This is a genomic window from Arthrobacter russicus (assembly GCF_031454135.1).
Classification (GTDB): domain Bacteria; phylum Actinomycetota; class Actinomycetes; order Actinomycetales; family Micrococcaceae; genus Renibacterium; species Renibacterium russicum.
Map to the genome: position 1 here is coordinate 2905186 of NZ_JAVDQF010000001.1, position 221839 is coordinate 3127024.

The window sequence follows — 221839 nt, forward strand, 5'->3', positions numbered from 1 at the left end:
AGCGGGTGCGCAATCAGCAGGCGTTCCTCAAAGGCGTGTTCGCCAAGATCGCCAGCCGCGACGTCCTGTTGGATCCCGCGAAGATCTCTACCATGGTCACCGAGTTCGCCCCCTTCGTCGCAGTGGACCAGACCTTGAATGCCGGCTCGATCGCTTCCTTGGGCGTGAGCTTGCGGAATGTGGGCGCAGACAAAATGAACTTCGCCACCCTGCCCAATCTGGGCACCGGCACTTCAGCGGACGGGCAGTCCATCGTGCTGCCCGATGACAATGCCATCCAGGCCTTCGGCAAGGCACTCCGCGAGGACAACGTCGGCGCGTTCTTCGCAGGATTGAGGAAACCATGACCCGGCCCGATCCGACGGCGGCTGAACGGGAAGCCCCGGGCCTGCGCATCCTGCTGCTGGCCGCCCGAAATGTGACCGGCCAACGCAATGGCCGGATCACGGTTCTGGAGACGGCGGTGAAAGCGCTGACCGCCCAAGGCCACACTGTCACGGTGCTCGCTTTGACCTCCGAGGCGGGACCGGAACGTTGGCTGGACTGCCCGGTCCGCCGGATCGCTCCGCCCAAGCCGGTAACCCTGGCGGCCAACGCGGTCCGGGCGATTTTCCGCGGGGGTTCGCTCAACGAGTCGATTTTCGATGCCACGCCGATCCGCAATGAAGTCCGAACCGCGATCTCGGCTGATTCCGCGCAGGTTGTGATAGCGGACGGCATCCGAATCTGGCCGCTGGTGCAGGGACTGGAAGTTCCGGTGATCATGCATTTGGACGACTTGCTGTCCGATCGTTACCGGGACCCCAAGTTCATCGCCGGCAACGAGTCCGTCCTGGGCTATTTTTCGAGCCAATTGCCGCGGCCCTTCCTTCCCGCCGCGGAACGGTTGGTGAAACTTCTGCTCGGGTTTGAAGCGCGCAGGTTGGCCGTTCGGGAACGGCAAGTGGCGCAAGCCGCCGATTTTACGGCGCTCACCAGCCGGGCCGAGGCGGAAATCCTTGCCGCGCGCTCCGGGAAACCGGTCAGCGGCATCCCGATGGCGGTGGACCCCAGAGAACCGGCGGATCCGGCCGGAGCCGCGTCGAACAGCGCGGTTTTCCTCGGTGCGCTCTACTACGGCCCGAATATGGCGGCACTCCGGTTCGTCCGGGACGAGCTGCTGCCTTTGCTGCGTGCACGCGGCGTGGCGCTGCAACTGGACGTGATCGGGGCAGCGAACCCGACGCAGCAGGCGGAATTCGCGGACTGTCCGGAGATCTCGATCCGCGGATACGTCGACGACCTGACTGCTGCGCTGCACGGGCACCGGATGTTCCTTTCCCCGGTCACCGTGGGCACCGGGGTGAAGACCAAAGTCCTCGATGGCATGAGCGTCGGATTGCCGGTCGTGGCAACCCGGCTCGGTGTGGCCGGGATACCAATGGTCGAGGGTCAGCATGCTCTGGTCGCGGACAGCGCTGCGGGCCTGGCCGAGCACATCGAATTGCTGGTCCAACAGCCGGAAACTGCCGCAGCACTCGGTGCAGCTGGTCGGGCGCTGTTGGCCGAAACCATGTCGGTGCCGGTGGTACAGGAAGCTTGGCGTGATGCCTTGGACGCAGTTCGGCCGGAATTCCAGGAGGTTCCCAAATGACGATCGGTTTGCCCACCCTTGAGCTGCCGGATCGGCAGATTTCCGCAATCGGTTTGGGCACTGCCCGGCTGGGCGCATTCTGGCAGGGCCGAAGCATCGGCGACGGCCGGCGGACCATCGAGACCGCCCGGCAGTTGGGCCTGGACATGTTCGACACGGCGGATGTCTACGCCCGGGGGATCGCGGAACGGATCATCGGCTCGGTGGGGCTGCCGACCGGGAGCGCCTTGATCATTACCAAAGCGGGCCTGATCAAAACTCCTGCCGCCATGGCGAAGGCATACCGGCTGGGCGCCCATGGTGCTCAGCGGCTGAGCGGGCTCAGACCGACTGGGGTCGCGGGCAAGTGCTTTCAACCGGAATACCTGAAGTGGGCCATTGACGGCTCCCGCAAGCGGTTGAAACTGGACGTGCTGGATGTTTTCCTGCTGCACGAACCGGACGAAGGGGTATTGCGCGATCGTGCTGCAGCCCAGGTGCTTGCCGAGTTGCGCAGCCAAGGCAAGATCCGACGCTGGGGAGTTTCGGTGCGGACCGCCGGGCAAGCCGTGGCGGCGATGGAGCTGGAACAGATGTCCTGGCTCCAGGTTCCGGCGGCGATACTGGACTCACCGGATTTCGGCCCGGTGGCCGAACATGCACGGAGATCCGAAGTCGTCGTCCAAGCCATGGCGGTCACCGGCGTCGGGCACAGTATGCTGGGCGGTGCGGAGCCCCCGCAGGAAAAAATCGCTCGGGGCGTGAAAACGATCCTGGACCGAGGACGAGCCGATTCGGTGTTGGTCGGCATGAGTTCTGGCCGGCGGGTCTACCAGAACGTGGCTGCGATGCAGCGGTCCTACCGGGGTTCCCGCCCCGCAGCAGAATCCGAGAACGGAGACCAACGATGAAACCCGTGGACGGAAGGACGGTCGCCAGCGGGAGCCGGTTCCGCTCCCGGGTGGCGGTCGTGGGCAGTGGTCCGGCAGGAACAACTGTGGCCAGAGAGCTGTCTGAAAACGGGGTCGACGTGATCTTGCTGGAGGCAGGTGGGCCGGAGGCATCGGCTGCTGCGCAGGACACGCTCAAGGGCTCAGGTCCACATCAAGCCCTGGAGCCCTTGGACAAGGCGCGGGAGAAGCGGCTGGGCGGGACCAGCCACCGCTGGGGCGGACGGACTTTCCCGTTCGACGAATTGGATTTCGAAGCCCGTCTGGCACTGGGCATCGACGGCTGGCCGATGAGCCGGGAAGAGATGCTTCCCTATTACCGCCGGGCGGCCGCGGTTCTGGAACTAGGAGCGTTCGATTGGACCGCGCACACTGCGGTGCCGGGTGAACCGGAACACTTGTTGCGGAACCGTTCCCATGCCGATCTCGAAGATCGGCTGATCTGGCGTTGGTCTCCGCCGGTGAAGTTCGGAGAGGTCGTCCGACGCGAGTTGGCGGATCAGGAAAATTGCCGGATATTCAGCCATGCCACGGTCACGAAGCTGGTCAAGGACGCCGACTCGGGCCGAATCATCGAAGCCGTCTGCAAGAGCGGAAAAAGCGAATTCAGCGTGGTTGCCGACGACTTCGTGCTGGCTGCCGGCGGAGTCGAAACCGCGCGGATGCTGCTGGCCAACGACCTGGGCAACGAGCACGACCAGGTGGGCCGGAACTACATGATCCATCCGATCGGAGAAGTCGGAACGCTGCGCCTGCGCGACCCCAAGTCCGCCGGCCTGGCGGTACGCTATGCCCGGACGTCGGACGGCGTCTGGGCTCGGAGGCTGTTGCAGCTCAGCACCGAAGTGCGTCGGGAGGAAGACCTGCTCAACCTCGGCCTGGCGATCTGGTACGTGGACCCGATGGAGCCGGGCCACCGGGATCCCTTACTGTCGAGCTTCGCCCTGGCCCGGAAGGCGCTGACCAAGTTCGGCGGCTTCAAAGCCACGGGAATGCACCGCCGGTTCGAGCGGGTCGGCGGCGTCGATCAGCATCTGGCGAACGTGTTCAAAGGCTTCCCGCAGCTGATCGGATTTGCCGGCCGATGGTTGAAAGACCGGATTCTTTCAACCCGGACGCTCCCGTCGTTCTGGGTGTACTCCCACCGCGGCGAGTACCGCCTTCGGTTCGACGCCGAGCAATCCCCGGACCCGCAGAGCCGGGTCATGCTGAGCGATGAACGGGACGGGTTCGGTGTGCCGCGAATAGTTTCGCAGCACTCCGTGAGCGTTGGAGATCGGCAGAACTACCTGAAGTCATTGCGCCGGATCGCCGAGACCATCGAGGCGACCGGCTGGGCGGAATATGTCCCGCCCAGCGAAGCGCAGATGCTGGAGATGCAAATGAGCGATGCCACGCACCAAATGGGTGTGGTGCGGATGGGGACTGCTCCGGAATCCAGTGTGCTGGACGCGGATCTGCGGGTCTGGTCCATTCCGAATCTATACTGCGCCACCGCGGGGGCGTTCCCGAGCGCCGGAATGGCCGGCCCGACGCTGACCGTCGTGGCGCTCGCCACGCGGCTGGCAGACCACTTGATCGCCACCGAGCGCCGGTCAACGGCACGAATCGCAAAGGAAGCCGAACATGGATAAGCGGATGGACCTCCAAGGATTCCAGGGGCACGGCTACGACAAGGGCCGGAACAAGCTGGTGCAAGCCGCTTGGCTGAGTGTCCAAGGGCTGCTCCTGCAACGCTGGTGGTGCCCGGCCAAGGTGCGGATCGCGGTGCTGCGTGCCTTCGGCGCGCAGATCGCCGAGGGTGTGTTGATCCGGCACCGGGTCCGCATCCATTGGCCGTGGAAGCTCACCGTGGGCGAGGGCAGCTGGATCGGCGAAGGCGTTTGGCTGCTGAATCTGGAACCGATCAGAATCGGCGCGAACAGCTGTCTGAGCCAAGATGTGTTCATTTGCACCGGCAGCCACAAATTCGACGACCCGACGTTCGAATTCGACAATGCGCCGGTCGAGATCGGCGATCGCACCTGGCTGGCCGCACAATCGACGGTCCTGCGCGGGGTGAAAATCGGCGACGACGTCGTGGTCGGGGCCAAGGCCCTGGTCTTCAAAGATCTGCCGGACGGCTCCCGCCTGCTCGCCCCGAAACCGGAGCTGCGGCTGGCGGACCGGCAACCGGATGGCGGGGGGAGCGCCGGATGAAAGTCGTCCATGTGATTTCGTTGCTGGATCCGGAGATGAGTTTCGGCGGTCCGACGCGAGTTGCGTTGAACCAGCTCAAAGCGCTCCGGAAGGCCGGTCATGAAGTCCTCCTGGTAGCCGGAGTGCAAGGTTTCGACCCGCGCACCCTGACTGAGTACGACGGAGTCCCGGTCAAGGCGTTCAAAGCCCTTCGGATACCGGGGATCGGATTTGCCGGCTTGTTCGCACCGAAGATGCTCGGCTGGTTGGCCCGGGTAGCTTTGGCTCAAGACCAGATCCACATCCATCTGGCCAGGGACTTGGTCAGTGCTCCGGCCGGTTGGCTGCTGAAGTTTCGACGGCAGCATTTTGTCCTGCAAACCCACGGCATGATCGACGAGTCGGGGAAACTGCTGGCGAAATTGCTCGATGCTCTAGTGATTCGCGGTCTGCTGCGCTCGGCGGATGCGGTCCTCGCCCTGACCGAAAAAGAACGGGATGATCTGGTTGCGGTCGAGCCCAAGCTGCGCAATCCCAGAATTCTCCCGAACGGATTGGCCCGCTCCCGCTTCAGGGTGGCTTCTGACGGCCCGGTTGAAGTCCTTTTTTTGGCCAGGCTGCAGGAACGCAAACGTCCACTGGAGTTCGTCCGAGCGGCACAGCGATTGGCGGCGGAGTTCCCGGAAGCGATCTTCAGCGTAGCCGGTCCGGACGGTGGCCAGTTGGACGGCATCCGGACTGCATTGGAGACCGATGACGGTGGCGGCCGGATCCGCTATATCGGGAGCGTGCCTGCCGGTGAAGTAAGGCAGCGGATGAGCCGGTGCAGCGTTTACGTCCTGCCGTCGTTCAACGAACCGTTCGGCATGACCGTGTTGGAGGCAATGTCGACTGGACTGGCAGTAGTGACCATGGAGGACTGCGGGTTGGCCGCTCTGGTGCGTCAGGCCGGCGGCGAAGCGGTAGGGTACCGGGACGGTGAGTTAGCGGACGGGATCCGACGCTTGCTTGCGGACGACGACCGCCGTCGGAATTTCGCGCTCCGCGCGCCGGAACTGGTCGATGAAAAGTATGGCTTGGACCGGGTGACCGAAGAGCTTGCCGGAATCTACCTCGAGTCGTCGGGGAAGGGACGGTAGTGGTGTTCCTGATCGTTTTGCTGGCATCGTTGCTCATTGCCTTTGCGCTGCGCAACAAACTCGAATATGCGGTAGTCGCGGTCATCGCTGCCCGGTATTTTATCCCCAGCTCCGCATCCGTAGATTTCGTGCCTTTTCTCGACCCGGCGGTCTACCTGCTGGCCGCCGTGTACCTGGTGCAACTCATTTGGAACTTCAACCAGACGGTCAGAGCATTTTATTTCAGCCGGATCGAAACGTTCGTGGTCCTGGCCCTTGGTCTGTTGGCCGTCGCGAACATCTTCGGCCAAGGTGTTGCCCCGCTCTCCACGGTTTCGGACTTCCTGCGCGTTTATCTGGCTCCATTCCTGCTTTATGTGCTGGTTCGCCGGTTGTGCATCCAAGGCGACAAAAAGGCGCTCGTCGTGGTTTATTCCTATCTCGGATTCGCGGTAATCCAGGCTGTGATGGCGATTATCCAGGATCAACAGGGAGCGCTCGTGGTCTGGGAAAGCGCATTCCGACGGCTCTGGGCCGGGGTCGACGGTGCTTTCGGACGGAGTCAGGGGTTTGTGGAATTCGGCCTGGGCCTCGGTACCTCGATGATTCCGGCGATCGCTTTTTGCGCCTGGCTGCGATCCGCGGTTCTGAAATTCTCCCTCTCGTTGCTTTTCCTCTACGCGATGGTGCTCTCATCCAGCCGCGCGGCACTCATCGTGGGCATCGTTCTGGTCGTCGTGATCACTTTTATCGCTGCCGGTTCGTTGCTCCGGAATGTCTTGATGCTCGGGGCTATGGCGGCCACCGCGGTCATCTTCGTTTCCGCCGGTGGCGCGGAGAAGCTCATCGCAAAAATTGCGGACGACAATGCTTCTACGGCGAAACGTCTGGAGGCTTATTCCTGGTTCGTGGAGAATGTGAACTCGTTCCTGCTTTTCGGCTACCAAGGCAACCGCGACTTCCGTGGCAGCCGGACCCTGTCGTCGAGTTTGGAAAACGCATTCTTCATGGCCGGGGCCAATTACGGCGCGATTTTTGCGCTGCTGCTGGTGGGCTTGCTTTTGTTCATTGCCCTGCGGGCTTTCGCTTATGGAAAGTTCGCGGTCGTCGCAGGGATCGCATTGCTCGGGCTGCTGGCGGTGGAGAGCACCAACAGCGGATTCGCATCCTTGAGTTTCTCAGGTTACGCCCTGTGGATGCTCGCGGGAGTTTGTTCCTATGGGGCATGGCGCAAACTGCCCTGGCCAGTGGTGGAGAGCGGAGCACCTTTGGCCGCTCCGGAGCCGACCGGCATGCAATCGCCGCTCCCGGCGAGCAGGAAGGAAGCTCCCTACCGGCGCTACTTGACGGAGCCCTGAGCCGAGATCCGCATCTTCTGGAGCTCATTCTCGGTGCTGATTGCGGCAAACTGGAGATCGTTCCGGCCTTGGCTGACATTGACCTTGTGCAAGGGATTCTGCTGGGTCTTCGGAATCGACAGCAAGTACATGCTGCCGGAGGCGACCATCCGAGGAGTGATCCCGGCCAACAACGAGATCCGATGCATCCAGAGATCGTCTGCCGAAGGGCAAACAGTCCGGAACTCTTCACCATGGGCAGCCAATTGCGTCAAAAAGGCGTAGGGGTAGTAGATTCCGGCGACTCCGGTCAGCAGCACATGCGCGCCGGATTCGGGCTGCTCCAGGCGCCGCCAGCGAGCGTAGGGCAGCGGCTTCCCAGCAGCATCAAAACTCACTGCGGCCGCCCGAAAACCGATGACGTCCTCAGGGTGTTCCAAGGCGCTGTGCTGCAAGCCCCGCAACCAGCCTTCGGGGTAGAGCGCGTCGTCGTCGGCGGTCACCAGACCGATGCCGGGTTCCCGCAGTTCCGTCGCATAGGGGTAGCTTTTCTTGTACGGGCCGTAGTCTTCGGTGGTGCGGATTTCCAAGCCCCGGGAAACCAAGCGCCGGAGCATCGGGTAACCGGCCAGATCAAAGTCCGGGTCTGAAACCCAGAGCACGAATCGACGGGGCAAAGCACTGCCTTGGGCAATCGATTCGACCGCGTATCCGACGGTTTCCAGACGCTCGCCAAAAGATGTCAGGGATACATCGACGGTAGCGTTCGGATCGATTACGGGGCGCCGTGAGCTGAGATTCCGTGCTTTCAGTGCGGCAAGCCGCCGGGCTTTGCCGAATTGGCGTTTGAGTGTGGAGCTTGGAGGATCAACGAGCACTGAATCGGCTCCTGTCGGTCTTGTCGGTGGCGGGTATGGAGCGAATGGTTTGCCGGGCCGGGTTTTTCGGCTCGGCAGCCAACAAGCGGCGGACCGCACGAATGCTCTCCGGAAGGGCGCTGCAGAATCGGAGGAACCGGTGCAGGTACACGTTCGGCAGTTTTCGCCGCAGTTCCCGCAAGGTGATATCCCGGGCTGCCAAAGCGGTACGGGACGGAAATGCGGCCCGCCAGAGCAGCTTCGGCTTCTGCCGCCACGGCGCACGGATCAACGTGAAAATCCGAATCGACGCCGAGTCTTCGCCCAGGGTCCGGACGCGCCACTCGCTGGAGGGCTCCGGAAAAATGACGTCGGCCGGTGAGAAGTCCGGCCGTTGCTCCAAAAACGGGCGCAAAGCGGCCAGGCAACGGGTTCGGCGGGCGAACTCGATGATTCGGGCGGATTCGAGATCGGCCGATCGGCGCTGCAACTCGGCCAGCGCGTCCGACGCTCCGGGTTCCCACGGTGATCTGAGCTGGTGGAGCGCCTGGACGACGAGGCAGCCGAGTTTGGAGGGCATGCTGAGTTGCATGCCGCCCGATTCGAGCAGCAATTGGTCCTGGAGGAATTCATCGATGACAGATTCCGGTTCGGCTTCGAAACCTGGGAACCGGTAATGGACATCGATGTCGATCGGCCAGCGCGGGTGGTACATCGAAACCGAGTGTTTGGGGAAGACATTGTCACGGTCTTCGAAGGGCCTGGCAATCCAACCGCGTCGTTCCAACTCGCTGCGGAAGATTTCGAGTTCGACTGGACGGACCATGATGTCGACGTCGCTGAAGTCGCGCGGCGGGCGCAATCCGGTGAGTTCCGCGGCAGCGCCCTTCACCACGATTGCATCAATGGCGCGGGTTGCCGCAATCCGGCTGACCAGACCGAGGGCCAGGGCGAGGTACGCACGATTCGCATTGGCCCCGCGGGAATCGAAGGCGAGTGGCACGGGAGGCACTGGGTGCGGCCTAGTCTGCGGCCGTCGATCTGGACATGAGCTGTGCAGCCCGCATCTCGACCGTGGGTTCGGCAGCGGTCTTTGTGGGCCTGTCCCGGCGCCCCCCGCCACGGAACCAGCCTTTCGCCGCATTCTTCTGCCCGGTTTCCTCCGTCGACGTGTAGTAATACGACTTCCCGTAATAGCCGTAACGTGACCCCTCTGCTTTGCTCGTGGGCACCCAATTGAGCACACAGCCCAAAACTGTCCCGTTCACTTTCTGGATGTTGTCCAGGGACTTCGCGAATTCGTCGCGGGTCGTTGAGCCGGCGCGGACCACGAGCAGAACGCCATCGAACTGTGCGGCCAGGATCGCCGAATCGGTGATGGAGATCACCGGCGGGGCATCGATGATCACGAAATAGGACTGGCTCAGCTCGGCCATCAACCGGAGCATCGTGTCCGAGGAAAGAATTTCGGACGGATTCGGCGGAATCGGGCCGGAACCCAAGACCTTCAAATCCGGATAGCCTTCGACATCCTGCAACAGGTCGGCGACGGGAGCCGAACCGACGACCGCATCGGTGAGGCCGACATTTTCCAGCAGATTGAAGGTGCGGGCCACCGTAGGCCGGCGGAGGTCGCCATCGACCAGGACCACCGGCTGCCCGCTGGAAGCGATGGAAATGGCCAGGTTCGAGGCCACCGTGGATTTTCCCTCTCCGGGAAGGCAACTGGAGACCGCGATCACCCGTGGTGGCTGGTCCGGGTTCATGAACCGCAGATTGGTCCGCAATTCTTTGAAGGCCTCCAACACCGCGAAGTTGTCCCGCATGTTCGACCGGCCCAAAGACTTGACCAACCGGCCTTCGCCGACGCCGTTGGAAACCGGTACGGTGCCGATCACTGTCTGCCCGAAATCGTCCTGCAAGGTTGCCGCGGAGCGGATTCGCTGGTCGAAGATCTCGCGCACGAAGACGAAGGCCAGGCCGATGGCCAATCCGATGGCCAATCCGATGGCGGCCCAGAGTCGGACATTAGGTGAGCTGGGAGCAGCCGGCAGGTTCGCCGGAACCAGCGGTTGGATTTTGATCACCGATTCGCCCGCGCCCGGTCGCACGCTGCCGGTACCCGTGCCCGGGCTCGGCGATGGTGATGCGGTGCTGCCCGGGGTCGACTGCGAACCCGGCGTCCGCTGGTTCTCGACGTTGTAAACCTCTTGGGCGAGGGCTTGGGACCAAGCGTCGGCGAGCGCCTGTGCTTGTTGCGGGGAAGCCCAAGAGACCTTGATGTTGATGGTCGCGGTATCCAACCGGGATGATGCGGAGACCCTGGATATCGCGAGCTCCGGCGAGCCGTCCACCTTGGCGATCTCGAGTGCGCGTTCCGCGACGACCCTCGAACTCGCGATGGTTTGGTATTGCTTGGCTTTTGAGATCGCCAGGTTGTCCGCCGAGAGCGCCAGCCCGAGATTGTCGTTCACCCCGGTGGAAACTACGACGCTGACGTCGGAGGTGTAGAGCTTGGGCTGGGTCAAGGTGGCCGCGAAGCCGAGCCCGGCGCCCACGGTGGCGGCCAAGAGCACCATTGGCCAGCGGCGGCGCAGAGAAGCGCCGAATTCCCGGACCAAGCTGGTCCGGGTGCTCCATAGTTCGGAGGATTTGGGTTCTGACTCCAGAGACTTCATTTTCACTTCCTTGGCGTCAGTCTAAACTCGACGCCGTCGAGATGCTATCAGCCAGCAGGAAGCCGGCGATATCGTCGATGCAGCGGTCAACCGCAGCAATCATGGTCTGGTACGAGGCCGCATCGCGACCATAAGGATCTGCGATGTTCAGATCTTCGCGCAGTTCTGCGCGAATGCCCGAGCGATGCGCGGCGGCGACCTGCCGCAGTGTTTCCCAGCGGTCCGCGCCGGGCGCCGCCAATCGGGGCCCGGCTCCGGCGAGGTTCGCGGCCCGTGCGAATTCGGTGAGCGTAAAGGCCCGTTTCATCTGCACCGGAGCCCGGCGCAGGGCATCGGCCAGGTGCTCTTCGCTCGCGGCCAGGATGACCGAGGCGTCTTGCACGTCACGATCGCCCAACTGGCGGGGAACATGCCGGGACAGTTCCAAAGCGGTGTCCAGCGGCACGATGCCGGTGAGTTCTTGCGGCGGCCGGAGCTCAGCATTCACGTGGGTGCCCCGCGAGAGAATCCGAGGACGCTGGTCGCCGAGCGGCTGCAGTGCGAGCCGGAGCCGGTACTGCGCGTACGCGGACCGGCAGATGTTCCCGGTGCATACGAAAAGAATTCCCTGATCGGTCGGCATAGCAGAATCCGTCGCTCAGAGCCGGGCGCCGGTGCCGGCCGTGATGGCACCACGGGTGTCGAAGAAACGCTTCGCCTGCGCTGCCAGGTCTTGCACATCGTACTCGGCGTGGTTCTGCAGCAGGATGCTGATGTCCGCCTCGCGCACCGCTTCCTCGAGGTCCGGGACGCAGGGCAAGTCTCCGGAAGGCAGGTGCCAGGTGTCGACCTTCGGGTCGTGGAATTTCAAGACCGCACCCCGCTTGAGCAACTCGACTGCCACATCGAAGGCCGGTGATTCGCGCTGGTCCGCGATGTTCGGTTTGTAGGTGACACCGAGGATCAGCACTTCGGCACCATTGAGCGCCAATTTGTCGTCGTTGAGTGCTTCCTGGACCCGCTGGACGGTGTAGGAAGGCATGGATTGGTTGATCTCTTGGGCCAACTCGACGAATCTGAACGGATAGCCCAACGTGCGCTTGACTTCGTAGCTGAGGTAATTCGGATCGATCGGGATGCAGTGCCCGCCCACGCCGGGGCCGGGGTAGAAGGCTTGGAATCCGAAAGGCTTGGTCTTGGCAGCATCGATCACGTCCCAGAGATCGATGTCCATCTCATGGCAGAACTTGGCCATTTCATTGACCAGTGCGATGTTGATGTGCCGGTAGGTGTTTTCCAACAACTTCGCGGTTTCGGCTTCCTTGGCTCCGCGGGCGGTCACGACCTTGTCGATGAAGGAAGCATAGAAGGCCTTGGCCTTCGCGGTGGATTCTTCGGTCACTCCGCCGACGACTTTGGGCGTGTTGGTGAGCGTGTAGACCGCGTTGCCGGGATCGATCCGCTCCGGTGAGAACGCCAGGAAGTAATCTTCGTCAATCCGGTGCCCGGCTGCGGTGAAGATGTCTTTCACCAGGCCGTCGGTGGTACCCGGATAGGTTGTGGACTCCAGGACCACCGTTGCCCCCTTGCGCAAGTGGCGGGCAATCGTCCTGGCGGCGTCTACGACCGGATCCAGATCCGGCGTGCCGTCCTTGGCCAGCGGAGTGGGCACGCAGATGACCACTACCTCGGCCTCGCGGAGCACTTCCGGGTCGCTGCTGGCGCGGAATCCGAAATTCAGGATTTCGGCGACTTCGTGGTCCTGGATGTCGTCGACGTGGGATTTCCCGTCGTTGAGCAGGTCAACCACGCGTTGGCTTTTGTCGAGCCCGACGACGGCGAAACCAGCGTGTGTCGCGGCCAGCGAAAGCGGCAAGCCGACGTAGCCCTGCCCGATGACGACGGTCTTTTGGCCAGTCACGTCATAAGAGCCGGTATTCATGTGCGGGGAATCAGTATGCGCCATCGGGCTTCAAAGTCGCTTTCAGTGTTTTGAACAGAATCAGGATGTCGGAGGAGAGGGACCAGTTCTCCACGTAGTAGAGGTCCAGATGGACGGATTGTTCCCAGCTCAGATCAGATCGACCTGAGACCTGCCACAATCCGGTGATTCCGGGGAGCACCAGCAGGCGACGGTGCGCGTCGTCCTCATAACGCTCGACTTCGGCAGGCAAAGGAGGCCTGGGGCCGACCAAAGACATGTGGCCGAGCAACACGTTGAGCAGCTGAGGGAGTTCGTCGATGCTGTATTTGCGGATGAACCGGCCGACGCGGGTGATCCGCGGATCGCCCTTGATCTTGAAAAGCACGTTGCCGTCGCCCTGATCCGAATCCAGGTCTTGCCGCAAGGCTTCGGCGTTGGGCACCATGCTGCGGAATTTGTACATCTGGAATTCGGAGCGGTTCACGCCGACGCGTTTCTGCCGGAAGAACACCGGCCCGCCGTCGGAGAGCTTGATGATCAGCGAAACCACCAGCAGAACTGGGGAGATCAGCAAGAGCAGCGCCGAAGACGCGATCAGGTCGAAGCCCCGTTTCACCTGTTTTTTGATCCCCGTCAGTTGCGGCGTGGACACATGGATCAACGGCAGGCCGTTGAGCGGCTGGGAATGGATCCGCGGTCCGGCAATACCGCTCAGGGACGGGGCAAGAATCAGCCGGACGCCGGCATCGGCCAATGCCCAGCCGAAACGCCTGACCTCCTTCGGCGTCAACCCGGTTTCGTCGGTGACCACAACACTGTCGGCATGCAAGGATTCCAGCGCCAACAGAATCTCGTCGACGCTCGGCCGGCCGCGCAAGTACTGAGTCCCCGAATCGTAGTTGCCTTCATGGACAAGGGGCCCGTCGTCCCGTCGCGGATGGTAGATGGCCACCGGTTTCAAACCGGCAGCCGGGTTGGCCTCCATGTGGTTCATCACCTGCTCGGCGGCCAAACGCCGGCCGAGGATCAGGGTGCGGGACATGTTCTCGGCCGCGGAGGTGCGGCGTCGGAGCAGGAGCTTCTGGGCAGCCATCCGGAGCGCCAGGATCAGCAGCAAACCGGTTGGCAGAGCCACCAGAATGTAGCCCCGGGCAGTCGGCAGGCCGAAGACGTAGGACAGGATCGCCACGGTGCCGAAAACCGCCATGGTGGTCGCGAGCACCTTGCGGCTTGCTTCGGCCCCCTGGCCGACCAGGCGCACGTGCCGTCCGCCGGAGGCTCCCAGCGCCATCCACCAGAGAGCCGCCAGGACCAGGCCGAGCGTCCAATAGGGCACATGCTGGTTGAAGAGCGTCATACCCTCGTCGTCGAAACCGTCGCCGAAACGCACGAATTGCGCGATCGTCATGGCGGCGATGATCGCGACTGCGTCCAGAAGACGCAAACGGTGCAAGTACCGGCTGCGCCAGTTATCCGACGGTTCGGGCTTCGTATCGCCGGCGTTGGGCCGGATTTCGTGCGGCCGTTCGCGGGCATGCTGCCGCAGCCTGCTTTCTGCAGGCGCGTGTGAATCCAATATCGACATTTAGGAACTCCCCTGAGCATCAAATGTTGCTTTCCTGGGGAGGGGTTCAGCAGCAGGCTGATCTATGACAGCAAACTGTGCAAGAGTGACACGCTTCACACCGTGCTGTGCCGGAAGGCCTTCAGCGGCCGGCTGCGATGATGTTCGGCGCGATATTGGCCGCATAGATCTCGGCCGCCGCTTCGGCGGGGTGCAAGCCGTCAATGCTCAGCCCCGCCGGCCAGGTGTTCTCCGAGGTGCGCAATCCCTGGAACGGGTCGACGTAAGTCCACCCCCGTTCCGCTGCCGCGGCGGCCAATCGAGTATTCCAATCCGCGATCCGGGCCGGGGGCAGCCGGTCCATCGGGCCGACGGCGGTGACCAGGAAAGCGCTCGGCGGGACGGTGCCGCCGCACTCGGCCTTCAACCGTTCGAGATTCTTCAGGTTGGTCTCGAACGATTCGCCCAGGAGCAATGAATTGGTCCCGAAAGCGGCGACGACAACGGACGCCCGGGTGCCTTCCTGGCATAAATTGCGGTCGATCAGCATACCTGCGGTCAGGCCGCCTTGGGCATATCCGCCCACAAAGTAAACACCGTTCTGCGAGAGGTATTTGGGCCAAGCGCGGTTGCCCAGGTCTTGCCGGGAAAAGGCTGCGGAATCGCCTTGTGAAATCGAGTCGCCGTAAACCAGGGCGGTGGTGCGTGCTTCGGGTGCGGCCGTGAGACTGCCGGCGCTGGCCCCGGCGCCGGACGGCGCGGGTGCGGACATCCGGAAGAACGCGAGGGCCCCCAGCACGATGGTGCCGGCCAACGCGGCGCACAGTACGGCGTATCTGAGTTTGAAGCGTTTCACAGCGGTTTCCTGTCCTGTCAATGGGGCCAAGTTTGCTTGATCCGGCCGAGCGGGCGGCGAGCGGAGACTGAGGGTTTGGCGGATCAGCGATGGCCGGAGTGAAGGCCCAATAAGTGATCTATGACACATTTTCGGATCCTGGTGTCATGAGTGCGGCACTGCGGGTACCCCTTACTGACAATTTCAACATGATTGAATTCGATGAGCAAAATTTCGATTCGACGAAGAGGAAAATTGAGCCTATTTATCGTGGGCTCTATATTGTAATGCCAATTTGTTTTTATAGTTTGACAAAGATTACTTCTTGAGGCTAGCTTTAAGTCGAATGCGTCTGTAATTGGGAGTTTCAATCATGGAGTCATTCGGATTTTTAAATATTTGTTGAATCAAAAGGTTCATGGTCGCTAAGCAGACAATGCATTCTAGCTAGATAACGTGGGGAGTCGCTCGAAGATGAAGGAAACTAAGGACGCAGGATCGGGATTCAAGTTCCCTGAAGCCGTGAGCCGGAGGACGGTGGTGAAATCGGCAGCCTGGTCGGCGCCGGTGATGGCGCTTTCCGTTGCGGCGCCTGCAGCCGCGGCTTCCGTCACCTCGACGATCTCCGGCGAACTGGATGTCTCGGCTTGGGAAGGCGGTGTGGAGGTTCGTGGAGAAGACGCGAACGGCAATCGGCGCAGCACCCAGATCACCGGGACCAAGGTCGGATCGACGATCACGAATCTCGAGATCGACCTTTTCGTCAGCATCGATGGCCGGCAAGACGGGGATGCCGCGCCGGTCCTGGGTTGGACCGGAATGCCCAGCGAGTGGGCGCTGCCGGTGGCCCAAGAGGTGGTCACGATCGACGGCCGGCAGTTCCGCCGGTATGTGATTAAGTACGAAGGCGTGATCACCGCGAGCGATCCGGTGACTACTGTGCCGATGCAGGATCTCAGCTTCAACTCCGATGGCCCGCAGGGCACCGGCGTCTACTTGAAGATGCAGACCCGGGCCATCGTCGACGGAAAGCAGATCCAGGGCACGCCTGGAGCCACACAGTACTTCGGTGGCTTGAACCCGGCGGGTGCGCCGATGCGGGATCAGCAGCGGTCGGCCCGGCGCGCTCCAACGGCTCCGACCCGGGACATGTCCCCGCAAGCGCGGCAGAATGCCCGGGTGCTGCGCGGCTGATCCGCGCACGTCCCGGACGACGTCGTTGCCCGGCTCCGAAACTTCTCCGGTGCCGGGCGCACGGTCTCGCCCGAGTCGGCCCGGCCGACTACGACTTTTTCGCTCAGGCTTGTGATTGGGAGGGGAGCCTGAGCGGCAGGAAAAATACCGCAACGTCACTTCTGCGCCGCAGAGCCACTCCAATGCATCAGAAATAGATTGGGAAACCATGAATAAGCAAGTTCTCGTGCCCGCCGGGGGCGGGCGCACTTCGCGCAAGCCGCGCGCAACCTCGGTGGCCGCCTTGGCCCTTGGCGCTGCACTGATTGCGCCGTTCGGCCTCGTGGCAACGGCCGGTCCGGCCAATGCGGCGACTGGTGATACCTGGCCTTTGGACGGCAATAAAGCAGTGAACATCGATGCCGGTGCGCTTTACGCGAGTGAGGGCGGCAGCATCACTAAGATCAAGTTCGACGGCGGCAAAGTCACTCAGGAAAACATCGCCAATCGCTATGCGCCGACGTACTGGGCGGGCAACCTCGGGTTGGGCCCGGACGCCAGCGACCCGAGCAAACTCGCCTTCATGGGCAGCCGTTGGAATGCCAGCACCCAGCAGGTTTACCGGGTAAAGGACGGCGATAACAAGATCGAAGAGGTGGGCCAGTCGCGGCGCTCGCCCACGGGCGTTGCCTGGGGCGGCAGCGCGGTCGACGGCAAAGGCATGTACTGGCAAGGTACTAACCTCGCCAGCCCGGCCAACACCAGGATCAGCAGGTTCGACCCGACCACGAACACCACGACCCTCAGTGGCAAGTTGGTTGCGCCGGCTAGCGACCGGGTGTGGAACGGCGGAAATCAGGTCGCCCCGGATTACGCATTCGATGTCCAGGGAAATTTCTACGGTCTGATGACCAGCAATGGCTACAACACCGGAAACTACATCTACAAATACGATGTCTCCAATTTCACCGAGGGTGCTGAGGTCCCGGTGTCCCAGGCGGTCAAGGTCGAAGGTTTGCCGTACGCTGCTGGTTACTACTACGGGTTCGCTTGGCTCAATGGCAAATGGTATGCCGGGCAGAGCAATGGCGATATCTATGTCATCGATCCCGGCACCGGCCAGGCTTCGAAGGTGGCGACCAAGCAACCGGGCGGAAACGGCAGCTACAGCTACCGGCTTCAGGATCTGGCCTCGGGCGGACTCGTGCCGATCAACCCCGCGGGCGATGCCAAGGTGAAGAAGGAGTCCGACGTTCCGTTGCGCATCGCGATGGTCTCCAACCAGGTGCTCAACTACACCCTGACCTACACCAATGACACCCTGCGGCCCACCGCCGTCGATGAGTTCGACGACATGAGCCGGGTGCTGGACGACGCCACGGTCAACTCCCAGCCGGTTTCCGACAACGCTGCGCTCCAGGTCAGCGCGGTCAGCGGCAACCGGTTCACGATCAAGGGCACGATTGATCCGGGTCAGACCGTCCAGATCAAGTATTCGGTCAAAGTGAACCAGCCGAGCAACCGCGGCGACAACCGGATGACCAACTTCGTGCTGAAGGACGGTGAGACCGCTCCGCAGTTCTGCATCGCATCGAACAGCCGTTGCGCGGACAACCGTACAGCCACTTCGATCACCGGCTAATCGGGGCTCGCTTCCTGAGCCGCGCGCTCTGACGCCGGCAGAAGCGATGCTTCCGAGCGAAGCTCGAGTCCGCTCGGGGCGGTGACCAACCAGGTCATCGTCCCGAGCGGACTTTTGCCGTGCCGCCAGGTGCCGGCACCTGACGGGCGTGAGAAACTTCTGCAGTACCACAGACAGGAAAACCCAGATGACTGCTGAAAACCCCGGCTCCGCGGCTGGTGCTTCCGTGGCCGCCGCCGAGGCTCCCGCGGAAAGCTTTTCGCGGAAGATGGTTTTCTCGTTCGCGATCAATGTGGCGGTCCCGCTGGTCTCATTGGCGACGGCGCCGATCCTGGCCCAGTCTCTGGGGGTGGAGGGGCGCGGTGTGGTGGCCGCAGCCGTGGCGCCGCTGCTGTTCGTCGTCGCGGTGGGGGCTTTGGGCATTCCCGATGCGATCATCTACTTCGTCGCGAAACACTCTCGGAATGCCCGGCAAATCGCGTCCCGGGCCGGTGTATTGCTGTTCGCCCTGGGGGTGCTCTGCGGGGTGTTGGTCTGGATCTCTGCGGTTCCCCTCGCCGCGGGCAACGCCGAGTTATTGCGTCTGATCGGAATGACCGCGCTAGCCACACCACTGAACTTCATGGCTGCTTTGCCGCGCGGCCTGGCCTTGGGCAGCCATCGATGGAAGCTGGCCGCAAGCGTGATGCTGGTCAGTGCCGGACTGCGGTTGACTGCTTATCTGGTGCTCTGGTTGGGCGGATGGTTGACCCCGTTGATGGCGGTCTTGATCATCCTGGCAATGCCGATCCTGGAATCGTTGTGCTACCTGCCCTTCCTGATCCGTCGCCTCGGCCCAAACGAACGCCACGAAAAGAGCCCGGCCCTGGGATTTGCCGCCATCACGTCGTTCGGCGGACGGCTCTGGTTCGGTTCCTTGGCCGGCATCGTCTTGAGCCGGATGGACCAATTGCTGATGGTCCCGTTGTCGAATGCGAAGCAACTCGGGCTCTACGTCGTGGCGGTGAGTGTGGGCGAAGCTCCAGGTGTGATCGCCTCCGCGGTGCGCGGGGTCATTCTGCCCTCCGACGCCGCGGAAGGGGAGTCGAAACAAGCCGATGAGCGTCTGCAGCGAGCGGCGCGGATCACCTCATTGCTGACCTTGTTGTCCAGTTTGGCACTCGCCGCGACTTGTTGGTGGTGGCTGCCGATACTCTTCGGCCGGGATTTCAGCGCTGCGGTGCCAGCCACCCTGGTCCTGCTGCTGGCGAGTTCGCTCGGAGCCGGCGGTTCGGTAGCCGGGGCGGGCTTGAGTGCCCGCAATCGTCCGGGCTTGCGCAGTTTGAGCATGGGCATCGCCGCGGTGCTCAACCTCATCGTGTTCTTGCTTCTGGTCGGCCCGCTGGGTGCGGTCGGCGCCGCGATTTCGACCTTGGTCGGCAACTTTGTTGCGGGCAACCTGAACTTGGTCTGGTTGTCCCGGAAATTCGGCATGCCGATTGCCGGCTTCTACGGCGTCCGGCGAAGCGACCTGGACATTCTGTGGTTCGCCGGGAAACGAGTCCTGCGCCGACCGCGGGCGCGCCGCGGCTAGGCCGAGCGCAATAGCAGCCCGGCTGCCTGCAACGATCCGACGGCTTCGGCGACCAAGCGTTCGCTCTCCGGATGCGCTCCGTACTCTGCCAGCACCGCTGCGTGCAGCTGCTGCTCGGTGCGCCAGCTCCGGGCGGATGTCCAGATTGCCGCCCCGATGCCGGAAACGACATCGAATCGCTCGCCGTTGAGGACGGCCAGGGACTCGCCCAAGCGGATCGCGTCGTCAGGTACGACCCGACGCAGCAACTGGCCGCCGTGGCCGGAGCCCGGCGCCCCGGCCACGGTCAAGTCGACCGGCGTCCAATCTCTGGCGCTGCCGGCCAGGGCGCGGTCTTGGCGCAGCAGCTCCGGGACCAAGGGCGTCAATTGGGTGTTTTCCGCGTAGGTCACCCGGATTGCGCCACCGGTCCGGGTCAGCACCTCGGCGAGTGCAACCAGGCCGCGATCGAGCCGGGACAGCGAGGAAGAATCCGGTACCAGCAAGCCCAAGGCTTCTGCAGTGCCCAGGGGCTCGACCAGCGGCTCGTCGGTACCCGGCACCCGATGGAGGAGTACGATCCGGTGCAGCACCGGGTCCGGATGAGCTTCGGACAAGGCCAGTTCCTCGGGGGAGTATTGCTGTTTGGGGCGTTTGCCGTCAGGGCCGAGCACCGAAAGCGGTTTCGGATAGGGCAGAATCTGCAGCGAAGCCGGATCGATCGCGACGGTTTCATCGGAGAGGTAACCGAATTGCCGGGCCAGGTTCCGGATCGCCGTGGTCTTGCCGGTGCCCGATTTGGCGACCAAGGCGAGCGAGCGGCCGCTTTCCGGATCGCTGATTCCACCGGCATGGAACATCAGCCGGCGGCCGGCGACCGAATTGATGCCGGCCAGGGTCAGCAGGGAGACGATGTCTTCGTGTTGTTGCCGCCAGGAAATTCCGCTGTGCCGGACGAAGACGGCGGCGGACCGGCCTCCGCGCCGGGGATTGCAACGGTGCCAGCAGCGGTCCAGCTCGGCCATTTCCAGATCGCTGAACCCGCTGAAGCTGATCGAGGCGCCGAGCACCTCGACGGTCCAGAGATCGGCTTCCCGGTCCTGCATCGGGGCGTCCGGCACAGTCTCTGGGATTACCCAGCGGAACGCGCCGGCGACCGGTGAATCGGTCGGATTCGATGTCATGTGCAGTTCTCCGTTTTCGATGGTTGGCAATGCTCCGGGCCAGTCGGAGTCCGGTATCGTTCTCTCTCGGCGACGATATCCGATGATGCTTCATCCAGCCGCGGACCCGGTGCATCCAGTCGGGCCGCTCCGCCCGGACTGAGGCTTCTTCCAAGAGGTGGTTCTCGGTGCACGCGGTTTATGACGGCACCGGCCAAGATGCCGGACCGGCGGGTGGGGCGTACGGTGATTGGTGTTTTCCGCGCCGATCCGGCATACTAGATGAGTTGTTCAAGCGCTCCTTCGCGTCCCCGTCCGGATAATGCCGGATGTGAGGGTCCAAGCTGGAGCCCAAACATAACCAGCCAACCTTTTTTGTCGGCGTCGTTTGCGTGAAAATCGCGACACGCCCGACCGCGGGGGTCGGTGTCCGAGGCATTGAGGAACCCGGAAGTTTCCGGATTCAGTGTCTGCGGATTCACATTGCAGCAAGTCAACAGAGCAGCAAGCCAGGAAGAGAGCCAAGCCATGGCGGGACAGAAAATCCGCATCCGGCTGAAGTCGTATGACCACGAGGTCATTGACGTTTCAGCCCGGAAGATCGTTGAGACGGTCACCCGTGCAGGCGCAACGGTAGTCGGCCCCGTGCCGTTGCCGACGGAGAAGAACGTGTACTGCGTCATCCGTTCGCCGCACAAGTACAAAGACAGCCGCGAGCACTTCGAAATGCGCACGCACAAGCGTCTTATCGACATCATTGACCCCACGCCGAAGGCCGTCGACTCGCTCATGCGCCTCGACCTGCCGGCTGACGTGAACATCGAAATCAAGCTCTGAGGGAGGTGCTGAGAAAACTATGACCGCGATCCGTACTGTAAAGGGAATCCTGGGCACGAAGCTCGGCATGACCCAGGTCTGGGACGAGAACAACAAGCTTGTTCCGGTTACCGTCGTCCAGGCTGACTCCAACGTCGTCACCCAGCTGCGTGACGCCGCCAAAGATGGCTACACCGCCGTTCAGATCGGCTACGGCCAGATCGATCCGCGCAAGGTCACCAAGCCGCTTGCCGGCCACTTCGAGAAGGCCGGGGTCACCCCGCGTCGTCACGTCGTCGAGCTGCGCACCAATGACTCCGAGTCCTACTCGCTGGGCCAGGAGCTCTCCGTGGAGATCTTCGAAGCCGGCCAGAAGGTCGACGTCGTCGGCACCTCCAAGGGCAAGGGCTTCGCCGGTGTCATGAAGCGTCACGGCTTCCACGGCGTCGGTGCCTCGCACGGCGCCCACAAGAACCACCGCAAGCCCGGTTCAATCGGTGGCGCTTCTACCCCCAGCCGTGTTTTCAAAGGCCTCCGGATGGCTGGCCGCATGGGTGGAGAACGCCACACCACGTTGAACCTGACAGTTCACGCCGTTGACGCCGAGAAGTCCCTGCTGCTCATCAAGGGTGCCATCCCCGGCGCCCGTGGCCGGGTCGTCCTCGTGCGTACCGCCGTGAAGGGAGCATAAGACCATGGCTACTAAGACTGTAAAAGTTGATCTGCCCGCAGAGATCTTCGACGTCCAGACCAACGTGCCGCTGCTGCACCAGGTCGTCGTCGCACAGCTCGCGGCTGCCCGCCAGGGCACGCACAAGACCAAGACCCGCGCCGAAGTTTCCGGTGCCGGTCGCAAGCCGTTCAAGCAGAAGGGCACCGGCCGGGCTCGTCAGGGCTCGATCCGCGCCCCGCACATGACCGGCGGCGGCATCGTGCACGGCCCGACCCCGCGTGACTACGCGCAGCGGACCCCCAAGAAGATGAAGGCTGCTGCATTGCGCGGCGCCTTGTCCGATCGGGCCCGCAACGAGCGGATCCACGTGGTCGCCGAGCTGGTTGCCGGCACCAAGCCTTCGGCCAAGGAAGCTCTCGCGACTCTGCGCGGCGTTTCCGAGCGGAAGAACCTGCTGGTCGTCATCGAGCGTGCCAATGACGTTGCCGCACTGTCCGTGCGCAACCTGGCCGAGGTCCACGTGCTGTACGTGGATCAGTTGAACACCTATGACGTGCTGATCTCCGACGACGTCGTCTTCACCAAAGCTGCTTACGAAGCTTTCGTCTCCGGCAAAGCCGCGGATGACGCCTTCGGTGCCGGCGCCCCGGTCGAAGAGGTCGTCGAAGCTGACGCAGTTGAGACTGAGGAGGCCGGCAAGTGACCAACGCAGTTGCTAACTCGGCGATTTACAACAAAGACCCTCGCGACGTGGTGCTGGCACCCGTCGTTTCGGAAAAGAGCTACGGCCTGATCGACGAAGGCAAATACACCTTCCTGGTCGACCCGCGCTCGAACAAGACCGAGATCAAGTTCGCCGTGGAGAAGATTTTCTCCGTCAAAGTGGACTCGATCAACACCATCAACCGTGCCGGTAAGCGCAAGCGGACCAAATTCGGATGGGGACAGCGCAAGAACACCAAGCGTGCAATTGTCACCCTCAAAGAAGGCACGATCGACATCTTCGGCGGTCCGCTTTCATAAGCGGAGACCACTTTAACGAGGAAATATCATGGGAATCCGTAAATACAAGCCGACAACCCCGGGCCGTCGTGGCTCGAGCGTTGCCGACTTCGCAGAAATCACGCGGTCGACGCCGGAGAAGTCTCTGGTCCGTCCGCTGCCCAAATCGGGCGGCCGCAACAACTCCGGCAAAATCACGACCCGCCACAAAGGTGGTGGCCACAAGCGCCAGTACCGTCTGATCGACTTCCGTCGGCATGACAAAGACGGCGTGAATGCCAAGGTTGCGGAGATCGAATACGATCCGAACCGTACCGCTCGCATTGCACTGCTGCACTACGTTGATGGCACCAAGCGTTACATCATCGCCCCGAACAAGCTCAAGCAGGGTGACTTCGTCGAGGCAGGTCCGGCAGCGGACATCAAGCCCGGCAACAACCTGCCGCTGCGCAACATCCCGGTGGGTACTACCATCCACGCCGTGGAACTGCGTCCGGGTGGCGGTGCCAAAATGGCACGTTCGGCTGGCGCTTCGGTCCAGCTGGTTGCCAAGGAAGGCCGCTTCGCCCAGTTGCGTCTGCCCTCCGGCGAAATCCGCAACGTCGACGTGCGCTGCCGCGCAACCGTCGGCGAGGTCGGCAACGCCGAGCAGTCGAACATCAACTGGGGCAAGGCCGGCCGGATGCGCTGGAAGGGTGTCCGGCCGACGGTCCGTGGCGTTGCCATGAACCCGGTCGATCACCCGCACGGTGGTGGTGAAGGCAAAACCTCTGGTGGCCGTCACCCCGTCAACCCGAATGGTAAACGTGAGGGTCGCACCCGCCGCCCGAACAAAGAGAGCGACAAACTCATTGTGCGTCGCCGTCGTACTGGCAAGAACAAGCGATAGGAGCCTGGACAGATGCCACGCAGCCTGAAAAAAGGTCCTTTCGTTGACCAGCACCTCTTTGTGAAGGTAGCAAACGAAAACGAAAAGGGCACCAAGAACGTCATCAAGACGTGGTCCCGCCGGTCCATGATCATCCCCGACATGCTCGGGCACACGATCGCCGTGCACGACGGCCGCAAGCACATCCCGGTGTTCGTCACCGAGTCGATGGTCGGGCACAAATTGGGCGAATTCGCTCCGACGCGGACTTTCCGCGGCCATGTGAAGGACGACCGTAAGGGCAAGCGCCGCTAGGCGCCTGCAATTACGGCTAAGACGAGAGAAGGAAAGCAATGGAAGCCAAGGCCATTGCGCGGCACATCCGCGTAACGCCTATGAAGGCCCGGCGCGTCGTCAACCTGATTCGTGGCAAGCAAGCGAATGAGGCCCTGGCGATTCTGAAGTTTGCCCCGCAGGCAGCTTCGGAGCCGGTATTCAAAGTACTCCAGTCCGCAGTGGCTAACGCCCGCGTGCTGGCCGATCGGGACAGCGTTGCCTTCGACGAAGGCGATCTCTTCATCAGCGAAGTCTTCGTTGACGAAGGTCCCACCATGAAGCGGTTTCAGCCGCGTGCCCAGGGCCGCGCCTACCGCATCAAAAAGCGCACCAGCCACATCACCGTGGTTGTCGCTACCCCTACGAGCGAGGAGGACCGCTAAGTGGGACAGAAAGTAAACCCGCACGGGTTCCGACTCGGCATCACCACCAACCACGTTTCGCACTGGTTCGCGGATAGCAACAAGGCCGGCCAGCGTTACAAGGACTTCGTCCGCGAAGACGTCAAGATCCGCCAGCTCATGTCCACCGGCATGGAGCGCGCAGGCATCGCCAAGGTTGAAATCGAGCGCACCCGTGACCGCGTCCGCGTCGACATCCACACTGCCCGTCCGGGCATTGTGATCGGTCGTCGTGGTGCCGAAGCAGACCGCATCCGCGGCGAGCTGGAGAAACTCACTGGCAAGCAGGTTCAGCTGAACATCCTCGAGGTCAAGAACCCGGAGATCGAAGCCCAGCTGGTTGCCCAGGGCATCGCCGAACAGCTCTCTTCCCGCGTGGCTTTCCGCCGTGCGATGAAGAAGGCCATGCAGTCCGCGCAGCGTGCCGGTGCCAAGGGCATCCGGGTGCAGTGCTCCGGCCGCCTCGGTGGCGCTGAAATGAGCCGTTCCGAGTTCTACCGTGAAGGTCGTGTGCCGCTGCACACCCTGCGTGCGCAGATCGACTACGGCTTCTTCGAAGCGAAGACCACGTTCGGCCGCATCGGCGTCAAGGTCTGGATCTACAAGGGCGATGTCACCGCGAAGGAACTGGCGCAGCAAGCTGCCGCAGCTCCGTCGCGTGGCCGCGCTCCGCGTGGTGACGACCGTGGCCCGCGTCGGGACAATTCCGGCCCGCGCCGCGATGGCGGAAGCCGCGGCCAGCGCAATGACCGTAACGAGACCGCTGCGGTGGAAGCTGCTCCGGCCGCTGCCGCTGCAGCCACTGAGGGGAGTGACGCTTAAATGCTGATCCCACGTCGAGTGAAGCACCGTAAGCAGCACCACCCCGGCCGTTCCGGCCAGGCCACTGGTGGCACCAAGGTCAGCTTCGGCGAGTTCGGCATCCAGGCTTTGACGCCGGCTTATGTGACCAACCGTCAGATCGAGTCCGCTCGTATCGCGATGACCCGTCACATCAAGCGTGGTGGCAAGGTGTGGATCAACATCTACCCGGACCGTCCGTTGACCAAGAAGCCTGCGGAAACCCGTATGGGTTCCGGCAAGGGTTCGCCGGAATGGTGGATCGCCAACGTCAAGCCGGGCCGGGTTCTGTTCGAACTCTCCGGTGTCAATGAAGAAGTCGCTCGCGAGGCCCTGCGCCTGGCAATCCACAAGCTGCCGCTCAAGGCACGCATTGTGCGTCGTGAAGGTGGTGAATAGAAATGGCAGTTGGAACCAAAGATCTGGCCACTGAGAAGCTTGACGGCTTCGACAAAGAACGTCTGACCGACGAACTGCGCAAGGCCAAGGAAGAACTGTTCAACTTGCGTTTCCAGTCAGCCACCGGCCAGCTGGAAAACCACGGCCGGTTGCGGGCAGTGAAGCGCGATATCGCGCGGATCTACACCGTGATGCGTGAGCGCGAGCTGGGCATTCGCCCGGATTTCGTCGCTGCTGTGGCGGAGGACAAGGCTGAAGCCAAGTCCAAGAAGAAGTCTTCGAAGAAGGCAGAAGAGAAGGCCGTCGAGGCCGATGCTGAAGCCACCGAGGAGACTGCCAAGTGAGCGAAGAGAACAAGGAAGCAACCGTGACTGCTGAAGCTGTTGAGACCGAAGGAACGACGTCGGCCCGCGGCTACCGCAAGGTCCGTCGCGGCTATGTCGTCTCCGACAAAATGCAGAAGACCATCGTCGTCCAGGTCGAAGACCGCGTTAAGCACGCGCTCTACGGCAAGGTTCTGCGCCGTACCTCCAAGGTGAAGGCGCACGACGAAGAGAACACCGCCGGCATCGGCGACTTGGTTCTGATCAGCGAGACCCGTCCGCTGTCGGCCACCAAGCGCTGGCGCCTGGTCGAGGTCCTCGAAAAGGCCAAATAAGCACTGCACTGAAGCCCCGGGTCGTCCAGCGACCCGGGGCTTCTTTTTGTGCGCCGAACACGTCTGCACAGATGCTGGGGCCATTGATGCAGTCGAGGCTGTTGTGGCCCTAGCCGTTACGCCCTCCAGCGCTATCTGTGCAGACGTGTTTCTGCGTCATGGTTCATCTGATGTTGATTACTCTCGATTCTTGGACATCGCCACGGCGGCGCTGCCCGCTGCTACCGTTGCGCCGGCCGCGGCCAGCACCCCGGAGGCTGAGAAGCCGAGCCCGGTATTCGGCAGCGTTGTGCCATTTACAGGGTCATTTCCAGCGCCATCGTTGGTGCTGTTGCCGGTTTCAGTGGCGGCGGCTTTGACGGACACCGCCAGACTGGCCGTTTCCACTCCGGCGATGGTGAGTACGAGCCGGTGGCTGCCGGAGGCGGCCGGAATCTGGCCGTTCAGCACAATGCCGCCGGTTCCGTCGATCTTTCCGGCAGCCAAGCGGACCGGTGTGGAACGCAGCTCCAGGACTGCATCCAGGCCGGTCCGGGCCTCGCTGACCATGACCGTCACCAGTTGTCCTGGCTTGACTTCGCTGCCCGGAGCTAGCTGCACTCCGTCGCCGTCCAGGAACAATACCTTGGGCGGAGTTTCCTTCTTTCCGCCTACCGGAATAACACTGACGTCCTGGCCATTGACCCGGACCGTGACCGGCCCTTTGTCGAGCGCCCGGTCGGCGACGATCCGGTAGCTGACCACCTGGCCGTCCGTCCAGCTGCAGTCCACCTGGTAGCCGCCGCGGGCCCGCAGCCCGGTGAATGATCCGGACTTCCGCCATTCCTCCGGGCAGGCCGGCAACAGGTGGATGAACCCGGCATGGCTTTGCAGCAGCATTTCTGCAACAGCACCGGAGATGCCGAGGTTGCCGTCGATTTGGAACGGCGGATGCGAGGCGAAGAGGTTCGGCAGGGTGTTGTAGCTGAGCAGGCCGCGGAACATCTGCTGGGCCCGGAAACCGTCGCCCAATCTGGCGAACAGCGCGGCGCGCCAGGGCCAGGTCCAGGACCGGCGGCTGTCCCCGGAGACCGTTGCCGCGGTGAACGGCACGCCGGCCTTCTCGCCGCAGCGGGCCTTGAGCGAGACCAGCGCGGCAGCGGAGAATTCCGAATTCTTCGGGGTGATCTGCCGTCCCGGGTAGACCGCGAACAGATGCGAGGTGTGCCGGTGGATGTTGTTCGGATCGTCGCGGTCTTCCTGCCATTCCTGCAGCTGCCCCCAGCGGCCGATCTTGTTCTGCGCCAATCGGCTCTGCAGGCCCGCGATGACCGTCTGGTACTCGGCGTCGACATTGAGCGCTTTGGCGCTGTCGAGGTAGTTCTGGAACAGGTCCCAGATGATCTGCTGGTCGTACATGACGCCGTCTTCTTTGGGCCCTTGTTCGGGTGACCAGCCGTTGGGCGAGACCAGACTGCCATCCGCGCGGACCTTGAGCCGGTCCTGCCAGAACTGGCAGATCTCCTTGATGATCGGGTAGGCGAGATCCCGCAAGTATGCGATGTCCTGGCTGAATGCCCAGTGTTCATAGAGATGCTGGGCGTACCAGGCGCTGGCTACGGTGTTCCATTCCCAGGAATTTCCGCCGAAGACGCTCTGCGAGGTCCGGGCGGTCCAGCCGCGCACCTGCGAGCCGAAGGCGTTTCTGGTCGCCACCCGGCTCGGTACCGCAACCTGTGCCACGAACTTGGCCAGGGCCAGGTGCGATTCGGACAAGTTGGTGGTCTCGGCACCCCAATAGTTCATTTGGACATTGATGTTGGTGTGGTAGTCGGAAGCCCAGGCCGGCTGGTTGCTGTTGTTCCACAGTCCTTGCAGGTTCGCCGGCAGGCCGTCGGCCCGGGAGGAACTCAGCAGCAGGTACCGGCTGAAATCGAACATAATCTGTTCCAAGGTCGGGTCCGCACCTCCGGCGGCATACCGCTTGAGCCTGGCACCGGTCGGCAGCGCGAGCACGCTCTGCTCGGAATCGCCCCAGGCCACGGTGGCCCGGTCCATCAGCGCGGAAACCCGTTGCCGGTGATCGGCCAATAGCGCCGAATAGCCTTTCAAAGCCGCTTTGTTCAGGGCGATCGCGATACCCGGTGCCGGGTCTGCGCCGCGCCATCCGGCGGTGGCGTTCATTGCATAGTCAGTCCGCGCGTCGAGCAACAGGGTGAGCTTGGTCGCGCCGCTGAACTGGAGAGTGTTGTCCTTCGCGGTGACTGTGCCGTCGGACTCGACGACTCGCACCGTGGCCGCGTGCTTCAGATTGTTGGCCATGTTGCCGCGGAAGGCCAACTGCTTCGCCGTGACATCGGCGCTGGTCGAAGCCTGGGTCTGGGCGGATTTGAGCGAAATGGTTCCGGACAATCCACCTGCCGCGTTGCTGGTGTAACGCAGCACCATCACGTCGTCGACCTGGCTGACGAAAGCCTCGCGGAGCACTTGCCCGGCGACACTGCCGAAGCGCGTGCTGTGCACGCCGACCGCTAGGTCGAGTGCGCGCTGGTAGCCGACGACGACGGCCCCGGACTGCGAGTCGAAGCCCGGGCCGGACACTTTGACCGCAGCGAGCTTCAACGGAGTGTTCGCGGAGCTGGTGGCCAGGGTCAAGCGGTAGGCCGGGTATGCCTTGGTGTTGCTGACCGCGAAGGTCTTGCTTTCGTTCCGGGCTTGGAACGGGGAGCCGCTTTGCCGGGTGTCGAGTACTGTCCAGACGGCTCCGTCCTCGGAGCCTTCGAGTTTCCAGGACCGGGGGTCCGAATCGGCGGCGTCGGCGCTGGTGAGGGTGTAGGAATTCACCACCGCCGGCGTGGCCAGGTCCAACTGCCACTGTGCTCCGGCCCCGGGTGCCGGGACCTGCCAGCTGGTCGCCGGGTCGTTGTCCACCGAACGCAATACGCCGGTAGCGCCGGCGGATTCTGCCGAAGATTCGCTGGGACACGAGATATAGCTGGTGAAGGCCCCCGGATTCATCCCCGGGACGGTGATCTCCGCGACTTGGAAATGGCTGACCCCGGCTTTCGGCACGAAAACGAAGCGGTAAAAGGCGTAGCCGGTGGTGTTGCCGAAGCTGAACCGTTTTTCCAGCCCCCGCGATTCGAACGGGCCGATTGCCCGGGAATCCAGCACGGTCCACGCGGAACCGTCTGCCGAACCCTGCAGAGTCCAATCCTGCGGGTCCCGGGCGGGCACATCGTTCGCGCTGGTCAAGGCGTAGCCGGCAAGCACCGTGGGTTCCGGGAACTGGATCTGCCACAGCACCTCCCTGGGCGGACCGACGATGCACCACTTGGTGTTCGCCTTGCCGTCGCTGGCCGCCGCTGCGGTCTCCGAATCCGAGGTGGTGTAGGGGCCGCCGGGGGTGCTGATCACGGGGCGTTTCCGGGCCGCGAACGTCACGTTGAGCTGGCCGAAGTCCCGGTAGGAGCCGAAGCCCGTGACGCTCGTGTCGTAGTCGCTGTCCGGTTTGCCGGCAAGCGCGTTGTCGTAGTTGTTGACCCCGCCCCAGAGGCTGATTTCGTTGAATTGGACGACGTCTTCTTCCGGACTGCCGAAGATCATTCCGCCGACCCGGCCATTGCCGATCGGCAGCGCCTGGGATTGCCAATCGGTTGCCGGAAGCCGGTACCAGAGTGATTTGGCGGAAAGCTTCGCCGAGTCCGGGGGAGCGGCGGGCCCGGTCTGTCCGGGGAGCCCCCGGCTTGCGGCGCCGGCCTGCTGCGCGGCCGATTCGAGGAGCACTGGCGTCGTTGCCAAGGCTCCACCCAATTGCAGGACGCGGCGCCGGCTGAGCGGAATTTGTCGATTCATTTGAAGCCCCAACTATTGATAGATTAGATGTTTATACGGTCAATCATTGACTTGGCTACAGAAACGGAGCATATTCTGCCGATGTTATGAGATTAAAGATCGGATGTCTACGTTTTTGATCGAGGTGGGATTGCGGATCGCTCACGGTTCGGGCGCAATCCCCCGCGGGCGGCGGATTCCGTCGGTGGGCTGCGGCGGCTTGCCGAGTGAAGCGACGCCTCGAATCGTGATAAGATATTGAGCTTGTGTGGTCTATTCAAGGCCGCGCAATGGGCAACACCATAAACTCGTAAACTTTCGTGCCAGTGCATACTGCCGTTCTCCGCTGTGCGGCGGGCGGTCCAAATGTTCCTGGCATGGCGGTTTAGGCCCGCTCTGGCAAAATCCAGGCGGGTTGAGAGACACCCCCGATCAACTGTTCCGCAAGGCTCATCCTGTATGCACGACTTCAGGGTGAGAACCGGCGAGACGACAGGAGTAACTAGTGATTCAGCAGGAGTCGCGACTCAAGGTTGCCGACAACACTGGTGCTAAGGAAATCCTTACCATCCGTGTCCTCGGTGGCTCTGGCCGTCGCTACGCAGGTATCGGCGACGTCATCGTCGCCACCGTCAAGGATGCAATTCCGGGCGGAAACGTGAAAAAGGGCGATGTGGTCAAGGCCGTCATCGTCCGCACCAAGAAGGAACGCCGCCGTGCGGACGGTTCCTACATCAAGTTCGATGAGAACGCTGCAGTGATCTTGAAGAACGACGGCGACCCCCGTGGTACCCGTATCTTCGGCCCGGTCGGCCGGGAACTTCGCGACAAGAAGTTCATGAAGATCATCTCGCTCGCTCCGGAGGTGTTGTAAACATGGCGAAGATCAACATCAAAAAGGGCGATCTGGTTCAGGTCATCACCGGTGCCAAGGCTGAGCGCGGCGGCGACCGGGGCAAGCAGGGCAAAGTCCTGCGGGTTTTCCCGGAAAGCAACCGCGTGCTCGTTGAAGGCATCAACCGCGTGACCAAGCACACCAAGGTCGGACAGTCGCAGCGCGGCACCAAGACCGGTGGCATCGAGACCGTTGAAGCCTCCATCCACATCTCGAACGTGGCTTTGGTGGATCCGTCCACCAAGAAGCCGACTCGCGTCGGCTACCGCCTCGAAACCGTTGAGCGCGACGGCCGTGAACGCGTCACCCGCGTTCGCTTCGCGAAGAGCTCCGGAAAGGATCTGGCATGAGCATCGAAACCACTGAAGCTGTAGAGAAGATCACGCCGCGTCTGAAGACCCGCTACGCCGAGGAAATCAAGAAGACGCTGCAGGACGAATTCAACTACGGCAACGTCAACCAGGTTCCGCGCCTGGTCAAGGTCGTCGTGAACATGGGCGTCGGCGAGGCAGCCCGGGACTCCAAGGTCATCGACGGTGCGGTTCGCGACTTGACCCTGATCACCGGCCAGAAGCCGATGGTCACCAAGGCCCGCAAGTCGATCGCCCAGTTCAAGCTGCGGGAAGGCATGCCGATCGGCGCGCACACCACGTTGCGCGGCGACCGGATGTGGGAATTCGTCGACCGTCTGGTCACCCTGGCACTGCCCCGTATCCGCGACTTCCGCGGACTTTCCGGCAAGCAGTTCGATGGCAATGGCAACTACACCTTCGGTCTCACCGAGCAGGTCATGTTCCACGAAATCGACCAGGACGCGATCGACAAGATCCGTGGCATGGACATTACCGTGGTCACCACGGCGAAGACCGACGACGAAGGCCGCGCGCTGCTCAAGGCGCTTGGCTTCCCGTTCAAATCCGAAGACTAACAACTACTTGGCAGGTCCCGTGCTTCGCGCCGATTGCCGGCGCATGAGAAGACAACGCGGAAACCGCTTCGAGGAAGGGCAAGAGCCCACATGACTATGACAGATCCTGTCGCAGATATGCTCACGCGTCTGCGCAACGCAAACTCGGCATACCACGATACCGTGACCATGCCGTTCAGCAAGCTCAAGGGCCACGTGGCCGACATCCTGAAGGCTGAAGGCTACATCGCCAGCTGGAAGGTCGAGGACGCCGAGGTCGGCAAGAAGCTGACCATCGACCTCAAGTTCGGTCCGAACCGCGAGCGTTCCATCGCCGGCATCCGCCGGATTTCCAAGCCCGGTCTGCGCGTTTACGCGAAGTCCACCAACCTGCCGAACGTGCTGGGTGGTTTGGGTGTCGCCATCTTGTCGACGTCGTCCGGTCTGTTGACCGACCGTCAGGCTGCAAAGAAGGGCGTGGGTGGGGAAGTCCTCGCCTACGTCTGGTAGTAGGGGAGGAAAGAACTATGTCACGTATTGGACGTCTCCCGATCTCCGTGCCTGCCGGCGTCGAGGTTAAAGTCGACGGTTCACTCGTTTCGGTGAAGGGCCCGAAGGGACAGTTGTCCCTCACGGTTTCGAACCCGATCGAGGTCGCACTGGAAGAAGGCACCCTCACGGTGTCCCGCCCGAACGACGAGCGCGAATCCCGTTCGCTGCACGGCTTGACCCGGACCCTGATCTCGAACTTGATCACCGGTGTCACCGAAGGCTACGAGAAGAAGCTCGAAATCGTCGGAACCGGTTACCGTGTTCAGGCCAAGGGCTCGGACCTCGAGTTCGCCCTGGGCTACAGCCACCCGGTCGCCGTCAAGGCTCCCGAGGGCATCACCCTGACGGTCGAGGGCCCCACGAAGCTCTCCGTCTCGGGTATCAACAAGCAGCAGGTGGGCGAGGTTGCTGCCAACATCCGCAAACTCCGCAAGCCCGACCCGTACAAGGGCAAGGGCATCCGCTATGCGGGCGAAGTTATCCGCCGCAAGGTCGGAAAGGCTGGTAAGTAATCATGGCTTTGACCATTAATAAGAACCGCAAGGGCAAGTCCCGTTCGGCCGCCCGCGGTCGTCGTCACCTGCGCGTCCGCAAGCGGATCGTCGGTACCGAGACCCGTCCCCGTCTGGTTGTCAACCGTTCGGCCCGGCACATCTTCGTGCAGGTCGTCGATGACAGCAAGGGCGTGACCGTGGCTTCTGCTTCCACCTTGGAAGCAGATCTGCGTGCGTTCGACGGCGACAAGACCGCCAAAGCCAAGCGCGTTGGCGAACTGGTTGCCGACCGTGCGAAGAAGGCCGGCATCGAGTCCGTCGTCTTCGACCGCGGTGGCAACAAGTACCACGGCCGGATCGCGGCCGTTGCCGATGGCGCACGTGAAGGCGGTTTGGCCCTGTGAGCGAGAACATCAAAGAAGAAAGCACAACCACTGTGTCTGAGAACACCGAAGCAGTTGCGGCTACCGAAACTTCTGCCGGTTCCAACGAGGATCGTCGCGGCAGCAGCCGTGGCGGCCGCGATGGTGGCCGTGGCGGACGTGACGGTGGCCGTGGCGGCCGCGATGGTGGCCGTGGCGGCCGCGATGGCGGACGCGACGCTGAGAAGAACCAGTACATTGAAAAACTGGTGACCATCAACCGCGTGGCCAAGGTCGTCAAGGGCGGCCGTCGCTTCAGCTTCACCGCCCTGATGGTCGTCGGCGACGGCAACGGTCTGGTCGGCGTCGGCTACGGCAAGGCCAAGGAAGTTCCCGCAGCGATCGCCAAGGGCGTCGAGGAAGCGAAGAAGTCCTTCTTCCGCGTTCCGCGCATCGGCAACACCATTCCGCACCGCGTACAGGGCGAGGCCGCTGCCGGCGTCGTGCTGTTGCGTCCGGCAACCCCGGGTACCGGCGTTATCGCCGGCGGTCCGGTGCGCGCCGTGCTGGAATGCGCCGGTGTCCACGACATCCTGTCGAAGTCGCTCGGTTCCTCCAACGCGATCAACATCGTGCACGCCACGGTTGCCGCACTGCGCCAGCTCGAAGAGCCGGCTTCGGTTGCAGCCCGCCGCGGTTTGCCGATGGACGAGGTCGTTCCCGGTCCGTTGTTGCGTACCATTCAGGAAAATGCGCAAGCAAAGGCAGGTGCCTAATGACCACCCCGAAGAATGTCCAGGTGTCTGAGAAGACTCTGGAGATCACGCAGATCAAGTCCACCATCGGTGGAAAGCAGAACCAGCGCGACACGCTGCGTTCACTGGGCCTCAAGCGCATCGGTCACACCGTGGTGCGCAAGGCCGATGCAGTGACCGTCGGCATGATCAACACGGTTCCGCACCTGGTGAAGGTAGAGGAGGCGAAGTAATCATGGCTGAAGCTACTAAAACTAAGGCCGCCAAGGCGTCCGCCACTAAGGCAGACAGCGCCAAGGCAGAAACCGTTGAGAAGCAGAACGCATTGAAGGTGCACCACCTGCGTCCGGCTCCCGGCGCCAAAACCGCGAAGACCCGTGTGGGCCGTGGCGAAGGCTCCAAGGGCAAGACCGCAGGCCGTGGCACCAAGGGCACCAAAGCCCGCTACCAGGTGAAGGCCGGTTTCGCCGGCGGTCAGCTGCCGTTGCACATGCGCCTGCCGAAGCTTCGCGGCTTCAAGAACCCGTTCCGGGTGGAGTTCCAGGTCGTGAACTTGGACAAGATCTCCGAGTTGTACCCGGATGGTGGCGAAGTGACCGTGGAGAGCCTGGTCGCCAAGGGGGCAGTTCGCAAGAACCAGCCCGTCAAGGTGCTCGGGACCGGTGAACTCACCGTCAAGGTGCAGGTTACCGTGAACGCTTTCTCGACCAGCGCTACCGAAAAGATTGTTGCTGCCGGCGGTTCTGCTACCGAGCTGTAATTGCTTTGGCACACAGCATGAATTGAGCTCTTGGTGGATGGGGGATTTCCTCCATCCACCAAGAGTTTTTCGTTTTCTATAGGGTCTACCCACTAGACTCGGTTGGTGGGCCATGGCGGCCCAACTTCTTCGGAACCAAGAACTTCAGGAGGATGCTTGCTTTCCGCAATTGGCCGCGCCTTTCGCACGCCTGACCTGCGACGCAAGTTGTTGTTCACGCTGGGCATCATTGTCATTTTCAGACTCGGCGCCTTCATCCCTTCACCGGGTGTGAACTATAACAATGTCCAGCAGTGCCTCACCGCCGGCAATACAGATCAAGGCATCTACCAGCTGGTCAACCTCTTCAGCGGTGGCGCATTGCTCCAGGTGTCCATCTTCGCGCTCGGCATCATGCCGTACATCACCGCGAGCATCATCATCCAGCTGCTGCGGGTGGTCATTCCCCGCTTCCAGGATCTGCACCTCGAGGGCGCCCAGGGGCAGAGCAAGCTCACCCAGTACACCCGTTACCTGACCATCGGCCTCGGCTTGCTCAATGCCACCACGCTGGTGTCATTGGCCCGTTCCGGCCAGCTGCTCGGCGGCTGCGGCCAGGATGGCACTCCGGGCGCGATCATCCCGGACAGCTCGATCATCGTCACGATTCTATTGATCATCACCTTGACGGCCGGCACCGGTCTGATCATGTGGATGGGCGAATTGGTCACCGAAAAGGGTGTGGGCAATGGCATGTCGCTGCTCATCTTCACCTCGATCGTGGCGCAGTTCCCGGTTTCGCTCGGACAGATCTGGAGCACCAAGGGTCCAGGAACCTTCTTCGTGGTTCTCTTGATCGGTGTGGTGGTGATGGCCCTGGTGGTCTTCGTGGAACAGTCGCAACGACGCGTACCGGTCCAATATGCGAAGCGGATGATCGGCCGGCGCACCGTCGGCGGCACCAGCACCTATATCCCGATCAAGGTCAATATGGCCGGCGTGGTGCCGGTCATCTTCGCCTCCTCGCTGTTGTACCTGCCGGCACTGATCGCACAGTTCGCCGCTGGCGGCAACAACGCGAATGCACCGGGCTGGGCGATTTGGATCAACGACAACCTGACCAAGGGCGACCACCCGATCTACATGGCGATGTACTTCTTCATGATCGTGTTCTTCACGTACTTCTACGTGGCGATCACCTTCAACCCGGAAGAAGTTTCGGACAACATGAAGAAGTACGGCGGCTTCATTCCGGGCATCCGGGCCGGCAAACCGACTGCGGACTACCTGCAGTACGTGTTGTCCCGGATTACCTTGCCGGGTGCAATCTACCTCGGTCTGGTCGCTTTGATCCCGCTGATCGCGCTAGTGCTGATCCAGGCGAACCAGAACTTCCCGTTCGGCGGCACCTCGCTGCTGATCATGGTCGGCGTGGGTCTGGAAACCGTGAAGCAGATCGATGCGCAGCTGCAACAACGGCACTACGAGGGGTTGCTGCGATGACCAGAATGCTGATCGTGGGCCCTCCGGGGTCAGGCAAGGGCACCCAGGCCGAGCGGATTTCCGATCGTTTGGGCATCGTGGCCATTTCCACCGGCGACATCTTCCGGGCCAATGTCAAAGGCGAGACGCCTTTGGGTTTGGAAGCCAAGAAGTTCATGGACGCCGGAGACTATGTGCCGGACAGCGTGACCAACAAAATGGTCCGCGACCGGTTGCAGCAGGCCGATGTGCAGCACGGCTTCCTGCTCGACGGGTACCCGCGCACTTCGGCTCAGGTCGACGAGTTGGACGACATCCTGAGCGCCAAGGGTGAAAAACTGGATGTGGTGCTGCAGCTGACCGCGGACGACGAAGAACTCGTGCGGCGCCTGCTGGGCCGGGCCAAAGAGTCCGGGCGCAGCGACGACGACGAGAAAGTCATCCGGCACCGGCTGAATCTTTACCACACGCAGACCGAGGCCGTGGTGGTCCGCTACCACGAGCAGGGCCTGTTGGCGAAGGTCGACGGGATCGGCGCGATCGATGAAGTCACCGACCGCATCATGGCAGCGATCGACGGCGTGACCGCAACCAAATAGTCTCTCCCGGTAACGACGACGGCGGGCCCACACCTAGGTGCGGGCCCGCCGTCGTCGTAGCTGCCGGGTTTGCGGCCCGGGACCGGCGCTGGCGCATCGTAAAGTAGTCCCCAGAGGATCAAAGGAGTCAATCATGGGCGAAGAAACGACGGCGAAGCCGCTACTGGGCCTGCGGGTCCTCGAAATGGCGGGCATCGGGCCAGTACCCCATTTGGGCACGTTGCTTCGGAATCTCGGTGCTGAGGTGACCGTTGCCGTCCGTCCGACGCCGAGTATGGCCGATTTCTTGCAGACCTTTTACGCGCAAGGAAAAGCGCACCGTCCGTTCGACCTCAAGAAGCAGGGGGACCGGTCGGCTGTGCTGGAGCTGGCTCAAGAGTCGGATGTGCTTTTGGAGGGTATGCGGCCAGGGGTGATGGAGCGCCTGGGCTTGGGACCGGAGGAGTGTCTCAAAGCCAATCCCGATCTGATATACGCCAGGGTCACCGGTTATGGGCAGAGCGGGCCCTTGCATGCCGATCCTGGCCACGACATCAATTACATTGCGCAGTCGGGTGCTTTGCACGGCTTTCGACGCGGTAGCGACATGCCGGTGCCGCCGATCAACCTGGTGGGTGATTTCGCCGGTGGATCGATGCACGGTGCGATCAGCATCTTGGCGGCGCTATTGGGCAAACAAGCGGGGCAACCTGTCGAGCAGGTCCTGGACATCGCGATGGTGGACGGATCCGCCGCCTTGATGACCATGTACGAGAACTTTAACCGAGTATTGGGCGATGAGTTGCCGAGTCCCTTGACCAATGCGCCGTTCTACGCGGTCTATGAATCCGCAGTGCCGGGGGAATTCGTTGCTGTCGGGGCGATCGAACCCCAGTTCTTCAGCCAGTTGTTGCTCGCCACGGGGATCGACTTTCCGGACGACGGCAGTCAGAATGATCCCCGGAACTGGTCGAAACTCCGCGAACTGCTCGAAACTGCGTTCCGGAGCAAAAGCCGTTCGGAGTGGGCACGCATCGGGCACGAGACCGGCTCTTGCATTTCTGCAGTGCTCTCGCTGGACGAATCGGGAACAGACCCGCATATGCAACACCGGATAGCTTTGCAACGGCAACGTGGGGCTACTGGTGGAGCGCTGCATCCGAGCCTCTACGAATGATCGGTTCGGGTTGGCGAGCGTTCCGGTGGGCAAGCGCGCCGGGCGCGTACCCGGTAGTCTCAAAGGGCAGGCTTTCGCATCCCGGGAACAGGTGACCAACGTGGCAATCGGCAAAAAATCGACCATCGAGCTCAAGACGGCGGAGCAATTCCAGCTCATGAAGGAAGCCGGGTTGATCCTCTCGGCTGCTTTGGACACCGCGGTGGCCGCGGCTGCGGTCGGCGTGAGCACGTCCGAACTCGATGCCTTGTTCGCCGCGGAGCTGGCCAAAGCCGGTGCGAAGTCGAATTTCCTGGGTTACTACGGATACCCGGCCACGATCTGCACCTCGGTCAATGAACAGGTGGTGCACGGCATTCCGACCGACCGCAAACTCGAAGACGGAGACTTGGTGTCCATCGACGGTGGTGCGATCATCGGCGGCTGGCATGCCGATTCGGCTCGCACCGTGATCGTCGGCAACGCCGATCCGGCCGACGTCGAGCTTTCCAAGGCGACCGAGGCGGCGATGTGGAACGGCATCGCGGCGATGGCGACGGCCTCGAAGGTGGGCGAGGTGGGCGATGCGATCGATGATTTCGTGACCGGGAAGTACGGCACCAAGTTCGGCATCATCGAGGACTACACCGGGCACGGCATCGGCTCGGCGATGCACATGGAGCCGGATGTCCTTAATTACCGGTCCAAGCACCGCGGGCCGAAACTGCGTCCCGGAATGGCCCTGGCGATCGAACCGATCCTGGTCCGCGGCGATATTGCCAGCCGCACGCTGGCCGACGACTGGACCGTGGTGACCGAGGACGGCCAACGGGCGGCGCATTGGGAACACTCGGTCGCGGTGCACGATGGCGGGATCTGGGTGCTGACCGCACCCGACGGCGGGGCGGCCAAGTTGTCCGCTCTGGGCGTCACGCCGGCGCCATTGCCCTGAATTTTTAGCGCGAGTGTGCAGTTATGGCGGCCAAAATCGGAATTCAGCCGCCATAACTGCACACTCGAAGACGCAGAAAGCTAGGACTTCAGCTTCGGCTTCACGTCTTTGTCGTAGATGCCCTGCAAGGTGCTCTTCAGGGCGGTCAGCGTGCTCTTCACCTCGGCCTTTTCATTCATGATCTTGGCCGCGGACTTGGCCATTTCCTGATCCGCGCCGGCCAGGAACACCCGGGCGTAGTCCTGGCTCTTGGTGACCTTGAGCTGGTCCAAGGCGACCTGGATCTGCGGAGTCTGCGCCAAGACCGCGGACATGTCCGCCGAGGTGCGGGTGGGCATGTAGCCGGTGGCCTGGGAGAACTGGGCGGTGTTCTGCGCATTGGTCACGAAGCTGACGAACTTGGCCGCGGCCAGCTGGCGCTCCGGGGAGGTCTTCTGGGCAATGACCAAGCCGGCACCGCCGGTGGGGCACACCGGGGATTTGCTCGCCGGTCCGCCGGGCAGGAAGCCGACGCCGATGTTCATGCCTTTGGCGCTCGCGGCCTTCAACGTGGTGACCAGGTCGCCGGTCGAGGAGACCGTGGAGCTGACCGCTCCCGCGGTCATATCGCCCACCGCGTCTTTGGAGGAAACGCCGGCCCAACCGTCTTTGACGATGCTGTCCTGGACCCACTGCATGGCTTTGACCGAAGCGTCGGAATCCGCGGTCATCTCCCATTCCTTGGACCAGCCGCCGCCCTGGCCCCAGAGCACGTTCTGCAAGGTCCAACCCGCGTAGCCGGCCAGCGCCGGGTACTGGTAGGCGTTCTGGTAGCCGCTCTGTGCCGCGTTGGCTGCCTTGATCTTCGGCGCCCACTCCGCGAACTCGTCCCAGGTGGTCGGTGCGCGGTCCGGCAGGCCGGCTGCTGCGAAGTGGTCTTTGTTGTAGTAGAACAGCGGGGTCGAACGGGCGTAGGGTGCGGCCCAGTGCTGGTTGTCGTAGCTGTAGTCGCCGTACAGGGTGCTGTTGAAGTCGTCGGTCTTGTCGCCCACGGCCTTGAGCAGATCGTCGATCGGGACGATTGCGCCGGAAAGCGTGTAACGGAACCACCAGACGTCGGAGGCCACGACGACGTCGGGCACGTCATTGCCGGTCTGCGAGGTCTGGAACTTCTGCGCCACCTCTTCGTAGTTCTGGCCTCCGGTGATCAGGTTGACCTTGATCGCCGGGTTGGCTTTCTGGAAGTCGTCGATGAGCTTCTGCTCGATCGCCTGGGAGGAACCCGGGTGGCTGGACATGAAGCTGATCTGGGTGGCCGGAGTGACCTTGGACCAGTCGGTTGCGGCCGCGCTGCTGCTCGCCGCTCCGGAGGTGTTCGGTCCGCCGCAAGCGGCCAGAGCCGCGGTGCCAAGTCCCAGTCCCCCCAGGGCCAGGAAATTCTTGCGCTTGATGTTCATTGAGTGCCTTTCGGTGTGATGCGGTGGATGCGATTGACAGGGTTCGTTGCGGTGAAGCGTATTGCGGCGGGCTTCCGGGCGCGGGCGCTACCCGGTCACCGAGCCTTGGGTGAGGCCGGCCACGATATAGCGTTGCAGGGCGGCGAAGATGATCAGGATCGGCAGGATCACGATCACTGCGCCGGCCATCAGGATGCCCCAGGCCTGTGAGCTGGAATCCGAGTTGGTGAGCAGGGTCAGGCCGACCGGGAGCGTCATCATTTCGGCCTTGGTGGTGATGATGAGCGGCCAGATGTAGTCGTTCCACTCGGTCACGATGGTGACCAGGGCGACCGTGGCGATCGACGGCACCGAGACCGGTACGACGATCTTCCAGAGCCGTTTCCAGTGCCCGGCGCCGTCGATTTCGGCGGATTCGAGGATCGAGGGCGGCAGCGTCATGAAGTGCTGGCGCAGCAGGAAGGTGCCGAAGGCCGTACCCAAACCAGGCAGGATGATGCCCCAGTAGGTGTTCTGGCCATTGAGGCTGGAGATCAAAATGTAGTTCGGCAGTACCGCGACCTGCGGCGGGACCATCAGGGCGACCAGGATCAAGATGAAGATCAGCCGCTTGAACGGGAACCGCACGAAGACCAAGGCATAGGCGGTGAGGATCGCCAGCACGCATTTGATCACCGAACCGATCACGGTGACGATCACGCTGTTCAGGAAGAACTGCGCGAACGGCACCCGGGTGGCGGCTTCGGCGTAGTTGTCGAAGCTCGGTGCCTGCGGCAGGATCTTCAGGTCGGTGGTGATGATTTCGCCGGGAGCCTTGAAGGAGGAGAGGATCATCCAGAGCAGCGGCAGGAAGACCAGCAAGGTCGCCAGGATCAGCGGCAGGTATCCGGTGACCAGGGTTTTGCTCAGATTCTTCCAGGAGAACGGCCCGGGGCGCCGGCCGGCCTGGACCGGGGCGGTTTGCAGTGCGCTCATGCGTAATGCACCTTCTTTTCCACGAAGCGCATCTGCACCACGGTCATGATCAACAGCAGGGCGAACAGCACCACCGAGATCGCGGCCGAATAGCCGGCCTTGTTGTAGGCGCCGAACGCCTGCAGATAAGTCTCGAACATCAAGGTGTTGGTGCCTTGGCCGGTAGGGGTCATGATTTTGAGGATGTCGAAGGCCTGCAGCGAGGAGAGCAACGACGTGATCAGCAGGAAGAAGGTCGTGGGGGAGAGCAGCGGGAAGCTGATCGCGAAGAACCTGCGGAAGGAACCGGCTCCGTCGAGCGAAGCGGCTTCCATCACGTCCTTGGGCATCGACTGCAATCCGGCCAGATAGACCACCGCGCAATAGCCGAGGTTCTTCCAGACATAGACGATGATCACCATGACCAGGGAGAGCTTGGGATCGTTGATCCATTGCGGGCTGCTCTGGCCCAGTCCACGCAGGACCCAGGAAAGCACGCCGTAGACCGGGTCGAAAATGAACAGCCAGACCAGGCCGACGCCGACGCCGGAGAGCACGTAAGGGGCGAACACCGCAGAACGGGCGAAGGTGCGGCCGGGGATCTTCTGGTTGAGGGCCAGCGCGATCAGCAGGCCGAGCACCATCGAGCCGCCCACCGTGAAGACCGTGAAGATCGCGGTGGTGCCGAGGACTTTGCCGGCATCCGCCGACGTGAAGAAGGTGATGTAGTTCTGCAGCCCGATCGCGGTGGCGAATTCCGAGCCGAGCGTCCAGTCAAGCATCGAGTACTGGATGTTGGCGATCAGCGGCCGATAGGTGAAGACCGCGATCAGGACAATGTTCGGCATCGCGAAAGCCAGGAAAATCCAGGCGTCGCGTTTGGTCCGTCCGGTCCAATAACGTTGCTTGATCTTGTCTGTACCACCGGGTGCGGGCGGCGGTATCGATGCCGGTGATTCCAGCACCTGGGTCTTCGTCGAATCGACCCTGCTCATAGTGTTCTCGCTTTGCTGCTTGGTGTTCCTCGGCTGAAACCGCCCCCCGGCGGATGCAGCACGAACTCCTACTACTCCAGCACAAGCGACGACTCTGTCTTGCCAAAATCGTACTGGCTGCGTCAATGTTCCCCCAGCCTTCACTGACCGTTCACCTGGTATCGCGACAGACTGTTGCCTGAGATATCCAGACAACTTCGCCGGGCGGTGCTTCGGACGCCGAAACTCTGTCCCACCGAATGACGCAACTGAGTGGGACAAAACGGCTCTGTCCCACTGGGCTGCCCGACTCGGTGGGACCTGCCGATCGCCTTCCTGGCTGCGGGGGCGCAGAATAGGGGGATGACCACGGATGGACCGCCACAAGGACAATTGACCGATGTGCCCGGAATGCTGGTGGGCCAAGTGGAGCGGATCGGCCAAGGCTGGCTCACCGGGGTCAGCGTGGTGATTCCGCCGGCCGGCAGCATCGGTGCGGTGGACGTGCGCGGGGGTGGGCCGGGAACCCACGAAACCGATGCCTTGGACCCGACCACGCTGGTCTCCACGGTGGACGCGGTGGTGCTCAGCGGCGGCAGCGCCTATGGCTTGGCCGCAGCCGGGGGCGTGCAGCGCTGGTGCGAGGAACAAGGCCGGGGCTTCGCGGTGGACGGCGGCGTGGTGCCGATTGTGCCGGCTGCGGCGATTTTCGACCTGGGCCGCGGTGGCGATTTCGCGCTGCGCCCCGATCTGGAAATGGGGTACTGGGCGGCGCAGAGCGCGCATTCCGGCGAGGTGAAACGCGGCAATGCCGGTGCCGGCGCCGGTGCCGCGCTCGGCCGGGGGAGTTTCAAGGGCGGGGTGGGCACCGCTTCGATGCGGATGCCGGGCGCCAATTCCGAGATCGTGGTGGCGGCGCTGGCGGTAGTCAATGCAGCAGGCCTGCCACTGGGCGCGCAAACCGCTCCGCCGAATGGCCCCGCATCGGACGGACCTGCGCTCAACACCACCCTGGCCGTGGTCGCTACGAATGCGGTGCTGACCGTGGCGCAGGCCAAGCGAACTGCCACCGCAGCCCATGACGGCTTTGCCCGAGCGCTCTCCCCGGTGCACACCTTGGCTGATGGGGACACGGTTTTCACCCTGGCCAGCTGCGAGCGGGGGCTCAGCGGCGCCGGGTCGTCGTCGACTGTGGCCCTGATCGAATTGCAGGCGATCGCCGCACTCGTGGTGCAACGGGCGATCGAAGACGGCATCGCGAGCGCCGAGACGGTGCGCACCGACGCCGGAGAACTCCCGCGCTGGCCGGGATGACTGGGTGGAGCCGCCGATGTTGGCTCACGGCGCTTCGGCCACGGCCAGTGTTGCCCAGCAGACCGCCCTGGCTTTGGCTACGAGCGGTGAGCTGGCCATGTCTGTCCGGTACATCAGACTAAGCCTGGAAAAAGCGCTCTCGTCCTCCAAAGGCAGATAAACGAGCCCTGGAATGGCGAAGGCACGCATCGATTCCGGCACGACGGCGATCCCCAGGTGGCCGGCGACGAGGCCCAAAATCGTGGGGAACTGCACGGCCTCCTGAGTGATGTCGAAATTGACTCCGGCAGCGCGGACAAGTGCCGAGATGTGGTCGAAAAGGCCCGAAACCCGTCCCCGGGGAAAGGCGATAAAACTTTCCCCTTTGAGTTCTTGCAGGCATATCGATTTCCGGCCGGCCAGGTAATGGTCAGTCGAGACCGCTACGACGAGGGGCTCGTTGCGGAGCAGGGTGCTCTCGATTCCCAGCGGCGGGTGCGCTTCGCGGGCGATCCCGACGTCGAGGGCACCGCTGCTCAATAGATTGATCTGCGCATCGGTGGTTTCCTCACTCAACTCCAATTCGATCCCGGGCCATTGGAGTCTGAGTTGACGAACCACCGGAGGAACGGCCGCAATTGCGGCGGAGGAGACGAAACCAAGCCGTAGACGGCCGAGCTCGCCATCCCGGGCTTGCCTCATCGCGGACGTCAGTACCGCATGTTGCGCCAGTATCGTGCGGGCGTGCCGGAGCAGCAATTCGCCTCCGGAGGTCAGCCGCACATTCCTCGAATCACGCACGAACAACTGGGTTCGGCACTCTTCTTCCAGCTTCCGAATCTGCTGGCTCAGTGGTGGCTGGGCCATATGCAGCTTTTCAGCGGCCCGGTTGAAATGGAGTTCCTCGGCGACTGCGACGAAGAGTTCCAAGCGACGAAGGTTCATGCAATCAAGACTAATTGAATATCAATGGTCTTCAAATGAATATTTCAATTTCAGATCGGACAGGCCTACGGTTGACAGTGAGGAAGCTCACATTGTGAGCAGCAGTGCGATGGGAGAAACGTCCGTTATGGCAAGATCAGCCAGAAGTTTCATCAATGGTTCTTGGATAGAGGGAGCCGGATCGCCGGTGACGCGGTTCAATCCCGCGCGGACCGGGGAAGCAGTCACCAGCCATCGGCATGCGGATTCGGCGCAGTTGGAAGAATCGATTCGGGCGGCAGTGGTTGCTGGACCGGCTTGGCAGGCACTGGGGATCATTGCACGGGGCAGAATATTGTTCCGGGTGGGGGCTCTGATCCGGGAACGGGCTGAAGAGATCGCCCAGCTGATGACCGCCGAGCATGGCAAAACCGTTGCCGAATCCAGGCTCGAGGTCGAAGCGTCCGCGGACACCTTCGATTATCACGCCGGCTCGGCCCGCAACCCGATCGGCGCCGAGTTCCCGTCCAGCCATCCGGATGAGCGGATCTATACGGTACGCCGCCCGCTCGGAGTCGTCGGGGTGATCACGCCTTGGAACTTCCCCTTGCAAATTCCCGCGTGGAAGATCGCTCCGGCGCTCCTGTACGGAAACACGGTGGTCTGGAAGCCGGCCAGCCATACGCCGGGAGTATCCGTGCTGTTGGCGGAAATCTTCGCCGCTGCGGGGCTGCCGTCTGGGGTCGTGAATCTGCTCTTGGCTCCGGGTGCTCTCGGCTCCGAGCTGGTATCGCATCCAGAAGTGTCCGGTGTGACGTTCACCGGCTCGGTCCCAGTCGGCCACCAGATCCGCTCGATCGTTTGCGGCCGGGGCGCGAAACTCCAGATGGAGTTGGGCGGGCACAACGCCACCCTGGTGCTGCCGGACGCCGACCCTGAACTTGCCGCCAGCAGCATTGTCAGCGCGGCTATGGGCTCGTCCGGGCAGAAGTGCACTGCGACTCGTCGAATCATTCTGGTGGGTGATTCGCCGGCGGGATTGCTGGAATTGCTGGAGGAGAAGGTGCGTGCGCTGGTGCTTGGACCCGGCACGGACCCTGCAGTCCAGATTGGACCGGTGGTTTCGGCCGCGGCCCGGGATGAAATCGCGGCGGCGATCGACCAGGCGGTCGCGGAGGGTGCGGAGGTTTTGGCAGAGGCCGACCTGCCGGACGCCGTCGGGCACTATGTGCGGCCTACGATCCTTTCCGGACCCGCCTCGATGACGATCTGCCAGGAAGAAGTCTTCGGTCCGGTCGCCACTGTGCTCCGGGCCGGGACTCTGGAAGAAGCTGTCGAACTGGCTAACAGCACCGCCTTCGGACTCACGGCATCGGTTTTCACGAGCAGCGAACGGGCCGCCAGATACTGTGTGGCACAACTGGACGCCGGTCTGGTCAAAGTCAATGCCGCATCGACCGGATCCGAGTTGCACGCCCCGTTCGGCGGATTGAAGGATTCCACGTTTGCCGGCCCGCGGGAACAGAACAGCGCTGCAGCAGCCGTATTCTTCACGGATGAAAAGACCGCATACGTGCGGTTGGCTCCGGAACAGCCGTGATCATGCCAGTGCAGGAAGAAACAGTAGAGGAAGAAACAGGGCACGAATGCCTGCGCCCGCCCCATCAGGTGCTCACCGGCACCGATATGAACGGTGCTTGGGCCACCCGGCACAGTTTCGCCCGAACCATGCTGCGCCGGGCGAGATCACAGGCTTGGCACGTCGAAAAGACCAGACTGGACTTCGATGCACAAGGGTGCGGAACTGCCGTGTACACCGTGTATGCCGAAGGTCGGATTTTCAGCTTCATCGCGTTTTCCCGAACTTTGGACGAATCGCAACGCACTGACCGAGTGATCGCGGACGCGTGGGACGTTACCGCCGCTTTGCTCGAGGGACGTCTCACTTCGGAGCGCGAAGAGCAACTGCGGCAAAACGTTCCGGTCCAGGAAAAGGGGAGACCGGGTGCGGACGCGATGGTCTTGACCCGGGCGAACCGCAGTCTGCGATTCTTCGATTATGTGGGCGACTGCCTTGCCCGTGGGCAGCAGCCAGACGTGCACAGCATGGGTCCGAGCCCTTATGTGCTGCGCAGTACGGCGTTCTACAGCAACGGCAAATTCGGCTTGAAGGAATTCGCCGATTTCCCAGCCGGTCACCCTCTGGGGGTGCCGTACCGTGCGCAAATGCTCGCAGCGTGGCTGCTGAGGGAACTCAGCATCGACCTCGTGGAACATGTTGCCAGGGCGAAAGCTGATGCCGCAGGAACCCAATTCGTACCGCTCGACCCGCAGTGGGGGAAGTACCTCGGCCTCGGTAACGCCACCGGGCTCGGGATGGTCCCCTTCGTGGTCAACCACCCGGAGTATTTGGACGCCTGGTGCCGGTTGCGCGAGATTCCTCTGAGCCGAGCTCTGATGCAGAGCTACTCGCCGGACCACCCGGATCTGGAGCGAATAGTGGTTCTGCTGACTCGGGCATGCGGCTATCTTGAGGAAAAGCGGGAACTCAAAACGGCTCCTTTCCTAGATCCGCCGGCGATTCGATCCCAACTGGGCGGATTATTGGCCCAACTGCGGGCTTTCATCAACACTTCCACTTCGGCTGAGCCGATACTGGCTCATTTGCACGAGAAGGCAGCTCGGTTGAGTGCCGAAGCCAGGGGAATCCTGGCCTCGATCGTGATCGAGCTCCGCTCAGATTTCGACGACGAGGCCGAGGTTTTGTTGACCATTGGCGAAACGGCGGTTCCTGATGCCGGAATGCGGTGCGCAGAGCTCCGACGTCTGTTGGCTGCCAACTACGGCTGGGTCCGGACCCATGATTTCGGCGACCCGTCCGCCACCGGCTTCTTCTGGTTTTCCGCTACCGCCAATGAGGAGCCGCGGCGTGGCAGGCGCGCCGGGCGACTCCCCGGGGGAGTCGAACACTGCACCGATATCGCCCAGCGGATAGCCAGGCTGAATGCGGATTTGGCGAGATACTCCGAAGCCTCCAGTGTTGCCGAGTTCCTGAGGATGTTCCCGGAGCATCGCTTCGCGGTTCATCGAGTGCAGCAAACCCAGGGCCTGCGCTACCCAGAGATCCACGACAATCTCCTGGCCGAGGACTTTTTACCACTGAGCGTGCAGCGCTTTCAGCTGGCAGTCTACGGAATGAACAACTTCAGTCCGCAGTCGACGGACTGGCTGCGGGTCACTTTGTTCAGCGGGGCACCGCGAACGGCAGACCTCGGGCGTGAGACATCCGACGCCGACGACTGGCTCTTCCCCTTGGCGCCACCGTCAAAACCATCATTGGAAAAGGAAAGCCGACCGTGAACCTCCATGATCGAGCAACCGTTGTGGATGGCCTCCAGATCAGCAACTGGAGCCGGCCAGTCCTCGAAGAGCTGCGGGCCGGAGGTGTGAGCGCGGTGAACGCGACCTGTGCCGTCTGGGAAAACGCCGCGGACACGCTGCGTTCGATTGGGCAATGGCTGGAATTGGCCAATCGAAACCCAGACTTGGTGTTTCTCGCCAAGACTGGGGACGACATCGATTTGGCCAAACAGCAGAACAAGGTCGCGGTGTTTTTGGGGTTCCAGAATGCCAGTCCGTTCGAGGACGACTATCGCTACGTTGAGGCATTTCACCGGCTCGGCGTCCGGATTGGCCAACTGACCTACAACAATCAAAACCTTCTCGGCAGCGGGTGCTTCGAAGCGCAGGACGCCGGGCTCACCAGATATGGGCGAGTGATCGTGACGGAGATGAACCGGGTCGGTATGCTGATCGACCTTTCGCACGTAGGCCATCGGACCAGCCGGGAGGCGATCGAGGAGTCCGCGGATCCGGTGGCGATCACCCATTCGAATCCGCTGTGGTTCTTCGATTCGCCGCGGAATAAGCCAGATGAGGTGATCCGGGCACTGGTAGATCGCGGCGGAGTGATCGGTTGTTGTCTTTACCCCACGGTGAGCGGCGGCGAGCATGTCACCTTGCGGAGCTTCTGCGAGATGGTACGGCGGATGGCTGAACAGTATGGTGCAGCGCATATCGGCATCGGCAGCGACTGTACTCGTGGCTGGAACCAGGAATTCGTCGGATGGCTCCGCAATGGCCGGTGGAAACCGACTGACCCGCAGCATGCTCCGAGTTGGCCGCAATGGCCGGCTTGGTTCAAAGGTCCTTCGGATTTCCCGCAGCTCACCGAGGGTTTGTCCGCGGCCGGTTTGGACGATCAGACCATTACCGCAATATTGGGCGGAAACTGGAGCAGGTTGTTTTCCGAGGTCATGGATGTTGTCAAGGAGCCGGCCAATGTCTGAACAGAGTGAAGCAACGATTGCCGCCGAGTTCAGACAGCCCCGCGAAATCATCGATGCGGCCTCGCGCGCTTTGCGCGTGATCGGGGCGGATCCGGCCGAGGCTCAGCTGGGCGCGCTTGCCGCAGTGCGCGCCGAGGCCGCGGGTCAGGAGGGCCTGAAGTGGCTCGCCGAAATCTTGGCCACACCGTGGAACCCGCAGAAAGCTCCGCCGACGGTGGAAGTTGCGGAGTACCCGGATACCAGAATCTACGAATTGAAGGCCCTTGGGCAGCCAGCGCTGCGCACGATGCTCGAACTGATCGATCTGGCCAGTGAGGGCCTTGGGGACGTTGCGTTGGCCGGAAGGCTCTTCATCGCCTACACGGAGCAAGAATGCGTTGCCGGGCCGCTTTGGGACGAGTTGTTGCTTCGTCAGGCGGCGCAGTTGCAACGGGCCGTCGTCTTGCTCGGTAGCGCCCGGACGACGGTTCCGGCAATCCGGACCATGGCACGGCGTACCGAGGGTAACGCCGTCGTGGTCGAGTCCGGCCTGCGTGCCGATCTGGCGGAAGTTGTTCCACCGCATCTGTTCATGCCGTGTGTCACTGCGTTCATAGTGTTGCCGGGTTCAGCGGAACCCGCGGCCGAGTTGGTGCCGATACCTGCCAGGCCGTTGCCGATTCGGGACGAAGATTGGCAGAACATTCAACGAATCGCTGGGAAGTTCTTGGTGGTGGGCGCATGAGCGAAATCATCCGCGGTCAGTTCGACGACGGCAAGCCCCGTCCGTATTCGGCGTCGGCCAGCTTCGACCGGTTGGTTTTCCTCTGCGGTCAGGTCCCCACCCGGCCGGACGGCAGCTGCGCTGTCGGGATCACTGAGCAGCTCCGGCAGGCCTTCGACAATCTGGAGGCTGCGCTCGCCAATGCCAATTCCGATCTTTCCGGACTACTCAAACTCACTGTCTATCTGGCCGACTTGGACGAATTCGAAGAATACAACGCCGCCTACCTCACCAGGTTGCACGGCTATCCCTTGCCCCCGCGGACCACGGTACAAGTCGCCCGCTTCCGGGGTGAAAAACGCATCGAAATCGATGCCATCGCAGCCGTCACCGCGTAGTCGTACAACGATCACGGATCTGCTGGGTTACCACCGTTGCTTTCCCTCTTCTCAGATCGGAACCACCATGCTTCAGCAAGCACCAACGAGCGCCGCGCAGACGACCATCGATTCTGCGCCGCTGAACTCCTTCCACAAACGCTTGACCCTCTTCAGCTCGGGCGGGCCGTTCCTCGATGGATACATTCTGGCCATCATCGGCATCGCGTTGGTCCAGATTATTCCGAACTGGCAAATGAACGACTGGTGGAATGGGCTCATCGGCGCCTCAGCGCTCGTCGGAGTCTTCATCGGAGGGCTGGTTTTCGGTAATCTGACGGACCGGATCGGGCGGAAATTGATGTATACCATCGACCTGGTGGCGATCATCGTCTTTTCGGTGCTTCAGTTTTTCGTCCAAGAACCTTGGCAATTGTTCGTTCTGCGATTGCTCATCGGGGTCGCGGTCGGTGCCGATTACCCCATTGCCACCGCGCTCGTTGCCGAGTTCGTGCCCAAAAACTGGCGGGCCCGCTTGCTGGGTGGTCTCAACGCGATGTGGTTTGTGGGAGCGACTGCCGCAGCCTTCGTCGGCTATTGGTTGCTGTCCATCGAGGACGGATGGCGCTGGATGCTGCTTTCTTCGGCGATACCGGCGGTGCTGATCTTGGTGGCAAGGGCCAGCATCCCCGAATCGCCGCACTGGCTGGTCAGCAGGGGGCGGCAAGCCGAAGCCCTGCAGATTCTGCGCAAAACCATCGGTGAGGGTGCCACGTTGGCGGGCATCACGGCTCACGATCCCAAAGCAGCCAAGCTCAGTAGTAGGAAGGCTTTCGGGCTGGTGCTCGGCGGTGGATACTTGCGCCGGGTCGTTTTCATCTCAATTTTTTGGACCTGCACCATCGTGACGCTGTTCGCCATTTACGCCTTCGGTCCACAGATACTGGCGCTTTTCAACCTGCAGTCCGGCGATGAGGCCAACATCGGTTACGGTCTGATCAACCTGTTCTTCCTGGTCGGCAACATCGTTGCCCTTCTGGTTGTGGACAAGCTGGGTCGCCGGCCGGTGTTGATCTGGGGATTCGTCCTCTCAGGTGCCGGATTGGTGTTCCTGGCGATCTACCCCCAGGCGCCACTGGGATTGATCGCCTTGGCTTTCGCCTTCTATGCCATTTTCAACGGCGGCCCGTCGATCCTCGAGTGGATTTACCCCAATGAACTCTTTCCCACCAAAGTCCGGGCCACCGCGGTCGGCCTGTGCACTGGGATTAGCCGGATCGGTGCTGCCATCGGGACTTTCGCCACTCCATTGTCGTTGACTCACCTGGGCTTGTCCGGCACAATGTGGATCGCCGCAGCGATCGCTTTGGTCGGGGCCGGGGCGAGCTATTTCATGGCACCGGAGACCAAGGGCCAAGATCTCGAGCAGGCTGCGGCGCTGTGAGCGTCGCCGCGATTTAACTAATCAGCCACAATGGCGTAAAGTTGTTTGTTGGTTGTCTGCGCTTTGGCGCGCCCATTCCGCTCTATTCCCTAGATCTTTTCAGATCCTGCCCGTGATCCTACGGCGCTGGGTCGAAACGATCAAGGCAACAGGGCGTCAGCGGGCGGATTCGAGCGTATGCAAGCAAAGAGTAAAGCCAGCTTTCCTGCGCCTGCGCGGGAGGGCACCGGTTAGCCAAAACAAGAGTTAGTGGAGGATATGGCCAAGAAAGACGGGGTCATTGAGATTGAGGGCGTGGTGACTGAAGCGCTGCCCAACGCGATGTTTCGTGTTGAGTTGACGAACAAGCACATCGTTCTCGCTCATATTTCTGGAAAGATGCGCCAACACTACATCCGAATCCTCCCTGAGGACCGGGTTGTGGTGGAGCTAAGCCCGTACGACCTCACTCGTGGCCGTATTGTTTACCGCTACAAATAAATCTCACCTGCTCACACGCAAAGGAACGCCATGAAGGTCAAGCCGAGCGTCAAGCAGATCTGCGACAAGTGCAAGGTGATCCGCCGTAATGGTCGGGTCATGGTGATCTGCGAGAACCCGCGCCACAAGCAGCGCCAGGGCTAATTCTCTCCTCACGGAGAGTAATCCCTCGTTCTGCCCACGCAAGTACATAGATAGAAGGCAGCACAAGCCGAGTTTCCTTTCCGGAAACAAGGCTTACCCCCGGTCGGAGGCCGGGGCCGCACGAAACCGTGCGGGTGTACTGCCTACGACCTCCGGATATAACCAAGGAGTACCGCCACAATGGCTCGTCTCGCTGGCGTTGATCTTCCCCGCGAAAAGCGGTTGGAAGTTGCGCTTACCTACATCTACGGCGTGGGCAAGACCCGTGCACACAAAACCCTGGCTGAAACCGGCATTTCTCCGGACGTCCGTGTTAAGGACCTCTCCGACGCCGAACTGGTCCAGCTCCGCGACTACATCGAGGTCAACTACAAAGTTGAAGGCGATCTCCGCCGCGAGGTAGCCGCCGACATTCGCCGCAAGGTTGAAATCGGCAGCTACGAAGGCATCCGACACCGCCGCGGCTTGCCAGTACGCGGACAGCGTACGAAGACCAACGCTCGTACCCGTAAGGGCCCGAAGCGGACCGTCGCCGGCAAGAAGAAGGCCGGACGTTAATAACGTCCCGCTGATCAGAACTTAGGAGAAATAATGCCCCCGAAGACTCGTGGCGCGGTTCGCAAGCCGCGTAAGAAGGACAAGAAGAATATCGCGCTTGGCCAGGCGCACATCAAGAGCACGTTCAACAACACCATCGTGACCATCACGGATCCTGCTGGTGCTGTTATTGCCTGGGCTTCCTCAGGCGAGGTCGGCTTCAAAGGCTCGCGTAAGTCGACGCCGTTCGCTGCGCAGCTCGCTGCAGAGCAAGCCGCCAAGCGCGCCCAGGAACACGGCGTCCGCAAGGTCGACGTATTCGTCAAGGGCCCGGGCTCCGGTCGCGAGACCGCAATCCGTTCGTTGACTGCTGCTGGGCTTGAGGTCGGATCGATCCAAGACGTAACCCCGAGCGCTCACAACGGCTGCCGTCCGCCCAAGCGCCGCCGCGTCTAAGCAGACCGTAAACCATATCGGCAAGCTTGCTGCAGGCCATGATGGCCCGCGGCAGGCTTTGCCGGTTGGCGATTGACGACCATACTTTCCACCACCTGTGTTGCGTCATATAGCGGATGCTCGCTGAAAGGAAAACCAAGTGCTCATTGCACAGCGCCCAACCCTCTCTGAAGAAGTAGTTTCCGAAAACCGCTCCCGGTTCATCATCGAACCGTTGGAACCTGGTTTCGGATACACCCTGGGAAACTCGCTCCGTCGTACCCTTCTGTCCTCCATTCCCGGCGCTGCCGTGACCAGCATCCGGATTGACGGCGTGCTGCACGAATTCACCACCGTGCCTGGCGTGAAAGAAGATGTCACGGAGATCATCCTGAACATCAAGAACCTCTCGGTTTCCTCCGAGCACGATGAGCCCGTGGTCGCCTACCTGCGGAAGCAGGGACCCGGCGTCGTGACTGCTGCGGACATCGCCCCGCCGGCCGGTGTGGAATTCCACAACCCGGACCTGCACATTGCGACCCTGAATTCGAAGGGCAAGTTCGAGCTCGAACTGACCATCGAACGCGGCCGTGGCTACGTTTCGGCAGCGCAGAACAAGTCCGGCGACGCCGAGATCGGCCGGATTCCGGTCGACTCGATCTACTCGCCGGTGCTCAAGGTGACCTTCCGCGTGGAAGCGACCCGCGTCGAGCAGCGCACCGACTTCGACCGCTTGATCGTCGACGTCGAGACCAAGCAGGCGATCGCCCCGCGTGACGCCGTCGCTTCGGCCGGCACCACCTTGGTGGAGCTGTTCGGCTTGGCCCGCGAGCTCAATACCGCTGCCGAAGGCATCGAGATCGGCCCTTCGCCGACCGACGCCGCGCTGGCCGCGGACATGGCTCTGCCGATCGAGGATCTGGACCTGACCGTCCGTTCCTACAACTGCCTCAAGCGCGAAGGCATCCACACCGTGGGCGAGCTCGTAGCCCGTTCCGAAGCCGACCTGATGGACATCCGCAACTTCGGTGCGAAGTCGATCGACGAGGTCAAGGCGAAGCTCGTGGAGCTGGGTCTTTCCCTGAAGGATTCGCCTCCAGGGTTCGATCTCGCTGCCCGTGCAGCTGCCATTGACGAGAGCGACGACGCCTTCGGCGACGACGAGCTCTAAAGACTGAAATTGCCTTCCCGGCGGGACCGGCAACTGCGAGCCAGTTGCCAGAACCCCGGATTCCACTTGAGGAGAAAACAATATGCCTACCCCCACCAAGGGTCCGCGCCTGGGCGGTGGCCCGGCGCACGAGCGCCTGATGCTCGCCAACCTGGCAGCTGCCTTGTTCGAGCACAAGCGCATCACCACCACGGAGACCAAAGCCAAGCGTCTGCGTCCTTACGCTGAGCGTCTGATCACCTTCGCCAAGCGCGGAGACCTGGCCTCACGCCGTCGGGTGCTGGCTTTGATCAGCAACAAGGGCGTGGTGCATGAGCTGTTCACCGACATCGCTTCGGCGGTCGAGAAGCGCGACGGCGGCTACACCCGGATCACCAAGATCGGCCCCCGCAAGGGCGACAACGCGCCGATGGCCGTGATCGAACTCGTGCTCGAGCCGGTCAGCCCGAAGCAGGCTGTCGTGGCTGAGGCCGAGTCGGCCAAGAAGGCTGCCCCGGCCAAGGCGGCTCCGGCCGAAGAAGCTGCTCCGGCAACGGAAGAGGCTCCGGCCGAGACCGTCGAAGAAGCCCCGGCAGAGGTCGAAGCGGACGCCGCTGAGGCTCCGGCCGAAGCTGCAGCTGCTGACGAGGCTCCGGCCGAAGCTGCTGCTGAAGAAGCTGCTGGCGAGAAGGAAGCCAAGTAACTTCGCTCGACCGATCCGGCATAGAATCATAGCCATGCTCGATCAGGAACCCACTGCATCCCCGCAAGGGGACGGTGGGTTCCTTCGGTTAAGGCTGGAGTTGGCCTATGACGGTGCGCCGTTCTCCGGTTGGGCGGTGCAGCCCGGACGCAGCACGGTCCAGGGCGCGCTCGAGGACGCTCTGGCGATGATCCTGCGCCGGCCGATCCGGGTCACGGTAGCCGGCCGCACGGACGCGGGTGTGCACGCCCGGGGCCAGGTGGTGCATCTGGACCTGCTCGAGCCGGAATGGCAGCAGATGGCCCGGCGGAGCGGAACCGCTCCGGAAGCGGCTTTTTTGCGCCGCTTGCGGGGTGCGCTCTCCCGGGTGCTGGGCGAGCAGACCGGGGCGGTGCTGGTGCATTCGGCCGGACCTGCGGAGCCGGGCTTCGACGCCAGGTTCTCGGCACTGTGGCGCCGCTACAGCTACCGGATCGCGGATCGGCCCGAACTCTGGGACCCGGTCCAGCGGCAGCTGACCTGGTGGCACAAGGACCCGCTCGACGTCGGGCAGTTGAATTCGGCGGTGCAGCCGCTGCTCGGGCTGCAGGACTTCCGCGCCTACTGCAAGCCGCGGGAAGGTGCGACCACAGTGCGCGAGTTGCAGCGTTTCGAATTCTTCCGGCGGCCCGACGGCGTGATCGACGTGACGATCCAGGCCGATGCGTTTTGCCACAATATGGTGCGGGCGTTGCTCGGGTCCGCCGTGCAGGTGGGCAGCGGGGAACAACCAGCCGAATGGTTGGCCGAACGCCTGGCGGCCCGGGTCCGGGATGCGAAATCGAATCTCGCGCCGCCGCATCCCCTGATCCTGGAGGAAGTGAGTTATCCGCACGGTGCCGAGTTGTTGGCCCGGGCGGAAATGACCAGGGCGCGGCGCGAATCCTGAGATTCCGCACCGCGCCCTGATCGGTTCCGCTGCTTGGTGGGCCGAGCTCGATCCGGCTCAGCCCGGCAGCATCAGCGCAGTGTGCCGAAGACGCCGTCCGCGCCGCCACGCTGGCGGCGATTGGCCCGCAGCACGATGCCGCCGGCGACCACGAAGGCAGCCGCGATCAATACCGCCAAGCCGATTTGCGCCCCGGTGACGGCCAAGGGGTTCTGGCCCCCGGTTCTGCTGTTGTCGGTTCCGCCGGCGACCGCGCCATTTCCGGCGCCGTCCGCGGCGCCGTTGGCGGAACCGCCCGGCTGCACCGGCGGCGTCGTCGGCTCGGTGCCGGTATCCGGCTTCGGGTCCCCGCCGGGCTTGAGCGTGCGATCGAGTTTGAGCGCATCGGTGACCGTGTAGAACATGTCGGTCTGGTCGGTCAGACCGACCACATTGGCCGCGCCGGGGCCGTAGCCCGCGACCCGGAGCTGAGTTCCGGTGTGCATCTGCGACTTGCCCTCAACCGCGGTGCCGTAGGCCATCGTCATGGGTGCGCCGTCCTTGGTGGTCAAGGTCCGGGTCAGGCCGGGGGTGTTGCTGTTGGGGTAGATGATCTGGCTGGAATGCGCGTGGTCGGCAGTGACCACGACGAGCGTATTCCCGTCCGCACGGGCGAAGTCCATGGCTTTCTGCACGGCTTCGTCCAAATCCACGGTCTCGCCGATCTGGGCGCAGGGATTGGCGGCGTGGTCCTGCTTGTCGATGCTGGCGCCTTCGATCTGCAGGAAGAAGCCTTTGCTGGCGCCTTTGAGCAGGTCGATCGATTTGCTGGTCATCTGCGCCAGCGTGGGCATGGTGCTGGGCCGCTTGGCGTTTTCCTGGCAGCTGATCGCCGGCATCGAGCCGCCGTTCTGCACCGCTTTGGGACCGTCCCAACGGGTCTCCATGTTGCCGTTCGCGAATAAGCCGAGCACCGGGGCGTTCTGGTCTGCCACGGTGAGCGCGTCCAGTCCTGCGGCGTCATTGACCACGTTGTACTTGCGGTCCTTGGCCTGGGCCAGCAGCGTTTGCCCCTGCCACTGGCCGGCGGTCGCGGTCTGTTCGAAACTTGCTGCGCCACCGCCCAAGGTGACATCTGCGCGGGTGTTGATCAACTGCTCGGTGATGGATCCGGCACCGCCGTTTTCCAGGGCGTTGCCGGGGCAGCTCTTGGTGGTTTCCACCGGCCCGTAGCAGCTACGGGAGGTGACGTTCGCGCCCTGCACGGCCGGCGTCGCATCCTGGAGTTCCGCCGTGGTGACGTTTCCGGTCTTGAACCCGTTGGCCCGTGCGGTCTGCAGCATGGTCTGCTGCGGCTTGCCGTTGACGTCCACCGAGATGGCGCCGTTGTAGGTCTTGGTCCCCGTGGCCCAGGCTGAACCGGAGGCCGCGGAATCAGTCGTGTAATCCGGGAGCTTAGAGGTCTTGTCCAAGGCATAGGTGGTGTACTGCCCGGTCAACGGCGGAGCGTCGATGCCCGGCAGCTTTCCGGCCGCGCCGTATTGGTAGTTGCGCGCAGCGGTGATTTCGGAATCGCCCATGCCGTCGCCGATCACCAGGATCACGTTTTTGGCCGGCCGGTCGACGATCGAAGCCCGGACGTCGGCGGCCCGGTCGCCGGAATTGCGCTGTGCGCCGCCGGGAGCGGTGATGTCCGCTGCTTGTGCTGCAGCGGCGCCGCTGAACGCGAGCAGCAGCGCCGCGAACGATGCTGCGGCGATCCGGACGGAGCGTCCGGATTTTCGATGGCTGGCAGATGGCATGGAAGACTCCTCGGTAGGGATGCAGTTGCGGACCATGGACGACGACGTCTGGGCTCCCTGCCGAACGCCACGGATTGCTTCCAGCCTCCTGGTTGGACGTTAAGGACGGGCTACCAGTACCTCCGCGGCATGGAAACGGGAGGTTAACAACTGGTGCCGACGGGATCATTTTGTCCTGACTCGCAAGCAAGGTAATATGGATAGTCGTTATGCGTGTCCTTGCTCGATAGTGCGCGCTCATGTGCAGGCTCAGTTGCAGAGTCACTATGCGCGGGGTGTGATCGGGCGGTTTGGATGACTGGTTGGATAGAGCCCTCACCTCTGTTCCGGTAGCGCATGAAGACGTGATGTCGGCCCGCATGAAGTGCGGACGATATAACCCATGAACACGAAACGAAGGCAAAAACTGTGCGTACGTACACCCCGAAGCCCGGCGACATCAATCGCCAGTGGCACGTCATTGACGCCACCGACGTTGTCCTGGGTCGTCTTGCCAGCCAGACCGCAACACTGCTGCGCGGAAAGCACAAGCCGACCTTTGCTCCCCATATGGATATGGGCGACTTCGTCATCATCATCAACGCCGAGAAGGTTGCCCTGACCGGCGCCAAGCTCGAGCAGAAGCGCGCTTACCGCCACTCCGGTTACCCGGGCGGCCTCTCCAGCGTCAACTACGCCGAGCTCTTGGAAAAGAACCCGGTCCGCGCCGTGGAGAAAGCGATCAAGGGCATGCTCCCGAAGACCTCGCTCGCTGCCCAGCAACTGTCCAAGCTGAAGGTCTACCGCGGTGCCGAGCACCCGCACGCCGCTCAGCAGCCGAAGACGTTCGAAATCACCCAGGTCGCCCAGTAGTCCTGGCCACCAACCAACGTAGTTTCAAGGAGAATTGTGGCTCAGAATACTGAAGAGCTGAACACCGAGGCCGTCGCTCCCGACGTTGCCGAGGAAGAAGTACTGACCAGCTACACCTCGGAAAGCTCCGCTTCCGCCGAGAGTGCACCGAAAAAAGAGCGTCCCGCGCTGACCGTCTCCGGCTCCGCCGTCGGCCGTCGCAAGGAAGCCATCGCCCGCGTCCGGGTCACCCCGGGCACCGGCAAGTGGATCGTGAACGGCCGCGAATTGGCTGATTACTTCCCGAACAAACTGCACCAGCAAGAAGTCAACGAGCCCTTCCGGATCCTGGATCTGGATGGCGCTTACGACGTGATCGCACGGATCACCGGCGGCGGCCCCTCCGGCCAGGCCGGCGCTCTGCGTTTGGGCGTTGCCCGCTCGCTCAACGAGATCGACGTGGACAACAACCGCGCGACGCTCAAGAAGGCAGGCTTCCTGACCCGTGACGCCCGCGTCATCGAGCGCAAGAAGGCCGGTCTCAAGAAGGCCCGCAAGGCTCCGCAGTACTCCAAGCGTTAATTTCCACGTTCAAGGCCCGTCGACTTCGGTTGGCGGGCCTTTTGCGTGTGCGGGCTCCGGTTTCAGATAGCCGCCTGTTTTTGCGTTAGCCGGTTGCGCAACAAGGGGCTAACGCAAAGGCAAAAGACTATCTGAAAGCAAAACCTCGCCGTCAGGCTCGGTGGAATCGGGTTAAGCAGTTTCCAGCGGGTAGAATCGTCTGCGATGTCTAGATTGTTTGGAACTGACGGTGTCCGGGGTTTGGCGAATGGCTTGCTCACAGCGGAGCTTGCTCTCTCGTTGGCTCAAGCCGCTGCGGTGGTGCTGGGCCATGACCAGCTCACGGAAGGCAAGCGCCCCCGTGCCGTGATCGCACGTGACCCCAGGGCCAGCGGCGAGTTCATCGGCGCCGCGGTAGAAGCCGGTTTGGCCAGCGCCGGCGTCGACGTTTATGACGCCGGAGTGCTGCCGACGCCGGCTGCGGCCTATCTGATTGCCTCGCTCGATGCGGACTTCGGTGTGATGATTTCCGCCTCGCACAATCCGGCGGCGGACAATGGGATCAAGTTCTTCGCCCGGGGCGGGAAGAAGTTGGCGGATGACGTCGAAGACGCCATCGAAGCGCAACTCAAACTGGAGCCGCACCGGCCCACCGGAGTCGGCGTCGGCCGGATCCAGCGCTTCGCCGACGCCGAGGACCGTTACATCCTCCACCTGCTCACGACTTTGCCGCACCGGCTCGACGGGCTCACCGTGGTGCTCGACTGCGCACACGGGGCAGCCAGCGGCTGTTCCCCGCAGGTTTTCAAGGACGCCGGGGCCAAAGTGATCGTGATCGGGGCCGAGCCGGACGGATTGAACATCAACGACGGCGTGGGCTCGACCCATCTGGGGCCGCTGCAGGAAGCCGTGGTCGCCCATGGTGCGGACCTAGGCATTGCGCACGACGGCGACGCCGACCGTTGCCTGGCCGTGGACCACGAGGGCAAGGTCATCGACGGGGACCAGATCATGGCGATCCTGGCGTTGGCGCTCAAGGCCGACGGCAAGCTCAAGGACAATGTCCTGGTGGCCACGGTGATGAGCAACCTCGGGCTGAAGCTCGCCTTGCGTGAAGCCGGGATCAGCATCCGGGAGACCGCGGTGGGGGACCGGTACGTGCTCGAAGCGATGCGTGAAGGCGGCTTCAGCCTTGGCGGCGAACAGTCCGGCCATGTGATCTTCTCGGACTACGCGACGACCGGCGACGGAGTGCTCACCGGTTTGCAGCTGGCCGCCCAGGTCGCCCGAACCGGACGGACCCTGCAGCAGCTGGCGACCGCGATGACGAAGCTCCCGCAGTTGATGATCAACGTCAAGGATGTGGACAAGTACCGGGCGCAGACCGACGACGGGGTGCGCGCGGCGGTGGCCCGGGCGGAACAGGAACTGGGTGAAACCGGCCGGGTGCTGCTGCGGCCTTCCGGAACCGAGGCGCTGGTCCGGGTGATGGTCGAGGCCGCCGACATGGAAACCGCAACCCGGATCTGCGAAGATCTGGCCGCGGTGGTAAAAAAGCGGCTGGCACTCGCCGTTTAGACGAATACCAGCCGCTTTCGGGTCGTGCTTGGTGTCAATTAATTCCGCGTCTTGAGTGCGTCGCGGATTTCGGTGAGCAGGACGACCTGCGGGTCGGGAGTCTCCTCGTCCGGGTTGATGCCGAGCTTGGCATTGCGGCGGGCGATCATGTGGTTCATCGGTACGACGACCACGAAGTAGATCGCGGCGGCGATGATGATGAATTTGACGATTGCCGTGAGCAAGACACCGAAGGCGATATCGTTGCCATTCAGCGTGACTTTGGCGAAATCATCAAAGTTGGGGGAGCCTACGAGTGCTGAAATTAGAGGCATCAACACACTTTCAACCAGTGCGGTGATGACTGCCCCGAAGGCAGTACCGATGACGACGGCAACCGCCAAATCGACGACGTTGCCCTTCATAATAAATTCTTTGAATCCCTTGATCATGGCACCCAAGGTAGACCGGAACCCGGTAGCTGAATAGGTCCGACACGCGATTGTGGTCAAATTGCAAGCTTCGGCGATTTTCGGAAAACACACCGATTAATCGGGTATCGGCTAAAGATAATCCGGTGCCGCAGCCAATCCGAAGTACTCTTCCAAGGTCTTCTTACCGGAAGATACAACGTCGCTGGCGACCTCGATGCCCAGGTACCGGAGGTGCCAGGGCTCCGGCTGATAGCCGCTGATTTGCTGCATCCCCGGCTGGTACCGGACCACGAAGCCGAAGCGGTGGCAATTGTCTTTGACCCATTGGCCGGCCGGTTGCTCGGCGAAGCAGCCCCGGAGGTTGCAGTTGCCGGAATCGCCGATGTCCACGGCCAGCCCGGTTTGATGCTCGGAGAACCCGGGCCGGGCTGAGGCGATGTCGGCCTGGGCCCGGCCCAATGAGGAGACCCAGGAGTTGTAGGTGCCTACCTGGGTGTCGTAGGAACGGAATGCACTGAGGATGAGGAACGGGGCCCCGGCGACCTTGGCAGCTCCGGCGAGTCGGTTCAAGTCCTCGGCTGCGGGAGCACGGAGCAGCTCGGTCCGGCCGGAACTGCTGGCGATCGATGGGCTGACCAGGTCGCCAGGCTCGAACGCCATGGGGTTGAGCGGGCGGTGCTTGTTGACGATGACGGTCAGCGATGCCGGGTCGTCCAGGTTCCAGCGCGGTGCGGACTGGGCCGGTGCCGGGACTTCGCCGGTGGCCGCCGCCGCGGCGCTGCTGCCGGTTTCCGCCGCAGATCCGCCATCCGTCGTCGGCCCGTCTGGCGTCGGCCCATTCGAGCAGGCGGTCAGCGCGGCCAGCCCGGCGGTGCCGAAAACCAGGCCTAAAACGTTCCGTCGATTCGGTTCCAACGCCACGTCAGGTCTTCCGCAGCAGCATCCGCCGGATCGAGTGATCGGCGTCCTTGGTCAGCACGAGTTGCGCTCGGCCCCTGGTGGGCAACACGTTCTCGACCAGATTGGGCTCATTGATCCGTTTCCAGATTCCCCGGGCGGTTTCCACGGCCTCTTCGTCGGAGAGCGAGGCGTAGCGGCGGAAATACGATTCCGGCTGGGCGAACGCGGACTGGCGCAAGGAGAGGAACCGGTCGATGTACCACTGTTCGATATGCGGTGTCTTGGCGTCCACGTAAATCGAAAAGTCGAAGAAGTCACTCACCGCGAGGCCGGAACGCCCGTCTTGCCGCGGCCGGGCCGGGGCAAGAACGTTCAGCCCTTCGACGATGAGCACATCGGGGCGGTGCACCACGACCTCCTTGCCCGGCACGATGTCGTAGATCAAGTGCGAGTACCAAGGCGCTCGGACTTCCTCCGCTCCGCCCTTGATTTCGCTGACGAAACGGAGCAGCCGACGGCGGTCGTAGGACTCCGGAAAGCCCTTCCGATGCATCAGGCCGCGGCGTTCCAACTCCGCATTGGGGTGGAGGAAACCGTCCGTAGTGATCAGTTCGACGTTCGGCGTGCCCGGCCAGCGTCGCAGCATCTCGCGCAAGATCCGGGCGGTGGTGGATTTGCCCACCGCGACCGAGCCGGCGACGCCGATCACGAAAGGGGTTCGCTGGGTCCGTTCGCCCAGGAACGTGGTGGTTGCCGCATGCAGTTGGCCGGCGGCGGCCACGTACAGGTTCAAAAGCCTGGAGACCGGCAAATAGACTTCGCGCACTTCGTTCATGTTCAGCGGGTCTTCCAAACCGCGCAGCCGGAGGATGTCCTCCTCGTTCAGCGGCTGCTCGATCTCCGCCGAGAGGCGGGACCAGGTCTGCCGGTCCAACTCGACGAAGGGCGATGTTCCGTCATTGGAATCAGTGCGTTGTGAACTCACCTTAGAGATTCTGCCTTGTGCGTGCGAAATCAGCGAACCGGAGCATCCCCATAGGAGGCCAACGCCACAGTGGTTTGGCCGTCTGGGGGCCGTCGGCCCGGTAGGCTTAAGTCCATGTGTGGAATTGTGGGATATGTCGGACGGGCTGAGCGTACCCAGGACCATGGTGCGATCGACGTAGTGCTGGAAGGCCTGCGCCGTTTGGAGTACCGCGGATACGACTCTGCCGGAGTCGCGGTACTGACTGACGGCGGCGTCGCCTCGGCCAAGAAGGCCGGAAAGCTGGCCAATCTGCTCGGCGTCCTCGACACGGCTCCGTTGCCCGAGTCGCGGACCGGCATCGGGCACACCCGGTGGGCCACGCACGGCGGACCGACTGATCTCAACGCGCATCCGCATTTGGCCGATGACGGCAAACTGGCGCTGATCCACAATGGGATCATCGAGAACTTCGCCGAACTGAAAACCGAGTTGCTCGCCAAAAGAGCGACGTTCGTCTCGGAGACCGATACCGAGGCAGCAGCCGTGCTCCTGGCCGATGAATACCGCAACGCGGCCGACGTCGAAGCCTCCGTCCGGTTGACTGTTGCCATGCAGCGCGCCTGCCAGAAGCTCGAAGGCGCCTTCACACTGCTTGCGATCCACTCGGATCTGCCCGGCGTGGTCGTGGCGGCACGCCGCAACTCGCCGCTCGTCGTCGGGCTCGGGGAGGGCGAGAACTTCCTCGGCTCGGATGTCTCCGGTTTCATCGATTACACCCGTCGGGCCGTGGAGTTGGGCCAGGACCAGATCGTCACGATCACCCCGGACGAAGTGGTGATCACCGACTTCTTCGGCAAGCCGGCGGCCGGCAAGGAATACCACGTGGATTGGGATGCTGCCGCGGCGGAGAAGGACGGTTACCCATCGTTCATGGAGAAAGAAATCCATGAACAGCCGCGCGCCGTGGCCGACACCCTGCTGGGCCGCAATGATTCCCATGGCAAGCTGACCTTGGACGAGCTCCGGATCGACGAGTCGATCCTCCGCTCGGTGGACAAGATCATCGTGATTGCCTGCGGGACCTCGGCCTACGTCGGCCAAGTGGCCAAGTATGCGATCGAGCATTGGTGCCGGATCCCCACCGAGGTGGAACTTTCGCATGAGTTCCGGTACCGGGATCCGATCGTCAATGAGAAGACCCTGGTAGTTGCGATTTCGCAATCCGGCGAGACCATGGACACGTTGATGGCGGTCCGGCACGCCCGGGAGCAAGGCGCCAAGGTGCTGGCAATCTGCAATACCAACGGGTCAACGATTCCGCGGGAATCCGATGCCGTGCTGTACACGCATGCGGGGCCGGAAATCGCGGTCGCTTCGACGAAGGCGTTTTTGGCGCAAATCACCGCGTCGTATTTGCTGGGGCTGTACTTGGCGCAATTACGCGGCAACAAGTTCCAGGATGAGATCAAGACGATCCTGACTGATCTCGCGGCGATGCCGGAGAAGATCCAGGCGGTGCTGGACCACGAGCAGCAGATCAAGGATCTGGCCGTGTCGATGAAGGACGTCAACTCGGTGCTCTTCCTGGGCCGCCACGTGGGTTTCCCGGTAGCCATGGAAGGCGCCTTGAAGCTCAAGGAACTCGCTTACATCCACGCCGAGGGCTTTGCCGCGGGCGAACTCAAGCACGGGCCGATCGCCCTGATTGAAGAAGGCCAGCCGGTTTTCGTGGTGGTGCCTTCGCCGAACGGGCGGGATTCCTTGCACGCCAAAGTGGTGTCCAACATCCAGGAAGTGCGGGCGCGTGGTGCCAAGACCATCGTGATCGCCGAAGCAGGCGATGAAGCGGTGCGCCAATATGCCGAGCACGTCTTCTACGTGCCGGCCACCTCGACCCTGCTCGCTCCGTTGCTGACCACGGTGCCGTTGCAGATCTTCGCCTGCGCGCTGGCGAGTGAAAAGGGTTACGACGTGGACCAGCCGCGCAACCTGGCCAAATCGGTCACCGTCGAGTGAGCCGCCAAGCGCTGCTGGTCATCGATGTCCAAACGGACTTGGTCTCCGGCGAGTATGCCGGACCGCTTACCGACCGGGAGGCGGTGTTGGCGAACATCGGGACCGCGATCGAGAAGGCCGTTGCTGCGGACGTCCAAGTGGTCTTCATCCGGGATCTGGACGTGGCCGGCGGCGAAGGGCCGGGCTTCGAGGTCCATGCCGGATTGCCGCAGCCGGCAGGTTCGGTGACCATCGACAAGTCGAACAACAATGCGTTCACCCGCACGGTGCTCGGCCCGTTCCTGCAGGAGCGCGGCGTGGATCACGTGGTGATCTGCGGAATGCAGAGCGAATATTGCGTGGATACCGCGGTGCGCGCTGCGGTGGGCCGGGACTTCGACGTCACGTTGCTCGAAGATGCGCATACTACGGCGGACTCTCCGGTGCTCAGCGGGGCGCAGATCATCGCGCACACGAACGAGACCCTGTACGCGCACGGCGACCTGGAGCATTTCTGCGTGACCCGCTCCGTCGTCGAAGACATTTTCACGCCGAACCATGCGCAGACGTTGCAGGAATGGCACGACGCCGAGGGTTGAGCGTTTTGTTAGACGTGAATGAGCTGAAGGGGAGCGGATCTATGATCTGCTCCCCTTCGCGTTGCCCGGCTTCTGGGATCAGTTGGCCCGACGGCGGCTGATCAGCATTGCGGCGATGCCGGCCAGGAGCAGGAGCCCGGCGAGGGCCAGGGGTGTGCTTGGGCTGGCTCCGGTGTTGGCCAGTTCGGTTTCTTGGGCGGTGGTTTTGATTTCCTTAGGGACTGCCGTCACGTTGTCCGTCGGCTGAACTGGTTTTGGGGTGACTACTGGTGGCGTGACAATGGCGGGAGCGGCACCGACCGTGACGGTAATTGTCGCGGTGGACACTACGCCGTCGGCGTTTGTGACTCGGTAGGACACGGATGGAACGACTCCGGAGAATCCGACGTTCGGGGTAAAACGGATTTTGTCTCCGACTCGATCGAACATTCCGTAGCCAACCAATTCGATTGCCGATCCGACACTTCCATCACCGGAAGCTGCGAGAGCCAGTGATGTTCGATCGAGTGCGGGCTCACCTTGCTGCCCATCATTCGCTAGGACATCTATCGTGACCGGAGTTTGATAGTCCGTGGACACCGCATCGTCCTTCAACGTGGATGGCCAACCCAGCGAAGCCTGATTGAAATAGCCCATTGCTTCGAAACCTGGAACGTTGACTTCCCAATATACTTGGTTATTGTCCTTCGGCTTCTGGTAACTCCAGGAATTATTGTCGTCGGCGTGGTAGACGACGTTATCCGTTGTCTCGGGCAGGACAGGTTTTCCATCGAGGTCACGAACGGTGTTCGCCTGTATCTCGTTGATTTTGATCGCCGGTAGGTCAAAATATTGCCAGCGGACAGAGACTGGTATGCCCGCTTCGACCAGGGGTTTCAGCGGCGAAAAATCAACGACTTTGTTGACGAGTAGGTCCAATTTGGTCAACTTAGTCAGTCCGCTGAACGGCGTGGCGTCGGAAATATCGTTGAACCTGATGTTCAAAGTTTCCAACTGGCTCATTCCGGCCAGTGGAGCTGCATCGGAAATCCCGGTCCTGGTCAAGTTTAGCGATCGGAGCCCCGGCAGAGCGTTGAGCGGCGTGATATCAATGCCGCGATTGCCTTCCAAGTTCAGCTCGGTCAGCTGAGCAAGACTTCGCAGTGGCGTCAAATCAGTGATCTTATTGAAGGGGACTCTTAGAACCCTTAATGAGGTAAGTGCCGACAAAGGCGTAATGTTCCTGAGTGTCATGAAAAAATTTGAACCGGAATATCTTAGGACATCGAGATATTCCAGATTTTTGAAGTTCTCTAGGCCTTGTAGACTGCCGATGCCCCGGCTCCTTCCGCTACAGGACAATTGAGTTACCGTGAGTGCTTGGTCCATGGTAATTTCCGCCTCGTAAGGCTGGCCGAGCTGGGAGTTGATACACGTTTTCAGTATTTCGTCGGGGATCGAAATGTTATCGGCAGCTTGAGCCGGTTGAGCGGCGAAAAGTGATGCGGTAGTCAGGGCGAGAGCCCCGATTGCTGCGGAAAATCGGGTACGGGTTTTCATGGTTCCTCTGGTTTGAGTGAATGGTCTGGTCGGCCACATTGGTTAGTGGATGCGGCGGCGGGTGAAGAATACTACGGCGGTGCCGGCTAGGAGTAGGAGCCCGGCAAGGGCCAGCGGTGTGCTGGGGCTGGCTCCGGTGTTGGCCAATTCGTTTTCCTGCGCGGTGGTTTTGGTGCCGTTTTCTGCCGGGTCGATGTTGACTACGGGTTTGACTGGCTCCGGGGTAGTGGCTGGCGGTGTTACGACTTCGGGGGCAGCGCCGACCGTGATGGTGATTTTTGCCGTGGAGGTGATGCCGTCGGCGTTGCTGACTTGGTAATTTACCGCCGGGACAGTGCCAGAGAAGCCGACTGCCGGGGTGAAGCGAATCTTTCCGTCGATGACGTCGAAGGTTCCGGCGGCTACCGTGAGAGTTTTCACCGGGGAGCCTTGGGCATCGAGCAGGGACAGGGTTGCTGGATCGAGGGGCGATTCGGTAGTGAGCCCGTCATTGGCCAGGACATCGATGACGATCGGGGTTTGGAAGCTGGCCGAGACGGAGTCGTCAGCGAGCGATGCCTGGGTAAAGATGCCGATGACATTAAAATTGTCTCTGTCGTACGGCAGGTTTTCGAAGTCCCAGGCTACGTCGTTCGCTGATGCGGCCTTGCTGAAGCTCCAGGAGGAGCCATCTGCAGCCACGGTTCCTTGGGCATTGTTCGGGTTCATCGAGGTTCGAGGAAACTCGCCATTTGGACCCTTGGCGGGGTTAGGTTGCTTAGCACCGACGTTGACCGGGGGAAGCTCGACAAACTGCGCCCCGCGGACGATGCCCTTGCGGTCGAGAAGGTTCTTGAGTGGTCGGAAGTCCGAAATATGGTTCTGATCCAAGCCGACAACTCTGAGGTTCGGCAGGTGGGCGAGTGGTGAGACATCAGAAATTTTCGCTTGAGGCAGGTGAATTCGATTCAAGTTGGTCAAGCTTTTGAGCGGAGTGAGATCGCTAATGGAGCTACCTAAAATGCCCAACCTTTGAAGCTGGGTCAATTCAGAGAGGGCAGAGAGATCACTCAAGTTGGGACTTGCTTGGTAGTTCGTGAAAATCCGAAGATTACTGAGCTGTTCAATCCCGGAAAAACTCCAGATCGGCGCGTTACAAGTAACACTCTCCAGACTCAATGCCTGTTCTTGGCTGATATCTGCTTCGGCGGATTGGCCAAGATTTTCGTTGATACAAGCTTTGAGCTCCGGATCCGGAATCTCGATCCCGGCAGCAGCCGCCGGTTGGGCCATGAAAAGTAATCCGGCGACGAGCGCGAGCGCGCCGATCCCAGCGGACAAGGACGTGCTGAATTTCATGGTTCCCCTTTGAGTGCCGATTAGAGCAATGATGCGAGTCGATTGGGGCGGTTCCGAATCTGGACCAATCAGTGATCTTAGTCGAAAAGCCGAGGTAAATCCAACGTGTAGAATTAGTGATTGCCGCAGCGAACGAATATCTCGGAGTCGGGCATTGTGTCGCCTCGCAACCCGACTCGATAGACTCTGAACATGATCATCGGCATCGGTATCGACGTAGTGGACGTGGAGCGCTTCGGGCGCCAATTGGAACGGACCCCCGGGCTGCTGGACCGGCTTTTCGTACCCGCCGAACGCGGGTTGAACACCCGGTCGCTGGCGGCCAGATTCGCCGCGAAAGAGGCGGTCGCGAAAGCGCTCGGCGCACCGGCCGGGATGAATTGGCAGGACTGTTGGATTGGTTTGGACGAGAGCGGCCCGACGGTGCAGACGAAAAATACCGTTGCGGCCGTCGCGGAAGCGTTGGGCGTCAAGCGCTGGCATCTCTCGATGAGCCACGACGGCGGGATTTCCACGGCCTTCGTGATCGCAGAAAGTTAGCCGTGCTCGCCGCCTATTCCGGGACCGCCGTCCGAGCGGCGGAAAAGAGCTTGCTCGACGCCGGATTGGGCGGGCATCTGATGGCCCTGGCGGCGTATGGTCTGGCCAATGCGGTGTTGCACCGTCTGGATCAGGCTTATGGCAGCAGGGCCGTCATTCTGGTCGGTTCCGGGAACAACGGCGGAGACGCCTTGTATGCCGGCGAAGTGTTGGCCCGACGCGGTGTTGCAGTCAGCGCAGTCCTGATGGCCGAGCGCTGGCACGAACCCGGCTTGGCGGCCTTGCAGTCGGTTGGTGGGAGGGTATTCCGGCTTGTGGAAGACCGCGTCGAGGCATTGGCGGCTGCCTGGTCCGCCGACGTCGTCATCGATGGGATTCTGGGCACTGGTGCCCGCGGCGGCCTGCGAGGCCTTGCTGCGGAGCTGGTGGCGCAACTGCGCGGACATCCCGGCGTGGTCGCTTGCGATCTGCCGAGCGGTTTGCACCCGGATACCGGGGAAACCGACGGTCCGGTGCTGGACGCGGTGGAAACCGTGACTTTCGGTGCGATCAAGGCCGGATTGCTGCTGCCTCCGGGGGAAGCCGCTGCCGGGGAAATCAGTCTGATAGACCTGGATCTGGACCTGCCCAGACCAGATCTGCAGCGACTCGACCAGCTGGATCTTGCTGAATTCTGGCCCCGCCCCGGTGCGACAGACCACAAGTACTCCCGGGGCGTGCTCGGCGTGGTGGCCGGTTCTGCTCAGTATCCCGGGGCCGCCCAGCTCGCAGTCGGCGGTGCGCTCGCGGCGGGCGTCGGCATGGTCCGCTATCTGGGCCCGGCACCGATGCCGCCGGAGGTGGTGGCGGGCGCTTCGGCGATTGCGGCGAACCGGGTGCAGGCTTGGCTGGTCGGTCCCGGCGTCGCCGATGATCCGGTGCAGGAGCAGCGCTCGTATGCGGCAATCACCTCGGGTCTGCCGGTGGTGGTGGATGCCGGGGCATTGGCCCTGCTGCCGGAGGCCGTCGGCGCGGACACGGTGCTGACCCCGCACGCCGGCGAACTCGCAGCCCTGTTGTCCCGGCGCGGGCAGCGGACCGAACGGTCCGACGTCGAGCGCGAGCCTTTGCGGTACACCGGGCTCGCCGTGGAACTGACCGGCGCGACGGTGCTGCTCAAAGGCGCCACCACCGTGGTGGTTTCGCCGTCCGGAGCGGTCTACAGCCAAGCGGAAGCGACTCCGTGGTTGGCCACGGCGGGCAGCGGCGACACGCTGGCCGGCATGTTGGCCGCATTGCTGGCTTCCGGCGTGCAGTCGGCGCTTGCCGCCGCGATGGCGGCCAGCGTGCACGGCCAGGCCGGAGTCCTGGCTTCCGGAGGCGGTCCGATCGCCGCGAGCGATATTGCCGGCGCGGTGCCCCGAGTTCTGTCGGAGCTGCTTTCATGAGGGTGGTGGTTCTGGACCTCGACGGGGTCATCCGGCACTTTGATTCCCTGGAAATCGATGCGGTGATCGAGGCTGAGTTGGGCTTGCCCGAGCGCACCCTGTGGCGTTTGGTGATGGAATCTCCCGACCTCGACCGGGCCGTGACCGGCGGGCCGAACCGGCGCGAATGGGAAGATCGGATTGAGGCGGAGCTGCGCTCGCTGGCAATGACCGGTGCAGATGTCGGGCGCAGCTTTCAACGTTGGCGCGCCAATATCGGCAAGGCCGATCCGGGCATGGTCGAACTGATCGAGCAGTGGCATTCGCGGGATATCCCGGTTTTCATTTTCACCAATGGCACCGACCGCGTTCCGGCGGAGCTCGAGCAACTGGGCGTCGCTGAATTGTTCCACGGGGTGCTCAATAGTTATGAGTATGGTGTCCGCAAACCCGCCGCCGAGGCGTACCGAATGGCGCATGCCGAGATCGAAGCAGTCTTGGGCCGAGCGGTGCGCCCGCACGAGGTTTACTTCACCGATGACAAGGCCAAGAACGTCCAAGCCGCCCGATCGTACGGCTGGCGGGCCGAAGTCTTCGAGTCGGCCGCCGCCATACGCGAAATTTAGCTGATCGCTCAGCACTCCACCACGTTGACGGCCAGACCGCCCATCGCGGTTTCCTTGTATTTGGTGCTCATGTCTTTGCCGGTTTCGCGCATCGTGATGATCACTTCGTCCAGCGAGACCCGGTGTTCACCGTCGCCCCAGAGCGCCATCTTCGTGGCATTGATCGCCTTCGCCGCGGCGATCGCATTCCGCTCGATGCACGGCACCTGAACCAGGCCGCCGATCGGATCGCAGGTCAGGCCCAAATTGTGCTCCATCGCGATCTCGGCCGCGTTCTCGACCTGGGCCGGGGAGCCGCCCATCACCTCGGCCAAACCGGCCGCGGCCATCGACGACGCCGAACCGACCTCGCCCTGGCAGCCCACCTCGGCGCCGGAAATCGAAGCCTGCTCCTTGTACAGCACGCCGACCGCGCCGGCCGCGAGCAGGAACCGGACCACGACGTCGTCTTTGTCCTCTTGAGTGGCGTGCTCCATGCCGGGCGCATAGTTGAGCGCGTAATACAGCACCGCCGGGATGATGCCCGCAGCGCCATTGGTCGGCGCAGTGACCACGCGGCCGCCGGAAGCATTCTCCTCATTGACCGCCAGGGCAATCAGATTGACCCATTCCTGCCAATACTTCGGATCGCGGTCCTTGTCCTCTTTGAGCAGGCGGTCATGCCAATCCGGGGCCCGGCGGCGTACCTTCAGGCCGCCGGGCAGCAGGCCTTCGCGGTTCAGACTGGACTCGACGCAGCCTTCCATGACTTCCCAAATGTGTTTGAGCCCGGCCCGCACCTCTTCCTCGGTGCGCGAATCGAGTTCATTGACCAGCATCACTTCGGAGAACCGGAGGTTGCGCGCGGCGCAATGCTCCAGGAGCTCGGCGGCGGTGCGGAAAGGCAGCGGCAATCCGTCGTGGGACTGGTCGAGTTCGGCGAGTGCGGCGTCCTCTTCGCCCTCCCGGACGATGAAGCCACCGCCCACGGAGAAGAACGTGGCGGCATGCAGGAGCTCGCCCGCGGCATCGGTCACTGCGAACTTGATGCCGTTGGTGTGCCGGTCCAAAATCGTCAACGGATGCAGGATCATGTCATCCGCGGTGTACGCCAGCGGGACCGAATCAGCCAGCCGGATCTGCCCGGTTTCCGCCATTGCGGCCAGGCGTTCTTCCACCTGGTCCGGCAAAATCAGGTCCGGGTAATGGCCCTCCAGGCCCAGCAGCACCGCGGTCATGGTGCCGTGCCCGCGTCCGGTTGCGGCGAGCGAACCGTAGAGGTCGACCCGGATTCCGGCAACCCGGTCCAGGCAGCCGGCGGATTGCAGTTCCTCGACGAACACCGCCGCGGCGCGCATGGGTCCGACCGTATGCGAGCTCGACGGTCCGATGCCGACCTTGAAAAGGTCGAAAACACCTATAGCCACAGTGTGATCCTAGTCTTGTTCTTCGTTGCAGATGCATCTGCAAGGGGTCAGGAGAGCGGCGCTACATCCGGGTAGAGCGGGTGTGCTTCGGCGAGCACCTGTACCCGCTGAGCCAAGGGGCCCAGATCCGTTCCGGCATCTGCGATCAGCGCCTCCGCGATGATGTCCGCGATCTCGGTGAAAGCCTCGGTTTCGAAGCCCCGAGATGCCAGTGCCGGAGTGCCGATGCGCAGGCCCGATGTGACCATCGGCGGCCGCGGGTCGAACGGCACCGCGTTGCGGTTCACGGTGACGTCGATCTGCGCCAAGCGGTCTTCGGCCTGCTGGCCGTCAAGCTCGGAATCGCGCAGGTCCACCAATACCAGGTGCACATCGGTGCCACCGGTCACCACGGAAATGCCTTTGGCCTTGACGTCGTCCTGGACCAAACGTTCAGCCAGGATCCTGGCGCCTTCGAGCACGCGTTGCTGGCGTTCCCGGAATTCATCCGATGCGGCGATCTTGAAGGCCACCGCTTTGCCCGCGATGACGTGCTCCAACGGTCCGCCCTGCTGCCCGGGGAAGACCGCGGAGTTGATCTTCTTGGCGATGTCCGCGTCGTTGGTCAAGATCACGCCGCCGCGTGGGCCGGCCAGCGTCTTGTGCGTGGTCGAGGTGGTGACATGCGCGTGCGGCACCGGGCTCGGGTGCAGTCCGGCGGCTACCAAGCCGGCGAAGTGCGCCATGTCCACCATCAAGTACGCGCCGACCGAATCGGCGATCCGGCGGAATTCGGCGAAATCCAGGTGGCGCGCATAGGCCGACCAGCCGGCCACGATCATCTTCGGCCGGTGTTCCTGCGCCAAGCGCTCCACCTCGGCCATATCGATCAGGTGGTCGCTTTCGCGAACCTGGTAAGGAACGACCTGGTACAGCTTGCCGGAGAAGTTGATCCGCATGCCGTGGGTGAGGTGCCCGCCGTGCGCCAGGTTGAGCCCCATGATGGTGTCGCCGGGCGTCAGCAGCGCGTGCATCACGGAGGCGTTGGCCTGCGCGCCGGAGTGCGGTTGCACATTGGCGTATTCGGCGCCGAAGAGCGCCTTGAGCCGGTCGATGGCCAACTGCTCGACGACGTCGACGTGCTCGCAGCCGCCGTAGTAGCGCCGCCCCGGGTAGCCTTCGGCGTACTTGTTGGTCAACACCGAACCCTGCGCCTGCATCACCGCTACCGAGGTGTGATTCTCGGAGGCGATCATTTCCAGGCCTTGGCGTTGCCGGGCGAGTTCGTCGTCGAGCTTGGCCGCGATCTCCGGATCGATCTGCGCGAGGGTTCCGTTGAGATGATCCAGGGTTTCCGAAGTCACTGAAGGCGCGGTCACAGTTCGGCCCCGTTCTTCTCCGCGTACTCAGCGGCGCTCAACAGCGGGCCTTCTTCGCTCACGGCAACCTTGAACAGCCAGCCAGCGCCGTACGGATCCTGATTGACCACGGCGGGATCGCCGACGGCGTCGGCATTGATCTCGGTGATTTCGCCGCTGACCGGGGCATAGAGGTCGGAGACGGACTTGGTGGATTCGATTTCGCCGCAGCTCTGACCGGCGGTGATGGTGCTGCCGACTTCGGGCAGGTCCAGGTAGACGATGTCGCCGAGGGCTTCTGCGGCGACCGCGCTCACGCCGACCGTGACCGGACCGTTGTTCAGGGCACCGTCATTGGCCACCCATTCGTGCTCGGCGGAGTAACGCAATTCAGGGACTACTTTGCTCATGGGATCTGGCCTTTACTTGGTTCGTTTGTAAAAGGGAAGGGCGACGACGGTGAACGGCTCGGCTTTGCCGCGCAGATCCACCTGGAGTTCGGTGCCGACCTCGGAATGCTCGGCGTCGACGTAGGCCAGCGCCACCGGGTAGCCGAGCGTGGGACTGGGCAGACCGGAGGTGACTTCGCCGATGTTCTGCCCGTCGAGAACCACCGGGTAATGGCCGCGCGCGGCGCGGCGTCCTTGGCCTTGCAGCCCTACGAGGACGCGTTTGCCATCCAGCGACTCGGCACGCTCTGCCTTGATCTTGGCCAGCGCGTCCTTGCCGACGAAGTCGCCTTCTTTGGCGGTCTTCGCCGGTGGGAGTGAAACGACCGGGCCCAGGCCCGCTTCGAAAGGATTCCCGTCCAGCCCTAGTTCGTTGCCATATAGCGGCATGGCGGCTTCCAAGCGAAGCGAATCCCGGCTGGCCAAACCACAGGGCGTGACGGCTTCATCGGCGGTCAGCAGGGAATTCCACAACCGGGCTGCCTCGGCGTTGTCGATGTAGAGCTCGAAACCGTCTTCGCCGGTGTAACCGGTGCGGGCCAGCAACACCGGCAAGCCGGCAACCGTGACTTCGGTGGCTGCGTAGTACTTGAGCTCGCGCACCGCTTCGGCTTGTTCTGCCGGGACCAGACCGAGCAAAATCCGCTCGGACTCCGGGCCCTGCAAGGCGATCAGCGAGGTCTGTGCGGAGACATTGTCCAGTTCGACGTCGAAGGATTCAGCCCGCTTGACGAACTCAGCGTAGACCGCGTCGGCATTGCCGGCGTTCGGCACGACGAGATAAACGTCTTCGGCTCGGCGGTAGCTGATCAGATCGTCGATGATGCCGCCGTCGGGATTGCAGATCAGCGAGTACTTTGCCTTGCCGACCGCGATCGCGGACAGGTTACCGACCAGGGCATAGTCCAAGAACGCGGCAGCTTGCGGGCCGCGGACCCAGATCTCGCCCATGTGGGACAGGTCGAACAAGCCCGCGCCTTGCCGGACGGCGTGGTGCTCGGCGAGTTCGCTCTGGTACTTCAGCGGCATGTCCCAGCCGCCGAAATCGGTGAAGCTGGCGCCGAGTTTCGCGTGTTCGGCGTGCAGTGCGGTTTCTTTGAGAGTCATCGGTGGCTCCAGTTTCCTAGTTCTCGAACGCTTCGGGCGGCGGGCAGGAGCAGATCAGATTGCGGTCGCCATTGGCGCCGTCGATCCGGCCAACCGGCGGGAAGTACTTGTCCACCCGCAGCGTGGGCAACGGGAAGGCAGCCTGTTCGCGGCTGTACTTGCGGTCCCAAGAATCATTCACCACCGCGTTCGCGGTGTGCGGGGAGAGCCGCAGCGCGGAATCCTCAACGGAGATCTTGCCTTCGGCGATCTCGTCGATTTCACCCTTGATCGAGATCATCGCAGCGATGAAGCGGTCGATCTCGCCGAGGTCTTCAGACTCCGTGGGTTCCACCATCAAGGTGCCGGCGACCGGGAAAGCGAGCGTCGGCGCGTGGAAGCCGTAGTCGATCAGGCGCTTCGCGACGTCCTCTGCGGTGACGCCGGTCTTCGCGGTCAGTTCGCGCAGGTCCAAGATGCACTCGTGCGCAACCAGACCGCCGTTGCCGGTGTACAGGATCGGGAAGAACTCGTTGAGGCTCGCGGCCACGTAGTTCGCGGCAAGCAGCGCGCTGCGCGTTGCCTCGGTGAGGCCGTCACCGCCCATGAGCTTCACATAAGCCCAGGAGATCGGAAGGACGCCAGCGGAGCCGTACTTCGACGCCGAGATCGGTACGCCTGCACCGTCGTGGCTTTCTGCGTTCGCGTTGCCCGGCATGAACGGTGCCAAGTGCGCCTTCGCAGCAACCGGCCCGACGCCGGGGCCGCCACCGCCGTGCGGGATGCAGAAGGTCTTGTGCAGGTTCAGGTGCGAAACATCGCCGCCGAACTGCCCTGGCTGGGCGAGTCCGACCAAGGCGTTCAGGTTTGCGCCGTCGATGTAAACCTGGCCACCGGCGGCGTGGATCGCGTCGCAGACCTGGCGGACGTCGGCGTCGAACACGCCGTGCGTGGACGGGTAAGTGATCATGATCGCGGCAAGGTTCTCTGCGTTGGCTTCGATCTTGGCGTTCAAATCATCGTGGTCGATGGTGCCATCAGGTGCGGTGGCAACAACCACGACCTTCATGCCGGCCAGCACCGCGGAGGCCGCATTGGTGCCGTGTGCCGAAGCGGGGATGAGGCAGACGGTGCGCTGCACATCGCCGCGGGAGAGGTGGTAGCCGCGGATTGCCAGCAGGCCGGCGAGCTCGCCCTGCGAACCGGCGTTGGGTTGGATGGATACCTGGTCGTAGCCGGTGATGGTGGCCAGTTCGGTTTCCAGATCCTCGATCAGCTCGCGCCAACCGGCGGTCTGCGAATCCGGCGCGAAGGGGTGGATGCTAGCGAACTCGGGCCAAGAAATGGATTCCATTTCCACGGTGGCGTTGAGCTTCATGGTGCAGGAGCCCAGTGGAATCATGGTGCGGTCCAGGGCCAGGTCGCGGTCGGAAAGCCGGCGCAGGTAACGCAGCATCTGGGTTTCCGAGCGGTGCGCGTGGAAAACCGGGTGGGTCAGGTATTCCGAGCTGCGCAGCAGGTTCTCCGGCAGGTTGTTCTCGCCGTTCACCACGGAGGCGCCGAAGACACTGGCCACCAGGGCAACCGTCTCGCTCGTGGTGGTTTCGTCGAAGGAAATGCCCAAGGTATCGGCATCAACCGGGCGGAAGTTCAGGCCCTTCGCCTCAGCTGCGGCGAGCAGTTCTGCGGCACGGCCGGGAACCTTGACCGTCAGAGTGTCGAAGTGGTTTTCGGTAGGCACCTCGATGCCGGCGGCCTTGAGCGAGGCAGCGAGTGTTGCGGCGTGCCGCTGCGTGCGCTGCGCGATCCACTTCAGACCCTCGGGGCCGTGGTAAACCGCGTACATGCTGGCCACAATGGCGAGCAGCGCCTGGGCGGTACAGATATTCGAGGTCGCCTTCTCCCGGCGGATGTGCTGCTCGCGGGTCTGCAGCGCCAAGCGGTAGGCGGGGGTGCCGGCGTCGTCCTTGGAAACGCCGACCAGGCGGCCGGGCAACGAACGCTCCAGGCCGTTGCGCACCGCCATGTAGGCGGCGTGCGGGCCACCGAAGAACAACGGCACGCCAAAGCGCTGTGCGGAGCCGACGGCGATGTCGGCGCCCTGCTCGCCCGGCGGCACGATCAGGGTCAATGCGAGCAGATCGGCAGCGACGGTGACCATCGCGCCGCGCTCTTTGGCTTCGGTGATCAGGGCAGCGTGGTCGTGCACGGTGCCGGAGACGCCGGGCTGCTGCAGCACGATGCCGCAGATGTCACCCTCAGGCAGGCCGTTGGTCGCGAGGTCGACAACCACGACGTCGAAGCCGAGCGCCTCGGCGCGGCCCTTGACCACCGAGATGGTCTGCGGCAGGACGTCGGCGTCCAGTACGATGACTCCGGACTCGAGCTTCTTGTTCGAGCGGCGCATCAGCAGCACAGCTTCAGCAACGGCGGTGGCTTCGTCGAGCAATGAAGCGTTGGCAATCGGCAGCGCGGTGAGGTCTGAGACCATGGTCTGGAAGTTGAGCAGCGCTTCGAGGCGGCCCTGCGAGATTTCCGGCTGGTAAGGCGTGTAGGCGGTGTACCACGCCGGGTCTTCCAGGATGTTGCGACGGATCACCGGGGGAGTCACGGTGTCGTAGTAGCCCTGGCCGATCAGCTGGACCGCGGTCTTGTTCTTCGAGGCGAGTTCGCGCAGCTTCTTGAGGACGTCAACTTCGCTCAGCGCGGGCTGCAAGACCAAGGCGTTTTGCTGCCGGATGCTCTCCGGCACCGCGGTGTCGACCAGACCGTCTACCGAGTCGTAGCCGATGGTTTTGAGCATGTGCGCCACGTCGGCTTCGCGCCGCGCGCCGATGTGCCGATCGGCGAAGGTTGTCTCAGAAACAAGATTTTCACTCATGAGGAACTCCAGTATTCGGGTACAGCTGTACCGGGCTTGGGTTCCTCCCCGCTCTGTATTGGACCTGAGAGTTTCCGCGAAGACTTCTCCGCTTGCACCGTCGGTGAGTATTGCTCGGATGGAGCAATACTGCTTTCCAGAGTTGCCTTGCCGCAGCGGTACAGGGGCCTGAGAGATTCCCGGGGAGGGTTTGCTCCTACGGCGCCTGCTGCCTGGTTTGGTGACAGCAGAACTCTCCCGCTGCGGATCATCGGCTTTTCAATTGTCCAGTGACCATTGTCACACGGTGGGGTAGTACGCAACAAATCTCCAGGAGCCGTCGAGCGGGCGTGCACAGATGACGGCTTGTCGGCGCCGTTCATGTGCCACATCAGTCATTTTGTGCACTCCCGCCCCAGCATTTGTGCACCCCGGTTTCCATCCAGAATTTACCTCAGATTTGGCTGGCCGTTCCTTTGCTGCCGAAGGATGGAGACATGACTATTGGGGATCAGCGTGGCGGCAATTCATTCAACCGCAGGGCATTGCTCGGCGCCGGTGGAGCCATTGGACTCAGCGTTTTCGCGCTGGGCAACGGGGGATCGGCTTATGCTGTCGATCGGGCCTTGAAGCTGAATGCGCAACGCGCGGTATCGGTTTCCGGAACCACGTTGGAGCAGGCCGCACAAGCGGCGAAAGCCAGGTACAGCCGGTTGGTTGCCGGCCCAGGATACGCTTTGGTGGTTCGGGAAGACCTGGTCGCGGCATCGTCGGGCCGGGATGAAAGGCGTTCCGCGCTCGCCGCGTTCGTGCAATTCACCGATCTCCACGTGGTGGACGCACAATCGCCGATGCGGGTCGAGTACCTGGATGGCCTTGCCTCGAGTGCCTTCCGGCCGCAGGAGGCCTTGAGCGTGCACGGGGCAGCGTCGTTGGTGCAGCGAGTGAACGCCCTCAAGGCGGCGCCGTTCACCGGCCGGAGCCTGGATTGCGTGGTGACCACGGGCGACAATACCGACAATCACGAAAACATCGAGTTGGATTGGTTCCTGACTGTGATGAGCGGTGGCGAATTCTCCGCGAACACCGGCGATCCGCAGATCTGGCAAGGCGTGCAGAGCGGTGCGGACAAGAACTACTACAATCCGGAACTCCCGGTGCAGGACCAGTACAAACAAGCAGGTTTTCCGCAGATTCCGGGTTATTTTTCGCGGATCATGGCAACCGCCGAAAGCGCCGGCCTGGACATTCCCTGGTACAGCGTTTTCGGCAACCACGACGACAGCATCCAGGGCACGCTGCCTTCGGACTGGAGTCTTCTGGCCGCCAATTACACTGGCGAGAACAAGTTCTCCGGTTTCGCCGATCCCGCAGTGGAAAAAGCATTCCGGGCCGCGATCGCACAGGGACAGTCCTTGCGCACCGGGGAGTTCACGGTGGCTCCGTTCGAAAAAGTCGTGGCGGACCAACGGCGAGCTCCGTTCACGCCGGTCGAATACATGAAAAAACACCTCGACCCGAAGGTTGCCGGTGCCGGCCCGGTGGGTCACGGGTTCAACCAGGAGTCGGTGGACACCGGCAAGGGCTATTACAGTTTCGAGATCTCACCGCAAGTGGTCGGGATCAGCCTCGACTCCACCAACCGGGCCGGGTACACGGAAGGTTCGCTCGGCCAGGCGCAGTTCCAGTGGCTCGAGGAGACGCTCAAATCCGGCAGCAGCAGCTATTACGACGGTTGGGGATTCAAGGTCAAACGGCCGACGGCGGACAAACTGTTCGTGGTTTTCAGCCACCACACGATCGATTCGATGAACAACTTGATCCCGGATCCGGCGCGGCTGCTCGAGTTGCGGCGTTCCGGCAAGGACGTGCGGGACTTGCTCAAGCGGTTCCCGAACGTCCTGGCCTGGGTCAACGGGCACACGCACAAAAACGAGGTGACCGCGCAGCCGGGACCGACGCCGGAACGCGGGTTTTGGCAGATCAACACGGCCTCGCACATCGACTTCCCGCAACAGGCCAGGATCATCGAAGTCGCGGACAACAAGGACGGCACGCTCTCCTTGTTCGGCACCCTGATCGAATCGGCGGCGCCCTACCAGGGCAGCTATAGCACGGGAGCCCTGGATGACCTGGCGGCCCTGTACCGGGAGCTCGCATACAACGACATCCAGGCCTCGGATGCTTCGCTGGGCCAACCGAAGGACCTCAATGTCGAGTTGTTGCTGGCGAACCCTTTGCGTTGATCCTTCCGCCTTTGCGCTGCCGGAGAATCCCGTATCCGGGAGTCCGGGGTTCGCCTATGGCTCAGGCAATGCTATGGTTACTCGAGTAGATTCAGCGGCCCGCAGAATCTGCAGGGCATGCCCAACTCGGGGGAGGGGTGGCATGCAATCAGGCGGCATTTGTTGCTAGATTGAGGTCAAGACCGCGTTCCAACGCGGTCTTGACCTCCCCGTCCAGCAAACCGCAAATCCGCCGGAAACGAGTCGCATGCCGGAGACACCGTCGCGGTCCAAGGCCACCAGAAATGACGTCGCTGCGCTGGCCGGCGTCAGTACCGCCGTGGTCAGTTACGTGGTGAACAATGGGCCCAAACGGGTTGCCGAAGAGACCGCGATCCGAGTCCGGCAAGCCATCGAAATGCTCGATTACCGGCCAAACGCGGTGGCCCGCTCGCTCAAAACCGGCTCGATCAAAACGCTGGGATTAGTCATTCCGGATGGCAAGAACCCGTACTTCATGGCGGTGTCCACCGCCGTCGAGGCAGCGGCCCGGCAGCGCGGCTATGTGGTCTTGTCCGCCAGCTCAAACCTCGACCCCGATGTCGAGTCGGCGCATTTGAACGTCTTCGAGGCCCGGGGCGTGGACGGCGTGCTGCTGTCCAGTTGCGTCCAGGGCGCGGCTCTGACCGGACAAGCAATCCCGGGGCTTCCGATGGTTTTCCTGGACCGATCCACCGCTGCCGGAATCAACACTGTGGGCGTGGAGTCGAGGGCCGGCGCCTTCGACGCGGTGCAGCATCTGATCGAACACGGCCGGCAGCGGATCGGCCTGATCATCGGCGAAGACGAATACGTCACCGGTGATCGGGACCGGATTTCCGGTTGGCGCGATGCGCTGGGTGCTGCTGGACTGCCGGAGGGGCCGGTGGAATTTGGCGATTTCAGTTTGTCCGGCGGATACTCGGCGGGAGTGCGGATGTTCGCCCGGAGCGACCGTCCGGATGGTTTGTTCGTCAGTTCCGACCAACAATCCATCGGGGTGCTGCGGGCGGCCTGGGAAGCGGGAATGCGAATTCCTGCTGATGTGGCCCTGGTTTCCTTCGATGGGATTGCCGAATCGGCTTTCACCTGCCCCGCGCTGACCACCGTGCAACAACCCATCGGGCAACTCGCGGAAGCGGCTGTGGATCTCGTGTTGCGCACGGCCCAGCAGTCTTCGGAGATCGCCCATCTCCGGTTCAGCGGCGATCTTGCGGTCCGGGAATCCTGCGGCTGTGTGAACTGAAGCCGGACGGGTCGGCTGGCCGGACCGGACCGGCTGCAGCAAGTGGCATGATGGAGCCATGACCTATTTTCCCGCCGAATCCCGCTATGACCAGGTGCCTTACCGCCGATTGGGCAGAAGCGGTTTGAAACTCCCCGCCGTTTCCTTGGGCCTCTGGCACAACTTCGGCGATGACAAACCATTCGAAACCCAGCGTGCCGTGTTGCGCCGGGCTTTTGACCTGGGTGTCACGCATTTCGACTTGGCAAACAATTACGGACCGCCGGCAGGCAGCGCGGAGACCAATTTCGGCAGGCATCTGCGCGAAGATTTCGCCGCCTACCGGGACGAGATCATCGTCTCCTCCAAAGCCGGGCATCTGATGTGGGGCGGTCCTTACGGCGAATGGGGTTCGCGCAAGTACCTCACGGCCAGCCTGGACCAATCGTTGCAGCGCATGGGCTTGGACTATGTCGACATCTTCTACAGCCACCGGTTCGATCCGGAGACTCCGCTGGAAGAAACCATGTCTGCGCTGGACGCAGCCGTCCGCGCTGGGAAAGCCTTGTACGTCGGGGTTTCGAACTACTCGGCTGCGCAGACCCTCGAAGCGGCTCGGATCCTCCGGGAACTCGGCACGCCGATGGTGATCAATCAGCCCAACTACAACATCTTCGACCGCTGGATCGAAACCCCGGACAGCAGCGGATCGTCGTTGCTCGCGGTACTCAAGGACGAGGGCATCGGCTCGATCGCCTATTCGCCGTTGGCCCAAGGCGTCTTGACCGATCGCTATCTGGAGGGCGTTCCGGCAGGTTCGCGTGCCGCCGTCGGGCATTTCCTCAAAGAAAGCGCCTTGACCGAGCAGAAGATGACGGCAGTACGCGCGTTGAACGAGATAGCTGCCGGACGCGGACAATCGCTTGCCGAAATGGCAGTCGCCTGGGTTTTGCGGGAACAAAACGACGGCGGGGTGACTTCTGCACTGGTGGGCGCGTCGAGTGTCGCCCAGCTCGAGGCGAACCTTGCCGGGGTGCGCAACCTGGAGTTCAGCAATGAAGAAATCGCTGCGATCGACGCGGCAAGTGAGGACAAGAAGTGAGCCAAGTCGCCGCCGAGCATCCGATCAGAGTCGCCATCGTTGGAGTCGGCAATTGCGCCTCATCGTTGGTCCAGGGTGTGCAGTACTACCGGGACGCCGATCCGGCGACCACGGTTCCAGGGCTGATGCACGTGCAGTTCGGCCAGTACCATGTCAACGATGTGCAGTTCGTCGCGGCCTTCGATGTGGACGCGAAAAAGGTCGGGCTGGATCTGGCCGAGGCGATCGGCGCGAGTGAAAACAATACGATCAAACTCGCGGACGTTCCGAACAGCGGCATTTTGGTGCAGCGCGGGCCGACGCTGGATGGCCTGGGCAAGTACTACCGGGAAACCATTGCGGAATCGGAGCAGAGCCCGGTCGACGTCACAGCAGCGTTGCGTGAGGCCGAAGTCGATGTGGTGGTCTGCTACCTCCCGGTCGGTTCGGAAGAGGCTGCGAAGCACTATGCCCAGGCCGCCATCGATGCTGGTTGCGCTTTCGTGAATGCGCTTCCGGTCTTCATTGCCGGGACCAAAGAATGGGCGGACAAGTTCACCGCCGCCGGTCTGCCGATCGTGGGCGACGACATCAAGAGCCAAATCGGCGCCACGATCACGCATCGGGTGATGGCGAAGCTGTTCGAAGACCGCGGCGTGGTTTTGGACCGGACGTATCAACTCAATGTCGGCGGCAACATGGACTTCAAGAACATGCTGGAACGGGACCGGCTCGAATCCAAGAAGATTTCCAAGACCCAGGCGGTAACCTCCAACACTTCGGCGGCGCTGACCGATCGCGATGTGCACATCGGTCCTTCCGATTATGTCGCTTGGCTCGATGACCGAAAGTGGGCCTTCGTCCGTCTGGAAGGACGGAACTTCGGTGATGCGCCGGTGTCCCTGGAGTACAAGCTCGAGGTATGGGATTCGCCCAACTCCGCCGGCGTGATCATCGACGCGGTCCGAGCCGCGAAGATCGGCTTGGACCGCGGGATCGGCGGCCCCTTGCTGGCACCGAGCGCATATTTCATGAAGTCGCCGCCGGAGCAGTTGGCCGATGATCTGGCGAAGCAGGGCGTGGAAGACTTCATCGCCGGGAACTGACCGGATCCAGAGACGACGGGAGCGGGGGTTCGGCTTGGATTTTCCAGCCGGACCCCCGCTCCCGTCGTCTCTGTTAGCTCATTGCGGTGTTGAGCGGTGTTTCCTGGTTAGGGGTTTTGCCGTTTGCGTCGGGTGGTGAGCATGAGCAGCAGGCCGAGTCCGAGGATCAATGCGCCGAGCAGGGCGATTGGCAGGGCGGTGAGGCCGGTGATTGCCAGGTCGTCTTTCGGGGCTGGTGGATCGACGGGGAGTGCTGCGAAGCGGGCCACGTCGTTGCCGTCGGCCTTGATTGGAGCACTGTCGAAGCTGACGGTGATCGTTTTGGCTCCGGCGACGGTGGAGGTGATGGTGGCGGTGTAGGTTCCGTTCCCGTTGTTCACCCACTTTCCGATCGTGGTGTTGTTCGGGTCACTCGTAGCTGTGAGCTTGCTGGCATCGGCGTTCAGGACCGGGTTGCCATCCTTATCCACCAGGGTCACCGTGACGGTGTGCGTAGCGACGCCGTCGGCGGTTTTTTCTCCTTCGGTGACGGTGAACTTGGTTCCCGCGTTCGTGACGTCGACTGCACCTGCGGTGAAGCGGGCCACGTCGTTGCCGTCAGCTGTGATCGAGCCGCTGTCGAACGCGACGGTGACCTTTTTGTCGCCGGCGACGGTGGAGGTCACCGTCGCGGTGTAGCTTCCGTCCCCGTTATTCACCCAGTCACCGAACGAAGCGTTCGCCGGATCACTGGTAGCCGTGAGCTTCGTGGTGTCGGCGTTCAGGACCGGGTTGCCGTCCTTATCCACCAGGGTCACGGTAACCGAGTGCGTGGCGACGCCGTCGGCAGTCTTCTCGCCTTCGGTGACGGTGAACTTGGTTCCGGCGTTGGTTACATCGACTGCACCTGCGGTGAAGCGGGCTACGTCGTTGCCGTCGGCGGTGATTGCCCCGCCGTCGAACGAGACGGTGATCTTCTTGTCGCCCGCGATGGTGGAGGTCACGGTGGCGGTGTAGCTTCCGTCGCCGTTATTGGTCCAGCTGCCGAAGTTGGCATTGGCCGGATCGCTGACCGCAGCCAATTTCGTGGTATCTGCGTTCAGGACCGGGTTGCCGTCCTTATCCACCAGGGTCACCGTGACGGTGTGGGTGGCGACGCCGTCGGCAGTTTTCTCGCCTTCGGTGACCGTGTACTTCGTGCCGGCATTGGTCACATCGACCGGACCGGCCACAAAGCGGGCCACATCGTTGCCGTCAGCTTTGATGGCACCGCCGTCGAAGCTGGTGCTGATCTTTTTATCACCGGCGACGGTGGTGGTCACGGTGGCGGTGTAAGTTCCGTCCCCGTTGTTCACCCACTCGCCGATGGTGGTGTTCGCCGGATCACTGACCGCAGCCAGTTTCGTGGTGTCGGCGTTCAGGACCGGGTTGCCGTCCTTATCCACCAGCGTGACGGTAACCGTGTGCGTTGCGGTGCCGTCGGCAGCTTTTTCGCCTTCGGTGACCGTGAACTTGGTCCCGGCATTGGTCACATCGACCGGACCGGCCACAAAGCGGGCCACGTCGTTGCCGTCGGCTTTGATGGTACCGCCGTCGAAGGCGGTGGTGATCTTCTTGTCCCCGGCGACGGTGGAGGTGATGGTGGCGGTGTAAGTGCCGTCACCATTCTTCGCCCAGTCACCGATCGTGGTATTCGCCGGATCACTGGTGGCCACGAGCTTCGCCGTATCGGCGTTCAGGACCGGGTTGCCGTCCTTGTCGACCAGGGTCGCGGTGACGGTGTGGGTGGCGGTGCCGTCGGCAGTCTTTTCGCCTTCAGTGACGGTGAACTTCGTGCCGGCATTGGTGACGTCGACCGGGCCGGCGACGAAGACCGCGATGGTGTTCCCGTCGGCGTTGATCGAGTTCTCGTCGTAGGAAGCGTTGATGGTCTTGTCACCGGCCACAGTCGAGGCGATCGTGGCCGTGTAGGTGCCGTCGCCGTTGTTCACCCAAGCCCCGTAAGTGCTGTTGGCCGGGTCAAAAGCCGCGAGTTTGGTCGTGTCGGCGTTCAGGACCGGGTTGCCGTCCTTATCCACCAGGGTCACCGTGACGGTGTGGGTGGCGGTGCCGTCGGCAGTTTTCTCGCCTTCGGTGACCGTGTACTTCGTTCCGGCGTTGGTCACGTCGACCGGGCCGGCGGTGAAGCGGGCTACGTCGTTGCCGTCGGCTTTGATCGCGCCACCGTCGAATGAGGTGGTGATCTTCTTGTCGCCGGCGACGGTGGTGGTCACGGTGGCGGTGTAGGTGCCGTCGCCGTTATTGGTCCAGCTGCCGAAGTTGGCATTGGTCGGGTCGCTCACCGCAGCCAGTTTCGTGGTATCGGCATTCGGAACCGGGTTTCCGTCCTTATCCACCAGGGTCACCGTGACGGTGTGGGTGGCGACGCCGTCGGCGGTTTTTTCTCCTTCGGTGACGGTGAACTTCGTTCCGGCGTTGGTCACGTCGACCGGGCCGGCGGTGAAGCGGGCTACGTCGTTGCCGTCGGCTTTGATCGTTCCGCCGTCGAAGGCGGTGGTGATCTTCTTGTCCCCGGCGACGGTGGAGGTGATCGTGGCGGTGTAGGTTCCGTCCCCGTTGTTGGTCCAGGCACCGATCGTGGTGTTCGCCGGATCGCTGACCGCAGCCAGTTTTGTCGTATCGGCGTTCAGGACCGGGTTGCCGTCCTTATCAGCCAGCGTGACGGTAACCGTGTGCGTTGCGGTGCCGTCGGCAGCTTTTTCGCCTTCGGTGACCGTGTACTTCGTTCCGGCATTGGTCACATCGACCGGTCCGGCGGTGAAGCGGGCCACATCGTTGCCGTCGGCTTTGATCGCTCCGCCGTCGAAGCTGGTGCTGATCTTTTTATCACCGGCGACGGTGGTGGTCACGGTGGCGGTGTAGGTGCCGTCGCCGTTATTGGTCCAGCTGCCGAAGTTGGCATTGGCCGGGTCGCTCACCGCGGCCAGTTTCGCGGTATCGGCGTTCAGGACCGGGTTGCCATCCTTATCCGCGAGTGAAACGGTCACGGTGTGCGTTGCGACGCCATCGGCAACCCGGTTGCCTTCGGTGACGGTGAACTTCGTTCCGGCGTTGGTCACGTCGACGCCGCCGGCGACGAATCGTGCGGTGTCGTTGCCGTCGGCTTTGATCGTTCCGCCGTCGAAGACCGTGCTGATCTTCTTACTGCCGGCGACAGTCGAAGTCACGGTCGTGGTGTAGGTGCCGTCGCCGTTGTTGGTCCAGGCACCGAAACGGGTGTCCGTCGGGTCACTGCTGGCCGCGAGTTTCGTGGTGTCCGCGTTCAGGACCGGGTTGCCGTCCTTGTCCGCCAGGGTGACGGTAATCGTGTGGGTTGCGGTCCCGTCAGCGGTTTTGTCGCCTTCGGTGACCGTGAACTTCGTGCCCGCATTGGTGACATCGACGCCGCCGGCGACGAACCGTGCGGTGTCGTTCCCGTCGGCTTTGATGGCTCCGCCATCGAACGAGGTGGTGATCTTCTTGTTGCCGGCGACGGTGGTGGTCACGGTGGCGGTGTAGGTTCCATCTCCGTTGTTGGTCCAGGCACCGATCGTGGTGTTCGTCGGATCGCTGACCGCAGCCAGTTTTGTCGTATCGGCATTCGGAACCGGGTTGCCGTCTTTGTCGGCCAGCGTCACAGTGACGGTGTGGGTGGCGGTGCCGTCGGCAATACGGTTGCCTTCGGTGACCGTGAATTTGGTCCCGGCGTTGGTCACATCGACCGGGCCGGCAATGAACCGTGCGGTGTCGTTGCCGTCGGCTTTGATCGCACCACTGTCGAAGCTGGTGCTGATCTTCTTGGCCCCGGCCACGGTCGAGGTGATCGTGGCGGTGTAGGTTCCGTCCCCGTTATTGGTCCAGGCACCGATCGTGGTGTTCGAAGGATCGCTGACCGCAGCCAGTTTTGTCGTATCGGCGTTCAGGACCGGGTTGCCGTCTTTGTCGGCCAGCGTGACGGTAACCGAGTGCGTGGCACTGCCGTCGGCGACGCGGTTTCCTTCGGTGACCGTGAACTTCGTTCCGGCGTTGGTGACATCGACCGGACCGGCCACGAATCGGGCCATGTCGTTGCCGTCGGCTTTGATCGCACCACTGTCGAAGCTGGTGCTGATCTTCTTGGCCCCGGCCACGGTCGAAGTGATCGTGGCGGTGTAGGTACCGTCGCCGTTGTTGGTCCAGGTACCGATGGTGGCGTTGGCCGGGTCGCTGGCCGCGGTGAGCTTGCTGGTGTCCGCATCCGGTACCGGGTTTCCGTCCTTGTCCACCAAGGTCACCGTGACCGTGTGGGTGGCGGTGCCGTCGGCAACGCGGTTGCCTTCGGTGACGGTGAACTTCGTTCCGGCATTATTGACGTCGACGCCGCCGGCGGTGAAGCGGGCTACATCGTTGCCGTCGGCTTTGATGGCACCGCCATCGAAGCTGGTGGTGATTTTCTTATTGCCCGCGACAGTCGTAGTGATCTTGGCGGTGTAGGTTCCGTCGCCGTTGTTGGTCCAGGCGCCGATGGTGGCGTTGGCCGGATCACTGACTGCAGCCAGTTTTGCGGTGTCCGCGTTCAGGACCGGGTTGCCGTCCTTATCGACCAGAGTCACGGTCACGTTATGGGTTCCATCGCCGTCCGCGACACGGGCGCCTTCGGTGACGGTGAATTTGGTTCCGGCGTTGGTGACGTCGACGCCGCCGGCGACGAATCGTGCGGTGTCGTTCCCGGAGGCTTTGATTGTGCCGCCGTCGAACGTAGTGCTGATTTTCTTGTTGCCTGCCACGGTCGAAGTGATGGTGGCGGTGTAGGTGCCGTCGCCGTTGTTGGTCCAGGTACCGATGGTGGCGTTGGCCGGGTCGCTGGCCGCGGTGAGCTTCGCGGTGTCCGCGTTCGGTACCGGGTTGCCGTCCTTGTCGACCAAGGTCACGGTAACCGTGTGCGTGGCGACGCCGTCGGCGGTTTTATCGCCTTCGGTGACCGTGAACTTGGTCCCGGCATTGGTTACATCGACCGGACCTGAGACGAAGCGGGCAGTGCCGTTTCCGTTGACCGCGATCGATGCGCCGTCGAAGCTGGTGGCAATGGTCTTATTGCCGGCAACCGTGGACGTCATCGTGGCGGTGTAGGTGCCGTTGTTATTGTTCGTCCAGGCGCTGATCGTTGCGTTGGCCGGAGTGCTGGTGGCAGCGAGCTTGCTGGTGTCCGCATCCGGGATCGGGTTGTTCTGCGCGTCGCGCAGAGTGACGGTCACGGTGTGCGAGGCAGTGCCGTTTGCGGCTCGGTCCCCGGTGGAGACCACGAACTCGCTTTTCCGTGCGTCCGGGGCCGGCGACCCGATGGTGGTCTGCGCGGTTCTGGTGACATTGGCGTCATCGGTCTGGGCTACCCGCACCACGGTGCCGGTGGCTACCCGGGTGCTCGGCGTCAAGGTCCAGTTGCCGTTGGCGTCGACCGTCGGGGTGCCCAGCACATTGCCGGCGGCATCGGTCACGGTCACGGTGAACCCGGCCTGGCCCTTGCCGGTGAGCTGGTAGCCGTCGGAGGGGTTGATGGCCGGATCGACCATCACGCGGACCTTGCCGCTGGCATTGCCCACCGTAGTTCCACCGGAGACTACTTCGAAGGTCATGGTCCCTGCGGTGTCCGGCAAGTTCCCCGGAGCAGTGGTCGAAGCAACTTGGAGCTGCGGCAGGAAACGACGTTCCCAGCCTGAGTCCCAAGTGACCCGGGTGCCTCCGGTGGATGTGCCTAGGCCGCAGGAAAGGGTTCTTGAGTTATTGCTCAAAACGCAGTTGGTGGCAGTGAGTACCGTGTCGCGGAGCGGTCCATTCTCAGTACTGGCCAGTTGCGAGACGACGGTAGTCTGGGCCGGGAACACCGTACCCTCGGGGGCATTGAAGACAATCGAAGAGGTTTTGGTCAGATCGATGACTTCGCCTTGTCCGTCATTGACCAAGGAGAACTTCAAGGCGCCCTGCGAACCGGGGTACAAGGTCGATACCGCTGCGGGGTTGTTCCGCAAAGTCATCGAGGCAGCCACTGCCGGCGCGGCTTGGGCGATCATGGCGAGCGGCAGCACTGCCGCCGTCGCGGCGAACCAGGTCCGCCAGCGGGGCCGTCTTCTGCCCGCATTCTTCGTATCAGTGTTTTGCCGCGCAGCCGAACCCCGCGAATGAAGATTTACCAAGAGAAGTCTCCGTCAGTAGTAACAACACATACAGGGACTCCGAATAGATCCCCCCAACCTATAGACCTGCAATTCTCATTGCACGCGCTTAGGTACGATATCAGCCAACTCAAGCAGTTCCAATGTGGCTTTGTGGTAACCCCTATGCGGTGATATTCGATGCGTATTCATGATTTGCGCAATTTGTTCCATTGGAATCAATGGCCTGTTCAGGGTGGTCCGCCATGCCCAGGCGCGGCCCGGAATATACCGTCGCTGTGGCGTCAGTTTTCCCTTCGTTCAAAGGTTTTGAAGGCTATTGCCGGCATGCCGGAATGCCTTCCCGCTGACCCACACGGAGACGAAGGCAGTGCCAAAAGAGCCTAATCCGAGTGAGTTTTCGAGATGGATGAAGAATACGAAGCTGCATCTTCGATCACGTGCCGAAAATGAGGACGTCTACGTTATCAAAAGCCCTTCGACCATTCCGGATCTTTGTGGTTTCCCGCAGCCGAGCCATAAGCCCAACGAAAAAATCTGCATTCTCCGGTGGCTCGGAGTGCCGGAGAGCAGCCTCGTCGGGAGCACCTGGCGGCCGAGGCCTGATCAACTCAAGCCGACTGCATTTCCGGTCGCATCGACGTCCATCCGAAGTGCGGCAGGTGTTTTCGGCAATCCCGGCATGGTCATCACCGCGCCGGTCAAAGCCACGATGAATCCGGCCCCGGTTTTCGGCACGAGGTCCCGTACGTGCAGCGTGAAGCCTTCGGGCGCGCCCAGGAGCGAAGCGTCATCCGAAAACGAATATTGGGTTTTGGCCATGCACACCGGGAAAGCGTCCCAGCCGTTAGAGCTGATTTCGGCAAGCCGCTTCAATGCCGGGCTGGAGAACTCCACCCGGTCCGCCCCGTAGATCCGCTGTGCGATTAGTTCGATTTTCTCCTTGACCGGCAAGTCCAAAGCATAGAGATGGTCGAATCGGTGCGGTTGCTGCAGAGCCCGCAGCACCTCGGCCGCCAGTTCATCGCCACCGTCTCCACCACCACCGCGGCCCCAAACATCGGCCACCGCGGCGGCAACCTGGTGATCGGCGCACCATTGCAGCAGCCAGTCGAGTTCTTCCACGCTGTCCGAGCTGAACTTGTTAATCGATACCACGGGATCGAGGCCGAACTGCCGGATGTTGCGGATGTGCCGCTGCAGATTGCCCACACCGGCTTGCAGGGCGGCCAGATCCGGTTCCGCCAAATCGGTTTTGGCGACTCCTCCGTGCATTTTCAAGGCGCGTACCGTGGCCACGATCACCACCGCGTCAGGTGCCACATCCGCCGTCCGGGCCTTGATGTCCATGTACTTTTCGGCACCCAGATCCGCGCCGAAGCCGGCTTCGGTGATCACCACATCGGCCAGTTCCCGGGCCAGTGACGTGGCGATCACCGAGTTGCAGCCGTGCGCGATGTTCGCGAACGGCCCGCCGTGCACCAGCGCCGGCGTGCCCGCGATGGTCTGCACCAGGTTCGGTTTGACGGCCTCTTTGAGCAGCAGGGTCAATGCGCCCTCGACGCCCAACTCGGCGACCGTGACCGGCTTCCGGTCGTAGTCGAAGCCGAAGGTGATTCGGCCGATCCGTTGTTTCAAGTCCTGCAGGTCTTTGGCCAGGCAGAAAACGGCCATGATCTCGGAGGCGACCGTGATGTCGAATCCGTCTTGCCGGGGAACCCCTTGGGTCGGTCCGCCGAGGCCGATCACCACTTCGCGCAGCGCCCGGTCATTCATATCCAGCACGCGTTTGAAGCTGATCCGGCGCGGATCGATATTCAGCGCATTGCCTTGGTAGATGTGATTGTCGATCAACGCGCACAAGGCGTTGTTCGCCGAGGTGATCGCATGGAAATCACCGGTGAAGTGCAGGTTGATCTCATCCATCGGCAGCACCTGGGAGTAACCGCCGCCGGTGGCCCCGCCTTTCATGCCCAGGGTCGGTCCGAGTGAAGGCTCGCGCAGGGCGATCATGGCTTTGCGGCCGGAGCCGTCCTGCTCGAAGGCCCGGCTCAGCGAATCCGCGAGTCCCACGGTAGTGGTGCTTTTTCCTTCACCGGCCGGGGTGGGGGAGACCGCCGTGACCAGCACGACCTTGCCGCGCCGCCCGGACGCCGGAATTTCGCCGACGTCGATCTTGGCTTTGTACCGGCCGTAGAGCTCAATCGCATCCGCCGGAATTCCGGCGCGTTCGGCGATCTCCGCAATGGGTCGAAGCTGGGCTTGCTGGGCGATGTGCAGATCGGTCATGGGCTCGACGGTTGACGTCATTGTCTTCAGATCCTTCACTGATTCACGAGGTCTTCGCGGAACTGCTTTTGGCTGCCGGTTGGCCGGACCAGGGTGTGATCCGGTTGCCAATTTACCGCAAAGCAGCGCCGGAGGAACGAATTCGCCGAAGGCTTTGCCGGCTCAGCGGCTTGCGGCAAGCACAGCGTCGTAGACGGCTCGGGTGCGCCGGGCCGTCTGCACCCAGGAATGGCTTGCCGCATGCGCTATTCCGGCTTCGCCCATCCGGGCCCTGGCCGCAGGCCCGAGGTCGTGCAATTGCTCGATCGCGCGGGCCCAACTGGATTCGTCGAGGTCATCGACCAGGAGTCCGGTCACGCCGTCGCGCACGGCTTGGTTGAGTCCGCCCACCCGGGTGGCCAGCACCGGAGTCCCGCAGGCTTGCGCCTCGAGCGCGACCAGGCCGAAGGATTCCGACGACGACGGCATGGCCACCGCGTCCGCGGAACGGAACCACGAAGCCAACTCGGCGGCGGGCATCGGCGGCAGGAAATCGACCTCCGCTTCCAGCCCGAGTTCCCGTCGCAAGGTCGCCAAGTCGTAGTCCTGGGCACCGCTCCGCGAGCCGATCACCACGAGCCGGACGGCCAGTTCCGGCCGGCGGTCCCGGAGTTGGGCGAGCGCGCCGAGCAGGATATGCGGCCCTTTTAGCCGTTGCAACCGGCCGGCGAAGACCAGCAACATCTGGTCCGCTCCGGCCGCAGCGAGTTTGGGACCAGCCCGGAAGACTTCGAGGTCCACGCCGGGCGGCACCACCGAAATCCGGTCCGAGCAGCCGCCGTAGAGTTGGTTCAGCTCAACCGCCTCGGCTTGCGTATTGGCAATCAGCCGGTCCGCGGCGGCGACGATCTGGTCTTCTCCGGCGGCACGTTGCGAGGGTTCGGCCAACTGGCCCCCGGTGCGGTGCCGGTCTTTGACTTTGGCCATGGTGTGCATGGTGTGCACCAGCGGCAATTGCCAGATCCGGGCGAGTTCCAAGCCCGCCATCCCGGAAATCCAGTAATGCGAGTGCAGGATTTCGGCACCGCCGGAGCCGACGTCGGAAATCCGGCGGATCAGCTCGGGAAGCAACTGCGGCAGGGCTTCTTTGGACCGCGGCGCGGGAACGGCCAGATGTTGCACCAGGACCCCGGGAGCCAACTCCAGATCGCCCTGGTCGCCGGTGCTGATGATGCGGACCTGGGCGCCTTGGCGGCCCAAGTTCTCCGCGAGTTGGCGGACGTACACGTTCATCCCACCGGCATCGCCGGAACCGGGCTGGGCCAGCGGCGAGGTGTGCAAGGAGAGCATCAGAACACGCATGGGGCCTCCTCGTGCTCCGGACTCTCGATTGCTACCGGATCAAGAAGTATCACGAAGCGGGTGCCCCCCGCCTCTTCGGCACCGGCCATGGATGCGAAGTGCCGTTGCGCCCGGGAGTTTCCGGACCGGATCGGCGCAATGGGTTCAGCGCAGGGCCGGCTGCAGCTCTTGGGTGAACAAGGTCGTGCCGTTGATGTCCCGGAGGTTGACGGTCAGCACGTCGTTCGCGTCGAACTTCACTTCGCCGAAGAAATGCGCGTCGCCCTGGCGTGGGGATTGGTTCGGGTACTCGGCGGTCTTGACGAAAACCGCCTTCGGGCCGAAGGTCCCGTCCAAAACGTTCGGGCCGAAGGTGCCGGCCGAGATCGGTCCGCTGACGAATTCCCAGAACGGATCGAAGTCGGTGAAAGCCGCGCGTTCCGGGGCGTAGTGGTGCGCTGCGGTGTAATGCACGTCAGCGGTGAGCCACACCACGTTCCTGACTTTGTTGCGTTTGAACGCCTGCAGCACCCGGGCCAGTTCCAGTTCCTTGCCGAGCGGCTTTCCGTGGTCCCCATTGCTGAGCGATTCCTGGTTCTTGCCGTCCGGAACCACCAAACCCAGCGGGAGATCGTTGCAAATCACCTTCCAGGTTGCTCTGGAGGAGGAGACCTCCCGGATCAGCCAGTCGGTCTGCTCGGGACCGAAAATCTGCGTTTCATAAGGTTCCTTGCCGTCGGTGTTGGGCGATTTGAAGGTTCGCATGTCCAACGCGAAGACATCGAGAGCCGGGCCTCGGCTGAGCTTGCGGTAAATCCGTTGCGGACTGAAACCGCCGGGACGCCAGGCCAGGGAAGCGTCGCCGATCGGGACATTTTCCTGCCAAGCCTGCCTGGCCCTGGCCGCAAGCACGTCCACCCGCCGCTCGGTGTAACGATCGTCGTCGAGGATCTGGCCCGGGTACCAATTGTTGTGGGTTTCGTGGTCGTCCCATTGCGCCAAAACCGGTACCTTCGCATAAAGCGCCCGCAGGTTGTGGTCCAGCTGGTTGTAGCGGTGCCGGCCGCGGAACTCGGCGAGGGTCTCGGCGACCTTGCTGACTTCTTCGGTGACCAGGTTGCGCCACAGCCGGCCATCCGGCTCGGCCACCTCGGCTTGGATCGGATTGTCGGCGTAAATCGAGTCGCCGGAATGGATGAAGAAATCCGGCTCTGCGTCCAGCATCGCCTGATATCCGCGCATACCGCCGAGTTCCGGATTGATGCCCCACCCCTGACCGGTCGAGTCGCCGCTCCAGACGAAACTCTGCGGTCGCCGACGGCCCGGGAACGCGAAACGCTCGGGAGTGCCGAAGCTGCCGGTCTCCAGTTCCGAAAGTTGTCCGGCTTCGTCTTCGAATTGCAGCTCGACGCGGTATTCGGTGCCTGGTTTGAGCGCGGACAGCCACAGCTTCGCGGTGAAATCCGAGTCCGCGGTGGCGGCCTGCATCGTGTTCCAGCGGCCCCGGACCACTCGCTTGTGCGCGAAACGACCGGTCATCGGAACGCCGTCGCGGTCCAGTTCGGTCAGCGTGGCCAACATTTTCCCGGCGCCCGAAGCCCTCGCCCAGAGGATCGCCGAGGTGCTGTCCACCTCACCGATGGCCAGGCCGCTGGGCAGGGTCAGCCGTTGCCGGAGCAGGGGAGCGGGTGGGTACGCCGCCGACGCGGCGCTCGCCGGGATCAGGGCTCCGGCGACGCCGAACACACCTTGGAGAGCATGCCGGCGCGTCAATCCCGAACGGTATTCCATGCGGCTGAGTCTTGCCGGGAGGATTGAATCGGCGGTGAATCAGGAGTGAACTGGGGCTGGCCGCGGGCTGGGAACTGTACGTCGTTTCCTGCCTGGCGCGGGAAGAATCCGGTCCCCGAGGTTGCTGCAGATGAAGCAGCTGCCGCGGAAACGGGCTTTCGTCCGAGTTTGCGGTTAACTTTGATTAGTTCGTACAGGAAACCGAAAGCGGGTGATCATGGCACGACGGGAAGCGGGCATCGGGTATGCGCTCTTGGCGCCCAGCCTCTTCGGCATCGCCGCGTTCCTGCTGTTCCCGATCCTGGTGGTCATCTGGCTCTCGATGCAGCACTGGGACTTGCTCAGCCCGGCCAGTTTCGTCGGCGGGCAGAATTTCATCGACGTTTTCGGTGATCCGGGATTCGGCCGGTCGCTGCTGGTGACCGGGCTTTTCGTGCTTTTGGTGATTCCGCTGCAAACCGCTTTGGGACTCTTCGCGGCCACTCTGCTCAGCCGGGGTTTGCCGGGTTCCGGATTCTTCCGGGTGATCTATGTGATCCCGTGGATTTGCGCCCCCTTGGCCTTGGGCGTGGTGTGGAACTGGATCTTCGCGCCGACCGGCGGCGCGCTCAATGCGCTGCTGGGCCGCAATGTGCCGTGGTTGAGTGATCCGGTTCTGGCCCTGCCGTCGGTGGCCGCGGTCAGCATTTGGTCCCAGGTGGGCTATGTGACGTTGTTCTTCATGGCCGGCTTGGCGGCGGTGCCGCAGGAGACGCTCGACGCCGCACGGGTGGACGGTGCCAATGCGGTGCAGACGTTCTGGCGGATCAAGCTTCCCTTGCTGCGGCCGACGATGTTCTTCGTCCTGGTCACCGGGGTCATCTCCAGTTTCCAGGCGTTCGACAGCATCTATGCGCTCACGCCCAATGGCGGCCCGCAAGGCAGCACCGATGTGATTGCGACCAGGATCTACGCCAAAGCCTTCAAGGATTTCGATGTGGGCCATGCCTCGGTGATGGCGCTGGTGCTGTTCGTGATCCTGATCGTGGTGACGGTCTTGCAGCAGCTCTACTTCCGCAGGAGGATCACCTATGACCTCGCCTAGCCCGGCCGTGATCCTGAGAAATGCGGGCGTCTACCTCCTGCTGCTGTTCGGTCTGCTGGTCACCGTGGCGCCGTTCGTGCTTTCCGTGATGACTGCGTTCAAGACGCCGGAACAGTTCGCCAGCGAATCGGCATTGCGCCCGCCCAGTCCGGCTACCGGGGAGAACTTCGCCTCGCTTTTCGGCGGGGAGCGCAATTTCGTCGCACCGATCGTGGTCACCGCCCAAGTCGTGGGCCTGGTCACGGTCGGCCAACTGCTGTTTTCGGTCCTGGCGGCCTATGCCTTCGCCAGAATCGAATTCCGGTTCCGGGACGGATTGTTCTGGCTCTACCTGGCGACGCTCATGGTGCCGCAAGTGGTGACGATCATCCCGCTGTACACGTTGTTCTCGCAACTGGGCATCCGGAATACCTTCTGGGCCCTGGTGTTGCCCTTCCTGTTCGGTTCGCCGTATGCGATTTTCCTGTTGCGCGAGTATTTCCGTTCGATTCCCGAAGACCTGATCAGCGCCGCCCGGTTGGACGGCGCCGGGACGTTGCGAATCCTCAGGTCCATCGTGGTGCCGTTGAGCCGGCCGATCCTGACCACCCTGACCATCATCACCGTGGTGACCCATTGGAACAATTTCCTCTGGCCGCTGATCATCACCAGTGGCCGGACCTGGCAGACCGTCACCGTCGCCACCGCCGGTCTGCAGAGCCAGTACAACGGCAATTGGACGTTGGTGATGGCCGCGACGACCGTGGCGATCGCCCCGCTGCTGCTGCTTTTCGCGGTCTTCCAGAAGAACATCGTGTCGTCGATCGCGATCACCGGATTCAAATAGGCCGCAACCCAAGGAGAAAGCAATGAAGATCTGGCAGAAGTCCGCGCTCGCCGTGGCCGCGGCATTGGCCCTGACCACGACGGCGTGCTCGCCGGCAGATCCGGGCGGCACCGGCTCGGCCGCGACGACCACGGTGACCGTCCGGCTGTGGGACGAGCAGGTGCAGAAAGCCTACGAATCCTCATTCCGGGAGTTCGAATCGAAGAATCCCGGAATCACGGTGAAGACCGTGCTGGAACCCTTTGCCACCTATTTCAACAAGCTCCGCACGGATGTCTCCGCTGGGAATGCGGACGACATCTTCTGGATTTCATCCTCGTACTTCTCGCCTTATGCGGACAGCGGCTCGCTGCTGCCGATCGGCGCGGATTTCGATGCGGCCAAGGCCGGATGGGTTCCGGCGGCGGTCAGCCAATACACGCGCAACGGCACTTTGTGGGGAGTGCCGCAGCTGACCGACGGCGGAATCGGGATCTATTACAACAAAGACCTGGTGGCCAAGGCGGGGGTCTCCTTGGCGGACCTGCAGTGGAACCCGACCGATCCGGCCAAGGACACCTTCCTCAAGGCTGCGCAGAAACTGACTGTCGACGCGGCCGGGAAAACCGCCGACGATCCGGCGTTCGATGTGGGCAACATCGTGCAATACGGGTACAACGCGAGCCAGGATCTGCAGGCGATCTATTACAACTTCATCGGCCAGAACGGCGGCGAATTCCAAAACGGCGAAGACTTTGTTTTCGCTTCGCCGCAAAGCACCCAGGCTTTCCAGTACATCATCGATCTGATCAACAAATACCATGTGTCCCCGGGCGCCGCGAACAGCAACGACAACGGTGATTTCATGCGGGACCAGTTCATCCAGGGCAAGATCGCAATGTTCCAATCCGGCACCTACAACTTGGCGAACGTGGCCCAGGGGGCCAGCTTCCCGTGGGCGGTCGCGCCGATGCCGGCCGGCCCGGCAGGCGCGGTCTCGGTAGTGAACAACATCATTGCGGCGGGCAATGCGAAGACCGGGAACAAGGACGCGACGAACAAGGTGCTGCAATGGCTCGGCTCGGCCGAGGGTGCGAAGTTCATCGGAGCCGAGGGAGCCGCCGATCCCGCGGTACTCGGTGCGCAAGACGCGTACCGCAACTACTGGAATGCAAAGGGCGTCGACGTTTCGCAGTTCGCCAAGGCTGCGCAGGGCAAAACCATCCAGGCCCCGGTGGGCACCAACTACGGGGCCGCGGTGAACGCCTGGAAGCCGATTTTCAATGAGATGTTCCTGGGCCGCACGCCGGTTGCCGAAGGGTTGAAACAAGCGCAGGACGCTGCGAACAAGGCGGTCAAGGGCTGAACGGCAGCCCCGGAATTCACTGCCAGAGCAGCTTGAGTTCCGGGAAAGCGGTTTCGTAGCCTTGCAGCAGTCGCCGCCCCAAAGATTCGTCGCCGACCAGCGGATGCAGGCTGAAGGCGAGCTGCGCCTGGTCCCGTTCGCCGTGCAGGGCCGCCCGGACGACTGCGGTTTCCACGGCTTTGAGCTGGGCGATCAGGCCGAGTTGGTGCATCGACGGCGTCGAAAGCAACGGCAGAGCCCGGGCGCCCGAGGCATCGACCCGGCTGGGCACTTCGAGCACCGCGTCCGGCTCCAGCGCCGGCATGGTGTTCCCATTGCGCACATTGAGGATCAACTCGGCCGGCGTACCGGTAAGCAGGGCGTTCATCGCGGCCAAGGCGACTTCTTCATAGCCGCCGCCGGCGAGGTCCGGCTCGTCGCGGGGTTCGCCGTCGTTCCGGGCCTCGGCGAGGTAGCCCTGCTCGCGGGCCCGGCGCGCGGCATCCCAGTGCCGGAACGCCTCGGGTCCGTGGAACTGCGGATAGCTGCTGCGTTGCGCATGCGCAATCGACTCGCCCCGGGTCTGCGGAGCCTGCTGCACTGCGGCGAGCGCAGCTTCGCGGCGGTAGTAGTAAAACAGGTACTCGTTCGGCAGCGAGCCCAGGGACCTCAGGAAATCCGCACCGAAGAGCCGCCCCTCTTCGAAACTGTCCAGTCGGTCCGCGGCGGCCAGCAGTCCGGGCAGGCGATCTGTGCCGGCCTCGGTCAAGCCGTTCAACCAGCCCAAGTGATTCAGCCCGAAGTAGTCGACACCGGCCATGCCGTCCAGCGAGACCCCGGCCGCTGCGGCAGCCCGCCGGACCAAACCCAGTGGCGAATCGCAGATGCCGATCACCTGTCCCGGAAGCAGAGTTTGCAGCGCTTGGGTGACCATGCCGGCCGGGTTCGTGAAGTTGACCAGCCAAGCCTCCGGGCAGTGCTCCGCCATCGCGCCGGCCAGCGAGTGCATGTACGGGATCGAGCGCAGGGCGTAACTGATTCCGCCGGCTCCGGTGGTTTCCTGCCCGAGCACCCCGAGCCGCAGAGCCACGCGTTCGTCCAGAACCCGCCCGGCGGTGCCGCCGACCCGGGTGGCCGCGAACACCACGTCTGCACCGGGCAGGGCTTCTTCGAGCGATTCCCGGAGTTCCACCGGCGGGCCGGGGAATGGCATCGCCTCGATCACCGCCAGGATGGCCCGGAGCCGGTCCGGGTCGACATCGTGCAACACCACGGAATCGATCAACCCGGAGTGCGTCCCGGTGCTCAGCGCCCGGTACACCAAAGGAACCCGAAAGCCGCCGCCACCCGCAATCACCAGACGCATGAGGTCCATTCTGCCTGCCACATCCGCCGAGCGTTGACTTGTGGCGGTCAAAACCCTTGTTAGCCGCCACAAGTCAACGCTCGGCGCGGAGAGACGAGTAGGCTCGTGGCATGAAACCGGGGGCAAACGCCACACAGAAGCGATTCGATCCGCTCGCCGCGCACCGCGGTCCGGAACAGCCGCAATTCGATTTGATCCTGAGCGGGTCGGTGTTCTTCGACATCATCTTCACCGGCCTGGCCGAACTGCCGGAAAAAGGCACCGAAATCTTCAGCGACGGCATGGGTTCCTGCCCGGGCGGGGTGGCCAACCAGGCGATTGCGGCCAGCCGGCTGGGATTGAACACCAGCTTGGCCGCAGCGTTCGGCGACGACGGCTACGGTGATTTCAACTGGACCGTGCTGTGCGACCAGGAGCATGTGGACTTGGGCAATTCTGAGCGCTTCGACGGTTGGCATTCACCGGTGACGGTTTCGCTCTCCGTGCACAAGGACCGTTCGATGATCTCGCACGGGCATCCGGCACCGAAATCGGCCACCGAGTTGTTCGGTGGGAATCCACCCGGTGCACGAGCCGCCGTGGTCTCCTTGGAACCGCAGATCGAGCCCTGGGCCATCACCGCGGCGCGCCAAGGCACCAAACTGTTCGGCGACGTCGGCTGGGATCCCAGCGGGCAGTGGCCGGTGGAAACTCTGCAGCACCTGGAACATTTCTATGCGTTCATGCCCAATGGCCCCGAAGCGATGGCTTTCACCCGGACCGATGATCCCTGGGCGGCGCTCTACGCTCTCGCGGACCGGGTCCCGGTGGCCGTGGTGACGGTCGGCGAGCAAGGCGCGATGGCGATCGACGCGGAAAGCGGCGAAGAGGAGTGGGTGCCGGCGCTGCCGGTCCAAGCGTGGGACCCCACCGGTGCCGGCGACTGTTTCGGCGCGGCCTTCGTGATGGGAACCCTGGCCGGTTGGCGGCTTGCTGACCGGCTCAGTTTCGCGAACCTCTGCGCGTCGTTGTCCGTGCAACAGGTGGGCGGTTCGCTCGCCGCGCCCGGTTGGGGCGACATCGCGGACTGGTGGCACCGGATGAATTCGGCCCGGGCCGGGGTCCGAAAACAGTGGCTGAGGCGCTACGCCTTCCTCGAGGACCTGGTCCTGGACGTGCCTTCGGAGGCGGTGCGCAGGGCCACTGCCACCATCGCGCACCATTCCGACGCCTGAGCCGTTCCGGTCGCCTGCGCACTTAGACTGGTTTGGTGAACCGCGCAGATTTCCCCCCTGAACGCCAAGCCGTGATCGACCTCGAGGCGATCCGGCAAAACGTCCGCCGGATCGCCCAGATCGCTTCGCCGGCGAAGGTCATGGCAGTGGTCAAGGCCGATGGGTACGGCCACGGCGCGGTGCCGGTGGCGACGGCAGCGTTGCAGGCCGGAGCCGCCTGGATCGGCGTGGCGCACGTCCGCGAAGCGCTGGAGTTGCGGGCGGACGGCATCGAGGCGCCGATCCTGGCCTGGCTGCACACCGCGGCAACTGACTTCGGCTCCGCGGTCGAGGCCGGGATCGATCTCGGCGTCTCCGGTTGGGAACTCGCGCACATTGTGGCAGCGGCCCGGGAACAGCAACGCCCAGCCCGGGTACATTTGAAGATCGACACCGGTCTGGGCCGCAACGGCAGCACCAGTGCACTCTGGGATTCGGTGATCGGCGAAGCGCTCGAGTACCAAGACGAGGGCTTGCTGCGCGTGGTGGGCTTGTTCTCGCACTTGGCCGTCGCGGACGAGCCGCACCGGGAAGAAACCGATGTGCAGTTGCGCCGGTTCCGCGAAGCCGTGGCCATCGCGGAAGATGCCGGAGTCGACGTCGAAGTGCGCCATTTGGCGAATACTCCGGCGATCTTCTCCCGGCCGGACACGCATTTCGACTTGGTCCGGGCCGGCATCGGACTCTATGGGCTCTCGCCGTTCGCCGGTCAGACTTCTGAGGATTTGGGCCTCAAACCGGCCATGACGCTGAAGACTTTCGTGGCCCATTGCAAAGACGTGCCGGCCGAGCAAGGCGTCTCCTACGGGCTGCACTACCGGACCGGTGAACCGAGCACTCTGGCCCTGATCCCGCTCGGCTACGGCGATGGGGTGCCCCGGATCGCGACCGGTGGCCCGGTGCGGATCGGTACCGAAATCTATCCAGTGGTCGGTCGGATCGCGATGGACCAGATGGTCGTGGACCTCGGCCCGGGCAACAGGGTGGCGGACGGCGAATCGCTGCTCGGGCGGGAAGCAGTGCTGTTCGGCGCAGCCGAGGCCGGCGATCCTTCGGTGGATCTCTGGGCGGCAGCAGCGGGCACCCTCAATTACGAGGTGGTGACCCGGATCGCGCCCAGGGTGCCCAGGGTGTATCTGCACGCCGGGGCCGCCGCGGAAGCCGCAGAATGAAGCTCGATGTTCCCGATCTGGCTGGGACCCGGCGGCTCGCCAGGGCTTTGGCAGGGCTCCTCCGGGCCGGCGATCTGATCATCCTTTCCGGTGAACTGGGAGCCGGGAAAACCACGTTCACCCAGGCTTTGGGCGAGCAGCTGGGGGTACGGGCCGGTATCATCTCGCCGACGTTCGTGCTGGTCCGGATCCATCCTTCGCTGGTCGGGGGGCCGGATTTGGTGCATGTCGACGCCTATCGGCTGGCCTCTGCGGCCGAGATCGACGACATCGACCTCGAGAACACCATGGACGTTTCGGTCACGGTGGTGGAGTGGGGCGACGGCCGAGTGGAACACCTGAGCGATTCCTATCTGCGGATCCGGCTGAACCGCGGCGCTGCCGACGAAGCCGGAGCTGCTGGAGATGCCGACGACGAGCCGCGCAGCATTGACCTGATGGCCGTCGGGCCGCGCTGGGAAGGCACGGACTTCAGTTCGCTCCTCGGGTCGTGATGCCGGCGGAAGCTCCTGGCCCCGAAGCCGCGCGGCACCGCCGGTCTGCACCATCCCGTAGGCTGGTACCGTGCTTCTGCTCGCCATCGACACCTCGGCCATAGCCTCTGCCGCGCTCATCCAGGATGAAGAACTGCTCGACGCCTTCGCCACCGAGGACACCCGGAGCCACGCCGAAGTGCTCGCCTTGGGTATCGGGCGTCTGCTGGAGGGCCGGGACACCCCGCAAGCGATCGCGGTCGGCGTCGGTCCTGGCCCGTTCACCGGGCTCCGCTCCGGAATCGCGACCGCCAGAGTGCTCGCCGACGTCTGGCAGGTCCCGTTGCACGGGGTGCTGAGCCTGGACGCGCTGGCCTGGGCCGTGCAGACCGCGGCAGCGCCGCCGTCGGGGGAGTTCCTGGTTGCCACGGATGCGCGGCGGAAGGAAGTGTATTGGGCGCGCTACGCCGCCGATGGGACCTTGTTGGCCGGGCCGAACGTCGGCGCGGCGTCTGAGCTTCCGGAGCTGCCGGTGTACGGATTCGGCGCCGGCATCTATGCCGAGGCATTGGCTGGCCACGCGGTCGAGGAGTTCCGCGCGGCCCAGCCCACCGCGGCGGCATTGGGGCTTTCGGCAGCGGCCAGGCTGCGGGCCGGCCAAGCGCTTCTGGACAGTGCTCCGCAGTACCTCCGCGAATCCGACGCCCAAGTCCCCGGGCCGAGGAAACGGGCCTTATGAGCGCAGGATTCCGGGTGATGACCGCAGCGGACGTCAATGCCGTCGCCGAGCTCGAAGGCGTGCTTTTCCCGATCGACGCCTGGCCGCGGCAGATGTTCGTCGACGAGTTGGCCCAGGCCAGCCGGCATTATCTGGTCGCCGAGGACCGGGACGAAATCGTCGGATATGCCGGTCTGATGTGTTTGCCGCCGGTCGCCGATGTGCAGACCATCGCAGTTCTGCCGGATTTCGAAGGGCAGGGCATCGGCACTGCCTTGCTGACCGAGTTGTTGGCCGAAGCCGGCCGCCGGGGCGCCACCGAGGTGCTGTTGGAAGTCCGGGCAGACAATCCCAGAGCGCAGCAGCTCTACCGGCGATTCGGGTTCGAACAGATTCATCTGCGGCCGCGTTACTACCGCGACGGCGTGGACGCCCTGGTGATGCGGGCGCAGTTGGGAGCACAAGCATGATGCCGCTGGTACTGGGAATCGAATCCTCCTGCGACGAAACCGGCGTGGGCATCGTCCGGGGTACCCAATTGCTGGCCAACACGGTTTCCTCTTCGATGGCCGAGCATGTGAGGTTCGGCGGGGTGATTCCGGAAATTGCCTCCCGGGCGCATCTGGATGCGATCGTCCCCACGCTCAATGAAGCGCTGGCCACCGCGGGGGTCGGCTTGGCGGACATCGACGCGATCGCGGTCACTGCTGGTCCCGGTCTGGCCGGAGCCTTGATGGTGGGCGTCTGCGCGGCCAAAGCGCTGGCCTTGGCGACCGGAAAACCGCTTTACGCGGTCAACCACCTGGTCGCGCACGTCGGAGTCGGGCTCTTGGATTCCGCGCTCGGCAACCGGCTTCCGGAAAACCTCGGCGCGCTCCTGGTCTCCGGCGGGCACACCGAAATCCTCCGGGTCCGCAGCCTCACCGAGGATGTCGAGTTGCTCGGCGCGACGATCGACGACGCCGCCGGCGAGGCTTTCGACAAAATCGCCCGGATCCTCGGCTTGGCTTATCCCGGCGGGCCGGCGATCGACCGATTGGCCCGTAGCGGGAACCCCGCCGCGGTGGCTTTCCCGCGTGGCCTGACTGCGCCGAAGTACCTGGGCAGCCGGGAAGCACCGGGCCCGCACCGCTACGATTTTTCCTTTTCCGGACTCAAGACCGCGGTGGCCCGGCGGGTGGAGCAGGACGAAGCCGCCGGCACCGAAATCCCGACTGCGGACATTGCGGCGTCGTTCCAGGAAGCAGTGTTGGACGTGGTGACCGCCAAAGCGGTGCTCGCCTGCCAGGAACAGGGAATCGGAACCTTGTTGCTGGGCGGCGGCGTCGCGGCGAACTCCAGGCTGCGGGAGTTGCTTGCGGAACGGACCGCCGCGGCCGGAATCGAGCTGCTGGTCCCGGCGACGTCGTTGTGCACCGACAACGGCGCCATGGTGGCCGCCCTGGGCGCGCAGTTGGTGCAACGCGGGGTGCAGCCGTCGGGCTTGGGCTTCGCTCCGGATTCTTCGCTCCCGGTGACCACCATCTGCCTCTGAACCCGCCGTCGAGTGGCCTGATCTACACGTCAAAACCCGGATTTGGCCTGCAGAGGTGGCCGCTCGGCGTCAGTTTTGGTGGCCGTCCCGGAGCAGTGCGACCAGATCGTCGACGACCGCGTGCAGGTCGCCGTCGTGGGCCCGGGCCACGGCTCGTTGCCGCTGGTAGCCGGCGCCCCGTCGGATGATCTTCTCGACGTCGGCGAGTTCGGCCGCGCAACCGAGCCGGGCAGCAACCGGCTCGAGTTTGTTGAGCAACTCGAAGAGGTCTTCGGTGACCAGCTTTTCGTTGGATTCGGCGTCCAGGATGATGATGGCGTCCATGCCGTAGCGGGCAGCCCGCCATTTGTTTTCCTGTACATGCCAAGGCGGCATGGTCGGGATGCTGCCGCCGTCATCGAGCCGGTCGGAGAACGACTGCACCAGGCACTGCGTGAGCGCGGCGACCGCGCCGACTTCTTCCAAAGTCGCCATCCCGTCGCAAATCCGCATTTCAATGGTGCCCAGTGCCGGAACCGGCCGGATGTCCCAGCGGATTTCGCTCTGTTGATCGATCACACCGGTGGTGAGCACGTCCTGCACGTAGTTCTCGTAACCGGACCAGTCTTTGAACTGGAAGGGCAAACCGGCCGTGGGGAGCTGCTGGAACATCAAGGCCCGCTGCGAGGCGTACCCGGTGTCCTCGCCGTTCCAAAACGGCGAGGAGGCGGAAAGCGCTTGAAAGTGCGGCACGTAATTGACCAGGCCGTCGAGCACTGGCATGGCTTTGTGCACCGAGTCCAGGCCGACGTGGATGTGCACGCCGTAGATCACCATCTGCGATCCCCACCACTGGGTCCGATCGATCAGTTTGGCGTAACGCGCTTGGTCCGTGACGGCTTGGGCTTGGGAATGGCTGAACGGGTGGGTCCCGGAGCACATGAGTTCGACGCCGGCGCGGTCGGCGGCTTCGCGTACGGTGCCGAGCGAGCGGCCCAGGTCGGCTTTCGCCTCTGCCACGGTCTGGCAGACGCCGGTGACCAATTCCACGGTGTTGAGCAGCAACTCGCGCTTGATGTGCGGATGTTCCTCATCGGATTGCAGTTCTGGGTGCTCCGCATTGATCACCCGCAGCAGCGAATCTGCTTGCGGGGTGAGTTCGCCGGTTTCGGCATCCACCAGGGCCAGTTCCCATTCGACGCCGAGCGTGGATTGGGCTGAATCGCCGAAAGGTATTTCCATGATTCGCCCCCTCCGGAGGTCAGCAAGGCTGGATAAGTGTCGCCCAAGTCTAATTCAGCCGGAGCCCCGGTTCCGACTCGATGACTTCGGGCCGTCATCGAGGCATTTGCAAATGAGAATCGTTCGCATGTAACTTGGAAAACATGCATCTTTCTCTTCTGGCCTCGCTGGATCCGCACTGTCGTCAGCGCGGCGCGGAACTGCTTTCCGGCACCCACCCGGACTCGGTGATCGTGGTCCATGACCTCTTGGACGATGGCCTCGGGAACAGCGCATTGGTGCTCCGTCGGATCTACCGGCAGGGCGAATTGCAGGAGCGGAGCTCCGGTCGGCTGGAGCACGGCTGCCTTTCCTGCACGGTGCGCCTGGACCTGGTGCCGACGGTGCGCCGGTTGATCCGGGAAGGGGTGCCACACGCCGTATTGGCGCTGCCGCCGGGGGTGGAGCCGGACATGGTGGTGGAGGCGCTTTACGCCGGGCTCGAAGAAGCCTTTTGCATCGACAACGCGGTGCTCGCCCTGGATCCGGCAGAACTCGAAGACCAGCTCTGGGACCGTCGGGGGCTCTCCGCGCTGGGATTGACCAGCTACCCGAAAGATCCGCGGACCCAGGGCGAATTCCTGGTCGGAACGCTGGCCCAGGCGGATACCGTACTGCCGTCCCCGTCATTGGCGAATGCGCTGATCGAGGCCGCGCACCCGCAGCGCGCGCTCGGCCTGGAGTTGCTGCACGAACTTGCACCGCACGCCGCGGTGGCGCTCCGCACCGAGCAGGTCCGGCCCGGCTGTTTCGATCTCGACGAGCTTATGGCCCGCCAGGCACCCGGCGAAGTCCGGGTGGCGGAGGACCGGAGCCCAGGTGTCTTCCGCACCGTCCGGTACCAACTGCAGCGGCCGCTGCACCCGGAACGCTTCCGTGCCGTGCTGCCGGAGCTGGCGGCCGGAAGCTGTTGGGTCCGCGGCCGGCTTTGGCTCGCATCCACGCCGGAACGGCGGATCGCGGTCCGGGGCATCGGGCCCAGGCTTTGGCTGGAGAACACCGGGGATTGGCTGCCCGGGATCGAGCAGCCGGGCAGTGTCCTGGCGCTGACTGGCCGGGCCGACGAACTGATCGAATCGGAAGTCCACGACTTGCTGGACTCCGCGCAATTGAGTCTGGCTGAAGCGGGCAACCGGCCGGAATATTTCGACGACCCATTCGGCTTAGACAGCCGTCATTGAAGGAGGAAAACCATGAAAGTCAGAAACTCGCTCCGGGCTTTGAAGAAGGTCCCCGGAGCGCAGATCGTCCGCCGCCGCGGCAGGACGTTCGTGATCAACAAACTGAACCCCAGGATGAAAGCCCGCCAGGGCTGAAACCGACTGCCGGTCCCGCTGCCGGCCCCGTTCCGCCCCGAAGCTGGCCCGGGGTCCGGGAGAGATCCGGGACCGGCGGCTATCCTGGATACCGTGCCTATCCTGAACAAAGACATGACCTTGTGCATTTCACTCGCGGCACGGCCGAGCAATATCGGTACGCGATTCCACAACTACCTCTACGACCGGCTCGGCTTGAACTTCGTCTACAAGGCGTTCGCCCCGGTGGACCTCGCCGATGCGGTACGCGGAATCCGCGGGCTGGGCATTCGCGGCGCCGCGGTTTCGATGCCCTACAAGGAAGCCGTGATCCCGATGCTGGACCGGATCTCGCCCTCCGCGGAAGCGATCGATTCGGTCAATACCATCGTGAACGACGACGGCGTGCTCACCGCCTACAACACCGACTACCTCGCGATCGAGCGGCTGCTGCTGGAGCACCGGATTCCGGTGACGAGCACCGTGCTGCTGCAGGGCTCGGGCGGAATGGCCAAAGCGGTCGCCGCGGCGTTGCGGAATGCCGGATTCGGTTCGGTGACCATCGTCGCGCGGAATTCCGAAACCGGGCCGGCGCTCGCTGCGCTCTACGGATTCGACTGGCTGCCGGAGGTGGCGGAACACCACGCGCAACTGCTGATCAATGTCACTCCGTTGGGCATGCAAGGCGCAGACGAATCGGTGCTGGCCTTTCCGCTGTCCGCGATCGAGGCAGCCGAGACGGTCTTCGACGTGGTGGCGCTGCCGGCCCGGACGCCATTGGTCGAAACCGCGGAAGCGCTGGGCAAAAAGGTGATTTCCGGTGCCGAAGTGATCGCGATCCAGGCCGAGGAGCAGTTCGTGCTCTACACCGGGGTGCGGCCGAGCGCCGAATTGGTCCGGGAAGCCTCGGAGTTTTCCCGTGCCGAGTCCTGAGCCGCGCCGGGTTCAGAGCGGTTCGACGACGGCGGCCACCCGCTCGCTGCCGATCCTGGTCAACACCAGCGTGGCCGAGTTTTTGGCTTTGGCTTTGCCGGCTTTTCCGCCGAGCAGCTGTTTGCGGAGCTCTTCGGGAGTGACCGCGGTACCGCGTTTTTTGATCTCCAGGGTGCCGATTCCGGCTTCCCGGACCCAATTGCGCAATACTTTGACGTTGTACGGCAGCACGTCGATGATCCGGTAGCCGCGCGCAAAAGGTGTGTCCAACGGTTCGGCCGCGGCCAAATAGGCGATCTGCGGGTCGACGAGGTGCGCCCCGATCCGTTTCGCCAGGTCCGCGACCAGCCCGGCGCGGATCACTGCCGGATCAGGCTCGTAAAGGTAGCCCTCGAGCGGTCCTACCGGAGCGTCCTGCGCCGCCGGATCGAAGTCCAGGGCGCTGTGCAGTTCGGCGCCGCGGGCAGCACCGAGCAGCAGCGCCGATCGGCGGATGCCGGGTCGGGCCAGCGCATTGAACCACAGCGTGGCCTCCACCAGATCGCCGTCCACCGAGACCCATTGCACTTCGCAACCGGCCGGGATCGATTCGTGCGGAATTCCGGGCCCGAGCTTCACGCCCACCGGCATGCCCCGTTCGGCGAGGCGCTCGACGAAGGAAAGCGGTGGGGAGAAAGCTTCCGGATCGAAAATCCTGGAGGTGCCGGAGCTCGTGGAGTCCCGCCGGGCCGGATCCAGCCAGATGCCGTCGACGGTCGCCGGATCGAACTGGGCGGCGTCGGCCTGGATCACCCGGGCATTGCGGAAGGGGAGTAGGTTCATGGTCGCGCAGGCCGCAGTGGTCTCGTCGAGCTCGACGGCGGTCACGTCCAAATCGAGGGTCGCAAAAGCCAGCGAATCGGCACCGATGCCACAGCCCAAGTCGGCGATTCTGGCGACTCCGGCGGCAGCGAAACGCTGCGCGTGCAGGGCGGCGACTGGCAACCTGGTGGCCTGTTCGAGGCCGGCTTGAGTGAAGATCATCTGCGCGGCGAACTCGCCGAACTTGGCGGTCGCCTTATTGCGCAATCTGGATTGCGTGAGTACCGCCGAAACCAACTCGGCCGAGTGCCCGGCCTTGCGCAGCCGTTCCGAGGTGGACAGCGCATCTGCCTCGGCGTACGGCCCGATCGCGGAGAGCAATTCCCAGCCTTCGGTGCTGAGCAGAGGGGCAATCGATTCAGTGGACATGAGGAAAGTCTAATTTGCGCCGGGCACCCTGCCGTTGACGGCTGCGAATCCTCCGGCGGGCATGGTGTGATGGATCCATGCCCATGGGACTCAGTTTGTCGCTCATCCTTCCGCCGGTGCTGGCCAGCATCATCGGTTCCTTCGCGGTGGTGCGTTGGCAGCCGCCCGGCCAGGTGGTCAGCGGGGTGCAGCATTTCACCGCCGGCGTGGTGTTGGCGGCCCTGGCGAGCGAGCTGTTGCCCGAGGTCAAAAAGGAAGGGAATTGGCTCTGGGCCGGAATCGGCTTCGTGCTGGGGGTCGCCCTGATGCTCGGCTTGAGCCAGTTCAGCCGCTCGATGGAAGCCCGGTATGAAAACGCCAAAAGCCTCCGCAAGGCCGCCATCCTGCCGATCGGACTGATCGTGGCAGTGGGCGTGGACCTGCTCGTGGACGGGGTCTTGGTGGGCTTGGGCTCCACGCTGAGTTTCAGCCAAGGGCTGGTCCTGGCCGCCGCTTTGACCTTGGAGATCCTGTTCGTCGGGGTCTCCTTGACCTTGACGTTGAAAGCCCAGGGGATCCGTCCGCTGATCGCCGCATCGGCGACGTCGGCGCTTTCGCTGTTCACCTTCGTGGGCGCTTTGATCGCCCTGTTCCTGCTCGCCGGTGCAGGTGCTTGCCGCGGTGCTGGCTTTCGGTGCGGCGGCACTGCTCTACCTGGTGGTGGAGGAACTTCTGGTAGAAGCCCACGAGCACCGGGAGACGGCGCTCCTGACGGCGTTGTTCTTCGTGGGGTTCCTCTGCGTTTACGTATTTGCCGCATTGGGCGAATGACCGCCTGTGCCCGGGCCGTGAATCTGCGGAAAACTGGCACTCGCCTTGACCGAGTGCTAATCGACTCAATAGAGTCGTAGTTAGCACTCTCATACCGAGGGTGCTAACTGAAAAGGCCGTATCCACGGTGCACCTACCGGCACCGCGACGACGGTTGACGCCCGTGGCGCGGCCAAACCCACAAACTACTGAGTGTGAGAAGGAGAGGTCCGAGTGTCGGTCTCTATTAAGCCTCTTGAGGATCGTATTGTCGTCCGCCAGCTCGAAGCTGAGCAGACCACCGCTTCCGGTCTGGTGATCCCGGACACGGCGAAGGAAAAGCCGCAGGAAGGCGAAGTCGTCGCCGTCGGCCCAGGCCGCGTGGACGACAACGGCAACCGGGTACCGGTAGACGTCGCCGTCGGCGATGTGGTGCTCTACTCCAAGTACGGCGGCACCGAGGTCAAGACCGGCGGCGAAGAGCTGCTGGTGCTTTCGGCCCGCGACGTTCTGGCCATCGTCGTCAAGTAACCCACCCGACCGATCCCTGCACCGCCGGCCCCGCCGATGGTTGCAGGGATTAGTCCGTGAAAGGACAACTGACTCATGGCAAAACAGATTGAATTCAATGATGCGGCCCGCCGCTCGCTCGAAGCCGGTGTCGACCGCTTGGCCGACGCGGTCAAGGTGACCCTCGGCCCGCGCGGCCGCAACGTCGTCCTGGACAAGAAGTGGGGTGCCCCCACGATCACCAACGACGGCGTGACCATCGCCCGCGAGATCGAGCTCGATGATCCGTATGAAAACCTCGGCGCGCAGCTGGCCAAGGAAGTAGCCACCAAGACCAACGACGTGGCCGGCGACGGAACCACGACGGCCACGGTGTTGGCCCAGGCCCTGGTCAAAGAAGGCCTGCGCAATGTTGCTGCCGGTGCTGCGCCGAGCGCGCTCAAGCACGGCATCGAGGTCTCGGTCGAGGCGATTGCCGAGCGGTTGTTGGAAAACGCCCGCGAGGTAGGCAGCGGCCAGGTCGCTTCGGTGGCCGCGATCTCGGCGCAGAGTGCAGAGATCGGCGAGTTGCTGGCCGAAGCGTTCGACAAAGTCGGCAAAGACGGTGTGATCACGATCGAGGAATCCTCCTCGATGCAGACCGAATTGGTGCTGACCGAAGGGATGCAGTTCGACAAGGGTTACTTGTCGCCGCATTTCGTCACCGACCACGAGCGCCAGGAAGCCGTGCTCGAAGACGCCTTGATCCTGATCAACCAGGGCAAGATTTCTTCGATCCAGGAATTCCTGCCGTTGCTGGAGAAGGCGCTCAAGGCGTCCAAGCCGCTCTTCATCATTGCTGAAGACGTGGACGGCGAAGCTTTGTCGACGCTGATCGTCAACAAACTGCGCGGTACTTTGAACGTGGTTGCGGTCAAGGCTCCGGGCTTCGGGGACCGCCGCAAGGCGATGTTGCAGGACATCGCGATCCTGACCGGCGCGCAGGTGGTCTCTCCGGAGATCGGCTTGTCGTTGGACCAGGTGGGTCTGGAAGTCCTCGGTACCGCTCGCCGGATCACCGTGACCAAAGACAACACCACGATTGTCGACGGCGCCGGGACCGATGCGGATGTCAAAGACCGGATCGCGCAACTGCGTGCCGAACTGGATCGCACCGATTCGGATTGGGACAAAGAGAAGCTGCAGGAACGCCTGGCCAAGCTGGCCGGCGGGATCGGCGTGATCAAGGTCGGCGCCGCCACCGAGGTGGAACTGAAAGAGAAGAAGCACCGCATCGAAGATGCTGTTTCCTCGACCCGTGCGGCGCTCGAAGAGGGCATCGTCGCCGGTGGCGGCTCTGCTCTGGTCCAGGCAGCCAAAGCACTCGACGAAAACGCCGAGGTGCTGGCGCTCACCGGTGATGCGGCGACGTCGGTCGGCCTGGTCCGCCGGGCGGTCGCCCAACCACTGCGCTGGATTGCCGAGAATGCCGGCTACGACGGCTACGTCGTGATCAGCAAGGTCGCCGAACTGCCCGACGGACACGGCTTCAACGCCGCGACCGGCGTCTACGGCGATCTGATCGCGGACGGTGTGATCGATCCGGTCAAGGTGACGCGTTCGGCACTGCGCAATGCTGCTTCGATTGCTGCTTTGGTCCTGACCACTGAAGCACTCGTCGTGGAGAAGCCGGAAGAGGACGAAGACTCGCACGCGGGTCACAGCCACTAGGCAAAACCACACGTGGGGTGTGGGGGCCAACCCTTGAAACTTCGGTTTCGGGGGCTGGCCTCCACACCCCACGTGTTTAACGCCGATGCCCTCCGGCTTCACAGGGGGCGTCGAGGTGTCGTCCGGCGGAATCTGTGAGCGGCTGGTACCGTTTAACGCGGCCATTGTGCGAATAAAGGATGTACATAGAGTGAAGGCGCGCCATCTGGGGGGTACGAACCTGAGGATTCCGGGTTCGGCGGTGAGTGCTCCGGTGCGGGGGTTTCGTCCTGAGATTGAGGGGCTGCGGTTTTTCGCGGTTTTCTTGGTGGTGGTTTATCACGTCTGGTTGGGTCGGGTTTCCGGCGGTGTGGACGTGTTTTTGTTGATTTCGGCGTTTTTGATGACGTCGCAGTTCGCTCGGAAGATTGATCGTGATGAGCGGATCAATCTCGGTGGGCATTGGTTGCATTTGCTCAAGCGGTTGTTGCCGATCGCGGTGGTGGTGATTGCTGCCACGGCGGTGATGAGTTGGTTGTTGTTGCCGGCGAATCGGTGGCCGTCGATCATTTCCGAGGGTTGGGCTTCGCTGTTCTATTTCGAGAATTGGTCGCTTGCTGCGAACGCGGTCGATTATTACGCGAGCAAGGATTCGGCGAGTCCGTTCCAGCATTTTTGGTCGTTGTCGATCCAGGGTCAGGTGTTTTTGATCTGGCCGTTGATTTTCTTGGGTATCGCGTTCTTGCGCCGGCGGTTGGGCTGGGACCATCGCCGGTTGATGCTGTTGGTGTTCGGTGCGATTTTCGTGGTCTCGTTGGCGTTCTCGGTGTGGGAGACGGAGACGAATCAGGCGTTTGCTTATTTCGATCTGCGCACCCGGTTGTGGGAGTTCGCGTTGGGGTCGTTGTTGGCGTTGGCTTTGCCGTTTTTGGGCGGGATCAATCGTCGGGTCCGGATTCTGATGGGCTGGGTCGGGATCGTGGCGATGGTTGCTTGCGGTTTGGTGTTGCAGGTGGATCAGCAGTTCCCGGGGTATATGGCGTTGTGGCCGACGTTGGCGGCGGCTTTGGTGATCGTTGCCGGGGATACGTCGTCGCGGTTCGGTGTGGATCGGGTGCTGAGTGCCCGGCCGTTGACGTTCATGGGCGGGAATGCTTACGGGTTGTATTTGTGGCATTGGCCGATTCTGGTGATTTTCTTGGTCTGGCAGGGCCGTCAGTCGGTGGGGTGGTTCACGGGTTCGGCGATTATCGTTGCCGCGGTGGTGTTGGCTATTGTTTCCACGCGGTTCATCGAGCGTCCGGCTCGGCGGATCAAGTGGGTCGAGGTGGCTTGGTACCGGTCGGTGCCGGTGGTTCTGGGGTGCGTGATCATCGCGGCGGTGCCGTTGGTGAGTTGGCAGGGTTATCTGAAGAACCAGGTTGCTGAGGCCTCGAAGAATTCTTCGGCGGATAATCCCGGTGCTGCTGCGTTGATTCCGGGGTTCGAGTTCCAAGGCAATCCCAACGCACCGATCCAACCCGCACCAGCCGGGATTTGGGAACAGTTCGCGGTGCTGGGTTCGGATTGCGAAGGCAGATGGGCCAGCGACGTGCCAGACATCAAATCGGTCTGCCGTGCGTATGCGAACAGCAACGCGCCGGGCAAATCGATCGTGGTGATCGGCGACTCGCATTCCCAGCAGTGGATGCCGGCCCTGCAATACGCAGCGGAAGAGAACAACTGGCAGCTGGTTTCGATCATCAAAGCGGCCTGCCCTTACACGGTCAGTGTGCCCAGTGCCACGGCGGACTGCAACGCCTTCAACCAGGAAGCCACCGACTACGTGACGGAACGCAAGCCGGATGCCGTCCTGACGGTCGGCACTGTGGCCAAGCCGTCATCATCGGATGAAACCCTGACCCCCGGTTTCGTCGAAGCCACCAACAACCTGATTTCGCAGGGGATCCAGGTCATCGCGATGCGGGACAACCCCAGGTTCAGTTTCAACATGGCCGAATGCGTGATCAGCAAAGGCAGCGAAGACCCGCAATGCAATCCACCGCGATCGTCGTTGTTCGCCGCGGCGAGCCCCTTCGAATCCGTGTCGGATCCACCCGAGGGGCTTTTCATGCTCGACCTGACGGACTACCTCTGCACCCCGGAGGTGTGCCCGGGCGAAGTCGGCAACATGTTCGTCTACATCGACGACAACCACTTGACCATGGACTATTCCGCGACCTTGGGGCCGGTGTTCAACCAACGGTTGCTGGCCGCCACTGGCTGGTCCCAAGACCCATGAACCCGGTGCTCATGTCGCTCGGTGGCCGGCCCGATAGGGATTGCTGCTGAACTCCGCGGGGTGCGGCCTCCGGGCCCGGACCAGCCGGTAGAAGACCAAAACCAGCACCGCGGAGACCACGATGCCCAAGAGGTTCAGCAGTAATTGGAGCGCTGAGCCGGCGGCCTTTTCCGGCTCGCCGAGCACCAGCGCCACGGCGACGAATCCGGCTGCCGGGACCGTGGTCACCGAGATGAAGACGCCGACCAGCACGGCGGACTTCCGGCCGATCAGGGAAATCATTCCGGCTGCTCCGGCGAGTACCGCGACGATGAAGGAAAACGGCCCGGGATGGTAGATGAATTCCACCGCGGAATCACCTTGGTTGATCGAATTCGGATCGAAGAAGCCCAGGGGGAGTGAAGCCCAGACTGCCAGCGCACACAGTGCCATGGCTACCGGGAATCCCACCAGCAACGCGGCGGCGGCCCGACGGGCGAGTGCCCAACGTCGGTCCACGATCGCCAAGGCGAGCCCGGCGAGCGGTCCGAATTCGGGGCCGACCACCATGGCGCCGACGATTGCAATGGTGGAATTCGTGACAATGCCGATTCCGGCCAGCTGGGTCGCGATGACCAGGAAAGCCAGGAAACTCCAGGACAGCCGGGCATCGTCGTTGGTGTTCTTTTCGACCTCATCCCAGATGATGGCGTCGGCGCCTTCCCCGGGCGCAGCCTCCGAGGCGGCTTCGGCGCGGGTGGAAAGCACGAGTTCGGGCGTGTCCACGGTGATCGAGCCCGACTCCGGGATGCCCAAGGCATCGAGTTTCTCGATGAATTCGCCGGCGGCTTCCCGGGCGATCTGAACCGAAACCACGTCCCCGGCCGGCAGGATCGAGGCGTCCTTGAAGACCGCCACTTCGGCGGTGCCGAGTTGTCCAGTCGCCAGTTCGATTACTTGTTCGGTGAGTCCCGGAGGACTGACCACCCGCAACTGCAGAGTCATAGCACTGACTCTATCCGCCCCGGCAGTCCGGACGGTGAAATCGATCACAGCGGCGGCCCGCGGAATAGGCGCCGTCGCAGTTTCGTTTTAGGATGTATCCAATCCCGGAATAGCGCACAGGCCAGCTCGTAATCACGCGCCGGCCATCGGTTGCAAACCCCACCCGGTACCCCCGCCTGAGGAGACCTTGTGACCCAGAATGAGACCCCCAACGACCCCTTCGCCCTGATCGGGCTGACCTACGATGACGTGCTGCTGCTGCCCGGCCACACCGACGTGATCCCTTCCGAGGCCGATACATCTTCACGGCTGTCCAAACGGATCACCGTGCAGACCCCGCTGCTTTCCGCCGCGATGGACACCGTGACCGAATCCCGGATGGCGATCGCGATGGCGCGTCAGGGCGGCCTGGGCGTGGTGCACCGGAATCTGTCCATCGACGACCAGGCTGAACAGGTCGACCGGGTCAAACGCAGCGAGTCCGGGATGATCACCAACCCGGTGACCATCGGCCCCGAGGCGACGCTGGCCGAACTCGACGAACTCTGCGCCCGCTACCGGGTTTCCGGCTTGCCGGTCGTGGACGGTGCCGGCCGGTTGCTCGGCATCGTGACCAACCGGGACACCCGGTTCGTGCTCGAATCGGAGTTCCCGACCCGGCTGGTGCACGAAGTGATGACCAAAATGCCGTTGGTCACCGGCAAGGTCGGAATCAGCCGGGAGGATGCTTCCGAGCTGTTGGCCAAGAACAAGATCGAAAAACTGCCCTTGGTCGACGACGACGGCCGGTTGCGCGGATTGATCACGGTCAAGGACTTCACCAAGGCCGAGCAATACCCGTTGGCGACCAAGGACGATGAAGGCCGGCTCCGGGTCGGTGCCGCGATCGGTTTCTTCGGCGACGGTTGGGAGCGCGCGATGCGGCTCATCGACGCCGGCGTGGATGCTTTGTTCGTCGATACCGCGAACGGACACTCGCAGGGCGTGTTGGAGATGATCCGCCGGCTCAAATCCGATCCGGTGGCTGCGCATGTCGACGTCATCGGCGGTCAGGCAGCCACCCGTGAGGGAGCCCAAGCGCTGATCGACGCCGGTGCCGACGGAATCAAAGTCGGCGTCGGACCGGGTTCGATCTGCACCACCCGGGTGGTGGCCGGCGTCGGCGTGCCGCAGATCACCGCGATCTACGAATCGGCCAAGGCCGCCGGCCCGGCCGGGGTGCCATTGATCGCCGACGGCGGTCTGCAGTACTCGGGCGACATCGGCAAGGCGCTGGTCGCCGGAGCGGACACCGTGATGCTCGGTTCGTTGCTGGCCGGAACCGAGGAAGCCCCCGGGGAACTGATTTTCGTGAACGGCAAGCAGTTCAAGTCTTACCGGGGGATGGGCTCGCTGGGCGCGATGCAGACTCGCGGCAAGAACACTTCCTACTCCAAGGACCGGTATTTCCAAGCCGATGTTTCTGGTGATGACAAGCTCATCCCCGAGGGCATCGAAGGACGCGTCGCCTACCGGGGGCCGCTCTCGTCGGTGGCCTACCAGCTCAGCGGCGGGCTGCGGCAGACCATGTTCTACACCGGGGCCCGGACGATCCCGGAGCTCAAGGCCAAGGGCAAGTTCGTCCGGATCACTGCGGCGGGTTTGAAAGAGTCGCACCCGCACGACATCCAGATGACCGTGGAGGCGCCGAACTACGGCGGACACTGAGGACTACGCCGTCGATTTTGTCCGGCGCCGGTGAAATTTCAGCGGCGTCAGGCAATTTCGGAGGCGTTGCCGTGTTGGATGCGGTGCTGCGGGACACGGTAGGCTGGTGCGGTGACTTACGAGATTGAGATCGGCCGCGGAAAACGGGGACGCAGGGCTTATTCCCTCGACGAAATCGCGATCGTGCCGTCGCGGCGCACCCGGGATCCGCAGGACGTGTCGATTGGCTGGCAGATCGACGCCTACCAGTTCGAGACCCCGGTGATCGCGGCCCCGATGGACTCGGTGATGTCGCCGGCCACCGCAATCGCACTCGGTGAATTGGGCGGCCTCGGGGTGCTTGATCTGGAGGGGCTCTGGACCCGGTACGAGGATCCGGAAAGCGTGCTCCTCGAGATTTCGGAGTTGGCATCCAGCACCGAGAGCGCAGCCGCGACCCGTCGTCTGCAGGACATCTACCAGGCGCCCGTGCAAGCGGAATTGATCACTTCCCGGTTGGCGGAAATCCGGGCTGCCGGAGTCACCGTGGCCGGTGCGCTCACCCCGCAGCGCACGCAGGAGTTCTACAAGACCGTGCTGGCTGCCGGAGTGGACATCTTCGTGATCCGGGGCACCACGGTCTCCGCAGAACACGTTTCCAAAGGCCAGGAGCCGCTCAACCTCAAGCAATTCATCTATGAGCTCGATGTCCCGGTGATCGTCGGCGGCGCGGCCGGATACACTCCGGCGCTGCACTTGATGCGAACCGGCGCTGCCGGCGTCCTGGTCGGCTTCGGCGGCGGTGCCAGCAGCACCACGCGCCGGGCGCTGGGCATCCATTCGCCGATGGCGAGCGCCATTTCCGATGTCGCTGCGGCCCGTCGCGATTACATGGACGAGTCCGGCGGCCGGTATGTGCACGTGATCGCCGACGGCGGCATGGGCACCTCGGGCGATATCGTGAAGGCGATTGCGATGGGCGCCGACGCGGTGATGCTCGGTACCGCGTTGGCCCGGGCGGAGGAAGCCCCCGGCCGCGGTTGGCACTGGGGTGCCGAATCGCATCATCCGGAGCTGCCGCGTGGCGACCGGGTGAAGCTGGAGACCGTCGGCCCGTTGCAGGAAGTGCTCTTCGGACCGGCGCACCACTCGAACGGCAGCTCGAACCTGATGGGCGCATTGCGCCGCTCGATGGCCACCACCGGATATTCGGATTTGAAGGAGTTCCAACGCGTCGAAGTAGTGGTCTCGCCCTACTGAGGCTGCAGGCTCCGGCAGATCAGTCCTTGGGGGGAAGGAAAAACATGAAATCGCCGATTCTGAGCTATCTCGAATACCTGCATGCTGAGGGGAAACAGAACACCGCCGGCGCGCCGGCGGCTTACATTCCGGAACTGGGCAGAGTCTCGCCGGAGCTGTTCGGGATCAGCTTGGCGACTGCGGACGGCTACACCTACGAAGTTGGCGATGCCCGGCACCCGTTCACCATCCAATCGATTTCCAAGCCGTTCAGCTACGGGATCGCCTTGATGGATCAGGGCTTCGACGCCGTGGACCGCAAGGTCGATGTGGAACCGTCCGGTGAAGCGTTCAACGAGATCTCGCTCACGGCTGGTTCCGGGCGGCCGCGGAACCCGATGATCAATGCCGGCGCGATCGTTTCCACTTCCTTGGTGCTGCCCGAAGCGGCCGGCCGTTATGAACGGATCCGGGCCGCCTACTCCGGCTTCGCCGGGCGGGACCTCTCGCTCAGCCAGGAAGTCTTCGAGTCCGAGCAGAGTTCGGGGTACCGCAACCTGGCGCTCGGCTATTTGTTGCGGTCTTTCGGCATCATCGAAGAAGACCCGAGCCCGATCGTCGAAGATTACTTCAAACAGTGTTCCCTCGAAGTCACCTGCCACGATCTGAGCATCATGGCCGCGACCTTGGCGAACAACGGGGTCAACCCGATCAGCGGGGAGCGCCTGCTCACCGACGATGTGGTGGAACGGGTGCTCAGCGTCATGGGCACCAGCGGCATGTACGACGGCGCCGGAAACTGGATCACGCACGTCGGAATGCCGGCCAAAAGCGGCGTGGGCGGCGGGATCATCGCGGTGCTGCCGGGGCAGATCGGCGTGGCGGTTTTCTCGCCGCCTTTGGACGAACACGGGAACAGTGTGCGCGGTGTCGAGGTCTGCCGGCGGCTGTCGCAGGATTTGCAGATGCATTTCGTCCGGGCCGGCCGGACCGGGCGCTCCGCGGTGCGTTGCTCCTACTCGGTGGCGGACTCGCCCTCGGGGTCCAGGCGCAGCGAGGAATCCCGGGCGGTGTTCAACCAGCACGGTGGGATTGCCCGGGTCTACGAACTTGCCGGTGACCTGCTCTTCTCCGGGGCGGAAAGCGTGGTCCGTGCGGTCTCCGACCTCGAAGCCGAGGTCCGCTACGTGGTCTTGGACCTGCTCCGGGTGGACGAGGTCTCCGAGGTCGCCAAGAAGATGATTGCCGAACTGCACAGCAGATTGGCGTTGGAAGACCGGGAGTTGCTGCTGGTCGATCCGGAAGGCAAATTGGGCGATGTGGATCTGCCGCCGGAACTGCCCGGCGCCAGGGTTTTCGGTTCCCGGCAAGACGCGATCGAATGGTGCGAAGCGAAAATCCTGACCGCTTTCGGCACCTCCTTCGAGTCGCCGGAACATGCCCGGATCTTCGAAAGTTCGCTTTTCGAAGGGCTGGACCATGCCGATGCGCTGGACTTGCGCTCGATGATGCTGGAACGCGTGTTCGACGACGGTGAACGGGTCCTCGGTCCGGATGAGAGTTTCCCGGGTGTGTTCTTCGTGGTGCAAGGGCAAGTGATCTCCAGCGGAACCGCCTCCAATGGCCGCCGATTGCGGTTGACCAGCGTCAACCCCGGTGCGACCTTCGGCGAATCGGCGCTGATCGGGGCCCGGGCGGGCGGCGTCGAATTGACCGCGGTGGGTCGGCTGGAGACTTTGTTCCTGCCTGCTACGGCGATTGCCGCCTTGGAGGAGATGAACAAGGACCTGGCGATCAAGCTCTGGCGTGCCCTGACCCGCGGCGGCTATGAGTCGTTGGACCGGAGATTGCAGGAAGTGGCGGTCCGGCTCGGAAACTGACCGGAGCCAACCGGCCGCTGCCGTTAATGGGCTGAGGGAACTATTGTGGAATTGTCCGCCACTGTTGAGGAGATCCCTGTGCCAACGCCACGTTCCCGCAGCACCGCCAGCCCGGCCAAGCCGGCGACTTCAGCCAAGCCGGCGACTTCAGCCAAGCCGGCCAGCTCAGCCAAACCGGCCAGCTCAGCCAAGCCGGCCAGCTCAGCCGCGTCGACGTCCGGCTCGGCGCGCAATGACCGGATTCCTGGAGACCAGAATCCCGGCGGGCAGCTGAGCCCGGAGTTCCGTGCTGCTGCTCTGGCTGAGCTCGTAGCCACGAACCAACCGGGCCAGGAGCTCGATGTGCTCATTGTCGGCGGCGGCGTGGTCGGCGCCGGGGCGGCTTTGGATGCGGTGACCCGTGGGCTGAAAGTCGGCATCGTGGAGATGAACGATTGGGCTTCCGGGACGTCGAGCCGTTCGTCGAAGCTCATCCACGGTGGTCTGCGCTACCTGGAAATGCTCGATTTCGCCTTGGTCAAGGAGGCGCTCCAGGAACGCGGCTTGCTGATCCAGCGGATTGCGCCGCACCTGGTACGCCCGGTGCCGTTCCTCTATCCGTTGACCAAGCGTTTCGTCGAACGCCCATATGTCGGTGCCGGCATCCTGCTCTACGACACGCTGGGCTTGACCAGCGGAAACTCACGTGGTGTGCCGTTCCACAAGCATCTGAGCAAACGGGGCACCTTGCGCGCCGCGCCGAGCCTCAAAGACGATGCCATGGTCGGTTCGATCCGCTACTACGACGCCCAAGTCGACGATGCCCGACTGGTCAACGACCTGGTCCGCACGGCAGCCTCCTACGGGGCCCAAGCGGTGAACGGGGTCAAAGTGGTCGATTTCCTGCGCGAAGGTGAACGCGTGGTCGGGGCGAAAGTCCGGAACCTGGTGGAGGGCGGCGAGTTCGAGATCCGCGCGAAGCAAGTGGTCAATGCGACCGGCGTGTGGACTGACGAAACCCAGGCCATGGTCACCGACCGGGGGCAGCTCAAGGTCAGGGCGTCCAAGGGCATCCACCTCGTGGTGCCGCGGGACCGGTTCCAGTCCACGGTGGGCCTGATCCTGCGCACCGAGAAATCGGTGCTGTTCGTGATCCCGTGGGGCCGGCACTGGATCATCGGCACCACGGACACCGATTGGAAGCTGGACAAAGCGCATCCGGCGGCTTCGGCTGCGGACATCGATTACGTGTTGGGCCATGTGAACAAGGTGCTCAAGCGTCCGTTGACCCGCGAGGATGTGGAGGGCGTCTATGCCGGCTTGCGGCCATTGCTGGCCGGCGAGAACGATTCCACCGCGAAACTCTCCCGGGAGCACGTGGTGGCGCACCCGGTGCCGGGGCTGGTCGTGGTGGCCGGCGGCAAATACACCACTTACCGGGTGATGGCCAAAGACGCCGTCGACGAGGCAGTGCGGACGCTCGACGAGCGGGTTCCGGAAAGCTGCACGGAGACCATTCCGCTGCTCGGCGCGGTCGGCTATCAGGCGGCTTGGAACCGGCGGAACCGGACGGCAGAGGAGACCGGTGTGCATGTGGCGCGGCTGGAGCATCTGCTGGGCCGTTACGGTTCGATGACCTCTGAGGTTCTGGCGATCATCGCGGCCGATCCGAGCCTGGCCGAGCCGTTGCCGGGGGCGGAGGACTACTTGCGTGCCGAGGTGGTCTATGCGGCCACGCATGAAGGCGCGCTGCACGTCAGTGATGTGCTCACCCGGCGTACCCGGATTTCGATCGAGTCCTGGGACCGGGGCGTCGCTGCGGCCCCGGTGGTCGCCGATCTGCTGGCGCCGATCCTGGGCTGGAGCAAAGCCGTCAAGGATGCCGAGACCAAGAAGTATCTGGCCCGGGTCGAGGCCGAGCTGCTCAGCCAGGAACAGCCCGACGACGCTTCGGCGGACGCGGTGCGCCTGGCTGTGGAAGACGTGGTCGGCGAATGAGCCAGATCCGAGGATGAACGTGCCTTTCGAACGTTACGATGGCCTGCTGACCACACCGGATCTGGTGATCCTGGAGTTGGTCGCGGAAACTCGCGAGGACGCCGCCGCCCAACTCGCGGAGAAGATGTTCGCGGCCGGCCGGGTTTCCGATTTGGCCGGGTTCCTGGCCCAGGTCAACGCCCGGGAGCACCAACTGGCCACCGGCCTGCCCGGCGGGATCGGGATGCCCCATGCGCGCAGCGAGTTCGTCACCGAGACCACGATCGCGGTGGGCATCACCAAGTTCGGCCATGCCCTGGACTTCGGCGCCGTAGACGGGCCGGCCAACATCATCTTGTTGATCGGGACCCCGGCGAGCTCGTTCTCGCAGCATCTGGAGGTGCTGGCCACTTTGGCCCGGTCGCTGTTCAAAGAGAATTTCCGGGAGTCGCTGCGCCGGGCGCACGACGCCGAAGTGATCGCGGAGCTGATCAATTCATCATTGGTGTTCTTCGATCACTGACCGGGCGGAGCAAAGTCGTGCCGCAGTCAAAAAGGCAACCGGCCCTGCTCCGTGTGTTCGGGGTCGAAGACTAGAAGGCCTTGGATTCGTCCGGCGTCGCCGAAGGCAATGCGGCCGGCGAAATTCCCTGCTTCGAACTGCAAGACCGCTTCGACCACCTGCATGGCTCCGGCGCGTCTGGCCTTGACTTCATCGATTTTCTCGAATTGGCCGGAGCTTGTCACCGCGATCAGCCAAACCTCTTCGAGCTGGCGTTCGCTGATCGTCTCGAGCATCGTTTCGCTGAATTCGTCCCGGACGGCTGCCCAGTCTCCCTCGGCGTAGCGGGTGAAGACCTCGATCGTCTTTTTGACCGCGTCCGCATTGCTCAATCTGGGGATCTTCTTCCCGGAGACCGGGTGAACGGGTGAGCCGAACCGCTGGAATGCGGCTTGTCGCGTAATGCCCAACACCGTGCCGATGTCCTGCCAGGTGCTGCCGGATTCGCGTGCGCTGTTGACCACGTACGCCAAGGTCGCCTCGGCCTCTGCCTGAAGCCGTTCTGCCGTGTGCAGGGCTTCCCGGGCGACCAGGGAAAATGGCGATACGTCCAGCAGCCTCTGCAGCTCGGCGGCGGCGGCCTGCACCTTGGGAACCGGCGGCGGTGGATCGATGTCGTTCACGCGTCCATCCTAGGGCCCTGCCAGGCAAGCGCGTTCACCAGGAAGCAACGACGGCGAGCAATGCGCAGACGATGAGCGTGAGGCTGAACCTGAGTGCGGCGGCCGGCAGAATGCCGCGCCGTCTTGGCGTTTCGGGTGCTGCGGCCAACCGCGGCCAACGCACGACCATGCAGCCGAAGGCGGCGGTCAGGATCGTTGCGGAGATCCACCAGGACCAGAACGGAACCACGGAAAAATCGCTCACCAGAAGGCTGAAGATGACGACGGCGAATGCTTCGAGGGCTCGGCTGAGCACCTTCAGCGAAGGTTCTGCCGTGTCGGACCGGTAAAAATGCCACCAGGCGGAACCGCTTGCGACCAGGCCGATCGCCAGTGGCAGCCAGAGGAGCACGGTGCGGAAGTCCATGGTTATTTCCGCAACTCTGCAGCGGCATTGGCGACCAGTGCGAACCCGGCTTCGTCCAGGCTTATCGCTGCGTTCCCGATCAGCACGGCGGCGTAACCGGCTTCCCGGTCCAGGACCATGATCGAGGCGAATCCGCCGGTCATGCCATTGTGGTGGCTCAGCGAGCGGCCGTTGCGCTCCGTGGTCAGCCAGGACAATCCGATGCGGTCGCCGCCGGGAATAGCCGATATCGGTTCCAAGGCGTTCATCCCCGGCGCCGTTCCGCTGAGGATCGCTTTCGCATATTTGGCCAAATCCTGCACCGTCGACGTGATTGCGCCCGCCGGGCTGAACGCGTGCATGATCCATGGCTCGGCAGCCCGGAATGAGGTCGAGTACCCGGGCACGGTTCCGGTGGATGAGGAGGCAGCCACCGAGGTGTTCGTCATACCCAACGGCGTGGTGATGCGATCACGGACCAGACTGGAGTAGTCGGTTCCGGCCCGCGCGGCAAGGGCTTCGCCCAGCAAGGCGAAGCCGAAGTTGGAATAGCCGAAGCTTCCCCGATCACTCAGCGCCGCTTCGCGGGCATAGCCCAGAAGCGACGGACGATCTTGGGTGTACGGATTTCCGGCGGTCAAAGTCGCCCAGAACGCCCCGGTGTAAAAACCTGGCGAGTTGGGCAGCCTGGGCAGCCCGGAGGTATGCGTCGCCAGCTCCTGCAGAGTTATTGTCGACGCGGGGCTCTGGCCCACATCGAGAAGCTCACCCAACCGGGTATCGAGCGCTACTTCGCCCCGGTTTACCGCGTCCGCGAGCAACATGGCGGTGAACGTTTTGGTCAAAGAGCCGATTTCGAACCGACTGTCGGGTTGCGCACCGAAACAGGCGAGTTCCTGCCGATCCTGATTGAGGACTGCGGCACAAACTTTGCCCACTCCGCCGGGAAGCTGGGGCTTCACGGTGGCCGCGAAACTTTTGTTTCCGGCAGAAAAGACTTCCAATTGCTGGGGCAGCGGGGCTGCAGCGAGAAGGATTCCGATCAGCGAGACCGACCCGAGCAAGGGGATCCATCGTCGACGCAACCATGGCAATCCGACATTGTTCATGCGTAAAGAATAAATTTACATATTCAATATGTCAAGAAAAGATTTACGTTTGTAATCAGGGTTGCGACGTCCTACTCGGTCCGCCAGGAGTCCCACAACGAGGCATAGGAGCCGCCGAGCGCGAGCAGCTCTTCGTGCGAGCCGAGCTCCGTGATCCGGCCGCCTTCGACCACCGCGACCCGATCGGCGTCGTGCGCGGTGTGCAATCGGTGCGCGATCGCGACGACCGTGCGTCCGGCCAGCACGGCATTGAGCGACTGTTCCAAGTCCCGCGCAGCCTGCGGATCGATCAGCGAAGTGGCTTCGTCGAGCACCAGGGTGTGCGGATCGGCCAAGACCAGCCGGGCCAAGGCGATTTCCTGGGCCTGCGCCGGAGTCAGCGCATAGGCGCCGGAGCCGACCTCGGTCTCCAGCCCTTCCGGGAGATTGGCGGCCCAGTCCAGCGCGCCGACGTCGGCCAATGCCTTTTCGACTTCGTCCACGGTTGCTTCGTCGCGGCCGAGCCGGACGTTGTCCACGACCGAACCCACGAAAACGTGGTGCTCCTGGGTGACCAGGGCAACTTCGCGGCGCAGCTCGTCCAAGGGGCGGTCCACCAGCGGAACCCCGCCGACCATAACACTGCCGGCACTGGGCGGATGGATTCCGGCGATCAGCCGGCCCAAGGTGGACTTTCCGGCACCGGAAGGGCCCACCACGGCGAGCCGTTCACCACGGCGCAGCACCAGGTCGATGCCGTGCAGCACATCGTGCCCAGGCCGGTAGGCATAACGGGCGTTGCGGATCACGATGTCCTGGTCCACAGGCTCGGCATCGGTTGCGCTCCGGTCTGCCGGCACCTCTTTGATGCCGGTGATCCGGGCCAGCGAGGCCGCACCCACCTGGAGCTCGTCGAGCCACATGATCAAGGTGTTCACCGGATCGACCAACTGCACGGCGTAGAGCGCCACCGCTGCGACCACTCCGGCGGTGACGATGCCCTGCGAAGCCAGCCAGCCGCCCCACACCAAAACCACCGCGACCGGCAGCCAGAAGGCGAACTCGGTGATCGGGAAGAGCCAGCTGCGCAGCCAGAGGGTATACCGTTCGGCGCGGAAACCGCCGGCCAATCCGGCGTCGATCTTCTTCCTGCGCTGCGCCCCGAGGCTGAGCGCGTCCACCGTCCGGGCGCCTTCGATGCTTTCCGAAATGGCCCCGTTCATCACGGCGTAGGCTTCGCGTTCGGCCGCGTATCCGGCCGTGGAACGGTTCAAATACCAACGGGTCGCCGGCACCAGCAAAGGAACTCCCGCGAGCAGGGCCACGGCCACGATCGGCGAGATCAGCAGCGCTGCCCCCAAGGTCAGCAGCAAGGTCACTGCGCTGACCAGGATCTGCGGAACCGCGAAGCGAACCGCAAATGACACGGCTTCGACGTCATTGGTGGTGCGCGAGACCAGATCTCCGGTCCCGGCCTTCTCCACCGTGGAGAGCGGCAGCGAAGTGACCTCTTCCATGAACTCTTCGCGCAGTTGGGCGAAGACTTTTTCGCCCTGGATCATGCTCGAAGCCACTGCGAACCGTTGCAGTACGGCCTGCAGCAAGACGAACCCGATCAGCAGGAAGCCGAAAAGCATCACGTGTTCCAGCGTGGTCCCGGCGCTGATGTCGTCGATCAGGACGCGCAGCAGCGCAGGTCCGGCGAGCCCGGCCACGGCGGCAAGCACGAACAGCCCGACTACTTTGAGCAGCGCGGCGCGGTGCTGTTTGATCAGTCTGACGGCTTCGCGTTTGACCTGGGCTTGGTCGGAGACCGGCAGCTTCCCGTCGCCCAGACTCGCCGGGTCTTGGCGCGGTGCAGTTTCCGCGGCCAACTCGTCCGCAGCGTTTTCACTCACCTCTGATCACCACCGTCCGGTATTCCGGGACGCTCAGCAGCTCCCGGTGCGTGCCTCTGGCCGCGAGCCGGCCGTCGACCAGGAAGAGCACTTCGTCCATGACGCCGAGCAGCAACGGACTCGCCGTGGTCACCAGCGTGGTCCGGCCGCTCCGGGCGGCGCGGAGTCGGGCAGCGATCCGGGCTTCGGTGTGCGCGTCCACCGCGCTGGTGGGTTCGGCGAGCAGCAGGGTTTCCGCATTGCTGAGCAAGGCGCGGCACAAGGCCAAGCGTTGCCGTTGCCCGCCGGAGAATCCGCGGCCACGCTCGGTGACTTGATGGTCCAGGCCCTCGTCCAGGCCGTCCAATACGTCCAGCGCGCCGGCGTCTTCGAGCGCGGCCAGAACCGATTCGTCCGAAGCCCGGCCGCGCGGGTCCAGAAGTTCGCGCAACGATCCGGAGAACAGTTGCGGGTCGGCTTCGCTGAACACGATGCGCTCCCGGATGCTGGCCACCGGGATCCGGCGCAGATCGGTTTCCGCCCAGTACACCGGGTGCTCGGCGAGTTCGGCGTCGTCGAATCGGCCCAACCGTTCGGCCAGCTTCGTGGATGCGGCCGGATCGGAGCTGACCACGGCAGTGAGCCTTCCGGGCTGGATCACGGCTCCAGACGCGGTGTCTCGCAACGGTGCGGCCCCGCTTGGCGGGGGTGTGCTGCCTTGGTCGGCATAGGCTGGGTCGGTGCTCAGGACGGCGACCACCTTCCGCGCACCGACGAAAGCGCGGATCACGGCGGACACCATTTCGGCAAGGATCCGGACCGGGGTGACCAGGAACACCGAGAAGCCGTAGAGCGAAACCAGTTCGCCCACCGAAATTTCGCCGCTGACTGCCAGATTGGCGCCGAGCCAAGTGAAGAGCACCGCGAAAGCCCCGGTGACCACAAGCTGCGTTCCGTCCAGGGTCGCCACGGAACGGGCCACTTTGTTGCCACTGAAGCGGGTTTCCTGGGAGCGACTGCGGTAGCGCGCGACGAAGATGTGCTCCCCGCCGATGCCGCGGAGCACCCGGAGCCCGGCCACGGTATCGGCGCCGACCGCGGTCATCTTTCCGGCCATTTCCCGTTGTTCGCGTTGCCGAGCCTGCAGCGGCCGGATGATGAAAAGCAACAAGGCGCAGCAGACCGGGACGCCGATCAGGACGATCAGCCCGAGCTGCCAGGATATGTTCCAAATCAGCACTGAGACCAGGAGGTAGGAGAGCACTGCGCCGGAAAGCCGGGCAGTGAGATCGTAGATCTGGCCGATCCGGACGGCGTCCGAAGCCGCGGTGTTGATCAGTTCCCCGGTAGAGATCGCAGACGGCAAAGCGTCGCCGGTACGGGTGATCTTGTGCCCGATGACCTGTACGGAACGGTAGGCCGCCTGCAGCCAGTTGGAGACCGCGATCCGGTGCCGCAGCACCGCGAAAATCGCCTGGACCAAGCCCAACACCAGCATCACCGCGGCGCCGGCCAGCAAGGCACCCCAATCTTTGCCGAGGATTCCGCGGTCGATGGTCTGGCCAAGTACCAAGGGCATCGTCGCCTGAGCCAGCAACCAGATCGAACCGCAGACGATTCCGCCGATCAGCGAGGGGAGCTGGAGGCTGCCCAACCACAACAAATACCTCGCCGGCGAACGGGTGTCCGGTGAGGTTTTGATCGGGTAGGGGTAGGTTCGCACAAGAATTCAGCCTAGTCCCAGGCCGCCCGAGATGACACTAGTATTTTCCAGAATCTGTGCCCAAGCTGTGTCGCTGCCGCCAGAGCCGGGCTCAGTTCGGTTTTCTACAGCCGGACGAAGTACCTTTAACCTGTGCTCAAAACCGCCCTGAAACCCCGTTGGATCGCCGCGTTGCTGTTGGCTTTGGTGATCTCGTCGGTTTTCGTGCTGCTGAGCCAGTGGCAGTTTTCCCGGTCCACGCAGACTGCGGAGCAGCCCACGGTGACCACCGAGGAGGTCAAACCGCTGATCTCGATCTTCAAACCGGGGGAGACGATGTTCGCCAGTTCGGCGGACCATGTGGTCAGCATGACCGGCAGATTCGAGCCGGGCAAGCAGGCGATCATCAGGGACCGGCTGCAGAACGGCGAAAAGGGTTACTGGGTGGTCGACGCCTTCGTGGTCGACGGTGCACCGGTGCTGCAAGGCGCCGGAGCGACTCCGTACACGGTGATTCCAGTGGCCCGGGGGTGGATTGCCGATCCCGCCCAAGCCCGCCCGGCGCCGTCGGGCCCGTTGACGTTGACCGGGCGCTTGATCCCGGCCGAAGCCCCGGTGGTTGCCAAGAACCTGCCGGAAGGACAGCTGGCGGTGCTCTCCACCGCGGAGCTGATCAATATCTGGCAGGTCAGCAGCTACCAGGGATTCGTGGTTTCGTTCAGCGAAATCGGCCCGGCCGGAGATGTCGGAGCGCACGCTGTGCCGGGCGACCTCAAGGGGATCTCGGTGGATGCGCAGCCGCCGAACCAGAACTTCAATTGGCTCAATCTCTTCTACGCGGTGGAATGGATCGTCTTCGCCGGGTTCTCGGTGTTCCTCTGGTGGCGTCTGGTCGCCGACGACTTCCGGCGCGAAAACGAGCCGGAGTTCGAGGACGATTTCGACGACGATCCGCAGCCAGCCGGTGAAGCGGCCGCCACTGCCGGGCCAAACATTTCGACGAAGGAAGTGCAACAGTGAGTTCTCCGCAACGGCCGGCCAAACGGCGATTCGGCGGCACGGTGGCGCAGATCCGATCCGCGCTGGGGTTCTACAAAGTGCTCGCGTACCTGACCGGTGCGATGCTTTTGCTGCTCACCGCGGAAGTGATCCTGCGTTATGTCTTCAACCTGGTTCTGCTGGTCGGCGGCACGAACACCGTGACCGGGCAGCCGCACGGCTTCGGCTTCGTGGAAGTGGGGCCGGACGGTTCCTTCGCGGTGACCGGATCGTTCAACCTTTCGACCGCGGTGCTGATCGCGCACGGTTGGATGTACGTGGTGTACCTGATCGCCGATTTCCGGTTGTGGTCCTTGATGCGCTGGAAGTTCAGCAAGTTCATCCTGATCGCCTTGGGCGGCGTGGTGCCGTTGCTGTCCTTCTTCGTGGAACGCCGGATCCATGCGCAGACGCTCGAAGAGATCGCGGCGAACCCGCAGGCGTCGAAACGCTATTGAGCCGGTTTCCCGCCGCCGGTCCACGTGCCCGCCGGGCGGACTCGATCGGGTTCCACAGCCGCGGGGCGTGATTCCGGCTTCCGAGTCCGGCTGGAATGCCCGGCGGCGGCCCGGTAAAAAGCAGGCGGACGGTTCGCTAGAATTGTCGGGTGACTATTCCCGCTGCCGATGCGCAGACTTCCCACCGCCCGGTCCTGGTTGTCGATTACGGCGCCCAGTATGCGCAATTGATCGCCCGGCGGGTCCGCGAGGCGAATGTGTACTCGGAGATCGTCCCGCATACCTTCAGTACGGAGCAGTTGCTGGCCAAGAACCCGGCCGCGATCATCCTTTCCGGCGGGCCCTCAAGCGTTTACGCCGAGGCAGCCCCTTCGGTCGGTGCCGACTTGTTCGAGGCCGGAGTGCCGGTCTTCGGCATTTGCTACGGATTCCAAGCCATGGCCCTGGCTCTGGGCGGAACCGTGGCCAAGACCGGCTTGCGCGAATACGGAGCCACCGACGTCACGTCAATCGGTGCTGCGCGCTCCATCCTGGCAGGCACCCCGGACCAGCAGAACGTCTGGATGAGCCATGGCGACTCGGTGCAAGAAGCACCCGCCGGGTTCGAGGTCCTCGCCAGCACGTCCGGAGCTCCGGTGGCAGCCTTCGCCAACACGGAGAAATGCCTTTTCGGCGTGCAGTGGCACCCGGAAGTCAAACATTCCAATTTCGGCCAGAAGGTGTTGGAGAACTTCCTCTTCAACGAAGCCAAAATCGAGCCGAACTGGACTACTGGCAATGTCATCGAAGAGCAGGTCGAACGGATCCGCGCCCAGGTGGGCACCGGGAAAGTGATTTGCGGATTGTCCGGCGGCGTCGACTCGGCGGTAGCCGCAGCGCTCGTGCAGCGCGCCGTCGGCGATCAGTTGACCTGTGTTTTCGTGGACCATGGGCTGCTGCGCGAAGGCGAAGCCGAGCAGGTCGAACGTGACTTCGTGGCTGCGACCGGGGTGAACCTCTACGTCGCCCGCGAGGCCGATCGGTTCTTGACCGCCTTGGCCGGAGTCAGCGATCCGGAGACCAAGCGCAAGATCATCGGCCGGGAGTTCATCCGCTCCTTCGAAGAGGCCGAGCGGACTTTGGTCGAGCAGGCGGGTCAGGCCGGCCAGCAGATCAAATTCCTGGTGCAGGGCACGCTCTACCCGGACGTCGTCGAATCCGGCGGCGGGGAGGGTGCTGCGAACATCAAAAGCCACCACAATGTGGGCGGTCTGCCGGAGGACCTCCAGTTCGATTTGGTCGAGCCGTTGCGCGCATTGTTCAAAGACGAAGTGCGGGCTGTCGGCGCGCAATTGGGTCTGCCGGCCGAGATCGTGCAGCGGCAGCCGTTCCCCGGACCCGGCTTGGGCATCCGGATCGTCGGCGAGATCACCGCTGATCGACTGGAATTGTTGCGCAAGGCCGATGCGATCGCGCGTGCCGAACTGACTGCGGCCGGCTTGGACCATGAGGTTTGGCAGATGCCGGTAGTCCTGCTGGCCGACGTGCGCAGCGTAGGCGTACAGGGCGACGGGCGCACTTACGGCCATCCGATCGTGCTCCGCCCGGTGTCGAGCGAAGATGCGATGACCGCGGACTGGTCGAGATTGCCCTACGACCTTTTGGCCCGGATTTCGAATCGGATCACCAACGAGGTCGACGGCGTCAACCGGGTGGTCCTCGATGTCACCAGCAAGCCGCCGGGAACTATCGAGTGGGAGTGAGCCGCGCGGCAGTGCCCGGACTGTGCCAGGTCACAGGCAATGTTTTCGGCTCGCGTCCGTGTGCCATACCCGATATCGTGAACTAACCGGTTAGCCTCAGAATCATGCCGGTATGGTCGAGATTGCAACGAGCAGTGCTAGGCGGGCCGTCGTCGGCATCTGCCGAATCTGCCCAACCGGCGGATTCGAGTTCGACGCCGGCCGCGACGCCGCCTTCGGGCGGGAAGAAGGAACGGCCCACGGAGGCGCGGCCGGGCAAGAAACCGGCCAAAGCGGAGAAGAAGCCAGAGAGCCAAAAGGTAGAGAAGAAGGGCCACGTGTCAGAGAACGCCAGCCAGCCGGCAGACGCTGAGCAACTGCGCGCCTGGCTTGACGCCCTGGAACCATTCAGCGGGCCGGATACCTTGCTCGATTTCGATCCCCGGGGTGCCGGTTGCGTCGACTTGACGCACGCCCACCCTTCGGGATTGGCTCAGCTCCTGGCCGGCCGGAAGACCCGGCTCTCGACGCTGATCCGGGATCCCGGACAGCTCTCCGCAGCGATGCAGGCGGCGCGCGCGCTCCGGGCCAAGGTCCAGGAACTGGGCTCCGACCGAGGCGTCGATGTGGGCTATTTGGCTGCCGGGACCGTGGGCTGGGGAACGTCCGCCAGCGGTACCCACCACACGATCAGCGCACCGGTCATGTTGATTTCGGTTGCGCTCAGCGCGCGGGCCGGACAGGAGGACTACGAACTCCAGCTCACCGGTCAGGCCAAGATCAATCCGGCGTTGGTCCGGTTGCTGCAGGCACAGTACGGGATCAGTTTCGATGCCCAGGCAGTGGCCCGGCTGGCCTACAACACCGCGAGGTTCGATCCGGGGCCGGTACTCGACCATTTGCGGATCCTGACCGCCACGATTCCAGGCGTGACGATCGAACACCGTCTGCTCGCCGGAAGTTTCGCCGATATCAGTGAAAACCTGGACGATCCGGCATTGCGTTCCGGGGAGGGCCTGGTCGGCGAGTTGCTGCAAGCAGTCGCCGGCGATGCTGCACCGGCAGAACCAGGGCGGCAGATCAAGGCCTCGGACTACCCGGCTTTGGACGAGCGCTCGCCGCAAGACGAATTCCAAGTCCTCGATGCCGATCCGGAGCAGCAACTCGCCATCGATGCGATTCGTTCCGGAGAATCCCTGGTAGTCGCTGCTCCGCCCGGTACCGGCCAGACCCAAACGGCGCTGAATGCGATCGCGGCCTTGGCCTACGACGGCAAAAACGTCCTGGTGCTGTGCGAACGCCGCTCCACGCTGAATGAGCTGACCCAGCGTTTCGCTGGGCTCGCGTTGGACAGCATGGTGTTGCAACTGAGCGCGCAGAGCAGCCCGCAGCAATTGAAGTCGCAATTGGTACGGGCCATCGTGCGGAACGAAAAAGCGACGCAGCCCAAGCTGGACACCCTGCATACCACGCTCGTGGCGCAACGGCACCAGTTGATCGACCACGTTGCTTCGTTGCACGGGGTCCGGCCGCGTTGGGGATGTTCGCCCTACCAGGCAATGCAATCACTGGCCGAGTTGACCTCGATCCAGCCGGCTCCGGCGACGACGGTACGGCTCAAACGCAGCGTCCTGGACGCGATCAAGGACCGTTCCGAGTTGGGCGGCCGGCTGCGCCGGGCGGCGGAGCTGGGCAGTTTCAGCGCCTCCTCGACACGCAGTCCCTGGCATGGGGCGCGGTTGGTCACCCGCAAGGAGACCGAGGAAGCGCACGGACTGGCCAGTTCGCTGAGCGAAAGCCTTCCGGCCTTCGCGAAGAAGATGGAAGAAGTCTCCGATTACGCGCAAATCCGGCGGGGGAACACCTTTGCGCAGTGGGGCGAACAGCTGGAGTTGCTGATCGCGGTCCGGGAGAGCCTGGACAAGTTCATGCCGGATATTTTCGACCGGCCGGTCAATGACCTGATCTCCGCCACGGCCAGCGCTACCTGGCGCCGGGACCGCAACCTGGAAATGCCTTCCATGCAGCGATCACGGCTGCGCCGGGTGGCCCGGGAATATGTGCGGCCCGGGGTGCACATCGATGACTTGCACGAGTCATTGCTGCTGGTTCAGGAACAACGTCAGCAATGGGCGGCGTTCGCCACGACGCAACGGCATCCTGCGGTGCCTTCGGGCCTCGCCGAGTTGCGGAACCGCTACCACGGTCTGGCTGCCGAGTTGCTCAAGCTCGGCGCGGCTCTGGAGCGCACTGCGGCCGGCGGCGGCTTGGAAGACGTCGAACACCAGGCGCTGGTGCGTCGTTTGATCGATTTGGCCGACGACCAAGCCACCCTGGAGAACCTTCCGGAGCGCACGCTGCTGGAAGAGAACATGCGGGAGCACGGGCTCGGCGAGTTGCTCGACGATCTGGCCGCGCGGGAAGTGCTGCCGGCACAGACCCGGGCAGAGCTGGAACTGGCCTGGTGGCAGTCGGCACTCGAGGCAATGATCAGCGGTGACGACTACTTGGCGATGTCCGACGGCGAAAGCCTGCGCCGGTTGGAAGCCGAATTCCGGTTGGCGGACCAGGCGCATGTGGTTTCCGGTCCATCGAGGTTGCGCTGGAATCTGGCTTCGAAATGGCGTGAGTTGGTGACCGGTCGTGGTCGGGAAAGCGAATTCTTGCGCAATGTGCTCAAGGACGGCCGGATCAGCCTGGACCTGCTCGAAGCGCATGCCGGGCAGTTGGTGGACCAATTGGTACCGGTCTGGGCGGCCAGCCCGCTGATCGCTCCGACCGTGCTGCCCGAAGGCAAGCGGTTCGATGCGGTGATTTTCCTGGATGCCGAGTCGGTCTCGATCCAGTCGGCGTTGCCGTCTCTGGCTAGGGCCCGGCAAGTGGTCGCGTTCGGCGATGATCGTCTGCTCAGCCCGGCCCCGTTCGCGGTATCGACGGCGGCGCGCAGCCTGCCGAGAAATGCCAAACCCCTGGTCAGTGTGTTCGATGCCCTGGCCCGCATCCGGCCGAAGGTCCAGCTCCGACGCAGCTACCGCAGCATCGATGAGGATCTGAGCGCTCAGCTGAGCCAGGATTTCTACGACGGTGCCTTGCGGCTGCTGCCGGACGGCAAAGCGGTGACCGGTCTGGATCGCGCGGTCAGTGTCGAGTATCTGGCTGATGGCACGGGGTTGCCGGGCAGCGACAGCGAAGGCGTCGAGTCTGTGGCCGCCGAAGTGAACCGGGTGGTCGACCTGGTCTTCGAAGCCGCGCGAGTGCATCCGCGGTCCTCGTTGGCCGTGATTACGGCTAGCGCCAGGCATGCCGCGCGGGTGGCCGAAGCGATCCGGCTCAATTTGGCGAACCACCCGGAGCTCCAGGAATTTTTCGCCAATACCTCGGATACGCCGTTCCGGGTGGTCCATCTGGACCGGGCACCGGGACTCGTGCGGGACCGGATCATCTTCTCTTTGGGCTTCGGGCGGACTCCGCACGGCAGGGCGCTGCACAGCTTCGGTCCGCTGTCGCAGGCGGACGGCCGGGGCAAGTTCGCGCTCGCGATGACTCGGGCACGGGAGCATTTGACGGTTTTGAGCTGCTTCAAGCCGGAAGATTTGGACACCGCGAAACTGAACTACGGGGCCCGAGACTTCTATCAGCTGCTCGAACGGGAACTGGGCGGCGCATCGGTCACCGGAGCGGCGGTGCCGCACACGTTGGCCGCAGGCCAGGGCCTGGAGGACGATCCGTTGGTGGCAGACCTGGCGGATCGGCTCCGGGCCAGGGATGCCCGGGTCTGGTACAACTACGACGGGGTCATCGACATCGTCGCGGCCGCTGATCCGATCAGGTATCTGGGCTCGGTCGACAGCGAAATTCCGACGCCCGTGGCGGTGGAATCGGATGGTTCCCGGCGTTATCGGCAGATGAGTGTCCGAGAACGCAGCAGGTTGCGCCCGCAGCTTTTGGAACAACGGGGTTGGCGCTACATGCCGTTGTGGACCATCGAGGTGTTCACGGACCCTTCGGCTTGTGCCGACCGGATCGGCGGCTACCTCGGACTGGACCGTTCTTTGAACCACGTCGATTTGCCGTCGTTGCTCGGCGTCGAATCCGGCCCGACCCCGGCGCAGGAAGCTCAGATGGACGAAAAGAAAAACACCGCCCGTACGGCAGCTGCGGAGCCGGTTTTGCCGCAGCGGGCCGCAGAGGACGATCCGCGGGCTTGGGGCGATGCCGAATCAGCCAACCACGACGAATGGCTCCGCGAGCAGAAGCCTCCGCACTGGGGTTGAGTTGCCCGGCGTCGCGCCGGTCTGGATCGGTCGACCGGGTTCATGGCGGGCTGACCAAGACCAGGGACAGCCGGATTCGGCCAACGGCTCCGGCCAAGGCGGTGGCCTGTTCCGCCGTCGCGGCGATCACCACCAAGCCTTCGGCGTCCTTCACCGCAGCCCAGTTCGACGTGGCCTCGCTTTTGCGCTGCGCCCACAGGATCGGGACCGCAGTGGCGAGCACGGTTCCGGCTCCGGTCCTTCCGGTGCCGTCGTCGGAAGTGCCGACTACGGTGACCAGTTGGCCGGGGGAGACCAACTGGGCGGTTGCCGGGTCCGCCAATCGGAGCGGGACGGCGGAGCTGCCCGGCGGGGCGCCGGCCAGCAAACTCTGGCCCACCAGGGAAGCATCGGTCAGCAACTGCCCCTTGCGGAGCGCCCCGGCAAGCTGTTGGCCGGTCGCGTCGTCCAACTGCGCCAAGGCCGAATCCGGGAGCAACGACGTCGGGACGCGGACCAGACGCAGGTCCGCTGCGCTGAGCCGGGTGCCGGACGGCAAGTCTCTGGCCGCGGAAAGCACGGCTTGGCTGGCTTGGCTGCCGGGCGCGAGTTGGTTCACCGCGATCGCGATCGCGGCGCAGAACAACACCGCGGCGAAGAACCGCCGACGTCGGCGCACGAGTCGGAAGGTCCTGCCGGCGAAAGCAGCCAATCGGGGTTTGTCCGGTGCCGAAGCCATGCAGCGAGGTTACTGAACCAGTTCCGCCTGGTCGACGCGTTCACTCCGGATGTGCAGGAAAGGCGAAAACCAAGAGCAGGGTAGGAGGAGTCCTAGGAACTCAGCCCGCGGCCGGCGACGCTGCTTTGCTCTCCGACGTCGATGCGGCAGGCGCAGGCGCAGTTGCCGGTGCGGTGGCCGAACTCGACGAGCGCGAGTCGGTGGAATAGAAGCCGGAGCCCTTGAACGAGACACCGACCGAATTGAACTTCTTGCGCAAATTTCCGCCGCATTCCGGGCAGACCGTCAACGAGCTGTCGCTGAACGACTGCTGAATGTCGAAGTTGTGTCCGCAATCTTTGCAGGCATAAGCGTAGGTTGGCACTGTGAATCCTCCGATTGCTTTCCCGGATGCGGCCCTCACGGGCCAGCTCCCAACTAATGATTCTAACATTCCAGGGGCCGAAAGAATTCCGGGGTCAGTGCGAATTGCACTCGTTGGTCCAGGGCGTCGTGCGGTACGCCGCCGGGCGGCAGCAGGTCTTCCGAATAGACGGCCGCAGCCAAAACCGGAGTTTGCCCGGCCTCGTGCACGCGGGACAGCGCGCGGTCGTAATATCCGCCGCCTTGGCCCAGCCGGTTGCCCTCCCCGTCGACCGCGAGGGCCGGCAAGACCATCAGGCCGACCGACGCCAAGGCCTCCGGCCCGTGCCGGTCGCCGACCGGTTCCTGGATCGGGCCGAAGTCGCTGGTCCGCAGCTCGACGCCGGGATGCCAAAGCACCCAGGAGAGCTGCCGCTGCGGTTCGCAGACCGGCATGAATATTGGATGACCGGCGGATGAAAACATTTCGAGCATTGCCAGCACCGGGGGCTCGGCGGCAACCGGGAGATATCCGGTGATCGCGCGCCGTTCTGCGGCCAGGCCCAATGATTCAAGCAATTCCTGACCGGTTTCGATGAATCCGTGTGCCTTTTCGCGCAAATTTTCGGCGCTGAGCGAGGCGCGGCGTCCGCGTGATCGGTTCCGCAATTCGGCCTTGCGCTCGGCCTCGGTCAAATCGGTCATGATGCCTCCTCCCCACATTCTCGGTTAGCCTAGGACAATGACCAAAGCGCAACGAATTCGCAAGGCCGTCATTCCTGCCGCCGGTTTGGGAACCAGGTTCCTTCCGGCGACCAAGGCCATGCCCAAGGAAATGCTCCCGGTAGTGGACAAGCCTGCCATCCAATATGTAGTCCAAGAGGCCGTCGATGCCGGCCTCGAAGATGTTCTGATGATCACCGGGCGGAACAAACGCGCCTTGGAGGACCATTTCGACCGAGTGCCGAACATCGAGCGGCTGCTCGAGGCCAAGGGCGACGCCGGCAAATTGGAAGCGGTGCAGCACGCGACTGATCTGGGCGAAATCCATTACGTTCGGCAAGGCGACCCGAAGGGTTTGGGGCATGCGGTGCTGCGCGCCAAAACCCACGTGGGGGACGAGCCCTTCGCGGTATTGCTCGGCGACGATCTGATCGACGAACGGGATCCGCTGCTTTCCGTGATGCTCGATGTCCAGGAGCAGACCGGCGGATCGGTGATCGCCCTGATCGAGGTCGAACCGTCGAAAATCAGCGCCTACGGCAGCGTGGACATGACCCCGATCGAGGGCAAGGACTACGTCCGGGTCAATCAACTGGTGGAAAAACCGGCCGTCGAAGATGCACCGTCGAACTTGGCCGTCATCGGCCGCTATGTGCTGCACCCGAGGGTTTTCGACGTGCTGGAACAGACGGCGCCGGGCCGGGGCGGGGAGATCCAGCTCACCGATGCCTTGCAGACCCTGGCCACTGCTGAGGGCGAAGGCTCGGGAGTCTACGGCGTGGTCTTCTCCGGCAGGCGTTACGACACCGGGGACAAGCTGAGCTATCTGCAGGCTGTGGTGACTCTCGGCTGCGACAACGAGGATCTCGGTGCTGATTTGCGCGCCTGGCTGACTGAGTTCACCGCGAAACTGGAAGCCTGACCCATGCGGGGCGCGGCCATCTGGCCGGCCACGCTCAGTTATGGTTCGGTGGGGTTGCGGCCGATCAAAAAGCGGGACCGCCAGGCCTGGAATGAAGTCCGGGCGCGCAATCGGGAATGGTTGACGCCCTGGGAAGCCAGCAATCCGGAGCCGGGCGGCCGGTTGCCCAGTTTTTCCGAGATGGTGCGCGCCTTGAACGATCAGGCCCGGGCCGGCAGTGCGTTGCCGTTCGTGATCACCGAAACGGACGACGACGGCGTGGCCAGGCTGGCCGGGCAACTCACGGTCAGCAACATCATCTGGGGTTCGGCGATGATGGCCACCGCGGGGTACTGGGTGGACCGGGACCGGGCCGGACGCGGTTTGGTGCCCACGGCGTTGGCCCTGGCGACTGACCACTGTTTCCAGAATCTGGGACTGCACCGGATGGAAATCAACATCCGGCCGGAGAACGCACCGAGCCTGCGCGTGGTCGAGAAGCTCGGCTTCCGGGACGAGGGTCTGCGGCCGAAGTACTTGCACATCAATGGTGTGTGGGCCGATCACCGCAGTTTCGCGTTGACCGCCGACGAGGTCCCCGGCGGGCTCATTTCACGACTGCGGATCCGCGGTTAACCGGGGCCCGGAGCCGAATGGACCGTTTTGTTCCGGCGCGGCCTGAAGATTGTTGAGATTCCGCTCGACACACCCGGCGGCTACCCGGTCTGCGCGGTCGCTGCGTTTTAAAGTTGGAGAGTGAACGCGCCGCTCAATACCTCAGTCATTTTGGCAATAGCGGTGGCGTTGTGGCTGATCTGGGTCGCGCCGTTCTTTTTGCGTCTGCGCAAAAAGCAAAATCCGGTACCGGTCACCATGATGGACGATTCGGATGAGACCGCGATCGATTTCGAACCGATGAAAATGACGATGCATTCCCCGGGGCCGCAGGAGGCTGCTATGACTGGCACGAACGAATCCGTGGCTACCGGAGCGCGTACGGCGACCCCGTTCAAGATCAAATACGATCGGCTCGCGATCGCCCTGGTCGGCGCGCTGGCCGTGCCGACCCTGCTGCTCGGACTGGTGCTGCGGATTGCCGGAGTCTGGACGATTTGGGTTCCGGTGCTGGCATTCCTGGCGCTCGTGGCTTCGGTTGCGGCTTTGCGGACCTTGGCCATCCGGGACCGGAAGCAGCGCGTCGAAGGCGCCTTCCGCGAGGCCATGGGCGCAGTTCCGGAAACCCAGACCGTGATCTCGGCGTCGAAGACCGTTCCGGCAGAAATGAAGCCCGCGGAACTTTTCGATGCGCAGCAGAGCGCCGCACCGGAGTCGCCGGCCCCGTTGACTGCGGCGCAATTGCGCAGCGCGGCGTTGGCGGTGGCCGATGGCGCCAAAGTCAAAGACGATGGCACCTGGGAGCCGGTCGCGGTGCCCAAGCCGAGCTACGTCGAGGCAGCCAAGGCCGAACGGCCCGCTCCGGCGCCTCTGGACCTTCCGGAGCAGCCCAAGGCCGCAGCCCGGACCTCGATCAAGAAGGCCGAAGCCGGCGTGGCACAGCCGACGGCGAAGAAGTCCGCAGGCAATACGGAGAAGAACGCCGCAGCGCTGAACAACCTCGACGACGTGCTGCAGCGCCGCCGCGCCTGAGCATTGCGGTCCGCGCCGGTCAGCGTGTGCGGATCAGTGCGCGGCTTCCAAGGGGCTTTGACTGGTTTGCCCTGCCTCGGCCTGATCCAACAGGTCTTCGCCCATTTCCGAAGGGTTCCAGGCCACTTCCCAGCGATAGCCGTTGGGGTCTGAGAAATAGACCGAGTAGCCGCGCCAGGAGCGCTTGCTGCCCGGTTTGAGGCGCGTGCCGCCGGTTGCCATCGCGCGCCGGAGGACCGCATCGACGTCGTGCTCAGTCCGGCAGTTGTAGGCCAAGGTTATCGGGGCGTCGCCGGCAGAGACCGGGCCGACTTCTTCGATGAACTCTTCGATCGCCCAAAAGGAGAGCACCACGCTGGGCGCCACCCGGAGCATCAGCACGGTGTCGTCCTGATAGCTGGCCTGCCAGCCGAGCTTTTTCAGGTAGAAGGTTTTGGCCGCCGGGATGTCGTTCACCGCGAGCGTGCCAGGTGAGGCGTTGCTCCATGCGGTCAGTGTAACCTGCGATTTTGGTCCGATGCTGACAGTGGCGTAGGCTAGTTGAGCTTGGATCGTTAGCGGTCCATACGGGGCATTGGCGCAGTTGGTAGCGCGCTTCGTTCGCATCGAAGAGGTCAGGAGTTCGAATCTCCTATGCTCCACCATAAACCCGCAGGTCAGAGGCTCGTTTTGTCGAAGATGTGACCGAAATTTCGATCTTTGTGCCCGAAAATCCTGTCGGTGCCCGGTGAGACGATGAAGCATGGCCTCAATTAGCAGAATCAATCGCGACGAGAAGCCCCCAAGGTGGCGAGTCCGATGGTATGACCCGGACCTCAATGGCAAAGCCCAGTCGATGACCTACGCAAGTCGCGTAGAGGCAGAAGAATGGAAGCGACGCCTCGACGCGAATAGGGGTTCGCTGAAGGCAATTGAAGCCGAGATTGCTCGGTCAAAAGAGTCCGGCCCTACTGTCGAGGAGGCATTCGAACGTCACATCGGACAGCTCATGGGAACCGAGAAATTTACGCTCAAGAAGTATCGAGATAACGTTCGCCTGTACTTCTCAGAAATTGCTGATCGAAAGGTATCCGGGTTCAATCGAGACGACGTGATCGAATGGATGCGATGGATGGAATCTCGTGGACTATCCCCGAAGACCATTGCTGACATAAGAGGTCTGCTGTCTGCCATGCTCACGACCGCAATCCACGACGGGCACTTGGTAACGAATCCATGCAAAGGCGTCAGGCTGCCCAAAGATATGCGGGTCACGGACGGCATGAGTCCGATGACGTATGAAATCTGGGCGGCAATCATGGCGCAAATGGACCCAAGTTTCATCCCATTTTTCGACTTGCTGATTGGTACCGGGTTCAGGCTCAACGAAGCAACCGTACTCGGAGAAGAAGACTTCATGCTTGATCAACCGACATCGTTGGTTAAAGTGGACAAAACCTGGAAGCGTTCAGCTTCAGGGGGCTACCTGATCGGGCCACCAAAAACCAGACGCAGCCGCCGCACGGTATCTATCGCGCCTTCTACGGCTGAATCTATCCGTCCGTTGGTTGAGAATGCGAACGGTGGCTTCGTATTCACGCTGAAGCGCGGTGGAGTCATCCGTCCAGCCAACTTGTACAGGACTGCGTGGTACCCGGCATGCGAAGCCGCAGGCTTGCGAGGGAATGACCGCCCACGAATTCATGACATCCGGCACACTCATGCATCGTGGATGATCGCCGGGGGCATGGACATCTTCACGCTCTCACGTCGTCTCGGACACGAATCAATCGTCACTACTTCGAACACCTACGGACACTTGCTGCCTGATGCGCTGTTCAAGTCCGCTGCAATCGCCCAAGCTGTCCTTGAGGCGAGCCCGCCAATAGGGCTACCAGAACTTACTCCCTGATCGTGGTCACTCGGTCGGAGTCGTACCACTGGTCCAGTACACCGTCTGGGGCGTCTGGCCAGGGGATTGCGACCCTGACGGCACCCCACGGCCCCGGAACGTACTCCAGGGCGACTCCTTGGGCTTCCTGGGTTGTGTAGTCGGGCATTGGCAGCACTACCGTGACCGCGAAGGGCTCAGCGATCCGGAAGGTTTCCACGCTTTTGCGGAGCGTGTAGTCGTCAATGCTGTGCGGCAGGTGCTTCATGATCGGTCCTTGGTGATGCGGGTGACCGCGTTGGCCCATACCCAGATCTTGTACTGGGTGAATGAAGGCTTGTGGAAGAAGTCGATCTCCACGGCGCACGGTGACCAGCCGGTGACGAAGGCTTTGACCTGGACGGCCTGTGAGGGGAAGTTGATCCAGGCTTTCACGTGCGGCCGCTCTTCACTGCTGGGGATCCAGGTGATTTTGTCGCCCTTGGAAATCACCTGCGGCCAAGTCATGGCGATGGGTCTTTCACGGCGCGCCGCGTCGGCCACACGTTGGGCGTGCAGCTTGTCGTAATGGTCCGCGTAGCGTCGATTCGTCCCCACAACCGCAGTGTAAGACCGGGAGCACTGTTCGAACAAGTGTTCGAACTTGAGGCGGCGGAGGAAGTTTTCAACGAAACACTTGCAACACCCAAAAAGTGTGTGTTATGATTGTTGTATCAGCAAGGGAGGGAAGCTCCCAGCTACGAAGCCCAGGAGGGCCACATGTTCACCAACGCAACCGCCGCAGAATACGTCATCTCCGCCATCGAGAACGGCGACGCCAGCCGCGAAGACTTCAACGTCGAAGCCATCGCTTCCGACCTTCATGACATCGCCGGTTGCTGGAATGTCGCGGAGGTTGACGCCGATGAGTTTTGGACCGTCGTAGAGCGTCACGCACGCTAAAGCAAAGAACGTGCCCCACCCGCTAAAGGGTGGGGCACGTTCTCACCTGGAAGGGGTGGAGATGTCTGATCTGAAAATGTCATCAGCTGAGGTCGCTGCGACAAGGAAGCTGATCGGGCTGACGCTCAGCGAACTCGCTGATGAGCTTGGCGTAGGGATCAGCGCGGTTCGTGATTGGGAGCGTGGCCGCTTCTCGCCCCGTGAAGGGCTGGTGCGCGCCCTGCTTGATCTTCGAGAAGTCCACGACCGTGAGGTTTCCCGACTCCTTGTGGCTGCCGTCGCAGGCACCCCGATCCATTTACCTGCTGGGCCGAAACCGAAGGGCTGGTACCTCGCTTTAGGGGCGCGCGTGATTGACCGATTCCCGGACGCCATACTCGACTGGGCGGAGCATGGCTAACCAGCGCCCGCGCACGGCTCAGCAGCTCGCACGCGTCGCCGAGCTGAGAGAGCGCGGGATGACCGGCCCGCAAATCGCCAAAGAAATGCGACTCTCAACCACAAGGGTTGAAGTCCTTCTAAGGCAAGCTGGCTTCAGCGGAAAGGTGAAGCAGCCGGAAAGGCACGGTATCCCGGCCCGCTGGAAGGCTGGGTGCAGGTGTGAGCTATGTAAAAACGCCCGCCGGGACTACAGGCAGGCCGAGTACCAGAACGCCCGAAAGCGAGCCATCGACGCTTGGGAAGCAGGGGAGCACTCACCCGGCCCGCTATGCCCTTGCCCGGCTTGCCGTAAGGCTGCGGCGGTCACTCTCTCCGCGCGGCTGGAGCGCACCCAGGCCTGCGCGGTGGAGCATGGGCAGCCGTGGACTGCCGACGAAGACGAAAAGGCGCTGGACCGTAGATTCAAGATCGAAGACATCGCAAGGAGCCTGGGGCGTACCTATGCGGCCGTAGCCAACCGACGCCGGTACCTAGCCCGCAAGCGCAAAACACAACGCGACCAAGACGATACGCTGGAATCGTGAGAATCATTGGCACCTTCCGCGACCCCGACGGCATCCTCAGCGACGCGACAATCGAGCGCGATGTCTATCCGGATGATGCTGTTGAGCAGCTCAAAGCCCTCAACCCAGAAGGGTGTACCTTCCTGCACATGAAGGTACACCGGTAGACACAAAATTAGCCCCCGCCCGGTGGGGGCGGGGGCTAATCGTATGGTGCTCTTAGCCGACTAGCTCGGACTGCCTTGCTGCCGCGACTTCTTCCCAAGGGATTTGCTCGGGTTCGCTGCTGGGAATTTCGACAGCGCGGCCACCAGCGACGTGGACCGCTGTCATGATGCAGGAGAAAGCCAGCGACTCGGCGCGGGCTTGGTCTTGATCTTCTACCGTGATGGTCACACCGAGCTTTCGCTGCTTTGCGTCCATCCATACGGAGGAGTCGAGCATCCCGGGTACAGATGCTTCCAGGTCGATCAGGGCATCAGCGAAGCGTGTGAATTCAGATTCCATGTCGCTGTGTCCGCTGAGCTTGAATTCCATTGAGTGCGTGAGCATAATCATCGTCTAGCCACCACCTTCCCCGTGTAGCAATCTTGCCGATAAAGCCATTTGATGCAATCCCTAGCATAGTTCGGGTTGCTGGGAGTGAGATGTATGGATCGCATATGACCCCCACAGGGGCACTTGACTTTGTAATATTTGGGCGGGTCTATGATCTCCCATCCCGCCTCGTGATACTCGCCGAGGAGAGCGTTCAACTCCTTGACAGGGTGCTTCTTCCAGTACCCCATGCGGCCCCTTCCCCATGGACTACGCGAACTTTCACTATACGACTAAGTGCTCGAGCATTCAACCTGCAAGGTCGATCTCCATAGGTCTAGGCGGGTCTGCCGGGGAGTTTGGACGGCCATGGGTCATCGGTGTAACGTGTGCACACGAATTGGGATTTCTGGGACGCGGTGGTGACGTAGAAGACACCAGCCCCGGCCCCGCGTGGGCCTTTGGACCCGACGTTTCCGGCGCTCATGGGTCCGCCGTCGTACTTCACCTGCAAAACCCCACGTGCCGGGGAGCCGTCCAGGTAGGTGGCGGCGAGTGCGATTTTCACGGTACCGGGTGGTGACATTTTGACCTCCTTGGAAGGTGCTCGGCTAGCGTTTTGCCCGGCGTCCGGCCAGGCGGGTGCCGTCGGTGGTTTCCAGGGTCCCAGTGGAGGGTGTCCCGTCAGTGAATCCACCAGAGGCCAGGGAGGTCAGGATCGAGACGATTCCGGCAACCCCGGACACGGAAGCGATCTGCCACCAGTTAAGGTCCGTGAAGCCGACCGAGCCGGTACCGATCAGCGCGATCGCAGCCTGGGCGACGGTTTTGACGGCCCGCTCGAAAGCAGCCGCCCAGAAAGCTAAAGTCAGCATTACTTGCCCCCCGTCACGGACACATCGACTTTCACCGTGCCATCAGTCAGCGCCGCCTTCACAGCCTGCTCGACAAGGCTAGTTTGTACTTGCTGTCCCGCTTCCCGGTTCGCGTCGGAGTAGGCGGCCATCGTTGCCAAGGTGATCGTCCCGCCGCCGATACGGGGGATCGGGGTATTGAGGACTGCTTGCGCTGCGGCTGATGCTGCTTGGCGAACGGCGGAGGCCATGGTCGCGTCGAACCAAGCGAAGAAGTCTTGCTTGGACATTTGACCGCCTACGGATCCTTGGCGGGAGAATTTCTCGTTGTCAGTTTCACGGATTGCTTGTTTCAGGTCATCGAGGTTGGCCATGTCGAACCAGTCCTTTTCTGTGGGGGGTTGGTTTCGGGCGAGTGCATCGAGTCGGGGCAGGTCCCATACCCCAGGGCATGCTGTCGGAATCCAGTCCGAATGCTTGAAGAGCGGAAGGTCGCCGTAGGTGGCGCGTAGGTCACGGATAAGCTCGGCGACGGTGGCGTAGTCTTCGTCTGTGGCTTCCGGACGGCATTCGATGCCGATGGTGGTGGCGTTGCCGCGTGCCGTGCCGGCATGCCAAGCCGCATTTTCTGGGGCTACGATGCAGGACACTAGCCCTGCTTGGACGATGTAGTGCGCCGAGGTTGGGACGTTGTTGGTGCACAGCCATTGGCGGACGGTTTCAAAGAGCTGACCCAGACCGCCCCAGTGGTGGATTGTGATTCCGGTGATCGTCCGGGGCATTCCGAAGATGGCCGGCACCTGAGCGGCGGGGGTGAAGTTCTTGGACGTGTATTGGGTTTCGAGAGTGTATGTCATTGGTCAGCCTCCCTGTTTGTTGTTCACTGTGGTTGTGGGCGCTGATGTGTGGTCTTCGAAAGCTTTTTTCAGGTCATCGAAGCTGTTTTTCAGGTCGCGGGTGTCGGTTTCTTGACGCCTTTGGCTGTCTTTGATTGATGTCCCGTTGTTGTATTCGACTTCGTGTCGGATCGTTTCGAGCACGGCGTCTTGTCCGTCAAGGCGGGTTTTCAGGTCAGCGAGGTCTTCGAAGATCGAGGGGATGCGCGCTTGACCGGTTTTGGGGTCAGCATCCACCCCGCCTATGCGGTCGATGACTCGACCGATTTTCCGCAGGTACGGGATGATGACTTTGACGATGAAAATAGCGCCCCCTGCTGCCGCTGTCGTGATGGTGGCCAGGGCGGCCCATTCACCCCAACCCATCAGCCGAGCCTGGTGATACGGAAGTTCGGGACCATGAACCAATCGGTCGCTGATGAACCATCGACACTGATATCGGACGTACCAGTGACGTAGATTATGGTGCTCAGAATCCCGCACCAAGACCCTGTCGAACCGATCCCGGCTTCCGTGTAGCGGACCCCGTCACGGTAGAGCGTGGCGACACCGGCTCCTGGTTTGTTGTTGCCGGCTAAGAACATTTCGACGTTGTAGAGCCCGGGAAGGGTGATTCTGAAACCCGATTCGACCCCAGCGGGGGAACAGAAGTTGTTGTTGATGTCCTGCACCGAGCCGAGGGCGCCGATTTTCGTTTTGGTGGAACCCCATTTGACTTCGGGTGCGCGCAGCCAGGAGAACTGTTTCCCTTTGCTGTACGAGAAGGAACCTGCATCCCATACTTCGATCACCCCACCCAGGTCTAACCGCTGGACGATGACACCTGGGCCGGGGGTTATCTCGTTGAGTTCTGTCAGGTTTCGGACAGGGATAGGTGCGCCGCGTGGGACTGTGTATCGCCAAACCTGGCTGATTTGGACTAAGGAAGAGTTGGTTGCGGTGGCACCAGTCTGTACAAGAGCTTCGGCCAGGACAAGTGCACCCTGTACAGGGTTGCCGTTCAGACTGGGTGCAGGCTTGACTGGGGCAGCCGCGGGTGTGCCCTGGGTGACGTAAATTTCTGCAGTATTGTCCGCGTCACCGTACTGGGTGTCGTTCTGCTTCGTCCAGATGATGTCGTAGCGTGAGTTTGCCCCTGGCGCTGGTGTTGTCTTCCTGTTGGTTGTACCCGTCGTGGAGAAGACGTAAGCGCCAGCCGCTGCAGCACGGGTGGTGACGACGTTCACTGCGGCCACGTTGTAAGACATGTCGCTGGTGCCGGTGACGACGAGCGTAGCCGTTGGCATGAGAAGGCCCGGTCGTGGGCTGCCGGAAGAGTTTTCTGCGAGCATGCCGGCGAAAGCGAGCCTGGCCTGGAGCGGGTTGGTGCCCTGAAAGTTCGGGGATGTTCCCGTCTGTGGAATGAAGAGGCCACGTTCTACTGGCATGATGCCTCCTAATTGGGGATCACGATGATGGTGCGGGACTGGTAGGTGGCGTTCAGATCGCCGCCGTTTTGTTGGGAGACTCCGGCAGTGCCGAAGTAAGTCATGCGGAGTGTGTAAGTGCCTGGCGCTATTTGGTGGTTCCGGGAGTATGCGAAGCTATTTTTCGGTCCGCCCATGCCCGCCGAGACGACGTTTCCGACGACAATGCCTTGCTCAGTGTTTTGGGTGATCCCGCCGGAGAGCAGCCGGTAGGAGGCGTAAGAGGTAGCGCGGTAGCCTTCCTGAGTGACATTGGCCGTCAAAATGACTGTGATGTTCCCGGTATAGGTGGTAAACGTGACATCTGGACCGGCGTCAAGCCACCCAACCGACTGGCCTACTGGTGCGTTTACGGCAAGCTGACCTGGGTCCGTTGCTGACCTTGCGCCCGCCGCTGTGGAAGCCAGGGGAACCCATCGACCGTCCTTTGTCTTGACCTCGACGCCGGGTTGGGTTGGGTCGGCGTAAAGGCTCGGACCCAGGTGCACGACCGGGTTGCCGTTCGCGTCGAGGATGGTCAGCCCGTCGCCGTCGCTGATGGTTGCACTTCGCAATGAAGCGGCAGACCTCAGTGCCGCAATTTGGGCCTCAAGGTCTTTGATTTTCGCTGCAAGTCGCCGGTTCGGGTCGGGCTCTGGCACTGATCTTGGTATCTCACTCAAATTGACCTCACTGGGGCGAAGGTTAGTTTGACCTGGTCAGTTCCGTCACCGTCAATGGCCATGATCCGGGCAGGTGCTAGACCGCCGGGGATGATCGGATGGTCTTGTGGGATGAAAAGTCGCGCGAAGTCGCCCGGCAAGTACGTCCCCAGCCGTGGCGCGGTTTCGGCGGAAACGGTCACCGTCCAAGAGGTCAGGGCTCCACGATTGACGGTGATGTATTGGGCTGCGTACTCGTTCAGGAGGTCTTCACCGAGCACGTCCATGCCGGCCAACACCCTATCCGTCCACGGGTAGCCGACATTGACCATGCCCAAGTCTTGGGCCAGGCCGAACCTTCTTCCCCGTCCCTCACCGGCACCGGGCTGATAGGCCCGGGTAGTGAGGTTTTTGCCGGTCTCCTCGGCAGCGAACCCTATGACCCCGGACTTTTCGACCGTCCCATCCCAAAAGAACGGATCGCCTTGCTGGGAAAGGTACGGCTTCTCTTCGGTGCCGACCTCCATGAGCCATTGCACATATCTGTTGTCTTTTGGTGCGAATTCTGGTCGGAACCGAATGTCGGGCCCGTTCTTCGCCTGGGTTAGGTTTGTCAGGGCCTCGCCCAGCACCGGAGCCTCGTAGCCGTCATAGGTTTTCACCCTTGTGCCGGGAATATCGGGTGGAAGGACGATAGGAAGGCTGCCCAGGGGATTGTCTTGGATGGAGGAGCGGACCAGTTCCCTAGCGATTGAGCCGTGCGTCATCCTCGTTAAGGCGATCGAGGTTTCAGAAATTTTCGTACCTGCGAGTAGCTGCTTCCAGTTCAGTGCCACCCGGTCGTGGAGCAGCGACCAAAGCCCTTCCGCATCAACTTGTAGGAGCCCTGTTTCTGGGTCGAACTTTTTGGTGACGATCGGCCCGCATTCCAAGATCTTGCCCTCATACACCACGCCGAGGGACTGTTTCTGTCGTTCCGTCACAGAAGCCACGTTGAGGTGGGCGACTTCTTTGGCATTCGTGGGGATCTTCACCGACACGGTTCCGGGGCCATTCAGGCGTATGCCCCAACTGAGTCCGGCCACCGGTAGGAAGGCGCTAATCAGGCCTGTTTTGGTGTCGGCCGTGAAGACTTCGAACCCGTTCACCACCATGCGGGGGGCACCTCCACGGTCAGATTGGCGCCGGATGCATTTGGTGCCAGGAAAAGCCACGTTGCAGTGCTTCCGCCGAACACCCGCGACCATCCTCGACCGATCAGTTGGGCTCCACGGTCCTCACCGTCAAGGGTCACCGACCCGCTGTCGGAGTCCATGAGCAGGGTCTGACCTGGGAGAACGACGCCGACGTATTGCAGAACGTCGCCGGTGTCTTGCCGGATGATTTGCAAACCTTCCGGGATGGACCCGGTGATCGTGAACTTGGGTGCGGTGTCCGCGGTGCCCAAGTTTTTGATCGAAACCGTCCCCACGGAACCGACGTTCCCGAAATCCAAAATGCCCGGAGCGGCGGGAGACCCGAACAATGGCATGGTGTAGAGTCCGCCGCCGCTGCTGAAAGGCTCGGTAGCCCCTGCCAGTGTTGCGCCGAACTTTCGCGGGTTCGGTGCAACCACTTGGTAGGAGAATCGCACCATGGTCAGGCTTGGGCGGGAGACCCTGATCTCGGTTGCTAGCCAGGCGCTCACCCACCGTGGGGCTTTCCGACCTTCCGTGACGGTGAGTACACCCTCAGTGCCGTCGGCGAGGATCGCCGCCAGTTCGTCCTCAAGGTCATCCGCAGTCAGTTCGTTGTCGCAGTAGGCGGTGGCTGCTACGGAGATCAGCCGCTCATCTTTCACACCGTTGACAGAGAAACTACCCGGGAAGCCCAGCCGCGGAATAGTTTCCCGGCGCATGCTGGGGGAGCCTTTCCAACCAAGCAACCCGTCCTTGTCCAAAACGATTTCGACATTTGTGTTTGGACGGTTATAGATTCGGTCCAGCAGACTGAAATGCACCTTTTCTGGAGCTAACAACACATGGGAAGGAATCAAGTGAGGCCTCCGAACGCGTTGATCAGCTCCCTGGCCGCCGCCTGACCAATGGTCACATCGGACATGCCCGGTTGCGGGTTGAGCGTGAGATTCAGGTTCACCCCGCCGCTCCCACCGGTACCTACGCCTCGGACGTCTGGAGACATGTCCGGAAGCGCTGGCACGGTGACCAGCCCGGTCATGGTGCTGGCGATTTTGCTTTCCATGTCTTCGACGCCCAAGACGAGGCCTTCACCGATGTTCACGCCGTAGCCACGGAACACTTTCGACGGCGAGGCGATACCCAACGCCTGTTTGAAAGGTCCCCTGATGAATTCCGGCACCAAGTCGAGGAAGAAGTTTCCAAGATTTTTCAGCAAAGAACCGGCTCCGTCGATCAGCCCTTGGACGATGTTCCGACCAATATCGAAAAGCCAGCTGCCTGCCTTCGCCAAGGCGATGCCAAGTTTCACCGGTAGATCATTGAAAAACCCGATGAACCCGGCAACAAAGTTCCCGACGCCGCCGAGGATGTTCCGCCACGTATCAGCGAAGAAGCCACCGATGTTGCCTAGGGTGCGGCTGACGAAACTGTAGATCAGGTCAAGCCCGCCCCTGATCACCGAGGCGATGGTGCTGATGACGCCAGTGACGACAGCGCCGATGGTGTTCCAGATCCCGGAGAAAATGTTTCCGATGCCGGTCCAAACCATCGACCAGTTGCCGGAAATGGCACCAGTCACAACTTGGATGACGCCTTGGATGACCGGCATGATCGCGGTGATGATGTTCGCGATGGCACCAAAAACTGTCTGTACTACCGGCATCAAAGCCTGGATGATCGGCAACAGCGCCGAGGCGAAAACAGCTACTAGCGGTGCGATGGCAGCGATAACAGCCTGCAAGACCGGAACAACTGCCATGAAAACCTGTGTAAATGGCGGCAATAGGGTGCTCACCAGTTCAGAGATGATCGGCGCCAGTTGGCCGACCAGGCTCGCGATTACGGGTGAGAGCGCAGCCACAAGTTGCCCAAAAACGGGCAGCATAGCGGCCAGCATCGAACCAACTACCGGAAGTATCTGACTTCCAACGTTCTTCAGCACGGGAACCAATGAGGTCGCGAGCATCATCAACAGCGGAGACAATGCCGCCAAGGCCTGTGCAATGAAAGTACCTACCAGCGCGAACGCCTGACCCAGGATGGGAAGCACCGTCGTGCTGAGTGCTTGAAGTACTGGAGACAGCGCCCCTGCCAGAATCGTCACAACCGGAGCGAACGCTGCCAACAATTGGCCAGCCACCGGGCCGATGATAGACAGCAAAGACCCGGCCAAAGCACCCAACGCACCCAACGCGTTGCTGATCGGCCCCAACGCGGGCAACAAACCGGTGATCGCTGCCCGGACACCGGAAACAAGGCCGGTAAGTCCTGCGGCGAAAGCTGGAGACGCCAGGGCCGATGCAATGGCTGCGGCCAACTGGCCAAGCGTGGATCCGACGGTTGAGAGAACGTTGGAGATTGTCGGACCCAAATACACCAGGAGGTTACCGATGGGCGCCAACGCGGAGAACAGCGCTGCGGCACCGGCGTTCGCGCCTCGGAAAATCGTAGCCAAACCATTCACAAACGCCGGGCTATTCGCCACGTCAGCGACCTTCTGCAAACCTGAAGCCAATGACCCCAAACCGGCGCCGCCACCGGCTTGCGCACCAGCGAAAAGTCCACCGAGGATGCCCCCGACGCTGACGATGACGGTTTTGAGTTGCGACAGTGCGGTGATGCCGTTCTCCACGAAAGCTTTCAACCCACCACTTGCGGCCTGGGCCTGGATGTAGTCACCAAAGCGTGCAGAGAGGTTCGTAAACCATTGCGCTAGGCGGGGCAGATACGCCCCGCCCACTGTTCCGAGAGTGGTCATCGCTGAGACTAGTGGCGCAAGCGCGCCTTTAGCGATGTTGATTGATTCGGTGAGGAAACTGAACTGTGTTCCAAGAACTGCCGGCGTCAAATTGTTTTTGAGCTGGTTCGCCGCTTCGGCAAAGAACCGCCCCTGGGCCGTGGCTACCTCATCGAACCCTTGACGCAGTGAGGGCAGGACAGAGGAAGCCAGGGAACGGATAGGGGCTGCCGCTTCGGCCCAGAACTTGGTGCTGATCGAGTCCTGCATTCGCTTGAACGCCGGGCCCAGATCTGCCAAAACCGTTTTGGTGTCTTTAAGTGCAGCGATCATCACACCGGCACCGACAGCCATGCCAGTCAAAATGCCGGGCAAAGCCACCCCGGCACCGAGCGCCTGAACAAGGCCGCCGCCGAGCAGAACAGCGCTCGAAGAGGCCGCCAGAAGCACCGAGGACAAGGCGGCGCCCAGGGTGACAACTTTCCCGATGGTTAGGGCGAGCTGGTCAAAATTCTCCAACGACTGTCGAACGTTTTGGATGCCATTGGACAGGACGCGGGCCCCGGAAAGTCGGGCCAACGCGGTCGCCGCGGCTGAGAAGGACGCCCGATCAAGATCAACTTTGATGGTCGACTGCCGGGTGCGTGCCAACAAAGCCATGCGCGCTGACGCACTCCCCGCATCAACATCGACCTTGACCTCGGGGGAGATGTCTTCGATCTGCCGTTTGACCTTCAACAAGGCCGTGTTGTCGATGACCGGCTCCGTCGTGACTTTCAACGTCATGGAGGCTTCGATCCGGCGCAAAGCTTTGAGCAGATCGTCCCTAAGCCCGCGGGTGTCGGGCAGTACCCGGATGGAGACCCTGCCAGCGCTTCTTGTCACCACGGCTGGCCTCATTTCGGTTAGGACTGGCCCAAGGCTTGAGCCAGTGATGCTGCGTCGAACTCGGCAATCGACGGTGTCGGCGGTGCTTGGTGCTGCGGCCGCCAAGCAGGGGGCGGCACGTCCACCCGTTTCTGCGTCAAAGCTTGGACAATTGCTACTGCCGCGAAGTTGACCGCATCAACTATTTCGGCTGACTTGTAGGTGTCCGGCCCCCAGCCAATGAAGTGGGGGCCGCCAAGGATTTTCGCCCGATAATGTGAAGCCGGTTCGGCGTACAGGCGCTCCGTCAAGATGAGCAACGAACTGAGGCGCTTATTGCCGGCGTAAACGTCGTTCACGTCAAAGCAGTAAAGCGCCAGAAGATCTGAAACGATCTCAGGATCAGCCGCTAGTTGCTCCCGGAGCCTTCGAGTTTTCCCACATAGACCCCGTAATTCATCGCCAAGGTGATGACACGCTGGTAACCGTCACGGCCCTTGGTGAACTCGGTCAGACCTTCGGGGTCTTTGGCGAAACGATCACGCAGGAACCGCCCGAAGTTCGCGACTTCTCGCAGGTTCGGGTGGACGGTCGCAGCATCGTCACTAATCAGGCCAAGATCGTCAAGCCAGCCGATGAGCTCGGTCTGATCGAAGCCGTCAACTTCGCTGACCGGCTTGAGGAACTGCCAGCCAGGTGTGGATTCGAAATCTTCGACCGGGGCTTTGCTCTGGTGGTCTTGCGGTTTGCGCGGGGCGGTCATTAGTTGCCTCCAGAGGCTGCCGCACCAGAGCCGGCAGGTGCGGCAGCCATTTTCAAAGCCGGGTGGAAGATGCGGAACTTTTCCCCTGTTGTGGGGTCGTCCAGGATTTGGAAGGACAACTGCACTTCGAAAAACTTTGTCGGATCGATCGACGGTGCTTCACCGATCGAGACTGTGGTGTTGGGGACGCCGAAGGCCATACGCCCGGTGCCATCAATCATGAGGACCATGACCGCTTTGGCTTGGGGCACGATCTGCCTGACGCTGTAGGAGCCCTCAGCATCGTCTAGTACTCCGCCGCCGAACGCGGTCGCTAGCGTGGTTTTGTCGATTTGCAACGAGTTCGCAGTCAGCGACCAGTTCGTGGACGCATAGGTTGTTCGAAGCGCCTCAGCCCACCACGAACCGTTCACGGTCGCATCCCCGCCGTCCTTGGACAGGGCAACGTTGTTGTCACGGGACGTGTGCCCCAAGGTGTCCCACCCGGTCGGTGGTTTGAGCGGGTCAAGAGTCAAATAGTCGGGAAAAGCGGTTCCCGGTTCGGCAAGGAAAACGGTGCCTTTACCGGGGATGATGGTGGCGGCGGCGTTCAAGCCCATGATTCCTCCAAAAGTGAATGGTTGTTTAGTTGCTGTGGCGCACGATGGCGCTGAAAGTGCCGTCGTATTGGGATAGGCCGCCGGCGTTGAGCACCGTTGTTGTGGTGCGGGAAGGCATCGACACATCCTCCATGTAGGTGACGGCACCGATGCCCGGGATTGATGCTCCGCTGTCGTGGAAGCCGTGCATTGCCGCGTATGTTCGGTCGGCCAGGGCCGAGGCGTTGTCGCGGGAAGAACGTTCTGAATCGCCGTCACAGATGATCGAAACGTCGATCTGCCATTCCCAGGCCAGTCCTGCGGCGCCGTTGGAGACCATGGCACCGTTGCCGGCGGTGACTATCACCAGCGGCAGTGCGTCGATGTCTCCCACGTCCGCAGAAGCCTGCACAGAAGCACCAGGTAGTGCCTGTTCGAGGAGACGGACGAAAAGAACTTCGGCATCGACGGTGACCCGGTTCAACGGTCAGCCTTCGGTAGCCGGGTCAAAGCGGTGCCCATGATTCGCAAGCCGGGCACCCACCGGCGCGGGCCGGCCACGCCTTCACCCAATGGCCGGGTGAGGTGACCGAGTTCGATGCTGATCGAGTTCGGGTCGGTGGCGACCACCAGGCGGTCCCGGACGCCTTTCTTTCCGCGGACGTTCTCAATTTTCAGGCCGCGAACATAGTCACCGGTTTTGGCGTGTTGGCCCGCCTGGGCGGTGACCAGTGCCAGGACTTTCAACGCTGCAGCGTCCAAAGACGGTTGCAGTTCAGGCATTTTCGCCACCTGCGTACCCAGGCCTCGATAAACGTTAGCCACGGTCACACCCCCTTGGCTTTGCGCGCCTGAATGAGAACGTCAAAATGTTGGGTGCGCCTGCCGTTGCCGTAAACCATGGCCTCGCCGAGCTGGTCCCAGTCACGGCCCATCCACTGGACAATGGATTTCACCCCGCCCGGCCAGGGGCCGCGACCGATCACCCGGTACACGGTGGCGACTTGGCTGTTGAGCGCGGTTGTTTCATCGGTGCTGACCTTTTCGATGTGCAAGCCTTTGACCTCAACTGCGGGAAGGTCGGTCCAGCCCCAGGCGTTCGCGCTGTCCTTCTTCCCAACCTGGGGGATGACCAACACTTTGTGCCGGCCACGGTCCAGGAGCATCAGTTCCCCCAGCCACGGTCGAGGCCCAAGCCCGCGGTGCCGTAGGAGAACATGGTTTTGCCGGGGCAGCCGAGGATTTCCAGTTCCTTATCGGTTATCCACAGGTCGGCTGATGCTGCTGTCGGGAATCGGTCATAGGAGTAGTTGCCCTCGGATTCGCTTTTGAACCCTTCAGGTGCCCGGAGAACACGAAAAACCATGTTCTCCAGGACCATCAGGAACAAATCTTTGTCCAACTTTCCGGAATCGACTCGGGACATGGCGCCCGGACACTTTTTCTCAATGAGAGCCAGTGCCTGTGTGAGCTTCTTCTGAACGAAGCCAGCCGGAAAATCGTTGATGTCGTCTTCGAAACCGTCGGCGATGTCTTTGATGGTGATATCCATGAGTCACACCTCAACGATTTCTAGGCTTCGGGTTCGCCCGTTTCAGGGGAGACCGACTGCGGGACCGGTTCAGCGAGGACCGTTTCTTGGCCTGCCGGCGGGGTGCCGGCATCGTTTTCGTCAGCGGGCCCGTCCCAAACGTCCGGGTTGGTGATGAGCTTGTGAGCCCAGCCCGGAACAACGTCGCCGGGCCCGAACGCGACAACGCCTTTAGACGATTGCAAGTACACGGTGGCTTTGAGATTTTTAGCCATCACAGCACCGTCGCAGCAAAGGATGCGTTCGCGTTTTGCAAAACAGGGAGCGCGATTGCTGACGCCAGGACGTCGAGACCTTCAGGGTCGGTCCGTTCGAAGGAGCCACAGAAAATACCTGCCTGCTCACTGGCCGGGATGCCGTAAGACGGTTTCAATGCCTCGGCAGGAATGCCGTAGTCGGTGGTGCCTAAAACACCTCCGAGCACCGTGGCACCCCCGGGAGTTGGCAGGAAGACGGCCACATTATCCGCGACCACACGCTTGCCGCCGTAGGCTTTGTCGAAGACGATCGTCTGCCCGATCCCGTAGGAGGCGAGCGTAGAAATAACGTCGTTGAAGCTGACCCGTGACGGCGCATTGCTGTTGCCAACCGCTGCCTGGATCAAGTCCTTGTTCTTCGACAGATACGACAAAGTCCGGCGTGAAATCAGCAAGTTCTCCGGAGCCGTTCCAGTGTTCGCCGTGTAAGCCTGAACCCAGTTCAGGATGTCATCCAAAGGCTTGGCGGTTTCCTGATCCCACTTCACCGCAGCAGCCGCGGTGTGGTCTGGGCGGCGACCGTAATCGATGGTGAACTGGAGCCCGTTCTCATTGAGCGTCAGCTTGCCCTTTTCGATGGCCTCGCCCCGTGCCAGTTCCAAACGAACTGCAACTTCTTGCCCGAGCTGGGCGGCGTAGCGTTCCAACGAGACACCGAGCGCGTCCGCCTGGCCCATCATCCGCAGCTGGGAAAGTTCACTGACCGGCAGCTTCTTCGAGATCGGGGGCAGCTTACCGGATTTGGTGAGGTTGCCGACCGTGCGACCGTAAGGTGCTTCAGTGTCGAAGGCCCGGAATTCTGCGGAGTCGATTTGGGCCTGCGAAGTGTCTGCAAGCTCGTAGCTCAGCGTCGCATTCTCCCTTGACGGAAGATACTGTTCCAGGAACAAGCCCCCTGAGAGGTTTTCGGATGCGGCGCGTGCGGTGGCTGTCAGCTGGACGGCGGTGCGGAAATCCTGATTGATAGTCATCTCAGCCTCACTTCACGAAAACGAAATCGCCGGTGGTTTTGGTTTCACCGGACAGGGCAGGGGCGGTTGGCACGAATGCGGTGTTGATGATGGCGTGCCGCAGCAAAGCGCCGGCCGCGTTCGCAGTCGCAAGACCGTTGAAGTTGGCTTCGAGCTGCACCGGTTCCAGTAGGAAACCTTCAAGGACTTCACGCCCATCGGTTGCTGCCGGGTCGAACGGTCCGTACTTTTTCGAAACGGTGACCTTACCCAAGGGGAGCCCGGAAGGGACGACACCGTTGGCGTCGTAGTGGGTTTTTGCGGTCAGCAAGCTCACGTCGATGGTGCACGAATCGGCGGTATCGCGGGCGTGTTTGCTGCCCAACCACCGGTAGTCTCCGCCACCAACAACGGTTGTTTTGATCGAGAAATCCACGATCTTACTCCTTTGTTTTGAGGTTTTGTTCTTTGTACTGCTGCTTGAGAGCGGCAATGGAGCCAGCTGCTGAACCTCCGTGGCGGAAACTGTCAACAGTGCTGGTGTAGGAATCTTTCGGCTGTTGGTTCGCAGCGGCTGGCGCCGGTTTTGGTACCAACGATTCGATGATGTTCTGGATTTTCGCGGCGTCGATGTTGCCGGCCGAATCCAGGAGCGCTTCTGGTGCGATGATTTCGACCAACGAGTCGATGTCTGTCGCCGGGAGATGTGGTGCGTTGGCGCGAATCTCCCCGCGGATCGCCGCCTTCAAAAACCGGTGAGAGCCGGTCTTTTCTCCTTCGCGGCGGGCGTCTTCGAGGAGACGTTCCTCGTCCGTTTTGGCCTGGTCTTTCACGGACTGAAGCTCGGCTTTCAACGCGTCATAGTCGCCGCGGCTTTTCGCAGTTTTTTCGTGCTTCTTGGCATGAAAACGCCAGTAGGCTTCCCGTTGCGTCGCGTCCATCTCGGCCAAAGGGGTGTTAGCGGGGAAGCCCAGCTCGTTGTCGTAATGCTCACTGGCCGTGCTGGTAACAACACCTGGTTCAACGGCAGCCGTCAGAGCTGCTGCCGTCTCGACGGTGTTGGCGGCTTTGGTGTCCATGTTTTCTCCATGACTGTAGAAATGCGTTGCGTGACGCAGCGCGAAATTAGGCGGCAAGCTTTTGCTTCTGCCGTTCGATCAAGGCTTGGTTGAAGGCGACCCCTTGACGGTTATCGACTCTGACCGAGCGGTTACCCATCCGCGTCTCCGTGAATGTTTCGCCCGCAGCGAGCCTGGACTGAAGCTCTTCGATGGTTGCCTGGGCTGCGTTGATCATGGCCCGGGCTGAGTTTTTGTCATCCTCAACCGTCGGGGCCGTGTACGGCTCGGAACCTGCCATGGCCGGCGTGCGGAACGAGTCGCCTTCCCTGCGTAATATGGGGCCGAGCTCGCCGTTTTCGTGGACAACCACTCTGGTCCTAACAAGGTCCTCCGCAGCGGTTGAGCCTGCGGCGTCGTAGAACTTTTGGAGATCGTCGGCGTTGAGTTTCAGTCCCGGGTCCAAGCCTTTCGTGATCGGCATGACCCCGCACTTGCATAAAGTGTGCAACGGCATCAAGTCTTTGACGGTGTAGAAGTTGGTGGACGCCACCACGCACAAACCACACGAACCGGTTTTGGACAGTTCAGGGTGAATCATCCGCCGGTAGCCGACGACTTTCGGTTGGGCGCTCAAAGTCGCTTTTGTTTGGTCTCTCGCCGCTGCCGAGACGTCATCGGTGGCGAGAGCTGTCACCCGTCGAATCGCTGCGTTCACAGCTGCTTCGGAACTGCGGCCCTGAGACAATTCCCAACGCACCTGTTGTTCGGGGCGCCGGTAGACGTCCAAGACCGTCGTACCCGAACGCGGATAAACGGTCGCTGTTCGTGGCTGCCGAGCGGGTAAGCCCATTGCGCCGAGGACGAGTGAAAGGTAGGCGCTCTGCGACTTGCTGACCGCTGTCAATGCGGCCCCAACCAGGGTTGCACTCCGGGCCGCGTATGAGGCCACCGTTGGTGGGTCGTTGTAGATCGGCCTGGACCAGAGCGTGAGAAGCTGGCTGAGCAGCCTGCTCTGGATGGCTGCCCGTTGCACGGTGTGTTGCCTAGACAGCCTGGCGAATAGGCTTTCGCTAACCATCCTGGTTCACCTCGGTCGTGGCGAGGAGGGCTTCCTCCAATGTGTACTGGGCGTCGCGTTGCATTTCGGCCGGGGTCAGGTTGTAGATCCGTTCCTGGATCATTTTTCGTGACATCGAGCCTTTGGCCTGAGAGGCGGCCAAAGACTGTTCACTGATCGAGGCCTTTCCTGGGGCCTCCCAGATGGTTTCGATCTGCGAAATGTCAGCCCGCACGCTGTCGCCATTCATCCGGAAATGGAGGCCCATCATGCGTTCGAAGGATGCGCTCATACGACGATTCAGCTTCGTCACTTTGGCATTGAGTGCTTCCCTTGCCAGTGAGGCGCCTTCGGCGGAACCCGTGGAAGCATCCGGCGACAAAATATAGAGCGGGGTACTGGTCACTGAAGCGATATGCTTCAGATCTTTCTCCACTGCGGTAAGAATCGGTGTGACATCTGTGGTGGAGGATTCCCAAACCTTCGAATCCGGTGGCAGCAACCAGAGGGCTGCCGGGCCGGCGGAGAACATCTCGTCATAGTTCACAGGCTGCCCGGCGAGCGGGTGCCCGGGCGGATATTCGCGGGGCAGGTTGCCGCTGAGGGCTCGTTGCCGGAAGGCTTGCATCGCGGTGATCGTCAGTCGCTGCAACACTGTGTGGTTGATCCGGTCCAACGCGTCGGTGTGGCGTTCGAACTGCCCGATGCCCTTGCGTGCCGTAAATGGCACGATCGGGATGCCCTCACCCAAGTTTGGGATCGGTTGTGGGTCTTCGATCCATTCCCAAGACCGCCCCGGGTACCAGGTGGTGCCGTTGTTCGGGATGGACGTAACGGTGGCGGCACGCACGGCCCGACGGGAGTAGCCGTCCCTGTACAGGATGATGATGTCGTGCTGTTGCACCGGGTCGAATCCGACAGTGATCCCGACGCCAGGCACAAGCTCATTCGCAGCTGAGGCTTCGGTGAGCGTGTTCCATGCCGAAAGCGGCCTAAAACCGTCCTTGGAGGTGAGCGCATAGGATCGGCCAAACGTGGACACTTCATCGAAAACGTCGTCGGCGAGGATTTCCATTTGCGAGTTCCGCCAAACGCCCATGGCCACGTTGTCGCCGAGTTCGTCATCTGGGGCGCCGGTCCGGAAACCGGTCGGTTGCTGCCGGGAGGTTACCGCCTCACAAATCGGTTCAGCGAAGTTCAGTCGGGCCATCGAAACGAACCGGATGTAAGCTTCGCGCATCTGCATGGAGGCGCCGTCCGGCACAGCAACTGAACCGTCACGGTAGGAAGCTAGTTTGCCCAAACGGCCGAACCCGTTGCCCAGGTTCGCGGCAAGGCGCATCAGCCACCAATCATCACTGCCGGTCACGGTTGTCAGGTCAAGCAAAATGCCTCCTAACGAACGCGGATCGGTACGAAAGTATCGGGTTGTTCGGGCTCTTTGAGTTTCAGAAACTGGGCGCGAGCCTCGAAGGCCAGGGCCGCGGCCATGGCGGCGTCCATCTTCTTGGGTGAATGCTTGCCTTCTTTGCCGATCACGATGCCGCCGCGGCGACCCCAGCGGCGGGCATTGACGAAATGGCGGACCAGTTGAGGGTTTGCGGACATTTTCACGGTGCCCATGCGAATGTGCTGGTTGAGTCGTTGCAAGGCCAGTGCCATCGGGCTGTCGTTTTTCGTCCACCACCGGATCATCGAAGCCTGCGCGTTGTTGGACTTCACCCGTAGCTGGTCACCAAACTCTTTCTCCCAGGCGTCGATGTAGTCTTGCCAGTGCGGCGGGTCGGCAAAGAACCCGACCACGTTGTACCGGGCGAACATGTCAGAAACAGCGGCGTCGAAAGCCACGGTGTCAACCGCCCAACTGTCCGATTCGGGGCCGTCAGGTATCTCCTCGATACGGACCTCGAACAGATACCCGTCAGAGACGCGGCAACCGACAAGGGCAGTCGCATCGTCGTTGATTGAACCGTCAAAGCCGAGGGTGATCATTTCGCCCTCAGACACAGTGGATATGCCCTCGCCAGGCATCCCATCAGTAACAGAAGCCATTTCGGCAGGGGTAACCCAGGCGTTGTGCGCCTCAGTCAGCGCATTCAAAAAGTAGCGACGAGACTCTTCAGGCGTCCGACGCGGGTCGAAAATGTCATCAATAACGCCCTGCAAGTCGTTCCAGTCCATGGCTTCGCCGTAGGCGTCGTTGACTGCCTCTTCCAAATTTTTCAAGTTGGAGAGATCTTTCAGGTCAGACCAGCGGTGATCGTAAACCATGCGCATACGGCCACGTGCTTTGCCTTCGTTGACTGCCTGCGCGTACTTGAACGTCTCTTCCGCTACGGACTCTTCACCAGGCAAATACATTGTCGTGGTCTCGATGAACCATGTCTCGGCGATCCGTTTGCGCTTGACCAAATTCCTGGTGACCGTCTTATACATTTGGCGAAGCATCTTCGTCGCGTACAAGTGAGACTCATCGAAAACGACGAACGTTTCCTTGCCGCCGTCCTTCGAAGCCGAACCAGCCGTCGACGGGGTGATCTCGCCGCCGAAAGGCAACAGGATGCGAGTCAGTCCGGCATCCAAACCGTAAGCTTTCAACTCTGACAGCGGGCCAGAATCCAGGTTGAAGTAAATCGTGTCGTAGACGTTGCCGGTCTGCGTTTCCTCAGTCGCCATGATGCGAACGAACGGGGTCTTGACCGCCCGGCCCATCGGCTCACCTGGCGCATAAGTGTAAACATGGCCCAAATATTCGAACGTTTCACCGCCCTGAGCCCAACCGGAAAACCTGCAAGGGCCCAAAGCCTCGAAAAGGGCTAGCTCGGCAGCCAACCCGGACTTGTTGCAACCCTTCGGGCGCGAAAAGAACGCAGAATCGACTAGCCGGCGCCCTTTCGGGTCGAGTGCATAGCTATCAACAATGAAGCCCGAATATTCGTCGCCGTGGCGCACCGGTTCGCCCTGAACATCGCCAGGACCGTGAACGACAAGCGTCTCAATCCACCACAACGCCAGCCAACCCAGTGAACGTTCCCTGTCAGCATCCGGCGGCCGCAAAAGCTGACGCGTCATGGCCTACCCCGAAATCCGTTTACGCCGAGCTTCCAGGCTCGAAACCGACGCGCCCGCGGAGCCCGGCGCAGAACCAACCTCAGGATTTGGGACATCAATTTCCTGACGCAACCGCAGCCTGTCCTCCGGGGTGGCACCAAACTTTGCGACCCGCAAACGAATCTCGGAAGCGTACTCCCACCTGCCGGCAGACCACATCGTGTGATGCATCAACGCTGTATCGAGTAGGAAATGCCAATCCGGTTCGGAAAGCATCCTCGTAGACTGCGGAGACTTACGCCAACCGTCCCACCACTGCACCGTCATCGGATGCCAAGCCCACTCCTCACCATCCTTATCAGTACCCAGCACACCAGAGGGGAGTGCGAAACCTCGAAGGGCCCCATCTGCTTTGAGCTTCGTACGCTCAGGTGCCTTGTTCCTGCGCGCAGGATTCTCAGACGGGGCAGGACCAGCACCAGCCATGTTCTGTACCTCGATCCGTGACGGACGGCCGCCCAACCAATGACTGGAGGGACGCGTGAATAGTTATGCAAGTTGAACCGCCGGCTGAAGTCATTTCAATGCCTCCAGACCCGTACGCACAGCGAACGGCAGAACGCTTGCGGGATTCCGTTCGTGGGTGGCGGGGGAGGTGGTGGCCCGGGTGTGTATATTCATGCATTTGTTGAATGGTTATGCGTTGAGTCCGGGGTGTTGTTCTTGTGGGCGTGTTTCTTTGATGGGTTTGTTTGCTTTGCCGCCTTGGCTGGAGGACTTGCCTTGGTGATGGTAGCTACACAGTGAGGTGAGTGATTGGAGTCGGTGGTCTTGTCTGTCTCCGGTGTGGTCGCAGTCTGTGGCTGGTTGTGTGCAGCGTTGGCCGGTGTCGTGGCGGATGTGCGTGCATTGGTATCCGTCGCGTTTGAAGACTGCTTGTCGGCGTTGCTGCCAGTCTGGCGGGAGTGTGGCTTTGCGGGTGGAGCCGGACCAGTTGGGCATGGTGGGTGGCTCCTTGCGTCTGTTTCGAGCCCTCTTGGTGTTACTCGTCTTGGATGGTGAGGCATCCGAGGAGCGCGTGCGCTAGGCCCAGGCTGATGTGGAAGCTTTGTCCGGTCATGTACTCGTCGGTGTAGACGGTGTGGGTCGTGTTTGGGGCGTCGGGGCGGATGCCGGAGACGTGAAGGACGTACCCAGTCATGAGGATGCCTTCGTTCTCGTCATCCAAATGTGCAGCGATCGCATCATCCAATGCGGATTTGGTGGTATCTGACATTTCAGTCCTTCTGGGTAGTGAGAAGAATCTCGCCCGGTGAGTCTCCCGGGACTGCCTGAATCTCGAAGGTCAGCGCTCCGAGATTGATGTCGCTGCCTTCGCGACGCGCAACGAGGTCGAAGGTGAGGTCTTTGACCGTGGCCATGTTTGCGCCTGCTCTCGGAGGAAGTGTGTGCAGCTGGTTGTGCTGCCGGTTTGCCTGATGCGGTAGCCGGGCCTTCCACGCCCTGAACGTAGGAGGTATCCAGGGTGTAGGACTTGCCGCGTTGACCGACGCGACGCGGGTACAACAAAGGCCGCTCTGTGGGGAGCGGCCTGGATTTTTCGATAGCTATTCTAGGTACTTCTAGTTTAAGTGTTCGATCAGTGAATTACAAGCACGTAATTTTGTTCGTGTCGTCAACTTGCGTGGCTGTAGCTGATGGCGTCGCGGAGGTTCCAGAGCTGGGCGCCGGTCCATTCGGTGAGGCAGGCTGAACAGCGGACAACGCCGTTGGTTGCGACGAGGGCGAGGTTGATGTCACCAGCCTCGTTCATGGTGTGCCGGTTGCCGCATTGTGGGCATGGTGCGTTGATTTCGATTTTCTTGGGCGGGTTGATTAGTGCGTGTATCTGTTCGCACCATTTCGAGACGATGCGTTCCGCTGCTTCGTTGCGGGTGGTGGCCGCTGCCCATGCTTGGATGATTGATTCGATGGTTCCGGTGGTCTTGGCGTGTGGAGCTTCAGCCGCTTTGAGGTCTTGGGCTGTCCGGGCGATCGACTGGTAAAGGTCCAAGACGTCGAGTGCGAGAGGGACTTTGTAACGATTCGCGCCGACGCCGGACCGGTTGCCGGATGAGGAGATTTCACCGCGGAGCTGGTCCAAAAGTGAATCCTCGCTGACATATTCACGGGCGCCGCTGTCACGGGTGATGGTGGTTTTGTGTGGACGGGTGAGTTCGTGCACAGCTTGGCTGAGGTCCATGGGTCTCCTTGGTCGGGCTGGGTCAGAAGAATCGTTTCTTTCTGGGTTCTTTAGGTGAGCCGCCAAGCCTCCTAATGCCGCGGCTGATCGCGCCGACAGTCGGGGCTTGCGTAGGGGTGAGATAGGGTTGCAACTCGTTCAGGATTGCTTGACGTGTTTCCGCTTGGTCAGCTGGCAGGTCCTTGGGTCGGTCTTTGGTGGGGCTGTAAGTCCCGAGGATTCTGCCTTGTAGTTCGCGGGCCCGCGCGATCATATGATCTGGGGCAGGCTGGGGTGCAGATGCGAGTTCTGCACGGAGTTGTTCCCAATCTTTTTGCATGGTTTCTAAAACGTAGGCGCGCCATTTGGCAACTTCGCGCGCAGCTTGTTGTCTTTTCTCGGAAACGCGTTTTTGCTTCATGCCTGAACATCGTAGTGCCATTTTGGTTTCACAATGGGAGTTAGGTCTGCTTGTTCTTGGAGTACATCCCGTAGCGGGTCAGTCTCGCTCATTTGCCCTCCAGTACTTTGGATGGGCCTGACAGTTGGGCCAGTTCGTAGGATGAGATTCCGTCTCCGTCGTAAGCGCGGTACCAGAGTCCGTATCCGTCGGATTGCCAGGCATGGCCGTTTTCATCAAGGATCACTTCGCGGCGAGACAGGCTTTCGAGCTGAACTTGCCTTTTGCGTGCGTCACTTCTCAAGAGGCGCTTCTGGGCTTGCCCGGTGCTCATTAGCCCTCCAGGTGGTCAAAGACTAGGTAATGGATGTCTTGGAGCGCCCGGCTATAGCCCTTGGCGAAAGCCTCTACGGGGTCAACCTCGGTAAAGCTCGTGCAGATGGGTTCGTTGAGCGAGAGAATTTCTTGGAGTGCGGCAGCCATTGCTGGGCCAAGTGACCGTGACGCGGTGATGAATGCCCCGTCTGGCTCGGCTTGCACCGAGGCGACCGTGGGTGTCCCGAATCCTGGCCGGGCTTTTACCGTCCGGGCAGGCATCCCATTCACTAAGGGCAGGAATGACCACGGCCCACTAGTGGCTTGGTCGGCTAGGGCTTGGTACTGGGCCAACGGCTCGGTAGCGGTCATCTCGGGTATCCTTTGCGTATGTTTGAATTCTTCGGCAAGCCCGCAACCCTTTTCGGTATTGCCGCAATCGCTCTGGCGGTTGCCGTTCTTGGGCTTTTTGCTAGCGAGCCGAATTGGTGGACATTCGCTGCGCTGGTAGCGGCCGCAGCCGGGACAACGTTCGCTGGTGTCGCCCAGAAGGTCGCTGCGAATCGGGAACGGTAGCCGCTCGGTCGTCATTGGGTTTCTTTTCTCTGGGTAGGATTACGGGTATGGCTACTTGGCAGAAGATTTTCTGGCCTATCGTGATTGTCGGGTCGATCGTTATCGGTGTTGTTTCCTTGGCGTTCGGGAACTGGCTGACTGCTCTGGCGATGCTCTTCACCCTTGCTAGTGCCGTAGGGAACTTTTGGCTCGCTTGGAGACGTGGAGCTGCGAAGTCATAGCGCTGCCCGCCCTTTCTCTGTCAAGGTCACGGCTGGCCCTTCGAGTGTGCTCACCCTTTTCAGGCATCCGATTAGGACGAGGCGACTGACCATCCTGGTACCCAGCAAGGCGCATGCCTTTTCTTCGGTCATGTAATCTGGCGTCTGCCACCCTTCCGGGGTCAGCGTGTTCATTGCCCCGCCTCCCTGCTTAGTCGTTCTGGTTTTTGATGAGTCGGGTTAGCCCGGCGCTGGGAGCAATGTTGATGACTTCGCCAAGCGCTCCTTGGGCGATGAAGGATGGGTCTGCACCGTTTTCCAGTTGCTTGACCATGCCTTTGATCCTGTTCGCCGCGGATGTCAGCCGTTGTGCAATTTCCTGGAGGTCTCCGGCGAGCATTTGCCGATCCAGGTTGTCCTCGCTGGTCATAGAGCTGTCTCCTTCTTTGGCTGCGGATGGTAGTTTTGATGCGTCTCCGAAAGCGTATCCGGCTCCAATTCCTGTTCGCTCATTTCTGGTCGCCGGGTTTCGTCCATGTGGCGATTTCGTAGCTCTCGGAGGGCAGGCGGGCAAGGATATCCTCGTCAGAAAAGGATTCCTCGAATCCGTCTACACGCCAGGCCCTGGAGAGCGTGGTAACCCGGTGAGCGATCTCGGTGAACTCGCCGTTGAAGTACCGGATGACCGCGCCCATTTCTTGCGGGAGTGTAATGGGCGGTGCCTCCGCTAGCAAGTCGTAGTGGCCTTTGCCGTACCCGAGTAGAAAGCCGTCCTCGGTGTACCAGATACCAGTACCGAGACAGTGGTCAGCTTTTCCAATCACGATGAGGTCACCGACCTTCCCGGCGATGGTCATGCCGGGCACCACCTCGTCAGCACTCAGACGCCGGAGCACGGGAAGCTTGTAGTCAGTCATCGGGTTGTCCTTAGCTTGTCGATGGCTCCGGCGGCTTCGTGCACGCCGAGGTTGTAAGCCTGGTCCGCCCGGTCCGCCCGGTCCGTGGCATCGTGTAGCTGCTCTTCGCGGATTACGTCTTTGGCGGCGTCGAGGATGACCGGGAGAACCGCCTCAGCCCGACGCAGGTATTTCCCGCTGTACCCCTCGTACTGCGTTTCCGTCCAGGTGAGTTTCCGCTCCCGGTCTCCGTACCCAGTGACGAGCGGCTCTAGGTTGTAGAGGGCTTCGGCTACTTGCTGTGTCAGGCTCGTGCTCATTGGTTTTCCTCGTCCGCGAATTTCCAGAAGTACACGTTCTGGCCGTTCTCCATTGCGTGCCGGCGGGCTTGTAGCTCGTCCTGGTAGACGGCTTTCACTTCTTCGTCGTAGCTGCCGACGATCCACACGCCGGGCTTCGGGTCCACGCGGGCTGGCTTCTTGCCTTCGAGTTCAAGGACGCGGCACGCGAACTCAGCCGGAATGTCATCAGGGATGGGCCAGTCGCCGCCGGTCACGTCCCACCAGAGGTTCAGGTAATCGGCCTTGGTCTCGGTACTCATGGGTTCTCCTCCGCTTTGGCTTTCTCCCAAAAATCAGCGAATATCAGCACGTCGCCCGTATCAATGTTTGCTAGACCAATTGATTGGCTTCCCCATGGCGATTCCCCGTCGAAAAGGACATAGATGCGTTTGCCCTTGAGTTCTTCCCAGGTGTGAGCCTTGAGGGTTTCCAGGATCGTTCCCAGGAAGTCGGCTCCGAAGCGATTGCGGATGAAGTAGCCGCCCAGGGTGCATCCGATCGAACCGGCTGAACAGTGCAGGTAGGCGGTCATTATGCCGTGGTCTTCAAACCCCAAGGTCGTCCGGTCGATGGTCATCACTTCGGCCCGGTAGGCCCGGTCTTCGTGGTCGATCTCGATTTTGACCGTCATTGGTTTTCCTTCGGCTCCGGTTCGTGCGTTTGGTAGTCTTTGATTTCGTGGGCTTGGACTAGATCCATAGCTTTTTTAGATGCTGTCTCGGCCACAATGAATTCGCAGGTGTCGCAGCGCCCAGTAAAGCTACCGGCCCGGTTCGGGAAGACAATGCCCATTAGCCAGGCTCCGGTTCTGTCGTTTGATCTGTGGTGACTTCGCGCCCCGCGAATGGGTCACCAGTCTTGGTCGACCAGGTGAACGGTGCTTCGTCGTCATTGCGGGCATCGCAGACATCCGGGAGGTTCAGCCATAGGAAGTCGGCGTTGCAGTAGATGCACCGGCTGGCGATGAAAATGTGCTCCCGGCTCATCGTCCCGGCTCCTGTTCGTGCGATCTGGACGCCGCTCGCTTGCGGCATAAGTCATCTCGATAGCAGCACCAAGCCCAATCGCCGTAGCCTACGAATCCCCGATACCCGATGCGATGGCACAGGTAACATTCCTTACTCTCCATGGTCAAAGCTCCGGTTCACTCGATTGGTGGGTGATTGGTTCGAATGGTTCGAAGCACCCGGGATCAGGGTTTTCCCGATCGGCCCAATGCACTTCATTGCTTACGCAGGCTGGGCAGGTCGGTAGCTCCGACTCAGTCGCCGGTTGGTCGTGGTCTTTGGTGTCGCCGCGTTTGATCGGCTCCGCTGCGTAGAGTGCTTCGGCGACTTCGTGGGTGAGATCAGTGCTCATTGGTATTCCTCGTCTGCGAATTTCCAGAAGTACACGTTCTGGCCGTTCTCCATTGCGTGCCGGCGGGCTTGTAGCTCGTCCTGGTAGACGGCTAGCACTTCGTTGCTGTATTCGCCGACGATCCACACGCCAGGCTTGGTCTCGTCACTCATTTGGTCTCCTCAGGCTCCAGTCCGTGCGGTTTGTGGCACCAGCAAATGCATACATAGGTATCCAGCTCGCCTAGGAATCCTGCGCACGCCCCGAAATGCCCTGCTTGAAAGCCGCATTCGGCGATATGCATCCCAAGAGTCTTTCGATGCCTACACCCATCTGGGGAAGTGCTGGGGATAATATTCATTACTCACACCCCAGATCGTGCGGTTGGTTGGTGTGCATTAGTACCAGACGACGGCGTGCGTGACTCCGCGCGTGCCGATCTTCGACTCGTGCACTGGTTGCCAATACCAGCCTGGTCCGTCCTCACGTGAGGCGGGTACTGGTATGATGCGGCCAGCCTCTACAGTCGGCTTACGGTCATAGAATGTGCACCAGCGGCACTGGCATCCCAGGTCGCAGCATGAATCTCCTTCGATTTCTTTACGCATCCAATCCCGAGCAAGGTCCACGTTGCGAGTACCGGTGACCATTCCACCGCCCTCACTGAATTGGTGCGCGGATATTCTACCCATGATCAAAGCTCCGGTTCTGTCGATTGGGTGGCTCGCCACCGCTCGAATGCGATAACGCATTCTTTGGCTGCGTCGCGCTTCGCATGCAACCATCCGTTGAGGAAATCCTGCTTAGACGTCGTTGGATACAGGGCGTAATAAGCCCACCGCCTCGGCTCGCCATAGACGTGGCCGACCACCTCGCCGTCGACAAGGACGCGATTATCCCTACTCACCGTGAACTTGATCATGCCCTAGCTCCGGTTCTGTCGGTTTGTTGTCAGCTTCTGGGCTCTCAGCTATCTGATCCACGATGAATGACCACGGCCAGCGGCGAGCGTTCGGGCCAAGCATCCTGTCGGCCTTATTGATGGCTTCTTGCTTGGTATCAGCTTTTACGGTCAGCTTCTGAGCCTTATCCCATCGTGGGTAGTAGTAGCCGCTAGGGTCTTTCGGGATCGCTCTCATTGAAAATGTGAAGCTCACGGGCGTTCCTGTTCTGTTGGTTGGTGGTCCGGGCAGTGGTCGCCCGCAAAGTCGATAATTGACCAATCGGTGAAGTCTTTGGCGTCCGCGTCGGTGGATGCTGAGCAACCGGGCGCATCGCAGACATACCAGCAGTGGGAGGTCATTTTCAGGGTCATGCCTTTAGCTCCGGTTCAGTCGGTTTGTGGTTCGGGCAAAAGTCCACTGCCTCGCTGGCGAGCGTCCAGCCGAAATGGTCGCCCCTGACTGGCTGCATCGACGCTACACATCCCTCAGCGTCGCAGTAGTACCTTGTGGTGATTTCCCTGCTCATAGCAGATCCTGTTCTGTCGATTGGGTGTTGCAAGTCGGGCACTTGTGGCACCACTTGCCGCGATCATCCGGCCAGATTGACCAGCCTGCATTCCGTCGCTGGCGCGTCGTCCTTGAGTCTCCGTGCTCCCATAGCCCGCAGGTATCGCAGTGGATGGTTACATCGTGGTGAATGCTCATCGCTCACGCTCCAGTCCAGTCGATTTGTGGTCTAGCGAGGTGCCGTTTCCCTCGTTGCTGATGCTGCCGTAGCGTTCGTGCGCGCTCTGGCGGCTGATGCCGAGGCCGCTGCCGATGTACGCCCATGATTGGCCTTGTGCTCGTATCCCGGCGACGGCTGCCGCGATCGCGTCCTCCAGGTCGGTCCGAAGCGCGATGAGTTCGCCGAGGTCGAAGTCGTCACCGTCGCCGACGCGTTTGCCTGCAGCCCGAAGAATGCGTTTGGCAAAAGCGATGTACGGGGCCGTTTCGACCGTGTCGCGGCTCATCGCACTGGCTCCGATCTTCCTGAGATTTCAGCGTCAGGATCAACCTGACGCTCAAAATCTGCGGAACGGGGGAGCGACAAAAGCGGTCTGAGCACGCCCTGCTCGATCGCCATCTCGACAGCGGGGGCCGCTTCCTGGAAGACGGTTTTACCTCCGGGCAGCACGAGGTGGGCGAAGAATTCCTCTTCGAAGGTGACGATCCCGGCCTCTACGGCTTCGAGCTTCGCCTTGACTACCAGGGCCAGTGCCCGCCAGCGTTGGCGGACAGCGCGTTCATACTCGACCGCAATGCCGGTAGCGTCGCGACGCAAGCCCTTGGCTGGCGTGTGCGTGAATTCGCGTGCCTCACGATCGGGCATGGGCAAGACGAATCGAACCTGCTTACCGGCGGCCGTGAAGCCGATGGCGGCGCGCTCCGCCTCCCATCCGTACATGAAGCTCGACGCACCGTAGCGGGCGAGCGTTCGCTCGATCTCAGCACGCAACGTGGCGGAATCCACGCTGGTGTTCTGGGCATACTTACTCATGCCTTCAGTCCGAAGTCCTCTTGACCGGCGTTCTTCACTGATTCGAGGAACTCGACCGTCTCGGAGCCGAGCGGCCATGCGATCGCCTGTGCCGGGATCGGCGGCTGGAGGATTCCTGGGCATTCGATGAACCGGAGCACGGTCGAGGCCCGCGACACGGCAAGGTCGGCCGCATAGTCGAGTCCGACCTCGACGCATTCCCGGAAGTCCTCCAGCAAATCTTCCCGGACCGCCAGCAACTCGGCCCCGCTCAAAGTCTTGGTCAGCCTGAACATTTGCATTCTCCTGTCTGCTCGTTGATTGGCCCGCTACACGCCGTGCAGCGCTTGAAAGGCGGAACTGGTTCGCCGAGCCTTACCGGCCCGGTCACGATTTCCACTTGCATGTCGATCACCCCCGCCCCGAAGATCGCAGGATCGTTGACAGCAGCCACCACATGCCCCAGATCCCGGCGAGCAAGTACAAGACCATGACGGCCGCGAGCGCGTGATCGGCTTTGATGCGGGCCCGGGGTCGGTGTTGGTGGCGGCCGCTCATCGTTGATCCTTCGTCTGGCCTTGAAAGGCTGCTGCGAGCGCGGCGAAGTAGTGGCTGGCGTTAGTGCAGGATTCTCCGAGCCCGACGAAATTGCGCATCGGGTTCCAAAATTCTGCGACCCGGGTTGTTCGGATCATTCGAAGGTCGGACAGATTTGGCCCCATGTGCACGTAAACGGTTGTTCCCTTGATGTGGCGGCGGGCGTAGGCCCGGTACTTCATGCGGGGGAAGTTGTTTGGGGTGCGTGCAAGCTGGCCCCGGCTCATGGTGTGGCCTTGGTGACCGTAGCCGGGGACCACTTCGTGATCTCGGGCTGGAGTGCGCATCCGCGGCCTCCAGGGAAGCGCCTTTCGCCATTCCAGTAACCGTTTACGTCAAGGAATGCGAGGATCGGCGGTTCAATCTCCTCGCCCTCGAATTCTTCGACGTACACGAGGCTTCCGGGTTTGGTGGGGAGCTTCGGGGCCGGGCGATCCACCAGGTAGAACTCGTCGTCGGCGTCAAAGTGCCGGATGCCGCCCTGTTGGTTGTATACCTTGAAGAATTCAATGTTCCCGACAGTCCCGGCGGCGATCCTTGAAACCGTCATTTTCCATTTCGCGCTGATTCCGCACACGAGGGTTGTCCACTGGATGGTGTCGCCTACACGGATGTCGGTGGCTTTGATCGTGCGGTGAGTGTTCATGCTGCATCCTCCAAATGTCCGGGGCAGTCAACCCAAGTGATGTTTTGGACGCCGGGCAAGGGGCTGGCTCCGTTGTCTACGCGCTTGCGGTGTTCACGGCATCGAGTTGAACCGGCGTGTTCGTGATCGTCTTTCGGTCCGCCCTTCCGCAGGCCGCAATGACAAAAATTGCTCATGCTTGGGCCTGCCTCAGGGTGCGCAGCTCGGCTTGGAGCGCGGTCATTTCTCGGTCGTCTTCGGCTGCCATTTCGGCCCAGTCCAGCGCTTCGGACGTGTCGGACCGGAGGAGGGCTTGTGCTGATTTCCAGGCTGCGGTGTCGCGGCTGGTGCGGACTTCCGCGATCCGCTCGGTCAAAGCACTGACGTTGACGATCGTTGGTGTGGTGTTCATGGTGTTCCTTCCGGGGTCTGGTGTGCGTCTCTTGGTATTTAATGTACTCACAAAAAATATCAAAGTCAATAATTTATCGTGAGTACAGTAAAGTGGTGCCCATGGATGAAAAACGCCCGAGAGGCAGGCCGTTCGCTGATGTGAAGCGCGACGAGCGAATACAGATTCGTGTCACCGCCGAAGAGAAGCGGGACATCGAATCCGGTGCCCCCAAAAAGGAGTTCAGTGAATGGGCTAGGGGAGCCCTACTCCGGGCCGCCAAGCGATCGAAGCCGTAAATCTATGCAAGGTGTTCGATCACCAATTCCACGCGAGGGATGCCAGGTGCGCCGCCGCGGACATCCACGGTTAGGTGCTTGTCGTCATCGTCAGGTAGCAGCCCGTAAAGGATGAGCCCGTCAATGATCGGCTTGATGGTGGGGGAGAAGTTCAAGGCGTCGGAGCGGTTCGCCCTGGCCCGGTGCACGGTTGCAGAAATGTGGGCACGTTGCAGCCTGGGAAGATTCGCCTTGATCGCCTGGACTTTGGCCATGGTCTTCCATGATTCACCGATCCGATACCTGGCCATGTGGTGGCGGCGGTCGTTCGAATTCAGCCACTCATCAGCCTGGGGGATGCTCAGGGTCAGCTGCATGCCTCCACCTCCCCACGAGCGATCTCCCGGTCTTCGTCTACGATTTCTAAAGCAGCAAGGAAAGCCTCGTACTGTGTGGCGTAGTCGGCGTAGCAGGGATGCTTTTCGTTCTCCCAATTGATCCGCCAGCGACCGTCAGTACCTTTCCAAACCTGCATCCGAGAATCAGCGCTAGGTGCCCCGCTGCGGCCCAGAAACTGGGACGGTGTTTGGTCCCAGTCGAGGGGTTCGAGGCTCTCAGAAGGGTGCTTCTGTCTCACTAGGGGCACCTCCCCAGTTCTGCTGTTGGGTCGGTTGCGCCCATGCGTCTTGTGCTCGTGGCGACGGTTGGGCTTGTTCCTTTGCTGGGATAATCCGAATGGCCGGGTCAAGAATGACAAGTGTTTGGCGGTCTTGACCGTCACGGTCGGTCCAGGTTTCGGTCTTTGACCGGCCGGCGACCTGGACCCGGGCGCCTTTGAGCAACCCGGCGTTTCCCCAATGCTCAGCCTCCAGCCCGAAAGCTTTCACTTTCCACCACGTGGTCCCGTCGTTGACCCACTCGTTGCCTTGCTTTTTGCGATGATTCTCGGGGAGTGACAGTTCCAGGATGGCCATCCCGGATTGGGTGTATTTCAGGGTTGGGTCTGCTGAGAGCCAGCCCTCCACTTTCACATCAGCCATGTTTCGTTCCTTCCATTTTGATCAAGCTTTTTCCCTGTGAAGGTCCCGTACTTGTCCGTAGTAAGGTGCCCATGCCATCGGCAGGATGGCAGTTTTTCCGTGCCTGTTTTTTTCGATGTTGAATTCGATCTCGCCTGGCCGGTCGTCGGCCCTGTGGAGCAAGATGATGTTGTCTGCATGGGCTTCAATACCTCCTGATTCGCGCAGGTCAGACATGGTCGGACGCTTATCGGTGCGCATTGTTGAACCGCGTCCGACCTGGGCTAAAGCCAGCACGTGGACATCGAACTCTCGGGCCAAGAGTTTGCAGTCTTCCGCCAGACGGTTCACCTGACGTTCCCGGGTGTCGTTGCGCTCATCAGCGGGTCGGAGGATCTGCAAATAGTCGATGATGACTAGCCGGGGATGGAACTTGCGCGACCAGGAACGAACAGTGGATCGCACCTGCGCCATTGATAACCGGGAACGGTTGTCAACCATGAGTTTCCACTCCTGAGACGCTGCCGCAAGTTCCGCGAGGCGTGCCCAATCACTGTCCGTCAATTCGTGCCGGCCAAACCGTCCAAGCTCGATACGCCGGGCCGCCGCCGCCATACGTCCCACAGCTTCCGTCCTGGACATTTCCAGACTGAAATAGCCAACACCATGTTGGGCGGCGGCCACAGCAGCACACCCGGCAATGACTGTCTTACCTACCGCTGGCCGTGCGCCAACAATGGTCAACTGGCCGGGCTTCCAACCACCGTTGAACGCATCATCCAGATCAGCCCACCCAGTCGGGACACCAGGGGTGATTTCCTTACCCCATTCGTCCATGGCCTCCAGCAAAGCTTCGTGAAAACTTGCTCCGCCACCGGTGGCTTCCCTGGCCAGCGAGGCATCCAGACTGGAACGGGCGTCCTCCAAGGCGGCGCCAACTGATTCAACGTCAGCGTTTGCGGAGATCTGCTCAAGCCTGGCCCCAACCTCGGCAACCCGTCGCAACCTGGCGAGACCAACGACAATTTGCGCATGTCTCGCAGCCGCCGCCGTAGTGAATACCAGACCGTGCAGATGCGAGGCGTAGTCCGGTTTGAGCCCACGAACACCCGCGGTGAAGATCCGCTGTCCCAGCGTCACCGGGTCGATTGGTTCATTGGCCCGATCCATGTCGGTGATCATCTGCCAAATCTCCTGATGGATCGGGGAGTAGAAGTCCTCTGCCGTGACCGTCAGGTCGCGGACGATTCGCTGATCACTGATGCAAGCACCCAGCAGCAGCTTTTCTGCCTCCAGATCGTGACGGGGGCTCATGAAGCCACCCCGAAGCGTTTCCTGGCTTCGGATTCGCGCTCAGCCAGATGCGCAGCACGTTGCTCCTGAGCCCAGCCCAGATAGTCCTCATCGCGAAGGTCCTCTGGCGGGGTTGGGAGCTGCCACAAGTCCCGGCCAAGAATCGCATCAGGATCGAAAGCGTCTTTCGCTTCCCGGCGGGGCTGGTCCCTCGTTGCCTGGGCTTTGAGCTGCTCGAACTTTTCACGCAGCTTCGACATGGACCGGATGTTCGCCCGCCAAAACTCGTTGTCCGTTGCCCAGTTGATCAACCATGCCACCTGCTCGACGGTGTAACCGTCCCGGTCCAGAAGGAACCGAGCAGCATCGGTGTTCTTCAAGTTCCTCGTCGGAGGTTTGAAACCATTTGCCTGGACTCGCTCATCGAGCAAGTCCAGGAGCTTCCGGATCTCCGGCCTGGAGGCCAGCAAATCCTCGATCGCCGACGAAGTATCTTTAGATACTTCTATATGGGTTGGGTTGGGTGTCCGTACGCTACGCGTTACTAACGCGTTTGTAACACCATTACCTTGCTTCTCCCGATGCCGGGCAACACGCTCTCGATTGGCCTTCCTTTCCGCGTAAACATGGGCTTTCGTGTCGTTCCAGTCCGGCCAATCCTTGAAGAAGACCCCGTCGCAATCTCCCCATTCGAGGCCCGAAATTACCTCGAACTCATGTGCCCCGTGTGTGCCCCGTGTGTGGGTGGTGTGTGGAGATTCGACGATTTTCGCGGTTATCCACAACCCCGATTCGATCAGTTTCAGGGCATCCCGCTTCTGTGCCCCGAGTGCCCCGAGCATCGACTTTGGCATGAACCCGTCAGTGAGATTCCCCATCGCCCAGGACCCGGCGCGCACCCACAAACCCAGTGCAGCGTTGCCAGCTGCGATAGCCTTGGGATGGAAGGCAAACTTGTCATCCACTTTGAACCAACTCACGGGAGCCTTTCCGCCATGTTCACTGGCTGATTCTGGGTCCACATCGAAATGGATATGGAATTGAGGGGCTATGTCTTTTATTCAAATGAGCATCCAGCTACAGCCCGGACACACAACATTTGGTGAGCTACGACGCTTCATGGAGGCCGTAAGTCGGGCCGGAGTTGTCGAAGACGGAGATGTTATTTTCCAGTCCGAGGACGATTCTCTGAACAGCCTTATCGAGGTATCAGTCAATACGGAGAGGTAGTTTCTCCCTAACATCACCCCACACGGCCCGCACGCGACCGCCGAGCCCATACCAGATGAATGCATGCCGGCCTCCGTGTCCCTGCCTGCGATTACAGGGGTAGTTCTTGCTACGGCACTCGCACATTCGCTGCGGCCGCTTCGCGGGTATCGTGATCATCGCTTCCTCCCAAAGGGTGCGTTGATGGGAGGGTTTCCGCTTCATTGCTGCGAAAGCCCTTGAAAGTGTGGGGTGGCTAGGGTTCGACTCGAATGAGCGTCACAGGAACGCTGGAGACGACAAGGTACAAGATCGTGCCGTAGTTTTTAGAAGATTCCGCGAATGTGTATCGGTCTAAAGTCCCGGTAATTGAGCCCCAGGGGATGTTCGCCGGGTTGTCACCTTCGGTGCCGATGAAACCGGTAGCTGTGATTTGCTTTCCGAGGTCGCTACCGGTCAGGCGGAGCGGATTCAGCCCGTGACCGTGACGCGACAGTCGGGTATGCTTGGGCATGACACCTCCGTGTGTTGCAGGCGGGGCCATTACTTACTTGGCGGTAGGGTGGCCCCGCCAACTCTTTAACTTTGACCTTCTGATTATCAGAGAATGGAATACTGCTGTCAAGCTGTAGTTTTGGCGATCAGTGCCGACAATCGTATAGAATCGAATGCAATCGAGCAGGGTCGAATCTAATCGATCGAACCCTCGCCATTTTCCACAGGATAAGCACAGATTTTTAGCTAGGCGGACTTTGCGATGTGATAGATGTGCGCCATGCTCATCCCGGTCATTTCAGCGATAGCTGCACGGGGAATGCCCGCTTTGAAAGCTTCCCGGATCAGGTCGTCCCGCTCGTGGATCGCTTTGTCCCGGAGCTTCCGGTTCTTCTCAAGGGCGCGCAACAGCCGCCGCTTCTCCTGCTCAGACACATCCACGCCTCTCATTAAAGCTGTATTCCTGTATTCCTGTATATCTGACATCTACCTATTTGTTCGGCGTCACGCCGGTATCGGGATCACGCTCGCCGCGGGCGTAGGCGATTTCGAACGCGGCCCGGCTTGCTTGAGCCTCCAAGATCAGGCGGGCATAGTCTGGGCCAGCGGGGTGGCACAGGCACGCTTTGTTGCCGCAGTTGTATGGCGTCCGGCAGCGTGCACAGCACCGCAGGTCACTCATCGGCGCCATCCCAGTTGTGTGGTCGCATCGTCCGGTAAGTGGCTTCCGCGTAGGTTCCGGACTCTCTGGCCTCATTGTCCACGGCGAGCATCCGCCAACCACCCTGCTTGGGCGACTTGTCTAAGCACTGCCAGATCCCGGCCCGGTCCGTGAGCCGGACGTTCAAACCATGCCGGGGCTTGATGTTTTCCAGGACCTTGCTCACGTTGTGGTCTCCTTTCCGCTTGGGGGGATGGCGTAGGCGATTTTGGTTCCGCGGCTGCTGAGTATCCAGCGGTCGCCGTCGCTGTCCTCAATAGGGTCAGAGTCCGGGTGTTGACCGATTCCGAGGCGGAAGCCCCGACCGGCAGCCTCGACGGGGTGGGATTCGATTTCTCCGTGGCATTGGGTGGTGCCTGTGCCGTGGACCAGGACCAGGTTTCCGGGGGAGTTGATCCAGTCCTGTTTGGACCTCGCCCATGCCGCGTGCTCTGCGATGCTGGAGTGAATACCAACCCGATTGCACATCCACGTATCCGCCGCACCATTGGCAGTGAAAGTTATCGCGTAGGCAGACGAGTTGGCGGGTTTTAGTAGTGGGGCCGGTCATGCGTCCCTCCCATGGGATGCGTAGAGTTGTGAGGCTGCGCGGTCGTTGGCGACTTCAGAGCGGCCCGCGTCGGCTTTTGCTCTGAACCACGCCAGCCGGGACCTGATGCTCTCCGCCCGGGCGTTGGTGATCAGCCGGGCCGTAAGAGCGGCTGAAACCTGCTCGTCAGCGTCTGCGATTGCTTCGGCCAGTCCGAGGCTGATTTTCGGGTCATGGAACTTGGCAGTGGTCAGGGCTTTTGACCGTAGCCGGCGGTAGGTGGCTTCTGCCTCCGCCGCCTCACGGTTTACCTGCTCTTGTTCGCGCAGTTGTTTGTCCCAGTCGATGAGATGCAGGTTCAAATCATGAAGTGCGCCGCTCATGGTGCGTCCCCGATCATGGGGAGGCTTCCTCCCAGATCAATCCCGGCAAGTTCGCCGTCGCGCCACGCCTCAATCACCCTTTCCTGTCCGCCTTTTTCGTATCGGACGGTGAAAGACTTTGGGGCACCGGACGGAACATACTCGATGCCCACGACGGGCTCATCGTCGGCGGTGATGTAGCTAGTGCCCGCCAGTTTGAAGTCCCTCACGATTTCGGCCTCTGCGGAGACGCACAGGCGTTGTTCCTGCCACGCCTCGGTGGCCGGGTGGTACACGGTTTCGACCAGATCCGGGCGGTGGGTCCGTGCCCAGTCCAGCAAAGCCGGAGCGTCAATCTTGTTCTTCGGTGACGGCTCATTCAAGGTGAACGTGGCCACTTTCTCCCCGCCGGGGATGCGGACGGCGAAGCTCTTAGAATCGGTGCTCTCGAACAGCTCCAGTAGCGAGGCTTGGACATTCTTCCGTTCGTCATCAGTGAGCGACTTAGCCAGGTCCGCGATGGTCTTCATCAACAAAAAGCGAAGATTCTGCGCCTTCGTGTCGGTCATTGCACTACTCCTTCGAGGGGTTCTTGTGTGCCGTCATCATTGGCGGTCGCTGCGTTCTGAATCAGGTCGAGCAGGCCTGGGGGAGTGCCGTGGTTTTTCGCCTCAGCCCAGGCTTTGCGGAGCGCATCCACATCGCCACGGGAAAGCTTGATGAGGCTGGTAACCCGTTCCTCACTCCACGGGGCGGGTTGCTGCCGGTTGCGTACTTCCTCACTCGAGGCGATGCCGTGTTTCGTGTCGGCGGCCAAGGCGGCGACGATAGCCCGGCCCCACGCGGCTGTTTCCGCGTTCTGGAGCTCTGAATCGCGGGTGAAAGGCGTTGGCCCTGGAATGGGCTCCCACGCCGTACCTATGCCGGGGCGTTCATCATCGGGTGTCCTGTACGCTGCCGCGGTGAAGGCAAGGAAAGTGCGCCCGCCGACTTCAAGCACCTCGTACTTGACCTGCTGGAGTGATCCTTCCGGGTGTTTGGTGCGGAAATCGACAATCCGGGTAGCCACATCGATGTAATCAAGGGGGCCTTTGAAGTCTTTGGGCATTACTCGCCCTTCCTGTAGGCGTCGGACGCGTCTTCGACACGGGTTTGCATCGCATCCGCTTGCGCATCGAAATCCACATCGTCGATGGACTGTTGGCCGACGATCTGCTCAAAAACCTGGTCCACGGTGCTCATCGGGTCAGCACCGCCCCTGGAGCGGCAGCCGTCATGGGCGGCAAAATAAGAAAGACCGCCACACCCACGGTGTAGACGGCCTGACGGACAATGATCTGGACAGCGCTCATACGCCACGGTCCAGGAAGTCACGAAGCTGCTGCTTACCAGCCGCCGTGCGGGCCTGCTCCACGGCGTCGAAAATCGTTGGCCAGGTCCGCCGGAAGAGGCCCTGATGGTAGGCGTCCACATTGGCATAGGCATCGATGAGCGCCCGATGCCCGGAACCGGGTGCGCGCCCATACTCCCGATCACCCAGGACGTACAAGGCCCATTGGGCTGCGTCAGCCTCCGTCGTGGTCGTATCGATCGTCGGGTGATGAGAGAAAAACGGTTCATAATAGGGAGTCACGGAAACCTCCTCAGATTCTTGGTGACTTACGAGAGGAAAAGATGGATTGGCTGATCACGGCCCTCGCGGCCATTGCGGCGACCGCCTCAGCGGTGGCTGCTTGGACTTCAGCTCTAACGTCTCGGCGTGCTGCGAAAGCCTCTCAAGCGGCCCTTACAGCTTTGGTTGAGGTTGGTGTCGAAGAAGCTGAAACGGGTTGGCTAAAAGGTGTGTTGAACAACAACGGGCCTGCTGTCGCGGCCGGAGTGACGTTCATCCCGATCAACGAGTTCGAGAATCACGGCGCTATGTTCTTTCCCGTGCTGCAAGTGGGTCAGTCCGTGAGGTTCGAAGTCGCCTCGCCATTCGGGCAGGTCTCATCAGTCCACCTGATTTGGACAGACGGCAGGGGTGAACTTGAGAAGCGGATTTTTGATCGCGACTCGACGGATTGGCCACCCAAAAACCTCAGGACCCTTTATGTTGAGGAACTCGCTCGAGAAGAGCTGAACGGGCAGAAGCCGAAGCGTCGTCCTCTTTAATTGAGAACCGATAGAAATGCTCCTCCCCGGGAGGCAAAAGAATATAGCTAACTGTCATCGGCTTCGTACTGTAATCTAGTCTCGTGTTGTACCCCTGTCGGAGATACGCGATCACATCGCCATATGGGTGAATTGTCGGATTTTTGCGTCCCATTGTTTTTCGTTTTCTAAACCAAGCCATCGCGGCCTCCTCCATCAATATTTCGGGCAGCCTCATCACCGGTCGGGTCATGGTAAGTGATGCGCCTAAACATCAGCGTCAGATACTCCTCATCTGCGATGATTTGTTGCCTGCACAGTCGAAGCGCGAGACGCTGAGCCTTGCTGCGGCTCAGCGGAATGTGATGCTCAGCCGCGTAACTACTGATGCGGGCTTCGAAACCGGTAATAGTCATTTCGGGCATGACAGAACCCCTCTCGTATCAACGTCCGTGGCGAACCTCGGAGCGGGAGGGCGCTTACCGCCCAGAAAACGTGGTTGTGTAGCGTCCGACTAGCTGTCGTCGTCTTTGCGCTCATCCGCTACGCGTCGCGGCAGGTGACGGGCCAGAATCTCGGCAGCATTCCTAATGCACTCGTCGTACGACGGTCGGCCAGGGCCGGTGGGAGCGCGAAATGCGATCTCCTCAGGTGTGAGGACCCGTTTTGGCTTGTCTGTCTTGTTCTCTTCGCCGCTGTCTTTGGATTCGCCGGACGAAAATTGGTCGTTGTCCATGGGTTCTTCTCCTGCGCAAGGTTTGGGATCTGAAATCAACTGCTGGACAAGGCGATTAACTACCCTTCCAACAACCTCAATCTTGCCCGCGGGCAACCAGCTAGACACTGCATCGAAAACCACTTCCACGCCGGAGTCGGGAGTCCACCGGGTCCAGACTCCGACGTTCTTGTCGTCGTCATACGCCTCCGGCCCCTGCCATTCGAAGATTTCAGAATCAGCCCACGCAGACATCGCATCGAACCGGAACCCCATCGGCGGTTGGAACGTCTTTGCATACATGAACGTTGCCTCAAGCCTGCGCCGGATTGACGCTTCAGTGACCCGCCCAAGAAGCTCTCGCTCGCCTATGCTGAGCTCTGCGTTTGGGCTGTTCATGCTGGGGCCTTGTCGGTTCGCGCATCAATGAAGGCTTGGAGGTCATCGGCACGCACCTTCCACTTCTCACGACTACTTCCGAACTCCACAGCCCGCAACGAACCATCGTGGATCCGCGCTCTAACCCAGCCTGGAGACATGTCCAAGACCTCGGCTGCTTTCCGTGTCGAGTACAGACGGACGGCTTCATGCACATTGGTCGCGGTTCGGGAAAGTTGGCGATTCATGCCGAAACCATCGCTTCCTTGAGAAGTCGTTCCCGGATGGCGGCGATACCCCTGGCCGTAACTCTCACCTGGGGTGCGTCCAATACTTTTTCACCAGTAGAAGGGTGGTAGTGGAATTGGGCTTTCTCCACCAGACGCCCGCAGTCCACATGCGACTGCATCGCACGCGGTTTCGAACGGCCATCCCGGAACATCCACCGCCACTCCATCAACCGATCCCGTAACCGGTGCTCACCGATCAGGATAGATTCTTCTCTGGAGATCACTTTTGCTGCTTCGTTGAGGGAATAATCCCCGATGGTGGACAGAAACGAATCGAACGCCTCCGCCTTGGGCCGGGCAACCTCAAGTTCTAGCGCCTGCTCTTCAACTTTGTCCTTAAGTCCGGTCAGGACCGTCAACGTCATCTGCTCAAAAGACGGCTCCGGCTTCGGCTGCTGGGCGAGCTTTGCCAGTTCGAAGAATGCCCGGACCAGGCGTTTCTTGAACAACCGCACCACATCGTTATTCCGCATGTACGTCAACAACAAGGTAGCCTGCTGCTCGTTGAGCAAAGCGACTTCCCGCTGCTGGACTCCGCCAGGGGTTTCAAAGGGTGCGTTTTCAAAACGCACCCTTCCGAACTCTTCAAGATCGCCCTGATTGTCGCGGATCAGGCGAATGACTGGTTTGTGGTCGTTGCCGACACCTTCAGCAATCCTCAGGCTCGTCGTCACCGACTCACCATCAACCACGGACACGAGGTCGCTGGACTGGTCTGCTACTTCGCTCATTTGATAAGCTCCTCACTGTTAGTACGTTGTGAAGTCCGGCTGTCCTTGGAGGGGGAGCCGGACTTCATTTCTTTATGCCCTTAGACGCAAGGCTCCCACGTCGCTCGTCTTCTCAATCTGACCTTTAGCCGCTGGTGTGAGTTGGTTCTGTTCGGCGCTCAGCTTCGCTTGCAAAACCACAATTGGGCAATTCAACGCGCGTGACATCGAACGCAGCAAAGCGGGTTTAGCATTTCGCGTTCCGCCCAGGATCTCTGAAACGTGTGACGGAGAGATCCCACACTTCAAGGCGAACTCCTTCTGGCTCAAGCCGGTCATCTTCAACGCCCAGCGAAGAGCCTCAGGGCTGTGGTCGAGCGGACTCATTCGATGAGTTCGAGCGCTAATCTTCATATGCAAAACATTAGTGCGAACTTTTGCGAACGTCAATCACTTCGCACAAGTGCGCAGCGAAGTGTGCTCTGATCTGCTAAGATGCTGAATTACATCCCTGTAATTGCGAACTATTTTGCGAAGTGCTCATGTTGACTTCGCAAAGGTTCTCGGAGACGGTATCGGTATGGAAAAACCACAACAGACGCCAGAAGGCAAGGCGATTGCGAGCAGGCAGCGGGCACTTGGAATCTCAACTCGAGCGGCGGCTAGGAAGGTCGGCCTCTCCGAAGCACGCTGGCGCCAAATCGTCAATGGCTATCAGAATGTTGGCCAGGGGTTGATGGTGCCGGTGATTGGCCCGGCTGAGACGGTGGCTAGGATGGCGAGGAGTCTCGACCTTTCCAGTGAATACTTTCAGGAAATTGGAAGGGAGGATGTCGCCGCCGAGATGGTTGGGCAGTCTTGGGCAGAGCATATTGCAAGCAATCCCGCGCCGGAATTCGACCCGGAAAGGGAGCTACAGCATTATGAAGATTCCGCGACAGCACGGGACTTCCATCTTTGGATCGACACTGGGCAAGACAATGAGGGCAAACGCGACCAAGGCGGTCGCTTTCTCTCTTGGTTCAGCGACGAAGAGCTGGCACGTGAAGTACTGAGGCGAATGCGCCGTAAGCCCAAAAAGGAGGCCGGAACGCCGGTCGATGAAACTGGACAAGTCGAGCACAGCGATCTCTATGGGTTGGCTGCTCATCCGCCCTTGGATACTGAGGAAGCCCAGGAGCGTCGTGACGGTGACGTGCGTGGCGAAGAGTCGCAGGAAGCCCCGGCGCACGACTGAAAAATATCTCCCAGTCTGTAAATCGTCGGACACGCTTGCTACTGTCACAGTAAGCTTTTCAACTTCCCATCAACCGGACCGAAATAGACCTGAGGGCCCATGAAAAAGGTAGGAACCATCGCAGCAGTCGTACTGGCTGTTTACGCTTTGTCGGGGTGCGCCGGTCCGTCAAGTACTGCGGCTAGTAGCAGCGCACCCCAACCCACCGAAAAGCCATCAGGGACCACAACCACCCAAGTCCAAGTTGCCCCCGAGTCGGAGGCCGGCACGGTGACTTACAGGGTCACCACAGAGGGTGCCGACATTTTCTACACGGCGTCTCCGGAAGAGCCACCAGCGCGAGATGTTTCGGGCTCGTGGGAGAAGTCAACACCTCAAGGCAACCAGATCGGCTTCGTTCTCAACGTTCAAGGCAAAACAACCGCAACCAACTCATCATGCGAAATCCTGCTTGATGGAAAAACACTGTCCAAAAAGAACGGCACAGGCAAAGTCATGTGCGACGCAGCCCGTCCGTGAGACGAGTTGCAGGGCAATAGGATGGCACCGGACGGGAATGACGACTTCTACCATCCGTGGCGGGAACTCCGAAACCTCGGCCACGTCAATCTTCACCTGGTCGAAATGTCTGGGCCTTGGCCGGGGAGAACGAACGGCATCGACACGATCTGGTTGGACAAAAACCTCCAACAGGTAGAACGGCGCTGCGTTCTGACCCACGAGCTGGTTCACCTCAGACGCGGCCACACCATATGCCAAACGACAGCAGCCGAAATCGACGTGCGCGTTGAAACAGCGCGGAGACTCATCAGCCTTGAGGCGTTGATAGCTGCCAGCCGGTGGTCAAAATCAATCCCAGAAGTCGCTGACGAGTTGTGGGTTGTCCCCATGGTCCTCACTGACAGGATCGAATATTTACGAGCCCACGAACGAGCAGCGTTGGTTGAAAATGAGTAGATAAGTTCCAGGATAAGAAGGGCTTGCAGACCGTTCGCACCACCGGCCCATCCAGAAGATGCGCCCAATTCTTTGAATTTTTCAAAACGGGGAGTGGAAAAAATGACAGCGGGGATTTCTTTTACAGCAATCGACTTCGAGACGGCGAATGCCAAACGTGCTTCGGCGTGCTCCGTGGGGCTTGCCAAAGTCGTTGACGGTCAGATAGTTCATACGGCGTCCACTCTGATCTACCCACCTGACGGTTTGGGCTTCGACCCTTACAACATTTCAATCCACGGGATAACGCCGGTACAAGTTACCGACGCTCCTCGCTGGCCGGCAGTGCTGCAATGGATTGTCGAATACGCAGCTGGTGATCCACTCGTTGCGCACAATGCTTCATTTGAAAAGTCCGTTGTCAACATGGCGTCGCAAGCCGCCGAAATTTCAGCGCCAGCATTCGACTTTTTCTGCACGGCGCGTTTAGCGAGACGAATAAGTCCAGAACTGGACTCCTATCGGCTCAACGACCTTGCATCGCTCTTTGGTCTCAATCAGCTGAGACATCATTCTGCTGAAGATGACGCGCGAGTTGCTGCCGACCTGGCGCTTTACCTGGCATACAGCTATAACCTAGAAAGCATCCCGCAGATGTGGCCGGCTCGACCGAAAAAACGGTCTGCTGGCTCCCAATATGCAAGCAAGCAGACCGTGCGACCGGATGCGAACCTTGACGCCGATCCTAACAACCCGCTCTTTGGTGAGGTCGTATGCTTCAGCGGGGATCTGAAGGCTTTCTCACGAGCCCAAGCCCAGCAGCTAGTAGCCTCGATGGGGGCCGCAGTCACAGCCGGCGTGACGAAAAAGACATCGCTTCTCGTCCTGGGCGAGTTTGATCCCAGCTCGCTAGCAGTCGGTGCAGATAAAAGCTCGAAGCACAAGAAAGCAGAGTCGGCGGCCGCCTCCGGACAGCGCATCGAAATCATTGTTGAGAGCGACTTCTTAGCGCTTCTGAACGAAACAGATGCAATCGCTTTCTACCGATCTCTGAAAAACCAGAATCATAAGGCATGAGTAGGGCAGCAAAAGGTGAAGGGACGGCCTTCAAGACTGATTCCGGCTGGCGCGGCTACGTCACCGTAAACGGCAAGCGCAAGTACTTTTCAGCTAAGACGAAGGCTGAAGCCGCACAGTTGCGTAGACATCTGCTTTCACGCCGAGATCAAGGCGAACTTTCTGTTGGTAAGGTTCCGACCTTAAAAGAGTGGTTGGATCATTGGCTTAGCATCTCCGAGCATCGGGAAAGCACCAAGGTCGGCTACCGCAACTACGTCGAAAACTACATCGAACCGTTGCATGGCGTGCCGCTCGACAAACTAGGACTTGAGCACCTTGAACGGTTGTACGCGGATATGGAGAGCCGCGGGCTTTCCGGCTCCACCCGCCATCAGGTCCACTCGATCATCCGCGTTGCTCTCAAGCATGCTGTTTGGCGTGGGCATGTTGGCAGGAATGTCGCCGCGCTCGTCAAGCCTCCATCAGTTGGTAAGCCGAGGACCGAGGCGCTGTCGGAAGCTGACCTTGACGCCTGCTTCAGGGCTGCAATTGGGAATCGCTACGAGGCCCGTTGGTTCCTTTCACTCCAATACGGGCTTCGGCCGGGGGAAGCGACCGCACTCGAATGGCCTGACGTAGATTTTGAGAAGGGGCAGCTGCACGTTCATCAGCAATTGCAAAATATTCCCGGTAAGGGCCTCGTTCGGGTGGCACTGCCCAAGACCGCGAAAGGTGATCGGCTCATCGATCTACCCGAATACCTAATCGACATGCTTGCCAAAAGGCGAGCTGATCAGCTGCGGGAAATGCTGGAAGCTGGAGACGAGTGGGCACCGTGGGAGGATGAAGGGCGACCGACGGCCTTCGTCTTTACGCAGCGCAACGGGCAGCCGCTGCGGCCAGGACTCGATGTGACCGAGTGGCAAAGGCTTCTCGATCGGGCCGGCCTGCCTAGGCAGCGCCGATACGTCGCAAGACACACGGCCGCATCGGTTATGGTGGCCAACGGTACCGATATCGCGACGATTGCAGAGGTCTTCGGCCACGCAAGCCCATCCTTCACTTTGAATACTTATACACACGCCCTGGCCGAGCGGAAAAAGGAGTTGGCCAAGAAAATGAATCGCCTTGCTGCACCTTATGCTGCACCTTATGAGGTGATCAGCCGTGATTCTGAGTGACGTAAGCTCGATTGAAAACCTTGGATTTTCAAGGATTTTGCGCGGCCAGGACTTCCCAGAATGTGTATCACAGCAAACTCATAATCCCTTGGTCCTGGGTTCAAGTCCCAGTGGCCCTACCCCGGAACGAACGAAAACAGCGGCCGGGCCCCGTAAGGGGCCCGGCCGCTGTTTTCGCGGTCCAGTCGATGGCAACGGGTTCAGCGGGCCGCCAGCGCGGTGATGAAAGCCGCGATCTGATCGGGTTTCGCCTCGGCCATGAAGTGCCCGGCGTCGATTGCCTGGTAGTCCAGATCCGGAGCCCAGGCCCGCCAGAGGGCAGCGGCGTCGAAACCGAGTTGCGAGCCCCAGTCCTGCGAAATCACGCCGACCGGCATGGCCAGCTGGACGCCGTTGGCGCGGTCAGCCCGGTCCAGTTCGAGGTCGATCCCGGCAGTGGCCCGGTAGTCCGCGACGATCGAGTCGACGGCGGCAATCGAACTGGCCACGTAGTAGTCGCGTTCGGCCGGAGTGAAGCTGGCACCGTCGGTATCCCAGCCGTCCAGGAACGAAGCGAAGAAATCCGGCCCGACGGCGGCGATCATCCGCTCCGGCAGTCCGGCCGGCTGCGCCATCAGGAAGAGGTGCCAGGCGATCTTCGCGTCCACGCCGTGCAGCACCTCCCAGGTGTCGAGCGTCGGCAAGACATCCAGGATGCCCAGATAGGCGACGGCTTCCGGGTGGTCGAGGCCGGCCCGGACGCCGACCAAAGCCCCGCGGTCGTGGCCGACGACGCCGAATCGGCTGAACCCGAGGTCCCGGGCGATCTGCACGATGTCCTCGGCCATGGTGCGCTTCGAGTAGGTCTCCGGCCCGGTCGCGATCGGTTTGCCGCTGTTTCCGTAGCCGCGCAGATCCGGCACGATCACGGTGTGCGCGTCGGTCAGCCGCCGCGCCACGTGGCGCCACATGTAGTGGGTCTGCGGGAAGCCGTGCAGCAGGACCAAGGCCGGGCCGGAGCCGGCGACGGCGACATTGATCCCGATCCCGCCGGCGCCCGGAATCGTCCGGTAGTCGAAGCCCTCGATGGCCAAGGTGTTCATTTGCCCTCCATAGTGTGACGTGGGTTTCCAGAAAAAATACCGCTGGGCAGCGGGCGCTGCCGTCCGGTGGTAGCGCGCAGGGCCGGCAGGAGGACCACGTCGACCAGGGTCTCGAGATAGGCCTCGTCGACCGGTACCCCGTTGACCCGCCGGAGCAGCAGGGTCGAGCCGAGTACTTCTTCGAACGGGAACGGGTCGGCGTCCGACGGCAACTCGCCGCGGCCGATTGCGGCGTCGAGCACGCTGCGGGGCAAGCGTGCTCCGGTCGGGCCGACCGACGCCTCGATCGCCTGGCAGAGGTCGGGGTCCTCGAGCCCGGCTTGGAGCAGCAGCATCCCGGTTTTGCTGTCGCTGGCCCGCATCGTCCGGTCGAGCCGGCGGGCCAGTTCCAGCAGATCCCCGCGCAAGCTCCCGGTGTCGATCTCGGCCGACGCCGTGGGTTGCGCGGGCCCGGCCTTGAGCGCGGCGACGACCATCTCCTGTTTCGAACTCCAGCGGCGGTACAAGCTGGCTTTGGCGGCTCCGGAGCGGCGGGCGACTTCTTCGAAGGAGACGCCTTCGTAACCGGATTCGGCCAGAACAGCACTGACTGCGGCCAGGATTCGCTGCATCAGCTGTTCATCCCGCGGCCGGCCTCGGGGCGGGTGCGGGGTTCGGTTCGAAGTATTTATATACGGCACGTTTCGTATCGTATCTTACTTTTCCGGGCTCTGCGCACAGCGGTCGGTATTTACCCGATCCGGCCATCCTGTAATAGTGTTCCTTAGATGATCGGTGCTCTCTTTTGCGCGCTCGCAACGCATGTTCCCGGGGGTGGATCTTTTGGAAACTAAGTCCAGACTGGCCCCATTGCTGGTCGGCAAAACGCTGAAATTCCTCGGCCGGCTGCGCGGCGGCGGCTCCGCGCTGCCCGGCTTGGCGCTCGAACGGCTGGATCCCGGATTCGTGCAACGCGCGCTCGGTTCGTTGCCGTACGGCGTGGTCGTGATCAGCGGCACGAACGGCAAGACCACCACGACCAAAATGGTGACCAGCATGCTGGAAAAGCAGGGGCTGAAGGTCTTCACCAACCCGACCGGGAGCAATTTCAGCCGCGGCGTGGCTGCGGCCCTGATCGGTGCCGTCGATCTGCGCGGCCGGCTGGCGGCCGACGTCGCGGTCCTGGAGCTCGATGAAGCCCACGCCGCGGAATTCGTCCGGCGCATCCCGCCCCGGTCCAGCCTGCTGCTCAACGTCATGCGGGACCAGTTGGACCGGTTCGGCGAAATCGACACCACGGCCAAGTTGCTGGAAATCATCGCTTCGGCGACCACTGGGACGGTGGTGACCAATCGGGATGATCCGAGGTTGGCCCGGATCGGGATCGCCGCGGGTGAGTCCGGCAAGGCCGTGCGGTTCTTCGGCTACCAGGGATCCTTGCAGAGTTTGTTCCCCAGTGACGACGAACTCGGTGAACAACGGCATCCGGACCACCGGTCTGCGCCTGCGGGCGCCGAGGCATCGGAAGCGCCGGCGCTGGAGCTGCTGGCCGCAGACGTGGTGCTGACCGAGGTGTCTGGAAGCTCGGCCGGATTCCTGGTGGGGGACCAGCCGGTCGAAACCGCGCTCATGGTGCGCGGCGTCTACAACTACCTCAACGCCGCAGCCGCCTTGGCCCTGGTCCGCGCCGTCCTGGGTGAGGCTGTCGACCGGGCCGCGTTGCTGCAGTCGCTGTCCGAGGTGACGCCGGCCTTCGGTCGGGGCGAGACTTTCCAGATCGACGGGCAGCCTTTGGAATTGGTGCTGGTGAAAAATCCCAGCGGATTCCGCTCGGCGCTGCAATCGTTCGACTCGGACGGCTGGGCGACCATGATCGCGATCAACGACGACTACGCCGACGGACAAGACGTCTCCTGGCTCTGGGACGTCGATTTCGATTCCTTGGCCAGCGCTGCTTCGATCCGTTCCGCGGGCAGCCGGGCTTTCGACATGGCGCTGCGCCTGAACTATGAAGACTTGCCGGTCGGCACCGTGACGCCGGATCTCGGGGAAGCGCTCAAGCAGCTTCTCGCCGAGCACCGGGACCAGCCCAAACGCATTTTCTGCACCTACACTGCAATGCGTACCATCCGCCGGAAACTCGGCAAAGTCGTCGCCGTGGAGGTGATCCGATGAGCCGCCCGAGCATTTCGGTCCTGCAGCTCTACCCGAGGGACATGAACCTCTACGGAGACTGGGGCAACGCTTTGGTCTTGAAGCGTCGGCTGGAATGGTGCGGATACCAGGCGGTCATGTCGGAGTACCACCAGGGCGAGAACTTTCCGGACGACGTCGACATCATCATCGGCGGCGGCGGCCAAGACAGTGGGCAGATCAAGATCCACGACGACCTGCAGCAGATTGCCGACCGGCTGCGCGGCTTCGCTGAGGACGGCATGCCGATGCTCATGGTGTGCGGTCTCTACCAACTGTTCGGCCGTTCGTTCACCACGGTCACCGGGGAGGTGCTCACCGGGATCGGCGTCTTCGACGCGGAGACCTTCGGCGCCAGCAAGCGGCTGACCGGGAATGCCGTGATCGACAGCGAGCGGTTCGGCCCGGTGGTGGGCTTCGAGAACCACAGCGGCAAGACTACGCTCGGTCCCGGCTCCGCCGCGCTGGGCAAAGTCCGGACCGGCTTCGGCAACAACGGTGACGACCGGACCGAAGGCGCCCTGCACCGCAACGTGGTCGGCACGTATTTCCACGGGCCGGTTTTGCCCAAAAACCCCGCGATCGCGGATTTCCTGATCAGCACGGCGATCGAGCGGAAATACGGTCCGGTCGAGATTCGGCAGGCCGAGCCGGAGATCAACAAGATCTACACGGAACGGGCCCGGCAGCATATCTTGGACAAATGAGACGGACCCGGATTGCTTTACGGAACCGGGCGAAATGAGGTATGTTACTCACGAGTAACATAACTTTGAGAAGGATGATGATGTCCAAATTCGACGTTGACGTAAACAATCTGCCGTATGCCGACGGTGACTTCTATGCGTTCGAGCAGTTGCTCAGCGACGCCGAACGCGAGCGGTTGCAGCAGATCCGCGACTTCTTGGCCAAAGAGGTCAAGCCGGTGGCTGTCGATCACTGGAATCGGGCCGAGTTCCCGATGGACCTCATCCCGAAGATCGCCGAATTGGACGTGATGAGCCCGGTCCGCAGACAGGGCTACAGCAACCTTTTCGCCGGCATCGTGCATGCTGAGTTCACCCGCGCCGATGCTTCGATCGCCACTTTCATGGGCGTCCATGACGGTCTGTTCACCGGCTCGATCGAAGTGATGGCCTCGGAGGAGCAAAAGGCACGCTGGCTCCCGGACATCTACGCGCTCAAAAAAATCGGTGCTTTCGGGCTGACCGAGCCGCTCGGCGGATCGGATGTGGCCGGCGGCACCCGGACCACGGCCAAGCGCGACGGGGACAACTGGATCCTCAACGGCGCCAAGCGCTGGATCGGCAATGCGACGTTTTCCGATTGGGTCGTCATTTTCGCCCGCGACGTCGACGACAACCAGGTGAAAGCCTTCATGGTGGACACCTCGACCCCGGGGTACACCGCGACCAAGATCGAGAACAAGATCGCGCTGCGCACGGTGCAGAACGCCGATATCACGCTGGAGAACGTGGTGATTTCGGATGCTTTCAAGCTGGTGCACGGGAACTCCTTCCGGGACACCAACAAGGTGCTCAAGGTCACCCGCCTGGCCGTGGCCTGGCAGGCCGTCGGCCAGCAATTGGCGACCTTCGACGTGGCCCGGCGCTACGCGGTGGAGCGGCTCCAATTCGGCCGGCCGCTGGCTTCCTTCCAGCTGATCCAGGACCAGCTGGTGCAGATCCTGGGCAATGCCGTGGCTTCCATGGGCATGATGGTGCGGCTTTCCCAACTCGAAGACCTCGGCGAGGCAAAAGACGAACAATCGGCGCTCGCCAAAGCCTTCACCACGGCCCGGATGCGCGAATCGGTGGCGCTGGGCCGCAGCATTCTCGGCGGCAACGGCATCGTGACCGATTACGAGATGGCCAAGATCTTCGCCGATGCCGAGGCGATTTACTCCTACGAGGGCACCTACGAAATCAACTCCTTGGTCACCGCTCGGGCGATCACCGGGATTTCGGCCATCGTCTGATCTTCCCGGGGCCGGTCCGGATTGCCGCAATCGGTTCTGCGAACGACAGCAGGACCGACGGCCGGCGGTCACGGAGGAAGTCCAGCGGGTCGAGATAGACCTGACCACGCCGAACGCCCCAATGCAGGCAGCCGGCGGCTTCAGCCGAGCAATGCCCGGCCGGCCCGGTAGCCTCGGTGGGGGAGCCCGGTTCCGATTCGGCCGGCACTGGCGGTCCGGCGCGGCCGGGCAGCTCGGTCTCGATCCTGCCGATGGGCTGGCTCCGTTGCACTGCCTGGCCCGGCGCGAGGCTGGAGCGCACCGGTTCGAAACTGCTGCGCAAGCCACCGTGCTCGATGGCCAGCACGTAGCGGTCGACCAGCCAGCCGGAGAAGCTCACGGTGCCGGCCGCCGGCGAGAGCACGTCTTGGCCGGGCACTGCGGCGAGGTCGACGCCGCGGTGCCCGGGCAGCCAATCGCGTTCCGGCGGGTCGAAGGGTCTGTGGATTTCCGGTTGTGGCGCAAGCGGCCATTCCCAGGCGCCGCTCCGGTCGGGGTCAGGACGTTCGGCGGGGACCGCCGGCCAGGCCGCGAGCAGCAAGGCCAGTAGCCAGCCGGCCGGGCGGGCTGCGGAAAGAATCCTCATCCGGCAACTCTGCCGTCGTGGCCCGGCCAGCTCAACCGTGACACCGGTGATGTGTGGAAACCGGTGATTTCTTGCGGTTGTGCCGGGTGAGTCCCCTGGAACGGGTGCTGTACACTGGTAATTGCAGCGCGCGTATGTGCGCTGACTACGCGTGTCCAAATCCAACGTCGTCGAGCTCGATCCGACGGCAGGGTTGCGCTCCTTTCGGTCCTTCGAATCCGCTCCGGCGGAGCTGAGGGAAGGAGCGCAGACTGGGCACCAGGAACAACCGTAAACATCCAAACACAAAGGAGCGCCGGCATGCCCGTCGTAACCATGCGCCAGCTGTTGAACAGCGGCGTACATTTCGGTCACCAGACCCGCCGTTGGAACCCGAAGATGAAGCGATTCATCCTCACCGAGCGCAACGGCATCTACATCATCGACTTGCAGCAGTCGTTGTCCTACATCGACCGCGCCTACGAATTCGTCAAGGCCACTGTGGCCCACGGCGGAACCGTGCTCTTCGTCGGCACCAAGAAGCAGGCTCAGGAAGCCATTTCCGAGCAGGCCACCCGGGTCGGCCAGCCGTACGTCAACCACCGCTGGCTCGGTGGCATGATGACCAACTTCCAGACCGTGGCCAAGCGGATCCAGCGCATGAAAGAACTCGAAGAGATCAACTTCGAGGACGTTGCGGCTTCCGGGCACACCAAGAAGGAACTGCTGCTGCTCAAGCGCGAGCTGACCAAGCTCGAAAGCAACCTCGGCGGCATCCGCAACCTGAACAAGGTGCCCTCGGTCATCTGGATCGTCGACACCAAGAAAGAGCACCTCGCGATCGACGAAGCGAAGAAGCTCAACATCCCGGTGGTTGCCATCCTGGACACCAACTGCGATCCCGACGAAGTCGATTTCCCGATCCCGGGCAACGACGACGCGATCCGTTCCGTGAACATCCTGACCCGCGTGATCGCCGACGCCGTTGCCGAGGGCTTGATCGCCCGCAACGCCAAGGCGACCGGTACCGACGAGGCCGCCGCCGCAGAGCCGCTGGCCGAGTGGGAGCGCGAATTGCTCGAGACCTCGAACACCGAAGCTGCCGAAGCCCCGGTCGCCGAAGCCGCTGCGGAAGCTCCGGCTGAAGCAGTTGCCGAGGCCCCGGCCGAAGCGGCTGCTCCGGCTGCCGAGGCGGAGACCACCGAAGCCGACGACACCAAGTAACTTCCGAACGATGACGTGTGGTGCGCTCGCGTGGCGCACCACACGTTTGAGTCGGGTCAAATCAACGACATAACAGGAGTTCACATGGCGAACTACACCGCCGCTGATATCAAGGCACTCCGCGAGCGCACCGGCGCTGGCATGATGGACGTGAAGAAGGCCCTGGACGAGGCTGACGGCAACGCCGAGAAGGCGCTCGAACTGATCCGGATCAAGGGTCTCAAGGGTGCCACCAAGCGCGAAGGCCGTTCTACTGCTGAAGGCCTGGTTGCCGCAACCGTCGAGAACGGCGTCGGGGTCATGGTCGAGGTCAATTGCGAGACCGACTTCGTGGCCAAGTCCGCCCCGTTCATCGAGTTCGCCAACAAGGCCCTGGCTGCTGCTGTGGCCTCCGGCGCAGCGGACGTCGACGCGCTTCTGGCTGCCGACGTGGACGGCAAGCCGTTGTCCGAATTGGTCATCGAAGCCGGCGCACTGCTGGGCGAAAAGGTCGCGATCCGCCGTCTGGCCCGGGTCACCGGCGCCGTGGTCGATGCGTACTTGCACAAGACCTCGAAGGATTTGCCGGCCCAGGTCGGCGTCCTGTTCGCTGCGGAGGGTTCCGGCGAGGCCGCGACCACCGCGGTGCACGATGTTGCGGTGCACATCGCAGCTTATTCACCCAACTACTTGGTCCGCGAAGATGTTCCGGCCGAACTGGTTGACAGCGAGCGTCGGATCGCCGACGAGACCGCGCGTGCCGAAGGCAAGCCGGAAGCCGCGTTGACCAAGATCGTCGAAGGCCGGTTGACCGGCTTCTTCAAGGAAAACGTGCTGCTCGACCAGCCGTTCGCCAAGGACGCCAAGCAGAGCGTGGCGCAGGTTCTGGAAGCCGCTGGCGCCAAAGCCGGCGGGTTCGCCCGGTTCCGCGTCGGAGCCTGATTCACCGGGTTCCAGCTGCACGTTCCAGCAAAAGGCCTGTTCCGGGTTTCCCGGGGCGGGCCTTTTGCGTACCCGGGATGCCGCGTCATGGTGTGGCGAGTCTCAGCGGACCGGATCGATCCAGCAAAGAGTATTCAATCAACTGGTTGAATATTTGGCCGGACTGTGGTTGACTTGTTTTGATCAACCTATTGGTTGATCAAAGAAAGGGTTGAATAATGGAATTCGACGAAGACCGTCTGGACCGGGCGTTCGCCGCTTTGGGCGATCCGATCCGGCGCCGGATCATCGCCAGGCTGTCGATCTCCGACGCCACGGTGAAGGAGCTGGCCGCTCCCTTCGACGTGTCCATCCAAGCAATTTCCAAACACCTGCAGGTTTTGGAAGCTGCCGGCTTGATCAGCCGCAGCCGGGATGCGCAGAAGCGCCCCTGCCATTTGATCAAGGACAACTTGGCCCAGCTGACCGGCTGGATCAACGAATACAGCTCATCGGTCGGGGAGAAGTTCCACAGGTTGGAGGAAGTCCTCGACGCCGGCCCTGCTGAAGCGGGTCGCATCTGAAAAGGAGAAGTGAGATGGCAACGCAGAACAAACTCGAAATCATTGCCGATTCCGGCAGCCAGAACATCACCTTGATCCGGGAAATCGACGCACCGGTCGACCGGGTTTTCCAGGCCTATGCCGATCCGGAACTGGTGGTGCAGTGGCTGGGGCCGCGCCGGCTCACCATGAAAATCGAACAGTGGCAAGTAGTCAGCGGTGGCGGTTATGCCTATGCGCACATCGATCAGGACGGCGCAGAATTCGGTTTCCGCGGCATGTTCCACACCGTGCGGCCCAATGAGCAGATCATCCAGACCTTCGAATACCTGGGTTTCCCGGGCAGCGTCTCGATCGAAGTGATGACGTTCGAAGAAGCCGGGCCGGGGCGGACCCGGATCGTCTCCACCGCCACTTACCCCTCGACCGAGACCCGGGAGCAGATGCTGCAGAGCGGCATGGAGGTCGGGGTCAGCGAAGGCTATGAGAGGTTGGCGGAACTGCTGGCCTGAAACCCGCCCGGGCCGGTCGGCCACCCTCGAGCGGCCGCAGCCCGGCCCCGGACCCGATCGGATCCGGGGCCGGGCTGCGGCCGCTTGCCGTCGGATGGCTGATCGCGATCCCCGGCTGCGGGCAGCGCCGGGGGCGCTGGAGACCAGCGTCACGCGTGGATATTCGCTCCCCGGCAGTCGCGCAGGATAATCTGGCTCAAGCGTTCGCGAAACCCCCAACCGCATTGATACGAGGGATGGCCCATGGAAAACACACAAGACAACGATGCCATCAACATTCCGGCGAAGACCAAGCGGCGGGTCCTGTTGAAGCTTTCCGGCGAAGTGTTCGGCGGCGGCGAGGTGGGTCTGGACCCGGCGACGGTGCAGGGCATCGCCCGGCAGATCGCGGCGACCGAGGGCGAAGTCGAGGTGGCGATCGTGGTGGGCGGCGGCAACTTCTTCCGCGGCGCGGAACTGTCCCAATCCGGGATGGACCGTTCGCGTGCCGACTACATGGGCATGCTGGGCACCGTGATGAACTGTTTGGCGCTGCAGGACTTCCTGGAACAGGCCGGCGTGGAGACCAGGGTGCAGAGTGCAATCACGATGGGCCAGGTCGCCGAAGCCTATATTCCGCGCCGCGCGATCCGGCACTTGGAAAAAGGCCGCGTGGTGATTTTCGGCGCGGGCGCCGGGTTGCCCTATTTCTCCACCGATACCGTGGCTGCGCAGCGGGCGTTGGAAGTGCACGCCGATATCGTGCTGATGGCGAAGAACGGCGTGGACGGCGTGTACACGGCGGACCCGAGGAAGGATCCGAGCGCCCAGAAGCTCGACCACCTCACCTACAACGAAGCGTTGCAGCGCGATATCCGGGTTTTGGACCAGACCGCGTTCAGCCTCTGCAAAGACAACAATCTTTCGATGTTGGTCTTCGGCATGGAAGGCGAAGGGAATGTCACCCGGGCTATCCGCGGCGAGAGCCTGGGCACCTTGGTAACCCCGTAGTATTGACTCTTGAGATTCCCTTTTTCGAAACTGCTGTAACCCAGGAGAGACCGTGATCGAAGAAACGCTGCTCGAAGCCGAAGAGAAGATGGACAAGGCCGTCGAGGTGGCCAAAGAGGATTTCAGCTCGGTGCGTACCGGCCGGGCCAATCCGGCCATGTACTCGAAGGTCATGGTCGATTACTACGGAACTCCCACACCGTTGCAGCAGCTGGCCTCTTTCGCCGTGCCGGAAGCCCGGGTGCTGATGATCAGCCCGTACGACCGCAACGCACTGGCGGACATCGAGAAGGCGTTGAGCAATTCGGAAATCGGCGCCAACCCGTCCAATGACGGCAACGTGATCCGGGTGGTCATTCCGGAACTCACCGAGGAACGCCGTCGCGACTACGTCAAGATCGTCCGGACCAAAGGCGAGGACGCCAAGGTCTCGATCCGGAACATCCGGCGCAAGGCCAAGGAAGGCCTGGACAAGATCGTCAAAGACGGCGACGCCGGTGAAGACGAAGGCTCGCGCGCGGAGAAGGAACTCGACGGTCTGACCAAATCGCACACCGAGGCCATCGACGAGTTGCTCAAGCGCAAAGAAGCCGAGCTGCTCGAGGTCTGATGAGCCAGTCGCCCGGCGCAGCAGGCGGTCCAGCCGAGGCCGCGGACCCGCGTACTGACACCTCGTCGGCCTACCGGCCGTTGCCCAGCCGGCGGGCGTTGCGCGCCGCGGAACGCGAGGCGGAAAAGAAGCACGCCAAAAACGCGGCGCACCGGGCGTCGCCGCAATCCGCCCGGCCGGCTTCGCTGGACGGACGGCGCACCCCGATCACCGGCGCGATTCCGGCGGTGCCGGCGCAGGCCATGCAAGCGCGCCCGGCAGCAGCCGTGCCGCCGATCCCGACCAGGCCGGCCTCGGCGAATTCAGCCTCGACCGCCCCGGGAAGGCCTGGCGCGGCGGCACTGCTCGCGAACCCCGCGGTGCAGCCTTCCAAGGCCGCCGCCGTCTTGCAATTGCCGGAACAGATCACCGCACCGAGCGAAAAGCCTTCCAGGGCGGGCCGGAATTTGCCCGCTGCGATCGGCGTCGGCTTGGCCTTGCTGGTCGTGGTGCTGATCGGACTGCTTTTTTACCCCCCGGCTTTCGCGGTGATGGTGATTTTGGCCTCGGCGTTGGGGGTCTGGGAAGTCAGCCGGGCGCTGCTGCAACGCGGCGTGGTCGTACCGATCGTGCCGATCATGTTCTCCGTGGTGGCGATGCCGGTCGTGGGGTACTACGTCGGGGCCGAAGGGTTGCTGTTCGCGTTGGTCGCCTGTGCGCTCGCCGTGATGATCTGGCGCTCGCTCGACGAAACTCCGGGAACCGGGCAGAGCATCTTCGCCGGGGTTTTCCTGATCGCCTGGATCCCTTTCCTGATTTCCTTCGTGCTGTTGCTGATCCGGGCATCGGACGGGCCGGCCAGTGCATTGGCCTTCCGCGGCGGCTGGCCGGAACTCGGTGCGCTCAAAGTGGTCACGGTGTTGCTGCTCGTAGTGGCCAGCGACACCTTCGGCTACCTCTTCGGGGCACTGTTCGGCAAACACCCGATGGCACCGAAGATCAGCCCGAAGAAGTCCTGGGAAGGATTCATCGGTTCGGTGCTCGGCGCCAGTCTGATCGGCGTTCTGGCCTCGGTTTTCCTGCTGCGCGAAGCCTGGTGGGTCGGTGTGGTCCTGGCCGTGGGCATCGTGCTCGCCGGCACCACCGGCGACTTGGCGGAATCCATGATCAAGCGCGAACTCGGGGTCAAAGACATGTCCAGCATCCTGCCCGGCCACGGTGGCCTGATGGACCGGCTGGACTCGATCCTGTTCGCGGCGCCGGCTGCTTTCATGCTTTTCAGTCTGCTCGACTGGTTGCAGGGCCTGTGAAACGCGCTCCGGGTCGCGGCAAGCCACACGGAGCATGCTTAAGATGGATGTTGAGATGACTGCGGCCGGCTACGGTGCGGCCGATGGAAGAGACGAACGGGGAAGAACTCGCGTGGCAGAGACAATTCAAGGTCGGGCGCAGGGCGCTCCTTTTGCGCGCGTGGATCGCAAGGCTTACGGATACAACGTCAGACAGGTGGACCAGTTCCTCGCCTCGGCCCGTGCGATCTATACCGGAGCGGATTCTGCGGAGAAGCCGCTGACCAGCCACGACGTGCGGGAGATGACCTTCGACGCGGTCCGCGGCGGCTATGAACCGCAAGCCGTTGACGCCGCGCTGGACCGTTTGGAAGACGTCTTCGCCCAGCGCGAACGGGACGCGTTGATCGCGGGCAAAGGCGAAGAAGCCTGGATGGCGCAGATCGGCCGGCTCTCCAGCGTGCTGCGGGCCCGGCTGCACCGCGCGGAAGGTGAGCGGTTCCGCCGGCCCAAACGGAATGTGCGCAGTTATTCCGTGGCCGACGTCGACGCGCTGTGCGCCGAGCTGCTCGACTACTTCGAACACGACAAGCCGTTGAGCGTCGACCTGGTGCGCCGGGCGGTGTTCAGTCCGGCGCAAGGCAAAGACGGCTATGAGGAGCAGCAAGTCGATGCTTTCCTGGACCGGGTGGTCGAACTGATGGCCGCCATCGACTGAGCCGCGCTCCGGTTCAGCGCACGCCGAAGCCTTGCCGGGCGGGGTCCTCGGGGGTGTGCAAGCGGGCCAGGATCGATGACGTGGCCCGAGGGACCCGGTCTGCGCTCAGCAGCGAACCCAGAATCATCACGGCGAAAGCCAGCGGCACGGTGACGATCGCGGGTTGATTGAGCAGATCGGTGAGCAGCCCGGGTCCGATTCCGGCCGCTGCGGCCCAAGGCGCCGCCAAGGACGCCCCGCCGCAGATCACCGCGCCGGCGATCATCCCGGCGATGGCGCCGACGTCAGTCAATCCGCGCCACCAGATGCCCAAGAGCAGCAAAGGGCACAAGGTCGAGGCGGTGAAGGCGAACACCGCGCCGATGCTGCCGGCCAAGGCCGTGGCGTCCGAAAAGAGCGCGACCGCGAGCGGCAGCAAGGAACCCAGTACCGCGGCCCAGCGGAAGCCGCGGACGCTGCCGCCGAAGAGTTCCTGCGAAACCACCCCGGCCAAGGAGACCAACAACCCGGAGGTGCTGGAAAGGAATGCGGCGAAGGCGCCGGCGATGACCAGGGCGGACAGGAACTGTCCGCCGGGTCCGGGCAGCAGCGCCGCGGGAAGCAGCAGCACGGTCGCGTCGGCCTTGCCCGAATCGACCGGGAACATCCGGCCCAGCACGCCCAAGACCGTGGGCAGCAAGTAGAACGCGCCGAGCAGCGGCAGCACGATCAGCGTGGTGCGCCGGGCCGAGCGGCCGTCCGGGTTGGTGTAGAAACGGACCAGGACGTGCGGCAGGCCCAGGGTGCCGAAGAGCAGGCCCACGATCAACGAAATGGTCCGCACCGGTGCCGCGGAATCAGCGGTACCGGTGTCCGCGCCGAACGCCTGGGCCGCGGCCTGCGGAGTCTCCGGGAGGCCGGCGACGAGGATCAGCAGGAAGACCGCGGGTACCGCCAGGGCGGTGAATTTGAGCCAGAACTGGAACGCCTGGACAAAGGTGATCGACCGCATGCCGCCGGTCATCACCACGAGGCAGACCACCGCGATCACCAGGACCGGGCCCACCCAACCCGGCAGCCCGGCAGTGATCGAGACGGTGAGTGCCGCACCCTGCAACTGCGGCACGATGTAGAGCCAGCAGACCAGGATCACGCAGATCGAAGTCACCTTGCGCACCGCTTTGGACGCCAGCCGGAACTCCGCGAAATCCGGAATCGTGTAAGCCCGGGAACGGCGCAACGGGGCCGCGACGAAAAGCAGCAGCATGAGGTATCCAGCGGTGTAGCCGATCGGGAACCAGAGCGCATCGGCGCCGGAGAGCAGAATCAGCCCGGCTACGCCCAGGTAGCTGGCGGCAGAGAGGTATTCGCCGCCGATCGCCGAAGCGTTCCACCAAGGCCGCACGGTCCGGGAGGCGACATAGAAATCGCTCGTGGTCCGGGACAGTTGCAGCCCGAAGAACCCGACGACCACGGTCGCGGCGACCACGAGTCCGATCGCCGGCAGGCCGAAGGGGTTCATTTGTCCGCCACCAGATCCTGGAAGGCTTCCTCGTTCCGATCGGCGGCGCGGGAATACAGCCAAGCAGAAACGAAGATCACCGGATGGATGCCGATGCCGAGGAAGATCCAGGGCGCGGGGATGCCGAGGAGCAGCATCGAGTTCAGCTCCGGGAAGAGCCCCAGGAGCAGCGGAACCGCGCACAGCAGCAGGAGGAATCCGCTGCCCACCACGATGCCGAGTCTGAGTTGGCTGCGGATCAGGGAGTCCACGAGCAGCCTGCCGACGCCGGATTGTTCGGCGATTTCCCGCGCGACCGGGAAGTTCCGCGCTGATGCCGCATTGCCCCGCTGCGCGCGCACCCGGGACCGCCCGGGTGCGGGCGGCGGCAGTTCCGGGCTCATCCCCGGGCCCGGACCCGGTTGGCGGACATCCGTTCGCGCAGGATCGGGAGGTGCCTCCGGCTCACCGGCAGTTGGGCGCCGTTGATGTCCACCGAGGGGCCGCCTTTGCCGAGCCGGACCTGGGCCAGGTGGTGCAGTGCGATCAGATAGGAGCGGTGGATCCGCAGGAAACCGTGCGCCGCCCACTGTTCTTCCAACTCGTTCAGCGGCACCCGGATCAGGAAACTGCCTTCCGTGGTGTGCAACCGCGCGTAGTCGCCCTGCGCCTGGACGTAGCGGACGTCGCTGCGCCGGATCAGCTTGGTCACCCCGCCCTGGTCGACGGTGATCAGCTCGCCGGTCTCCGGCTGCGGCGCCTGCACTTGCTCCGCGATCCGCCGGATGGTTTCCGCCAACCGGGCGGCGCGCACCGGCTTGAGCAGATAGTCGACCGCGGCCAGCTCGAAGGCCTGCAGTGCCTGGTCTTCGTCCGCGGTGACGAAGACCACTGCGGGTTGCGCATCCCGGGCGAATCTGCCGACCACGCGGGCGATGTCCAGGCCGTCCAGCCCTGGCATGTGGATGTCCAGGAAGAGCGCGTCCACCGGATGCGCCTCGATCAGGCGCAGCACTTCGGCGCCGTCGGCGGCCGCATGCACCTCGCCGATCCGGGCGTCCTGGCCGAGCAGATAACGCAATTCGGCGATTGCCGGCGCCTCGTCGTCGGCAATGATGACATCGAGCAGTTCCGCACGCGGATGCCGGGGACCGTCGACGCTGACCATGTGCAACAGCATAACCATAACCAGATCGCGGCCGGCCCAGTGCGCGGATCAGTCGGCGCGGTGCTCGGGTTGGAACTTCGGCACCCGCAGGGTGATCAAGGTGCCGGCTCCGGGCCCGGTGTCGACCACCAGCCCGTGCTCGTCGCCGTACACCTGGCGCAGCCGGGCGTCCACATTGCGCAGTCCCACGTGGTCGCCGTCGTCGTGGCCGGCCAGCACCTCGGCCAAGTGGGCCGGGTCCATGCCGACGCCGTCGTCCTCGACGGTGATCTGCGCATACGCTCCGGCGTCCTGGGCGGTCAGTTTGATGTGGCCGACGCCGGCTTTGGCCTCGATGCCGTGCCGGACGGCGTTTTCCACCAACGGTTGCAGGCTCAGGAACGGAATCACCGTGCTGAGCACTTCGGGGCCGATCTGCAGGCTGACCTGGAGGCGTTCGCCGAACCGGGCCCGCTCCAGCAACAGGTAGCGGTCGATGGACCGGAGCTCTTCGGCCACCGTGGTGAAATCCCCGTGCCGGCGGAAGGAATACCGGGTGAAGTCGGCGAACTCGATCAGCAGTTCCCGGGCCCGCTGCGGATCGGAGATCACATAGGAAGCGATCGCATTGAGCGAGTTGTAGATGAAATGCGGGCTGATCTGCGCACGCAGCGCGCGTACCTCGGCCTCGATGAGCAGAGTGCGGGAGGCCGCCAATTCGGCCAACTGGACCTGCGCAGCGACCCAATCCGCGACTTCGTTGGCCGCTCGGAGCAAACCGGCCGAGGAACTCGAATTGACCGTGTTCGAAGGCGAACTCAGCGCGATCAGGCAGCCTACGATCCGGTCCTCTACCCGGATCGGCGCTACCACCGCGGCCACCAATTGCACCTCGTGCAGGGCATTTCCGGGGCTGAGCCGATAGACCTGGCTGCGGCCGTTCTGCAACGTCCGTTCGCTCAGTTCGAGCAAGGCCCGCTGCTGGGCGCCGCCGGGATCCGGCGGCCCCTGCCAAGCGAGCAGGCTCTGCGCATCGGTCAAGGCCAGGGCGTCGCAGCCCAGCAGTGCTTGCAGGTGCCGCACGGCTTTCCCGGCGCCGGCCGGGTGCAGGCCGTTGCGCAGGTGTTCGCCGGCCAGGGCGGCCAGATGCAGCGTGGCGTAGCTGGCGTGTTCCGCCGGTGTGCCCAGCTCGCGGTGCGATTTCGAAAGCCGGAAACCCAGATATCCGATGAACGCGACCAGGGCGGCGAAGCCGACGAAGACGGCGATCAGGGGAAAGGTCGAATCCTGCATGCTGCCAAGCGTAATGCGTCGGCACAGCCGGGAGCCGCCGTGCCATTGGGCGCAGATCGGGCACCATTCGGCGCAGCGCACCGCGTCGCCCGGTGCGCAAGCCCGGCCGGTCCGGCACAGTGATGTGAGTCACAGCGGCCGCTTCTGTGCGGTTTGTTGTTCCTGCCGATTCCATCCAGCGATGTCAAAGGAGACATGATGGGCCAACCCGTCCAGCCAGCCGATCCGGTACCGGACACGGACTTCGTCGGAATCCAGCGCGAGCCGCGGTTCCAGGAGCTCCGGAAGCGGCACCGCAGCTTCGTCTTCCCGCTCGCGGTGATCTTCCTGCTCTGGTACTTCCTGTACGTGCTGCTCGCCGATTATGCGCACGAATTCATGTCGATCCGGGTCTGGGGGTCGATCAACATCGGTTTGCTCTTCGGCCTGCTCCAATTCGTCACCACGTTCGGCATCACGACCTGGTACGTGAGTTATGCCAATCGCAAGCTCGATCCGATCGCCACTGAGATCAGAGCCGAAATCGAAGGCGGCGCAACGAAGGGGGAGGCCTCATGATCGCCTCGATGCAGGACACCTCGTGGATCAACATCCTGGTCTTCGGGATCTTCGTCGCGATCACCATGGTGATCGTCTTCCGGGCCAGCCGGAACAACAAGACCGCCGCGGACTATTACGCCGCCGGCCGTTCCTTCACCGGCGGGCAGAATGGAACCGCGATTGCCGGGGACTACCTCTCCGCAGCGTCGTTCCTGGGCATCACCGGGGCGATCGCGGTGAACGGCTATGACGGCTTCCTGTACTCGATCGGGTTCCTGGTCGCCTGGCTGGTGGCCTTGCTGCTGGTTGCGGAATTGCTGCGGAACACCGGAAAGTTCACCATGGCGGACGTGCTTTCCTTCCGGCTGAAACAACGTCCGGTACGGATCGCGGCCGCAATCTCCACCTTGGCGGTCTGCTTCTTCTACCTGCTCGCCCAGATGAACGGCGCCGGGGCGTTGGTCTCGCTGTTGCTGGGCATCGGCGACAAGACCGGCCAGGCGGTGGTGATCACGGTCGTCGGCGCGTTGATGATCGTCTACGTACTGATCGGCGGGATGAAAGGCACCACCTGGGTGCAGATCATCAAAGCGGTCCTGCTGATCGCCGGTGCTGCCGTGATGACCGTATGGGTTTTGTCCTTGCACGGGTTCAACCTCTCCGGGCTGATGGACGCAGCAGTGGCCAAAGCCGGTGCCGGCGGTGAAGCGCTGCTCAATCCGGGCAAGCAATACGGCGCCACCGCGACGAGCCGGCTGGACTTCGTCTCGCTCGGCCTGGCCCTGGTGCTCGGCACTGCGGCCCTGCCGCACGTTTTGATGCGCTTCTACACCGTGCCGACCGCGAAAGAGGCCAGGAAGTCGGTGGTCTGGTCGATTTGGCTGATCGGCATCTTCTACCTGTTCACCTTGGTGCTCGGTTACGGTGCCGCTGCGCTGATCGGCCCGAAGGAGATCGCGGCGGCGCCCGGCGGGGTGAATTCAGCGGCTCCGCTCCTAGCCTTCGCGCTGGGCGGACCGGTATTGCTCGGGTTCATCGCCGCGGTCGCCTTCGCGACGATCCTGGCCGTGGTGGCCGGCCTGACCATCACCGCGGCGGCGTCGTTCTCGCACGACATCTATTCCTCGGTGATCAAGAAGGGCAAGCCGGCTCCGGGCAGCGAGGTCAAGGTCGCCAGGATCACCGTGGTGGTGATCGGCATCGTGGCGATCGTCGGCGGAATCGGCACCAACGGCCAAAACGTCGCGTTCCTGGTGGCTCTCGCCTTCGCGGTGGCCGCCAGCGCGAATCTGCCGACCATCCTGTACTCGCTGTTCTGGCGGCGGTTCACCACCCAGGGTGCGCTCTGGAGCATTTACGGGGGACTGGCCTCGGCGATCCTGCTGATCGTGTTCTCCCCTGTGGTTTCGGGCAATGCCAAGGCGATGTTCGCCGGAGCGAATTTCGCCTGGTTCCCGCTGTCCAATCCGGGCATCGTTTCGATTCCGCTGGCGTTCCTGCTCGGCTGGTTGGGCACCGTTCTGGACAAGAAGAAAGAGGATCCGGCCAAACAGGCGGAAATGGAAGTCCGGTCGTTGACCGGAGTGGGCGCGGAAAAGGCGACGTCGCACTGACCCTCATTCCGTCGAATCGGAAACCGCCGCGTCTCGATCAGTGGTGGTGCCCGGTGCTGTGGTCCACCGCATACCCGCCGGCCACTCCGGCGGCCAGGCCGGCGGTGGACACCGTGGCGACCAGGATCGCCGCGGCGAACATGCTCAACAGCAACCGGCCGGCCGGCGGTGCGGCAGCCGCGCCTGGCGCGCTTGCCGGGCCGGGCGCCGCCGGGTGCCTTCGTTGCAGCCAGCCGACCGAGCCGAGCAGGACCAGCTCGAGCAAGATCGTGGCGGCCAAGGTGCCGTCCAGGCGGCGTTGGCCGAGCTCGGTGAAGAACACCAGCACTTCGAGGGCGACTGCCGCAGCCATGGCGCGCAATGCGAGTCCTGGCCGGAGCGGGCGTTGCGCCCGGAACGAAACGATCGACCAGTACAGCACCGCGCTCGCCCAACCGGCCGCCAGTGCGGCGGCAGGCCAGGCCAGCCAGGCCGGTGCATTCTGCTGCACGGTTGCCGTGGCGAGCAGGTTCGAGGCCAGGCCATAACTGGTCACGGCCGCACCGAGGCCCGCGAACGCAGCCAGCATCCGGACCGCGGCCGGGGCCAGCGGTGCTGCCGTGACGGGCATCAGGCGATGGCGTTGCGGCGGACGGTCTTGTCCTGGCTGAGGCCGACGCCGAGCAGCACCACGGCGCTGGCCAGGTGCAGCACGTTGTCCGCACCGTTGAGCGCGATGATGTTCAGCGAACTGCCCAGCAGGAACAGGCCCAGGATGCCGACTAGCAGGTAGACCGCGCCGACCGCGGTATTGACCCCTTTGGCCGCAGCGGTGGAGCTGAGTCCGGCGATCAACAGCGCGGCGCCGATGGCCAAGTGGATCACATTGTGCAGCGGGTTCACCGCGAAGATGATCAGGTTGTTCCCCTGGGTTCCGGCAAAGCCCAGTCCGGAAGTGACGAAGAAGCCCAAGATGCCGACGAGCAGGTAGACGGCGCCGAAGCCGGTGGCGAGGAGCCGGTTTGGTGAGGTTCGCATGAGAAGTGCCTTCCATCAGGCGGGCTGCCCCCACACTGCCCGTGGCCTTTGACTGTCGGGAGTGCCGTTTGGCGTTCCCAGAAGGCATTCGGGGCCTCGGCCGGAATGGATGGCCGGGCGGCAGGTTTTTGTGCCCGGCGGCCCGGCTCAGATTTCGGCGGCGCCGCGTTCCAACAGCGGTTCCACCCGGAACGGCACCATCTCGCGCATCGCCAACGAGGTGTCGGTTCGTTCCACGCCGTCGCAGGCCAGGATCTTGCCGTTGATCCGGAACAAGTCCTCGGCGTCTTTGGAGACCACCCGGACCAGCAGATCGGCCTGGCCGGTCAATCCGTGCGCTTCGATGACCTCGGGGATCTGGGCCAGCGCGACCCCGAGCGCCTGTAATTTCTGCTGCTGCACATGGACCGAGATGAAGGCCATCAGGGGATAGCCCAGGACGCTCGGATTGATCCGCCGGCCGAACGGCAGGAACGCATGCCGCTTCTCCAGGCTGGCCATTCTGGCCTGCACGGTGTTGCGGGACAGGCCGAGTTTCTGGGCCAGTGCCACGACGGTGCGCCGCGGGTTCGCGGCCATGGCCAGCAGAAGACGCAAATCGGTTCCATCCAGGGCTTGCATAGTGCGCAACATTAGCACGGTGCTGCTTTGTCGAATGAAGCATAATGCTCAATGATCGGGGAGTCGGTTGTGCTGGTTGAGCTGTGTGAGTATCGTCACAGTACAGGCGGTCAAGGGGGACCGGAACGCTGCCGCGACCGAAAAACGGCCGTGGCGGCAGCAGATCACCGGGGGTTCACCTGACCCGCGGCGTCGACATCGATCTGGCGGACCTGATCCCGGTCCGATGAGGAAAGAAGGCAGCATGCCATCCGAAGCTGAAGCTTCAACGCAGCAGGCGGGCCTCACCGGCTTGGCCGGCGGCAGCGTCCCCGCGGACGAGAATTTCATCCAACTGATCACCGCAGACGGAACCCGGGTAGCCAATCCCGACTACGACCGTTGGGTCGCGGACGTGACCGACCAGGAACTGATCGCCTACTACGAGGACATGGTGGTGATCCGCCGGATCGACACCGAGGCCACTGCTTTGCAGCGGCAAGGCCAATTGGCGCTCTGGGCGCCGTTGCTGGGCCAGGAAGCCGCGCAGATCGGCTCGGCCCGCGCCCTCGATGCGGAAGATTTCGTATTCCCCAGCTACCGGGAGAACGGGGTGGCCTATGTCCGCGGCCTGGACCTGGTCAACTCTTTGAAGATCTGGCGCGGCAATGCGCACGGCACCTGGGATCCGTACGAGTTCAACATGGCCACGCCGCAGATCATCATCGGTGCGCAGACCCTGCACGCGACCGGCTACGCGATGGGGATCGTCAACGACGGCGCCGATTCCGCTGTGATCACCTACTTCGGCGACGGCGCCACCAGCCAGGGCGATGTGAACGAGGCGATGGTGTTCGCGGCATCGTTCCAGGCGCCCGTGGTCTTCTTCTGCCAGAACAACCACTGGGCGATTTCGGAACCGGTGGGCTTGCAGGCGCACCAGGCGATCGCCGACCGGGCTCCTGGCTTCGGCATCCCCTCGATGCGGGTGGACGGGAACGACGTGCTCGCGGTCCTGGCCGTAACCCGGGCCGCACTGGACCGGGCCCGCAACGGTGGCGGCCCGAGCTTCATCGAGGCCGTGACCTATCGGATGGGCCCGCACACCACCGCCGACGACCCGACCCGCTACCGCGACGCCAACGAGTTGGAAGACTGGGCGGCGAAGGATCCGATTTCTCGGCTCGGCGCGTTGTTGGAAGCCAAGGGGCTGCTGACCGAAGAAGTGAAGGCGGCGGTCGCCGCGAAGTCCGATTCGGTGGCGAAAGACCTGCGGGCCAACACGATCAAGCTGGCCGATCCGGAAGCGCTGGACGTTTTCGAGCACGTCTACAGCGAGCCGAATTCGGCACTCGAACGGCAAAAAGACCACTACCAGCGCTACTTGTCCAGCTTCGGAGCGAACTGATGACGCAGATGACTTTCGGCCGCGCGATCAACGCGGGCCTGCGCAAAGCAATGGAGCGCGATTCCAAGGTCGTGCTGATGGGGGAAGACATCGGCAAACTCGGCGGGGTCTTCCGGATCACCGACGGGCTGCAAAAAGACTTCGGCGCGCACCGGGTGATCGACACTCCGCTGGCCGAGTCCGGAATCATGGGCACCGCCGTCGGGCTGGCCTTCCGCGGTTACCGGCCGGTGGTGGAGATCCAATTCGACGGCTTCATCTACCCGGCTTTCGACCAGATCGTTGCCCAGGTGGCGAAGTTGCACTACCGCACCCAGGGCAAGGTCATGATGCCGATCACGATCCGGGTCCCGTTCGGCGGCGGCATCGGTTCGCCGGAGCACCATTCGGAGTCTCCGGAAGCCTATTTCACGCATACCTCGGGTCTGCGCGTGATCAGCGTGTCCAATCCGCAAGACGCCTATCTGATGATCCAGCAGGCAATCGCGAGCAACGATCCGGTGCTCTACTTCGAGCCGAAGCGCCGCTACCACAGCAAAGGCGAAGTCGACGAGAGCATCGGGCTCGAGGCGGCGCCGGCCATGGGCAGTGCCCGGGTGGTGAGCGCCGGCACCGATGTGACCCTGGTGGCCTACGGTCCGCTGGTGGCCACCGCGAACGACGTGGCCCTGGCTGCCGCGGACGAGGGGATCTCCGTCGAGGTGATCGATCTGCGTTCCCTCGCCCCGATCGATTTCGCTCCGCTGGAAGCTTCGGTGCGCAAAACCGGGCGGCTGGTGATCACCCATGAAGCCGGGCAGACCGGCGGCCTCGGCGCGGAGATCGCCGCGTCGATCACGGAGCGCTGTTTCAACTACCTTGAGTCGGCACCGGTGCGGGTCACCGGTTTCGACGTGCCCTACCCGCCGTCGAAACTGGAAAAACACCATGTGCCGGACCTGGACCGGATCCTGGACGGCATTGACCGGTCCATGGGGCGGCGCAATTCACTCAGCGGCCTGGAAGGTGCGTAACCGGCAATGATCAGAGTTTTCACGCTTCCGGACCTGGGCGAAGGCCTCACTGAATCGGAAATCGTCGCTTGGAAAGTCTCGGTGGGTGACGCCGTGGCGCTGAACCAGGTGATCGCCGAGGTGGAGACCGCCAAAGCGGTGGTGGAATTGCCTTCCCCGTACGACGGGGTCATTTCGCAGCTGCACGAACAACCCGGGACTGTGGTGGAGGTCGGCAAACCGATCGTCTCCTTCGAGGTCCTTGACGCGGAATTTGCCGATTCCGCGGAGGCCGCAGCCGGGGCGCCGGCCGGCGAAGCCCAGCGGGTGCCCACACTGGTCGGTTACGGCGCGGAACCGGAGACCGGCGGTCGGCCGGCCCGGCGGGCCCGGCTCAACCAGGTGCCGGCCGATTCGGCCGAGTCGGGCGGAGCCGCCGCGCCGGCGGCAGCAGCGCCTGCCCCGGTGACGCCGGAGCCGGTCCGGGAACGTCCGCGTTCGACCCCGCCGGTACGCAAGCTGGCCCGGGATCTGGGCATCGACCTGAGCACGGTCGCCGGCACCGGGACCGGCGGCTTGATCACCCGGGAGGACGTGCAGTCCGCGAGCTCGGTTCCGGGTGCTGCCGGAGGCGTCGACTTCGCCTATGTCGGGGGTCAGGTGCCCTTCGACCTGAGCAAACCCCGTGAAGTCCGCAGCCCGATCAAAGGCGTGCGGAAGTACACCGCGGCCGCGATGGTGGCCAGTGCCTTCACCGCGCCGCACGTCACCGAGTTCCTGACCATCGACGTCACGCCGACCATGGAGCTCCTGGCCAAACTGAAGGCCGGCCGGGCATTCGCCGGGTTGAAGCTCACCCCGTTGACCATCGTGGCCAAAGCGTTGTGCATCGCGGTCGGCCGCAATCCGTCGCTGAATTCCCGCTGGGACGAGGCGAACCAGGAAATCGTCACGATGAACTACATCAACTTGGGCATCGCGGCGGCGACGCCGCGCGGCTTGACGGTGCCGAACATCAAGGACGCCGAGTCGAAATCTTTGCTGGAGTTGGCGCAGGCGCTGGGCGAACTGACCGAGACCGCCCGGGCCGGGAAAACCACCCCGGAGGATCTCTCCGGCGGCACCATCTCGATCACCAATATCGGCGTGTTCGGCATCGACGCCGGAACTCCGATCCTGAATCCGGGCGAGGCCGGGATCCTGGCGCTCGGTTCGGTGCGCCGCATGCCTTGGGAGTACCAGGGCGAGGTCGCACTGCGCCAGGTGCTGACCCTGAGCCTGTCCTTCGACCACCGGCTGGTGGACGGCGAGCAAGGCTCGAAGTTCCTGGCGGACGTCGGCACGATCCTGTCCGATCCGGGCATGCTGATCACCATGGTCTGATTTTCCATCGAGTGGCCTGCTCTGCATGTTCTGAACCCGGTTTGGCGTGCAGAGCTGGCCACTCGATGCGGCTCAACGTACGCTGAGCCCGGCTTCCCGGCGCCGGTGCCGCAGATGTTGGACGATGCTGAGCAGCACGGCGACCGCCAGGACCAGGTAGAGGGTCACGGTGAACGGCGAGGAGACCAAGATCGAGGCGTCGCCTTCGGACACGGCAAGCGCCCGCCGCAGCTCGCTTTCCGCGAGCGGGCCGAGCACCACGGCGATCATCACCGGGGCGATCGGAACCTCGTATCGGCGCATCATGAAGCCGATCAAACCGATCGCGATCAGGAACCAGAGGTCGATGACCGACGAGCTCATGGCGAACACGCCGAGGGTCGAAAAGACGGTGATTCCGGCGTACAGGTAGTGCCGTGGAATGGTCAGCAGCTTCGCCCAGACCGGGGCGAACGGCAAGTTGATGATCAACAGCACGACCAGGCCGATCAGCAAGGAAGCCAGCAGGGTCCAGACCAGGTCCGAACTGCGCTCGAAGAGCAGCGGTCCGGGTTGCATCCCGTACTGCTGGAAGGCAGCCAACATGATCGCCGCGGTGGCGGAGGTGGGCAGACCCAGCGCCAGCAGCGCCCCCATGGCGGTGCCCGCAGTAGCATTGCCCGCGGCCTCCGGGGCGGCCACGCCGCGGATCGAGCCGGTGGTGCCGAACTCCGGGTCCTTGCGCCTTGCGGCCAGCCGCCGCTCGGTGCCATAGGCCAGGAAGGTCGGAACCTCCGCGCCGCCGGCCGGGATGATTCCGAAGGGCAGGCCGAACGAGGTGCCACGCAGCCAGGCCGGCAGGGCTTTGCGCACGTCGGAGCCAGTCAGCCAGGTCCGGCCGCTCGGTTTGATCTGTGCGCTGACCGGATCGCGATGGATCCGGGCGGCCACTTTGAAGACCTCGCCGAGCGCTAGCAGACCCACCGTGATGATGATCACGGACAGCCCGTCGAACAGTTGCGGTACGCCCAGGGTGAACCGCGAGGTGCCGCTCTGCCCGTCGATACCGACCATCGCCAGGGTCAGCCCGATGCCCAGCGCGAACAGGCCTTTGAGGATCGAATTGGAAACCACTGAGGAAATCGCGATGAAGGCGAAGACGGCGAGCGCGAAGTACTCGGCTGGGCCGAAAAGGGTCGCCAATCTGATCAGATACGGGGAGAAGAAGATCACGGTGCAGGTGGCGATCAACCCGCCGATGAAGGCGCCGATCGCTGCTGCCGCCAAGGCTTTGGCCGCCTGGCCGCTGAGCGCCATCCGGTGGCCTTCGAAGGTGGTCGCGATGGCCGATGAACCGCCGGGGGTGTTCAACAGGATCCCAGCCGTGGAGTCGCCGAAGAGCCCGCCGAAGTAGACTCCGGCGAACATGATGAAGGCGCCGGTCGGGTCGACCGAGAAGGTGATCGGCAGCAGCAACGCCACGGCCATTGCGGAACCCATTCCGGGCAGCACACCGACGGCGGTGCCGAGCACCGCGCCGACCAGCACCCAGAGCAGATTGATCGGGGTGAGCGCGTTGATGAGCCCTTCGGAGAGCAAGCCGAGCTGATCCATATCAGAGGAGTCCTTCCAAGAATCCCGCCGGAAGGGCCAGGCCGAGCAGACCGCCGAACGCGATCTGGATGAGTCCAGAGAAGAGCAACGCCACCCCGGCATCGAACAACGGACGTTTGCTGCCGAGCGCATAACAGACGCCCCAGAACAGCAGCGCCGCGGAGACCAGCCAGCCCACCGGAATCAGCAACAGGGCGAAAGCCACCAGGGAGCCGAGCACGATTCCGACGGTTTTCCAGTCGGTGTGCGTCCGGTACCGGACCCCGGAGGGCTGATCATCGGAAGCCCGCTCGGCAGCCTCAGCCAAAGTGCCGTGTTCGACGTCGGCCAAGTCTTCGAGCAGGTTCGCCGAGAAATCCGAGGAGACCGCAGCCGGTTCACCGCCGGTGGACCGGGAGGCGGAGAACGAGGTCACCGCCCGACGAATGGTTTGGAAGGCCAGGAAAGCACCCACCGCGTAGAGCAGCCCGGCCACGATGCTGGGGAAGAACTGCGGCCCCGGAAATGTGGAGCCGGTGACTTGCATGCTGCTGGTGCCGATGGTCAGGAAGACCGCCGTGGCTATCGCGAAGCCGGCGATGATCAGTTCGCTCAGCCCGGACGGCTCGGCAGCTCCGGTCCGGTCGATGGTTTTGGCTTTTCGGTTCACGGGCCAGTTCCTTTCTCCGCGATGGTCTGGGGTTGCTTGCCGGTGGTGGTGCGCAGTGGTGGTCAGATGCCCAGGGCGCGCACCAGGGTGCCGACCCGCTCGAATTCCTTGGCCAGGAATTCCTCGAAAGCGGTTCCAGAGAGGAACGTCTCATCCCACTCGTAGCGGCTGAGCGCGCTTTGCCATTGCTCGGTCTTCAGTGATTCTTCGATCATTTTCAGCAACTCTGCCCGGGTAGTTTCCGAGGTCCCGGGCGGTGCCAGCAGCCCGCGCCAGTTGGACATCACTACCGGTACGCCCTGTTCGGTCAGCGTGGGCGCATCGACTTGGGACAACCGTTTGGCGGAGGAGACCGCCAGAATCCGCAAGTTCCCGGCTTCGACCTGATCCCGGATGTCGGTGACGTTGCTGACCAGGACGTCGGTGGTTTTGGAAAGCATGGCGTTGAGCGCCCGGCCACCGCCCGGGTAGGCGATGTAATTGAGGTCTTTGGCCGAAAGGCCGGAGGCGATCGCGATTTCGGCCATCATCAGGTGTCCGATGCTGCCGAGCGACCCACCGGCGATCGAGGTGCCTTTGGGGTTAGCAGTGAAAGCGGCGATGAAATCCGCGAGAGTTTGGAACGGTGAATCGGCGGGCACCGAAATTGAACTGTAATCGGTGGAGAGCATGGCGACCGGGACGGTTTGCAACATCGGGTTTTCGTCTTTTCCGGCGAGTGAAATCGCGCCGACCATCGCGGAGCCGGTGGTCATCAACAAGTCTTCCCGGTCCGTCATGGTGAGGAATTTGCTCAAGCCGATGGTGCCGCCGGCGCCAGGGATGTTCACCACTTGGACGTTGTTCGAAATCGCGTTGCTCTTCATGATGTTCTGCAGCTCCCGGGAGAAGCTGTCGAAACCGCCGCCCGGTGCGGCCGGGGCGATGATCGTGAGCTTGCTGCGCGCTGCGGCGATGCCGCCGCTGCTGGCCGCGTTCACGCCGGCCACGGCGGTGACCGAAACCAAGGCGATGATGAATGCGGCCCGCTTCAGAATCTGCGTCATTGCATGGTTCCGTTCTTGTCATTCCAGACCGGACCCGGTGTGCAGCGGCGCTGCTGCCGGTAATGCTTGCCCTGTCTACCCCCGGCATCCACTATGATCCAGATCACGTAAGAAATTGCTTTTACTCGCTTAAGAATCTTTTCGGTCATAAAAATCACGACGGCGGTGCACAGCTTTTGGGGAAGCTCCAACGATCTCTTCAGTCATTGCGTTTTCAACTTGCCGGCCTGCAACTCGCGGTGGTCTTTTCCCTGGTCCTGGTGGCCGCGGTGGTGGCTTCCGGGATTGCGGCTTCCGGCAAGCGGGCTGCGGAGGAGAACCGGATCGCCGGCATTGCACGGGCGGTGGCCGGCATGCCGATCGTGATCGCCGGATTGCGTCCGGGGGCCGACGCCGGCCAGGTCGTGGAGATGGCCCGGCTGATCGAAAATGCGGCGAAACTCGATTTCGTGGTACTGGTGGACTTGGCCGGAATCAGGGTCAGCCATCCCGAGGACGGCAAACTCGGCCTTCCGGCGTCGAGCGACCACACCGCAGTCCAGCAGGGCCAGGAGTTCATCGGAGTGGAAGAAGGCAGCCGCGGACTGACCTTCCGGGCCAAGGTCCCGGTCTACGACGGAACCGAGATCGTGGGATCGGTGTCCGTGGGCATCCTGGAGTCGGAGCTGCGCGAGCAGTTGCAACCCGGGCTGTCCGTGGTCCTGATCTGGGTGGCCTTCGCGGTGGGATTCGGCACTTTGGCCGCGGTCTTGGTGACCAGATTGGTCTGGCGGCGCACCTACGGTCAGGAGCCGGCCGAGATCCTGCGCCTGCTGCGCAGCCATGACGCGATGATGACCGATGTGCACGAAGGGGTGATCGCGGTCGACGACGGGATGCGGATCGTGCTGGCGAACCGCGAGGCCCGACGGCTGCTCGGCCTGACCGCTCCGCAGGCCCTGGAAGGCCGGGTGGCCGGGGACGTGCTGCCCGCCGAGCTGAACGCTTTCATCGCGGCATCGGCCGGCGAGCGCAAGCAGTCGTTGCTGCGGGTGGGCCGGCGGACTTTGTTGGCCGGCACGGACGGGACATTGCTGCAGGGCCGCCCGGCGGGCCGGTTGTTGACCTTGCAGGACCGCACCGAATTGCGCGATGCGCTCGGCGAGCTGGAAGAGCAGCGGGAGTTGTCCCAGGCTTTGCGGTCGCGGACCCATGAGTTCGCCAACCGCCTGCACGTCATTGCCGGGCTCTTGGACTTGGGCCAAGTGCCGCGAGCTGCCGAATACCTCGACGGGCTGATCGGGCCGCGCGGGATCGAGGCCGAGGTGCCGGATGCCGTGCAGGCACCGGCGTTGACCGCTTTGCTCCGGGTCAAAAGCGCGATCGCGGACCGGTTGGGCGTGCTGGTGCTGATCGCCCCGGACAGCAGTGTTTCCATCGACGTCGACGACGAGTCGATGACGGTCCTGGCGAACCTGATCACCAATGCGGTCGAAGCGGCCGGCGAGGGAGGCACCGTCGAAGTCGCGGTGTCGGATGCCGGCGGCGACCTGGTGTGGCGGGTTTCGGACGACGGGCCCGGAATCCTGCCGCAGCAGCGCCGGGGAATCTTCGACTACGGCGTCAGCAGCAAACCCGCCGGCTCGCCGGAGGAATCGCGGGGGGTGGGATTGTGCCTGGTGCAGGGGATCGTCACCCGGCGCAATGGCAGCATGGAGGTCGCCGATGGACCGATGGGCGGGGCCTTGATCACGGTGCGGCTTCCGCTCATCGGGTTGGGGGTCCAGTGATGGCCGGCACGACGATCCGGGTACTCCTGGTGGACGACGACCCCGGCGCGCTCGCCCTGCACCGGGCGTTCCTTGACGAGCTCGGCGGCTTCCGGGTGGTCGGCGCGGCGGCCGACGAGGCCTCCGGCTTGGCTCTGCTCCGGGCGGTGGAAGCGGATCTCCTGCTGCTCGATGTGGAGCTCCCGGACGGCAGCGGACTGCGGGTGCTGAACGAGTTGCGGGCCAGCGGCGGAATCGGCTTGGACGTCATCATGATCACCGCGGCCAATGACGCGGCGGTGGTGGACCGGGCGATGCTGCACAGCGTCTCGGACTACCTGGTGAAGCCGTTCCTGCGGACCGAATTCCAGCAGCGGATGCGCCGCTATGCCCGGGAGCGGCGGCAGCGTGCCACCGGGACGGGGTTCGGGCCGGAGGCCGGAGCCGCGGGCATGAGCCAGCGGGACATCGATTCGAAGCTCGGCCGGCCCAGCTCGCCGGAGCGCCTGCCCAAGGGGATGAGCGAATCCAGTTTGGACCTGGTCCGGACGGTTTTCGCCGCGGGTTCCGAGGAACTCAGCTCGGCGCAGGTCAGCGAGCGTTCCGGCATGTCCCGGGTCAGTGCACGGCGCTATCTGTCCTATCTGGCACGTTCCGGCGAGATCCTGGTGCGCTCGAGGTACGGCCAAGCCGGCCGCCCGGAGCACCGTTACCGCAGGGCGGACTGAGCGCCCGAGGGCTTCAGGGCAGCAGCGCGGCGAGCGCCATCCGTTCCAGGACCGGCCGGGCGATTTTCGCCGGGGTGGCTCTGCCGGAACGGCTGTGCGAACGCAGCGAGTGCGGGGTCGAATTGATCAGGCCGAATGCGGCGTGGGCCTGCACCCGGAGCTCGACGGTTTCCGCATCCGGGTGCAACCGGCCCAAGACGTCGACCCACAATTGCACGTAGTCGCGCTGCAAGGTCCGCACCGAGTTCCGGTCCACCTCGTTCATGCTGGCCAAGTCGCGGTCCTGGACCCGGATGATGTCGGCGTTGCCGAGCGCGAATTCGACGTGGAAAGCGACCAGCCGGCGGATGGTCGCTGCCGCTGTGCCGCCGTCGCGGACCACGGCCCGGCCGCCGGCCAGCAATTCTTCGCTGACGTCCAGCAGCAAAGCGGCCAAGACCGATTGTTTGCCGCTGAAATGCCGGTAGACCGCGGGCCCGCTCACGCCGGCAGCAGCGCCCAGTTCTTCGATCGAGACCCCGTTGAAGCCACGTTGCGCGAACAGCTCGGCGGCGGCAGCGAGCAGGGCTTCGCGACGGCTTGCCTTGGCCTGGCTGCGCTGGGTGGGCTCGGCGTCGTGGCTCGCCAGGGCGCCCCGGGCGGGTTCGTCGTCGAGCGGTTCCACGCCAGCTCCTTCCGTGGTGGACATCACAGTTAATAGAGACTAACCTAAATCTCAGTTAACGAACACTAACCCAAGTCCCGGAATGGTCCGGTTGAGAGGCGAGTCGATGGAGACTTTGGCGACGTCGGTTGCCCCGGGCAGCGAAAGCTTTGCCGCCAACGACGCGGAGCACCGCGCGCTGCTGCGGCAGCTGCGGGAAAAATTGGCGACCGCGGCGCTCGGCGGCCCGGAACGGTCCCGGCAACGGCACCTGGACCGCGGCAAACTGCTGCCGCGGGAACGGATCGACCAACTGCTCGACGACGGCAGCCCGTTCCTGGAGCTCGCCCCGTTGGCTGCCGACGGGCTGTACGACGACGAATGCCCCGGCGCCGGCGTGATTGCCGGCATCGGGCTGGTCCACGGCCGGCAGGTGGTGGTGATTTCCAACGACGCCACGGTCAAAGGCGGCACGTACTACCCGATGACCGTGAAGAAGCACCTGCGGGCCCAGGAAGTGGCGCTGGAAAACCGGCTGCCCTGCATTTACCTGGTCGATTCCGGCGGGGCGTTCCTGCCCAAACAGGACGAGGTGTTCCCGGACAAGGAGCACTTCGGCCGGATCTTCTACAACCAGGCCAAGATGTCCGCCGCGAAAATCCCGCAGATCGCCTCGGTGATGGGTTCGTGCACCGCCGGCGGCGCCTACGTTCCGGCAATGAGCGACGAAACCGTGATCGTGCGCAACCAGGGCACGATCTTCCTGGGCGGGCCGCCCTTGGTGAAGGCCGCCATCGGCGAAATCGTCACCGCCGAAGAACTCGGCGGCGGAGATGTGCACTCCCGGGTTTCCGGGGTCACCGACCATCTGGCGGAGAACGACGAACACGCGCTGCAGATCGTCCGGGACATCGTGGCGACCCTGCCGCTTCCGGAGGCCCCGGCCTGGGACACCATGGAAAGCCGGGACCCGGCGGTCGACCCGGCCGAGCTCTACGGTGCGGTCCCGGTCGACGTGCAAGCGCCCTACGACGCCCGCGAGATCATCGCACGGATCGTCGATGCGAGTGAGTTCCACGAGTTCAAGAAGAACTACGGCACCACCTTGGTCACCGGGTTTGCGCATATCCACGGCCACCCGGTGGGCATCATCGCCAACAACGGCGTGCTGTTCAGCGAATCGGCGCTCAAGGGCGCGCACTTCATCGAACTCTGCGACCAGCGCGGGATTCCACTGCTCTTCCTGCAGAACATCAACGGTTTCATGGTCGGCAAGGACTACGAGGCCGGCGGCATCGCCAAGAACGGCGCGAAAATGGTCACCGCGGTGGCTTCCACCCGGGTGCCCAAGCTGACCGTCGTCGTCGGTGGTTCCTTCGGTGCCGGCAATTACTCGATGTGCGGCCGGGCTTACAGCCCGCGCTTCCTGTGGATGTGGCCGAACGCCCGGATCTCGGTGATGGGCGGCGCGCAGGCATCTTCGGTGCTGGCCACGGTGCGCCGGGAGCAACTCGAGGGCCGCGGCGAGGCGTGGTCGGCCGAGGCCGAAGCGGAGTTCAAAGCGCCGATCAAGCAGCAGTACGAAGATCAGGGCAGCCCGTACTATTCGACCGCCAGGCTGTGGGACGACGGCATCATCGACCCGGCCGACACCAGGGACATCGTAGGGCTCGCGCTCGGAGTATGTTCGCAGACCCCGCTGCCGGAGACCTCCTTCGGCCTGTTCCGGATGTGAGTGCGATGTTTCATACCGTCTTAGTCGCCAACCGTGGCGAAATCGCCTGCCGAGTGATCCGTACCCTGCGTGCCATGGGCATCCGTTCGGTTGCCGTGTACAGCGATGCCGACGCCGGTGCCCGGCACGTGCGCGAAGCCGACGTCGCGGTGCGGATCGGCCCGGCAGCAGCTTCGGAGAGCTATCTCAATATCGACGCGGTTCTGGATGCTTGCCGGAAAACCGGGGCGCAAGCGGTGCACCCGGGCTACGGTTTTTTGAGCGAGAACTTGGCCTTCGCGCGGGCCCTGGACCAGGCTGGGATCAGCTTCATCGGCCCCAATTTGGAAGCGCTCAATGTCATGGGGGACAAGATCCGCTCCAAAAACCACGTGCAGGCAGCCCAGGTGCCGGTGGTGCCGGGGATCGCTGAGCCGGGGCTGTCCGATGACGCCCTGATTGCTGCGGCAACCGAGATCGGCTATCCGATTCTGATCAAGCCCTCGGCCGGCGGTGGCGGCAAAGGCATGCACTCGGTGTTCGAGCCGGCTGAGTTGCCGGCGACGTTGAAGACTGCGCGCCGGGTTGCCGCTTCCGCCTTCGGCGACGACACGCTTTTCCTGGAGCGACTGGTCGCAACGCCGCGGCATATCGAAGTCCAAGTGCTCGGTGACAATTTCGGCCACGTGATCCACCTGGGCGAGCGGGAATGCTCGCTGCAGCGCCGGCATCAAAAGGTGATCGAAGAAGCGCCGTCGGCATTGCTGGATGAGGCAACCCGCGCCCGGATCGGTGCAGCCGCCTGCAACGCCGCACGCAGTGTGAATTACACCGGGGCCGGCACGGTCGAGTTCCTGGTCTCCGACGATGCACCGGACGAGTTCTTCTTCATGGAGATGAACACCCGCCTGCAGGTGGAGCACCCGGTGACCGAATTGGTGACCGGAGTCGATCTGGTCGAGTGGCAGATCCGGATTGCTGCGGGGGAGAAGCTAACGCTCAACCAGGATGACATTGTCTTGAACGGCCACGCGGTCGAAGCCCGGCTGTACGCGGAAAACCCGGAACAGGGATTCCTGCCGGAGACCGGAACCGTGTTGTCGCTGGCCGAATCAGCGCTTGCGCGCAATGACTCGGCACTTTTGGCAGGGCTGGAGATCGGCTCGAATTACGATCCGATGCTGGCCAAGGTCATCGTCTGGGCGGAAGACCGGGACAAGGCGCTCAGCACGCTCGATGCCGCGCTCGCCGAAACGTCGGTTCTGGGCGTGAAAACCAACACCGAGTACTTGCGCCTGCTGATCAACGACGACGACGTCCGTGCCGGCCGGCTCGACACCACCATGATCGAACGCAAGCTGCCGGAATTCGTTTTTGCCGCTCCAGGCGAGTTGGAGCTGCAAGCTGCG

General features: G+C 62.5%; 239 protein-coding genes, 1 tRNA gene and 2 riboswitches (2 of these 242 running past the window's edge). Of the genes, 120 read left to right on the forward strand and 120 right to left on the reverse strand.

What is annotated here, in order from left to right; translation table 11 throughout:
- The 7 genes in view from JOE69_RS13495 to JOE69_RS13525 are tightly spaced (each overlapping or abutting the next) and all read left to right on the forward strand, a layout consistent with a single transcriptional unit that may run on beyond the window.
- Positions 1 to 347 carry the 3' end of an LCP family protein gene (locus JOE69_RS13495; RefSeq protein WP_309799535.1) on the forward strand. The gene continues 703 nt to the left of window position 1, outside the view, so 347 of the gene's 1050 nt are visible here — the last part of the coding sequence; its start codon lies off the left edge, out of view; the stop codon is at positions 345 to 347.
- Complete coding sequence (locus tag JOE69_RS13500; RefSeq protein WP_309799537.1) at positions 344 to 1633, forward strand: glycosyltransferase; 1290 nt, start codon at positions 344 to 346, stop codon at positions 1631 to 1633. Before JOE69_RS13495 ends, JOE69_RS13500 begins: the two co-directional genes overlap by 4 nt.
- Positions 1630 to 2523: an aldo/keto reductase gene (locus JOE69_RS13505; protein ID WP_309799540.1), complete on the forward strand. Its 894-nt coding sequence runs from the start codon at positions 1630 to 1632 to the stop codon at positions 2521 to 2523. Before JOE69_RS13500 ends, JOE69_RS13505 begins: the two co-directional genes overlap by 4 nt.
- Entirely contained in the window at positions 2520 to 4196 is a 1677-nt protein-coding gene (locus JOE69_RS13510; RefSeq protein WP_309799541.1) for an FAD-dependent oxidoreductase, read from the forward strand. The genes JOE69_RS13505 and JOE69_RS13510 overlap by 4 nt, the downstream gene beginning before the upstream one ends.
- Complete coding sequence (locus JOE69_RS13515; protein ID WP_309799543.1) at positions 4189 to 4761, forward strand: LbetaH domain-containing protein; 573 nt, start codon at positions 4189 to 4191, stop codon at positions 4759 to 4761. Before JOE69_RS13510 ends, JOE69_RS13515 begins: the two co-directional genes overlap by 8 nt.
- Entirely contained in the window at positions 4758 to 5879 is a 1122-nt protein-coding gene (locus tag JOE69_RS13520; RefSeq protein ID WP_309799546.1) for a glycosyltransferase, read from the forward strand. The genes JOE69_RS13515 and JOE69_RS13520 overlap by 4 nt, the downstream gene beginning before the upstream one ends.
- Positions 5879 to 7216, forward strand: coding sequence for a hypothetical protein (locus JOE69_RS13525; RefSeq protein WP_309799549.1), 1338 nt, complete (start codon positions 5879 to 5881; stop codon positions 7214 to 7216). The genes JOE69_RS13520 and JOE69_RS13525 overlap by 1 nt, the downstream gene beginning before the upstream one ends.
- Here JOE69_RS13525 and JOE69_RS13530 read toward each other — a convergent pair.
- From JOE69_RS13530 to JOE69_RS13560, 7 genes are all read right to left on the reverse strand, one after another.
- The gene (locus JOE69_RS13530; protein ID WP_309799552.1) at positions 7198 to 8073 is read right to left on the reverse strand and encodes a hypothetical protein; all 876 of its coding nucleotides are present in this window, start codon (positions 8071 to 8073) and stop codon (positions 7198 to 7200) included. The two genes, JOE69_RS13525 and JOE69_RS13530, sit on opposite strands and share 19 nt — an antisense overlap.
- Positions 8063 to 9064: a nucleotidyltransferase family protein gene (locus tag JOE69_RS13535; RefSeq protein ID WP_309799554.1), complete on the reverse strand. Its 1002-nt coding sequence runs from the start codon at positions 9062 to 9064 to the stop codon at positions 8063 to 8065. The genes JOE69_RS13530 and JOE69_RS13535 overlap by 11 nt, the downstream gene beginning before the upstream one ends.
- 10 nt (positions 9065 to 9074) lie before the next feature.
- A complete protein-coding gene (locus JOE69_RS13540; protein WP_309799556.1) occupies positions 9075 to 10730 on the reverse strand; it encodes a tyrosine-protein kinase domain-containing protein in 1656 nt (551 codons plus the stop codon).
- 16 nt (positions 10731 to 10746) lie between these two features.
- A complete protein-coding gene (locus tag JOE69_RS13545) occupies positions 10747 to 11352 on the reverse strand; it encodes an arsenate reductase/protein-tyrosine-phosphatase family protein (RefSeq protein WP_309799557.1) in 606 nt (201 codons plus the stop codon).
- Positions 11353 to 11367: 15 nt separating this feature from the next.
- Positions 11368 to 12651 carry a nucleotide sugar dehydrogenase gene (locus tag JOE69_RS13550; RefSeq protein ID WP_309801301.1) on the reverse strand — a complete coding sequence of 428 codons (1284 nt, stop codon included), beginning with the start codon at positions 12649 to 12651 and terminating at the stop codon, positions 11368 to 11370.
- Between the two features lie 10 nt (positions 12652 to 12661).
- The gene (locus tag JOE69_RS13555) at positions 12662 to 14218 is read right to left on the reverse strand and encodes a sugar transferase (protein ID WP_309799559.1); all 1557 of its coding nucleotides are present in this window, start codon (positions 14216 to 14218) and stop codon (positions 12662 to 12664) included.
- A 121-nt stretch (positions 14219 to 14339) separates the two neighbouring features.
- Positions 14340 to 15053, reverse strand: a complete 714-nt coding sequence (locus JOE69_RS13560) for an SGNH/GDSL hydrolase family protein (RefSeq protein WP_309799561.1) — start codon at positions 15051 to 15053, stop codon at positions 14340 to 14342.
- Between the two features lie 501 nt (positions 15054 to 15554).
- On the opposite strand from JOE69_RS13560, the gene JOE69_RS13565 reads away from it, so the two are divergent.
- From JOE69_RS13565 to JOE69_RS13575, 3 genes are all read left to right on the forward strand, one after another.
- Positions 15555 to 16226 (forward strand): hypothetical protein, encoded by a 672-nt coding sequence (locus tag JOE69_RS13565; protein ID WP_309799563.1) that lies wholly within the window; start codon positions 15555 to 15557, stop codon positions 16224 to 16226.
- A gap of 208 nt (positions 16227 to 16434) precedes the next feature.
- Positions 16435 to 17847 (forward strand): DUF7927 domain-containing protein, encoded by a 1413-nt coding sequence (locus JOE69_RS13570; protein WP_309799565.1) that lies wholly within the window; start codon positions 16435 to 16437, stop codon positions 17845 to 17847.
- A gap of 187 nt (positions 17848 to 18034) precedes the next feature.
- Positions 18035 to 19420 carry a lipopolysaccharide biosynthesis protein gene (locus tag JOE69_RS13575; RefSeq protein WP_309799567.1) on the forward strand — a complete coding sequence of 462 codons (1386 nt, stop codon included), beginning with the start codon at positions 18035 to 18037 and terminating at the stop codon, positions 19418 to 19420.
- On the opposite strand, the gene JOE69_RS13580 is transcribed toward JOE69_RS13575, so the two are convergent.
- A complete protein-coding gene (locus JOE69_RS13580) occupies positions 19417 to 20583 on the reverse strand; it encodes an ATP-binding protein (RefSeq protein ID WP_309799569.1) in 1167 nt (388 codons plus the stop codon). The genes JOE69_RS13575 and JOE69_RS13580 overlap by 4 nt on opposite strands.
- Positions 20584 to 21090: 507 nt before the next feature.
- On the opposite strand from JOE69_RS13580, the gene rpsJ reads away from it, so the two are divergent.
- From rpsJ to rpsQ, 11 genes are read left to right on the forward strand one after another with little or no spacing between them, the layout of a single operon-like run.
- Positions 21091 to 21399 (forward strand): 30S ribosomal protein S10, encoded by a 309-nt coding sequence (rpsJ, locus tag JOE69_RS13585; RefSeq protein ID WP_003803825.1) that lies wholly within the window; start codon positions 21091 to 21093, stop codon positions 21397 to 21399.
- Between the two features lie 19 nt (positions 21400 to 21418).
- Positions 21419 to 22069 (forward strand): 50S ribosomal protein L3, encoded by a 651-nt coding sequence (gene rplC / locus JOE69_RS13590; protein WP_296365807.1) that lies wholly within the window; start codon positions 21419 to 21421, stop codon positions 22067 to 22069.
- Positions 22070 to 22073: 4 nt separating this feature from the next.
- A complete protein-coding gene (gene rplD / locus JOE69_RS13595) occupies positions 22074 to 22754 on the forward strand; it encodes a 50S ribosomal protein L4 (protein ID WP_296365805.1) in 681 nt (226 codons plus the stop codon).
- Between the two features lie 23 nt (positions 22755 to 22777).
- Positions 22778 to 23074, forward strand: a complete 297-nt coding sequence (rplW, locus tag JOE69_RS13600) for a 50S ribosomal protein L23 (protein ID WP_041685539.1) — start codon at positions 22778 to 22780, stop codon at positions 23072 to 23074.
- A gap of 28 nt (positions 23075 to 23102) precedes the next feature.
- Positions 23103 to 23942, forward strand: a complete 840-nt coding sequence (gene rplB, locus JOE69_RS13605) for a 50S ribosomal protein L2 (protein WP_296365803.1) — start codon at positions 23103 to 23105, stop codon at positions 23940 to 23942.
- 12 nt (positions 23943 to 23954) lie between these two features.
- Entirely contained in the window at positions 23955 to 24236 is a 282-nt protein-coding gene (gene rpsS / locus JOE69_RS13610; RefSeq protein WP_296365801.1) for a 30S ribosomal protein S19, read from the forward strand.
- Positions 24237 to 24274: 38 nt separating this feature from the next.
- Complete coding sequence (gene rplV, locus JOE69_RS13615) at positions 24275 to 24640, forward strand: 50S ribosomal protein L22 (RefSeq protein WP_296365799.1); 366 nt, start codon at positions 24275 to 24277, stop codon at positions 24638 to 24640.
- Positions 24641 to 25480 (forward strand): 30S ribosomal protein S3, encoded by an 840-nt coding sequence (gene rpsC / locus JOE69_RS13620; protein WP_309799576.1) that lies wholly within the window; start codon positions 24641 to 24643, stop codon positions 25478 to 25480.
- Positions 25481 to 25897 carry a 50S ribosomal protein L16 gene (gene rplP, locus JOE69_RS13625; RefSeq protein ID WP_296365795.1) on the forward strand — a complete coding sequence of 139 codons (417 nt, stop codon included), beginning with the start codon at positions 25481 to 25483 and terminating at the stop codon, positions 25895 to 25897.
- Positions 25898 to 25899: 2 nt separating this feature from the next.
- Positions 25900 to 26241, forward strand: a complete 342-nt coding sequence (gene rpmC, locus JOE69_RS13630; protein WP_296365792.1) for a 50S ribosomal protein L29 — start codon at positions 25900 to 25902, stop codon at positions 26239 to 26241.
- Positions 26238 to 26555, forward strand: a complete 318-nt coding sequence (rpsQ, locus tag JOE69_RS13635; protein WP_374709712.1) for a 30S ribosomal protein S17 — start codon at positions 26238 to 26240, stop codon at positions 26553 to 26555. The genes rpmC and rpsQ overlap by 4 nt, the downstream gene beginning before the upstream one ends.
- 177 nt (positions 26556 to 26732) lie before the next feature.
- Here the strand turns inward: rpsQ and JOE69_RS13640 are convergent, their stop codons facing one another.
- Entirely contained in the window at positions 26733 to 30389 is a 3657-nt protein-coding gene (locus tag JOE69_RS13640; RefSeq protein WP_309799579.1) for a glycosyl hydrolase family 95 catalytic domain-containing protein, read from the reverse strand.
- Positions 30390 to 30873: 484 nt separating this feature from the next.
- Between JOE69_RS13640 and rplN the strand changes: the two genes are divergently transcribed.
- The 13 genes from rplN to map all read left to right on the forward strand — a co-directional run bounded on the left by rplN (position 30874) and on the right by map (position 39240).
- Positions 30874 to 31242, forward strand: coding sequence for a 50S ribosomal protein L14 (gene rplN, locus JOE69_RS13645; protein ID WP_005267743.1), 369 nt, complete (start codon positions 30874 to 30876; stop codon positions 31240 to 31242).
- A 2-nt stretch (positions 31243 to 31244) separates the two neighbouring features.
- Positions 31245 to 31613: a 50S ribosomal protein L24 gene (rplX, locus tag JOE69_RS13650; protein WP_296365784.1), complete on the forward strand. Its 369-nt coding sequence runs from the start codon at positions 31245 to 31247 to the stop codon at positions 31611 to 31613.
- Positions 31610 to 32191: a 50S ribosomal protein L5 gene (rplE, locus tag JOE69_RS13655; protein WP_296365783.1), complete on the forward strand. Its 582-nt coding sequence runs from the start codon at positions 31610 to 31612 to the stop codon at positions 32189 to 32191. The genes rplX and rplE overlap by 4 nt, the downstream gene beginning before the upstream one ends.
- Positions 32192 to 32281: 90 nt before the next feature.
- Positions 32282 to 32680: a 30S ribosomal protein S8 gene (gene rpsH, locus JOE69_RS13660; RefSeq protein WP_296365781.1), complete on the forward strand. Its 399-nt coding sequence runs from the start codon at positions 32282 to 32284 to the stop codon at positions 32678 to 32680.
- A 17-nt stretch (positions 32681 to 32697) separates the two neighbouring features.
- Entirely contained in the window at positions 32698 to 33234 is a 537-nt protein-coding gene (gene rplF / locus JOE69_RS13665) for a 50S ribosomal protein L6 (RefSeq protein WP_296365779.1), read from the forward strand.
- Between the two features lie 2 nt (positions 33235 to 33236).
- The gene (rplR, locus tag JOE69_RS13670; RefSeq protein WP_296365777.1) at positions 33237 to 33620 is read left to right on the forward strand and encodes a 50S ribosomal protein L18; all 384 of its coding nucleotides are present in this window, start codon (positions 33237 to 33239) and stop codon (positions 33618 to 33620) included.
- Positions 33617 to 34354, forward strand: coding sequence for a 30S ribosomal protein S5 (gene rpsE, locus JOE69_RS13675; protein WP_296365775.1), 738 nt, complete (start codon positions 33617 to 33619; stop codon positions 34352 to 34354). Before rplR ends, rpsE begins: the two co-directional genes overlap by 4 nt.
- The gene (gene rpmD, locus JOE69_RS13680; RefSeq protein ID WP_296365773.1) at positions 34354 to 34566 is read left to right on the forward strand and encodes a 50S ribosomal protein L30; all 213 of its coding nucleotides are present in this window, start codon (positions 34354 to 34356) and stop codon (positions 34564 to 34566) included. The genes rpsE and rpmD overlap by 1 nt, the downstream gene beginning before the upstream one ends.
- Positions 34567 to 34568: 2 nt before the next feature.
- Positions 34569 to 35093: a 50S ribosomal protein L15 gene (gene rplO / locus JOE69_RS13685; protein WP_309799584.1), complete on the forward strand. Its 525-nt coding sequence runs from the start codon at positions 34569 to 34571 to the stop codon at positions 35091 to 35093.
- Positions 35094 to 35249: 156 nt separating this feature from the next.
- Positions 35250 to 36575: a preprotein translocase subunit SecY gene (gene secY / locus JOE69_RS13690; protein WP_296365769.1), complete on the forward strand. Its 1326-nt coding sequence runs from the start codon at positions 35250 to 35252 to the stop codon at positions 36573 to 36575.
- Complete coding sequence (locus JOE69_RS13695) at positions 36572 to 37153, forward strand: adenylate kinase (RefSeq protein WP_309799585.1); 582 nt, start codon at positions 36572 to 36574, stop codon at positions 37151 to 37153. The genes secY and JOE69_RS13695 overlap by 4 nt, the downstream gene beginning before the upstream one ends.
- Before the next feature lie 133 nt (positions 37154 to 37286).
- On the forward strand, positions 37287 to 38309 hold the full coding sequence (locus JOE69_RS13700; protein WP_309799586.1) for a CaiB/BaiF CoA transferase family protein: 1023 nt from the start codon (positions 37287 to 37289) through the stop codon (positions 38307 to 38309).
- Between the two features lie 91 nt (positions 38310 to 38400).
- Positions 38401 to 39240: a type I methionyl aminopeptidase gene (gene map, locus JOE69_RS13705; RefSeq protein ID WP_374709713.1), complete on the forward strand. Its 840-nt coding sequence runs from the start codon at positions 38401 to 38403 to the stop codon at positions 39238 to 39240.
- An 80-nt stretch (positions 39241 to 39320) separates the two neighbouring features.
- Here the strand turns inward: map and JOE69_RS13710 are convergent, their stop codons facing one another.
- From JOE69_RS13710 to JOE69_RS13720, 3 genes are all read right to left on the reverse strand, one after another.
- On the reverse strand, positions 39321 to 40676 hold the full coding sequence (locus JOE69_RS13710) for an ABC transporter substrate-binding protein (protein WP_296365741.1): 1356 nt from the start codon (positions 40674 to 40676) through the stop codon (positions 39321 to 39323).
- An 87-nt stretch (positions 40677 to 40763) separates the two neighbouring features.
- A complete protein-coding gene (locus tag JOE69_RS13715) occupies positions 40764 to 41651 on the reverse strand; it encodes a carbohydrate ABC transporter permease (protein ID WP_309799588.1) in 888 nt (295 codons plus the stop codon).
- Complete coding sequence (locus JOE69_RS13720; RefSeq protein WP_309799589.1) at positions 41648 to 42625, reverse strand: carbohydrate ABC transporter permease; 978 nt, start codon at positions 42623 to 42625, stop codon at positions 41648 to 41650. Before JOE69_RS13720 ends, JOE69_RS13715 begins: the two co-directional genes overlap by 4 nt.
- Before the next feature lie 342 nt (positions 42626 to 42967).
- Here JOE69_RS13720 and JOE69_RS13725 point away from each other — a divergent pair, with 342 nt between their 5' ends.
- Positions 42968 to 43918 (forward strand): P1 family peptidase, encoded by a 951-nt coding sequence (locus tag JOE69_RS13725; protein ID WP_309799591.1) that lies wholly within the window; start codon positions 42968 to 42970, stop codon positions 43916 to 43918.
- A 24-nt stretch (positions 43919 to 43942) separates the two neighbouring features.
- Here the strand turns inward: JOE69_RS13725 and JOE69_RS13730 are convergent, their stop codons facing one another.
- Positions 43943 to 44827, reverse strand: coding sequence for a LysR family transcriptional regulator (locus JOE69_RS13730; RefSeq protein WP_309799593.1), 885 nt, complete (start codon positions 44825 to 44827; stop codon positions 43943 to 43945).
- A gap of 142 nt (positions 44828 to 44969) precedes the next feature.
- On the opposite strand from JOE69_RS13730, the gene JOE69_RS13735 reads away from it, so the two are divergent.
- From JOE69_RS13735 to truA, 13 genes are all read left to right on the forward strand, one after another.
- A complete protein-coding gene (locus tag JOE69_RS13735) occupies positions 44970 to 46421 on the forward strand; it encodes an aldehyde dehydrogenase family protein (RefSeq protein WP_309799595.1) in 1452 nt (483 codons plus the stop codon).
- Between the two features lie 2 nt (positions 46422 to 46423).
- Positions 46424 to 48181 carry a hypothetical protein gene (locus JOE69_RS13740; RefSeq protein ID WP_309799597.1) on the forward strand — a complete coding sequence of 586 codons (1758 nt, stop codon included), beginning with the start codon at positions 46424 to 46426 and terminating at the stop codon, positions 48179 to 48181.
- A complete protein-coding gene (locus JOE69_RS13745; RefSeq protein WP_309799599.1) occupies positions 48178 to 49170 on the forward strand; it encodes a membrane dipeptidase in 993 nt (330 codons plus the stop codon). The genes JOE69_RS13740 and JOE69_RS13745 overlap by 4 nt, the downstream gene beginning before the upstream one ends.
- Positions 49163 to 49894, forward strand: coding sequence for a hypothetical protein (locus JOE69_RS13750; RefSeq protein ID WP_309799601.1), 732 nt, complete (start codon positions 49163 to 49165; stop codon positions 49892 to 49894). Before JOE69_RS13745 ends, JOE69_RS13750 begins: the two co-directional genes overlap by 8 nt.
- Positions 49891 to 50271, forward strand: coding sequence for a RidA family protein (locus tag JOE69_RS13755; protein WP_309799604.1), 381 nt, complete (start codon positions 49891 to 49893; stop codon positions 50269 to 50271). The genes JOE69_RS13750 and JOE69_RS13755 overlap by 4 nt, the downstream gene beginning before the upstream one ends.
- A gap of 67 nt (positions 50272 to 50338) precedes the next feature.
- Entirely contained in the window at positions 50339 to 51694 is a 1356-nt protein-coding gene (locus JOE69_RS13760) for an MFS transporter (protein WP_309799606.1), read from the forward strand.
- Between the two features lie 258 nt (positions 51695 to 51952).
- On the forward strand, positions 51953 to 52174 hold the full coding sequence (gene infA / locus JOE69_RS13765; RefSeq protein ID WP_009358723.1) for a translation initiation factor IF-1: 222 nt from the start codon (positions 51953 to 51955) through the stop codon (positions 52172 to 52174).
- A 30-nt stretch (positions 52175 to 52204) separates the two neighbouring features.
- Positions 52205 to 52318, forward strand: coding sequence for a 50S ribosomal protein L36 (gene rpmJ / locus JOE69_RS13770; protein ID WP_011775570.1), 114 nt, complete (start codon positions 52205 to 52207; stop codon positions 52316 to 52318).
- Positions 52319 to 52498: 180 nt separating this feature from the next.
- The gene (gene rpsM / locus JOE69_RS13775) at positions 52499 to 52876 is read left to right on the forward strand and encodes a 30S ribosomal protein S13 (protein ID WP_012245520.1); all 378 of its coding nucleotides are present in this window, start codon (positions 52499 to 52501) and stop codon (positions 52874 to 52876) included.
- Positions 52877 to 52909: 33 nt separating this feature from the next.
- Positions 52910 to 53311: a 30S ribosomal protein S11 gene (gene rpsK / locus JOE69_RS13780; RefSeq protein ID WP_012245519.1), complete on the forward strand. Its 402-nt coding sequence runs from the start codon at positions 52910 to 52912 to the stop codon at positions 53309 to 53311.
- Between the two features lie 139 nt (positions 53312 to 53450).
- Positions 53451 to 54461, forward strand: coding sequence for a DNA-directed RNA polymerase subunit alpha (locus tag JOE69_RS13785; protein ID WP_296365700.1), 1011 nt, complete (start codon positions 53451 to 53453; stop codon positions 54459 to 54461).
- A gap of 82 nt (positions 54462 to 54543) precedes the next feature.
- Entirely contained in the window at positions 54544 to 55143 is a 600-nt protein-coding gene (rplQ, locus tag JOE69_RS13790) for a 50S ribosomal protein L17 (RefSeq protein ID WP_309799623.1), read from the forward strand.
- A 34-nt stretch (positions 55144 to 55177) separates the two neighbouring features.
- Complete coding sequence (gene truA, locus JOE69_RS13795) at positions 55178 to 56071, forward strand: tRNA pseudouridine(38-40) synthase TruA (protein ID WP_309799627.1); 894 nt, start codon at positions 55178 to 55180, stop codon at positions 56069 to 56071.
- A 71-nt stretch (positions 56072 to 56142) separates the two neighbouring features.
- Here the strand turns inward: truA and phoA are convergent, their stop codons facing one another.
- A complete protein-coding gene (gene phoA, locus JOE69_RS13800) occupies positions 56143 to 57852 on the reverse strand; it encodes an alkaline phosphatase (RefSeq protein WP_309799629.1) in 1710 nt (569 codons plus the stop codon).
- Between the two features lie 408 nt (positions 57853 to 58260).
- Here phoA and rplM point away from each other — a divergent pair, with 408 nt between their 5' ends.
- From rplM to glmM, 3 genes are all read left to right on the forward strand, one after another.
- A complete protein-coding gene (rplM, locus tag JOE69_RS13805; protein WP_012245145.1) occupies positions 58261 to 58704 on the forward strand; it encodes a 50S ribosomal protein L13 in 444 nt (147 codons plus the stop codon).
- A gap of 36 nt (positions 58705 to 58740) precedes the next feature.
- Positions 58741 to 59265: a 30S ribosomal protein S9 gene (gene rpsI, locus JOE69_RS13810; RefSeq protein ID WP_296365690.1), complete on the forward strand. Its 525-nt coding sequence runs from the start codon at positions 58741 to 58743 to the stop codon at positions 59263 to 59265.
- A gap of 204 nt (positions 59266 to 59469) precedes the next feature.
- Positions 59470 to 60822 carry a phosphoglucosamine mutase gene (glmM, locus tag JOE69_RS13815; protein WP_309799631.1) on the forward strand — a complete coding sequence of 451 codons (1353 nt, stop codon included), beginning with the start codon at positions 59470 to 59472 and terminating at the stop codon, positions 60820 to 60822.
- A gap of 38 nt (positions 60823 to 60860) precedes the next feature.
- On the opposite strand, the gene mscL is transcribed toward glmM, so the two are convergent.
- From mscL to coaA, 3 genes are all read right to left on the reverse strand, one after another.
- On the reverse strand, positions 60861 to 61253 hold the full coding sequence (gene mscL / locus JOE69_RS13820) for a large conductance mechanosensitive channel protein MscL (protein WP_309799633.1): 393 nt from the start codon (positions 61251 to 61253) through the stop codon (positions 60861 to 60863).
- A gap of 111 nt (positions 61254 to 61364) precedes the next feature.
- Entirely contained in the window at positions 61365 to 62156 is a 792-nt protein-coding gene (locus JOE69_RS13825) for a M15 family metallopeptidase (RefSeq protein ID WP_309799635.1), read from the reverse strand.
- Position 62157: 1 nt separating this feature from the next.
- Positions 62158 to 63120 (reverse strand): type I pantothenate kinase, encoded by a 963-nt coding sequence (coaA, locus tag JOE69_RS13830; protein ID WP_309799637.1) that lies wholly within the window; start codon positions 63118 to 63120, stop codon positions 62158 to 62160.
- A 114-nt stretch (positions 63121 to 63234) separates the two neighbouring features.
- On the opposite strand from coaA, the gene glmS reads away from it, so the two are divergent.
- Entirely contained in the window at positions 63235 to 65118 is a 1884-nt protein-coding gene (gene glmS, locus JOE69_RS13835; RefSeq protein ID WP_309799639.1) for a glutamine--fructose-6-phosphate transaminase (isomerizing), read from the forward strand.
- Positions 65115 to 65696: an isochorismatase family protein gene (locus tag JOE69_RS13840; protein WP_309799641.1), complete on the forward strand. Its 582-nt coding sequence runs from the start codon at positions 65115 to 65117 to the stop codon at positions 65694 to 65696. Before glmS ends, JOE69_RS13840 begins: the two co-directional genes overlap by 4 nt.
- 78 nt (positions 65697 to 65774) lie before the next feature.
- Here the strand turns inward: JOE69_RS13840 and JOE69_RS13845 are convergent, their stop codons facing one another.
- Both JOE69_RS13845 and JOE69_RS13850 read right to left on the reverse strand, forming a co-directional pair.
- Positions 65775 to 67235 (reverse strand): leucine-rich repeat domain-containing protein, encoded by a 1461-nt coding sequence (locus JOE69_RS13845; protein WP_309799643.1) that lies wholly within the window; start codon positions 67233 to 67235, stop codon positions 65775 to 65777.
- Between the two features lie 42 nt (positions 67236 to 67277).
- Positions 67278 to 68573, reverse strand: a complete 1296-nt coding sequence (locus tag JOE69_RS13850; protein ID WP_309799645.1) for an Ig-like domain-containing protein — start codon at positions 68571 to 68573, stop codon at positions 67278 to 67280.
- A 192-nt stretch (positions 68574 to 68765) separates the two neighbouring features.
- Here JOE69_RS13850 and JOE69_RS13855 point away from each other — a divergent pair, with 192 nt between their 5' ends.
- From JOE69_RS13855 to JOE69_RS13865, 3 genes are read left to right on the forward strand one after another with little or no spacing between them, the layout of a single operon-like run.
- A complete protein-coding gene (locus tag JOE69_RS13855) occupies positions 68766 to 69113 on the forward strand; it encodes a holo-ACP synthase (protein WP_296365676.1) in 348 nt (115 codons plus the stop codon).
- A gap of 2 nt (positions 69114 to 69115) precedes the next feature.
- Positions 69116 to 70540: an NAD(P)H-hydrate epimerase gene (locus JOE69_RS13860; RefSeq protein ID WP_309799647.1), complete on the forward strand. Its 1425-nt coding sequence runs from the start codon at positions 69116 to 69118 to the stop codon at positions 70538 to 70540.
- Entirely contained in the window at positions 70537 to 71145 is a 609-nt protein-coding gene (locus tag JOE69_RS13865; protein ID WP_309799649.1) for an HAD family hydrolase, read from the forward strand. Before JOE69_RS13860 ends, JOE69_RS13865 begins: the two co-directional genes overlap by 4 nt.
- An 8-nt stretch (positions 71146 to 71153) precedes the next feature.
- Here JOE69_RS13865 and JOE69_RS13870 read toward each other — a convergent pair whose 3' ends face one another.
- Genes JOE69_RS13870 through gcvP form a run of 5 tightly spaced genes read right to left on the reverse strand, consistent with a single transcriptional unit; the run spans position 71154 to position 78304 of the window.
- On the reverse strand, positions 71154 to 72551 hold the full coding sequence (locus JOE69_RS13870; protein WP_296365672.1) for an L-serine ammonia-lyase: 1398 nt from the start codon (positions 72549 to 72551) through the stop codon (positions 71154 to 71156).
- Between the two features lie 47 nt (positions 72552 to 72598).
- Positions 72599 to 73909, reverse strand: a complete 1311-nt coding sequence (glyA, locus tag JOE69_RS13875) for a serine hydroxymethyltransferase (RefSeq protein ID WP_309799651.1) — start codon at positions 73907 to 73909, stop codon at positions 72599 to 72601.
- Entirely contained in the window at positions 73906 to 74298 is a 393-nt protein-coding gene (gene gcvH / locus JOE69_RS13880) for a glycine cleavage system protein GcvH (protein WP_296365669.1), read from the reverse strand. The genes glyA and gcvH overlap by 4 nt, the downstream gene beginning before the upstream one ends.
- A 12-nt stretch (positions 74299 to 74310) precedes the next feature.
- Entirely contained in the window at positions 74311 to 75444 is a 1134-nt protein-coding gene (gcvT, locus tag JOE69_RS13885) for a glycine cleavage system aminomethyltransferase GcvT (protein ID WP_309799655.1), read from the reverse strand.
- Positions 75445 to 75460: 16 nt separating this feature from the next.
- Positions 75461 to 78304 (reverse strand): aminomethyl-transferring glycine dehydrogenase, encoded by a 2844-nt coding sequence (gene gcvP / locus JOE69_RS13890; RefSeq protein WP_309799657.1) that lies wholly within the window; start codon positions 78302 to 78304, stop codon positions 75461 to 75463.
- Between the two features lie 43 nt (positions 78305 to 78347).
- Positions 78348 to 78449: riboswitch (glycine riboswitch) on the reverse strand.
- A gap of 1 nt (position 78450) precedes the next feature.
- A riboswitch (glycine riboswitch) is annotated at positions 78451 to 78554 on the reverse strand.
- 226 nt (positions 78555 to 78780) lie between these two features.
- Here gcvP and JOE69_RS13895 point away from each other — a divergent pair.
- The 4 genes from JOE69_RS13895 (at position 78781) to JOE69_RS13910 (ending at position 83959) form a co-directional block, all read left to right on the forward strand.
- Complete coding sequence (locus JOE69_RS13895; RefSeq protein ID WP_309799659.1) at positions 78781 to 80529, forward strand: TIGR03767 family metallophosphoesterase; 1749 nt, start codon at positions 78781 to 78783, stop codon at positions 80527 to 80529.
- Positions 80530 to 80776: 247 nt separating this feature from the next.
- Positions 80777 to 81793: a LacI family DNA-binding transcriptional regulator gene (locus tag JOE69_RS13900; protein WP_309799661.1), complete on the forward strand. Its 1017-nt coding sequence runs from the start codon at positions 80777 to 80779 to the stop codon at positions 81791 to 81793.
- Positions 81794 to 81851: 58 nt separating this feature from the next.
- Positions 81852 to 82874 carry an aldo/keto reductase gene (locus tag JOE69_RS13905; protein WP_309799663.1) on the forward strand — a complete coding sequence of 341 codons (1023 nt, stop codon included), beginning with the start codon at positions 81852 to 81854 and terminating at the stop codon, positions 82872 to 82874.
- The gene (locus JOE69_RS13910) at positions 82871 to 83959 is read left to right on the forward strand and encodes an inositol-3-phosphate synthase (protein ID WP_309799665.1); all 1089 of its coding nucleotides are present in this window, start codon (positions 82871 to 82873) and stop codon (positions 83957 to 83959) included. Before JOE69_RS13905 ends, JOE69_RS13910 begins: the two co-directional genes overlap by 4 nt.
- Before the next feature lie 107 nt (positions 83960 to 84066).
- Here the strand turns inward: JOE69_RS13910 and JOE69_RS13915 are convergent, their stop codons facing one another.
- From JOE69_RS13915 to JOE69_RS13930, 4 genes are all read right to left on the reverse strand, one after another.
- Positions 84067 to 90039: an invasin domain 3-containing protein gene (locus tag JOE69_RS13915; RefSeq protein ID WP_309799667.1), complete on the reverse strand. Its 5973-nt coding sequence runs from the start codon at positions 90037 to 90039 to the stop codon at positions 84067 to 84069.
- A gap of 693 nt (positions 90040 to 90732) precedes the next feature.
- Complete coding sequence (locus JOE69_RS13920) at positions 90733 to 92436, reverse strand: formate--tetrahydrofolate ligase (RefSeq protein ID WP_309799669.1); 1704 nt, start codon at positions 92434 to 92436, stop codon at positions 90733 to 90735.
- A gap of 141 nt (positions 92437 to 92577) precedes the next feature.
- Positions 92578 to 93756, reverse strand: coding sequence for a glycosyltransferase (locus JOE69_RS13925; protein WP_309799670.1), 1179 nt, complete (start codon positions 93754 to 93756; stop codon positions 92578 to 92580).
- Positions 93757 to 93900: 144 nt separating this feature from the next.
- The gene (locus JOE69_RS13930; RefSeq protein ID WP_309799672.1) at positions 93901 to 95526 is read right to left on the reverse strand and encodes an alkaline phosphatase D family protein; all 1626 of its coding nucleotides are present in this window, start codon (positions 95524 to 95526) and stop codon (positions 93901 to 93903) included.
- Positions 95527 to 95743: 217 nt separating this feature from the next.
- Here JOE69_RS13930 and JOE69_RS13935 point away from each other — a divergent pair, with 217 nt between their 5' ends.
- Genes JOE69_RS13935 through JOE69_RS13945 form a run of 3 tightly spaced genes read left to right on the forward strand, consistent with a single transcriptional unit; the run spans position 95744 to position 98781 of the window.
- Positions 95744 to 96610 (forward strand): carbohydrate ABC transporter permease, encoded by an 867-nt coding sequence (locus tag JOE69_RS13935; protein ID WP_309799674.1) that lies wholly within the window; start codon positions 95744 to 95746, stop codon positions 96608 to 96610.
- A complete protein-coding gene (locus JOE69_RS13940) occupies positions 96597 to 97436 on the forward strand; it encodes a carbohydrate ABC transporter permease (RefSeq protein WP_309799676.1) in 840 nt (279 codons plus the stop codon). Before JOE69_RS13935 ends, JOE69_RS13940 begins: the two co-directional genes overlap by 14 nt.
- Before the next feature lie 22 nt (positions 97437 to 97458).
- Complete coding sequence (locus tag JOE69_RS13945) at positions 97459 to 98781, forward strand: ABC transporter substrate-binding protein (protein ID WP_309799678.1); 1323 nt, start codon at positions 97459 to 97461, stop codon at positions 98779 to 98781.
- A 16-nt stretch (positions 98782 to 98797) separates the two neighbouring features.
- On the opposite strand, the gene JOE69_RS13950 is transcribed toward JOE69_RS13945, so the two are convergent.
- Positions 98798 to 100126 (reverse strand): family 4 glycosyl hydrolase, encoded by a 1329-nt coding sequence (locus tag JOE69_RS13950; RefSeq protein ID WP_309799680.1) that lies wholly within the window; start codon positions 100124 to 100126, stop codon positions 98798 to 98800.
- Between the two features lie 110 nt (positions 100127 to 100236).
- Between JOE69_RS13950 and JOE69_RS13955 the strand changes: the two genes are divergently transcribed.
- The 6 genes from JOE69_RS13955 to tsaD all read left to right on the forward strand — a co-directional run bounded on the left by JOE69_RS13955 (position 100237) and on the right by tsaD (position 105276).
- Positions 100237 to 101340, forward strand: coding sequence for a PfkB family carbohydrate kinase (locus tag JOE69_RS13955; protein ID WP_309799682.1), 1104 nt, complete (start codon positions 100237 to 100239; stop codon positions 101338 to 101340).
- 35 nt (positions 101341 to 101375) lie between these two features.
- Entirely contained in the window at positions 101376 to 102551 is a 1176-nt protein-coding gene (alr, locus tag JOE69_RS13960) for an alanine racemase (protein ID WP_309799684.1), read from the forward strand.
- On the forward strand, positions 102548 to 103045 hold the full coding sequence (gene tsaE, locus JOE69_RS13965; protein ID WP_309799687.1) for a tRNA (adenosine(37)-N6)-threonylcarbamoyltransferase complex ATPase subunit type 1 TsaE: 498 nt from the start codon (positions 102548 to 102550) through the stop codon (positions 103043 to 103045). The genes alr and tsaE overlap by 4 nt, the downstream gene beginning before the upstream one ends.
- 70 nt (positions 103046 to 103115) lie before the next feature.
- Positions 103116 to 103763, forward strand: coding sequence for a tRNA (adenosine(37)-N6)-threonylcarbamoyltransferase complex dimerization subunit type 1 TsaB (gene tsaB / locus JOE69_RS13970; protein WP_296362128.1), 648 nt, complete (start codon positions 103116 to 103118; stop codon positions 103761 to 103763).
- The gene (rimI, locus tag JOE69_RS13975) at positions 103760 to 104212 is read left to right on the forward strand and encodes a ribosomal protein S18-alanine N-acetyltransferase (RefSeq protein WP_309799691.1); all 453 of its coding nucleotides are present in this window, start codon (positions 103760 to 103762) and stop codon (positions 104210 to 104212) included. Before tsaB ends, rimI begins: the two co-directional genes overlap by 4 nt.
- Positions 104209 to 105276 carry a tRNA (adenosine(37)-N6)-threonylcarbamoyltransferase complex transferase subunit TsaD gene (tsaD, locus tag JOE69_RS13980; RefSeq protein WP_309799692.1) on the forward strand — a complete coding sequence of 356 codons (1068 nt, stop codon included), beginning with the start codon at positions 104209 to 104211 and terminating at the stop codon, positions 105274 to 105276. The genes rimI and tsaD overlap by 4 nt, the downstream gene beginning before the upstream one ends.
- Positions 105277 to 105345: 69 nt before the next feature.
- Here the strand turns inward: tsaD and JOE69_RS13985 are convergent, their stop codons facing one another.
- Positions 105346 to 106497, reverse strand: coding sequence for a glutamate--cysteine ligase (locus JOE69_RS13985; protein WP_309799694.1), 1152 nt, complete (start codon positions 106495 to 106497; stop codon positions 105346 to 105348).
- A 143-nt stretch (positions 106498 to 106640) separates the two neighbouring features.
- Between JOE69_RS13985 and JOE69_RS13990 the strand changes: the two genes are divergently transcribed.
- From JOE69_RS13990 to JOE69_RS14000, 3 genes are all read left to right on the forward strand, one after another.
- On the forward strand, positions 106641 to 107717 hold the full coding sequence (locus JOE69_RS13990) for a GTP-binding protein (RefSeq protein ID WP_309799696.1): 1077 nt from the start codon (positions 106641 to 106643) through the stop codon (positions 107715 to 107717).
- 12 nt (positions 107718 to 107729) lie between these two features.
- Complete coding sequence (gene ykgO, locus JOE69_RS13995; RefSeq protein WP_296362122.1) at positions 107730 to 107852, forward strand: type B 50S ribosomal protein L36; 123 nt, start codon at positions 107730 to 107732, stop codon at positions 107850 to 107852.
- Positions 107853 to 107945: 93 nt separating this feature from the next.
- Complete coding sequence (locus JOE69_RS14000; protein WP_309799699.1) at positions 107946 to 108764, forward strand: shikimate 5-dehydrogenase; 819 nt, start codon at positions 107946 to 107948, stop codon at positions 108762 to 108764.
- Between the two features lie 12 nt (positions 108765 to 108776).
- On the opposite strand, the gene JOE69_RS14005 is transcribed toward JOE69_RS14000, so the two are convergent.
- A complete protein-coding gene (locus tag JOE69_RS14005) occupies positions 108777 to 109994 on the reverse strand; it encodes a class I SAM-dependent methyltransferase (RefSeq protein WP_309799701.1) in 1218 nt (405 codons plus the stop codon).
- A gap of 83 nt (positions 109995 to 110077) precedes the next feature.
- On the opposite strand from JOE69_RS14005, the gene JOE69_RS14010 reads away from it, so the two are divergent.
- From JOE69_RS14010 to JOE69_RS14025, 4 genes are all read left to right on the forward strand, one after another.
- Positions 110078 to 110884 (forward strand): ZIP family metal transporter, encoded by an 807-nt coding sequence (locus JOE69_RS14010; protein ID WP_309799703.1) that lies wholly within the window; start codon positions 110078 to 110080, stop codon positions 110882 to 110884.
- 133 nt (positions 110885 to 111017) lie between these two features.
- On the forward strand, positions 111018 to 111314 hold the full coding sequence (gene groES, locus JOE69_RS14015) for a co-chaperone GroES (protein ID WP_285728165.1): 297 nt from the start codon (positions 111018 to 111020) through the stop codon (positions 111312 to 111314).
- A 75-nt stretch (positions 111315 to 111389) separates the two neighbouring features.
- Positions 111390 to 113003: a chaperonin GroEL gene (gene groL / locus JOE69_RS14020; protein ID WP_309799706.1), complete on the forward strand. Its 1614-nt coding sequence runs from the start codon at positions 111390 to 111392 to the stop codon at positions 113001 to 113003.
- Between the two features lie 253 nt (positions 113004 to 113256).
- Positions 113257 to 115263, forward strand: coding sequence for an acyltransferase family protein (locus JOE69_RS14025; protein ID WP_309801307.1), 2007 nt, complete (start codon positions 113257 to 113259; stop codon positions 115261 to 115263).
- Positions 115264 to 115272: 9 nt separating this feature from the next.
- Here the strand turns inward: JOE69_RS14025 and JOE69_RS14030 are convergent, their stop codons facing one another.
- The gene (locus tag JOE69_RS14030) at positions 115273 to 116247 is read right to left on the reverse strand and encodes a DUF389 domain-containing protein (RefSeq protein ID WP_309799707.1); all 975 of its coding nucleotides are present in this window, start codon (positions 116245 to 116247) and stop codon (positions 115273 to 115275) included.
- Between the two features lie 189 nt (positions 116248 to 116436).
- Here JOE69_RS14030 and guaB point away from each other — a divergent pair, with 189 nt between their 5' ends.
- The 5 genes from guaB (at position 116437) to JOE69_RS14055 (ending at position 123531) form a co-directional block, all read left to right on the forward strand.
- Complete coding sequence (guaB, locus tag JOE69_RS14035) at positions 116437 to 117954, forward strand: IMP dehydrogenase (protein WP_296365559.1); 1518 nt, start codon at positions 116437 to 116439, stop codon at positions 117952 to 117954.
- Positions 117955 to 118065: 111 nt separating this feature from the next.
- A complete protein-coding gene (locus JOE69_RS14040; RefSeq protein ID WP_309799710.1) occupies positions 118066 to 119193 on the forward strand; it encodes a GuaB3 family IMP dehydrogenase-related protein in 1128 nt (375 codons plus the stop codon).
- Positions 119194 to 119237: 44 nt separating this feature from the next.
- A complete protein-coding gene (glsA, locus tag JOE69_RS14045) occupies positions 119238 to 121052 on the forward strand; it encodes a glutaminase A (protein WP_309799712.1) in 1815 nt (604 codons plus the stop codon).
- 240 nt (positions 121053 to 121292) lie between these two features.
- Positions 121293 to 123029: a glycerol-3-phosphate dehydrogenase/oxidase gene (locus tag JOE69_RS14050; RefSeq protein WP_296365600.1), complete on the forward strand. Its 1737-nt coding sequence runs from the start codon at positions 121293 to 121295 to the stop codon at positions 123027 to 123029.
- 13 nt (positions 123030 to 123042) lie between these two features.
- Positions 123043 to 123531 carry a PTS sugar transporter subunit IIA gene (locus tag JOE69_RS14055; protein ID WP_309799714.1) on the forward strand — a complete coding sequence of 163 codons (489 nt, stop codon included), beginning with the start codon at positions 123043 to 123045 and terminating at the stop codon, positions 123529 to 123531.
- Positions 123532 to 123557: 26 nt separating this feature from the next.
- On the opposite strand, the gene JOE69_RS14060 is transcribed toward JOE69_RS14055, so the two are convergent.
- The 5 genes from JOE69_RS14060 to JOE69_RS14080 all read right to left on the reverse strand — a co-directional run bounded on the left by JOE69_RS14060 (position 123558) and on the right by JOE69_RS14080 (position 129266).
- Positions 123558 to 124193 (reverse strand): DUF3887 domain-containing protein, encoded by a 636-nt coding sequence (locus JOE69_RS14060; RefSeq protein WP_296365551.1) that lies wholly within the window; start codon positions 124191 to 124193, stop codon positions 123558 to 123560.
- A gap of 34 nt (positions 124194 to 124227) precedes the next feature.
- Entirely contained in the window at positions 124228 to 124599 is a 372-nt protein-coding gene (locus tag JOE69_RS14065) for a hypothetical protein (protein WP_309799718.1), read from the reverse strand.
- 2 nt (positions 124600 to 124601) lie between these two features.
- Positions 124602 to 125687 carry a serine hydrolase domain-containing protein gene (locus JOE69_RS14070; RefSeq protein ID WP_309799719.1) on the reverse strand — a complete coding sequence of 362 codons (1086 nt, stop codon included), beginning with the start codon at positions 125685 to 125687 and terminating at the stop codon, positions 124602 to 124604.
- A gap of 71 nt (positions 125688 to 125758) precedes the next feature.
- Positions 125759 to 127540, reverse strand: coding sequence for an ABC transporter ATP-binding protein (locus tag JOE69_RS14075; RefSeq protein ID WP_309801309.1), 1782 nt, complete (start codon positions 127538 to 127540; stop codon positions 125759 to 125761).
- Positions 127541 to 127556: 16 nt separating this feature from the next.
- Positions 127557 to 129266 (reverse strand): ABC transporter ATP-binding protein, encoded by a 1710-nt coding sequence (locus tag JOE69_RS14080; RefSeq protein ID WP_309799721.1) that lies wholly within the window; start codon positions 129264 to 129266, stop codon positions 127557 to 127559.
- A 132-nt stretch (positions 129267 to 129398) separates the two neighbouring features.
- On the opposite strand from JOE69_RS14080, the gene JOE69_RS14085 reads away from it, so the two are divergent.
- From JOE69_RS14085 to JOE69_RS14100, 4 genes are all read left to right on the forward strand, one after another.
- The gene (locus JOE69_RS14085) at positions 129399 to 130265 is read left to right on the forward strand and encodes an SURF1 family protein (protein ID WP_309799723.1); all 867 of its coding nucleotides are present in this window, start codon (positions 129399 to 129401) and stop codon (positions 130263 to 130265) included.
- Positions 130262 to 130741 carry a DUF3817 domain-containing protein gene (locus tag JOE69_RS14090; protein ID WP_309799725.1) on the forward strand — a complete coding sequence of 160 codons (480 nt, stop codon included), beginning with the start codon at positions 130262 to 130264 and terminating at the stop codon, positions 130739 to 130741. Before JOE69_RS14085 ends, JOE69_RS14090 begins: the two co-directional genes overlap by 4 nt.
- Positions 130742 to 130890: 149 nt before the next feature.
- On the forward strand, positions 130891 to 132483 hold the full coding sequence (gene guaA / locus JOE69_RS14095) for a glutamine-hydrolyzing GMP synthase (RefSeq protein ID WP_309799727.1): 1593 nt from the start codon (positions 130891 to 130893) through the stop codon (positions 132481 to 132483).
- A 317-nt stretch (positions 132484 to 132800) separates the two neighbouring features.
- A complete protein-coding gene (locus JOE69_RS14100; protein ID WP_374709715.1) occupies positions 132801 to 136736 on the forward strand; it encodes a DUF4011 domain-containing protein in 3936 nt (1311 codons plus the stop codon).
- 40 nt (positions 136737 to 136776) lie between these two features.
- On the opposite strand, the gene JOE69_RS14105 is transcribed toward JOE69_RS14100, so the two are convergent.
- The 3 genes from JOE69_RS14105 to JOE69_RS14115 all read right to left on the reverse strand — a co-directional run bounded on the left by JOE69_RS14105 (position 136777) and on the right by JOE69_RS14115 (position 138501).
- Positions 136777 to 137454 carry an RcpC/CpaB family pilus assembly protein gene (locus JOE69_RS14105; RefSeq protein ID WP_309799731.1) on the reverse strand — a complete coding sequence of 226 codons (678 nt, stop codon included), beginning with the start codon at positions 137452 to 137454 and terminating at the stop codon, positions 136777 to 136779.
- A 100-nt stretch (positions 137455 to 137554) separates the two neighbouring features.
- Positions 137555 to 137818 (reverse strand): FmdB family zinc ribbon protein, encoded by a 264-nt coding sequence (locus JOE69_RS14110; RefSeq protein ID WP_309799733.1) that lies wholly within the window; start codon positions 137816 to 137818, stop codon positions 137555 to 137557.
- Positions 137819 to 137880: 62 nt separating this feature from the next.
- Positions 137881 to 138501: a 5-formyltetrahydrofolate cyclo-ligase gene (locus tag JOE69_RS14115; protein WP_309799735.1), complete on the reverse strand. Its 621-nt coding sequence runs from the start codon at positions 138499 to 138501 to the stop codon at positions 137881 to 137883.
- Between the two features lie 37 nt (positions 138502 to 138538).
- On the opposite strand from JOE69_RS14115, the gene galU reads away from it, so the two are divergent.
- The 3 genes from galU (at position 138539) to JOE69_RS14130 (ending at position 141067) form a co-directional block, all read left to right on the forward strand.
- Positions 138539 to 139441 (forward strand): UTP--glucose-1-phosphate uridylyltransferase GalU, encoded by a 903-nt coding sequence (gene galU / locus JOE69_RS14120; protein ID WP_309799736.1) that lies wholly within the window; start codon positions 138539 to 138541, stop codon positions 139439 to 139441.
- A gap of 3 nt (positions 139442 to 139444) precedes the next feature.
- Positions 139445 to 140056, forward strand: coding sequence for a GNAT family N-acetyltransferase (locus JOE69_RS14125; protein WP_309799738.1), 612 nt, complete (start codon positions 139445 to 139447; stop codon positions 140054 to 140056).
- Positions 140057 to 140176: 120 nt separating this feature from the next.
- Positions 140177 to 141067 (forward strand): hypothetical protein, encoded by an 891-nt coding sequence (locus JOE69_RS14130; RefSeq protein WP_309799740.1) that lies wholly within the window; start codon positions 140177 to 140179, stop codon positions 141065 to 141067.
- 33 nt (positions 141068 to 141100) lie between these two features.
- Here JOE69_RS14130 and JOE69_RS14135 read toward each other — a convergent pair whose 3' ends face one another.
- The gene (locus JOE69_RS14135) at positions 141101 to 141523 is read right to left on the reverse strand and encodes a VOC family protein (protein ID WP_309799742.1); all 423 of its coding nucleotides are present in this window, start codon (positions 141521 to 141523) and stop codon (positions 141101 to 141103) included.
- A 112-nt stretch (positions 141524 to 141635) separates the two neighbouring features.
- On the opposite strand from JOE69_RS14135, the gene JOE69_RS14140 reads away from it, so the two are divergent.
- Together JOE69_RS14140 and JOE69_RS14145 are read left to right on the forward strand one after the other, a co-directional pair.
- Positions 141636 to 141711 (forward strand) — tRNA-Ala (locus JOE69_RS14140).
- A gap of 191 nt (positions 141712 to 141902) precedes the next feature.
- A complete protein-coding gene (locus JOE69_RS14145; protein ID WP_309799744.1) occupies positions 141903 to 142958 on the forward strand; it encodes a tyrosine-type recombinase/integrase in 1056 nt (351 codons plus the stop codon).
- Here JOE69_RS14145 and JOE69_RS14150 read toward each other — a convergent pair.
- Entirely contained in the window at positions 142948 to 143205 is a 258-nt protein-coding gene (locus JOE69_RS14150) for a hypothetical protein (protein ID WP_309799747.1), read from the reverse strand. The two genes, JOE69_RS14145 and JOE69_RS14150, sit on opposite strands and share 11 nt — an antisense overlap.
- A complete protein-coding gene (locus JOE69_RS14155; protein WP_309799749.1) occupies positions 143202 to 143534 on the reverse strand; it encodes a hypothetical protein in 333 nt (110 codons plus the stop codon). The genes JOE69_RS14150 and JOE69_RS14155 overlap by 4 nt, the downstream gene beginning before the upstream one ends.
- A gap of 162 nt (positions 143535 to 143696) precedes the next feature.
- Between JOE69_RS14155 and JOE69_RS14160 the strand changes: the two genes are divergently transcribed.
- The 4 genes from JOE69_RS14160 to JOE69_RS14175 all read left to right on the forward strand — a co-directional run bounded on the left by JOE69_RS14160 (position 143697) and on the right by JOE69_RS14175 (position 144990).
- On the forward strand, positions 143697 to 143879 hold the full coding sequence (locus tag JOE69_RS14160) for a hypothetical protein (RefSeq protein WP_309796888.1): 183 nt from the start codon (positions 143697 to 143699) through the stop codon (positions 143877 to 143879).
- A 61-nt stretch (positions 143880 to 143940) separates the two neighbouring features.
- On the forward strand, positions 143941 to 144279 hold the full coding sequence (locus tag JOE69_RS14165; protein WP_309796885.1) for a helix-turn-helix domain-containing protein: 339 nt from the start codon (positions 143941 to 143943) through the stop codon (positions 144277 to 144279).
- Positions 144272 to 144844, forward strand: coding sequence for a hypothetical protein (locus tag JOE69_RS14170; RefSeq protein WP_309796883.1), 573 nt, complete (start codon positions 144272 to 144274; stop codon positions 144842 to 144844). Before JOE69_RS14165 ends, JOE69_RS14170 begins: the two co-directional genes overlap by 8 nt.
- Positions 144841 to 144990, forward strand: coding sequence for a hypothetical protein (locus JOE69_RS14175; protein ID WP_309796881.1), 150 nt, complete (start codon positions 144841 to 144843; stop codon positions 144988 to 144990). Before JOE69_RS14170 ends, JOE69_RS14175 begins: the two co-directional genes overlap by 4 nt.
- Positions 144991 to 145042: 52 nt before the next feature.
- On the opposite strand, the gene JOE69_RS14180 is transcribed toward JOE69_RS14175, so the two are convergent.
- The 46 genes from JOE69_RS14180 to JOE69_RS14400 all read right to left on the reverse strand — a co-directional run bounded on the left by JOE69_RS14180 (position 145043) and on the right by JOE69_RS14400 (position 173691).
- Entirely contained in the window at positions 145043 to 145360 is a 318-nt protein-coding gene (locus tag JOE69_RS14180; protein ID WP_309796879.1) for a hypothetical protein, read from the reverse strand.
- Positions 145361 to 145697: 337 nt separating this feature from the next.
- Positions 145698 to 145946 (reverse strand): hypothetical protein, encoded by a 249-nt coding sequence (locus tag JOE69_RS14185; RefSeq protein ID WP_309796877.1) that lies wholly within the window; start codon positions 145944 to 145946, stop codon positions 145698 to 145700.
- A 25-nt stretch (positions 145947 to 145971) separates the two neighbouring features.
- Positions 145972 to 146235 carry a holin gene (locus tag JOE69_RS14190; RefSeq protein WP_309796875.1) on the reverse strand — a complete coding sequence of 88 codons (264 nt, stop codon included), beginning with the start codon at positions 146233 to 146235 and terminating at the stop codon, positions 145972 to 145974.
- On the reverse strand, positions 146235 to 147071 hold the full coding sequence (locus JOE69_RS14195; RefSeq protein WP_309796874.1) for a peptidoglycan recognition protein family protein: 837 nt from the start codon (positions 147069 to 147071) through the stop codon (positions 146235 to 146237). The genes JOE69_RS14190 and JOE69_RS14195 overlap by 1 nt, the downstream gene beginning before the upstream one ends.
- Positions 147072 to 147074: 3 nt before the next feature.
- Positions 147075 to 147476, reverse strand: coding sequence for a hypothetical protein (locus JOE69_RS14200; RefSeq protein WP_309796872.1), 402 nt, complete (start codon positions 147474 to 147476; stop codon positions 147075 to 147077).
- Positions 147476 to 148537, reverse strand: coding sequence for a hypothetical protein (locus JOE69_RS14205; protein ID WP_309799751.1), 1062 nt, complete (start codon positions 148535 to 148537; stop codon positions 147476 to 147478). The genes JOE69_RS14200 and JOE69_RS14205 overlap by 1 nt, the downstream gene beginning before the upstream one ends.
- Before the next feature lie 8 nt (positions 148538 to 148545).
- Complete coding sequence (locus JOE69_RS14210) at positions 148546 to 149217, reverse strand: hypothetical protein (RefSeq protein WP_309799752.1); 672 nt, start codon at positions 149215 to 149217, stop codon at positions 148546 to 148548.
- A gap of 17 nt (positions 149218 to 149234) precedes the next feature.
- Positions 149235 to 150371 (reverse strand): hypothetical protein, encoded by a 1137-nt coding sequence (locus JOE69_RS14215; RefSeq protein ID WP_309799753.1) that lies wholly within the window; start codon positions 150369 to 150371, stop codon positions 149235 to 149237.
- A complete protein-coding gene (locus JOE69_RS14220; RefSeq protein ID WP_309799754.1) occupies positions 150362 to 151252 on the reverse strand; it encodes a phage tail family protein in 891 nt (296 codons plus the stop codon). The genes JOE69_RS14215 and JOE69_RS14220 overlap by 10 nt, the downstream gene beginning before the upstream one ends.
- The gene (locus JOE69_RS14225; protein WP_309799756.1) at positions 151249 to 154020 is read right to left on the reverse strand and encodes a phage tail protein; all 2772 of its coding nucleotides are present in this window, start codon (positions 154018 to 154020) and stop codon (positions 151249 to 151251) included. The genes JOE69_RS14220 and JOE69_RS14225 overlap by 4 nt, the downstream gene beginning before the upstream one ends.
- 17 nt (positions 154021 to 154037) lie before the next feature.
- Positions 154038 to 154358: a hypothetical protein gene (locus tag JOE69_RS14230; RefSeq protein WP_309799758.1), complete on the reverse strand. Its 321-nt coding sequence runs from the start codon at positions 154356 to 154358 to the stop codon at positions 154038 to 154040.
- A 50-nt stretch (positions 154359 to 154408) separates the two neighbouring features.
- Positions 154409 to 154762 (reverse strand): hypothetical protein, encoded by a 354-nt coding sequence (locus JOE69_RS14235; protein WP_309799761.1) that lies wholly within the window; start codon positions 154760 to 154762, stop codon positions 154409 to 154411.
- Positions 154762 to 155361 carry a phage tail tube protein gene (locus tag JOE69_RS14240; RefSeq protein ID WP_309799764.1) on the reverse strand — a complete coding sequence of 200 codons (600 nt, stop codon included), beginning with the start codon at positions 155359 to 155361 and terminating at the stop codon, positions 154762 to 154764. Before JOE69_RS14240 ends, JOE69_RS14235 begins: the two co-directional genes overlap by 1 nt.
- A gap of 25 nt (positions 155362 to 155386) precedes the next feature.
- Positions 155387 to 155824, reverse strand: a complete 438-nt coding sequence (locus tag JOE69_RS14245) for a hypothetical protein (RefSeq protein WP_309799767.1) — start codon at positions 155822 to 155824, stop codon at positions 155387 to 155389.
- Complete coding sequence (locus tag JOE69_RS14250) at positions 155821 to 156171, reverse strand: DUF5403 family protein (protein WP_309799769.1); 351 nt, start codon at positions 156169 to 156171, stop codon at positions 155821 to 155823. The genes JOE69_RS14245 and JOE69_RS14250 overlap by 4 nt, the downstream gene beginning before the upstream one ends.
- On the reverse strand, positions 156168 to 156506 hold the full coding sequence (locus JOE69_RS14255; protein ID WP_309799771.1) for a hypothetical protein: 339 nt from the start codon (positions 156504 to 156506) through the stop codon (positions 156168 to 156170). Before JOE69_RS14255 ends, JOE69_RS14250 begins: the two co-directional genes overlap by 4 nt.
- The gene (locus tag JOE69_RS14260) at positions 156506 to 156892 is read right to left on the reverse strand and encodes a Gp19/Gp15/Gp42 family protein (protein WP_309799773.1); all 387 of its coding nucleotides are present in this window, start codon (positions 156890 to 156892) and stop codon (positions 156506 to 156508) included. Before JOE69_RS14260 ends, JOE69_RS14255 begins: the two co-directional genes overlap by 1 nt.
- A 253-nt stretch (positions 156893 to 157145) precedes the next feature.
- Positions 157146 to 158159 carry a major capsid protein gene (locus JOE69_RS14265; RefSeq protein WP_309799774.1) on the reverse strand — a complete coding sequence of 338 codons (1014 nt, stop codon included), beginning with the start codon at positions 158157 to 158159 and terminating at the stop codon, positions 157146 to 157148.
- Between the two features lie 7 nt (positions 158160 to 158166).
- Entirely contained in the window at positions 158167 to 158574 is a 408-nt protein-coding gene (locus JOE69_RS14270; protein ID WP_309799776.1) for a head decoration protein, read from the reverse strand.
- Between the two features lie 4 nt (positions 158575 to 158578).
- A complete protein-coding gene (locus JOE69_RS14275; RefSeq protein WP_309799779.1) occupies positions 158579 to 159217 on the reverse strand; it encodes a hypothetical protein in 639 nt (212 codons plus the stop codon).
- A 46-nt stretch (positions 159218 to 159263) separates the two neighbouring features.
- A complete protein-coding gene (locus JOE69_RS14280) occupies positions 159264 to 160232 on the reverse strand; it encodes a hypothetical protein (protein ID WP_309799781.1) in 969 nt (322 codons plus the stop codon).
- 37 nt (positions 160233 to 160269) lie between these two features.
- Positions 160270 to 161643 carry a phage portal protein gene (locus JOE69_RS14285; protein ID WP_309799783.1) on the reverse strand — a complete coding sequence of 458 codons (1374 nt, stop codon included), beginning with the start codon at positions 161641 to 161643 and terminating at the stop codon, positions 160270 to 160272.
- Positions 161644 to 161651: 8 nt separating this feature from the next.
- A complete protein-coding gene (locus tag JOE69_RS14290) occupies positions 161652 to 163328 on the reverse strand; it encodes a terminase large subunit domain-containing protein (protein WP_309799785.1) in 1677 nt (558 codons plus the stop codon).
- Between the two features lie 3 nt (positions 163329 to 163331).
- Complete coding sequence (locus JOE69_RS17900; protein ID WP_445344328.1) at positions 163332 to 163793, reverse strand: phage terminase small subunit; 462 nt, start codon at positions 163791 to 163793, stop codon at positions 163332 to 163334.
- A 556-nt stretch (positions 163794 to 164349) separates the two neighbouring features.
- Positions 164350 to 164583, reverse strand: a complete 234-nt coding sequence (locus tag JOE69_RS14295) for a hypothetical protein (RefSeq protein ID WP_309799787.1) — start codon at positions 164581 to 164583, stop codon at positions 164350 to 164352.
- Position 164584: 1 nt separating this feature from the next.
- Entirely contained in the window at positions 164585 to 164728 is a 144-nt protein-coding gene (locus tag JOE69_RS14300) for a hypothetical protein (protein ID WP_309799789.1), read from the reverse strand.
- A gap of 254 nt (positions 164729 to 164982) precedes the next feature.
- Positions 164983 to 165549: a DUF7341 domain-containing protein gene (locus JOE69_RS14305; RefSeq protein WP_309799791.1), complete on the reverse strand. Its 567-nt coding sequence runs from the start codon at positions 165547 to 165549 to the stop codon at positions 164983 to 164985.
- A 22-nt stretch (positions 165550 to 165571) separates the two neighbouring features.
- On the reverse strand, positions 165572 to 165949 hold the full coding sequence (locus tag JOE69_RS14310) for a hypothetical protein (protein ID WP_309799793.1): 378 nt from the start codon (positions 165947 to 165949) through the stop codon (positions 165572 to 165574).
- 88 nt (positions 165950 to 166037) lie between these two features.
- Positions 166038 to 166262: a hypothetical protein gene (locus tag JOE69_RS14315; protein WP_309799795.1), complete on the reverse strand. Its 225-nt coding sequence runs from the start codon at positions 166260 to 166262 to the stop codon at positions 166038 to 166040.
- The gene (locus JOE69_RS14320; RefSeq protein WP_309799797.1) at positions 166262 to 166834 is read right to left on the reverse strand and encodes a hypothetical protein; all 573 of its coding nucleotides are present in this window, start codon (positions 166832 to 166834) and stop codon (positions 166262 to 166264) included. Before JOE69_RS14320 ends, JOE69_RS14315 begins: the two co-directional genes overlap by 1 nt.
- A 396-nt stretch (positions 166835 to 167230) precedes the next feature.
- Entirely contained in the window at positions 167231 to 167449 is a 219-nt protein-coding gene (locus JOE69_RS14325) for a hypothetical protein (protein ID WP_309799800.1), read from the reverse strand.
- Between the two features lie 79 nt (positions 167450 to 167528).
- Entirely contained in the window at positions 167529 to 167936 is a 408-nt protein-coding gene (locus JOE69_RS14330) for a 5-formyltetrahydrofolate cyclo-ligase family protein (protein WP_309799802.1), read from the reverse strand.
- Positions 167933 to 168235, reverse strand: a complete 303-nt coding sequence (locus tag JOE69_RS14335) for a hypothetical protein (protein ID WP_309799805.1) — start codon at positions 168233 to 168235, stop codon at positions 167933 to 167935. The genes JOE69_RS14330 and JOE69_RS14335 overlap by 4 nt, the downstream gene beginning before the upstream one ends.
- Positions 168232 to 168516: a hypothetical protein gene (locus tag JOE69_RS14340; protein WP_309796815.1), complete on the reverse strand. Its 285-nt coding sequence runs from the start codon at positions 168514 to 168516 to the stop codon at positions 168232 to 168234. Before JOE69_RS14340 ends, JOE69_RS14335 begins: the two co-directional genes overlap by 4 nt.
- On the reverse strand, positions 168513 to 168887 hold the full coding sequence (locus JOE69_RS14345) for a hypothetical protein (protein ID WP_309796813.1): 375 nt from the start codon (positions 168885 to 168887) through the stop codon (positions 168513 to 168515). The genes JOE69_RS14340 and JOE69_RS14345 overlap by 4 nt, the downstream gene beginning before the upstream one ends.
- Before the next feature lie 160 nt (positions 168888 to 169047).
- Complete coding sequence (locus JOE69_RS14350; RefSeq protein WP_309796811.1) at positions 169048 to 169242, reverse strand: hypothetical protein; 195 nt, start codon at positions 169240 to 169242, stop codon at positions 169048 to 169050.
- A 145-nt stretch (positions 169243 to 169387) separates the two neighbouring features.
- On the reverse strand, positions 169388 to 169615 hold the full coding sequence (locus JOE69_RS14355; protein WP_309799807.1) for a hypothetical protein: 228 nt from the start codon (positions 169613 to 169615) through the stop codon (positions 169388 to 169390).
- Positions 169612 to 169767: a hypothetical protein gene (locus JOE69_RS14360; protein WP_309799809.1), complete on the reverse strand. Its 156-nt coding sequence runs from the start codon at positions 169765 to 169767 to the stop codon at positions 169612 to 169614. Before JOE69_RS14360 ends, JOE69_RS14355 begins: the two co-directional genes overlap by 4 nt.
- 726 nt (positions 169768 to 170493) lie before the next feature.
- Positions 170494 to 170751 carry a hypothetical protein gene (locus JOE69_RS14365; protein WP_309799811.1) on the reverse strand — a complete coding sequence of 86 codons (258 nt, stop codon included), beginning with the start codon at positions 170749 to 170751 and terminating at the stop codon, positions 170494 to 170496.
- 488 nt (positions 170752 to 171239) lie between these two features.
- Positions 171240 to 171551, reverse strand: a complete 312-nt coding sequence (locus JOE69_RS14370) for a hypothetical protein (protein ID WP_309799813.1) — start codon at positions 171549 to 171551, stop codon at positions 171240 to 171242.
- Positions 171548 to 172078, reverse strand: a complete 531-nt coding sequence (locus JOE69_RS14375) for a hypothetical protein (protein WP_309799815.1) — start codon at positions 172076 to 172078, stop codon at positions 171548 to 171550. Before JOE69_RS14375 ends, JOE69_RS14370 begins: the two co-directional genes overlap by 4 nt.
- Positions 172075 to 172353 (reverse strand): hypothetical protein, encoded by a 279-nt coding sequence (locus JOE69_RS14380; protein WP_309799818.1) that lies wholly within the window; start codon positions 172351 to 172353, stop codon positions 172075 to 172077. Before JOE69_RS14380 ends, JOE69_RS14375 begins: the two co-directional genes overlap by 4 nt.
- A gap of 115 nt (positions 172354 to 172468) precedes the next feature.
- Positions 172469 to 172615, reverse strand: a complete 147-nt coding sequence (locus JOE69_RS14385) for a hypothetical protein (RefSeq protein WP_309799820.1) — start codon at positions 172613 to 172615, stop codon at positions 172469 to 172471.
- Positions 172612 to 172881 (reverse strand): hypothetical protein, encoded by a 270-nt coding sequence (locus tag JOE69_RS14390; protein WP_309799822.1) that lies wholly within the window; start codon positions 172879 to 172881, stop codon positions 172612 to 172614. The genes JOE69_RS14385 and JOE69_RS14390 overlap by 4 nt, the downstream gene beginning before the upstream one ends.
- Positions 172878 to 173300, reverse strand: a complete 423-nt coding sequence (locus JOE69_RS14395) for a hypothetical protein (protein ID WP_309799824.1) — start codon at positions 173298 to 173300, stop codon at positions 172878 to 172880. The genes JOE69_RS14390 and JOE69_RS14395 overlap by 4 nt, the downstream gene beginning before the upstream one ends.
- A gap of 172 nt (positions 173301 to 173472) precedes the next feature.
- Positions 173473 to 173691 (reverse strand): hypothetical protein, encoded by a 219-nt coding sequence (locus tag JOE69_RS14400; RefSeq protein ID WP_309796805.1) that lies wholly within the window; start codon positions 173689 to 173691, stop codon positions 173473 to 173475.
- Positions 173692 to 173792: 101 nt separating this feature from the next.
- On the opposite strand from JOE69_RS14400, the gene JOE69_RS14405 reads away from it, so the two are divergent.
- The gene (locus JOE69_RS14405) at positions 173793 to 173969 is read left to right on the forward strand and encodes a hypothetical protein (RefSeq protein ID WP_309799826.1); all 177 of its coding nucleotides are present in this window, start codon (positions 173793 to 173795) and stop codon (positions 173967 to 173969) included.
- A 2-nt stretch (positions 173970 to 173971) separates the two neighbouring features.
- Here the strand turns inward: JOE69_RS14405 and JOE69_RS14410 are convergent, their stop codons facing one another.
- From JOE69_RS14410 to JOE69_RS14465, 12 genes are all read right to left on the reverse strand, one after another.
- Positions 173972 to 174325 carry a hypothetical protein gene (locus tag JOE69_RS14410; protein WP_309799828.1) on the reverse strand — a complete coding sequence of 118 codons (354 nt, stop codon included), beginning with the start codon at positions 174323 to 174325 and terminating at the stop codon, positions 173972 to 173974.
- Between the two features lie 237 nt (positions 174326 to 174562).
- A complete protein-coding gene (locus JOE69_RS14415; RefSeq protein ID WP_309799831.1) occupies positions 174563 to 174988 on the reverse strand; it encodes a single-stranded DNA-binding protein in 426 nt (141 codons plus the stop codon).
- 21 nt (positions 174989 to 175009) lie between these two features.
- Positions 175010 to 176281 carry a replicative DNA helicase gene (locus tag JOE69_RS14420; protein ID WP_309799832.1) on the reverse strand — a complete coding sequence of 424 codons (1272 nt, stop codon included), beginning with the start codon at positions 176279 to 176281 and terminating at the stop codon, positions 175010 to 175012.
- Positions 176278 to 177240, reverse strand: a complete 963-nt coding sequence (locus JOE69_RS14425; protein ID WP_309799834.1) for a phage replication protein O — start codon at positions 177238 to 177240, stop codon at positions 176278 to 176280. The genes JOE69_RS14420 and JOE69_RS14425 overlap by 4 nt, the downstream gene beginning before the upstream one ends.
- Positions 177241 to 177725: 485 nt before the next feature.
- Positions 177726 to 177983: a hypothetical protein gene (locus JOE69_RS14430; protein ID WP_309799836.1), complete on the reverse strand. Its 258-nt coding sequence runs from the start codon at positions 177981 to 177983 to the stop codon at positions 177726 to 177728.
- 227 nt (positions 177984 to 178210) lie between these two features.
- A complete protein-coding gene (locus tag JOE69_RS14435) occupies positions 178211 to 178399 on the reverse strand; it encodes a DUF6003 family protein (protein WP_309799838.1) in 189 nt (62 codons plus the stop codon).
- 239 nt (positions 178400 to 178638) lie between these two features.
- A complete protein-coding gene (locus JOE69_RS14440) occupies positions 178639 to 178851 on the reverse strand; it encodes a hypothetical protein (protein ID WP_309799841.1) in 213 nt (70 codons plus the stop codon).
- 380 nt (positions 178852 to 179231) lie between these two features.
- A complete protein-coding gene (locus JOE69_RS14445) occupies positions 179232 to 179597 on the reverse strand; it encodes a hypothetical protein (protein WP_309799843.1) in 366 nt (121 codons plus the stop codon).
- Positions 179594 to 180145: a hypothetical protein gene (locus JOE69_RS14450; protein WP_309799845.1), complete on the reverse strand. Its 552-nt coding sequence runs from the start codon at positions 180143 to 180145 to the stop codon at positions 179594 to 179596. The genes JOE69_RS14445 and JOE69_RS14450 overlap by 4 nt, the downstream gene beginning before the upstream one ends.
- A complete protein-coding gene (locus tag JOE69_RS14455) occupies positions 180142 to 180684 on the reverse strand; it encodes a hypothetical protein (protein WP_309799847.1) in 543 nt (180 codons plus the stop codon). The genes JOE69_RS14450 and JOE69_RS14455 overlap by 4 nt, the downstream gene beginning before the upstream one ends.
- Complete coding sequence (locus JOE69_RS14460) at positions 180684 to 180818, reverse strand: hypothetical protein (protein WP_309799850.1); 135 nt, start codon at positions 180816 to 180818, stop codon at positions 180684 to 180686. The genes JOE69_RS14455 and JOE69_RS14460 overlap by 1 nt, the downstream gene beginning before the upstream one ends.
- 106 nt (positions 180819 to 180924) lie before the next feature.
- A complete protein-coding gene (locus tag JOE69_RS14465) occupies positions 180925 to 181209 on the reverse strand; it encodes a hypothetical protein (RefSeq protein ID WP_309799852.1) in 285 nt (94 codons plus the stop codon).
- 41 nt (positions 181210 to 181250) lie between these two features.
- Here JOE69_RS14465 and JOE69_RS14470 point away from each other — a divergent pair, with 41 nt between their 5' ends.
- Complete coding sequence (locus JOE69_RS14470; RefSeq protein WP_309799854.1) at positions 181251 to 181730, forward strand: hypothetical protein; 480 nt, start codon at positions 181251 to 181253, stop codon at positions 181728 to 181730.
- Between the two features lie 167 nt (positions 181731 to 181897).
- Here JOE69_RS14470 and JOE69_RS14475 read toward each other — a convergent pair whose 3' ends face one another.
- From JOE69_RS14475 to JOE69_RS17875, 5 genes are all read right to left on the reverse strand, one after another.
- On the reverse strand, positions 181898 to 182134 hold the full coding sequence (locus tag JOE69_RS14475) for a hypothetical protein (protein WP_309799856.1): 237 nt from the start codon (positions 182132 to 182134) through the stop codon (positions 181898 to 181900).
- A gap of 89 nt (positions 182135 to 182223) precedes the next feature.
- Positions 182224 to 182823: a hypothetical protein gene (locus JOE69_RS14480; protein WP_309799858.1), complete on the reverse strand. Its 600-nt coding sequence runs from the start codon at positions 182821 to 182823 to the stop codon at positions 182224 to 182226.
- Positions 182820 to 183050: a helix-turn-helix domain-containing protein gene (locus tag JOE69_RS17870; protein WP_374709716.1), complete on the reverse strand. Its 231-nt coding sequence runs from the start codon at positions 183048 to 183050 to the stop codon at positions 182820 to 182822. The genes JOE69_RS14480 and JOE69_RS17870 overlap by 4 nt, the downstream gene beginning before the upstream one ends.
- The gene (locus JOE69_RS14485) at positions 183047 to 183823 is read right to left on the reverse strand and encodes a phage antirepressor KilAC domain-containing protein (RefSeq protein WP_309799861.1); all 777 of its coding nucleotides are present in this window, start codon (positions 183821 to 183823) and stop codon (positions 183047 to 183049) included. The genes JOE69_RS17870 and JOE69_RS14485 overlap by 4 nt, the downstream gene beginning before the upstream one ends.
- A 72-nt stretch (positions 183824 to 183895) precedes the next feature.
- Positions 183896 to 184216 (reverse strand): helix-turn-helix domain-containing protein, encoded by a 321-nt coding sequence (locus tag JOE69_RS17875; protein ID WP_374709717.1) that lies wholly within the window; start codon positions 184214 to 184216, stop codon positions 183896 to 183898.
- Positions 184217 to 184382: 166 nt separating this feature from the next.
- Between JOE69_RS17875 and JOE69_RS14490 the strand changes: the two genes are divergently transcribed.
- The 4 genes from JOE69_RS14490 to JOE69_RS14505 all read left to right on the forward strand — a co-directional run bounded on the left by JOE69_RS14490 (position 184383) and on the right by JOE69_RS14505 (position 188215).
- Positions 184383 to 185039 (forward strand): helix-turn-helix domain-containing protein, encoded by a 657-nt coding sequence (locus JOE69_RS14490; RefSeq protein ID WP_309799864.1) that lies wholly within the window; start codon positions 184383 to 184385, stop codon positions 185037 to 185039.
- A 270-nt stretch (positions 185040 to 185309) separates the two neighbouring features.
- Positions 185310 to 185558 (forward strand): hypothetical protein, encoded by a 249-nt coding sequence (locus tag JOE69_RS14495; RefSeq protein ID WP_309799866.1) that lies wholly within the window; start codon positions 185310 to 185312, stop codon positions 185556 to 185558.
- A gap of 540 nt (positions 185559 to 186098) precedes the next feature.
- Complete coding sequence (locus JOE69_RS14500; RefSeq protein ID WP_309801311.1) at positions 186099 to 187052, forward strand: exonuclease domain-containing protein; 954 nt, start codon at positions 186099 to 186101, stop codon at positions 187050 to 187052.
- Positions 187049 to 188215, forward strand: a complete 1167-nt coding sequence (locus JOE69_RS14505) for a tyrosine-type recombinase/integrase (RefSeq protein WP_309799868.1) — start codon at positions 187049 to 187051, stop codon at positions 188213 to 188215. The genes JOE69_RS14500 and JOE69_RS14505 overlap by 4 nt, the downstream gene beginning before the upstream one ends.
- Positions 188216 to 188415: 200 nt before the next feature.
- On the opposite strand, the gene JOE69_RS14510 is transcribed toward JOE69_RS14505, so the two are convergent.
- Together JOE69_RS14510 and JOE69_RS14515 are read right to left on the reverse strand one after the other, a co-directional pair.
- Positions 188416 to 189297, reverse strand: coding sequence for an alpha/beta fold hydrolase (locus JOE69_RS14510; RefSeq protein ID WP_309799870.1), 882 nt, complete (start codon positions 189295 to 189297; stop codon positions 188416 to 188418).
- The gene (locus JOE69_RS14515) at positions 189294 to 189908 is read right to left on the reverse strand and encodes a TetR/AcrR family transcriptional regulator (RefSeq protein WP_309799872.1); all 615 of its coding nucleotides are present in this window, start codon (positions 189906 to 189908) and stop codon (positions 189294 to 189296) included. Before JOE69_RS14515 ends, JOE69_RS14510 begins: the two co-directional genes overlap by 4 nt.
- Positions 189909 to 190098: 190 nt before the next feature.
- Here JOE69_RS14515 and JOE69_RS14520 point away from each other — a divergent pair, with 190 nt between their 5' ends.
- From JOE69_RS14520 to JOE69_RS14530, 3 genes are all read left to right on the forward strand, one after another.
- The gene (locus tag JOE69_RS14520) at positions 190099 to 191451 is read left to right on the forward strand and encodes a MurT ligase domain-containing protein (RefSeq protein ID WP_309801312.1); all 1353 of its coding nucleotides are present in this window, start codon (positions 190099 to 190101) and stop codon (positions 191449 to 191451) included.
- A complete protein-coding gene (locus JOE69_RS14525) occupies positions 191448 to 192176 on the forward strand; it encodes a type 1 glutamine amidotransferase (protein ID WP_309799874.1) in 729 nt (242 codons plus the stop codon). Before JOE69_RS14520 ends, JOE69_RS14525 begins: the two co-directional genes overlap by 4 nt.
- Before the next feature lie 80 nt (positions 192177 to 192256).
- Positions 192257 to 193447 (forward strand): acyl-CoA dehydrogenase family protein, encoded by a 1191-nt coding sequence (locus JOE69_RS14530; RefSeq protein WP_309799876.1) that lies wholly within the window; start codon positions 192257 to 192259, stop codon positions 193445 to 193447.
- Here JOE69_RS14530 and JOE69_RS14535 read toward each other — a convergent pair.
- Positions 193422 to 194072 carry a M23 family metallopeptidase gene (locus JOE69_RS14535; protein ID WP_309799878.1) on the reverse strand — a complete coding sequence of 217 codons (651 nt, stop codon included), beginning with the start codon at positions 194070 to 194072 and terminating at the stop codon, positions 193422 to 193424. The two genes, JOE69_RS14530 and JOE69_RS14535, sit on opposite strands and share 26 nt — an antisense overlap.
- Before the next feature lie 300 nt (positions 194073 to 194372).
- Between JOE69_RS14535 and rpsB the strand changes: the two genes are divergently transcribed.
- The 8 genes from rpsB (at position 194373) to JOE69_RS14575 (ending at position 200836) form a co-directional block, all read left to right on the forward strand.
- The gene (gene rpsB / locus JOE69_RS14540; RefSeq protein ID WP_309799879.1) at positions 194373 to 195275 is read left to right on the forward strand and encodes a 30S ribosomal protein S2; all 903 of its coding nucleotides are present in this window, start codon (positions 194373 to 194375) and stop codon (positions 195273 to 195275) included.
- 84 nt (positions 195276 to 195359) lie between these two features.
- A complete protein-coding gene (gene tsf / locus JOE69_RS14545) occupies positions 195360 to 196196 on the forward strand; it encodes a translation elongation factor Ts (RefSeq protein WP_296364018.1) in 837 nt (278 codons plus the stop codon).
- Positions 196197 to 196414: 218 nt separating this feature from the next.
- Positions 196415 to 196759, forward strand: coding sequence for an ArsR/SmtB family transcription factor (locus JOE69_RS14550; protein ID WP_296364019.1), 345 nt, complete (start codon positions 196415 to 196417; stop codon positions 196757 to 196759).
- A 14-nt stretch (positions 196760 to 196773) separates the two neighbouring features.
- Positions 196774 to 197250 carry an SRPBCC family protein gene (locus JOE69_RS14555; protein ID WP_296364020.1) on the forward strand — a complete coding sequence of 159 codons (477 nt, stop codon included), beginning with the start codon at positions 196774 to 196776 and terminating at the stop codon, positions 197248 to 197250.
- 243 nt (positions 197251 to 197493) lie between these two features.
- On the forward strand, positions 197494 to 198240 hold the full coding sequence (gene pyrH, locus JOE69_RS14560) for a UMP kinase (protein ID WP_309799883.1): 747 nt from the start codon (positions 197494 to 197496) through the stop codon (positions 198238 to 198240).
- Positions 198241 to 198292: 52 nt separating this feature from the next.
- A complete protein-coding gene (gene frr / locus JOE69_RS14565; RefSeq protein ID WP_296364022.1) occupies positions 198293 to 198850 on the forward strand; it encodes a ribosome recycling factor in 558 nt (185 codons plus the stop codon).
- Positions 198851 to 199092: 242 nt separating this feature from the next.
- The gene (locus JOE69_RS14570; protein ID WP_425545973.1) at positions 199093 to 200139 is read left to right on the forward strand and encodes a phosphatidate cytidylyltransferase; all 1047 of its coding nucleotides are present in this window, start codon (positions 199093 to 199095) and stop codon (positions 200137 to 200139) included.
- Between the two features lie 112 nt (positions 200140 to 200251).
- Positions 200252 to 200836, forward strand: coding sequence for a DivIVA domain-containing protein (locus JOE69_RS14575; RefSeq protein ID WP_296364023.1), 585 nt, complete (start codon positions 200252 to 200254; stop codon positions 200834 to 200836).
- A gap of 13 nt (positions 200837 to 200849) precedes the next feature.
- Here JOE69_RS14575 and JOE69_RS14580 read toward each other — a convergent pair whose 3' ends face one another.
- The 4 genes from JOE69_RS14580 to JOE69_RS14595 all read right to left on the reverse strand — a co-directional run bounded on the left by JOE69_RS14580 (position 200850) and on the right by JOE69_RS14595 (position 204756).
- Entirely contained in the window at positions 200850 to 202337 is a 1488-nt protein-coding gene (locus JOE69_RS14580) for a sodium/solute symporter (protein WP_309799891.1), read from the reverse strand.
- Positions 202334 to 202720: a hypothetical protein gene (locus tag JOE69_RS14585; protein ID WP_309799893.1), complete on the reverse strand. Its 387-nt coding sequence runs from the start codon at positions 202718 to 202720 to the stop codon at positions 202334 to 202336. The genes JOE69_RS14580 and JOE69_RS14585 overlap by 4 nt, the downstream gene beginning before the upstream one ends.
- Entirely contained in the window at positions 202717 to 203445 is a 729-nt protein-coding gene (locus tag JOE69_RS14590) for a LytR/AlgR family response regulator transcription factor (RefSeq protein WP_309801315.1), read from the reverse strand. The genes JOE69_RS14585 and JOE69_RS14590 overlap by 4 nt, the downstream gene beginning before the upstream one ends.
- An 87-nt stretch (positions 203446 to 203532) precedes the next feature.
- The gene (locus JOE69_RS14595) at positions 203533 to 204756 is read right to left on the reverse strand and encodes a sensor histidine kinase (protein WP_309799895.1); all 1224 of its coding nucleotides are present in this window, start codon (positions 204754 to 204756) and stop codon (positions 203533 to 203535) included.
- A gap of 198 nt (positions 204757 to 204954) precedes the next feature.
- Between JOE69_RS14595 and JOE69_RS14600 the strand changes: the two genes are divergently transcribed.
- Positions 204955 to 205314, forward strand: a complete 360-nt coding sequence (locus JOE69_RS14600) for a DUF485 domain-containing protein (protein ID WP_296364210.1) — start codon at positions 204955 to 204957, stop codon at positions 205312 to 205314.
- Positions 205311 to 206909 (forward strand): monocarboxylic acid transporter, encoded by a 1599-nt coding sequence (locus JOE69_RS14605; protein WP_296364027.1) that lies wholly within the window; start codon positions 205311 to 205313, stop codon positions 206907 to 206909. Before JOE69_RS14600 ends, JOE69_RS14605 begins: the two co-directional genes overlap by 4 nt.
- Positions 206910 to 206946: 37 nt before the next feature.
- Here JOE69_RS14605 and JOE69_RS14610 read toward each other — a convergent pair whose 3' ends face one another.
- From JOE69_RS14610 to JOE69_RS14620, 3 genes are all read right to left on the reverse strand, one after another.
- Entirely contained in the window at positions 206947 to 207519 is a 573-nt protein-coding gene (locus JOE69_RS14610; protein ID WP_309799898.1) for a hypothetical protein, read from the reverse strand.
- Positions 207519 to 207926, reverse strand: a complete 408-nt coding sequence (locus tag JOE69_RS14615; protein WP_309799900.1) for a DUF4383 domain-containing protein — start codon at positions 207924 to 207926, stop codon at positions 207519 to 207521. Before JOE69_RS14615 ends, JOE69_RS14610 begins: the two co-directional genes overlap by 1 nt.
- A gap of 147 nt (positions 207927 to 208073) precedes the next feature.
- Complete coding sequence (locus JOE69_RS14620; RefSeq protein WP_296364211.1) at positions 208074 to 208547, reverse strand: Lrp/AsnC family transcriptional regulator; 474 nt, start codon at positions 208545 to 208547, stop codon at positions 208074 to 208076.
- A gap of 244 nt (positions 208548 to 208791) precedes the next feature.
- Between JOE69_RS14620 and pdhA the strand changes: the two genes are divergently transcribed.
- Genes pdhA through JOE69_RS14635 form a run of 3 tightly spaced genes read left to right on the forward strand, consistent with a single transcriptional unit; the run spans position 208792 to position 212309 of the window.
- Positions 208792 to 209934 carry a pyruvate dehydrogenase (acetyl-transferring) E1 component subunit alpha gene (gene pdhA / locus JOE69_RS14625; RefSeq protein ID WP_309799902.1) on the forward strand — a complete coding sequence of 381 codons (1143 nt, stop codon included), beginning with the start codon at positions 208792 to 208794 and terminating at the stop codon, positions 209932 to 209934.
- A complete protein-coding gene (locus JOE69_RS14630; RefSeq protein WP_309799904.1) occupies positions 209934 to 210947 on the forward strand; it encodes an alpha-ketoacid dehydrogenase subunit beta in 1014 nt (337 codons plus the stop codon). The genes pdhA and JOE69_RS14630 overlap by 1 nt, the downstream gene beginning before the upstream one ends.
- Positions 210948 to 210953: 6 nt before the next feature.
- Entirely contained in the window at positions 210954 to 212309 is a 1356-nt protein-coding gene (locus JOE69_RS14635) for a dihydrolipoamide acetyltransferase family protein (RefSeq protein ID WP_309799906.1), read from the forward strand.
- A 72-nt stretch (positions 212310 to 212381) separates the two neighbouring features.
- Here the strand turns inward: JOE69_RS14635 and JOE69_RS14640 are convergent, their stop codons facing one another.
- The 3 genes from JOE69_RS14640 to JOE69_RS14650 form a co-directional block, all read right to left on the reverse strand.
- Positions 212382 to 213902, reverse strand: a complete 1521-nt coding sequence (locus tag JOE69_RS14640; protein WP_309799908.1) for a tripartite tricarboxylate transporter permease — start codon at positions 213900 to 213902, stop codon at positions 212382 to 212384.
- A gap of 1 nt (position 213903) precedes the next feature.
- Positions 213904 to 214551, reverse strand: coding sequence for a tripartite tricarboxylate transporter TctB family protein (locus JOE69_RS14645; RefSeq protein ID WP_309799910.1), 648 nt, complete (start codon positions 214549 to 214551; stop codon positions 213904 to 213906).
- 62 nt (positions 214552 to 214613) lie between these two features.
- A complete protein-coding gene (locus JOE69_RS14650; RefSeq protein ID WP_309799912.1) occupies positions 214614 to 215597 on the reverse strand; it encodes a Bug family tripartite tricarboxylate transporter substrate binding protein in 984 nt (327 codons plus the stop codon).
- Positions 215598 to 215803: 206 nt separating this feature from the next.
- On the opposite strand from JOE69_RS14650, the gene JOE69_RS14655 reads away from it, so the two are divergent.
- Both JOE69_RS14655 and JOE69_RS14660 read left to right on the forward strand, forming a co-directional pair.
- Positions 215804 to 217366 carry an ATP-binding protein gene (locus JOE69_RS14655; protein ID WP_309799915.1) on the forward strand — a complete coding sequence of 521 codons (1563 nt, stop codon included), beginning with the start codon at positions 215804 to 215806 and terminating at the stop codon, positions 217364 to 217366.
- Positions 217366 to 218073 carry a response regulator gene (locus JOE69_RS14660; RefSeq protein WP_309799916.1) on the forward strand — a complete coding sequence of 236 codons (708 nt, stop codon included), beginning with the start codon at positions 217366 to 217368 and terminating at the stop codon, positions 218071 to 218073. The genes JOE69_RS14655 and JOE69_RS14660 overlap by 1 nt, the downstream gene beginning before the upstream one ends.
- A 13-nt stretch (positions 218074 to 218086) precedes the next feature.
- Here the strand turns inward: JOE69_RS14660 and JOE69_RS14665 are convergent, their stop codons facing one another.
- Positions 218087 to 218761 carry an SACE_7040 family transcriptional regulator gene (locus JOE69_RS14665; RefSeq protein WP_374709718.1) on the reverse strand — a complete coding sequence of 225 codons (675 nt, stop codon included), beginning with the start codon at positions 218759 to 218761 and terminating at the stop codon, positions 218087 to 218089.
- Between the two features lie 82 nt (positions 218762 to 218843).
- Between JOE69_RS14665 and JOE69_RS14670 the strand changes: the two genes are divergently transcribed.
- Together JOE69_RS14670 and JOE69_RS14675 are read left to right on the forward strand one after the other, a co-directional pair.
- Positions 218844 to 220451: a carboxyl transferase domain-containing protein gene (locus JOE69_RS14670; protein ID WP_309801318.1), complete on the forward strand. Its 1608-nt coding sequence runs from the start codon at positions 218844 to 218846 to the stop codon at positions 220449 to 220451.
- Between the two features lie 5 nt (positions 220452 to 220456).
- Positions 220457 to 221839, forward strand: the 5' portion of a protein-coding gene (locus JOE69_RS14675) for an acetyl/propionyl/methylcrotonyl-CoA carboxylase subunit alpha (protein ID WP_309799922.1). Its footprint extends 624 nt past the window's final position; only the first 1383 of its 2007 coding nucleotides appear in the window; the start codon lies at positions 220457 to 220459; its stop codon lies off the right edge, out of view.

What these genes read in the sequence shown, in the direction of transcription:
- JOE69_RS14585 (WP_309799893.1), bottom strand. Translation starts at nt 202,720, where the DNA reads ATGAGCCCGGAACTGCCGCCGCCCGCACCCGGGCGGTCCCGGGTGCGC.
- JOE69_RS13940 (WP_309799676.1), top strand. Translation starts at nt 96,597, where the DNA reads ATGACCTCGCCTAGCCCGGCCGTGATCCTGAGAAATGCGGGCGTCTAC.
- JOE69_RS14580 (WP_309799891.1), bottom strand. Translation starts at nt 202,337, where the DNA reads ATGAACCCCTTCGGCCTGCCGGCGATCGGACTCGTGGTCGCCGCGACC.
- JOE69_RS14010 (WP_309799703.1), top strand. Translation starts at nt 110,078, where the DNA reads ATGGGACTCAGTTTGTCGCTCATCCTTCCGCCGGTGCTGGCCAGCATC.
- JOE69_RS14455 (WP_309799847.1), bottom strand. Translation starts at nt 180,684, where the DNA reads ATGCCCAAAGACTTCAAAGGCCCCCTTGATTACATCGATGTGGCTACC.
- rpsS (WP_296365801.1), top strand. Translation starts at nt 23,955, where the DNA reads ATGCCACGCAGCCTGAAAAAAGGTCCTTTCGTTGACCAGCACCTCTTT.
- JOE69_RS14105 (WP_309799731.1), bottom strand. Translation starts at nt 137,454, where the DNA reads ATGGCTTCGGCACCGGACAAACCCCGATTGGCTGCTTTCGCCGGCAGG.
- JOE69_RS13575 (WP_309799567.1), top strand. Translation starts at nt 18,035, where the DNA reads ATGACTGCTGAAAACCCCGGCTCCGCGGCTGGTGCTTCCGTGGCCGCC.
- pyrH (WP_309799883.1), top strand. Translation starts at nt 197,494, where the DNA reads ATGGAAAACACACAAGACAACGATGCCATCAACATTCCGGCGAAGACC.
- JOE69_RS14275 (WP_309799779.1), bottom strand. Translation starts at nt 159,217, where the DNA reads ATGGACACCAAAGCCGCCAACACCGTCGAGACGGCAGCAGCTCTGACG.
- JOE69_RS14485 (WP_309799861.1), bottom strand. Translation starts at nt 183,823, where the DNA reads ATGAGCGAAGTAGCAGACCAGTCCAGCGACCTCGTGTCCGTGGTTGAT.
- rpsK (WP_012245519.1), top strand. Translation starts at nt 52,910, where the DNA reads ATGCCCCCGAAGACTCGTGGCGCGGTTCGCAAGCCGCGTAAGAAGGAC.
- JOE69_RS14410 (WP_309799828.1), bottom strand. Translation starts at nt 174,325, where the DNA reads ATGCAGCTGACCCTGAGCATCCCCCAGGCTGATGAGTGGCTGAATTCG.
- JOE69_RS14490 (WP_309799864.1), top strand. Translation starts at nt 184,383, where the DNA reads ATGGAAAAACCACAACAGACGCCAGAAGGCAAGGCGATTGCGAGCAGG.
- JOE69_RS13905 (WP_309799663.1), top strand. Translation starts at nt 81,852, where the DNA reads ATGACCTATTTTCCCGCCGAATCCCGCTATGACCAGGTGCCTTACCGC.
- JOE69_RS13710 (WP_296365741.1), bottom strand. Translation starts at nt 40,676, where the DNA reads ATGAACATCAAGCGCAAGAATTTCCTGGCCCTGGGGGGACTGGGACTT.
- JOE69_RS14530 (WP_309799876.1), top strand. Translation starts at nt 192,257, where the DNA reads ATGTCCAAATTCGACGTTGACGTAAACAATCTGCCGTATGCCGACGGT.
- tsf (WP_296364018.1), top strand. Translation starts at nt 195,360, where the DNA reads ATGGCGAACTACACCGCCGCTGATATCAAGGCACTCCGCGAGCGCACC.
- JOE69_RS14235 (WP_309799761.1), bottom strand. Translation starts at nt 154,762, where the DNA reads ATGACCGCCCCGCGCAAACCGCAAGACCACCAGAGCAAAGCCCCGGTC.
- JOE69_RS14005 (WP_309799701.1), bottom strand. Translation starts at nt 109,994, where the DNA reads ATGTCCACTGAATCGATTGCCCCTCTGCTCAGCACCGAAGGCTGGGAA.
- JOE69_RS14315 (WP_309799795.1), bottom strand. Translation starts at nt 166,262, where the DNA reads ATGAGCACCGGGCAAGCCCAGAAGCGCCTCTTGAGAAGTGACGCACGC.
- JOE69_RS14390 (WP_309799822.1), bottom strand. Translation starts at nt 172,881, where the DNA reads ATGAGCCGGGGCCAGCTTGCACGCACCCCAAACAACTTCCCCCGCATG.
- JOE69_RS14460 (WP_309799850.1), bottom strand. Translation starts at nt 180,818, where the DNA reads ATGAGCACCGTGGACCAGGTTTTTGAGCAGATCGTCGGCCAACAGTCC.
- JOE69_RS14445 (WP_309799843.1), bottom strand. Translation starts at nt 179,597, where the DNA reads ATGAGCGGCGCACTTCATGATTTGAACCTGCATCTCATCGACTGGGAC.
- rpsB (WP_309799879.1), top strand. Translation starts at nt 194,373, where the DNA reads ATGCCCGTCGTAACCATGCGCCAGCTGTTGAACAGCGGCGTACATTTC.
- JOE69_RS14300 (WP_309799789.1), bottom strand. Translation starts at nt 164,728, where the DNA reads ATGGCCACGGTCAAAGACCTCACCTTCGACCTCGTTGCGCGTCGCGAA.
- JOE69_RS13520 (WP_309799546.1), top strand. Translation starts at nt 4,758, where the DNA reads ATGAAAGTCGTCCATGTGATTTCGTTGCTGGATCCGGAGATGAGTTTC.
- tsaE (WP_309799687.1), top strand. Translation starts at nt 102,548, where the DNA reads ATGAAGCTCGATGTTCCCGATCTGGCTGGGACCCGGCGGCTCGCCAGG.
- JOE69_RS14550 (WP_296364019.1), top strand. Translation starts at nt 196,415, where the DNA reads ATGGAATTCGACGAAGACCGTCTGGACCGGGCGTTCGCCGCTTTGGGC.
- JOE69_RS14515 (WP_309799872.1), bottom strand. Translation starts at nt 189,908, where the DNA reads ATGCAGCGAATCCTGGCCGCAGTCAGTGCTGTTCTGGCCGAATCCGGT.
- JOE69_RS14450 (WP_309799845.1), bottom strand. Translation starts at nt 180,145, where the DNA reads ATGACCGACACGAAGGCGCAGAATCTTCGCTTTTTGTTGATGAAGACC.
- JOE69_RS13570 (WP_309799565.1), top strand. Translation starts at nt 16,435, where the DNA reads ATGAATAAGCAAGTTCTCGTGCCCGCCGGGGGCGGGCGCACTTCGCGC.
- JOE69_RS14305 (WP_309799791.1), bottom strand. Translation starts at nt 165,549, where the DNA reads ATGGACCTCAGCCAAGCTGTGCACGAACTCACCCGTCCACACAAAACC.
- JOE69_RS14605 (WP_296364027.1), top strand. Translation starts at nt 205,311, where the DNA reads ATGATCGCCTCGATGCAGGACACCTCGTGGATCAACATCCTGGTCTTC.
- JOE69_RS13955 (WP_309799682.1), top strand. Translation starts at nt 100,237, where the DNA reads ATGAAACCGGGGGCAAACGCCACACAGAAGCGATTCGATCCGCTCGCC.
- JOE69_RS13505 (WP_309799540.1), top strand. Translation starts at nt 1,630, where the DNA reads ATGACGATCGGTTTGCCCACCCTTGAGCTGCCGGATCGGCAGATTTCC.
- ykgO (WP_296362122.1), top strand. Translation starts at nt 107,730, where the DNA reads ATGAAAGTCAGAAACTCGCTCCGGGCTTTGAAGAAGGTCCCCGGAGCG.
- JOE69_RS14265 (WP_309799774.1), bottom strand. Translation starts at nt 158,159, where the DNA reads ATGACTATCAATCAGGATTTCCGCACCGCCGTCCAGCTGACAGCCACC.
- JOE69_RS14660 (WP_309799916.1), top strand. Translation starts at nt 217,366, where the DNA reads ATGGCCGGCACGACGATCCGGGTACTCCTGGTGGACGACGACCCCGGC.
- JOE69_RS14325 (WP_309799800.1), bottom strand. Translation starts at nt 167,449, where the DNA reads ATGACCAGCGAGGACAACCTGGATCGGCAAATGCTCGCCGGAGACCTC.
- JOE69_RS14670 (WP_309801318.1), top strand. Translation starts at nt 218,844, where the DNA reads ATGGAGACTTTGGCGACGTCGGTTGCCCCGGGCAGCGAAAGCTTTGCC.
- gcvT (WP_309799655.1), bottom strand. Translation starts at nt 75,444, where the DNA reads ATGACTCTCAAAGAAACCGCACTGCACGCCGAACACGCGAAACTCGGC.
- JOE69_RS13720 (WP_309799589.1), bottom strand. Translation starts at nt 42,625, where the DNA reads ATGAGCAGGGTCGATTCGACGAAGACCCAGGTGCTGGAATCACCGGCA.
- JOE69_RS14290 (WP_309799785.1), bottom strand. Translation starts at nt 163,328, where the DNA reads ATGACGCGTCAGCTTTTGCGGCCGCCGGATGCTGACAGGGAACGTTCA.
- rplV (WP_296365799.1), top strand. Translation starts at nt 24,275, where the DNA reads ATGGAAGCCAAGGCCATTGCGCGGCACATCCGCGTAACGCCTATGAAG.
- JOE69_RS13865 (WP_309799649.1), top strand. Translation starts at nt 70,537, where the DNA reads ATGAGGGTGGTGGTTCTGGACCTCGACGGGGTCATCCGGCACTTTGAT.
- JOE69_RS14195 (WP_309796874.1), bottom strand. Translation starts at nt 147,071, where the DNA reads ATGACATACACTCTCGAAACCCAATACACGTCCAAGAACTTCACCCCC.
- JOE69_RS14600 (WP_296364210.1), top strand. Translation starts at nt 204,955, where the DNA reads ATGGGCCAACCCGTCCAGCCAGCCGATCCGGTACCGGACACGGACTTC.
- rplB (WP_296365803.1), top strand. Translation starts at nt 23,103, where the DNA reads ATGGGAATCCGTAAATACAAGCCGACAACCCCGGGCCGTCGTGGCTCG.
- rplX (WP_296365784.1), top strand. Translation starts at nt 31,245, where the DNA reads ATGGCGAAGATCAACATCAAAAAGGGCGATCTGGTTCAGGTCATCACC.
- JOE69_RS14620 (WP_296364211.1), bottom strand. Translation starts at nt 208,547, where the DNA reads ATGCAAGCCCTGGATGGAACCGATTTGCGTCTTCTGCTGGCCATGGCC.
- JOE69_RS13985 (WP_309799694.1), bottom strand. Translation starts at nt 106,497, where the DNA reads ATGGAAATACCTTTCGGCGATTCAGCCCAATCCACGCTCGGCGTCGAA.
- JOE69_RS13920 (WP_309799669.1), bottom strand. Translation starts at nt 92,436, where the DNA reads ATGACGTCAACCGTCGAGCCCATGACCGATCTGCACATCGCCCAGCAA.
- JOE69_RS14180 (WP_309796879.1), bottom strand. Translation starts at nt 145,360, where the DNA reads ATGGAATTCAAGCTCAGCGGACACAGCGACATGGAATCTGAATTCACA.
- JOE69_RS13735 (WP_309799595.1), top strand. Translation starts at nt 44,970, where the DNA reads ATGGCAAGATCAGCCAGAAGTTTCATCAATGGTTCTTGGATAGAGGGA.
- JOE69_RS14115 (WP_309799735.1), bottom strand. Translation starts at nt 138,501, where the DNA reads ATGACCGATTTGACCGAGGCCGAGCGCAAGGCCGAATTGCGGAACCGA.
- JOE69_RS14570 (WP_425545973.1), top strand. Translation starts at nt 199,093, where the DNA reads ATGCAAGCGCGCCCGGCAGCAGCCGTGCCGCCGATCCCGACCAGGCCG.
- phoA (WP_309799629.1), bottom strand. Translation starts at nt 57,852, where the DNA reads ATGCCATCTGCCAGCCATCGAAAATCCGGACGCTCCGTCCGGATCGCC.
- JOE69_RS14535 (WP_309799878.1), bottom strand. Translation starts at nt 194,072, where the DNA reads ATGAGGATTCTTTCCGCAGCCCGCCCGGCCGGCTGGCTACTGGCCTTG.
- glmM (WP_309799631.1), top strand. Translation starts at nt 59,470, where the DNA reads ATGTCTAGATTGTTTGGAACTGACGGTGTCCGGGGTTTGGCGAATGGC.
- JOE69_RS14335 (WP_309799805.1), bottom strand. Translation starts at nt 168,235, where the DNA reads ATGAGCACGAGCCTGACACAGCAAGTAGCCGAAGCCCTCTACAACCTA.
- JOE69_RS14525 (WP_309799874.1), top strand. Translation starts at nt 191,448, where the DNA reads ATGAGCCGCCCGAGCATTTCGGTCCTGCAGCTCTACCCGAGGGACATG.
- JOE69_RS14475 (WP_309799856.1), bottom strand. Translation starts at nt 182,134, where the DNA reads ATGCCCGAAATGACTATTACCGGTTTCGAAGCCCGCATCAGTAGTTAC.
- JOE69_RS14185 (WP_309796877.1), bottom strand. Translation starts at nt 145,946, where the DNA reads ATGTCACCACCCGGTACCGTGAAAATCGCACTCGCCGCCACCTACCTG.
- JOE69_RS14330 (WP_309799802.1), bottom strand. Translation starts at nt 167,936, where the DNA reads ATGACTGACTACAAGCTTCCCGTGCTCCGGCGTCTGAGTGCTGACGAG.
- JOE69_RS14160 (WP_309796888.1), top strand. Translation starts at nt 143,697, where the DNA reads ATGTTCACCAACGCAACCGCCGCAGAATACGTCATCTCCGCCATCGAG.
- JOE69_RS14360 (WP_309799809.1), bottom strand. Translation starts at nt 169,767, where the DNA reads ATGAGTGACGAGACCAAGCCTGGCGTGTGGATCGTCGGCGAATACAGC.
- rpsM (WP_012245520.1), top strand. Translation starts at nt 52,499, where the DNA reads ATGGCTCGTCTCGCTGGCGTTGATCTTCCCCGCGAAAAGCGGTTGGAA.
- rplQ (WP_309799623.1), top strand. Translation starts at nt 54,544, where the DNA reads ATGCCTACCCCCACCAAGGGTCCGCGCCTGGGCGGTGGCCCGGCGCAC.
- rplO (WP_309799584.1), top strand. Translation starts at nt 34,569, where the DNA reads ATGGCTGAAGCTACTAAAACTAAGGCCGCCAAGGCGTCCGCCACTAAG.
- JOE69_RS13895 (WP_309799659.1), top strand. Translation starts at nt 78,781, where the DNA reads ATGACTATTGGGGATCAGCGTGGCGGCAATTCATTCAACCGCAGGGCA.
- JOE69_RS14295 (WP_309799787.1), bottom strand. Translation starts at nt 164,583, where the DNA reads ATGTCAGATACCACCAAATCCGCATTGGATGATGCGATCGCTGCACAT.
- JOE69_RS14255 (WP_309799771.1), bottom strand. Translation starts at nt 156,506, where the DNA reads ATGCTCCTGGACCGTGGCCGGCACAAAGTGTTGGTCATCCCCCAGGTT.
- gcvP (WP_309799657.1), bottom strand. Translation starts at nt 78,304, where the DNA reads ATGAGTGAAAATCTTGTTTCTGAGACAACCTTCGCCGATCGGCACATC.
- rplC (WP_296365807.1), top strand. Translation starts at nt 21,419, where the DNA reads ATGACCGCGATCCGTACTGTAAAGGGAATCCTGGGCACGAAGCTCGGC.
- JOE69_RS13515 (WP_309799543.1), top strand. Translation starts at nt 4,189, where the DNA reads ATGGATAAGCGGATGGACCTCCAAGGATTCCAGGGGCACGGCTACGAC.
- rplP (WP_296365795.1), top strand. Translation starts at nt 25,481, where the DNA reads ATGCTGATCCCACGTCGAGTGAAGCACCGTAAGCAGCACCACCCCGGC.
- JOE69_RS14500 (WP_309801311.1), top strand. Translation starts at nt 186,099, where the DNA reads ATGACAGCGGGGATTTCTTTTACAGCAATCGACTTCGAGACGGCGAAT.
- JOE69_RS13925 (WP_309799670.1), bottom strand. Translation starts at nt 93,756, where the DNA reads ATGCGTGTTCTGATGCTCTCCTTGCACACCTCGCCGCTGGCCCAGCCC.
- pdhA (WP_309799902.1), top strand. Translation starts at nt 208,792, where the DNA reads ATGCCATCCGAAGCTGAAGCTTCAACGCAGCAGGCGGGCCTCACCGGC.
- JOE69_RS13950 (WP_309799680.1), bottom strand. Translation starts at nt 100,126, where the DNA reads ATGCGTCTGGTGATTGCGGGTGGCGGCGGCTTTCGGGTTCCTTTGGTG.
- JOE69_RS14240 (WP_309799764.1), bottom strand. Translation starts at nt 155,361, where the DNA reads ATGGGCTTGAACGCCGCCGCCACCATCATCCCCGGTAAAGGCACCGTT.
- JOE69_RS14505 (WP_309799868.1), top strand. Translation starts at nt 187,049, where the DNA reads ATGAGTAGGGCAGCAAAAGGTGAAGGGACGGCCTTCAAGACTGATTCC.
- JOE69_RS14640 (WP_309799908.1), bottom strand. Translation starts at nt 213,902, where the DNA reads ATGGATCAGCTCGGCTTGCTCTCCGAAGGGCTCATCAACGCGCTCACC.
- JOE69_RS14510 (WP_309799870.1), bottom strand. Translation starts at nt 189,297, where the DNA reads ATGAACACCTTGGCCATCGAGGGCTTCGACTACCGGACGATTCCGGGC.
- rpmC (WP_296365792.1), top strand. Translation starts at nt 25,900, where the DNA reads ATGGCAGTTGGAACCAAAGATCTGGCCACTGAGAAGCTTGACGGCTTC.
- mscL (WP_309799633.1), bottom strand. Translation starts at nt 61,253, where the DNA reads ATGATCAAGGGATTCAAAGAATTTATTATGAAGGGCAACGTCGTCGAT.
- JOE69_RS13700 (WP_309799586.1), top strand. Translation starts at nt 37,287, where the DNA reads ATGGGCGAAGAAACGACGGCGAAGCCGCTACTGGGCCTGCGGGTCCTC.
- JOE69_RS14395 (WP_309799824.1), bottom strand. Translation starts at nt 173,300, where the DNA reads ATGAACACTCACCGCACGATCAAAGCCACCGACATCCGTGTAGGCGAC.
- JOE69_RS13850 (WP_309799645.1), bottom strand. Translation starts at nt 68,573, where the DNA reads ATGAAATTCAGCACGTCCTTGTCCGCTGGGATCGGCGCGCTCGCGCTC.
- JOE69_RS14635 (WP_309799906.1), top strand. Translation starts at nt 210,954, where the DNA reads ATGATCAGAGTTTTCACGCTTCCGGACCTGGGCGAAGGCCTCACTGAA.
- glsA (WP_309799712.1), top strand. Translation starts at nt 119,238, where the DNA reads ATGAAATCGCCGATTCTGAGCTATCTCGAATACCTGCATGCTGAGGGG.
- JOE69_RS14630 (WP_309799904.1), top strand. Translation starts at nt 209,934, where the DNA reads ATGACGCAGATGACTTTCGGCCGCGCGATCAACGCGGGCCTGCGCAAA.
- JOE69_RS14555 (WP_296364020.1), top strand. Translation starts at nt 196,774, where the DNA reads ATGGCAACGCAGAACAAACTCGAAATCATTGCCGATTCCGGCAGCCAG.
- JOE69_RS14165 (WP_309796885.1), top strand. Translation starts at nt 143,941, where the DNA reads ATGTCTGATCTGAAAATGTCATCAGCTGAGGTCGCTGCGACAAGGAAG.
- JOE69_RS14070 (WP_309799719.1), bottom strand. Translation starts at nt 125,687, where the DNA reads ATGAACAATGTCGGATTGCCATGGTTGCGTCGACGATGGATCCCCTTG.
- gcvH (WP_296365669.1), bottom strand. Translation starts at nt 74,298, where the DNA reads ATGAGCAAAGTAGTCCCTGAATTGCGTTACTCCGCCGAGCACGAATGG.
- JOE69_RS14405 (WP_309799826.1), top strand. Translation starts at nt 173,793, where the DNA reads ATGGATGAAAAACGCCCGAGAGGCAGGCCGTTCGCTGATGTGAAGCGC.
- JOE69_RS14400 (WP_309796805.1), bottom strand. Translation starts at nt 173,691, where the DNA reads ATGAACACCACACCAACGATCGTCAACGTCAGTGCTTTGACCGAGCGG.
- JOE69_RS13545 (WP_309799557.1), bottom strand. Translation starts at nt 11,352, where the DNA reads ATGCCGACCGATCAGGGAATTCTTTTCGTATGCACCGGGAACATCTGC.
- JOE69_RS14385 (WP_309799820.1), bottom strand. Translation starts at nt 172,615, where the DNA reads ATGAGCGGCCGCCACCAACACCGACCCCGGGCCCGCATCAAAGCCGAT.
- JOE69_RS13740 (WP_309799597.1), top strand. Translation starts at nt 46,424, where the DNA reads ATGCCAGTGCAGGAAGAAACAGTAGAGGAAGAAACAGGGCACGAATGC.
- JOE69_RS14215 (WP_309799753.1), bottom strand. Translation starts at nt 150,371, where the DNA reads ATGGTGGTGAACGGGTTCGAAGTCTTCACGGCCGACACCAAAACAGGC.
- truA (WP_309799627.1), top strand. Translation starts at nt 55,178, where the DNA reads ATGCTCGATCAGGAACCCACTGCATCCCCGCAAGGGGACGGTGGGTTC.
- JOE69_RS14190 (WP_309796875.1), bottom strand. Translation starts at nt 146,235, where the DNA reads ATGCTGACTTTAGCTTTCTGGGCGGCTGCTTTCGAGCGGGCCGTCAAA.
- rplE (WP_296365783.1), top strand. Translation starts at nt 31,610, where the DNA reads ATGAGCATCGAAACCACTGAAGCTGTAGAGAAGATCACGCCGCGTCTG.
- JOE69_RS14610 (WP_309799898.1), bottom strand. Translation starts at nt 207,519, where the DNA reads ATGCCCGTCACGGCAGCACCGCTGGCCCCGGCCGCGGTCCGGATGCTG.
- JOE69_RS14065 (WP_309799718.1), bottom strand. Translation starts at nt 124,599, where the DNA reads ATGGACTTCCGCACCGTGCTCCTCTGGCTGCCACTGGCGATCGGCCTG.
- JOE69_RS13540 (WP_309799556.1), bottom strand. Translation starts at nt 10,730, where the DNA reads ATGAAGTCTCTGGAGTCAGAACCCAAATCCTCCGAACTATGGAGCACC.
- JOE69_RS14030 (WP_309799707.1), bottom strand. Translation starts at nt 116,247, where the DNA reads ATGACTCTGCAGTTGCGGGTGGTCAGTCCTCCGGGACTCACCGAACAA.
- JOE69_RS14595 (WP_309799895.1), bottom strand. Translation starts at nt 204,756, where the DNA reads ATGCAGGATTCGACCTTTCCCCTGATCGCCGTCTTCGTCGGCTTCGCC.
- JOE69_RS14355 (WP_309799807.1), bottom strand. Translation starts at nt 169,615, where the DNA reads ATGAGCACTGATCTCACCCACGAAGTCGCCGAAGCACTCTACGCAGCG.
- JOE69_RS13580 (WP_309799569.1), bottom strand. Translation starts at nt 20,583, where the DNA reads ATGACATCGAATCCGACCGATTCACCGGTCGCCGGCGCGTTCCGCTGG.
- JOE69_RS14200 (WP_309796872.1), bottom strand. Translation starts at nt 147,476, where the DNA reads ATGGGTTGGGGTGAATGGGCCGCCCTGGCCACCATCACGACAGCGGCA.
- JOE69_RS14420 (WP_309799832.1), bottom strand. Translation starts at nt 176,281, where the DNA reads ATGAGCCCCCGTCACGATCTGGAGGCAGAAAAGCTGCTGCTGGGTGCT.
- JOE69_RS14310 (WP_309799793.1), bottom strand. Translation starts at nt 165,949, where the DNA reads ATGAAGCAAAAACGCGTTTCCGAGAAAAGACAACAAGCTGCGCGCGAA.
- JOE69_RS17870 (WP_374709716.1), bottom strand. Translation starts at nt 183,050, where the DNA reads ATGAATCGCCAACTTTCCCGAACCGCGACCAATGTGCATGAAGCCGTC.
- JOE69_RS14650 (WP_309799912.1), bottom strand. Translation starts at nt 215,597, where the DNA reads ATGACGCAGATTCTGAAGCGGGCCGCATTCATCATCGCCTTGGTTTCG.
- JOE69_RS14340 (WP_309796815.1), bottom strand. Translation starts at nt 168,516, where the DNA reads ATGAGTACCGAGACCAAGGCCGATTACCTGAACCTCTGGTGGGACGTG.
- JOE69_RS14370 (WP_309799813.1), bottom strand. Translation starts at nt 171,551, where the DNA reads ATGAGCCGCGACACGGTCGAAACGGCCCCGTACATCGCTTTTGCCAAA.
- JOE69_RS13855 (WP_296365676.1), top strand. Translation starts at nt 68,766, where the DNA reads ATGATCATCGGCATCGGTATCGACGTAGTGGACGTGGAGCGCTTCGGG.
- JOE69_RS13945 (WP_309799678.1), top strand. Translation starts at nt 97,459, where the DNA reads ATGAAGATCTGGCAGAAGTCCGCGCTCGCCGTGGCCGCGGCATTGGCC.
- JOE69_RS13760 (WP_309799606.1), top strand. Translation starts at nt 50,339, where the DNA reads ATGCTTCAGCAAGCACCAACGAGCGCCGCGCAGACGACCATCGATTCT.
- JOE69_RS14665 (WP_374709718.1), bottom strand. Translation starts at nt 218,761, where the DNA reads ATGTCCACCACGGAAGGAGCTGGCGTGGAACCGCTCGACGACGAACCC.
- JOE69_RS14415 (WP_309799831.1), bottom strand. Translation starts at nt 174,988, where the DNA reads ATGGCTGATGTGAAAGTGGAGGGCTGGCTCTCAGCAGACCCAACCCTG.
- JOE69_RS13640 (WP_309799579.1), bottom strand. Translation starts at nt 30,389, where the DNA reads ATGAATCGACAAATTCCGCTCAGCCGGCGCCGCGTCCTGCAATTGGGT.
- galU (WP_309799736.1), top strand. Translation starts at nt 138,539, where the DNA reads ATGACCAAAGCGCAACGAATTCGCAAGGCCGTCATTCCTGCCGCCGGT.
- JOE69_RS13845 (WP_309799643.1), bottom strand. Translation starts at nt 67,235, where the DNA reads ATGAAAACCCGTACCCGATTTTCCGCAGCAATCGGGGCTCTCGCCCTG.
- JOE69_RS13550 (WP_309801301.1), bottom strand. Translation starts at nt 12,651, where the DNA reads ATGAATACCGGCTCTTATGACGTGACTGGCCAAAAGACCGTCGTCATC.
- JOE69_RS14150 (WP_309799747.1), bottom strand. Translation starts at nt 143,205, where the DNA reads ATGAAGCACCTGCCGCACAGCATTGACGACTACACGCTCCGCAAAAGC.
- JOE69_RS14430 (WP_309799836.1), bottom strand. Translation starts at nt 177,983, where the DNA reads ATGCCCAAGCATACCCGACTGTCGCGTCACGGTCACGGGCTGAATCCG.
- JOE69_RS14125 (WP_309799738.1), top strand. Translation starts at nt 139,445, where the DNA reads ATGCGGGGCGCGGCCATCTGGCCGGCCACGCTCAGTTATGGTTCGGTG.
- JOE69_RS14205 (WP_309799751.1), bottom strand. Translation starts at nt 148,537, where the DNA reads ATGCCAGTAGAACGTGGCCTCTTCATTCCACAGACGGGAACATCCCCG.
- rimI (WP_309799691.1), top strand. Translation starts at nt 103,760, where the DNA reads ATGAGCGCAGGATTCCGGGTGATGACCGCAGCGGACGTCAATGCCGTC.
- JOE69_RS14345 (WP_309796813.1), bottom strand. Translation starts at nt 168,887, where the DNA reads ATGACGGTCAAAATCGAGATCGACCACGAAGACCGGGCCTACCGGGCC.
- JOE69_RS13715 (WP_309799588.1), bottom strand. Translation starts at nt 41,651, where the DNA reads ATGAGCGCACTGCAAACCGCCCCGGTCCAGGCCGGCCGGCGCCCCGGG.
- tsaD (WP_309799692.1), top strand. Translation starts at nt 104,209, where the DNA reads ATGATGCCGCTGGTACTGGGAATCGAATCCTCCTGCGACGAAACCGGC.
- JOE69_RS13750 (WP_309799601.1), top strand. Translation starts at nt 49,163, where the DNA reads ATGTCTGAACAGAGTGAAGCAACGATTGCCGCCGAGTTCAGACAGCCC.
- JOE69_RS14520 (WP_309801312.1), top strand. Translation starts at nt 190,099, where the DNA reads ATGTTCCCGGGGGTGGATCTTTTGGAAACTAAGTCCAGACTGGCCCCA.
- infA (WP_009358723.1), top strand. Translation starts at nt 51,953, where the DNA reads ATGGCCAAGAAAGACGGGGTCATTGAGATTGAGGGCGTGGTGACTGAA.
- JOE69_RS13900 (WP_309799661.1), top strand. Translation starts at nt 80,777, where the DNA reads ATGCCGGAGACACCGTCGCGGTCCAAGGCCACCAGAAATGACGTCGCT.
- JOE69_RS14320 (WP_309799797.1), bottom strand. Translation starts at nt 166,834, where the DNA reads ATGACGACCGAGCGGCTACCGTTCCCGATTCGCAGCGACCTTCTGGGC.
- rpmD (WP_296365773.1), top strand. Translation starts at nt 34,354, where the DNA reads ATGACCACCCCGAAGAATGTCCAGGTGTCTGAGAAGACTCTGGAGATC.
- JOE69_RS13695 (WP_309799585.1), top strand. Translation starts at nt 36,572, where the DNA reads ATGACCAGAATGCTGATCGTGGGCCCTCCGGGGTCAGGCAAGGGCACC.
- JOE69_RS14260 (WP_309799773.1), bottom strand. Translation starts at nt 156,892, where the DNA reads ATGGATATCACCATCAAAGACATCGCCGACGGTTTCGAAGACGACATC.
- JOE69_RS13510 (WP_309799541.1), top strand. Translation starts at nt 2,520, where the DNA reads ATGAAACCCGTGGACGGAAGGACGGTCGCCAGCGGGAGCCGGTTCCGC.
- rplR (WP_296365777.1), top strand. Translation starts at nt 33,237, where the DNA reads ATGGCTTTGACCATTAATAAGAACCGCAAGGGCAAGTCCCGTTCGGCC.
- rpmJ (WP_011775570.1), top strand. Translation starts at nt 52,205, where the DNA reads ATGAAGGTCAAGCCGAGCGTCAAGCAGATCTGCGACAAGTGCAAGGTG.
- JOE69_RS14145 (WP_309799744.1), top strand. Translation starts at nt 141,903, where the DNA reads ATGACCTACGCAAGTCGCGTAGAGGCAGAAGAATGGAAGCGACGCCTC.
- JOE69_RS13755 (WP_309799604.1), top strand. Translation starts at nt 49,891, where the DNA reads ATGAGCGAAATCATCCGCGGTCAGTTCGACGACGGCAAGCCCCGTCCG.
- JOE69_RS14055 (WP_309799714.1), top strand. Translation starts at nt 123,043, where the DNA reads ATGAACGTGCCTTTCGAACGTTACGATGGCCTGCTGACCACACCGGAT.
- JOE69_RS14470 (WP_309799854.1), top strand. Translation starts at nt 181,251, where the DNA reads ATGGATTGGCTGATCACGGCCCTCGCGGCCATTGCGGCGACCGCCTCA.
- JOE69_RS13930 (WP_309799672.1), bottom strand. Translation starts at nt 95,526, where the DNA reads ATGGAATACCGTTCGGGATTGACGCGCCGGCATGCTCTCCAAGGTGTG.
- rplF (WP_296365779.1), top strand. Translation starts at nt 32,698, where the DNA reads ATGTCACGTATTGGACGTCTCCCGATCTCCGTGCCTGCCGGCGTCGAG.
- rpsJ (WP_003803825.1), top strand. Translation starts at nt 21,091, where the DNA reads ATGGCGGGACAGAAAATCCGCATCCGGCTGAAGTCGTATGACCACGAG.
- groL (WP_309799706.1), top strand. Translation starts at nt 111,390, where the DNA reads ATGGCAAAACAGATTGAATTCAATGATGCGGCCCGCCGCTCGCTCGAA.
- JOE69_RS14375 (WP_309799815.1), bottom strand. Translation starts at nt 172,078, where the DNA reads ATGAGTAAGTATGCCCAGAACACCAGCGTGGATTCCGCCACGTTGCGT.
- JOE69_RS13725 (WP_309799591.1), top strand. Translation starts at nt 42,968, where the DNA reads ATGACCACGGATGGACCGCCACAAGGACAATTGACCGATGTGCCCGGA.
- rpsH (WP_296365781.1), top strand. Translation starts at nt 32,282, where the DNA reads ATGACTATGACAGATCCTGTCGCAGATATGCTCACGCGTCTGCGCAAC.
- JOE69_RS13500 (WP_309799537.1), top strand. Translation starts at nt 344, where the DNA reads ATGACCCGGCCCGATCCGACGGCGGCTGAACGGGAAGCCCCGGGCCTG.
- JOE69_RS14350 (WP_309796811.1), bottom strand. Translation starts at nt 169,242, where the DNA reads ATGAGCCGGGAGCACATTTTCATCGCCAGCCGGTGCATCTACTGCAAC.
- JOE69_RS13935 (WP_309799674.1), top strand. Translation starts at nt 95,744, where the DNA reads ATGGCACGACGGGAAGCGGGCATCGGGTATGCGCTCTTGGCGCCCAGC.
- JOE69_RS17875 (WP_374709717.1), bottom strand. Translation starts at nt 184,216, where the DNA reads ATGAAGATTAGCGCTCGAACTCATCGAATGAGTCCGCTCGACCACAGC.
- JOE69_RS13990 (WP_309799696.1), top strand. Translation starts at nt 106,641, where the DNA reads ATGCATCTTTCTCTTCTGGCCTCGCTGGATCCGCACTGTCGTCAGCGC.
- glmS (WP_309799639.1), top strand. Translation starts at nt 63,235, where the DNA reads ATGTGTGGAATTGTGGGATATGTCGGACGGGCTGAGCGTACCCAGGAC.
- JOE69_RS14170 (WP_309796883.1), top strand. Translation starts at nt 144,272, where the DNA reads ATGGCTAACCAGCGCCCGCGCACGGCTCAGCAGCTCGCACGCGTCGCC.
- JOE69_RS17900 (WP_445344328.1), bottom strand. Translation starts at nt 163,793, where the DNA reads ATGGCTGGTGCTGGTCCTGCCCCGTCTGAGAATCCTGCGCGCAGGAAC.
- rplD (WP_296365805.1), top strand. Translation starts at nt 22,074, where the DNA reads ATGGCTACTAAGACTGTAAAAGTTGATCTGCCCGCAGAGATCTTCGAC.
- JOE69_RS14380 (WP_309799818.1), bottom strand. Translation starts at nt 172,353, where the DNA reads ATGTTCAGGCTGACCAAGACTTTGAGCGGGGCCGAGTTGCTGGCGGTC.
- JOE69_RS14480 (WP_309799858.1), bottom strand. Translation starts at nt 182,823, where the DNA reads ATGAACAGCCCAAACGCAGAGCTCAGCATAGGCGAGCGAGAGCTTCTT.
- JOE69_RS14615 (WP_309799900.1), bottom strand. Translation starts at nt 207,926, where the DNA reads ATGCGAACCTCACCAAACCGGCTCCTCGCCACCGGCTTCGGCGCCGTC.
- JOE69_RS13555 (WP_309799559.1), bottom strand. Translation starts at nt 14,218, where the DNA reads ATGTCGATATTGGATTCACACGCGCCTGCAGAAAGCAGGCTGCGGCAG.